Origin of the sequence: Enterobacter cloacae complex sp. ECL414 (assembly GCF_021869685.1) — a bacterium.
In the GTDB taxonomy this organism is placed as follows: Bacteria; Pseudomonadota; Gammaproteobacteria; order Enterobacterales; family Enterobacteriaceae; genus Enterobacter; species Enterobacter kobei.
This window is the reverse complement of record NZ_CP091481.1, coordinates 2,576,007-2,806,692: the sequence shown is the minus strand read 5'-3', so window position 1 is coordinate 2,806,692 and position 230,686 is coordinate 2,576,007. Positions and strand designations below refer to the sequence as shown.

Below are 230,686 nucleotides of genomic sequence, written 5' to 3'. Positions count from 1 at the left end.
AATATCCCATTTTGCGCAGAACCAGACAATTTACCGCTTCGCCCGTCCGGTCCGGCCGGGAGAAATTTGTTGTGCAAATGAAATTAAAAGAATTATGCCTTTAAATAATCATATGTATTGCACGTTAAAATATACATAAACCTAATGAAATAAGAGTGTGAAGCGGGTGGTCTTTCTTCTCTTCATTACCGCAAGTTTTCTCTGCGGCGATCACACAAGTTAAAAAACATAATTGCGTTGTGAAAAAACATAATAGCACCGTTGAGGGTATTTGGTGGAAATGGCTGTGCTCGATATTTGGGTATTCACTTTTATAATCAGGATGGATTCTATGCAATTAAAGAAAACGGTAATTCTGATAAGCGCATTCTATTCCGGCGCACTTTTGGCGGCACAACCCTCAATGAACGTGGAAGAAAAGCTGGCGCAACTGGAAGCGCAAATTCAGGAGCTTAAACAGCAGCAGGCCGCCGCGACGCAGGCTGCGCCAGCCGTTGTGGTGCAGTCGGAAGAGCCGGTGAGCAAAACCGCTCCGCCAAAACTGACGCTCTCAGGGTTTGGTGATATTAAATTTTACGGTGATGTGGAATTTAATATGGATGCCGCCAGTAAAACGGGTAGCCTCACGTCTGTTAAGCAAAGTGCTAATAGTGACTGGGCGCCGGGCGATAAAGAACGCTGGGATATTAACGGGCGTATTTTATTAGGCTTTGATGGTTATCGTAAAATGGATAACGGCAATTTCGCCGGGTTCTCCGTCCAGCCGCTCGGCGACCTCGCCGGGAAAATGTACCTGGATGATGCGGTATTCTTCTTTGGCACTGAGAATGACTGGGAAATAAAAGTCGGACGCTTTGAGGCCTATGACATGTTCCCGCTCAATCAGGATACGTTTGTGGAATACTCCGGGAATACCGCAGACGATCTCTACAGCGACGGCTACGGCTATATCTATATGCTGAAGGAGGGGCGTGGGCGAACCGACAGCGGGGGCAACTTCCTGATGAACAAGACGCTGGATAACTGGTATTTTGAGCTGAATACCCTGTTTAAAGACGGCAGCGATTTGTATGTCGACCAGCGTTATCACGGTGCAGAACTTGAGAACGACAAAAATGTGGCCTACGTGCGCCCGGTCATCTCGTGGCAGAATGGGCCGTTTTCCAGCGCGGTTGCCATGGAGACCAACCTGGTCAACAACGCTTATGGCTATCGCAACGATGCCGGGCGCTGGGTAGACCAGTCAGAGAGAACGGGCTACGGGTTCACGATGACCTGGGACGGGCTCAAAACCGATCCGGAAAACGGAGTGGTCATGAATCTCAACACGGCTTATCTGGACGCGACGGGCGAAACCGACTTTACCTCAGCTATTAATGCCCTCTGGCGTAATTTTGAGTTGGGTTACATCTATGCCCATAACGAAATCGACGAGTTTAATACCTCAACGTTTGACGCAGAGTGTGAAAACGACTGCTGGATAACCGACCCGGGCGAGTATGACATCCATACCATCCATACCTCGTACCTGATCCCGAACGTCATGAAGATGAAAAACTTCAACATCTATCTGGGCGCGTATGCGTCATGGGTCAATGCATCCCCGAAAGAGGGTGACAATAAAAATGACGATCGCTACGGTGGTCGCGTGCGCTTTAAATACTATTTCTGATGTCCTGTCAGTCGGTCAGACCTCTTCCGGGGTCTGGCTGACTTCCCGAAGCGTGCCCGGCGCATGGCCGATGATGCGCTTAAATGCCCGGCTAAACGCCGCCTGAGACCCGTAACCGAGCCGCAGCGCGACGGTTTCAATCGGTTGATTTTCATGGCGAATATACTGAATAGCCAGTCGCATTCTGAGCTCGCTGAGATATTTTGCCGGCGTCGTCCCCGTCGCCGCCAGAAACCGTTCAGCGAACACGGAGCGGGAGGTGCCCGCTTCTTTCGCCAGATCCGCCACGCTCCAGTTCAGGCCCGGCTGCTGGTGCATGGCGTAGATGGCCCGGCTCAGACGCGGATCGCGTAAGACCTGCACCCAGCCCGTCGCTTTACCACAGCCTGCTTCAACCCAGCCCCGAACAATCAATGCCGCCACCACGTCAGCCAGACGGGCGAGGATCCCGGCAAACCCGACCTGACGCGTCATGGACTCGCGCTCCATCGCGGCCAGTAGCGGATGAATTTCCGGCCAGGTGGACATCAACCGGCTGACCATCATCACTTCCGGCATCGCTTTGATCAGCGGCTGCATGCCGCCCAGCTCAAAATCCATACACCCGCTAAAGATGATGGTGTTTTCGCTCTCCGGGCAGGGCTCACAGGTAATGGCACAGACCGAACTACAGATGGGCTCGCTGGGGAAAGCGTTGACTGGAGTGATGGTTGCCTTTTCGTCAGAGAGCAGGGCATGGGCATTACCGCCAGGAATAAACAGCGCATCGCCGCTGCTCAGTTCGAAGGTTGCACCGCTGTCCATTCGCAGCAGGGCGTTGCCGTGGCTCACAAAATGGAACTGCGCCTTGCCCGGTGCCTGGTGGAACGCGACGCCAAACGGTGCACTGGCTTCAATCCGGCGGTATTTCACCCCCGACAGACGCATGCCGCGTAAAAGTTCGCTGATCAAATCGGGTGACTGTGCGGTCATGGCGTAACTCCGGACGAATAATCAATAAGTGGAGATTATATGTCATAGATCGTCCAGGGTGAACCCTCTATGCTTTTGCGACAGTTGTCACACTTTTATAACGGGAGATCAACAGATGAATGCATGTGTCGAGGCGAGAGAGGCCGTCGCGCCTGCCAAACCCGCCTGGCGAGCCGTCTATTCACTGGGGCTGGGGGTTTTTGGTTTGATAACGGCGGAGTTCCTGCCCGCCAGTTTGCTGACGCCGATGGCCGCGAGCCTGGGCGTCAGTGAGGGGATGGCCGGGCAGGCCGTGACCGCCACTGCGCTGGTGGCGTTAGTCACCGGACTGCTGATCACCCCGGCGACCCGGAAAATCGATCGTCGCTGGGTATTGATGTTTTTCTCCGTGCTGCAAATTATCTCCAGCCTGCTGGTAGCCTTTGCGCCCACTCTGCACGTTCTGCTGATGGGGCGTCTGCTGTTAGGGGTTGCCATCGGTGGGTTCTGGGCGATGTCGACGGCCACAACAATGCGTCTGGTTCCGGCGGACAAAGTGCCGAAAGCGCTGGCGGTGATCTTCTCCAGCGTGTCGATCGCCACCGTGGTCGCGGCCCCGCTGGGGAGCTATCTGGGAAGCCTGATAGGCTGGCGCAACGTCTTTATTCTCTGCATTCTGCCGAGCATGCTGGCGCTGCTGTGGCAGATCTGGGTGCTGCCGTCCATGAAGCCAGAGAGTAGCGGTAGCCTTGGCACATTGTTCCGCGTGCTGCGCCGTCCTGGCATGATTGGCGGCATGCTGGCGACCATTCTGATCTTTAGCGGCCATTTCGCCTTCTTTACCTACCTGCGCCCGTTCCTTGAAACCGTCGGACAGGCAAATGTTGAAACCATTTCGCTGATCCTGCTGGGCTTCGGGCTTGCCAACTTTGTCGGCACCTCCATTGCCGGGCATCTGCTGGCCCGTAATCTGCGCCTGACGCTGGCCCTCGTGCCGTTCGGCATGGGCATACTCGCGCTGATGATGGTGGCGTTTGGTCATCTGGCGATGCTGGACGGATTACTGGTGGCGCTGTGGGGCTTTGCGTTCGGTCTGGTGCCGGTGGGCTGGTCAACCTGGCTTGCCACCACCGTTCCGGATGAAGCGGAAAGTGCCGGAGGGCTGCTGGTGGCGTCCATTCAGCTGGCGATTAGCGCTGGCGCGGCCGGGGGCGGGGTGGTGTTTGACCTCAACGGGGCCAGCGGCGTGTTTGCCGGAAGTGGTTTCCTGCTGGTGACGGCGATGGTCATTGTATTTATGGGCGTGAAGGTCAAAGCGGCGTGATTTTATGCCGGGTGGGTGCTTATCCCACCCGGCTTGAGGCTTACAGCCCTTTTTTATCCATCAGCACCGCCAGGTCCACCAGGCGGTTGGAGAATCCCCACTCGTTGTCATACCACGCCAGGATCTTCACCATGTTCCCGCCAATCACCAGCGTGGAAAGCCCGTCGATAATGGAGGAGCGCGGATCGCCCTGATAATCGCTGGAAACCAGCGGTTCATCGCTATACCCCAGAATGCCTTTCAGTGGCCCACTGGCTGCCGCACTGCGGAATGCGTCATTCACCTCTTCGGCAGTCACGTTACGGCTCAGGGTGACCGTCAAATCGACGATCGATACCACCGGAACCGGCACGCGCAGGGAATACCCGGTCAGCTTACCGTCCAGAGAGGGGATGACTTTGCCGAGCGCTTTTGCCGCGCCGCTGGAGTAGGGCACAATCGACAGCGCCGCCGCGCGTGCACCGCGCAGATCTTTTTCAGGCTGATCGTGCAGCGCCTGGCTGTTGGTATAGGCATGCGTTGTATTCATCAGGCCATGCTCAATCCCGAACTGCTGATGCAGTACCTGCGCGGCCGGAGCCAGACCGTTCGTGGTACAACTCCCGTTACTCACGACAACGTGCTGAGCCGGGTCATAGCGATCGTGGTTCACGCCCATGACGACGGTCAGATCGTCGTTCTTGCCGGGCGCGGAGATGATGACGCGCTTTGCACCACCGTGCGTGACGTGCACCGCAGCTTTTTCCCGCTCGGTAAAGAAGCCGGTGGCTTCAATTACCACATCCACGCCAGCTTCACGCCACGGAATATTTGCCGGATCGCGTTCGCTAAACACCACGATCCGCTGGCCATCAACCTGCAATGCGCCGTCAGCAGCTTCAACCGGTGCGGGCAATTTACCCAGAAGGGAATCGTGTTTCAGCAGGTGGGCGAGGGTTTTGCTGTCCGTCAGATCGTTAATGGCCACAATCTGAAGATCCGGGTTACCCAGCGCTGCGCGCAGGAAATTACGTCCGATACGGCCGAAACCGTTAATACCGACCTTAACCATGGTGCACTCCTTATCTCTGTTGTCTGGAGTCACTGTAGGCGTCAGGCCGATTGGCGTAAACGACAAAAAAGGATCAGATTACGCCATCCTGCGACAGTGGAAGCGCTGGCGGTACTCGCCCGGGGTAAGGTGGAGCTGTTTCTCAAACACGCGGCGCAGGTTAATGCTGGTACCAAACCCGCTTTGCTCAGCAATGCGCTCAAGGGAATCACGGGTTTGCTCAAGCAGCTGTCTGGCGGCGGCCAGGCGCGCTTCGGTTACGTAGCGGGCAGGTGGAACGCCTGCGTCCCGGGTAAAGACCCGGGTGAAATTGCGCGGGCTCATCGCCACTTTCTCGGCCAGATTTTCTACGCACAGGTCGGCAGTGAGGTTCTGTAGTATCCAGGCCTGCAGGTCGCTTATTGGCCCAGATGCGCCGGACGGCTGCAGGCTATAGCGGCTAAACTGCAGCTGACCGCCGGGGCGGCGCAGGTACATCACCATATCCTGCGCCACGTCGCGGGCGAGGGTGAAACCATAGTCATCCTCCACCAGCGCCAGAGTGAGATCAAACCCCGAGCTCACGCCGCCGGAGGTCCAGACGGGACCATCCTGAATATACAGTGGACCGCCTTCGACGCGGATAGCCGGATACTGGGTTTGCATGGTCTCCAGCAACCGCCAGTGGGTGGTTGCGCGACGACCATCCAGCAGGCCGCTCTGGGCCAGCAGCATCGCGCCGCCGCAAATGGAGGCTATCCGCCGGGCATGCGGCGCAGCAAGGTGCAGCCAGTCCACTACCGCCGTGCTCTCCTGCTCGTTCATCCCGCGTCCGGTGATGATAATGGTGTCCAGCGGTTCACGCGGATCCAGTTCAGGCAGACGATAATCCGCCAGCAGATTCAGGCCGGACTGACCGTGGATCACCTGGTGCGGCTGCGTGGTGGCGATAATAATGCGGTAGCGGGGGTGCGCAAGCCCTTCCGGGTGCAGCCGGTTAGCCTGCATCAGAATGTCGGCGATACCGGCGGCTTCAAACAGCATGCCGCCGTCAGGGACGATAATTAAGATCTTCTTCATGTCCTGAAAAGTACCTTTATCACAGAATAAGTCAAGCCGCGCGTGGGCCTCTGTTTCTGGCAAAGCAAAGCGATTTAAGTTCTTTGTCATTTCAGACGTTATCCCCGATCGTCAGGGTAGTGTCTCTGGCGAAACGGCGTCTGAAGGAATGGGTAAACGAAGATCTCTCTATTTGCATCCGCAACAGCGCGATCGCATCCACCATCTTGCATCAGGATTTCTGTGGCGAAGCGAATTGCCCACATGGCTGCTGATCCTGACGATTTACGCTGGCTGGTTTACCACGCTGACGTTCTGGCAAACGCTCGGCCTGCTGCCCGCCACGCTGCTGCTTATCTGGTTTACCGCCTGGTACATGTCCCTGCAGCATGAGTTGATCCACGGGCATCCCACGCGTTTTGCTTGGCTTAACCAGCTGTTTGGCACGCTCCCGCTGGCGGTCTGGTATCCCTATGGCCTGTACCGGGATTCCCATCTGGCGCATCATCGTCACGACAGTCTGACCATCCCGGTGGATGACCCGGAGTCGTACTATTTTACAGAGGCGAGCTGGGCGCGCTTTTCTCCCTGGCAGAAGCGCATGATCCAGGCCCGCAATACCTTCTGCGGGCGGATAGTGCTGGCACCGCTGCTTGATATTTTGCAGACGCTGGGGATCGCCGTGGCGGCCTTTCGTCAGCGTCAACGGCGGGCGATGGCGATGTGGCTGGTTCACGCTGTGCTTCTGGCGGCGCTTTTCACCTGGATGGCGCATAACGGCTTTTCACCCGTCTGGTTTGTGCTGGCGGTAAGCTATCCGGCGCTGGCGCTGACCAAGGTCCGTTCCTTTTACGAACATCGCGCGGCGGACGATCCGCTGGCGCGTTCCGTCATTAACGAGGCTGGGCTATTCTGGCGGGTACTGTTTTTAAATCTCAACTACCATTCCATTCACCACGATTTACCGGGCGTTCCCTGGTATGGGTTACAGACGATCTACCACCAAAACCGCGAGGCGTACCGGCAGCGTAACCACGGTTTTGTGGTCAGGGGCTATGGCGAATGGCTACGCCAGTTCTTGACCCGGCCAGTGGCGGTCACCGTTCACCCCGGAACACAAGAGGAAAGATATGAGTAACCTGCTGGCGTTTCCCATGTATGCCGTTGATCGCGCCGACACTCGCGCGCTCTGGCTGGCGGTACAACAACGTCTGGCCGACCGGGGCGTGTACGTTGAGCGTGTCCCCCGCTGGCCCGAATCGGACCTGCTGAACCACTGGCAGCAGCCGGCGCTGATTCTCAGCCAGACCTGCGGCTACCCGCTGGTCACGCAGCTCCCGGAGGTGCAGGTGGTGGGCTGTTTTCACTACACGGCAGCGGGATGCGAAGGGAGCCACTACCGCAGCTTTCTGGTGACGCGCTCGGAGGATCGGCCTCTTACGCTGGCGGATTTTCGCGGACGCCGGGTGGTCTGTAATTCTCCTGACTCGCAGTCCGGCTATCACGCGCTGCGAAAAAAAGTGGCACCGTGGGTGACCCGCGACCCTTTCTTTTCGCAAACGTCATTCAGCGGCAGCCACCGTCAGTCGCTGATTGACGTCAAACGCGGCAAGGGTGATATCGCCGCTATCGACTGTGTCACCTGGGCACTCCTGCAGCGTCATGAGCCGGAAGCGTTGGCGGGTCTGACGGTGATTGACCAAACTCCGCTAACGCCGGGCCTGCCCTTAATCACGTCGCCTCATACACCTCCTGACGCGCTTAACGCCATCCGCGATGCGCTTCACGCGCTGGTAACCGTCCCGGAGCACCGGGCGGTCTGTGATGCGGTGCTGATCGGCGGGTTTAGCGTGGTCACGCGCCAGGCTTATGCGTTATTGTCCGCGTGATAAATCTCCTGCGCGTCGGTAAAACAGCGCAGCGCCAGGGAGGAGAGGGGTTTTTGCCTGCGCATTATCAGGCCGATGGGCGCCTCAATGTTCGCGTCGGCGATGGGGACTATCCTGAAATGGTTGTTTAGCGCCTCAAGCCCGTTGTTCAGCGGCATCACGGCGCAGCAAACGCCGCTCTGAACCGCCTGAATGATCTGGAACGTAGAGTCGCTCTCGAAAACGGATCTGGGTTCGATTCCGGCGGCGGCAAAGCTGGCCTCCATATGCGCCCGGTAATGCATCCCTTTTGTCAGGAACCCCAGCGGAAAATCCGTCAGGTCCTGCCAGGTCAGCGGCGTCGGGTCCAGCTGGAAATGACGAATATCATGCAGCAGGCCCATCTTCGTCTCAGGCAACTGAATAATGTCAAACAGGCTGGTATCGATGCTGTTGAGATAGCAAATACCCAGCTCCAGCTGGTTGCGGCTGACGCCATCGGCAATGTGTGCAGAGGACATGGAATAGAGGCTGTAGGTCAGCTCCGGGTATTTTTGCGTCAGCTGGCGGATAAAGATCATCGGATCGACGCTCGCCAGCGGAACCATCCCCAGGCGTAATTCACCCACCACCTGGCCTTTGCACAGCGCGGCTTCCGCCTGTAGTCCGTCGTGAGCGGCAAGCAGAGCACGCGCCCACGCCAGGATCCGTTCGCCCTCTGGCGTAAAACCCTCAAAGCGCTGTCCGCGCGCAATCAGCACCAGACCGAGCTCCTCTTCCAGGTTGCGGATGCGCATGGAGAGGGTCGGCTGGGTGATGTTGCACTGCGAGGCCGCTTTACCAAAATGACGGGTCTCGTCGAGCGCAATTAAGTATTTTAACTGTTTAATATCCATGGATGACTCTTCGCGAACAGCCTTACAGCATTCGGATCTCTTTCGAGCGCAGGATGATGCGAACCGGAACGGATTTGTAAGACGGTGTACCGCTGTCCTTATCCAGATAATCGAGCGGCACCAGCACGTTGGCCTCCGGGTAATAAGCCCCGACTGAACCCCGCGCGATGTGGTATGCCACTACGGTAATGTCTTCCAGACGCTGAACGCTGCCGGGCAGGGCGGTTTCGATATCCACGCGGTCGCCGTGTTCCAGCCCTGACAGGGCCATATCCTCTTCGTTCATAAACAGCACGTCGCGGCGGCCAAACACGCCACGGTAGCGGTCGTCCAGAGCATAAATGGTGGTGTTGTACTGATCGTGGCTGCGCAGCGTAATCAGACGCAGAACATGCTCGCCTTCACCGCTGGCGTTCTCGTGTACGCCGTCGAATACGGAGAACATCGCTTTTCCCGTCGCCGTTGGCCAGACGCGTTTCGTTGGGGGAAGCGGCATACGGAAGCCGCCCGGAATACGGATCCGCGCATTGTAGTCCTCAAAGCCCGGGATGGTCTGCTCGATCAGATCGCGGATACGGTCGTAATCTTCAACCAGCGTCATCCAGTCCACGCGAGTCTCCTGCAGGGTGGCTTTCGCCATGCCGGCGACGATGGCGGGTTCTGAACGGAGTAACGGTGAGGCGGGTTTCAGCTTGCCGGAGGAGGCGTGCACCATCGACATGGAGTCTTCGACGGTGATGGACTGACGACCGGTGGCCTGAACATCCAGCTCGGTACGGCCAAGGCACGGGAAAATAAACGTCTCTTTACCCACCAGAAGATGGGTACGGTTTAGCTTAGTGCCAACGTGAACACTCAAATCAAGGTTACCCATTGCCGGGAAGCCGTTCTCGTGATCGGGCATCGCGACGGCAAAGTTACCGCCGAGGCAGATAAGCGCTTTCGCCCGACCGTCGATCATGGCCTGGGTCGCCTGCACCGCATCATGCCCATGGTGAGAAGGGGGCTCAAAGCCAAACACCTCTTTCAGACGGTTCAGGAAGGCCGGGGTGGGCTTCTCGCTAATCCCGACGGTACGGTTCCCCTGAACGTTAGAGTGGCCGCGAAGAGGGCATATTCCCGCACCGGGCTTGCCGATATTTCCGCGCAGAAGCAGCACATCAGCGATCAGCCGGACGTTTGCCGTGCCTTTATTGTGCTGGGTAATCCCCATCCCGTAGGTAATGATGGTGGCGTTGGATTTCGCATAGGCCTCGGCCACCTTTTTGAGCGCAGCCTGGCTGAGCCCGGACTCGCGCTCAATGTCATCCCAGCGCGTCTGCGCGATATCGGCGGCAAAGTCATCAAAGCCCTGGGTGTGTTCTGCGATAAACGTGTGGTCGAGCACGTTACCGCGTTCGGCCTCCATTTCCAGCAGGTGTTTGGCCATACCTTTCAGCGCGGCGGCATCGCCTCCGGCCTTCACCTGGAAGTAGGTCGAGGCGATGTCCGTTGAGCTATAGGTTGCCATTTCAATGACGCTCTGCGGGTCAGCAAAACGTTCCAGGGCGCGCTCGCGTAACGGGTTAAAGACGATAATCGGCACGTTGCGTCGCGCCAGCTCATGAAGCGTACCCATCATCCGCGGATGGTTCGTGCCGGGGTTATGGCCGATGGAGATCACCAGCTCGGTGTTATCGAAGTCGTCCAGTGAGACGGTGCCTTTCCCGATCCCGATGGAGCGGGGTAGACCGACGCTGGTGGCCTCGTGACACATATTCGAGCAGTCGGGGAAGTTATTGGTGCCGTATTCGCGTGCAAACAGCTGGAAAAGATACGCCGCTTCATTAGAGGCTCGCCCGGAGGTATAGAACTCGACCTGGTCCGGTTCAAGCTCGCGCAACACCTCGCCGATACGTTGAAACGCCTCGTCCCACTCAACCGGCTTGAACGTGTCGCTTGCCCGGTCATAGCGCAGAGGATGCGTCAGACGACCATACCCTTCAAGCTCAAAGTCAGATTTAGCCAGCAGAGAAGAGACGGTGTTTTCCGCCAGGAACGCGGGGGTAACGCGTTTGCTGGTGGCTTCCCAGGTTACCGCTTTGGCGCCGTTCTCACAAAACTGGAAGGTCGATTTGTGTTCTTTATCGGGCCACGCGCAGCCCGGGCAGTCAAAACCATCAGGCTGGTTGGTGCGCAGCAGCGTGGCGGGGGCATCAAAGGTATCCATCTGGGTTCGTACCGCAATGGCTGTCGCTTTTAGCGCACCCCAGCCGCCGGCAGGGCCATCATAGTGTCTGATACCGGGAACTGAGCGTCTTTTCTTGTTCATACCTACTCCTGACTTGTTCGGTCATACCGCGCCTGCGCCCGTCAATCCACTGCAAAGGGCAATAAGTTAAAGCAATGAGGGTTGGGTGGGGAAGTGCACGCGACGCAACATAATTGCTTATCTTAAATGCTATTTATTACAGCGGCTTACTTGACAGGCGGCTTAAATATTTAATGAAATTATAACGTTTTTTTATCATTTTAATAATAAATTATATCTATCATCCAGTAGGTGGGGTAGATAGCGGTGGGCGAGGAAGGATGTAGCACCGATAAAATTTCGAATGAAGGCTCAGGTCGATCAGAAACAGAAATGCCACGGCTGGCAGGGGGTATAGCACCTTCAGGATTAAAATAGGGACCTGAATGTTTATTCTGGCTTAATGATTAATGACTGTTTTGAAGTCTTATGCGGTAATTATCACAGCGTGAAATATAAAGTTATTTTGAGTAGTAAAATTAACGCCCGCGTCATAAGTGAAATAGGCGTCCTGCGAGCGGGCAGTACGGTTAATATTAAAGATACCCTGTTAGTGCAACAAATAATTCATCGGCGATATATTGTTTTGACATCACCAATAGGAGAATTCTACTAATTATGGTAGTGGCGATAATAGCTTTATTGCGTTAATGAAAGTCGTTCTCTTTTGTGTTTTTTATTTTTACAACAATAACTTACGTCTGTGTGTGGAGTGAAAATAAGTGAAAGTAGGCCATATCGGGTTTTTTTATCAGATAAATCCTATAATGTTTCGACTGCTTCATTAACCGCCACTTACGTAGCGGTAAATATTGAATTGATGCGAAGCTCATGTAAACTTGTTTACCGTTTGTCAAAATATGTCAGGAAGACGCTGGGCCTTATTCTGAAAGGTTCGTGCGGTAGCTATGCCCTCAAAATAGTAACACCCCGAAATTATCCTGACTATTTTAACAATAGCACCTAAGTCAAATTTCATCCCCTTATCTCCATTATCGAAATATCGCTACGGAAAAGCATATGAAAATGCGCGTACTGTTTTCACTTCTGTTTGTCATGGCGGTGGCGGGCTGTAAAGCGCCACAGAAACCTGCAATCAACGACGACACGATCGTGACCAGTCAGGTCAACGGTGTCACCTTAACGCACCGTCACGCCGTGTTGCCGCCGACGGAATTCACTCCGCTCAACGAGCCTTATCGTGCCATGTATCCGGCTTCCCTGATGAGCCGTCCTGACTTTGGCGGAAAGGTTATCCGTACGCTGGAAACCGGAAAAACCTACGTGGTGCTGGGTCAGGTTGAACACTACTGGATGGCGCTTGCCGATGAGGGTAATGACCAGCTGATTGGTTACGTCCCGATGCGTGCAGTTATCAAAGCCGACCAGTATGAAGCGACCGTCCGTAAACAGGCCATTCGTCCTAAGGCGCGTAAAAAAGCGACCTGCGTTGATGTCGATGGCAACAGCAAAGCCTGCAAAGACAGCGCTAACGGTACCTGGATCCTGAACTAAACGGCTTTCGTGGGCGTATTTTTATGAATAATAAAAATTTTCATAAGCTGTGGTTGGTCTTTTACGCGGCGGTTTTCGCCCTTGTGAGTGGTTGTACGTCGTCTTCACACAGCGACCCCTCCCGCTACAATCTGCAGTTTCAGGCTCATCCACAAATCAATGATTCTGCGCCGCTTAAAGTCCGTGTGCTGTTGTTGAAATCCGATGCGGATTTCATGTCCAGCGACTTCTATTCCCTGCAGAACAACGCGTCAGCAACCCTTGGCGCGAATCTGCTGAACAGCGATGTGTTCTTCCTGATGCCGGGACAGCTGTCGAAAACCCTCAGCGGTCAGAGCGATCCCGAGGCTCGCTACATCGGCGTGATGGCGGAATATCAGAAGCTGGATGGTAAAAAATGGCGCGTGTCTCTCCCTCTGCCTGTGCCAGGCGAAAATCATATCTACCAGTTCTGGAAATGGTCCGCGGATGAACTCCAGGCCAACGTTTTTCTCGACGTAAATGGCATTCGGGTCATCAGCCAGTAACGCGCTTCACAACAGGAAACACATCATCATGACGAAAGCAGAAAAGGTCGTCTGGACCGAAGGCATGTTCCTGCGTCCACACCATTTTCAGCGGACTGAAAGTTATCTGCTCAACCACGTTCGTGAATGGGGTGCGTTGCAGCGTTCCTATCTTTGGGGCTTTCTTGATGTTGAACTCGACGAAGCGATGCTTCGTCAGGGATGCATTGCCCTGAGCTACTGCAGTGGGCTTCTGCCAGACGGGACCTTCTTCCAGGTGCGCAACGGACGCAATGGTCCTGTGCCGCTTAAAATCCCTGACAATCTCACCAACGAAAAGGTGGTGCTCGCGCTGCCGGTACGTCGTGGCGAGCGGGAAGAGGTGATCTTCAGCGAAGAGCCGGCCTCGCTGGCGCGCTTCATCGCGTTCGAGCAAGAGGTCGAAGACGACAACGCCATGTCGGTGGGGGATGCCACCGTACAGTTTGGCCGCCTGCGCCTGACGCTGATGCTGGAAAAGGATCTCACGGCAGAATGGACCGCCATCGGCGTGGCGTTTGTCACTGAAAAACGCCACGACAACCACGTCCGGCTCGATAACAGCTACATCCCGCCGATGCTGAACGCCAATAACAGTCCGCAGATCTACAGCATGATTAACGATCTGCACGGCTTACTGGTGCAGCGCAGCCAGCAGATCGGCGGCCGTCTGCGCCAGCCTGGCCGTTTTAACACCTCGGAACTGATTGAATTTACGTTACTGTCGCTGGTGAACCGTCATCTTGGCGAGGTTTCGCATTTAAAAACGCTGCCGCTGCTGCACCCGGAAACCCTCTGGCGCAGCTGGCTGCCGTTTGCGTCCGAGCTTGCCACTTGGACCCCGCAACGGACCACGGAGAGCGTGCTGCCGGTCTACGATCACGACGATCTGGCGAACTGCTTCAGTAAGCTGATGCTGATGCTGCGTCAGGGGCTGTCGCTGGTGATGGAAGACCACGCTATTCAGCTGCCGCTTAACGAGCGCTCGCATGGTCTTAACATTGCCACCGTTCCTGAAACCAGCATGGTACGCGAGTTTGGCTTCGTGCTGGCCGTCAAAGCGAATGTGCCCGGCGAACACCTGCAAACCCATTTCCCTGCGCAGATGAAAATCGCGCCGGTTTCGAAAATCCGCGATCTGGTCCAGCTTCAGCTGCCGGGCATTATGCTGCGCGCCATGCCGGTCGCGCCGCCGCAGATCCCGTGGCATGCAGGCTACAGCTATTTCGAGCTGGAGAAGGGCAGCGAGCTGTGGCACGAGATGGATAAGTCCGGCGCCTTCGCCCTGCACCTGGCAGGGGAGTTCCCGGGGCTGGATATGGAGTTTTGGGCCATCCGTAGCCCGACAGAATAATAAAGCGAGCGCTTAATATGCAGGAACGACAGGATACCGGCAGTGATGCCGCGTTTACCGGAGCCAGTAGCAACAATCAGCTGGTGGCGGCCGCTAATCCGCTGCTCAATGCGATTCCGCAGATCCGTCATTCGGTTTCACATGACGATCAGGTGGCGTTACGCCAGCGCCTGATCGATGAGATTCGCCGTTTTGAAGTCCGCTGTCAGCAGGCGGGGCTACCCTACGAAGTGATCGTCGGGGCGCGTTACTGCCTTTGCACGGCGCTGGATGAGGCCGCTGCGCTTACCCCCTGGGGCAGCAGCGGCGTCTGGTCAAGCAATGGCCTGCTGGTGACGTTCCATAACGAAACCTGGGGCGGCGAGAAGTTTTTCCAGCTGCTGGCGCGTCTGTCGCAGAACCCGCGCGAACATATCCTCCTGCTGGAGATGATCAACTACTGCCTGCTGCTCGGTTTCGAAGGGCGTTACCGTGTGCTGGACAATGGTCGCACCCAGCTTGAGACCATCAAGCAGCGGCTGTGGCAGATGATTCGCGGCGTGCGGGGCAGCTATCCGCCACCGCTGTCTCCCCACCCGGAAGATCGCCCGGTGCTGCGTAAGCTGTGGCGGCCGATGGTTCCCCTGTGGGCCTGCGTGGCGCTGGCCGGGTTTATCGCCTGCCTGTTTTATATCGTCCTTAACTGGCGTCTTGGCGATAACACCAGTCCGGTCCTGGCGAAGATTTATCAGTCCCAGTTGCCGGAAACCACCATTCAGCAACCGGCCCGTCAGTTGCCCGCAGTGCTAAACCTGCGCGGCTTCCTGAAGCCTGAAATCGAGGCAGGTCTGGTCGCGGTAAAAGATGAAGCGGATCGCAGCGTCGTTATCCTGAAAGGAGACGGGCTGTTTGCCTCCGCCTCGACGGTGGTGCGTGACCGTTATGAACCGGTTATTAACCGCATAGCGCAGGCGATGAACAACGTCAGCGGCAAAATTCTGGTGGTGGGATACAGCGACAACGTTCCAATCCGCAGCGCGCGCTTCGCTTCCAACTATGAGCTTTCTCTGGAACGCGCCCGCTCGGTACAGAAAATGCTGCAAGGAAGCCTCTCTCAGCCAGACCGCGTGAAAGCGGAAGGGCGGGGTGAGATTAACCCGGTAGCACCGAACACGACGCCGGAAAACCGCGCCCGTAACCGCCGTGTGGAAATTACTCTGCTGGTGTCGCCTGAAAACACTCAGGCTGAGCTGAACGGATTGCCGCAAGGAAACTAAGGATGCTGACTACACTTCTTTCCATTCTGACCAACCGCATTCTGTGGAGCTTCCTGGGCGTAACCGCGCTTGCGGCGGTGATCTGGATGATTGGTCCGCTGTTGTCCATTGTGGATACCCGGCCCCTGGAATCTGAACAGAACCGCATTATCAGTATTGCTGTGGTCTATCTGCTCTGGGCGCAGGGACACATTCTGCCGCGTCTCTATAACGCCTGGCTGAACCGCAAGCTGATGGATAAGCTCAACGAGAACACCACCAGCCCGGAAGTGGCGGATCCGCAGAAACGCCTGAACAGCGAGGAGCAAATCCTTGCCAGCCGTTTCGATGAAGCTGCGCAGATGCTCAAAAAAGCGCACTTCAGCAAAGCAGGACAGGGCGCCCAGTGGACGCAACGCTTCAGCACGCAATACCTGTATCAACTGCCGTGGTACGTCATTATTGGCGCACCGGGCTCCGGTAAAACCACGGCGCTGGTTAACTCCGGACTGCAATTCCCGCTGGCTGACCGTTTCGGTAAGACCGCGCTGCGCGGTATCGGCGGTACGCGCAACTGCGACTGGTGGTTCACCAACGAGGCTGTGCTGCTCGACACGGCGGGCCGCTATACCACACAAGAAAGCGAGCAGGTGCAGGACGCCGGTGAATGGCTGCAGTTCATGGGGTTACTGCGTAAGTACCGTCGTCGTCAGCCGATCAACGGCGTCATTGTCACCATCAGCATCTCTGATCTGCTCACCCAGTCTGCGGAGGCGTCACGCCAGCAGGCGGTGAATCTGCGCCAGCGTCTTTCTGAGCTGCACGAGCAGCTGGGTATCCGCTTCCCGGTTTACGTGATGGTCACCAAAGCTGACCTGCTCAAAGGTTTCCGTGCGTGGTTTGCCGACTACGACAAAGCGCAGCGGGACCAGATTTGGGGCTTTACGCTGCCGTGGGAGCAGACTAAACACGCCGATTACGACCTGATGGGCAACTTCCAGCAAGAGTTCTCGCTCTTGCAGCAGCGCCTCGATGCCGGGCTGCCGGAAACCATGCTGAAAGAGCATGACGCGAAAACCCGTGCCGAAGCGTATCTCTTCCCGCAGGAGTTCGCCGCATTGCGTCCCCTGCTGGCGGATTACCTGAGCACGGTCTTCGCCCGCTCCAACTTTGAAACCGAGTTCTCTCCGCGTGGGATCTACTTTGCCAGCGGCACCCAGGAAGGGATGCCGTTTGACCGCGTCATGGGCGAACTGAACCGTGCGCTCTCTCTGCCGGAAGGGGGAGAGAGTGATAACTGGGATTCGGTAAGTAAAGACGCGCCGATCCCTGGGGCGAAAGGCCAAAGCTTCTTTATTAAAAACCTGCTGCAAAACGTCATTTTCCAGGAAGCCGGCATTGCCGGAGAAAACCGCTGGTGGGAACTGCGTAACCGGGCGGTGATCTGGTCCGGCTATGCGGCGCTGCTGGCCCTGCTGGTGATACTCGGCGGACTGTGGCTGACCAGCTATGCCAAAAATAAGGCCTATCTGGAAGAGGTGGATGCGAAGGTGCCGCTGCTGGATCAGCAGAGCAAAGCCTTGCAGAACCAGCCGCAGCGCGATCTGTTCGATCTGCTGCCGCTGATGAATGGTCTGGTTGATCTGCCAAAAAGCGATGCGTTTGATGTAAACGATCCGCCGGTTTCGCGTCGCATGGGGCTCTACCGCGGAGATGACGTCAGCGATGCCTCTCAGTCTCTGTACCAGAAAGCGCTGGATCAGCTGCTGTTGCCAGCGGTCGCCATGCACATCACCACCTGGCTTCGCAACGATAATGGCAGCGACGTGGAGTACAGCTATGAAGCGCTGAAAGCCTATCAGATGCTTTACCAGCCGAAGCACTACGACGGCAAATTCCTGCATTCATGGGTGATGCTCAATCTGCAGCGCAACCTGCCGCAGAACGTGACGAAAGCGCAGCTGCAGCAGCTTGAATGGCACCTGACGCAGCTGCTGGAGCCGAAAATTCAGGCTTCGCCGTACGCGCAGGACGCGTCCCTGGTGGCGCGTGAACGCGCGCTGATCAATCAGCAGCCGTTATCCACTCGCGTGTATGGTCGTCTTAAGCGTCTGCTGGAGCATGATGAAAACCTTAAGCCGGTCTCCCTTTCCGACCTGGGCGGACCGCAGAGCGAGCTGGTGTTTTCACGCAAAAGCGGCAAGTCGGTAAGCGACGGCGTGCCGGGTCTTTATACGCCAGACGGTTACTGGAAAAGCTTTAACAGCCAGATCGACAGCGTGACCACCGCACTGCATGAAGACGACGCCTGGGTGTTGGGCGCCGCGACGGCGCAGGAGGATAAACAGCAGATCGACAACGCCGTGCGTCAGCTCTACATGCGCGACTTTATCGCTACCTGGGATCGCTTTCTCGCCGACATTCAGCTTAACAACAGCGCCGATCTTTCCCAGCGCATCAACACAGCGCGTCTGCTCTCAGGCGCAAACTCACCCCTGCGCCGTCTGGTGCAGAACCTGAGCCAGGTGCTGACGCTGTCGCGCGATACGCCAGCCCCGGAAAACGCCGGTAAAGCGCAGGCGCAGAGCAACCGTGCCACCCGCACGCTGGAAGCGCTGTTCAGCAATAATGACACTGCCCCGACGCAGGCCGCAGCCGTTACCCAGGCCCCGGAACAGCTGGTGACGGACCACTACGCCCCGATGATTGAGCTGGCCCAGCCGCTGGAGAAGGGGGGCAAGACCATCGTCTTTGATGATTTTCTTAAGCAGGTGGATGAGCTTTATCGTTACCTGACCGCCGTACAGGATGCCGCCAACAGCGGCATGCCAGCGCCGGGCGGCGAGGCGATCAGCCGTCTGCAGGCCAGCGCCGGTCGTCTGCCGGGTGGGCTGCAGACCATGTTCAGCAATATGGCGGTAGGTGCCAGCAGCGATACCCAGCGCCGCGATCTGGAGAACGTACGTAAGCGGATTAACGTCGAAGTGGGCGGGTTCTGCCGCCAGGCCATTGCCGGGCGTTATCCGCTGGTGCGTAGCGCCAGCACGGAAGTTACCCCAGACGACCTCGCCCGCATGTTTGCGCCAGGTACCGGGCTGATGGACACCTTCTTTCGCGACAACCTGACCAATAAAGTCGATACCACCCAGCCAAACTGGCGCTTTATGCCGGGCATCGACGGTAAAACGCTGCCGGGAAGTGAAGGGCTGCTGAGGCCGTTCCAGCAGGCCCAGTCGATTCGCGACGCTTTTTTTGCGAATGGTGCCACCACGCCGTCTTTCAAGGTCACGGTACGCACCGTGCGAATGGATAACACCATCCTGAACCTGACGCTGGACGTTGACGGCCAGCTGCTGCGCTACAGCCACGGTCCGCAAGCCGTTCAAATCATGAACTGGCCGGGGCCGGGCGGCACCAACCAGGTCCGCATGCAGTTGGGGCTAGCTAACGGCAGCACGGCGACGCTGGTGACCAACGGTGCCTGGGCACTCAACCGCTTTTTCGACAAAGCGAGCACCAGCCCGGGCGCCGGTAGCCTGAGCCGTCAGGCCACCTTCAACGTCGACGGACATCAGGTCACGCTGGAGTTTGCGCCAAACAGCATTCGCAATCCGTTCCAGCTACCCCGTTTCTCATGCCCATAACCGCAAGGACAGCCGTATGACGAATACCCCTGCGATGAACCGTTACAGCTGGTATGGCAAATTACCCAGCGCCGGAGATTTCCTGCAGCGCCGCTTTCCTGACACCTTACAGCGCCAGTGGTCGCACTGGTTCCAGGTTGGCCTGCTTGCCTGGCAGCAGGAAGAGCAGCGTAGCGGAGAACGCCCGTTCACCAAAGCGCCGGTGTGGAATTTTGTTGTCCCCCCAATGCTGGGCAGCCAGATGATCCAGATGGGCTGCCTGCTGCCCGGTCGGGACAGCGTTGGCCGACAATACCCGGTGTGCATCCAGCTGAGCTTCGCCCCGTCAGAGTGGTCGACCAGCCTGCTCAGCCAGGCGGAAAGCTGGTATCAGCAGATAGGTCGTCTGGGACTGCACGCGGTGCGCAACAGTTTTTCCGCCTCGCAGCTGGATGAGATGCTGATGTCCATTCCGGCTCCGCAGCCCGTCGAGCCGCAAAAGCGTTCCGACATCCTTGACGTGATTGGCTATGACGAGGACGGTCAGAGCACGCTGGGCTGGCCGCAGGCGGCAGAGTGTTTTGACCCGCTGCGTCAGACCAGCTACTGGTGGACCAACCGCTGCGACGGTTACCCGCTGTACACCCATGTCCACAGCGGCAACTTTACCGGGCAGCTTTTCACCCTGCTGTTCGACCCGGCAGGGGGCGCCCGCCCGGGACGTCACGGTCTTTATCCGCCCATGTTTGAATAAGCAGGGATCTCATGAATATCGAAGAATTTCTCGCGCCCATAAGCCCGGATAAACCCTGTGGCGACAATCTGGAATACGACGCTGACTTCCAGGTGATGAACCAGGCAAGCCAGGGGAAAGCGGAACAGCAGTTTGGCGACACCATTATCCCGGCAGAGCCTGCTGACTGGAACACGGTAGAAAAATACGCCACCAGCCTGCTGGCGCGCACGAAAGATTTGCGCGTGATGCTGGCGCTAACCCATGCGTGGACACGCCGCCGCGGGCTGGCAGGCTACGCAGACGGGCTGCTGCTGGTGCAGGAGGCGCTCGCGCGCTACTGGGAGCCGCTCTATCCGCTTCTGGAGGAGTATGGCGAAACCGACCCGTTCTATCGGATTAATGCCCTGGCGGGGCTGAGCGATAAATCTGAACTCACCATTGCGGTACGCAACGCCTCGCTGCTGCGTTCAAACGGCGATGAAATTTCGCTGCGGGACGCCCAGGCACTGCTGGACGGCAGTAAAACTGAATGCCCGGACTATCCGGGGGGCCGTCCAAGATTGATTGACGAACTGGCCCGCGGTGACCAGCCAGGGACTGCCGCGGTAATCGTGATTAACGAGCGGTTGCTGGCCATCCGCGCGCTGCTCACCGGGTATCTCGGTGAAAGCGGTGTACCCGAGATGGAGCAACTGCTGAAGACCACAGGACTGGTCGCCAGTGCCTGTCAGGTGACCGACATCAGCAAGCTGTTGCCGGGCCGTGAGGCGCAGGCTGAACCGCAAGCCGATCATCAACCTGCGGCAACGCAACCCGCTCAGCCGGTTACCGACTGGCGCAGCGTGCAGGTCACCAGCCGTGCCGATGCGCAGCTGATGCTGGAAAAAGCAAAACAGTATTTTGCGCAGTACGAACCGAGCCACCCCGCACCGCTGATGATTGAACGGGTGCAGCGGCTGTCAGAACTTAACTTTATGGACATTATTCGCGACCTGGCGCCAGACGGCGTTAACCAACTGGAAAATATCTTTGGACGCCGCGAATAACGCGTCCAGGCATTATGACGACAGGCATGGAGCCTGCCGTTTCACCTTCACCGCGCATCTTTGATGGAGAACATCATGGCAATGAGTAACAGTGGGCAGAAATTCATCGCACGTAACCGTGCCCCCCGCGTGCAGATCGAGTACGACGTAGAGATCTACGGTGCAGAACGTAAGATTCAGCTGCCGTTTGTGATGGGCGTCATGGCCGATCTGGTCGGTAAACCGGTGGAAAACCTGCCGGCGGTCGACGATCGCAAATTCCTTGAAATCGACATCGACAACTTTGACGAACGCATGAAGGCGCTGAAGCCGCGCGTGGCGTTCCAGGTAGATAATACCCTTACCGGCGAAGGTAAGCTCAACGTCGATCTGACCTTCGACAGCATGGACGACTTCCTGCCGGACGCGGTGGCCCGCAAGGTGGAGCCGCTGAACAAGCTGCTGGAAGCACGTACTCAGCTCTCCAACCTGCTGACCTACATGGACGGCAAAAACGGCGCGGAAGAGCTGATCGCAAAAATTCTGCAGGATCCGACGCTGCTCAAATCTCTGAGCCAGTTGCCGAAAAATGACGACAGTGCGAAAGGTAGCGAGGAATAATCGATGAGCAACCAGACTCAACAACATGAGCAGCAGGCGGGTCAGGCCTTCAGCCAGGATGAATTCAGCGCGCTGCTGAACAAAGAGTTCCGCCCGAAAACCGATCAGGCGCGTTCTGCCGTGGAAAGCGCGGTCAAGACCCTGGCACAGCAGGCGCTGGAGAATACCGTTACCTTCTCTAACGATACCTATCGCACCATTCAGAACCTGATTGCCGGTATCGACGAACAGCTCTCTCAGCAGGTGAACCAGATCATTCACCACGAAGAGTTTCAGAAGCTGGAGAGCGCCTGGCGCGGTCTGAGCTACCTGGTGAACAACACCGAAACTGACGAGATGCTGAAGATCCGCTTTATGAGCATCTCCAAGCAGGAGCTGGGCCGTACCCTGAAGCGCTTCAAGGGCGTGGGCTGGGACCAGAGCCCGATCTTCAAGAAAATCTACGAGCAGGAGTATGGTCAGTTTGGCGGCGAGCCGTTTGGCTGCATCGTGGGCGACTACTACTTCGACCACAGCCCGCAGGACGTTGAGCTGCTGGGCGAAATGGCGCGCATCGGCTCTGCGGCACACTGTCCGTTCATCACCGGTACTGCACCGGGCGTGATGCAGATGGAGTCCTGGCAGGAGCTGGCTAACCCGCGCGACCTGACCAAAATCTTCCAGAATACCGAATACGCGGCCTGGCGTTCACTGCGTGAATCTGAAGATGCCCGCTACCTGGGGCTGGTGATGCCGCGCTTCCTGTCGCGCCTGCCGTATGGCATCCGCACTAACCCGGTCGACAGCTTTGATTTTGAAGAGCAGACCGACGGCGCAAACCACAACAGCTATTCGTGGGCGAACGCCGCCTATGCGATGGCGGCCAACATCAACCGCTCCTTCAAAGAGTACGGCTGGTGCACCTCGATTCGCGGCGTGGAGTCCGGTGGTGCAGTCGAAAACCTGCCGTGCCACACTTTCCCAAGCGATGACGGCGGCGTGGACATGAAATGCCCGACCGAGATCGCCATCAGCGACCGCCGCGAAGCCGAGCTGGCGAAAAACGGCTTCATGCCGCTGGTTCACCGGAAAAACTCCGACTTTGCCGCCTTCATTGGCGCGCAATCTCTGCAAAAACCGGCCGAGTACCACGATCCGGATGCCACCGCGAATGCGCGTCTGGCCTCTCGTCTGCCGTACCTGTTCGCCTGCTGCCGCTTTGCCCACTATCTGAAGTGCATCGTGCGCGACAAAATCGGCTCCTTCCGCGAGCGCGAAGAGATGGAACGCTGGCTGAACGACTGGGTAATGAACTACGTGGACGGTGACCCGGCGAACTCCTCTCAGGAAACCAAGTCCCGTAAACCGCTGGCGGCTGCAGAAGTGCAGGTGCAGGAGATTGAAGACAACCCGGGTTACTACGCCGCGAAGTTCTTCCTGCGTCCACACTACCAGCTGGAAGGGCTGACCGTTTCCCTGCGTCTGGTTTCTAAACTGCCGTCGCTGAAGACGAAAGACGCGTAAGTGAATTTCACCCGGCGGCGCTACGCTTGCACGGGCCTACCATAAAACGTGCAATCTAGAGATGTCGTTGCCCGATGTAGGCCGGGTAAGCGCAGCGCCACCCGGCAAGAAAGACTTCACATTCATTCCGTTATTTCGGGGGAATGTAAGACTGTCAAATGACACGGGTCATTTGATATGAGGCAGAGGTAAAATATGGACGGTTTTATTCAGCCCCATGCTTTCCTGTTTGCCATATAAGTGCTTTTTCAAAAGCAATATTGTTCATCCACGAAGAGTAGATATTATGGCTATTGATATGTTTCTGAAGGTCGAGGGTGTTACGGGCGAATCTAAAGATTCTAACCACACCGGCTGGACTGATATTACCTCCTTCTCCTGGGGCGCTTCCCAGCCGGGTAATATGAGCGTTGGCGGTGGCGGCGGTGCCGGTAAAGTAAACTTTAACGATCTGCACGTTAATGCTCTGATCGACAAATCCACCACTGCAATCCTGAAACACTGCGCCAGCGGTAAACACCTGACCAAAGTTGAACTGTCCGTCTGTAAAGCCGGTGGTCAGCAGGTGGAATATACCCGCATCACGCTGGAAGATGTGCTGGTGACTTCTGTTCAGTACACCGGTGCAGACAACGGCGATACCGTTGGTGTGACCTACGCGTTCCAGGCTGCGAAAGTGAAACAGCAGTACTGGGAGCAGACCACTGCCGGTGGTAAAGGTGCTGAAAGCAGCGCTGGCTGGAACATCAAAGAGAACAAAGAAGCGTAATAATAGTGGGCCCGAAAGGGCTCACTTAAGACTGATGATAACGTGCATTTTGTTCGTGCCGCCCGGCGGCGCTTCGCTTGCACGGGCCTACAATGGATTGTGCAATGTATTGATATCGTTGTGGAATGGTTCATTTTATCCTGAGCGTTTTATCAAGGAGAAACAACATGTCTCATATGCGTCCTGCTTTCGGTGCCGCCTGGAACCGATTCAGAGAAGTGAACGTAAACGTAGAACAGGTTGGTAAGTTATTAGGTGGAAAGGTTCAGCATAATATTGACGCCGGAATTTTTAAAAACGCCTGCCCGATTCGTATGAGCTACGTTTTAAATTATTGCGGCATTCCGATTCCATCTAATAGCAAATATGCAACAGTGACCGGAAATGACAAAAAGCGCTATATGTTTCGGGTAAAAGACATGATTGCATTTTTACCTACAGTACTGGGCAATGCAGATATGTCAGTATCATCCCCAACGCCTGCCCAATTTGCAGGAAAGCAAGGCATTATCATCTTTACCGGACACGGCTGGAGTGACGCCACCGGGCATGTAACCCTCTGGAATGGAAATATTTGCTCTGATGATTGCCATTTCCTTGGCTCTCCTGGTAATGGTTCGTTTATCCCTACCAATGCAACATTCTGGAGCCTGAAATGAAACGTTTATTGCTGCTTATATTGGCTTTAAATGCCTCCGTTGTATATGCCCAAAAACTGCCTGATGTCAGTGCTTTTTCTCAGCAACAAATCTTTGAAAACTGGGTGCAAAATCGTTGCATCAGTAAGATTGCGGACAGCAAAAGCCTGAAAGATGATGCTGAAGCCAGTGCCGCCGCATGGCTTGAAGCAAGCGATCTTGCTGCTGAAAATTTTGAAAAAGCTGACAAGGTGATTGATACCCTACTGAAAGAGAAAGTAGGTGGTACTGAGCAGGGTCATTATCAGGTATTGAAGTGCAGCTTAATCGCCAATAGCGACGCAATTCGTTCGCTCAAAAGCCAAAAATAGTGTTTCCCCATTCAATTATGCGTTCTAGATAAGATACAGGGAGTTTTTCATGGCAAACCAATCAAACATTGCTCCAGGTTACTGTGTGGTGCAGCAACCTGGTACTCTGGATTTCCAGGCCAGACAACTGTTTGGTAGTACAAGAAATGAAAAATCCGAGTATTTTATGCAATTGAATAAAGATACAGCTTGGGTTAAACCTGGCCAGATATTAATTGTGGCGGATCCGAATAATCATAACCAATCGCAACAGGTTAATGGGTTAACTATCGCCAAAAAGAAAGTTAATAATGCGCTTGCTACTATTGATGGTTCCGCTGCAGAGTTTTTGAAAAATAACTTTGATAATATTGCTGCCATAACTGCCTGGGGCGATACATTAATAGGGAATCTAAGTGGTGCGGGAGAGTCTTATTTTAAACAAATTGAAAACATTTTGATTAAGATTGAAAAGACATACCAAAATCAGTATCGAACACAAGGCGCTCTTATTGGACAGCAGTTTTATTCGGAACGTAATGCTCTTCTTGCGCAACTTAAACCACTGTTAAATAAAATAACGAAAAATCAGCTTAAATTTAGAGATTATGCGGATCTGAAAAGAGCATTAGGGTTATCCACAAAATCAATTGTTCATGAATGGAGTACCGTTGGCATTGGAGCGATTCCCGGCTACTCAACATATATCGACAGGGCGTCGAGAATCACGTCTTACATGAAAGCGGGTGGATGGGTTGCGCTAGGCTTTTCTTTTGCGAATACCTCTAACGAAGTTTACCATGCTTGCACTGTTGGAAGAGAACATGAATGTGGCAAGGTTGCAGTGAGTGAATATAGCAAATTTGGAGGCGGTGTCGCTGGCGCTGCGTTAGGCTCCTCCCTTGCGGCACCCATTTGTATTGCATTAGGTGTACCAACTGCGGGCACAGGAACTCTTGTTTGTGGTTTAATCGTTGGTGCCGCTGGGGCAGCAGGTGGAACTAAAGTAGGTGGGTTTGTGGGAGAACAAGTGAATAATCTAATATTTAGCGGAGAGTAATGTGGTTACCAATAATATTTACCCTGCTTTTATTATCTGTATTTTTGTTGTTTTTCTTATCATTGTGGTAACTTTCTATATTGACTATCGAAAACATTCCGACCAGGTTGAACAAATATATAATCTGTTAATTAAGAGTAAATTGCTTAAGATCGAGGATTATCAGGCCTGGCAAAATCTTGGGTTTTGGGGATTTGGTTTTCGTGCCATGATTTTATCAAAGCTTTTGCGGGGTAAACGTATAAAAATTACAGGGTCGCGCTGGCTTGAACCACAATCATGCAAAGATATTCTGTCAAAGTTCGACGTGTCATGGATTAATGCATATAACAGAAAGGTTAAAATTGCCACGATTTTGTTTTTACTGCTTTTAATTCTTGCAAGTGTTAAAGATATTTAATTCTATTCTGAAAATTCAAATGATAATTTTGACTTACCCCCAAACGCCGCCGTTCTCACCCCCGAGAGCGGCAGCGTTTGAGCGCTAATCATACCAGCAGGAATACGCCATGCGATTCACGATTATTTCTACGAAACCCGGTCATCAGCCGCCGCAGAGCAGCTGTGATTTTTATGCCCCGGGCGGCACCATTGGGCGCGGTACGGATAACAATCTGGTGTTGCCGGACAATGACCGCACCATCTCGCGCCTGCAGGCCATTGTTCACGTTGACGCCAATGGTGAATGTCGCGTCACTAACCGTGGCAGCGTCACCCGCGTGGTATTAAATGATATTCCGCTGGAGCGGGGGCGTCAGGTTGAACTGCAGGATGGCGACATTCTCGGTATTGATGACTACCGTATCGAAGTGGCCGAACTTATCCACGACACGCAGCCGGTGAGCCGCATGGCCGCCAGCATGCAGCAGCAGGCGCATCCGACAGCCGCGCCAGCGCCAGCATCGCAACCGAAGCCTGCTAACCCTGCGCCACGCGGTAAAGCGGAACCAACTGCCGTGCCGTCGGAAATCTGGGATAGCCTGATGCAGGAGTTTTCCATCTCCGACAGCATCTCCAGCAACCGTGCAAAACCGCAGTCAGCGGCTTCGCAGGATCCGTTCTCTCAGCCTGCGGCGCCGGAGCGTAATGCTGAAGATCCGCTGGCGATGTTCAACGACAGCGATCCCACGCTTGAGCGTAAGAATGTCGACCCGGACACGCTATTCGGCGAAGAAACGCTGTTCAAAAAAGAGAGCATTTTCGACGACGTGACGCCTTCCACGCTGGTGCCACCTGTTGAGACTCAACCCGCCCCTAAAGAAGAGGCGGTAGATGAACTCGATCCGCTGGCGCTATTTGGTGGCAAGGCCAGCGCGCCGGCTGCACGCAATGATGACCCGCTCGGGCTGATGGGCGGGGCGCCGTTAACCCATCCGGATGACATCACTGACGAAAAGCCAGCGCCTGAGCCTGAGCATGAGGAAGACGTCCTTGCCGGTTCCCCGCTTTTTGCCCCTGAGCCGCAGGAAACGCCGCGTGCAGAAGAGGAGCCGGTGAGACCAGATTACGCAGGTTTCACGATGCCTACGCCGCAGGCCGTTGCGCGCAGCAGCGCTCAGACCCCTAAGGGCCGACTGCGTATCGATCCGGTAAATAACGCTGCCTCCCCATCTGCTACCGCGAACACTGGAGAGAAGGGCGATGTGTTGCAGGGGGAACTGCTGCAGGCACTGCTGGAAGGGATGGGGCTGAGCGAAATGCAGCCTGTCCCGCAGTTTGATCGGGAAAATATGCGTCAGCTGGGGCAGATCCTTGGCATGTTCTCTCAGGGCACCGTGGCGCTGCTCTCCTCACGCTCTATTCTTAAACGCGGCGTAAAAGCCGATATGACCATGGTGCTGGACGATGCCAACAACCCGTTCAAGCTGTTGCCGACCGGGAAAACGGTTCTGATCCAGATGTTTGGCACCCCGATGCCGGGCTTTATGCCGCCAACGAAATCCGTGCGCGATGCGCTGATCGATCTGCAGGCGCACCAGCTGGGCATGATCTCCGGCATCCGCGCCATTATTGCTGCGATGCTGCAATCCTTTAATCCGGAACAGCTGGAAGAGCAGGCGAAGCAAAACGGCATGACCTCGCGTCTGGCGCTGCCGGGCAGCCGTAAAGCCGCCCTGTGGGACTATTTTGTTCGCAGCTATGGCGAGACGGCGGGCGAGATTGAGGATGACTTCCACACCCTGTTCGGCGAAGCCTTCCTTCATGCGTATGACATGGAGGTGAATCAGTACAAAGACTCACAGAGCGGATCGGAAGACAAATGAATATCGCAACGGCTTCTCTCTCCCGCCAGGGGACGCGCGCCAGCAACCAGGATCAGACGGGAGAAACCATAGGGGAACGTTCAGCCTGCTTTGTCGTCTGTGACGGCATCGCTGGCCTGCCGGGCGGTGAGGTGGCCGCTGAACTGGCCCGCAACAGTATTATTTCCCGCTTCGATGGCGACAAACACCTTAACGCGCAGCATATCCGTGATTATGTGCAGACCGCGAATCGCACCATTCTCAGCGAACAGCAGGCCGTTCAGGATTATCGCCGGATGGGCACGACGCTGGTCAGCCTGTTTATTGACCGTGATTATGGCCTGGCCTACTGGGCGCATGCCGGAGACAGCCGTCTGTATCTGTTTCGCCGGGGATGGCTGTGGCATGTCACCACCGACCACAGCCTGGTGCAGCAGATGAAAGATGCCGGGCACCAGACCGACAACCTGAACAGTAATCTGCTCTATCTGGCGCTGGGGATTGAAAACGGTGGGCCGGAAGCGAGCTACAGCGATGTCGTGCAGGTCGAAGACGGCGATGCATTCCTGCTCTGCACCGACGGGTTCTGGCACGGCGTCAGCGAAGAGCAAATGAAGCAATCGCTGCATATGGTCAATACGCCTCAGGAATGGCTGACCTTAATGAACCAAATCATTCAAAAGAATGGCGAGCAGGAGGGGAATGCGCAGGATAACTACACCGCCCTGGCGGTATGGATGGGCAACCCTCAGGACACCACTTTGCTGCATACCCTCTCTGATGCAGCACAATTTCTTCCCTGCGGAACTGATTAGACACACAAGGAACGATATGAAACTTTGGCTATCGGGTTTGGCACTTCTGGCGGTGACCTCCACCGCGCAGGCTGAGAATTTCCGCATCGTGCAGTCTCCTGCGCAGAAGCTGGATATCTGGATCGACAACATCAAAGACAACACCCCGCAAAGCTGGTGTAAGCCGGAGGTGGCACTGCGCATCGTGGCGAACGGCAAGAAGGATGTCTCTGTGCTGGAAAACTTCGTGCCACGTCTTGGGTCACTGCTGGAACACCAGTGCAGCAAAGTGAACACGCTCAGCTGGACGCTCAACGATCCGGCGGGAACGACGCTGGCGCAAGGAACCGCCGCCAAAGCGCAGGAGTGGGCGCTGGTGGTGAAACAGCAGCAGGCGACGCCAGCCGTGACGACGACCACTGCCAGCGGGGCGTTAATGCCGCCGGATCAAAACGTTGCAACCCATACGGTTGCTGCTGACCGCACGCCGTGGCAGGAATTTACCCTCCAGGACGGCTGTCACCTGCGCACCTTCTGGGAAGGCGGCGCGTCCGCACCGGCGCTCTTTATTCCGGATTCTGATACCACCCGCTGCGGCAATGGCAGCTGGCTCAGCGGTCACACCGTGATCTCCCAGTCCCGCAACGGCGGGCAAAAAGAGATGGCTGTGACGTACATTCATGGCTTCCCGGTCATGGGGCTGAATCAAAACGCTGACCCGGAAAACGCGCTGATCACCTCCGTCAACAAAGAGCGCATGGTGTTCAGCACCCCAAACAGCGACCAGAGCTGGATGATCCTGCCTTACGATAACGCGCTCAACGGCTGGAAAAGTAACGGCACGGTGGCAGTAGAGATTTCCCGTGAAACCGCCAGCGATGATGCAAAGCTGCAGGCGCGTATTGCGGCGGTGAAGAAAACCTGGAGCGCCTGGGTCGCACCCGGCACCTCACTGAATATCGTTCTGATTGACACCCTGCGCCCTCAGCTGCGCGATCCGGCCGTGGGCGCATGGCGCGCGGCGAATTAAGGAATGGTTATGAATACGCTCTATCAACAGCTGGCGGGTGAAACGCTCAATGACGCGCTGGCGCGTCTGGAAGCCGGGATCAAAGCCCGTCCGGCAGATGCCGACCTTCGCGCCGCGTTCGTGCAGTTTTTAACCCTCAGCGGCAACTGGACCCGGGCGCTGACCCAGCTGAAAAGCTGGCTGGCGCTGAAGCCTCATGCGAAGCCGACCGTCACACTGCTGGAGCAGGCCATTCAGGGTGAGCTGCAGCGTGCGCAGGTGATGGCGGGCCAGGCCCGTCCGGCCATGCCTGAAACTCAGTGGCCGTGGCTGACCACGCTTGCCGCCGCGCTTAACGAAGAGGGCGAGCGCGCCCAGGCGTTGCGTCTGGAAGCCCTTGAACAGGCGCAGGCAACGGCGGGACACATCATCCTTGAAAACGAGGAGACGCAGGCGTTTGACTGGCTGATGGACGGTGATGCCCGTCTTGGTCCGGTGTGCGAAACCCTTGTTAACGGACGCTATTTCTGGCTGCCGTTTAACGCTATTGCGGAGATCCGTTTCCAGGCGCCCGCCAGCGTGACCGATCTGGTCTGGCGTCATGCGCTGGTCCGTCTTACCGACGGTACCGAGCAGGTGTGCCAGATCCCGGCGCGCTATCCTTTTGCGGCTGATGCCCCGGATGCGGTCAAACTGGGGCGCACTACGGAGTGGCATCCGCTTGATGAGAGCGGCACGCTGTATGAAGGGCTGGGTCAAAAAGCCTGGCTGAGCGAGCAAAGCGAAAGCCCGCTGCTGTCGTTAAGCCTCGTGACGTTTGCGACGGACGGAGCCGATGAGTAATCCCGCTGGCGAAGGCGATCTGCTGCGCAGCGGCTGGCAGGCCCGCAGCAAGCAGGATAAGGTGGGGGCGCGCGACAAAATGCAGCCCTCGCTGCTGGATCGCCTTACGGATAACGACCCGGAAAAAAAGCGTGAGCCAGCCAACAGTAATCTGATCACCCACGCTGCGCTGCGTCGCAATGTCCTGCGGGATTTGCAGTGGCTGTTTAATACCATCAACCATGATGCCTCCGGCGATCTGAGCGCCTTGCCGCAGGTGAGCCGCTCGGTGATCAACTTCGGCGTCGCGCCGCTCGCAGGTAAGCGAATGTCAGATATCGAATGGCACGATATTCAGCGCAAGCTCACCGAGGCCATCATCAATTTTGAACCGCGCATTTTGCCGCAGGGATTGCAGGTGCGCTGCGTGTCGGATACCTCCTCGCTGGATCTGCACAACGTGCTCTCGATTGAGATAAAAGGGCGTTTATGGTGTGTGCCGTACCCGCTGGAGTTTCTGTTTCGCACCGATGTCGATCTGGAAAACGGCCATTTTGAACTGAAAGATGCGGGGTAATCATGGAAAGTAAACTGCTCGAATACTACAACCGTGAGCTGGCCTACCTGCGTGAAATGGGGGCCGAGTTTGCCGAACGCTACCCAAAGGTCGCCGGACGACTGGGCATGCGCGGCATCGAAGTGGCGGACCCGTACACGGAACGCCTGATGGAAGGTTTCGCTTTTCTGACCTCCCGCGTGCAGATGAAAATGGATGCCGAGTTTCCGCGTTTCTCCCAGCGTCTGCTGGAGATGATCGCGCCGAATTACCTCGCGCCAACCCCATCAATGGCGATTGCGCAAATCGAGCCCGACAGCAGCCGGGGCGACCTGAGCAATGGCTTTATTGTGCCGCGCGGCACCATGATGGACAGCCTGGCGCTGAAAAAGACCGGCGTAACCTGCAGCTATACTACGGCGCACGAGGTTAATCTGCTGCCGCTGAAAATTGACAACGTGGAGCTGGGCGGCGTGCCTGCTGACCTGCCGCTGGCACAGCTGGGGTTAAGCCAGCGGGGGATCAACAGCGCGTTGCGGATCCGCATTGCCTGCGACGGCCCGCAAAACCTCGGCCATCTGAATTTCGACCAGCTGACGTTTTTCCTCAGCGGCCCGGACATTGAAGCGCTGAAGCTGCTGGAGCTGGTGATGGAACATCACGCCGGGATCGTCTGCCAGACGGTCAGCCCGCAACCTCAGCGACAGCTGCTGGCGTCGGATGCCCTGTGTCAGGAGGGCTTTGCCGCGGATCAGGCACTGCTCCCGGACGATCTGCGCAACTTTGACGGTTATCGTCTGCTGCAGGAGTATTTCGCGTTTCCAGCCCGTTTCCGCTTTATCAGCCTGAGCGGCCTGAGCACGCTGATCCAGCGCTGTGAAGGCGAAAAAGCCTTCGATATCTTCATCCTGCTGGATAAATCTGATGAACAGCTGGAGCGCGTGGTGGATGCCAGCCATCTGGCGCTGCACTGCACGCCGGTCATCAACCTGTTCCCGAAGGTGGCGGCACGTCAAAAGCTGAATGAAGGCCAGCACGAATACCATCTGGTGGTCGATAACATCCGTCCGCTGGATTATGAAATTTACGCGGTGAATAAAATCTTCGGCAGCGCGGACGGCCAGCGTGACGACCAGACGTTTCGTCCTTTCTGGAGCACCTGGAGCGGGGACGCGGGCAACTACGGGGCCTATTTTTCCCTGCGCCGGGAACAGCGCGTGCTCTCTGAGCATGCCCAGCGCTACGGCACCCGTACCGGCTATATCGGTTCAGAGGTGTTTGTTTCGCTGGTGGATGAACAGCACGCCCCGTGGCAGGAAAACCTGCGCTACATCTCTGCCGAGGTGCTCTGCACCAGCCGCGACCTGCCGCTGATGCTACAGCAGGAGCTTGGGCAGTTCATCATGGCCGACTCCATGCCGGTGAAATCGTTGACCCTGCGTAAAGGCCCGACGCCACCGCGTCCGGCGCTGGCAGAAGGGTTCAGCACCTGGCGGCTCATCAGCCAGTTGCAGATGAACTACCTCAGCCTGATGGACAGCGAGAATGAAGAGGGGGCTGCCGCGCTTCGTCAGCTGTTAGGGCTGTATGCCAACCTGGCCGAAACGGCCGTGGCGCGTCAGGTGGAGGGGGTTCGCCACTGCGTGCTGGAGCCGGTTCACCGCCGCGTGCCTGAACCCGGTCCGGTCGTTTTCGCCCGCGGAATCGGCATTACCCTGACCGTAGACGAGCGGGCGTTTTCCGGTGCCAGCCCGTGGCTTTTCGGCAGCGTGCTGGAACGCCTGTTTGCCCGACTGGTATCCATCAACAGTTTTACTGAGTTCACCCTGAAGAGTCAGCAGCGCGGCGAGATCGGCTACTGGGCACCGAGAATGGGTAAAAGGGCGCTGGTATGAGTGACGCTGCCACTGCACCGCTGCGCGTGCATCGCCTGACGAAGCTGCCGGAGACGTTCTGGCACGGGGTCCGTCAAACGCCCTGGCGCTACGATCTGTTTCAGCTGTTAAGGCGTATTGATGCCCAGGGCGGCGAGCGCTACCCGCTGGGACGCGCGCCGCTGCCGAAATTTGAGCCGCTGCGCATCGGCCAGCAGCCGTCGATGAGCTTTGCGCCGTCGACGCTGGCCGAGGTTAGCCTGCGGGAAGAGAGCGGGCTACATGAGGTGTCTATCCTCAGCTTCGGGCTGTTTGGTCCGAACGGCCCGCTGCCGGTTCACATGACCGAATATGCCCGCGAGCGTATTCATCATCATCAGGACACCAGCCTGAGCGCGTTTGTCGATCTGTTTCATCATCGTCTGACGCTGCTGTTTTACCGCGCCTGGGCGGATGCGCAGCCTGCCGTCTCCCTTGATCGCGCTGACAACAAACGCTTTGAGGGCTACCTGGCCTCGCTGATTGGCATGGGACAGCCGGGCCAGATGAATAAAGGCAGCCTGAGCGCCCATGCCCGCTTTACCCACGCCGGGCATCTGACCCGCCACAGTCGGGATCCGGAGGGGCTGGAGAAGATCCTGCGCAACTATTTTAACGCCCCGGTCAGGCTGGTAAGCAACGTGCCGCAGTGGATGCCGCTCTCCACGCGTGAGCAGGCACAGCTGGGGGAAGGTCGCCGTATGCCGCGCATGGGGGAATCCGCCTTTCTTGGCGTCGCTGTCCGCGACGTACAGCATAAGTTTCGTATTGAAATCGGCCCGCTGAGCGCTGAAGAGTACAACCGGTTTTTACCTGGCGAAGCGTGGGTCACCGAACTGCGCGACTGGGTGCGCCAGTACATTGGGGTGGAGTTTGAATGGGAAACGCGGGTGATCCTGCATGAAGACGCGGTGCAGGGTACCTCCCTCGGCAGCAATGGGCAATTAGGCTACAACACCTGGCTGGGCCTTCAGCCGCAGCCTGTCCCGCGTGGCGATCTGGTCTATCGCGCAGAGCGGTAATCCTTCCGTATACCGAATCATTGTTAATGGAAACTAACATGTCAGAAATTAGCCGTGCCGTGCTCTTCGGCAAACTGGATACGCTGTTATTTACCTCGCTGGAAAGCGCGACTGCCTTCTGCAAGCTGCGCGGTAACCCCTATGTTGAGCTGGTGCACTGGCTGCATCAACTGATGCAACAGCAGGATGGCGATTTGCAGCAGGTCATCCGCCACTTTGCCCTCGACGAGCAGCAACTGACGCGCGATATCGTGGCCGCGCTGGATGCGCTGCCGCGCGGCGCGAGTTCCGTTTCCGATCTCTCCGAACATATCGACAGCGCCGTAGAGCGCGCCTGGGTCTATGGCTCGCTGAAGTTTGGCGTCAGCCGCATACGTGGCGGCCATTTGCTGATCGGCCTGCTCAAAACCTGGAACCTGGCAAACGTGCTGAAAAGCATTTCGGCGCAGTTCACCCGTCTTAACGTCGAGGTGCTGATCGAGCAGTTCGATACGGTTTGCGCCAACAGCAAAGAGACGCAGCAGGCTGCGGCCACCGTCGAGGCGCCAGCGGGTGCGGTACCGGCAGCGCAGGGTACGCTGGCTCAGTACGGCCAGGATCTCACCGCCCGCGCCCGCGAAGGGAAGATTGACCCGGTAGTCGGGCGTGATGAAGAGATCCGCCAGATGGTCGATATCCTGATGCGTCGCCGCCAGAACAACCCGCTGCTGACCGGTGAGGCCGGGGTCGGGAAAACGGCGGTGGTGGAAGGGCTGGCGCTGCGTATCGCCGATGGCGACGTGCCGGAGCCGCTGCAAAATATTCAGCTGTGGCTGCTGGATATCGGCATGCTGCAGGCTGGCGCAGGCATGAAGGGCGAGTTTGAAGCCCGTCTGCAGGCGTTGATCAACGAGGTTCAGTCCAGCGCCACGCCGATTATTCTGTTTATCGATGAGATCCACACCCTGATTGGCGCAGGCGGCCAGCAGGGGACCGGCGATGCGGCGAACCTGCTGAAGCCCGCTCTGGCGCGCGGACAGTTGCGTACCATCGGCGCCACCACCTGGGCGGAATACAAAAAATACATCGAGAAAGATCCGGCGTTGACCCGTCGTTTCCAGACGGTGCAGGTTCACGAGCCGGACGAAACGAAAGCCATTCTGATGCTGCGCAGTACCGTATCGCCGCTGGAGACCCACCACCAGGTGCTGCTGCTCGACGAAGCGGTCAGCGCGGCGGTGAAGCTGTCGCATCGCTATATCCCGGCGCGTCAGCTGCCGGATAAAGCCGTTGCGCTGCTCGACACCGCCTGTGCCCGCGTGGCGGTCAGCCAGAGCGCGCCACCGGCGCAACTGGAAGATTGCCTGCGCCATCTTGCCGCGCTGGACGTGGAGATTGAGATAGCCGAACGCGAAGCGCGCGTTGGTGCAGGCGTTTATGAGCGCGTAACGGCGTTAATCACAGAACGTGATGCGTATGAAAGCAAACGTGAAGCCCTGACCCAGCGCTGGGAAGAGGAGCGCAGTCTGGTGCAGGAAATTATCCGCCTGCGCGCCGCGCTGTTTGCCTCGGGCGAGGAGGAGTCCGCCGGGCTGCACAGCCAGCTGGCGGAACAGCAGCAGGCGCTGAAAACGTTGCAGGGCGATGAGCCGCTGCTGTTTGCGGCGGTAGATGAAAACGTGGTTGCCGCAGTGGTTTCCGATTGGACCGGGATCCCGCTGGGGCGGATGGTGAAAAACGAGATCGACGCGGTGCTGAATCTCGCCGACACGCTGAACCAGCGCGTTATCGGCCAGCGTCACGGTCTGGATCTCATTGCCCGTCGCGTGAAAACCTCGCGGGCAAAACTCGACGATCCCAACAAACCGGTGGGCGTCTTTATGCTTTGCGGCCCGTCCGGCGTCGGTAAAACGGAAACCGCGCTGGCGCTGGCGGAATCGCTGTACGGCGGCGAGCAGAACGTTATCACCATCAACATGAGTGAGTTCCAGGAAGCGCACACCGTTTCCACCTTAAAAGGTGCGCCGCCGGGCTACGTCGGGTATGGTGAAGGCGGTGTGTTAACCGAGGCCGTGCGCCGCCGTCCGTATAGCGTAGTGCTGCTGGATGAAATTGAAAAAGCGCACCCGGACGTCCACGAAATCTTCTTCCAGGTCTTTGACAAAGGCTGGATGGAGGACGGTGAGGGACGCCACATCGATTTCCGCAACACCATTATTATTCTGACGTCCAACGTTGGCACTGACCTGATCAGCGCTATGTGTGCCGATCCGGAACTGATGCCGGAACCGGACGCCTTAAGCGGCGCGCTGCGCCAGCCGCTGCTGGAGGTGTTTCCGCCTGCGCTGCTGGGCCGCCTGCTGGTGGTGCCGTATTACCCGCTCAGCGACGCGATGCTGGGGCAGATTGTTCGCCTGCAGCTCAAGCGCATTCAGCGTCGTCTGGAAGAGAATCACAATATCATTTCTGAGTTTGACGACAGCGTGGTGGAACAGATTGTTCAGCGCTGTACCGAGGTGGAGTCTGGTGGCCGCATGGTAGATGCTATTTTGACCAACACCCTGCTGCCTCAGATGAGCCAGATCTTACTTACCGCCAGCCGCAGCGACGAGCAGTACCGACGTCTGCATGTCACCTGCGAGCAGGGCGAGTTTCACTGTCAGTTTGCCGCGTAATAATCATCAAGAGAACTGTAAAAGATGACGGATAATGATAACAATCGGACTGTCCCAAACGCGCTCCCGGTCGGGTACCGCTTCAACGAGTTTGAAATCAAAGAGGTGATCGGCGGCGGCGGTTTTGGCATCGTTTATCGCGCGTGGGATCACCAGCTCGAACGCACTATCGCTATCAAAGAATTTATGCCTTCCTCGCTCGCCGTGCGCGGCGACGACATGACCCTGGTGCTGCGCAGCGAGCGCTTTGGCAAAGCGTTTTCCGCAGGCTTGAACAGCTTCATTCAGGAAGCCCGTCTGCTGGCGCGCTTTAACCACCCGAACCTGCTGCATGTCCTGCGTTTCTGGGTGCAAAACGACACGGCATACATGGGTACGCTGTTTTACAGCGGCACCACGCTTTCGCGCCTGCGCGAAGAAAAACCGGAGCTGATCAACGAGGCCTGGATCCGCCGCACGCTGCCGATGCTGTTTGGCGCCATCAAGACCATCCACGACGAAGGCTATCTGCACCGTGATATCTCGCTGGATAACATCCAGATCCAGGATAACGGCCTGCCGGTACTGCTTGATTTCGGCTCCGCGCGCCGCACCATCGGTAACCTTTCTGACGAAACGGAAACCATGCTGCGACCGGGTTTTGCACCGATCGAGCAGTACACCGACGACAACGAAAGCGAGCAGGGACCGTGGACGGATATTTACGCCCTTGGCGCCGTGCTGCGTACCCTGATCGTGGGTTCTCCGCCGCCGGTGAGCGTGGTGCGTTCTATTCAGGATACCTGCAAGCCGCTGGTGGAAATTATGCCGCAGGGCTATTCCATCCCGCTGCTGCAGGCCATCGACCGCGCGCTGGCGCTGCACATGGAAGACCGTCCGCAGTCTATCGACGAATTCGCCGCGCTGATCGAGATGCCGGTTGCGGGCATAAACGATGTGCTGACGGCGAAAAAACCGGGCACCATGCTGGTACCGGTGGAAGAGGAAAAGCCGGCTTCAGCACTCGACTGGCGTCGTTACAAAATCCCGGGCATGGTTGCCGCAGGCGTGCTGGTGGGTGTGGTCGCCGGAGCGATGCTGTTCAGCGGTGGCAAGGATGCGCCAGAGCAGGCTGCGCAGGCACCCGCAGAGACGCGTCCGACGGAAACCGCCGCGAACGCGCCAGACGTGAAGCCGGAAACGGCGAAGGTGAGCGAGCAGGCGACGGCGCAACAAACGCCACCGCCTGTCGAGAGCCCTGTTGCGCTGGTCTATATCCGCATCCAGGACGGCGAAACGCTGAAAGTGAACGGCGAGCCAAAAGCGCTGCGTCCGGCGACCAACGGCTATGCATCGCTCAAGCTGCCCGCCGGTGAGGCGAAGATTGAACTGCAGGGCAACGGGAGAACGCGCAGCCAGACGCTGGATATTGCCAAGCCGGGCACCTGGCTGGTGAATCCGTAAGTCAGTCAGTCAGGAACAAGGAACAGGACGGAGCGAATGTATAACATTAAGTTTGTCTATCTTTTCAGCGAGAATGTCTCGCCGGCGCTTTTTGCGAAAATTATCCGCCCGTCCGTCGCCGGGCAGTGGATTATGTCGGTGCCCGACAATTCGCTGCGCTCGCTGTTCACGCGCTACGATTTGCTGCGAACCATCACCGGTGCGAATCCCTATCAGTCCGGGCGCGATACGCGCAAGCTGATCGCGCAGGATCTTGATATGGGCAGAATCGTTGCAATTGACGAAAGTTTTCGCAGCTGGTCATCGGTAACGGAAATTTTTTACATCAATGCCAAAGGGCGGCTTCAGGCCGCCTCGCTCACCGGGCTGGGCTGGTACCCGGTAAGCACTATCGTCGATCGTTACGAAACGATGGTGCGCACATATGGTTCCCGCCCTGCGCCAACGGAGCTGCCAACTCAGGTGGTGAAATCCAAAGCGGCGCAGGTGCCTGACCAGCCAACGCCTGGCAAAGACGGTAAAACCTATGCGGCGCAGCTGCAGAATATGACCAAAGCCGAACGCTGGCAGGCTCGTAAGGACCTGATTGCGAAGGGCAGCAACAGTCTCTACCCGGATGCGCAGATCGCGGCTAAGCGGTTAGCGGCGAATAACATTGCCGTGGAGAAAGCGAAGCTTGCGGAAAATGTTTATAAGACCGTAAACCCGCTGGAAACGACGCCGGGCGTGCCGGAGGGGTGGACGGATATTAGTAATGATGCCGCCGCGCTGAAGAAGCTTGGGCTAAACCGCAAAGTACTATTCGACAATACCGCCTCGCCTGATTTTCTGGCCCGCGTATATCAACCCGATCCCGAGGTGTTTGGTCGCGATATGAATCCAACGCTCGTGTTCAGAGGATCGCGGCAGCCCGAGTTCTTCCCCATGAAAAACATGGCTGACTGGAAAAATAACGGTGCCCAGGGGCTGGGCATGGCGTCAGATTATTACAAAAGAGCGGTGGGGCTCGGCGAACAGCTCTCTAAATCCGGTCAACAAGTGGACATTGCGGGTCACTCTCTGGGGGGCGGATTAGCCTCTGCTACCGCGATGGCCAGCGGTATGCCGGGATGGACCTTCAACGCGGCCGGTCTGCATCCGGGTACCGTGGAGAAATACGGCGGCAGCCTGCTGGGCAGTACGGAAAATATTCAGGCCTACCGTGTTGAAGGTGAACTGCTGACAAAAATTCAGGAAGTTAACCTTTGGGAAGATTTCAAAACGGTAAAAGGACACATACCGGCACTGATAGCCAAAGAAGAACTTTCTGCCGTCATGCCGAACGCAGCTGGAATTGCACACGACCTCCCGGGTGGAACGGGAGGTGCTCTGGATCGCCATGGTATCGATCAGGCGATTAAGTGTATTGAGCAACAGAAGGATGAAGACATCGCAATCATCGGGAGTCGCGCGTGAAATCATTGATTACAGGCTGGATAGCGCTTTGTTTAATGTTTATGGTTCAGGGGTGCAAGCAAAATATGGATTTAAAACCAGACAACTACTTCAGCGGACAGCAGCTCACCTTAGCGCGTGCCATTGAAGCCGGTGAAGTGAATGAGGTGACTCAGTTAGCTTCGCAAACGGATCTTAATACACCCGGTAAAGAGGACATGACGCTGCTGTTTTGGGCGGTGATGAACTCAATTAACGATAAGAAAACACCCGAGCAGTTAAAAATTATTACAGCGCTGGTCAAAGCGGGGGCAGATCCGCTGCAGCCAAGGCCTAAGGGAGAGAGCAGTCCGGCCGAATATGTGCTGAAAGCGGACAGTGGAGTCTGGATAAAGGCGATGCTGGAGGGCGGATTATCGCCGGATGCCAGGGATAAAACGTTTGGAGAGCCCATTCTCTTCGAAACCCTCGAAGCAAAAAACACCGATACCCTGCAGGCGATGCTTGATGATGGCGCGGATATCAATATTACCAATTCACTGGGTAATACGTTGCTGATCGCTGCGCTCGATTTCCACTCTTACGATCATGTCATGCTTCTGCTGGAGCGTGGTGCCAACGCAGAGATCAAGGCGGATAATGGCTGGACAATGGCTAATCAGTTGCAGCGGTATCTGAACCGGGCGAAAGAGGGCAGCGACGAATATCAAAAACTCACTGAAATTAAAGACGCGCTTATTCAGCATGGCGGTAAATGGCCTCCTGCGCCGGTGAATAAGTGATGACGTTAAACAGTGCGTTTCCTGAGCAATAATGAGTCTTAAAAAGCGGCAGATAAAAGTAAGCTTCATACTTTAAATTTAGGCGCTATGGCTGCAAAAGAGTTTGAAACGACTGATGAAGAGCTTGCCCGGCATCTGTCAAATGTAAACTACATCGCTTCGCAGATGGCTGATGGGTTAAAGGTGATCCTTCCACATGAACAAGATAATGAATATCTGAAAAGGTAAAAGCGGTATCGAAATTAAGCTGACGGTGATTTGCGCATCTCCTAAAACATCTGGTCATAAATCTCCTCTTTGTTAACACTTTTTATTTAGCATAAACCATTACGGAATACAGATTATGCTCAACCGAATTACAGTCCAGCTCCCGGTCGAGGGGCTGCTCTTCTGGAAACTTTCCGGCCGCGAGGCGATGTCCGAGTCGTTCGCCCTGACGCTGACCCTGCTCGGCACGGATGCGCGCATTGACCGCAGCAAATTGCTCGGCCAGCCGGTCACGGTGACCATCCCGACGCAGAACCTGCTCTCCTCCCGCTACATCAACGGCAAAGTCACGCGCGTGGCAGTCAGCGCCGTTGAGCTGACGGGCACCCGCTATGCGGTGTACCAGCTGACGGTGGAGCCGGACCTGTGGCCGATGAAGCGCGACCGTAACCTGCGTATTTTCCAGGGCCAGACGGTGCCGCAGATTGTGAAAACCCTGCTGGCTGAACATCAGGTCAACGTGGAGGATAAACTTACCGGCAGCTACCGGGTGTGGGACTACTGCGTGCAGTATCAGGAGTCGAGCCTGGACTTCATCAGCCGCCTGATGGAGCTGGAAGGGATTGCCTATCACTTCAGCCACGAGGCCGACAAGCACACCCTGGTACTCACCGACGCCGCCACCCAGCATCAGCCGTTCAGCGGCTATGAGGTCATTCCTTACCACCAGACGCCGTCCGGCGGCAGTACGGATGAAGAGGGCATCAGCCAGTGGGCGCTGGAGGACAGCGTGACGCCGGGGATTTACAGCCTCGACGACTATGACTTCCGCAAGCCGAACGCGTGGCTGTTCCAGGCCCAGCAGAACCCGGCGTCGCCGAAGCCGGGCAGCATTGACGTCTACGACTGGCCGGGACGCTTTGTGGAGACCGGGCATGCGGAGTTTTACGCCCGCATTCGCCAGGAGCGCTGGCAGGTTGAGCACCAGCAGATTCAGGCCACCGCCACGGCGGCGGGGATTGCGCCGGGCCACACCTTCACCCTGACCAACGCGCCGTTCTTCAGCGATAACGGCGAGTATCTGGTGACGGCGGCGGGCTACCACTTCGAAGAGAACCGCTACGCCAGCGGCGAAGGTGAAACTGTTCACAGGACCGATTTCACGGTCATCCCGGCGTCGGTCTCTTATCGCCCGGCGCAGAGCACGGCGTGGCCGCGCACCTACGGCCCGCAGACGGCGAAGGTGGTGGGCCCGAACGGCGAGAGTATCTGGACCGACAAATACGGTCGCGTGAAGGTGAAGTTCCACTGGGACCGTCTGGCGAAGGGGGATGACACCAGCTCCTGCTGGGTGCGCGTGTCGAGCGCGTGGGCGGGCCAGGGCTACGGCGGGGTGCAAATCCCGCGCGTCGGCGACGAGGTGGTGGTGGACTTTATCAATGGTGACCCGGACCGTCCGATTATTACCGGGCGCGTGTACAACGACGCGAGCATGCCGCCGTGGGCGCTGCCGGCGGCGGCGACGCAGATGGGCTTTATGAGCCGGACGAAAGACGGCTCCGTGGACAATGCCAACGCCCTGCGCTTTGAGGATAAAGCAGGTGCAGAGCAGGTGTGGATCCAGGCCGAGCGCAACATGGACACCAGCGTTAAAAATGATGAAACGCACAGCGTCGGTGGTGAGCGCAGCCATTACGTGAAGAAAAATGAACTGCATCGCGTGGAAGCGAATCAGACCCAGGCGGTGAAAGGTGGGACTGAGATCCTGACCGGCAAAGGCAAGCTGGATGCGGCGGTGGAGCAGTACGTCATTGCTTCCGGGACGAAGCTGCGGCTGGTCTCAGGGGAAAGCGCCATTGAGCTGAATGCTAACGGCAAGATTAACCTGATCGGTAAAGAGTTTAACTTCTTCGTGGAAGGGGATGGTTATATCACCACGGGCGGTAAGCTGCACCTGAATACCTCGGGAACCAAGCCGGGCACCACGGCACCGGGATCGGGGCATAAAGGGGATATTGATGCGGCTGTGCAGGCGAAGTTTACGCCAAAAGATGAGTAAGGCCGGTGCGGTGCTTATCGCATTGCGCCGTTGTCATTTAAGATCACCAGACAAAATGAATATATCAATTTCTACAATGCTGACGATTTCAAACTGGATGATGGAGCGAGCATTACCGAAATTGGTTTACGTTTAAGCAAAGATAACGGCGACATGGCGCCTTTACTGAATTTTTCACCGTCAGGTCAATGCATAACGCTTGATACCGTTAAAATGCACTTTCCGCAACTGGTGCTCACTGACTATCCGCAAGGCCGCTCTGAGAATGAAGTGACCAGTTATACCGCACCAAAAGACAGTAATGGACAAAAGGTGAGCTTCAGTTTCACCGTGAAAAAACCTGACTGTCTGGATTCTGTCGTCATAAGCGCCGAATAAGAAACACAGTTCCCATGTCCTGACGGGGTTTCCAGTGGTGAGAAGCGCAATAAATATTCATTGAATGACAATTAACGTGAAAAAAAACACTCCGGTATTTCTTTTTTCTGCCCTGATGTTTACCTGTCTGAGCAGCAATGTGGTTTTGGCTCAGGTGATGCCTTCCGTTCTGACAAAACGGGATTTTTCTGTGCAGATTAAAGACCAGCCTGTCGCATTGGGCGACAGATGGACTCCTGATATTGCCCGTAAAATTGACGTGCCGTTGGAAGGCCATTTTGTCGGTGAAGTTCCTTTTGACGGAACAAACTATAAATTCTACCAGCATCAAAAGGCTGGGTTAGAAATATTCAGTTCCAATCTCTGGTGGGATAAAGCAGAAAGAAGCGTTGACGATTATATCGTGTCCCAGATTACGCTGACTGCCTCAGATATTTTAACGCCGCGTGGCGTTCATGTGGGTTCAACAATCAGAGAGCTGAACAATGCGTACGGCGATGGTCAGTTCGAAAATGATTCCGGGGAGAAGTGGATTTCCTATGAATTGGGTAAGAAATTGCTCTCTTTTAAGGTTATAGACAGTCAGGTTGTGAAAATAACCATGAATTACGAAAATGGTACTTCAGAGTGATTTATGACCAAAAAATATTTGGCAGTCGCATTGTTCACCGCTTTATTGACAGGCGTCGTTGAAACGTCATCGGCGCTTGAATTATCGCAATACAATAAGCTTGATACGGTGAGCCGCATCGTTAACGACAGCGAAGTGACAGACAGTCTCAGGAAGACGCTAGGAAAGCATTACCAGACCTTTATTGATAACTTTGATGTCTTTGGTGAACCGCATACCACCACAGGTGGCGGATTGTTTGTTGAAGGCTGGCTAAAGGATCTCTACCTGGAGAATGCGTCAGCGCTGGTCATCAATCCTGACGGCAAAATCTTTGCGGCCTGGGTGGTTCCGGAGTCGGACGTTATTCATTACCAGTCTTCAGATAATAGTCCGGTTATTCATGCCGATATTCAGCAATGGGCTGCCAGATTCAATACGCTGCAGTTTGCATCGAACAGCCAATCAGGACTCGCCTTTGACGGGGTATGGGCAGGCGAGTTCGGGAGCGACTCGACGTTAACCCTGCAGTTAGCTCGGTCAGGCAACCGTATCACCGGCTCTTATTGCTATATCTCCCGGAAAAGAAACCGCATTGATTGCCCCGAGGATGATGAGCGTAATCTTAGCGGTACGATTGCTGGCAATCGTGCCACTGTTGAGTTCAATTCATCGTTTGGCGGTGTAGGTGGGCGGGCTGCTCTGGAAGTAAAGGGGAATGAAATGGAATGGCGTTTAGTAACGTCTCCTCAACATGGCAATGATTATGCTCCACTGCGTTATACATTACATAAAGCCGATTCGGATCATCACGCTGAATCCAGAAAACTGGAAACCGAAAAATTCGCTATTTCTTTGATAAACAAGTGCGGCCATTTCGAGAGCGAATGTGCCCAGATGGTTTATCTCGGCGTGCGCAAAAGCGATAACAGCACGATCTCCTTAAGGGGAAAAACGTTGCGCGACTCCGCAGGTAAAATAATCGGCTCAACGTACAAGAATGGCGAAATCGTTTATACCGTGACGTATGCACCCGCGAAACTGGTTGTCAGCAAAGGCAGCCAGGTTTTAGTCGAACAGTCAGGTCAATGGCGTAAATAATAAAACAGCCAGCCCAAAGGGCCAGCATGGATTGGCCTTCTTGTTTCTCACAATATTAACCATCCCGAGTTCACTTATGAAATACACCCTCCAGGAAGGTTCGTTTTCCCTTTTTCCTGCTGCCTGGCAGGATAACAGTATGAATATTATTCGCGATGACGAAAGCGGATTATCCGTGGTGGTCAGCCGCGGCGTCATTCCGGACGGCAGTGACTACGAACAAGAGTTTCACCGCCAGTGGGATGTGCTGCGTCCTCAGATGGGCGAAATTGCTCAGAGCGAATTCCGGAATGTAAAAGCCGGCCCTGACGGAAAAATTAACGGGCTGGAAGTTGAGACCACCTTCGACCGTAACGGGCAACGCCTGTGGCAAAAACAGCTGGCCGTACAGACGCCGGGCAAACCGGTATTGATGATTTTTACCCTCTCGGCACTCAGAGCATTCACCGAAGAGGACGAGGTGCGCTGGAGCGCGCTTAAGCAAAGTCTGACGCTAAACGACAACCGGAATGTGTAAGGCATGAGCGATAACAACGCGGCCCGTAAGGGCGACGAGATTATTCACTCCAGCATTTTTGCTGACATCACCAGCATTGTGGCGGAAGGTGCCGCCTATGCGGTGATCGGTGCGGCGGTTGGGCTGGCGGCAACGGCTGCCGCGCCACTCCTCGGTGCGGGGGCTGCTGCCGCTGGCGTGGCGGCGATAGGATCCAGCTGTCTGTTGAGCGGCATTGTCGGCGGTGTGCTGGCGAACGTGGCAGGGATCACTGACGATATCAGCAATGCCGCGGAAGGGTTGGGTAATGCGCTTTTCCCTCCGTCGCCTGCGGGCAAAATTACCACTGGTTCGAATAACGTTCTGACGAATGCGATCCCCGCCGCGCGCGCGGCCGGAACGCTGACGCCTGCGGATACCCCTTCCCCTGAACCGCAGTCTCCGGGCAGTTTTGCCGATTACGCAGGGATGCTGCTTTCCGCCGCCGGACAATTTGGCAGCGAAATGTGGCAGCCGAGCGTGGCCTCTGCCGCGGCGTGGACCTCGCCACTGGAAGAAGACAAGGTGGCGTGCGAAAAACACTCCGGGCCGCAGTATCTGGCGGAAGGCTCCAAAAGCGTCTTTATCAACGGACAGCCTGCGGTGCGCGCGAAAGATCGCACCACCTGCGAAGGCACCATTTCCGACGATGTCTCCCCGAACGTGATCATTGGCGGCGACACGCTTACGGTTCGCGATATCAAAAGCGGTAAAACACCGGGACTGGCGCTGGGGATGATTGCGCTCTCCCTGCTGCGCGGACGTCCGGGCAAGATTCTGAAAAACATGCCCTGCGCGCTGGCGGCGGCCGGCGGCGGGATGCTGGCCGATATGGCCGTGAATGCCGTGTTTGGCTCCTCGCATCCGGTTCACGCCGCCACCGGCGTAAAGGTACTGAATGACGACGATGAACTCGATTTCTCGCTGCCGGGGCGCTTCCCGCTTCGCTGGCAGCGCAGCTATAACAGCCTGACCACCCGCGAAGGGCTGTTCGGGCTGGGCTGGGCAACCCCCTTTGACAGCTATCTGACGCTGGAAGAAAACAACGCCACCTGGTTCGACGAAACCGGGCGTGAGCTGAGCTTCGAGCTGCCGCCTGTCGACCGCGCGTTTTACAGCATCAGCGAAGGCATCATTATCCGCCGTAATGAAAATGGCGACGTGGCGATAGCTGATGACGACGGTGCGGTGTGGCGTCTGTACAAACCAACCCGGGCAAACCCTGCTGTTCTGTGTCTGGCATCTCTCAGCGACGAATACGGCAACGCGCTGCTGACTACGTGGGATGAGCACGGCAGGCTGGTTGGTCTTCACGACGAGCCACGGGCAATAGATGTTACTTTGCGCTATGAAGATGAACGTTTCCCGCAGCGCGTGACGTCGGCGAGCCATTTCGACGGCAACCGTTCCTGGCCGCTGATGCAGTGGCGCTACGATGCGGGCGGCCAACTGGCGAGCGCGACAGATGCCTCCGGCGTGGTAACGCGTGAATATCGCTATAATGACCGCGGCCTGATGGTCTGGCACCGCCTGCCTGGTGGGCTGGAGAGTGAATACCGCTGGCAAAAATTCGACCACTGGCGCGTGGTGGAAAACCGCACCAGCACCGGCGACGGGTGCCGCTTTAGCTATGATTTAGCCGCCGGGCTGACGACCGTCGAGCACTACGACGGCCAGACGCGTAAGCACTACTGGAACGCGCAAAATCTGATTGTCCGTTACGTTGACGAGCGCGGTGAAAACTGGCGCTACGAGTGGGATGACAACGAACTTCTGACCCGTCGCGTCGATCCCCTCGGCAATGCCGTTACCTTTGTCTACGACGAAATGGGCAACCGGGTGCAGGAGATCGACGCCGATGGCAATACCCGTACCACCACCTGGCTGGAGCACCGCGCGCTTCCGGCGGCCATTATCGAAGCCGACGGCAGCGCGACCCGTTTCTGGTACGACGAACATCACGGCCTGAAGCGCGTGGTCGACCCGATGGGGCAGACCACGCTGCTGCACCGGGATGAGTTTGGTCAGGTGGTTGAGGAGGTCGATGCCACCGGAAACAGCCGCTACCAGGAGTATAACGACGCCGGGCAGATGGTACGTGCGACGGACTGTTCCGGGCGCATTACCCGCTACCGTTATCATCCGCTCGGCTGGCTGGTGGCCGAGACTGGCGCCGACGGCGAAGAGACGCGCTATCGCTACGACGCGGCAGGACGTCCGGTACAGCTCGATCGTCCGGAAGGCTGGACGGAGTCACTTGCATGGAACGAGCGCGGCCTGCCGGTGAAGCATGCGGGCGCTGACGGGAAAGAAAGCGAGTTCAGATACGATGACGCAGGGCGCTTAACCGCCACCCGCAATACTCAGGGGGAAGAGGTGCGCCGCCGCTGGGACAGCCGCGGGCGCCTGATTGTCCTGGAAAACGAAAACGGCGAAGCGTACCGGTTCCGCTGGGGCGCGGACTCGCTGCTTCTGGAAGAGACAGGGCTTGATGGCGTGGCCTCGCAGTATCGCTACGACGCCTGCGGGCGCACGATAGCGCGCACCTTTGCCGCCGGTCACCCGGAGGCAATCACCCACGCCTTCACCTGGAGCGCAAGCGGCCAGCTGGTCGCCCGCACCACGCCGGAAGGACAGACCCGCTATCATTACACACCGTCCGGACTATTAAGCCGGATCGGGCTGCATCCTGCGCTTTCAGCCGACGCATGGACCACCGAGGCCGAGCAGGAGCTTGCCTTTGACTATGACGCGCTCGGTCGCATGACGCGCGAGGCGGGCGAACACGGCGAGCTGGCGTGGGAGTATGACGCGCTGGGCAACCGCACCTCCGTCACGCTGCCCGATGGCCGCGAGCTGAAACAGTTCTACTACGGCAGCGGGCATCTGCTCGGTATTGCCCTCGATAAGCTGTCGGTCTCTGATTTCACCCGCGACGAACTCCACCGGGAGACCAGCCGCACTCAGGGGCTGCTGACCACCCGCAGCGAGTACGACCGTCTCGGTCGACTGCATCGCCGGGATGTCTTCACTGGCAATGCCCAACGCCCGTCGCCGCGCCGCTGGTCTCGCCGCTGGGATTACGATTACCGCAATAACCTGGTGCGGGAAGAGCGGGACGATAATCCGTTCAGCTGGTACCGCTGGCAGTATGACAGCGCCGGGCGCCTGCTGGTTCAGGACGGCTCGCTGCCCGGACAGGAGCAGTGGCGCTGGGATGCCGCTGGCAACCCGCTGGAAGGCTCTGCTGAGAAGGTCACGCATAACCGCCTGACGCAGCTGAACGGCATTCGCTGGCGTTATGACATTCACGGCCGCACCGTGGAGAAGGATAACGGCCAGACCCGGTGGCACTACCGCTACGACGGCGAGCACCGCCTGACGGAGGTCATCAGCCAGCCGCGGGATCGCAACAAACCGCAGACGCAGGTCAACTTCCGCTACGATCCGCTCGGACGACGGATCAGCAAAACGCGTCGCCAGATGCTGGGCGGGCAGCCAACCGGCAAGCCGGTCACTACCCGTTTTGTCTGGGAGGGGTTCCGCCTGCTGCAGGAAGTGCACGGGGATGTGCCGCTGACCTACGTCTACAGCGATCAGGACAGCTACGATCCGCTGGCGCGTATCGACGGCGTGGATGCCCCGGAAATCTTCTGGTTCCACTGTCAGCCCAACGGCACGCCGGAGCGGATGACGGATATCGAAGGGCAGGTGCGCTGGGACGCGGTGAACAGCGCCTGGGGCAAGCTGCTGCGGGAAAGCGAAACGCAGGTATCAGGATATTCTCAGAACCTGCGCATGCAGGGGCAATACCTGGATCGTGAGACAGGGCTGCACTACAATCTGTTCCGGTATTACGACCCGGACTGCGGAAGGTTTACGCAGCAGGACCCAATAGGGTTAAATGGCGGGTTAAATCTTTACAGCTATGCTCCTAATCCTATAGTTTGGACAGATCCTTTAGGTCTTACACCTTGTAAGGGGTTACCATCCACTCGAAGGGCTGGAGGTACGGGCAAACATTATGATCCAGTAAATGGTCAAGGGTTGTATGTGCTACACGATGGAAAGAACATTATCTATGTAGGACGTGGGGATGCTCCAGCACGTTTGAATAGCCATGCGAATACACCGGGTAAATCACATTTGGAACAGTTGACCATATTTGATAATAATTTGACCAAAGCGGAAGCTAAGTTTTTGGAACAAAGGATTATGGATCTTAATGGTGGAGCTAAGTCAACAAATTCTTTCACAAATCTCCTCAATAAAATTAGATCCTATAGCCCTAATAACCCAAACGCTAGCAAATATGATATTGCAGGTCATAGTAGGGATTGGGGTGGGGAAGTATTGAAAGATGCGTTATCAATTCTGAAAGGGAATGGCTTATGAAAGTAAAATATAAAGAGGGTGACATCTTTGTCATTCCGATGAGTAATGGGAAGTATGCGCTTTGCCAGGTTGTTTTTGCTCCAAAGCAAAAGTTTAAGCAAGCAATAGGTTTCTGCATTTTATCAATACAGGAAACAGAGGAGTTTGAAGAGAACAGTTCACTAACACCTCTATCTTTTGAAAAATTTGGCAAAGAGATGAAGGTTATTTTCACTGGTAACCAAAATATTAGCAAAGGCATTTGGAAAATTATAGGGCATGCTAATCTCACAGAAGAAAAAAAACAATTAAAAATATTTAATTATGCTGGTGGCTTATATGATGGGGAAGAGGAAATCAGGCGTTTGTCTGTTGCTGAATATCCTAATTACACAACTATGGGGGTTTCAGGCTTTGAGCTTGTCGACAATGTTCTGATAAATATTTGATCATCAGGGGAAGAGTGCTTCCCCTGCTAGTTTACATACAACAGCAGCTCATTAACACCTTTAATAAATTCACAAGTTTTTATGATCGTCTTGCCAAATAGTATTACAACAATGCATGCTGGAGAAGAATAGCCACAAGTTTGTCGCAGCAGAGCTGGATATCAATACTCATACCTTCGCCCGGAGCGGGAGATGACAGTCGGTCGTCTGCACTACGGTGGGAGGGCTGACCCGCTACCACTACATCCCGTCAGGGCTGCACTACAATCTGTTCCGGTATTATGACCCGGACTGCGGAAAGTTTACGCAGCAGGACCCGATAGGGCTGGCGGGGGGATAAACCTTTACCAGTATGCGCCGAATGCGCTGGGGTGGGTGGATCCGTGGGGGTTGAGCCGTGAGTGTAGCGGTAAAACAAAACCTGATTTCTATGTCGGTCCAGCGGGACCAAGCGCTACAATGCCTTCAACTGCTTATCGTTATGTTCGATACTTGAATGACGATGGCAGTTTAGATAAATGGGCTCCTGGTCTTCTCGAAACAAAAAAAGCGCCCGTAACGTATTTTGGATTCGAAAAATTTGAAACGGGTAAAGCGGCTCGTGATGCGTTTCAGATAAAAGGTCCCGATAAAGTTGATCCGACGTTACCAGCGGATGTCTCTTGGAGTGATGCAAGGATTAGAGGAACGTTTGATACATTGCAACTTTACGAAAATGGTACTCCACAAGTGAGGCATCCAAGAATGTTTGGAGATGAAATTGGTGCACCATTACAACAATTTACGCATGCTTATCCGCAATACGGAAAGGGGGGCGTAGAACAAATGCATGCAGAAAAACGGACAATTATTTTCGATAAAATTGATATTCTTCCGGAGGAATAATGAATTACGATTCATATAATGAAGTGCTCGATTACCTCAAGGTTTTTTTCAACGAAAGAGTGGATTCATTAATTTATTTAGAAAAACTAATGACTCTGATTGAAGGTTCTCGCTCTGAAAAAACCGTGACTATAAGAGCCATTTATGAAACGTACATGCAGTATGTAAAAGAAAATAGGGATAACATTAAAGTTATCTCTGGAGAAAAAGAAATGTGGATTGATTTATTACACCATTGGCAATAAGGATTTATTGTCATGTAGATTAGATTGAAATGGTTATAACGGTGTGGCGTAATGCAATAATTGATGCAGGTGTATTTTAGTTGCGTAGTGGAAAATGCAGTGTGAGCCTTGCATATAACACGTGTAATCTGTACGCGGAAATGCTTCTTTATATGGATGCCATCATGTTGTAGTTGATTTAGTTACAATCTCGTGTTAGGCATTCAAAAGTAGAACAGGGCAACATGATTGAATTAAAATTTAAACCGATTACAGGTGAACTAAATTTTGATGGTTTGCCTTTGGAAATTGATACTAAAGAAGGCTTTTGTAAATGTGATTTATACTACGAATTAGTTAAGTACAAAGCTATAAAGAAAACCATGCCTAATCACTACCTTGTTGACTCAGTAGCGTTTTTCGACAAAGAATTTCAAGTTACTATACGCACAGTGTGCTATGGTTTTCCTTTTATGCTTCATCTTGTTGATAAAAACAGTCAATACTATAACGCATTAAATGATTGGAACGCTCGAACTAATATTCGCATGCTAAATGAATCAGTGAAAAGTTTGTCTGATTGGCTGAAAGAATCACTAAACCTGGACACGCCTGATACCACGGAAACAGACATCATTAGGTGGAACTTTGAGTGGGGGCGGGTTTCAGTCTCATATGAGACAAAGTCATTTAATCATGGGATATATATAGTTTGGAATATAACGTAGTCACTTCCAGGCAAGGTTGTTTAGATATGTTAGAAATGGAACTTGATGTTCATACTGGATTTGTAGCAATTAACAACTACCCAATCGAATTAAAAGATGTTGATACTTTTAAAAATTCCGCATTTTACAAGTTCTTCTCGCCATTGACTAAAATAGGTTCTTTTTATTTCGCTATCGATAATGTTAAATGGAAAGGTCAAATTTTCATTTTGGAACTAAGGCCTTCAGCATTTTCTTTTACCCCATCATTATTCCTTACTAGTAAGGATGGAAGTTTTTATAAAACGCTAAATGATTGGGGTAAAAGGGCAAGTCAGAGTAATTTATCGGATGAGCAGCAGCGTTTGACATCATGGGTTGAGAGTGAAATAACCTCAAAGCCTAAGCTTAAAATTACCAATCCCCCATATGGATTTCAATGGGCGCATGAATGGGGAAGTATTGTTGTACAGTCTAATGAAAAAAGCTTCGATTGTGGTTTTTATATCAAATGGAATGTTTGACATAAATAATGTTATTAATTAATAAAATCCCGCATTTTCTTCTTGCCTTACTTTTTCTATTAATAACTTAAAGGCTCAATAAAAATGAAATTAACTAATCGACTGAAGAAGAAGATATTAGTGCTGGATGGTATTGATAATGACTTTATAGATTACGGCGCAAAAATAGCATGCCCTGAATGCGAGGGCGTAATAGTCTACTCTGTCGTAAACTCATATGAGTTTGACACGCTCTCTGAAGAGGTAAAATGCTTTTTGGTTAAGAAAATGAGAGGTGTAAAGCTTGTTAGTGAAAATAAGAAATATAGCTATGATGAAAGCCAATTAGATGTTTCGAAAAACTCATGTTCAAAGTGTTTAAAAGAGTTTTCCACTGTATTAACGTATAAAGAAGTGCAGCCAGCCCGATACCGGGTATATCTTGTGGGGCTTTTTGACGGTGATTTGAAACAGTTCAAACTTTAAAAGTAGAGATTTACTAATGATTGAAAATCTCATTTGTATTAAAGAAAATGACCTGCTTCAATGGATATGTGGCGAAAGTAACATACTGATTAGTATGCCATTTATAGACTATGCAATGGTCGACTCGACACGCCAGTTAGTCTTTGCGTTAAGCGACTCAAAGCCCCTACCAACCGTTTTGACCATCTTCAATGCGCAGGGTGAAAAAGTATTTTGGTCAGCACCTCCTGAAGGCGCAGCTTTCTATTACTTAACTTTCAACCTGTCAAAGCAAGTGGTTGTGGTCTGTAGCTATGCGGAAAAGCAAAACGGCTGGCATGATTGGTTTTATTCCTGGGATATGAAGCGTAACGCGCTGTCTATATCGGGCCCTGCGTATTAACATCAAAAGCACCAAAAAATGATAACAATAACCGGTGGCAAAAGAGGGCTGCATAAGCAGTTCCAACAAGCGGTTTAAAACAGAGCTAAGAGGCAAAGGATGAGCACGGTTTACATTGTCATTTTAACCTATATCAAACCACTCGAAGAGATTGACGCAGCGATACATGCTCATGTTGAGTGGCTAAAAAAGGGGTATTCAGAGGGGATTTTCCTGGCATCCGGTAGACGGATCCCAAGAAACGGTGGGGTCATTCTCGCTAAGTGTGAAAGTCTTGCCTCTCTTGAAGAGCGCTTGCGCGAGGATCCTTTTCAGGCGTTAAAGCTAGCGACTGTTGAAATCATTCCCTTTGAACCCAGCATGAAAACAGAACTATTAGATAATGTGTTTTAACCCCACAATAAAAAAAACCACGCCAGGGCGTGGATTTTTTTCATTCAAAACAAATTAAACGTTAAACAGGAAGTTCATCACATCGCCATCTTTAACGATGTAATCTTTCCCTTCCGCACGCATCTTGCCTGCTTCTTTCGCGCCTTGCTCACCCTTGTAGGTGATGAAGTCTTCAAACGCGATAGTCTGCGCACGAATAAAGCCTTTCTCGAAGTCGGTGTGGATCTTACCGGCCGCCTGAGGCGCAGTTGCACCCACAGGAATCGTCCACGCGCGCACTTCTTTCACGCCAGCGGTGAAGTAGGTCTGCAGGTTCAGCAGCTCATAGCCTGCGCGAATTACGCGGTTCAGACCCGGCTCTTCCAGACCCAGCTCGGCCATGAACTCTTCACGGTCAGCGTCGTCCAGCTCGGCGATATCAGATTCAACGGCAGCGCATACAGCCACAACGACAGAACCTTCCGCCGCGGCGATTTCACGCACTTTGTCCAGATACGGGTTGTTCTCGAAACCGTCTTCATTAACGTTGGCGATGTACATGGTTGGCTTCAGGGTCAGGAAGCTCAGGTATTTGATCGCCGCCTTGTCTTCTTCCGTCAGGTTTTTCAGCGCGCGCAGCATGCCCGCGTTTTCCAGCTGTGGCAGACATTTTTCCAGCGCAGCCAGTTCCGCTTTCGCGTCTTTATCGCCGCCTTTGGCTTTCTTCTGCACGCGGTGAATCGCGCGTTCGCAGGTGTCGAGGTCAGAGAGCGCCAGCTCGGTGTTGATGACCTCGATGTCGTCAGCCGGATCCACTTTGTTGTTGACGTGGATGATGTTGTCGTTCTCAAAGCAGCGCACAACGTGGCCGATCGCTTCGGTTTCACGAATGTTGGTCAGGAACTGGTTACCCAGACCTTCACCTTTGGAGGCGCCTTTTACCAGGCCCGCGATGTCAACGAACTCCATGGTGGTCGGCAGAATGCGCTGTGGCTTCACGATCTCCGCGAGCTGGTCCAGACGCGGGTCGGGCATTGGCACAACCCCGGTGTTCGGTTCGATGGTACAGAACGGGAAGTTCGCCGCTTCGATACCCGCTTTGGTAAGCGCGTTAAACAGGGTGGATTTGCCCACGTTTGGCAGACCGACGATACCGCATTTGAATCCCATTTCTAAATCACCTTAATATCTTGATAATCAATCCGTTAACGATAACCGATTGATGAAAAGTAAATAACTCTGCCTATTATACACGTAACCCGCATCACGCGCGGTAAAAAAGCCGTATCGGGCGGATTATTGCGCTTTGAAAGCGTGCAGGCGGTTTGTCGCTTTGGTTAAGCCATCCTTCAGCCAAATTTCAGTGCAGCGCACCGCTTCGTCTACCGCCTCGTCAATCAGCTTCTGCTCAGAAACCGGGGGCTTACCTAACACAAAACCAACAACTTTGTTTTTATCGCCCGGATGGCCGATTCCTACGCGCAAACGGTGGAAATTCGGGTTATTGCCCAGCTTGCTGATAATATCTTTCAGACCGTTATGGCCCCCGTGCCCGCCGCCCAGTTTGAATTTTGCCACGCCGGGTGGGAGGTCCAGCTCATCGTGAGCCACCAGAATTTCATCCGGATTGATGCGATAAAACGTTGCCATTGCCGCCACGGCTTTACCGCTCAGGTTCATAAAGGTGGTGGGTACCAGCAGGCGCACATCTGCGCCAGCAAGGTTGATACGTGAGGTATAGCCGAAGAATTTAGGTTCTTCGCGCAGGGGAGCACGCAACCGCTCGGCCAGAAGATCAACATACCATGCCCCGGCATTGTGGCGAGTGGCCGCATATTCTGCGCCCGGGTTGGCGAGGCCGACAATCAGTTTAATCGTCACGATTCAATTCCTAATGGGTTCCAGATCTGGCGCGTAGTTTACTGTCTGGCGCGCCGCTTGACAAAATTCTGCAATCGTCACGGCGAAAGTCGAGTAATTTCTCATCTGAACAATTAGAATTTCAAGCTGTTCAACGCCTTATTTGTAAACTTTTGTTTGGGAGTTATCCGTAAATGTGATCATTCACGCAACTCATAAAAGAGGCGTTGTCTATACTTTACACAAAAGGATTAGGGGCTTTTCCCCTGACAACCCAAAGTTCCGGAGGTGACACATGAAACGCAAAAACGCTTCGTTACTCGGTAACGTGCTGATGGGGTTGGGGCTGTTTGTGATGGTTGTCGGCGTGGGTTATTCAATTTTAAACCAATTGCCGCAGCTTGATCTCCCGCAATACTTCGCGCATGGCGCGGTACTGAGCATTTTCCTCGGTGCAGTATTGTGGCTTGCCGGGGCGCGCGTGAGCGGACATGAGGAAGTCTGCGATAAATACTGGTGGGTGCGCCATTATGATAAACGTTGTCGCAGGGATCAGCACAAGCACAGCTAGTACCTGATAAAGAACACCGAACGACTCCCGAGGGAGTCGTTTTTTTTTGCATGTAGTATTGACCCTCACGTAACGTAAGGCTCCAGAGTGTGTGCACTGGCAAAGTAAAAAGGAGCAATTATGTTGATTCAAGTGGGTGACCTTGCGAAACGGGCCGGGATCACCGTGCGGACATTGCATCACTATGAGCAAACAGGGTTGTTGCTGCCTTCTGCCAGAAGTGCGGCAGGTTACCGGCTTTACAACCTGGCAGATGTCCAGCGTCTGCACATGATCCAGACGCTGGCAAAAGCGGGGCTGGAACTTGCTGAAATCAGGGATTTTCTGGAACAGGCGTCGCTGTCGTTAACCGAGTTACTCGATGCGCAAATCACACTGTTGGATAAACAGCTTTGCAGCATACATACGCTGCGCGACCGGCTGGTGGAACTGCGCACCGGGCTTCGCGACGATGCGACGCCGGATCTGGAATCCTGGCTACAGACGCTGGAGTTAATGAATATGTACGATCGCTGGTTTAGCAAAGAAGAGTTACAGCAGCTGCCGTTTGCGGTGCAGAAGGAGGCACTGGCGGCTATCTGGTCAGGGCTGGTTACAGAGGCCAACATACTTCTGGAGCAACATATCCCCGTTACGGATGCGCGAGCCATGGAGCTGGCGACGCGCTGGATGGAACGCCTGGAGCAGGACACTGCGGGCAAGCCGGAGTTTCTTACCCGGCTGAACGAAATGCACAGCGTTGAGCCGCAAATGCAGGCGCAGACTGGCATCACGCCGGAGATGACGGAGTACATTACCCGGGCGTTTGCTGAATCTAAGCTCAACATATGGGAGAAGTATCTCACCGCCGAAGAGATGGCCTTTACCAGGGCACACTACTTTGACCGCATGATGGAGTGGCCGCCGCTGGTGGCGAAACTGCATCAGGCGCAGCGGAAAAGTATCGATCCTGCCTGTGAGGAGGCGCAAAAGCTGGCTGAAAACTGGCTGGCGTTATTCCAGTCGTATGCGGGAACAAACCCGGAAACCCAGCAAAAGTTTCGCGCGGCCATGCAGCAGGAGCCGCAGCTGATGAAAGGAACATGGATGTCGCCTGCTGTGCTTGCATGGCTCCAGCAGGCCATCGGGATAATGATGCAGAGACGTTTCTCCGCATCAGGTGAATCACAGATCCGCTAACGCCGCTTCCCGGTTAGGGTAGAAAGAGAGTCGGCCAGGGATCGGCTGTACGCCCGCGCGCGCCATGGTGCGCAGCGGCTGGAATTCCAGGTTACTCACCCGCAGCTCGCAGCCTTCCGGCAGACGTTGTACGAAGCGCTGGAAGGCGTCCATGCCCCCGGCATCCAGCACCGGTACGGCATCCCATTTCAATACCACAATCCGTTTGCCCGCGATACGAGTTTCCAGTTCGCTGAACAGGCCTTCCGCCGCGGCGAAGAACAGCGGGCCAATTACGCGCAGCACCAGCACATCATCAGGCACCTCTACGTTGACCGGCGAAAGGCGCGTCATCTGTGCAATGCGGCGCATAAACAGCAGGGAAGCCAGCACGATCCCGACGCTGATGGCGATAACCATATCGAACAGCACCGTCAGCGACATACAGATCAACATTACGATGATGTCGTCTTTTGGTGCACGACGCAGCAGGTTGACCACCTTATGCGCCTCACTCATGTTCCAGGCCACCATCAGCAGCAGCGCGGCCATAGCGGAAAGCGGCAGCCAGGAGAGCAGCGGGGCAAGGATCAGCAGAGCGAGGATCACCAGCACGGAGTGGATAACCGCCGAAACGGGGGAGGTTGCTCCCGCGCGCACGTTCGCCGCTGAACGGGCGATGGCTGCCGTTGCGGTAATACCGCCAAAGAACGGGGCGATGAGATTGCCTAACCCCTGACCGACCAGTTCGCTGTTGGCTTTATGTTTGGTGCCGGTCATGCCGTCGAGCACGACGGCGCAGAGCAGCGATTCAATGGCCCCCAGCATTGCCATAGAGAATGCGGCGGGAAGCAAGGCGCGCAGGGAATCCCAGCTTAAGGTAAAGCTGGAGCCAGGCATGTCCCACGGCAGTACCAGTTGCGGTAACAGTTGCGGAATGCCGCTACCCTGAGAACCGTCCGCCAGCACATAGTGGAACTGCGAGCCGATTGTCGCGACATGACCACCGAACATATTGACGATAGCCATTACTGCGCAACCCAGCAGCAGCGCGGGAAGGTGACCCGGCAGACGAATCCCTAAACGAGGCCAGACGATCAGCGTACCCAGCGTCACAATCCCGATGGCGGCGTCGCCCAGGTTGGCCGTAGGCAGTGCCATAAACAGCGCGCCTACTTTTTGCAGATAATGTTCCGGTACATGAGGCATCTGCAGACCGAGAAAATCTTTGATCTGCATGGTTCCGATGGTGATCCCGATCCCTGAGGTGAACCCGAGCGTGACGGAAAGGGGAATGTACTCAATCAGGCGGCCAAAGCGGGCCAGGCCAAAGAGAATCAAAAACAGGCCTGACATCAGGGTGGCAACCAGCAGGCCTGCAAGACCAAACTGTTGCGAAACCGGGTAGAGGATCACCACAAAAGCGGCGGTCGGGCCAGAGACGCTGAAGCGTGAACCACCGGTCAGGGCGATGACAATCCCGGCAACGGCCGAGGTGTAGAGGCCGTACTGTGGTGCAACGCCGCTACCAATCGCCAGCGCCATCGCCAGCGGTATGGCGATAATGCCGACGGTGATCCCGGCAATCAGGTCACGGACAAAACGTGACGAGGTGTACTTCTCTTTCCAGCAAGCGTCGATGAGGGCGCGAAAGGGCAGAACATGTGAGGAGGCTACGTTTTTCACAATTATCTATCATCCGAGTGCGCATCATCTGTCATATGAATGGCAGGTGAAGGAGGCATTAATCATACAAATAAAACTTAAAGACAAAAAAACCCGCCGCAGCGGGTTTTTCGGCCGTGTTCGATTAGTGTTCGAACATTGCAGAGATGGATTCTTCGTTGCTGATACGACGAATCGCTTCGGCCAGCATCCCGGACAGGGTCAAGGTACGCACGTTTGGCAGTGCCTTGATCTCGTCGCTAAGTGGGATGGTATCGCATACCACAACTTCGTCAATGACGGAGTTACGCAGGTTGTTTACCGCATTACCGGAGAAGATTGGGTGAGTTGCGTAAGCAAATACGCGTTTCGCACCACGTTCTTTCAGCGCTTCAGCGGCTTTACACAGCGTGCCACCGGTATCGATCATATCGTCAACCAGCACGCAGTCGCGGCCAGCAACGTCACCGATGATGTGCATCACCTGAGAAACGTTAGCGCGTGGACGACGTTTGTCGATGATCGCCATGTCGGTATCGTTCAGCAGCTTAGCGATAGCACGGGCACGTACCACGCCGCCGATGTCCGGAGAAACCACGATCGGGTTGTCCAGGTTCAGCTGCAGCATGTCTTCCAGCAGGATTGGGCTGCCGAATACGTTATCAACCGGGACGTCGAAGAAGCCCTGGATCTGCTCTGCGTGCAGGTCAACGGTCAGTACGCGGTCAACGCCGACGCTGGAGAGGAAATCAGCAACGACTTTAGCGGTAATTGGCACACGCGCGGAACGGACGCGACGGTCCTGACGGGCATAGCCGAAGTAAGGGATTACAGCAGTGATACGGCCTGCGGAAGCGCGACGCAGGGCGTCGACCATAACAACCAGTTCCATCAGGTTGTCATTCGTTGGAGCACAGGTGGACTGGATGATGAAAATATCACCACCGCGTACATTTTCGTTAATTTGTACGCTGACTTCGCCGTCGCTAAAGCGACCTACAGCGGCGTCGCCGAGGGAAGTGTACAGGCGGTTGGCAATACGTTGTGCTAGTTCCGGGGTGGCGTTACCAGCAAAAAGCTTCATATCAGGCACGAGAAGAACCTCAGGCATGCGTCCAGTGGTGGATAGCGTTCGCCGCAAACTGTGCGGGCCAGGCGAAGGCTATCCAGGCGGTGTATTAAAGAGCGCGATGCAACGTCTGGAACAGGGTGACGTTGTCACCGAAACTCAGTCTGCGCCAGAATGGCCTGCTGTAGGGGGGAGATGTTCATCCCACGCGCTACAAAACCATGCAGCCAATCCGGCGCTTGCTCAAGCACCTGACGAGCGGCGGATTCGGTGTCAAATTCAGCAAAGACACAGGCCCCTGTACCAGTCAGGCGCGACGGCGCGTATTCTAACAGCCAGGAAAGCACCGCATCAACCTCGCGAAAACGTTTTCTTGCGATATCCTCGCAATCGTTGCTGAATTCACAATTTAATAACGTTTCTATTGACCGAATCGGGGTATTTCTTTTCAGGTCAGGATCTTTAAAGATGACCGGGGTCGGAATGCTCACGCCGGGGTGAGCAACCAGATACCATTTTTCCGGCGGGTTGACCGGGGAGAGGATTTCCCCCACGCCCTCGGCAAAGGCCGCATGACCGCGAACAAACACCGGAACATCCGCGCCCAGTGTCAAGCCCAGGGCGGCCAGTTCGTCCTGCGACAGCCCGCTGCCCCAGAGGTGATTCAGGGCAACCAGCACCGTGGCGGCGTTAGATGAGCCGCCGCCCAGACCGCCGCCCATCGGCAGGCGCTTCTCTATACTGATGTCCGCACCGCTTCCCGCGGGCAGCCGCCCCGACTCCGCTGCCGCTTTCATCAGCAGGCGCGCGGCACGCACGATCAGGTTGTCTTCTTGCGCCACGCCTTCGACCGGTGTCAGGAGGCAAATCTGCCCGTCCTGACGCGGCTCAATGGCGATCGTGTCGCCATAGTCAATAAACTGAAACAGCGTTTGCAGAGTATGGTAGCCGTCAGCACGCTGACCGGTGATATATAAAAACAGGTTCAGTTTTGCCGGAGAAGGCCAGTGGGTCATCATTTAACGATCCAGTTATCCATTTTGAGCTTGATGCGCTGGCTGCCCTGTGTCAGCTCCATATTTGATGGCAGCGATGGTTTACTCTTGCTGTCATAGTCGTTGTATACCACTTTCCAGGTTTTGCCATTCTGGGTGTAGTTGGCCTGGCTCAGACGGTATTGATCGTCCAGGGTGTAGTCGGTGGCGTCACCCGGCAGGCCGAGGATCCACTGGCGCAGGCTGTTCAGCGGGATCGGCATCCCGGTCAGCTTGCCAATCATCTCTTCGGCATCGGTCGCGGTGTAGTGCTGGCCTTTATTGTCGGTGATCTGCGCTTCGCCCGGTTTGGCGATAAGCTCCAGTTCGGTGCTGCCGAGCGGGTTCAGCAGCAGCAGGCGATAGTTGTCCTGCCCGGTTTGCTGCCAGAAGAAACGCGCATACACTTTTTGTTCATCAGAGAGATAGGCGAAGGCGCCGCGGGTCTGATACTGGCTCAAATTGCGGACGTCCTGCTGGTGCTGACGCCACTGCGGTGAATCAGGGCTTTTGCCCGGGCCTTTTGGTTGGGTGACAGTACATGCGGTCAGAACCAGTGCCGCCAGAGGCAGCAGGCGAATCAGTCGGGTCATAATGAGGACAAATCCTTGAGATACGTTGCAGTTATAACTGTTAATGCTAGCGTCCCGCAGTCCCACCGTCTACGTTCAAATTATCTCAAAGCAATGCGTAAGCTATTACTCCGAAAGGAGGCGGTCTCTTTTATTGATCTCGCGCATCCTGTATGATGCGTCCTGCTAACCTTATTAACGCTGGTACTACTCCCGCTCAACATGACCCTATTAGCACTCGGTATTAACCACAAAACGGCCCCGGTTTCGCTGCGAGAACGCGTTACGTTTTCGCCGGATACGCTTGACCTGGCGCTGGACAGCCTGCTTGCCCAACCCATGGTGCAAGGGGGCGTGGTGCTCTCGACGTGCAACCGTACCGAGCTGTATTTAAGCGTGGAAGAACAGGATAACCTGCATGAAGCGCTGATCCGCTGGTTATGTGACTACCACAATCTCAACGAAGACGAGCTGCGTAACAGCCTGTACTGGCATCAGGACAATGATGCGGTCAGCCATCTGATGCGCGTCGCCAGCGGTCTGGATTCACTGGTTCTGGGCGAGCCGCAGATTCTCGGTCAGGTGAAAAAAGCCTTTGCGGATTCGCAAAAAGGGCATTTGAAGGCCAGTGAACTGGAGCGTATGTTCCAGAAGTCGTTCTCCGTGGCGAAGCGTGTGCGAACCGAAACCGACATTGGTGCCAGTGCGGTTTCTGTTGCTTTCGCAGCCTGCACCCTTGCACGTCAAATCTTTGAGTCCCTTTCCACCGTCACCGTGATGCTGGTGGGCGCGGGCGAAACCATCGAACTTGTGGCGCGCCATCTGCGCGAGCATAAAGTGAAAAAGATGATTATCGCGAACCGCACCCGCGAACGTGCGCAGGTTCTGGCGGATGAGGTGGGCGCAGAAGTGGTTGCGCTGAGCGACATCGATGAACGTCTGAAAGAGGCGGACATTATTATCAGTTCTACCGCCAGCCCCCTGCCAATCATCGGTAAAGGGATGGTGGAACGCGCGCTGAAGTCGCGTCGAAATCAGCCGATGCTGCTGGTGGATATCGCCGTCCCGCGTGATGTTGAACCGGAAGTCGGTAAACTGGCGAACGCCTATCTTTACAGCGTTGACGACCTGCAAAGCATCATTTCGCACAACCTCGCTCAGCGTAAAGCGGCGGCGGTACAGGCGGAAACCATTGTTGAGCAGGAAACCAGCGAGTTTATGGCCTGGCTGCGCGCGCAAAGCGTCAGCGAGACCATCCGCGAGTATCGCGGGCAGGCGGAGCAGGTGCGTGATGACCTGACTGCCAAAGCGTTAGCGGCCCTTGAACAGGGCGGCGACGCACAAGCTATTATGCAGGATCTGGCGTGGAAACTGACCAACCGCCTGATCCATGCACCAACCAAATCTCTTCAACAGGCTGCCCGTGACGGGGATGATGAACGCCTGACTATTCTGCGCAACAGCCTCGGGCTGGAATAGCGCCCTATACCCATTTTCTAAGACAAGGTGCACTTACGCCTATGAAGCCTTCTATCGTCGCTAAACTGGAAGCTCTGCACGAGCGCCATGAAGAAGTCCAGGCGCTGCTCGGGGATGCCGGAACCATTGCGGACCAGGAACGTTTTCGCGCACTCTCGCGTGAGTACGCGCAGTTAAGTGATGTTTCTAAATGCTTTACCGACTGGCGACAGGTTCAGGAAGACATCGAAACCGCGCAGATGATGCTCGACGATCCTGAAATGCGCGAGATGGCGCAGGAAGAGTTACAGGATGCGAAAGCGCGTTCTGAAGAGATGGAGCAACAGCTTCAGGTGCTGCTGCTGCCAAAAGATCCGGACGACGAGCGTAACGCGTTTGTGGAAGTCCGCGCCGGTACCGGCGGTGATGAAGCGGCGCTGTTTGCCGGGGATCTGTTCCGCATGTACAGCCGCTACGCTGAATCGCGTCGCTGGCGCGTGGAAATCATGAGCGCTAACGACGGCGAGCATGGTGGCTATAAAGAGGTTATCGCCAAGATCAGCGGCGACGGCGTGTATGGTCGTCTGAAGTTTGAATCTGGCGGTCATCGCGTGCAGCGCGTGCCTGCTACGGAATCTCAGGGGCGTATTCATACCTCTGCCTGTACAGTGGCGGTGATGCCAGAGCTGCCGGAAGCGGAATTGCCGGACATCAACCCGGCGGACCTGCGCATCGACACCTTCCGCTCCTCTGGTGCGGGCGGCCAGCACGTTAACACCACCGATTCCGCTATCCGTATTACTCACCTGCCAACCGGTATTGTGGTGGAGTGTCAGGACGAGCGTTCGCAGCATAAAAACAAAGCCAAAGCCTTGTCCGTGCTGGGTGCGCGTATCCACGCGGCCGAAATGGCGAAACGCCAGCAGGCGGAAGCATCGACGCGTCGTAACCTGCTCGGCAGCGGCGATCGCAGCGACCGTAACCGTACCTACAACTTTCCGCAGGGCCGCGTGACCGACCACCGCATTAACCTGACGCTTTACCGTCTGGACGAGGTGATGGAAGGGAAGCTGGATATGCTGATTGAGCCTATCGTGCAGGAATACCAGGCCGACCAGCTGGCGGCGCTGTCCGAGCAGGAATAATGGATTTTCAGCGCTGGTTACGTGAGGCCGCCGGCGAGCTTTCCGCAAGCGAAAGCCCAAAACGCGACGCCGAAATTTTGCTGGAGCATGTAACGGGTAAAGCCCGTACGTATCTGCTGGCATTCGGTGAGACGCCCTTGACCGCTGAGCAGCAAGCGCAGCTCGCTACGCTGCTTGCCCGCCGTAAAAACGGTGAGCCGGTGGCGCATCTTGTCGGTGAACGTGAGTTCTGGTCGCTCCCGCTTTATGTCTCAGCGGCAACGCTGATTCCACGCCCGGATACCGAATGTCTGGTGGAGCAGGCGCTGGCGCGTTTGCCGGCTGCGGCCAGCCGCATTCTCGATCTCGGAACAGGAACGGGTGCTATCGCGCTGGCGCTTGCCAGCGAGCGTCCGGATTGTGATGTGACGGCAGTGGATGTGATGCCTGACGCGGTGACCCTGGCGCAGCGTAACGTGGCGCGTCTTGGGCTGACTAACGTGACCGTGCTGCAAAGCAGCTGGTTTAGCGCGCTGGAGACTCGCTCGTTCGAGATGATCGTCAGTAACCCGCCGTATATTGACGAGCACGACCCGCACCTTGCGCAGGGCGATGTTCGTTTCGAGCCATTGACGGCGCTGGTTGCGGCTAACGCAGGGTTAGCCGATCTTGATCACATAGTGACAACGTCACGGCAACATTTACTTCCCGGCGGCTGGCTGCTGGTGGAACATGGCTGGACGCAGGGGGAAGCCGTACGTGCGCTGTTTACGCAAGCGGGTTATACCGCAGTGGAAACCTGCCGTGACTACGGCGGTAATGAACGGTTGACGCTAGGCCAGTGGGCGTGAAACAAGGCTATCTGCCATTTACTGATAAAGGCGTAAGGCTGACTGAAAGGCGGTTTGGCGTTATCATCTACATTGTTTTGAGTTTTATCGCGCCCGGGGGTAGCTGTACGTTCGGGCGTTACTGGGGTAAGTCATGAAGTCCTTAGCCGATTTCGAATTTAATAAAGTGCCGCTTTGCGATGGCATGATCCTGATTTCGGAGATGATACGCGACGATTTTACGTCGCAGTACGTTTACGATGAACTGGAGAATCTGGTCAGCCTGGCGCGTGAAGAGATCAATCAGGCGCGCCCGCAGGACTGGCAATTAGAGAAGCTGCTTGAGCTTTTCTACGGCGAATGGGGTTTCTGCGACACGCGTGGCGTGTATCGCCTGTCTGACGCATTATGGCTGGACCAGGTCTTAAAAAACCGTCAGGGCAGCGCCGTTGCGCTGGGCTCTATTTTGCTGTGGGTCGCGCACCGTCTTGATATTCCACTGGTGCCGGTCATTTTCCCGACGCAGATGATCCTGCGGGCGGAGTGGCTGGACGGCGAGATGTGGCTCATTAATCCGTTTAACGGCGATACACTGGATGAGCATACGCTGGACGTCTGGCTGAAAGGCAACATCAGCCCGGTCGCCGAGCTCTTTAACGAAGATCTCGACGAGGCCGATAACGCCGAAGTGATCCGCAAGCTGCTGGATACGCTGAAATCAGCGCTGATGGAAGAGCGTCAGATGGAGCTGGCCTTGCGTGCCAGCGAAGTGCTGCTGCAGTTTAATCCGGAAGATCCCTACGAAATTCGCGACCGCGGGCTTATCTATGCCCAGCTCGACTGCGAACACGTTGCGCTGAACGATCTGAGCTATTTCGTTGAGCAGTGCCCGGAAGATCCGATTAGCGAAATGATTCGCGCGCAGATCAACGCGATCTCGCACAAACAAATTACACTGCATTAATCTTAATTCCGATTCACACCTGAATAAGGCGATCCTATGAAACAAAAAGTGGTTAGCATTGGTGATATCAAGGTAGCAAACGACCTGCCGTTCGTGCTGTTTGGCGGTATGAACGTGCTGGAATCCCGCGATCTCGCCATGCGTATCTGCGAGCACTACGTGACCGTGACCCAGAAGCTGGGCATCCCGTACGTGTTTAAGGCCTCTTTTGACAAAGCCAACCGCTCCTCCATTCACTCTTACCGCGGCCCGGGCCTGGAAGAGGGCATGAAGATTTTCCAGGAGCTGAAACAGACGTTTGGCGTGAAAGTGATCACCGACGTGCATGAGTCCTGGCAGGCACAGCCTGTAGCGGACGTTGTAGACGTGATCCAGCTTCCGGCATTCCTGGCCCGTCAGACGGACCTGGTGGAAGCGATGGCGAAAACCGGCGCGGTCATCAACGTGAAAAAACCACAGTTCGTGAGCCCTGGCCAGATGGGGAACATTGTCGACAAGTTTATCGAAGGCGGCAATGACAAGGTTATCCTGTGCGACCGTGGTGCAAACTTCGGTTATGACAACCTGGTCGTGGATATGCTGGGCTTCAGCGTGATGAAGAACGTCTCTAACCAGTCTCCGGTGATCTTCGACGTGACTCACGCCCTGCAGTGCCGTGACCCGTTTGGTGCCGCGTCTGGCGGTCGTCGTGCGCAGGTAACCGAGCTGGCGCGCGCCGGTATGGCAACGGGTCTGGCGGGTCTGTTCATTGAAGCGCACCCGGATCCGGCTAACGCGAAATGCGATGGTCCGTCCGCACTGCCGCTGGATAAGCTGGAGCCGTTCCTGAAGCAGATCAAAGCGATTGACGATCTGGTGAAGAACTTCGACGAGCTGGATACCAGCAACTAATAAAAAAACCCGCTTCGGCGGGTTTTTTTATAGGACATATTGCCGGGTGGCGCTGCGCTTACCCGGCCTACAAAACCTGTAGGCACTGCAAGCGAAGCGCCGCTGGGCAAAGAGGCTAGGCAAATATCGTCATCAGGTACGCCACAAACAGCGCCATATGTGCCGCGCCGTTCAGCACGTTGGTGCGTCCGGTGGAGAAGGAGATCTGGCACAGCAGCAGCGAGGCCACCATCACAATCATCTCCGGCGCGCCCAGCGCAAACTGCAGTTCGTTCCCCGTCATAAAGGCAATCAGCGTCACCACCGGTACGGTGAGTGATATGGTCGCCAGCACGGAGCCGAAGAACAGGTTCATTGCACGCTGCACCTGATTGTTCAACACCGCTTTCAGCGCCCCCAGCCCTTCAGGGGACAGGATCAGCAGCGCCACCAGGAAACCGGTAAAGGCCACCGGGGCGTTCAGCTCGGTCAACAGCGTCTCCAGCGGGTTGGCATTCATTTTGGTGACCGCAATGACCGCAATCAGATGCACGATCAGCCAAACCGTGTGCCACACACTGCTGTGTGCTGACGGCTTACCGTGGTGCGGGTCATCGTCGTCGCCGTCATCTTCATGTTCGTATACAAACAGGCTCTGGTGCGTTTTGGTCTGAATCAGCAGGAACACGCCGTACATGGCTGCGGAAATCAGCGCGACCAGCAGCGCCTGACCGGTGGAGAAGTTTGCGCCTGGCAGCGCCATCGGGAAGACCAGCACGATAATTGCCAGCGGGAAGAGGGCAATCAGGTACTGTTTAATGCCAAACAGGTTCATGTACTGGGTCGCAAATTTACGTCCGCCCAGCAACAGCGAGAAGCCCACCAGGCCGCCTGTCACAATCATAATGATGGAGTAGAGGGTATCGCGCATCAGCGTCGGGGCAGCATCGCCGGTCGCCATAAGCGCGGAAATCAGGCTGACTTCGAGAATAACAACGGAAAGACTCAGAATTAACGAACCGTACGGCTCGCCCAGACGGTGGGCTAATACGTCCGCATGGCGAACGACGCTAAATGCGCTGGTTAAAATACCGACCAGGGCAAGAATATTGATACCAACCACCACTGGCAGTGACTGACTGCTTCCCCAGAAGAGCAGCACAGCCAGTGCCAGAACCGGGAAAATGAGTGACGTCTCCTTGTGGCGGGTCTTTACCGCCTCGTGTGTTGCTGTCATGTGCTTCTCCATCAATGCAGGTGCTTGTAATTATAGATAGATTTTAAGGAGATTAAATTAACAGAAATCTGTTAAATACCTTCTAATTTTTACTTAATTTTACCGTTTGTGATGTTTTTATTCTTTGAAGTCTATAATGCCATATCTCTCATAAATAAATATTAAATAACAACGAATTATAATTTTAATTTACTCATTAATTATTGTTGGGTGGCACCATGGCATATCGTCGTCCACACTTATCTCTTTACCGAAAATAGAGGTTAGTGATGCCCTACAAAACGAAACGCGAATTACCTGATAACGTGAAAAATGTCCTGCCTGAACACGCGCAGGATATCTACAAGGAAGCGTTTAACAGCGCCTGGGATCAGTACAAAGATAAAGACGATCGCCGGGATGATGCCAGCCGGGAAGAGACGGCGCATAAGGTCGCCTGGGCCGCAGTTAAACATGACTACGAGAAAGGAGACGATGATAAATGGCATAAAAAGAAATAGCCGTGAAATAATTCGCTGCCTTCATTTTGACTTTTCAGGCGGTTGAACTTCCGTTGTATTGCAACTGGTCCGCTAATTGCTTATCGTTATTTCACTGCTGGCAAAATGACCAGAAAAAAATGCCGGGAAGGCGCATTACAGATGTCGCAAGGAAGCATGCAGTGGCGGAGGTGTAAAGTGTTAACGCGTGATTTCTTAATGAAGGCAGATTGTAAGACGGCATTTGGTGCTATTGAGGAATCGCTTCTCTGGTCAGCTGAACAACGTGCGGCGTCGCTTGCTGCCACGCTTGCCTGCCGCCCGGATGATGGCCCGGTATGGATTTTTGGCTACGGTTCGCTGATGTGGAACCCGGCTCTGGAATTTGTCGAATCGGCAACGGGAACGCTGCCTGGCTGGCACCGCGCATTTTGTCTGCGCCTGACGGCCGGACGCGGCAGTGCGTGTCAGCCTGGTCGCATGCTTGCACTGAAAGAGGGCGGACGCACCACGGGCGTGGCGTATCGCCTCCCGGATGCCACGCTCGAAGAGGAGCTGACGCTGCTCTGGAAGCGCGAGATGATCACCGGCTGCTATATGCCGAGCTGGTGCAAGCTGGAGCTTGACGATGGACGTACCGTCAATGCGCTGGTGTTTATTATGGATCCACGCCATCCGCTGTATGAAGCGGATACCCGCACGCAGGTCATCGCCCCGTTGATTGCCGCCGCCAGCGGGCCGCTGGGCACCAACGCGCAGTATCTCTTCTCCCTCGATCAGGAGCTGACCCGCCTCGGCATGAAGGACGATTGTCTGAATGAGCTGGTGGTAAAGGTGAGGGCGCTGCTGGAAGGGAACCCTGTCAACAGCACGCTGCGACCGGGTTTTGCCTGATAATACGCCCGGCTGGCCGGGCGTTTACTCTTATGCTGCCACGTAGCTGACGGAATGCTCCAGCGACTGACTGTGGCTGTCGATCAGCACATCCCATGTGCCGGTATACGGCACGGTAAGCCACGCTTTATCATCCTGCACGGTCAGAATATCCGCCTGGGATTGCTTTTGCGCTTTTGAACTCATGAGATGTATGCGGCAGCGTTCTGAGCAACGCACCACTACCGTATCCCCGCCGAACAGTTTCAAACTTGTTTTTACCAGTGCCATTTTTTACCCCGTAGTCTTAAACAACGCTCTCCCTGCAGCCATATCCGAGCGTGATGTTGTTCACAATTCACTCGTTGCATAACACCAAAGGGGGAGAGTCGGGATGCTGATTTTGATCAAAAAATGGCATAACGATTAAACAAAAATGACAAAATTCCTCAAAAGTTAGGCTGGCGCGCGTTTTACCCGCGAAACGCGCGCCGGAGGAACATTAAATGCGGAAATGGCCGGCCGTTTCAGCAAGGTCGCCCGCCTGGCTCTGCAGGGCTCCCGCGGCGGCGGCGGACTGCACCACCAGCTCGGCGTTCTGCTGCACCATTCTGTCGAGATGCGTCACAGCGTGATTAATCTCATGGATGCCTTTCATCTGTTCGCTGGTGGCGATGGAGATTTCGCGCATGATGCCGGAGACGCTGCCGATGCTGGAGCGGATCTCATCCATGCTTTCACCGGCCAGATGCACATAGCGCGAACCAGTCGCCACGCTATCGGTGGTGGAATCAATCAGGGATTTGATCTCTTTCGCCGCCTGGGCGCTACGACTGGCGAGGTTACGCACTTCCCCGGCTACCACGGCAAATCCGCGGCCCTGCTCACCGGCACGCGCCGCCTCGACGGAGGCGTTCAGCGCCAGAATGTTGGTCTGGAAGGCGATACCGTCGATGACGCTGGTGATATCACCAATTTTTGCGGACGCCACTTCGATGGACTGCATCGTGCTGATGGCCTGAGAAACCACTTCACCACCGCGCGCGGCAGCCGCAGACGCTTTGCTTGCCTGATCGTTCGCTTCCGCTGCCGATTCATTCGATTGCGTGACGGAGGCGGTGATCTGCTCCACCGCGCTGGCGGTCTCGCGAAGGCTGGACGCCGCCTGCTCGGTACGCCCGGAAAGATCCTGGTTGCCAGCCGCAATTTCCTGCGCGGCATTTTTCACCGACGCGCTGGCGTCACGGAGTTGTACCATCACGACGGAAAGCTTATCGCTGAAGGCATTAAAGGCCTGCGCAATTTGCGCCACTTCATCATTGCCGCTGTCCGGCAAACGCTGGGACAGATCGTTGGTCCCGTTGGCAATGTTATGCATCGCATCACGAATGTCAGACAAGCGTTTCAGCAGACGGGCAATCAGGACGTGAACAATGGCGCCGCTCAGGAGTGCCAGGATCACCAGCGAAATCGCCGACGCTTTCAGCAGGGAACGCATGCCGGAGGTGGCATCGCTGTTGTCGAGCGCGACGACCAGCAGCCAGTTTGTGCCCGGCACGGCTGAGGCAATGAAGGTCTTGTCTACATCATTCAGGGTTCCGTCGACCGGATTACCGCGTTTCAGCGCCGCAAAGTCGATCCCTTTGATCGTCTCGGCAAACGGCTTCAGGGTCAAAGCCGGATCGTTGGCGGCAATCACGGTACCGTCACTGTTCAGGAGCAGCCCGCTGCTGGCGGGTGTTGGGTGGATGCCGCGCACGTTTGCCACGACGCTATCCATGGCGACATCGCCCGCCACCACCGCTTTCAGGACGCCATTTTCTTTCACCGGTACAGCAAACGTCACCACCAGCTTTCCGGTACCGGCATCAACATAGGGTGCTGTCACTACCGGGCCGTCCGTGCTCACCACCTGCTGATACCAGGGACGAATGGTCGGATCATAATCCGCCGGGACACCCGCAGGTTCAGAAAACTTCGCCGTCTTGCTCGCATAACCCACATAGACGTTAGTGAATCCCCCCGCCTGCGCCAGTTGTTTAAACACCGGAACCGGGTCGTCAGCCAGCGCGACGCTTTGTGCGGAGGTAATCACCGTCATTTTGCTTTTGGCCCAGTCGGCAATCGCCATGTTGTGGCTGGCGCTGGTACTGGTCAATATATCGCGCTGTGACTGCTGGTTATCCTGGCGCGTGACCTGGAAGTTAATAACGGTATTGAGAAGAAGGGCGACGACAAGGCAACCTGTCGTCGTGGCGATAATACGTGCGCGAATCGATCTGAACATAAGTGAAATACCTGCTGTGTTGTTTCCATGCCTATCGGCAACCCCGCAGGTAAACTTGATGCTGAAACCGCGTCCATAAGAAAATAATATTTTTACGGGATTATTATTAAAAAGTTAATACTTTATCTGCGGTCAGCGTCCATTCGGCCAGCTCAACCAGCGTCCCGATTTCTACGCCCTCTATCAGCGGCAGAGTGGTAATCCCGCGTCCGTCGGTACAGGTCTTGCACAGTTTCACCGGCACATTTTGCGCGGTCAGGATCTCCAGCATCTGCTGAATGTTATAGCCTTCTGCCGGCTTTTGGCCCTTCAGCCCGGCGGTGACGGCATCCGACATTAAAAAAATCTGTAATGCCAGCTCGCTCTCTTTTTCACGTAGCGCAATGGCCAGACGCAGGCTGTTAAAAAGAGATTCGCTGCCGTAGGCCGCCCCGTTGGCGACGATCACAATCTTCTGCATGTTGACTCCTGTTCTTATAAAGGCACGAATATTGCTTAGTTCTCCGGAGTTTCGCTGTCCGGGAGAGTAAGCATGACATTAATGGCTGGCATTTCGCCAGGTGCAACCGAATGGCTTCAGCGCGCGAGGCTGATGCGCCGGGAGCAGCTCAGCAAGCTGGCAGAGCTGAACGTGCTGGTGCACGGCATTAGCCAACTGGTCCATATGCTACAGTGCGAGCGCGGGGCATCCAACGTCTGGCTCTGTTCACAGGGTAAGCTCTACGCGCCTGAATGCAAAGCCAGCCGGGCACTGGTAGACGAAAATCTTGCTGCGCTGAATACGATACTTGGCAAGCAGTCCCTCCTCCCGGGGAGCGCCGTCTGCGAACGTATCGGTAATGCACTGCATACGCTGGACACACTTCCCGCGCTGCGTGACGGGGTGAGTCAACAAACCCTGACGGCCCCGCAGGCCATGGAACATTACTCTCGCATGCTTCGCCATCTGCTCAGTATCGTGCCGCAACTCAATGACAGCATTGACGATCCGCAAATCGCGGGCCGGTTTGTCGCCCTTTACAGCCTGATGCAGGGGAAAGAGCTGGCGGGACAAGAGCGGGCCCTGGGGGCGATAGGCTTCACGCAGGGTTTTTTTGATGACGTTACCCGCCAGAGACTGGTAGATCGCATTGACGGGCAGCAAGCCTGCTTTGAGATCTTCCTCTCCCACAGTCAGGCTGACGTTCAGGCCACTTTCTCCCTCAACTGCCAGCCCGACCGTGAGACGGAGCAACTCCGGCGCGTGGCCTGTACCCGCCAGCCTGCCGCGGATAATGGCCATACCGCGCTGGCGTGGTTTGCGCTGCAGACGGCGCGGCTGGAGCATCTGCGCGCGCTGGAGGAGACAATCATCGCCGATCTGATGGTCGCGGTGGATGAGCGGATTCAGCGTGACGAGGTCTATCTGCATCCTGCAGATGAACTGGAGGACCCGCTGGCGCATTACCCGGATAAACCCCTGCTGCCTCTGGTTCGCCAGCAGGCGCGCGAGATTGAGCAGCTCTCCCGTCAGCTTGCGTCGCTGCGCGATACGCTTGAGGAGCGAAAAACCATTGATAAAGCAAAAAGCGTGCTGATGACCCACCAGAATATGAGTGAGGAGCAGGCCTGGACAACGCTGCGCAAAATGGCGATGGACAAGAATCAGCGCATGGTGGATATCGCCCGGGCGCTACTTACGGTGAAAAGCGTGTGGCAGATAACCCCAAAGGAGTAGCTGCACAATCAGTGGGCATGTTGTGCCTGATTGGGGTGCGTAATGGCGAGCAAAACCCGGCTTTCGGCCCTGAAACAGGGTGTTCAAACCTGGCATTGACTTTGCATTATTGAATTAACCATTTTTGACGGTGCGCCAACGGCGGTGCATCAGTCTTCGGGATAAAGGCGTCCAGCGGTGCTTCGGCACTGTGGGCGCTTTTTTTTGGCTTTTTTTCAGGAGTGGTCATGGCGGATTTGTCGAGACGGCGGTTTTTGCAGGCCAGCATGCTGGCGAGTGGCGCAGTGTTATTACCGGGTGTCATGCAGGCTGCCTGGGCGGCAGGCTCGGATAAACCGGAGCAGGAGACGGTACGTATCGGGTTTATCCCGCTGACCGACTGTGCGCCGGTGGTTATCGCAGCCCTGAAAGGCTTTGATAAAAAATACGGTATCACCATCGTCCCCACCAAAGAGGCGAGCTGGGCAGCGGTACGCGACAAGCTGGTGGCGGGGGAGCTGGACGCCGCGCACATTCTTTACGGTCTGCTGTACGGGCTTGAACTGGGTATTGCAGGCAAGCCGCAGCAGATGGCAAACCTGATGACGCTTAACCAGAACGGTCAGGCCATTACGCTCTCCAGCGATCTGGCGGAGAAGGGGGTTCGCGATCTTGACGGGCTGAAAACGCTGGTCGGGCAGCAGGCGCCTGGCACTTACACTTTCGCGCACACCTTCCCGACCGGAACGCACGCCATGTGGCTTTACTACTGGCTGGCGAGCGCAGGCATTAACCCCTTCGATGACGTGCGCACAGTGGTGGTGCCGCCGCCGCAGATGGTGATGAACATGCGCATTGGCAACATGGTGGGCTTTTGCGTCGGTGAGCCGTGGAACGCGAGGGCGATTAACGACCGCATTGGCTTCACCGCTGCCACGTCGCAGTCCATCTGGGCGGATCATCCTGAAAAAATTCTCGGCACGCGTCGCGACTGGGTGGAGAAAAATCCGCACACCGCCCGGGCGCTGGTGAGTGCCGTGATGGAAGCCGCGCGCTGGATTGAGGCGTCCCCGGAAAACAAACGTGAAACCGCGCAGATCCTCTCGCGCCGGGCGTGGCTCAACTGCAAAGAACAGTATCTCACCGGGCGAATGCTCGGGGAATACGACAACGGCCTGGGGCAGCGCTGGCAGGACGCACACCCGATCCGTTTCTTCAACGAGGGTGCCGTCAGTTATCCGTATCTCTCTGACGGCATGTGGTTCTTAACCCAGTTCCGCCGCTGGGGCTTGCTTAAAACCGCGCCGGATTACGTGGGTATTGCGCAGCGCATTAACCAGACCGCGGTCTGGCAGGATGCTGCCACCGCCGTCGGCGGACTCTCCACTCCCTCATCACCGTATCGCAGCAGCACGCTGATGGACGGTACCGTCTGGAGCGGAACCGATCCGGAAGGGTACGCCAACCGTTTTGCCATTCACCGTAAAGGGGCCTGATTATGCCGCATCTGCAAAACACAAAACCACAAGAGAAGCCTGAGAGCGGGGAGGTGATTGTCCTGCCACCGTTACAGGTTCGTCGTCGTACGCCTGCGTTGGCGCGTCGAATGAATGATGTTTTACAGCGCGTCATTCCGGCGTTTCTGGGGCTGGGGCTGCTGGTGGTGCTCTGGCAACTGGCGGCGATAAACAGCAAAGGCTTCCCGACGCCGCTCAGCACGCTCGACTCGGCCATAACCCTGTTCGCCGATCCGTTTTATCGCGACGGGCCAAACGATATGGGCATAGGCTGGAATGTGCTTGCGTCACTGCAGCGCGTCGCCATCGGCTTTGGTCTGGCAGCGCTGGCGGGGATTCCGCTGGGCTTTCTGATTGGCCGCTTCACCTTTTTCTCGCGCATGTTCAACCCGCTAATTGCCCTCCTGCGGCCGGTTAGCCCGCTGGCCTGGCTGCCCATCGGCCTGCTGCTGTTCCAGAAAGCGGAGCCAGCATCAAGCTGGACCATATTTATCTGCTCCATCTGGCCGATGGTCATCAACACCGCGGAAGGGGTGCGCCGTATTCCACAGGACTACCTCAACGTCGCCCGGGTACTGCAACTCTCTGAGTGGACCATCATGCGCCGCATTCTCTTTCCTGCCGTGCTGCCTGCGGTGCTGACCGGGGTACGCCTCTCCATCGGTATTGCCTGGCTGGTGATTGTCGCCGCCGAGATGCTCACCGGAGGCTTAGGCATCGGCTTCTGGATCTGGAACGAGTGGAACAACCTCAACGTCGAAAACATTCTCATCGCCATCGTCATTATTGGCGTGGTCGGGTTGCTGCTGGAGCAGGGGCTGATGCTGATTGCCCGTCGCTTTAGCTGGCAGGAAAAATAAGGAGCGAAGATGAAACCATTAATTCAGGTCCAGGGCGTGAGCCAGCGCTTTTCTACTGCCAGCGGCGAGTTTCTGGCGCTGCAAAACGTTTCGTTTGATATTCACGAGGGCGAAACCGTCAGTTTGATCGGCCACTCCGGCTGCGGCAAATCGACGCTGCTGAACCTTATTGCCGGCATTACGCTGCCGACGGAAGGTGGGCTTATCTGCGACAACCGCGAAATTGCCGGGCCGGGCCCCGAGCGCGCGGTGGTGTTTCAGAACCATTCCCTGCTGCCATGGCTCACCTGCTTTGACAACGTCGCCCTGGCGGTGGATCAGGTGTTCCGTCACACCATGAGCAAGTCTGAGCGTAAAGCGTGGATCGAGCACAACCTCGACCGCGTGCAGATGGGGCATGCCTTGCATAAGCGCCCGGGGGAGATCTCCGGCGGCATGAAGCAGCGCGTGGGCATCGCCCGCGCGCTGGCGATGAAGCCAAAAGTGCTGCTGATGGATGAACCGTTCGGCGCGCTGGATGCGCTGACGCGAGCCCATCTGCAGGACTCGGTGATGCAGATCCAGCAGGCATTGAACACCACTATCGTGCTGATTACCCACGACGTGGATGAGGCAGTGCTGCTTTCCGATCGCGTGCTGATGATGACCAACGGCCCGGCGGCGACCGTCGGAGAGATCCTGCGCGTTGATCTGCCGCGTCCGCGCAACCGGGTTCAGCTGGCGGACGACAGCCGCTACCACCACATGCGTCAGCAGATCCTCCATTTCCTCTACGAAAAACAGCCGAAAGCGGCGTAACGAGGGGGCTTTGATGCGACTGGTCATTATCGGGAATGGAATGGCGGCCACCCGGCTGATTGACGGGCTAACCGGGCGGGCCTCGGGTCGTTTTGCTATCACCGTCGTCGGTGATGAGCCTGAGCATGCCTATAACCGCATTCAGCTTTCGCCGGTGCTGGGGGGCGAGAAAGCGGCAGCGGATATCTGTCTTCAGGATGAGGACTGGTACCGGGTACGTGGCGTTACGGTGCTGCGGGGCGAAAGGGCGCTTGCCGTGGACGTGGTCTCACGGGAAGTGCGAACCGCCACCCGCACGCTGGGCTGGGATGCCCTGGTATTTGCCACCGGTTCAACGCCTTTTGTTCCGCCGATCCCCGGCGGTGATGCGCCGCAGGTGTTCACGTTCCGCACCCTGGAGGATACCTGCGCCATTCAGGCAGTTTCCGGTCCGGCGGTGGTGCTGGGGGGCGGCGTGCTTGGGGTTGAGACTGCGGCAGCACTGGCACGCTCAGGTGACAACGTCACGCTCGTTCATCGCGGTCCGTGGCTGATGGAACAACAGCTGGATCAACAGGCTGGCGCGCTGCTGGAGGAGGCGCTGGCGGAACGGGGCGTACGCTGTGAGCTTGCCTCCGGCATCTCGGCGATTAACGACAACACCGTGACGTTGCTCAATGGACGCAGTATTGCTGCGGCGCGCGTGGTGCTGGCGACCGGCGTGCAGCCCAACATTGGCCTGGCAAAGGCCAGCGGCCTTCATTGCGCGCGCGGGATTGTGGTGAATCACCAGATGCAGACCTCCGCGCCGGACATCTATGCCATTGGCGAGTGCTGCGAAATTGATGGCCAGACGTTTGGCCTGGTCGCCCCCTGTCTGGCGCAGGCCGATATCCTCGCCGCACGGCTGGCGGGCGACACCACTGCGCCGTTTACCCTCACCGACAACGGTGTGCGCCTCAAGGTGACCGGCGTGGAGCTGTTCAGCCTGGGTCGCGCGGCGGAGCAGGAGGGCGACGTGGTCTGGCGTTCATGGGATCCGCTGACGCGTCACTATCGTCGCTTACTGATCCATCAGGGGACGCTGGCTGGCGTGCTGCTGATGGGAGATTGCCGCAACGCGGCGACATTTACCGATTTACTGGCAACGGCTGCGCCCGCACACGCGGACTGGCTGTTCGATCGATTCACTACGCAACCGCAGGTTGCAGGACAGAACGCTATGACAAAACCTACTCTGGTGGTGGTTGGGCACGGTATGGTCGGCCATCATTTTCTCGAAGATTGCGTTAACCGCAACTTACATCAGCAGTATCAGATCGTGGTCTTTGGTGAAGAGCGCTATGCCGCCTATGACCGGGTGCATCTGTCCGAGTATTTTGGCGGCCGCAGTGCGGATTCGCTCTCGCTGGTGGCAGGGGATTTTTTTGCTGATAACGGCATTGAGCTGCGCCTGTCGCAGCAGATTGTCGCCATTGACCGCGACGCGCGCGTGGTGCGTACCGCCAGTGGGCATGAAACGCACTGGGATAAACTGGTGCTGGCGACCGGCTCATACCCGTTTGTCCCGCCGGTACCGGGTAACGATCTGCCGGGCTGTTTTGTCTACCGCACGCTCGACGATCTCGACAACATTGCGGCCCATGCGGCGGGTGCGCGTCGCGGGGTCGTCATCGGCGGCGGGCTGCTGGGGCTGGAGGCAGCAAACGCCCTGAAACAACTCGGGCTCGACACTCACGTGGTGGAGTTTGCGCCCAATCTGATGGCGGTTCAGCTCGATAACGACGGCGCGTCGATGCTGCGCAAGAAAATCGAGGCGCTGGGCGTGGGCGTTCACACCGCTAAAGCCACCACGGAAATTGCGTCGACGGATGACGGGCTGGTGCTGCGCTTTGCCGATGGCGAAGCGCTGGAAACGGACCTGGTGGTCTTTTCTGCCGGTATCCGTCCGCAGGACGCGCTGGCGCGCAGCAGCGGGCTGGCTATCGGCGAGCGCGGCGGGATCTGCATTGACGATGGCTGCCAGACTTCCGACCGTGACGTGTTTGCCATTGGCGAATGCGCGTTGTGGGAAGGGAAAATCTTTGGACTGGTTGCCCCGGGCTACCAGATGGCACGCGTAGCCGCCGCCGCGCTGGCAGGGGAGGATAAAACCTTCACCGGCGCGGATATGAGCACCAAACTCAAGCTGCTGGGCGTGGATGTGGCGTCGTTTGGCGACGCTCACGGGCGCACGCCGGGGGCGCTGAGCTACCAGTGGACGCACGGGCCGCAGCAAATCTACAAGAAAATCGTGGTCAGCCACGACAGCAAAACGCTGCTCGGCGGCGTGCTGGTGGGTGATGCCAGCGAATACGCCACGCTGGTGCAGATGATGCTCAATGGAATCAGCCTGCCGAAAGCGCCGGAAACCCTGATATTACCCGCATCCTCAGGCAGCGCGCCAAAAGCGCTGGGCGTGGCGGCGCTGCCGGAAAGTGCGCAGATCTGTTCGTGTCATAACGTCAGCAAGGGCGATATTTGCCAGGCCGTGAGCGCGGGCGCAACGGATATCGGTGCCATCAAACAGTGCACTAAAGCGGCGACCGGTTGCGGGGGCTGTAGTGCGCTGGTGAAGCAGGTGATGGAGTTTCAGCTTGCTGAACAGGGCGTGGAGGTGAAAAAGGATATCTGTGAACACTTCCCCTGGTCACGCCAGGAAATTTACCACCTGGTGCGCGTCAACCATATCCGCACCTTTGACCAGCTCATCAGCCGCTACGGTCAGGGACACGGGTGCGAAATCTGTAAGCCGCTGGTCGGGTCCGTGCTGGCTTCCTGCTGGAACGAGTATCTGCTTAAACCGACGCATCTGCCGCTGCAGGACACCAACGACCGTTACTTTGCCAATATTCAGAAGGACGGAACCTATTCCATCGTGCCGCGTATGCCCGCCGGGGAAGTGACCGCCGACGGGCTGATCGCCATCGGCCAGATTGCAAAGCGCTATAGCCTTTACAGCAAAATCACTGGCGGGCAGCGTATTGACCTCTTTGGCGCCACTCTGGAACAGCTACCGGAGATCTGGCAGGCGCTGGTGGAAGCCGGATTTGAGACCGGCCACGCTTACGGGAAATCTCTGCGCACGGTGAAATCCTGCGTTGGGTCGACCTGGTGCCGCTATGGCGTGCAGGACTCCACCGGCCTCGCGGTCAAACTGGAGCACCGTTACAAAGGCCTGCGCGCGCCGCACAAAATCAAAATGGCGGTTTCCGGCTGTACCCGCGAGTGTGCCGAGGCGCAGAGCAAAGACGTGGGCGTCATTGCCACCGATAAAGGCTGGAACCTCTACCTGTGCGGCAACGGCGGCATGAAGCCGCGCCATGCGGATCTTTTCGCCAGCGATCTGGACGATGAAACGTTGATCCGTACCGTTGACCGGTTCCTGATGTTCTACATCCGCACGGCGGATCGCCTGCAGCGCACCAGCACCTGGATGGACAACCTGGAAGGCGGCCTCGACTATCTGCGCGAGGTGATCCTCGAGGACAGTCTGGGTATTGCCGACGAACTGGAGCAGGAGATGGCCCGGGTAGTGGAAACCTACCAGTGCGAATGGCAGACCACGCTCAACGATCCCAACCGTCTGGCGCTGTTCCGCACCGCAGTGAACGACACTGCCGCAGAGCAAGGCAAACGCTGGCAGGAAATCTGCGGTATCGAGGATATCCCCGAACAGGCGGGCATTGGCGCGCGTCTCGGTCACAACGCGATTGCGCTGTTCCGCTTTGGCAAAACCGTTTATGCCCTCGACGACCTGGAGCCAGGAAGCCGTGCGAACGTGCTTTCTCGCGGCATTCTTGGCGATGCGGCGGGGGAGCCAGTGGTGATCTCTCCGCTTTATAAACAGCGCATTCGTCTGCGCGATGGCTGTCAGGTTGAAAATGGTGAGCCTGCGGTACGCGCCTGGCCGGTGAAAATCGAAAACGGCAAAGTGTGGGTCGGTAACGATGCCCTGGTCATGCGTGCGGAGGCTTCATGACAGAAACCCGGACAACATGCCCCTACTGCGGGGTGGGCTGCGGCGTGGTCGCCCGCGTGGAAGGCGGCGTGGTCAGCGTTCGGGGAGATGAAACCCATCCGGCGAATTTTGGTCGCCTGTGCGTGAAAGGGGCCGCCCTGGGGGAGACAACCGATTTACAGGGGCGGCTTTTGCGCCCGGTCCTCGACGGTCATGAGGTGGACTGGACGCAGGCACTGGAAGCGGCAGGTGAACGGCTCCAGCACATTATCGACACATGGGGGCCGCAGGCGGTGGCATTCTACGCGTCCGGCCAGCTGTTAACCGAGGATTACTACGCCGCTAACAAGCTGATGAAGGGGTTCATCGGGGCGGCGAACATTGATACCAACTCCCGGCTCTGCATGTCGTCAGCGGTGGTGGGTTATAAACGTGCCTTCGGTGAGGACGTGGTGCCGTGCAGTTACGAGGACGTGGAGAACAGCGATCTGGTGGTACTGGTGGGCTCGAATGCCGCCTGGACGCACCCTGTTCTGTACCAGCGGCTGGTGCAGGCAAAGCAAACCAATCCTCAGATGAAGGTGGTGGTGATTGACCCGCGTGAAACGGTTACCTGTGATATCGCTGACCTGCATCTGGCGCTAAAACCCGGCAGCGATGCGGGGCTGTTTGTGGGGTTGCTCAATGTGATCCAGGGAACCGACGCGTGGCCGATGGCCCGCGTGGCGGCGTTTTGCGACCTTCCTGTGCAGGATATTGGTGTGTTTTATGACTGGTTTGTCACCGCGCCACGCGCGCTCACGCTCTACACCATGGGGATCAACCAGTCATCGAGCGGTAGCGACAAGTGTAACGCCATCATCAACGTCCATCTTGCCAGCGGAAAATTCAACCGCCCGGGCTGCGGTCCGTTTTCGCTGACCGGACAGCCAAACGCCATGGGCGGACGGGAAGTGGGCGGGCTGGCAAATCAGCTGGCGGCGCACATGAGCTTTGAGCCGGACGACCTTTCGCGGGTGGCGCGTTTCTGGGGAACGGAAAGGCTGGCGCAGACGCCAGGCCTGATGGCGGTTGAACTGTTCGATGCCATTGCCCGTGGCGAAGTGAAGGCGGTGTGGATCATGGGCACCAACCCAGCGGTCTCGCTGCCGGACAGTCACGCCGTATGTCAGGCGCTGGCAGGCTGCCCGCTGGTGATTGTTTCTGAGGTCATGAACGATACCGACACCAGCCGGTTCGCCCATATCCGTTTTCCGGCGCTGGCCTGGGGGGAGAAGGACGGCACTGTGACCAATTCCGAGCGGCGTATTTCGCGCCAGCGCGCCTTTCTGCCTGCCCCGGGAGAGGCAAAACCGGACTGGTGGATCGTCGCGCAGATTGCAAAACGGCTGGGGCACGGCGACGCCTTTGCCTGGCAACATCCGCACGAGATTTTTTGCGAGCACGCGGCGCTGACGGCCTTTGAAAATGACGGCACGCGGGCATTGAACCTGCATGACCTGGCTGAACTTACCCGCGAAGCGTGGGAGCGGCTGGAGCCGTATCAGTGGTCAACGGGGGATTTCCCGCGCCGAAACCTGGTGCCGGTCGATCCGGTCCAGCACGGTGCGGCGGTCAGCACGCTGTACCCGGTGCTCCTCAATACCGGACGCATCCGCGATCAATGGCACTCCATGACCCGGACGGGGTATGTGTCCCGGCTGATGCAGCATATCGCGGAGCCGTTTGTTGAGGTCTGCGCCAGCGATGCCATGCGGTTCTCGTTGTGTGATGGCCAGCTGGCGCGGATCAGTTCGCCGCGCGGCGTGATGGTCGCCAGAGTGCGAGTCAACCGCGGCATCCGGCAAGGCGAGGCGTTTGCCCCGATGCACTGGAACGCGGTGTTTGCCCGTCAGGGAAAGGTGAATGCGCTGGTGGAAGGGCGCTGCGATCCGGCGTCGGGCCAGCCGGAGAGCAAACAAACCGCCGTTCGGATCATGCCCTGGCTGCCCGTCTGGCAAGGAGTGCTCTATACCCACGAACAGCCGGAGTTACCATCCTGGGTTCACTGGTGGCGTAAAGCCTCACATCTGGCGGTATCAGGAGATAAACCGTTGCTGTCGTGGGTCATGAACTACGCCAGCAGCCGGGGCTGGCAGTTACAGGTTGCTCAAACCGGCGAACGCAGTAGCGTGCTGGCCTGGCATGAAGGTCAGCTGATGCTCGGCTTCTGGGAAGGCACCACGTTACCGGAGCTGGTACACCCGATCATTGACGCTGCTTTTCGCTCGCCCCCCACGACGCCTGCAGAGCGTCATGCGCTGCTGAACGGGCAGGGTGTGGAGGAGACGGTGGATCCGGGACGCATTATCTGTAGCTGCTTCAGCGTCGGAGAAAATGCGATTCGGGAGGCGATAGCCGGAGGGTGTGAAAGCGTCGCCGCGCTGGGGGCAACGTTACGGTGCGGCACGAACTGTGGCTCCTGCGTTTCGGAGTTGAAAGGACTGTTTGGATGATGGTGTAAGCGCGTCGGGTGGCGTAGCCGCCACCCGACAATCAGTTTCAGGATAATCCTGAAATTTCCGCCAGAACTGCATTTCCAGGCTTATCGCGTTAACATAATAAGAGTTTATCCATAAACACAGGTTCTTTTTTACGACGTTGATGGTTGTATCGTCCCGCATTCGTTTTCTGCTCTTACTCCCCCTTCTTACGGCCGGAGCCGTTCACGGTGCGCCGCGTTCCTTTATCCAGCAGGCACAAAATCCTTTTGATAATAACGGGGATAATCTGCCCGACCTGGGTATGGCTGCTCCCTCAGGGGAAGGGGAAAAGCACCTGGCCGAAATGGCGAAAGCCTTTGGTGAAGCCAGTATGACCGACAACGGCCTGACAACGGGCGAGCAGGCGCGTCAGTTTGCCTTTGGTCAGGTGCGCGACGCGGTGAGCGGCGAAGTGAACCAGCAGATTGAGTCCTGGCTGTCGCCCTGGGGGAACGCCAGCGTCAATTTACTGGTGGATAACGAGGGCAAATTTAACGGCAGCAGCGGGAGCTGGTTTATCCCCTGGAACGATAACAACCGTTACCTGAGCTGGAGCCAGCTTGGCCTGACGCAGCAGACGGATGGCCTGGTCAGTAACGCCGGAATCGGCCAGCGCTGGGTCGCCGGAAAATGGCTGCTGGGCTATAACACCTTCTACGATAATCTGCTGGACGAAAACCTGCAGCGTGCCGGACTGGGCGCCGAGGTGTGGGGGGAGAATCTGCGCCTGTCAGCGAACTATTACCAGCCGTTTGCCGGATGGCGCGATAGATCTGATGTTCAGGAACAGCGAATGGCGCGGGGATATGATGTCACCGCCAAAGCCTGGCTGCCGTGGTTTCATCACCTGAACACCAGCGTCAGCGTCGAGCAGTATTTTGGCGACAACGTTGATCTCTTCAACAGCGGAACCGGCTATCACAACCCGGTGGCGGTCAATCTTGGGCTTAACTATACCCCGGTTCCGCTGGTCACGCTGACCGCCGCGCATAAGCAGGGTGAAAGCGGCGAAAGCCAGAATAACCTCGGCCTGAAGCTTAACTACCGCTTTGGCGTGCCGCTGGTAAAGCAACTCTCCGCCAGTGAAGTTGCGGCCACGCGTTCTCTGCGTGGCAGCCGCTATGATTCCCCCGAGCGCAACAGCCTTCCGATTATGGAGTTCCGCCAGCGTAAAACGCTGTCCGTCTGGCTGGCAACGCCGCCGTGGGATCTGAAAGGGGGGGAAACCGTCATGCTGAAGCTACAGATTCGTAGCACGCACGGCATCCGTCAGATCCACTGGCAGGGCGATACCCAGGCACTGAGCCTGACGTCGCCCGGGAAGGGTAACAGCAGCGACGGCTGGAGCGTGATTATGCCTGCCTGGAATGAGGCAGAAGGCGCGACAAACCGCTGGCATCTTTCGGCGGTAGTGGAAGATGAGAAGGGCCAGCGCGTCTCGTCCAATGAGATCACGCTTGCGGTGGTGCAGCCGCTGATCGCTATACCTGACGACGACCCGCGCTGGAAGCTGCTGCCGGATGAGTAATCCTTAAAAAATGCGTTCCTGATGTACCCACACGGCGGCCTCAACGCGGGATTTTAACTTCATTTTCTTCAGCATATGCTTCACATGCACTTTGACCGTGCTTTCGGTGATATCCAGACGGCGGGCGATCATTTTATTCGGCAGCCCCTGGGCGATTAGTTTGAGAATATCGCGTTCGCGCGGTGTTAACTGGCTGACGTCACGGTCAGACGTGGCGCGGTTGGCCCGCAGGCTGGCGGCCAGCACCGGCGTCAGGGCTTCACTCAGCACCATCTCGCCGGCCGCAGCCTGCTGCAGTGCTTTAAGCAGATCTTCCGGCTCCATATCTTTCAGCAGATAACCATCCGCGCCGCGCTTCAGCGCCGTGACTACATCTTCTTCATGGTTCGAGACGCTAAAGACGACGATGCGTCCGGAAAGCGATTTTTCCCGCAGCTTGTCGAGGGTCTCCAGGCCGTTCATGCCGGGCATGTTCAGATCGAGCAGGATCAGATCGGGATCGAGGGACTCGGCGAGCTCAATGCCCTGTTCCCCGTTGCTGGCTTCGCCAACCACGGTAATATCGGGTGCCATGCTGACCAGCTGTTTTACGCCAGTACGCAGCATCGGATGGTCGTCGATCAACAGGATGGATGCCGGTTCCTGATTAGTCATGGGTTTCTCCTTGAGAAGTTGTAAGCGGTTTTTCGGGAATAAAGGTGACCACGACTTCCGTGCCACCCGTCTCTCTCCGGCGAACCTGACAATCACCGCGCAGGCTTTGGGCGCGGTCTCGCATAATGATTAAACCATAGTGGTTCGTGCGCTCGGCATTTTCCGGCACGCCACGGCCGTTGTCGTGAACCGTGAGTCTGACCTGGTTAGCGTGCTGGCTGACGGTGACCGTGACCGCCGTCGCTTCCGCGTGTTTAAGCACGTTGCTGAGCGCTTCACGGGCGATCTGCAGTAGATGAATAGCCTGATGTGACGGGACAAACCGCGGCGGCAGCTGGTAATCCAGCTTCACCGGGAACCCCAGCCGGGCGCTAAACTCATGACAGCTGGCTTCCAGCGCCGGACGCAGGCCCGGCTCGGTCAGCTGCAGGCGGAAGGTGGTCAGCAGCTCACGCAGCTGTACCCAGGAGGTATTCAGCTCGTTGCGTATCTGGCTGAGCAGCTGTTTATTACTGTCCGGCATCTGCGCATCCTGCATCTGCAGGCAGCTTACCTGCATTTTCATACAGGAGAGCGATTGGGCGATTGAGTCATGCAGCTCGCGGGCGATGGTGGCGCGTTCTTCCATAACGATCAGCTGCTGCTGTTTTTCCTGATGCCTGTCGAGCGCCAGCGTGGCCGTTAGCTGTTCAACCAGCGTATCAACCAGCTGTTGCTGATCGTGGCTCAGATGACGCCCGGCGGGCAGGGTCGCCAGCAGAATACCGTACTGGGTATGGCTGTCCGTTAGTCGCCATTTCAGCGTCGTGCCGCCAGTGGTCGACGGCGGCAGGCCGCGAGGGCATAAATGACAGCCTTTATCATCACAGGACATGTCGGACTGACAGGTAAACTCCTGATGATTATCTTCATCTTCCACGTCGTAAACTCGCAGTTCCAGGTCATGCAGCAGGGTCAGATTTTGCAGGCCATTCAGCACCGGGGAGAGGCGTTCACAGAGCGGCACCTGCATGTGCAGCCGGCGGTTGGCCTGCCACAGGAAAGAGAGGATTTCGTTTTTCTGCTCCAGCCCGGCCGTTTTTTCCTGTACGCGCTGCTCAAGCACCGCGTAGCTTTCGGACAGCTCTGCCGACATGGTGTTGAGCGCCTGGCCGAGCATCGCCATTTCGTTGCGTCCGCTGATGTGCGTGCGCTGGGTAAAATCCCGGGCGGTAACCGCCCGGGCCATGGCCAGCAGCTGTTTCCACGGATTCAGCAGCCGCGCGCGAAGCCAGATAATGGTGAAGATCAGCAGCAGGCCCATAAACAGCGCCATGGCACGGTGTACCATCACCACCCGGTCGATGCGTAATTCAGTGGTTTGGTCAAAAGAGGAGACCAGGGCATCAATGCGTGAGACAAAACCCGCCACGTCCTGCGCGACCGTCTCCGGGCTTTGCGCCTGTTTCAGTCCGGGTTCCAGTTGGGTGTGCCAGTAGCCCTGAAGGGCTTTAAGCTGGGATTGCTGACCGGCGCGGATGGCTGCATTTTCCAGTTCAGGGCTGAAAGCCGTGCGCTCCATTTCATCAATGAGAGGCTGGTCGTCCTGCGTCAGAGGCACCGACGCCAGCAGACGGTAACTCTGCATGCGTAGCGAGCCTGCCTCATTGATGGCATGCGCATTACCCTGTACCCCTTGTACCAGCCACCCAGAAATCGCCATGCCGGTCACGCCGAGTGCGGTGGACAGCAAAACGATCAGGGCTAACTGATTGACGAGTGTCAGCGGTGATAAACATCTTTTTAACATAGAGTTGCCGGGCTCCTGACGTGGCCTGCTTGCAGGAATGGCGCTATTCTGGTGCATACCCTGGAGTATACCCATACCTATAAATGATTACTCCTAAATTGCCAGTGGAGTATGCATCTGAGGGTAGGGGGAGCAGGGACGCGTCAGCGCCGTGAAAAACAACGCCTTTTTGATCTGATTTGACTACTCACTAAGGATAAGACCTTTTTTCGTGCCGCAAATCCTCGAACTTTTCCTTTGATTTATATCAACTTACCGCCGCCCTAAAACCCTAATGTTTGCAGCATCATTCGAGAATCAGAGGTGTCTATGAGTCACTCATCCGCTCCCGAAAGGGAAAATGGTGCCGTTATTACAGACTGGCGTCCAGAGGATCCGGCGTTCTGGCAACAGCGCGGCCATCGTGTAGCAAGCCGGAATCTGTGGATTTCCGTTCCGTGTCTGTTATTAGCGTTTTGCGTATGGATGTTGTTTAGTGCAGTGGCGGTAAATCTGCCAAAAGTTGGGTTTACGTTCACAACCGATCAGCTGTTTATGCTGACCGCGTTGCCGTCACTGTCTGGCGCGCTGCTGCGCGTTCCTTACGCCTTTATGGTGCCGGTCTTTGGTGGCCGTCGCTGGACGGCATTCAGTACCGGGATCATGATCGTGCCTTGCGTGTGGCTCGGCTTCGCGGTGCAGGATACGTCCACGCCGTTTAGCGTGTTCGTGATCATCTCCCTGCTGTGCGGTTTTGCGGGTGCGAACTTCGCCTCCAGTATGGCGAACATCAGCTTCTTCTTCCCGAAAGCGAAACAGGGTGGCGCGCTGGGCATTAACGGTGGTCTGGGCAACATGGGCGTGAGCGTGATGCAGCTGATCGCGCCGCTGGCGATCTCGGTCTCCATTTTTGCTGCCTTTGGTGGCGGTGGCGTTGAACAGGCGGATGGTTCTTCCCTCTACCTGCAGAACGCCGCCTGGATTTGGGTGCCGTTCCTGGTGGTCTTCACCCTGGCAGCGTGGTTCTTTATGAACGATCTGTCTGCGTCGAAGGCGTCACTGAGTGAACAGCTGCCGGTGCTGAAACGTGGACACCTTTGGGTGATGGCACTGCTGTATCTGGCCACCTTCGGGTCGTTTATCGGTTTCTCTGCCGGTTTCGCCATGCTGTCGAAAACCCAGTTCCCGGACGTGCAGATCCTGCAATTCGCCTTCTTTGGTCCATTTATTGGCGCGCTGGCTCGCTCACTGGGCGGCATGGTTTCTGATCGTCTGGGCGGTACCCGCGTGACGCTGGTGAACTTTGTCGTGATGGCGGTCTTCTGTGCGCTGCTGTTCCTGACGCTGCCAGCGGACGGACAGGGCGGTAACTTCATCGCCTTCTTCGGCGTGTTTATGGTGCTGTTCCTGACGGCCGGTTTGGGGAGTGCGTCCACCTTCCAGATGATCTCCGTGATCTTCCGTAAGCTGACGATGGATCGCGTGAAAGCGCAGGGTGGAAGCGAAGAGCAGGCGATGCGTGAAGCGGCGACGGATACCGCTGCTGCGCTGGGCTTTATCTCTGCCATCGGTGCCATTGGCGGCTTCTTTATCCCGAAAGCGTTCGGTATTTCGCTTGACCTGACCGGTTCCCCGGCGGGTGCGATGAAAGTGTTCCTTGTGTTCTATATCGCCTGCGTTGTGATTACGTGGCTGGTATATGGCCGTAATACCAAGAAAAATAAGTAAGTGTGATTATCCGTTTGCGCGGCCTTGGGGCCGCGTTTTTTTGTTCTGGAAGTAGTTACAACATACTGATGGGTTTGCACAGAAGCGCGCCGGTAACACTGTGATCGCCGTCGCCTTGCAGGGAGGTCTACCCCTTAATACCTGAGATGTTAAATTTTGCCGTGGTTATTGTACGATGAAATGAAAATATCATTAAAAATCATATTATTATGAATTTTTAAAATCTACCGCTTTGGTGGTATTTGGCCTAACCCCACCCCTGAAAGTCCCTCGTCGTCTTGATCGTTATCAATTCTCCTCCTCTTTCAGAGCGTTACCTTCGCTGCAAATCAGCAATGTCGATTTAGAGAGCCACAGGCTCCACACAGGAGATACCCGATGAGCAAATTTTTGGACCGGTTTCGCTACTTCAAACAGAAGGGTGAAACTTTTGCCGATGGGCACGGCCAGGTTCTGGATACCAACCGGGACTGGGAAGACGGTTACCGTCAACGCTGGCAGCATGACAAAGTTGTCCGTTCTACCCACGGCGTAAACTGCACTGGCTCATGTAGCTGGAAGATTTTCGTTAAAAACGGTCTGGTGACATGGGAAATGCAGCAGACCGACTATCCGCGCACCCGCCCGGATATGCCGAACCACGAACCGCGCGGCTGCCCGCGTGGCGCCAGCTACTCCTGGTATCTCTATAGCGCTAACCGTCTGAAATACCCGCTGATGCGTAAGCGTCTGATGAAAATGTGGCGTGAAGCGAAAGTGCAGCACAGCGATCCGGTTGATGCCTGGGCGTCCATCATCGAAGATGCGGATAAAGCGAAAAGCTTTAAGCAGGCTCGCGGCCGCGGTGGCTTTGTTCGTTCCTCCTGGAAAGAGGTGAACGAGCTGATTGCCGCCTCTAACGTCTACACTGTCAAAACCTACGGCCCTGACCGCGTGGCAGGCTTCTCGCCGATCCCGGCGATGTCGATGGTCTCTTACGCCTCCGGCGCGCGCTATCTGTCACTGATCGGCGGCACCTGTCTGAGCTTCTACGACTGGTACTGCGACCTGCCGCCTGCGTCTCCGCAGACATGGGGCGAGCAAACCGACGTGCCGGAATCTGCTGACTGGTACAACTCAAGCTACCTCATCGCCTGGGGCTCTAACGTTCCGCAGACCCGTACCCCGGACGCGCACTTCTTTACCGAAGTCCGCTACAAAGGGACCAAAACCGTTGCGATCACCCCGGACTACGCGGAAATTGCCAAACTGTGTGATCTGTGGCTGGCACCGAAACAGGGTACCGACGCCGCGATGGCGATGGCGATGGGCCACGTTATGCTGCGCGAATTCCACCTCGATAAACCAAGCCAGTATTTCTCAGACTATGTACGTCGCTACACCGACATGCCGATGCTGGTGATGCTGGAAGAGCGTGACGGTTACTACGCCGCTGGCCGTACGCTGCGCGCCGCCGATCTGGTGGACGCGCTGGGCCAGGAAAATAACCCTGAATGGAAAACCGTTGCGTATAACAGCAACGGCGAGCTGGTGGCACCTAACGGCTCTATCGGCTTCCGCTGGGGTGAGAAGGGCAAGTGGAACCTCGAACAGCGTAACGGTACCACCGGTGAAGAGACGGAACTGCGTCTCAGCATGCTGGGCAGCCAGGACGAGATCGCCGAGGTCGGCTTCCCGTACTTTGGAGGCGAAGGATCAGAGCACTTCAACAAGGTTGAACTGAAAAATGTTCTGATGCATAAACTGCCGGTTAAACGCCTGCAGCTGGCTGATGGCTCAACGGCGCTCGTCACTACCGTTTACGATTTGACCATGGCGAACTACGGTCTGGAACGGGGTCTGAATGATGAAAACTGCGCAACCAGCTATGACGACGTAAAAGCCTACACCCCGGCATGGGCGGAGCAGATCACCGGCGTTCCTCGCGCACAGATTACCCGTATCGCCCGTGAATTTGCAGAAAACGCGGATAAGACGCACGGTCGCTCAATGATCATCGTCGGCGCGGGTCTGAACCACTGGTATCACCTCGATATGAACTATCGTGGCCTGATCAACATGCTGATCTTCTGCGGCTGTGTCGGTCAGAGCGGCGGCGGTTGGGCCCACTACGTAGGCCAGGAAAAACTGCGTCCGCAGACCGGCTGGCAGCCGCTGGCGTTTGCTCTTGACTGGCAGCGTCCTGCACGTCACATGAACAGTACCTCGTACTTCTATAACCACTCCAGCCAGTGGCGCTACGAGACGGTTACCGCGCAGGAATTGCTGTCGCCAATGGCGGATAAATCCCGCTACAGCGGCCACCTGATTGACTTCAACGTCCGCGCTGAGCGCATGGGCTGGCTGCCGTCTGCGCCGCAGCTGGGGACTAACCCGCTGCGCATCGCGAAAGAGGCGAAAAAAGCAGGAATGTCACCGGTGGATTACACCGTTAAGTCCCTGAAAGACGGCTCAATCCGTTTCGCGGCTGAACAGCCAGAGAACGGCAAAAACCATCCGCGTAACCTGTTCATCTGGCGCTCCAACCTGCTGGGCTCGTCCGGTAAAGGTCACGAGTACATGCTGAAATACCTGCTCGGTACCGAGAACGGTATCCAGGGGAAAGATCTCGGCAAGCAGGGTGGCGTGAAGCCGGAAGAGGTGGAATGGAAAGACAACGGTCTGGACGGCAAGCTGGATCTGGTGGTGACCCTCGACTTCCGTCTGTCCAGTACCTGCCTGTATTCCGATATCGTGCTGCCAACCGCGACCTGGTACGAAAAAGACGACATGAATACCTCGGATATGCATCCGTTTATTCATCCGCTGTCTGCCGCGGTTGACCCGGCGTGGGAGTCGAAAAGCGACTGGGATATCTACAAAGATATCGCGAAGAAATTCTCTGAAGTGTGCGTCGGGCATCTGGGCAAAGAGACCGACGTGGTGACGCTGCCAATCCAGCACGACTCCGCGGCAGAGCTGGCGCAGCCGCTGGACGTCAAAGACTGGAAAAAAGGCGAATGTGACCTGATCCCGGGCGTGACCGCGCCGCACATCATTCCGGTGGAGCGTGATTACCCGGCGACGTACGAGCGATTTACCTCTATCGGTCCGCTGATGGAGAAAATCGGTAACGGCGGGAAAGGGATTGCCTGGAATACCCAGAGCGAAATGGATCTGCTGCGTAAGCTCAATTACACCAAAGCGGACGGCCCGGCGAAAGGCCAGCCAATGCTGAACACGGCGATTGATGCCGCAGAGATGATCCTGACCCTGGCGCCGGAAACAAACGGCCATGTGGCGGTGAAGGCGTGGGCAGCGCTGAGCGAGTTTACCGGTCGTGACCACACGCATCTGGCAACGAATAAAGAGGAAGAGAAAATCCGCTTCCGCGATATTCAGGCCCAGCCGCGCAAGATTATCTCCAGCCCGACCTGGTCAGGACTTGAAGATGAGCATGTCTCCTATAACGCCGGTTACACCAACGTTCACGAGTTGATCCCATGGCGCACGCTGTCCGGTCGTCAGTCCCTGTATCAGGATCACCAGTGGATGCGTGACTTCGGTGAAAGCCTGCTGGTGTACCGTCCGCCAATCGACACCCGCTCCGTAACCGCTGTTATGGGCGCGAAATCCAACGGTAACCCTGAAAAGGCGCTGAACTTCCTGACGCCGCACCAGAAGTGGGGGATCCACTCGACCTATAGCGACAACCTGCTGATGCTGACGCTTTCGCGCGGCGGTCCGATTGTCTGGATGAGCGAGACGGATGCCAAAGATCTGGGTATTGAAGATAACGACTGGATCGAGGTGTTTAACAGCAACGGTGCCCTGACGGCGCGTGCGGTGGTGAGCCAGCGCGTACCGGCCGGGATGACCATGATGTACCACGCGCAGGAACGTATCGTTAACCTGCCGGGGTCAGAAATCACCGAACAGCGCGGCGGGATCCACAACTCCGTGACCCGTATTACGCCGAAGCCGACCCATATGATCGGGGGCTATGCGCAGCTGGCCTACGGCTTTAACTACTACGGCACAGTAGGATCGAACCGCGATGAGTTCGTGGTGGTACGTAAGATGAAGAACATTAACTGGTTAGACGGCGAAGGTAATGACCAGGTACAGGAGAGCGTAAAATGAAAATTCGTTCACAAGTCGGCATGGTGCTGAATCTGGATAAATGCATCGGCTGTCACACCTGCTCGGTCACCTGTAAAAACGTCTGGACCAGCCGTGAAGGTATGGAGTACGCCTGGTTCAACAACGTGGAAAGCAAGCCGGGTACCGGCTTCCCGACCGACTGGGAAAACCAGGAGAAGTGGAAGGGCGGTTGGATCCGTAAAATCAACGGCAAGCTGCAGCCGCGCATGGGTAACCGCGCGATGCTTCTGGGGAAAATCTTCGCTAACCCGCATCTGCCGGGCATTGAGGATTACTACGAGCCGTTTGACTATGACTACCAGAACCTGCACAACGCGCCGGAAAGTAAACACCAGCCGATCGCGCGTCCTCGCTCGCTGATCACCGGCAAGCGCATGGACAAAATTACCAGCGGTCCAAACTGGGAGGAGATTCTGGGCGGCGAGTTCGAAAAACGCGCCAAAGACCAGAACTTCGAGAACATGCAGAAGGCGATGTACGGCCAGTTCGAAAACACCTTCATGATGTATCTGCCGCGCCTTTGCGAGCACTGCCTGAACCCGGCGTGCGTGGCGACCTGCCCAAGCGGCGCCATCTACAAGCGTGAAGAGGACGGCATCGTCCTGATCGACCAGGACAAATGCCGCGGCTGGCGTATGTGCATCACCGGCTGCCCGTACAAAAAAATCTACTTCAACTGGAAGAGCGGGAAATCAGAGAAGTGCATCTTCTGCTACCCGCGTATCGAAGCAGGTATGCCAACCGTCTGCTCCGAAAGCTGCGTAGGCCGTATCCGCTACCTCGGCGTGCTGCTGTATGACGCAGACGCGATTGAAAATGCCGCGAGTACCGAGAACGAGAAAGATCTGTATCAGCGTCAGCTTGACGTGTTCCTTGACCCGAACGATCCGAAAGTCATTGAGCAGGCGCTGAAGGACGGTATTCCACAGAGCGTTATCGACGCGGCGCAGCAGTCGCCGGTGTATAAAATGGCGATGGACTGGAAGCTGGCTCTGCCGCTTCATCCGGAATACCGCACGCTGCCGATGGTCTGGTACGTGCCGCCGCTGTCGCCAATCCAGTCTGCTGCCGATGCAGGCGAGCTGGGCAGCAACGGCATTCTGCCGGACGTCGAGAGCCTGCGTATCCCGGTTCAGTATCTGGCAAACCTGCTGACCGCAGGGGATACCCAGCCGGTACTGCTGGCGCTGAAACGTATGCTGGCGATGCGTCACTTTAAGCGTGCGGAAACCGTTGATGGCGTTAACGATACCCGCGCGCTGGACGAGGTCGGTCTGACTGAAGCGCAGGCCCAGGAGATGTACCGCTACCTGGCAATTGCCAACTATGAAGACCGTTTCGTGGTGCCGAGCAGCCACCGTGAACTGGCTCGCGAGGCCTTCCCGGAGAAAAATGGCTGTGGCTTTAGTTTTGGCGACGGTTGCCATGGGTCAGACAGCAAATTCAACCTGTTTAACAGCCGCCGCATCGACGCCATGGATGTGACCAGCAAAACGGAGCCGCACCAATGATTGAACTCGTCATTGTTTCGCGTCTGCTCGAGTATCCGGATGCTGCGCTTGCGCAGCATCAGCAGGAGCTTTTTGATGCACTCGCTTCATCTGAAAACCTGGATAAAGAGGATGCCCAGACGCTGGGCGTTTTCCTCCGCGACCTGTTAGCGCGCGATCTGCTCGACGCGCAGGCGGACTACAGCCAGCTGTTTGACCGTGGCCGTGCAACGTCGTTACTGCTGTTCGAACACGTTCATGGTGAATCCCGCGACCGGGGTCAGGCGATGGTGGACCTGATGGCACAGTACGAGCAGCACGGCCTGATGCTCGACAGCCGCGAGCTGCCGGACCATCTGCCGCTGTACCTGGAGTATCTGGCTCAACTGCCGAAAGACGAGGCGCTGGGCGGTCTGCAGGACATCGCGCCGATCCTGGCGTTGCTCAGCGCGCGTCTTCAGCAGCGTGAGAGCCGCTATGCGGTGCTGTTCGACCTGCTGATGAAGCTGGCAAACGCCGCTGTCGACAGTGAAAAAGTGGCGGAGAAAATCGCGGATGAAGCCCGCGATGATACCCCGCAAGCGCTGGATGCGGTCTGGGAGGAAGAGCAGGTGAAATTCTTTGCTGAGCAGAGCTGCGGCGAGTCTGAAATCTCCGCTCACCAGCGTCGTTTTGCCGGGGCGGTCGCTCCGCAATATTTGGATATCTCTAACGGAGGACGGCACTAATGCACTTCCTGAATATGTTCTTCTTTGACATTTACCCGTATATCGCGGGCACCGTGTTCCTGGTGGGAAGCTGGCTGCGTTATGACTACGGCCAGTACACCTGGCGTGCTGCCTCCAGCCAGATGCTGGATCGTAAGGGGATGCACGTCGCGTCTAACCTGTTTCATATCGGGATCCTCGGGATTTTTGCCGGGCACTTCCTCGGGATGCTGACCCCGCACTGGATGTACGAAGCGTGGCTGCCGATTGAGGTGAAACAGAAGATGGCGATGATCGCGGGCGGTGCCTGCGGCGTGATGACCCTCGTCGGGGGCCTGCTGTTGTTGAAACGTCGTCTGTTCAGCCCGCGTGTGCGGGCAACGACCACCGCGGCGGACATCCTGATCCTTTCCCTGCTGGTGGTGCAATGCGCGCTGGGTCTGCTGACCATTCCGTTCTCGGCGCAGCATATGGACGGCAGTGAAATGATGAAGCTGGTCGGCTGGGCGCAGTCCGTGGTGACTTTCCACGGTGGCGCGTCCGAACACCTGGACGGCGTGGCGTTTATCTTCCGCGTTCACCTGGTGCTGGGGATGACGCTGTTTGTGCTGTTCCCGTTCTCCCGTCTGGTACACATCTGGAGCGCGCCGGTGGAGTACCTGACGCGCAAGTATCAGATTGTGCGTGCCCGTCGCTAATTCACCGTTTTAATACCAACCCCGCACTCGCGGGGTTTTTTTTCGCCCCAGCCCAGGTTGTTGCCCGCCGCGGCAAACAGGATTAACGCGCCACCCGCCAGCTGCGTCAGGTTCAATGCGTGTCCGAACACCAGATTATCTACAATAATTGCCACCACCGGATAGATAAACGACAGGGAGCCGGTCACCGGCGTTGGCAGTTTCTGGATCGCGCTATACAGCAGTTGATACATAATACCGGTATGGACGATGCCCAGCGTCAGCAAGATCGGCCAGGGAAAATCGCCGGAGAGCGACGGCTGGCTGGCAAAAGGCAGCAGCATCACCACGCCGGTCAGCACCTGGATAAAAGCGATATGCTGTGGGGCGATTGTTTTGAGTTTGCGCGCAATGATTGCCGTCAGCGCATAGAAGAAGGCCGCGGCCATGGCCAGACCAACCCCTGCGAGCCATTTACTGTTATGGGCTCCGGTCAGCTCGCTGGAGAGCAATATCACCACTCCGCCAAAGGCGAGGAACAGCCAGCCCCATTTTACCAGGCTGACGCGCTCACCTAAAAACATCCCCATCAATACCAGCATAAACGGCTGGGTGTTATATACCACGGTAGACAGGCCAATAGAGATACGTTCGTAAGCGGCGAAAAGCAGTAGCCAGTTCACAACTAATGCCACACCCCCGAGAATCGCCAGCATCAGCGTGGTGCGGCTGAGGGGACTAAAGGGCTTTTGACTGACCCGGATAAAAATAAAAAGTGTTATGGCCCCAATAAGACAGCGCCAGAAGACCACTTCCGTGACGGGCAGACCGGAGAGTAAAACAAACGCACCGATAGAGCCGGAAATTAACATCGCCAGGCTCATTTGCCAGACGCCTTTATGGAAATCACGCATTATCCACCTCCTGATTTAATGACCTTATTGTCGAAAATCGCTGTCGGGTTTTACAGGGGTGATATAAGGTGAAAGAGAGTGATGACTTTTTAAAATGAGGCAAAATCGATGGAAAACCTTCTCGATGAGATCGACAGACACATATTAACCTGCCTGGTTGAAGATGCGCGCATGTCGCTGAAGGTGCTCAGTGGCCGTATCGGTTTGACCTCACCCAGCACGGCGGAACGGCTGAAAAGGCTGGAAGAACGCGGTGTGATTCAAGGATATCGTGCGCGGGTGAATCTGGCGGCGTTGGGATATACGCTGCAGGCGCTGGTGCGCGTGCGGCCGCTGCCTGGGTTGCTGCATAAAGTCGATAAGTACATTCAGGCGATGCCGGAGTGTATTGAGAGCGACAAAGTGACCGGGGAAGATTGCTTCGTGATCAGGCTGGTGGTGCGCTCGATAGAGCAACTGGATGTGTTGCTGGACGGGCTGGCGGAACATGCGCAGTGTAATACGTCGATTGTGAAGAGTTCGCCGGTGAAGCGACGATTGCCACCGATGTAGCTGCCTGTCGCCGGGTGGCGGCTGCGCCTTACCCGGCCTACAACGGCGGATTCGGTTTTTTATGTTGGGGAATGATGGTGGTGGGGGAAGGATTCGAACCTTCGAAGTCGATGACGGCAGATTTACAGTCTGCTCCCTTTGGCCGCTCGGGAACCCCACCAGGGGTAATTCACATTTTGAGGTAATGCTGAGAGATGGTGGTGGGGGAAGGATTCGAACCTTCGAAGTCGATGACGGCAGATTTACAGTCTGCTCCCTTTGGCCGCTCGGGAACCCCACCACGGGGTAATGCTATTTACTGGCCCGCTTCCTGCTGGAAGCGGGGCGCATCATATCAAATGACACGCCCCTGTAAAGCGTTACCACAATAAAAATAAACTGGTTGCCTGATTTTTACGCGCAAAGCTGGAAAGCTAACCAGTTCATTTCATTGTCGATTAAAGAATAATCGTTCTGTTACCGTAGACAAAGACACGCTGTGCCAGCACCTGATACAGCGCACGGCTTAACACATTTTTCTCAACGTCGCGGCCTGCGCGCATCATGTCTTCAGCCGTGTAGGTGTGATCCACGTGAATGACGTCCTGCATGATGATTGGGCCTTCGTCCAGATTGTCATTCACGTAGTGCGCGGTCGCGCCGATGATCTTCACGCCGCGCTCGTACGCCTGATGGTAAGGGCGGGCACCAATGAAGGCTGGCAGGAATGAGTGGTGAATATTGATGATCTTGTTCGGGAAACGCGCCACGAAAGAGGGCGTCAGCACGCGCATATATTTCGCCAGCACCACGTAGTCCGGATTATGCGCTTCAATGGCTTCAGCCATCAGGTTGTCATGCTCTTCACGGGTATGGCCTTCATGGCTCACCAGTTCAAACGGAATATCAAACCGTTCAACCAGCGTACGCAGGGTCTCGTGGTTGCCGATAACCGCGGCGATTTCAACATCCAGACCGCCGTAATTGGCTTTCATTAACAGATCGCCCAGGCAGTGAGCTTCTTTCGTCACCAGAATCACAACGCGGCGACGGCCCGCTGGATTCAGCTCACGCACTGAACCTTCCGGCAGCGCGCTGTCCAGATCGGCAAGCAGGGTGGTGTCGTTGAAAATACCTTCCAGTTCGGTTCGCATGAAGAAACGACCGGTACGGTGGTCAACGAACTCGTTGTTCTGCACGATATTCAGTTCATGTTTGTAGCAAATGTTGGTAATTCGTGCGATCAGCCCTTTTTGATCGGGACAGATAGTGCGCAGAACTTTACGTTGTAATGATTGCATCGCCGGGAAATCCTGTTTGTATTTGCGAAGTCTGGGTTGTCAGGCGTTACTGCCCGCAACACTTTTTAAATTTTTTACCTGAACCACAAGGGCAGGGATCGTTACGACCAAACTGTGGGCGCGTACCGTCAATATAATACCATTGCCCGCTTTCCTTTAAGAACCGGGAACGCTCGATAATGGCGCCAGGTTTATTGTTCTCGGTAAAGCGGGCGACAAAGCTGACAAAGCCTTCGTCGTCGTGACTGCCGGGTGACGATTCAAAGACGGTAAGTCCTAGCCATTGGGTATGAGTAAACCCGGCTTCGATCTCTTGTCTGAAGTCGGCGGCGTGGCAGGATGGGTGCCAGGTTTTTATCAGGTAGTCTGCGTCTTTGATCACAAAAGCAGTATACCGTGAACGCATGAGGTGTGACGGGTCCGGTGCAACCTGATTGCCAGAAAGATATCGCTGGCAACATAGGCTATACTCCAGAGCGCTACCACAGGGGCAGAGTTGAGACACGATTCTCTTCCTGGAATAAAAAATAAGGGCGTTAAACGCCTCGGGTAGCACTATGTTAACTGAGCTGTTGCGTTGACGCTATGTCAGGAATCCAGGGGAAGTAAAACAGGGCTAATGAGAAAGGTTAAAATTGGACTGGCGCTGGGCTCAGGTGCAGCCCGGGGATGGTCCCACATCGGCGTGATTAATGCCTTAAACAAGATGGGCATTGACGTCGATATCGTTGCGGGATGTTCCATAGGATCGCTTGTCGGCTCCGCGTATGCGTGCGGCAAACTCCCGGAACTCGAAACCTGGGTACGTTCCTTCAGCTACTGGGACGTGCTTCGCCTGATGGATCTCTCCTGGCAGCGCGGTGGACTGTTGCGCGGCGAACGCGTCTTTAACCAGTTCCGCCAGGTTATGCCTCTTCAGGACTTCACGGATTGTCAGATGCCTTTCGGTGCCGTCGCGACGAATCTCAGCACCGGACGCGAACTCTGGCTGACCGAAGGAGATATTCACCTTGCGGTGCGTGCCTCATGCAGCATTCCCGGGCTTATGGCACCTGTCCCCCGTAACGGTTATTGGCTTGTCGATGGTGGCGTCGTTAATCCTGTTCCCATCTCTCTGACGCGTGCCATGGGGGCCGATATCGTGATTGCCGTGGATTTGCAGCACGATGCTCACCTGATGCAGCAAGACCTTATGCCGGTCAATCTCCAGAGCGAAGATGCCGAAGGCGAGAAGCTTGCCTGGCACGCGCGTTTGCGTGGAAGGATTGGGCGTCTGGCCGCACGACGCTCGGTCGCCGCACCGACGGCGATGGAAATCATGACCACCTCTATTCAGGTTCTTGAGAATCGCCTTAAACGTAACCGTATGGCTGGCGATCCTCCGGATATTCTTATTCAGCCATACTGTCCACAAATCTCTACCCTTGATTTCCATCGGGCTGAGGCCGCCATCGCAGCGGGCTCATTAGCCGTCGAAAAGAAAATAGACGAGTTGCTGCCTTTTGTGCGAACAGCACGTTAAGCACCTTTTTTTGACTACTTCAGCAAAATCTGACAGGCGATAGTACCGATAGCATGCCACTATTTAGTAACTATCAGCCAGGGGAGGAACCATGACGCAGCCATTGGCCGGAAAACACATTTTGATTGTTGAAGACGAGCCCGTTTTCCGATCGCTACTGGATTCATGGTTATCCTCACTGGGCGCAAACACGTTACTGGCTGAAGATGGCATCGACGCGCTGGAAAAAATGACCAGCATTGCGCCCGATCTGATGATTTGCGATATCGCGATGCCGCGCATGAACGGACTGAAACTGGTTGAACATCTGCGTAACGAGGGTGACCAGATGCCCATTCTGGTGATCTCTGCGACAGAAAATATGGCGGATATCGCCAAAGCATTGCGCCTTGGCGTCCAGGATATCCTGCTTAAACCCGTTAAAGATCTGAACCGGTTACGTGAAACGGTATTAGCGTGCCTCTATCCGAATATGTTTAATTCCCGCGTTGAGGAAGAGGAACGTCTTTTCCAGGACTGGGACGCGCTGGTAAGTGATCCGCCTGCAGCAGCCAAACTGTTGCAAGAACTTCAGCCACCCGTTCAGCAGACTATTTCACACTGCCGCGTAAATTATCGCCAGCTGGTGGCGGCTGACCAGCCTGGGCTGGTGCTGGATATTGCGCCACTGTCTGACTCTGATCTCGCGTTTTATTCTCTGGACGTAACCCGTGCAGGGGATAATGGCGTATTAGCCGCGTTGTTACTTCGTGCGCTATTTAACGGTTTATTGCAGGAACAGTTATCGCATCAGGGACAACGGCTTCCTGAGTTAGGCAGTTTACTCAAACAAGTAAACCAGCTTTTTCGTCAGGCCAATTTACCGGGACAGTTCCCGCTGCTGGTGGGTTATTACCATAGCGGTTTAAAAAATCTTATCCTCGTTTCAGCAGGTCTGAATGCGTCACTGAATACGGGCGAACACCATATTCAGGTGAGTAACGGTGTACCGCTTGGAACACTGGGTACGGCGTATCTTAATCAAATTAGCCACCGTTGTTCCTCATGGCAGTGCCAAATTTGGGGGGCTGGGGGAAGGCTACGCTTAATGTTGTCCACGGAATAAGCAACTGGAGCGTAATTTTAAGATTGCTTTACCTCTGTTTTCTCGGGAGTGCTACTATCGCAGCCCAGAATCATGCGTATTTGTCCTAATTGATCGGCAACGCGTTCTTTTCAGACCCGGACTGCAGGGCGAGGCTGATATACTCAACGCGTTATTTATTGCATAAAAGTTCAAAACTTGAACAAATCAGGAGAATTTGAATGGCTGCCCTAAATTCGAAAGTCAGAAAGGCCGTCATCCCGGTAGCGGGATTGGGGACCAGGATGTTACCAGCAACTAAGGCGATTCCTAAAGAGATGTTGCCTCTGGTTGATAAGCCATTAATTCAGTATGTCGTCAATGAGTGTATTGCAGCCGGCATCACTGAAATTGTGCTGGTTACGCATTCATCAAAAAACTCTATCGAAAACCACTTCGATACAAGTTTTGAACTCGAAGCCATGCTGGAAAAACGTGTTAAGCGTCAGCTGTTAGAAGAAGTTCAGTCTATTTGCCCTCCGCACGTCACCATTATGCAGGTGCGTCAGGGGCTGGCTAAAGGCCTGGGTCACGCGGTGATGTGTGCACACCCGGTTGTCGGTGATGAGCCGGTAGCGGTTATTCTGCCTGACGTTATTCTGGATGAATACGAATCCGATCTTTCCCAGGACAACCTGGCAGAGATGATCAAGCGTTTCGATGAAACGGGTAGCAGCCAGATCATGGTTGAGCCTGTTGATGACGTGACGGCTTACGGCGTGGTTGACTGCAAAGGCGTTAACCTTGAACCCGGCGAAAGCGTACCCATGGTTGGCGTTGTAGAGAAGCCTAAAGCCGACGTAGCGCCTTCTAATCTGGCGGTTGTGGGTCGCTATGTCCTGAGTGCTGAAATCTGGCCTCTGCTGGCGAAAACGCCTCCAGGCGCAGGGGATGAAATCCAGCTGACCGATGCTATCGATATGCTGATCGAGAAAGAGACCGTTGAGGCTTACCATATGAAAGGTAAGAGCCATGACTGCGGTAATAAGCTCGGTTATATGCAGGCTTTCGTTGAATATGGCATTCGCCACAATTCACTGGGTGAAGAATTTAAAGCCTGGCTCAATGAGAGTATGGGTATTAAGAATTAACCCCCCGGTGTAAATGTCTGAAACCGGTGTGGCGTTGCCCACCGGTTTTTTTATGCCCATAAAACGCCCCGGGGTGCCTGATTGTAAGCATAGCTATATCGATGAATAACGCTTTATGACGTTGTGTAAGAGGATGTTTGTAATAAATTGCGGCCAAAAAAAATCCCGCCAGAAGCGGGATTTTTCTGAATTCGGCGTGATTAATCCTTGATCAGGAAGTCATCCAGCTGTTTACCTTGCTCATCCATAGCTTTCTTGATTACAGCAGGAGTGCGGCCCTGGCCAGTCCAGGTTTTAGTTTCGCCGTTCTCATCAACGTAGCTATATTTAGCAGGACGCGCAGCGCGTTTTGCTTTGGTACCGGTTTTAGCTGCAGCCATGCTGTTCAGCAATTCATTTGGATCGATACCATCAGCAATCAGCATTTCACGATATTGCTGCAGTTTACGAGTACGCTCTTCGATTTCAGCAGCAGCAGCGCTTTCTTCTTCGCGACGTTCATTAACTACAACTTCTAATTTTTCCAGCATTTCTTCGAGCGTTTCAAGGGTACATTCTCTTGCCTGCGCACGAAGAGTACGGATGTTGTTCAGAATTTTAAGTGCTTCGCTCATTGTAGTAATCTCAAACTTATAATGGGGGGTGGTTTGTTGTCCTAATAATAGAGCCATAAATTCAGTTGTGCAATAGCCAGGAATGTAAGGAATTCAAAAAATACTAAATAAAGCCGCTATTATTAATTACGCTAACTTAAATTTCCTCTTCGACTGTGTGTCGCTTGTTATCACGTTAACCTGCTTAACCCCGCCGATTGCATCTTTTTTTTGTGACATTTACCGCAGGAATTATAGTTTCGGCGGATAAATATCAGCCTTTTGTATTAGTTCCAGGCTGGGGTGTTAAGGCAGGAATAGTTAATAAATAGTGAATTTTAATGAACGCTGATGCCACTATAAAAAGAAGTGTTATGTTTGGCTCACCCTATAACATATTCACAAATGAGCTTATCTTTACTCTCTGTTTTAACGGATTATTTTCGTCAGAAGTAGCTGTTTTACACCTTTCAGCAAGGCATCTTCTGTGCGGCCTGTCGCGGAAGACCAGACAAAATATGGTACAATGAATCATCGGTAATATTACACATTGATTAGGGTTTTACGGCCAATGGCACAGCTTTATTTCTACTATTCGGCAATGAATGCCGGCAAATCTACCGCACTGCTGCAATCCTCATACAATTACCAGGAACGAGGGATGCGTACCGTTGTTTATACCGCTGAAATCGACGACCGCTTCGGTGCCGGAAAGGTGAGTTCAAGAATAGGCCTGTCTTCGCCAGCCAGATTGTTTAACCCGCAATCTGACCTACTGAATGACATCCGCGCTGCGCATGCGTCAGAGCCTATTCATTGCGTTCTGGTTGATGAGAGCCAGTTCCTGACGCGTGAACAGGTTCATGCGCTCTCCGAAGTGGTGGATGAGCTGGATATTCCCGTTCTGTGCTACGGACTGCGTACGGACTTTCGCGGGGAGCTGTTTGCCGGGAGCCAGTATCTGCTCGCCTGGTCAGATAAGCTCGTGGAACTGAAAACTATCTGCTTCTGCGGACGTAAAGCCAGCATGGTGCTTCGACTCGATCAGGCCGGAAAACCTTATGCAGATGGGGAGCAGGTGGTGATAGGCGGCAATGAACGTTATGTCTCGGTCTGTCGTAAGCATTATAAAGAAGCGCTGTCAGTCGGCTCTCTGACGGCGATTCAGCACGACAACAGAAAATAACCTCTTTGGTATTCAGACATAAAAAAACCCGCCTTCCAGGCGGGTTTTTTCATCAGGCTGTCAGTTAAGCGCTTTTCTTCGCTTTCTTGTCAGCTTTAATGACAGGTACTTCTGTTTTCACAGCAGCAACGTCACCTTCTTTGAACTCACGACCGTAGTAGGTATCCAGCAGAATCTGTTTCAGCTCGGAGATCAGTGGGTAGCGCGGGTTAGCACCAGTACACTGGTCATCGAATGCATCTTCAGACAGCTTGTCTACGTGAGCGAGGAAGTCAGCTTCCTGAACGCCTGCTTCACGGATAGATTTAGGAATACCCAGTTCAGCTTTCAGGCTTTCCAGCCATGCCAGCAGTTTCTCAATCTTCGCAGCAGTGCGGTCGCCCGGTGCGCTCAGACCAAGGTGGTCAGCGATTTCAGCATAACGACGGCGCGCTTGCGGACGGTCGTACTGGCTGAAAGCCGTCTGCTTGGTAGGGTTGTCGTTGGCGTTATAACGGATAACGTTGCTGATCAACAGGGCGTTCGCCAGACCGTGAGGAATGTGGAACTGTGAACCCAGTTTGTGCGCCATAGAGTGGCAAACACCCAGGAAGGCGTTCGCAAACGCGATACCGGCGATAGTGGCTGCACTGTGGACACGTTCGCGCGCTACAGGGTTCTTAGAACCTTCGTTGTAAGACGCTGGCAGGTTTTCTTTCAGCAGTTTCAGTGCCTGCAGAGCCTGACCGTCAGAGAACTCAGATGCCAGAACAGAAACGTAAGCTTCCAGAGCGTGAGTCACAGCATCCAGACCACCGAAGGCACACAGTGATTTCGGCATTTCCATAACCAGGTTGGCATCAACGATAGCCATATCTGGGGTCAGTGCGTAGTCAGCCAGTGGGTATTTCTGACCGGTTGCATCGTCAGTTACTACTGCAAATGGCGTGACTTCTGAACCCGTACCGGAAGTGGTGGTGACGGCGATCATTTTCGCTTTCACGCCCATTTTCGGGAACTTGTAGATACGTTTACGGATGTCCATAAAGCGCAGCGCCAGTTCTTCGAAGTGGGTTTCTGGATGTTCGTACATAACCCACATAATTTTCGCGGCGTCCATTGGGGAACCACCACCCAGAGCGATAATCACATCTGGTTTGAAGGAGTTCGCCAGTTCAGCACCTTTACGCACCACGCTCAGTGTTGGGTCAGCTTCAACTTCAAAGAACACTTCAGTTTCAACGCCAGACGCTTTCAGAACAGAGGTGATCTGGTCAGCGTAGCCGTTGTTGAACAGGAAACGGTCAGTCACGATGAGCGCACGTTTGTGGCCATCAGTAATCACTTCATCCAGCGCGATTGGCAGAGAGCCACGGCGGAAGTAGATAGATTTCGGAAGTTTGTGCCACAACATGTTTTCAGCTCGCTTAGCAACGGTTTTCTTGTTGATCAGGTGTTTTGGACCAACGTTTTCAGAGATGGAGTTACCACCCCAGGAACCACAACCCAGAGTCAGGGAAGGTGCGAGTTTGAAGTTGTACAGGTCACCGATACCACCCTGAGAAGCAGGGGTGTTAATCAGGATACGGGCAGTTTTCATCATCTGACCGAAGTGAGCAACACGTTCAGGCTGGTTATCCTGGTCGGTGTACAGGCAAGAGGTGTGACCGATACCGCCCATGGCAACCAGTTTCTCGGCTTTCTCTACCGCGTCTTCAAAATCTTTCGCACGGTACATGGCAAGCGTAGGAGACAGTTTTTCGTGAGCAAACGGCTCGCTTTCGTCGACAACTTTTACTTCACCGATCAGGATCTTGGTGGTTGCCGGAACAGTAAAGCCTGCGAGTTCAGCAATTTTATAGGCGGGTTGACCTACGATAGCGGCGTTCAGTGCGCCATTTTTCAGAATGATGTCCTGAACCGCTTTCAGCTCTTTACCCTGCAGCATGTAGCCGCCGTGGCTGGCGAAACGCTCGCGTACAGCGTCGTATACGGAATCAACCACAACAACAGACTGTTCAGATGCACAGATAACGCCGTTATCGAAGGTTTTAGACATCAGTACAGAAGCAACGGCACGTTTGATATCAGCAGTTTCGTCTATAACAACAGGGGTGTTACCCGCGCCAACACCGATGGCAGGTTTACCGGAGCTGTATGCAGCTTTAACCATGCCAGGACCACCGGTCGCCAGGATCAGGTTAATGTCAGGATGGTGCATCAGTGCGTTGGACAGCTCAACGGAAGGTTGGTCGATCCAGCCAATCAGATCTTTTGGTGCGCCTGCGGCAATCGCAGCCTGCAGAACGATATCTGCTGCCTTGTTGGTCGCATCTTTTGCACGTGGATGTGGAGAGAAGATAATTGCGTTACGCGTCTTCAGGCTGATCAGAGATTTGAAGATAGCCGTTGAAGTTGGGTTAGTCGTTGGAACAATACCGCAGATAATACCGATAGGTTCAGCGATGGTGATCGTGCCGAAGGTGTCGTCTTCAGACAGCACGCCACAGGTTTTCTCATCTTTATAGGCGTTGTAGATATACTCTGAAGCAAAGTGGTTTTTGATCACTTTATCTTCAACGATACCCATGCCAGATTCGGCAACGGCCATTTTAGCGAGAGGGATTCGAGCATCTGCAGCAGCCAGAGCGGCAGCGCGGAAGATTTTATCAACCTGTTCTTGGGTGAAATTGGCATATTCACGCTGGGCTTTTTTAACGCGCTCGACGAGGGCGTTCAGTTCAGCGATATTAGTAACAGCCATAATGCTCTCCTGATAATGTTTAAACTCTTTTAGTAAACCAGCGCTCGATACGTCAGACAGTATAGACAGTGCCAATACGACTTGCGTTACATAAAGTAAAACAAAGGGTTACTTTATGCTCCAGCGCACTAATTTACTAAAAGAGCCTTACCTTAGCATCATCCCTTTTTGACAGGTGACCTTCCTGGGGGCGTAATCAAGATTACTCACTTCTGAGTACGGGAAACATGATCTGCGTCAATTTCTCCCCAAGCTGATACCTTTCAGCAGGGTTATTTCATGGATATTTTTCCACTGTTAATTAATTAAGTAACTATTTGAAGTGGCGGCATCAATGATTCAACATATGTTTAACATTCTGAAATGCTAACGTTTTGGCACAGATTTCTGGTGAAGTATGCTAATAAAAAGCGTATCTTCAGCGCGATTTTTCATGACAACATTGTCAGTCCCGGGCATGTGCAAAGGCGGAGCAAAACGTGATCCAAACGCTCTTTGATTTTCCAACGTATTTCAAATTTTTTATCGGTTTGTTTGCCCTGGTTAACCCGGTGGGTATCATTCCTGTCTTTATTAGTATGACGAGTTACCAGACGGCGGCGGCCCGGAACAAAACCAATCTCACCGCTAACCTGTCTGTGGCGATCATCTTGCTCACCTCGCTTTTCCTGGGGGATGCCATTCTCCAGGTCTTCGGTATCTCCATCGACTCCTTCCGCATTGCGGGTGGGATCCTGGTGGTGACCATCGCCATGTCGATGATCAGCGGTAAGCTGGGCGAGGACAAACAGAACAAGCAGGAGAAGTCAGAAACCGCGATACGCGAAAGTATCGGCGTGGTTCCGCTGGCGCTACCCTTGATGGCAGGGCCCGGTGCCATCAGTTCAACCATTGTCTGGGGTACGCGTTACCATAGCCTCATGCACCTGATTGGCTTTTCTGTCGCCATTGCTGTTTTTGCGCTCTGCTGCTGGGGGGTATTTCGTATGGCGCCCTGGCTGGTTCGCTTGCTGGGACAGACGGGGATTAACGTCATCACCCGTATTATGGGGTTGTTGTTGATGGCGTTAGGGATCGAATTCATTGTCACCGGTATTAAAAGCATTTTCCCCGGCTTGCTACACTAATATTTCGAATGAAAGAACGGAGCTACGGCTCCGTTTTTTTTACGTGAATATCAGCAAATCATATAACTAAAGTTGAAATGCTTACATATCATAATAAATTCTACTAATAATGTTCATCTCTTTTATTTCAAAGGGTTATGAATTTCGCACAATCCCGCCTGCACAGAAAATCTTCGAACGCTCTGTTATTTTACTCACACGATACTCTGGGGCTTGCTGAGAGATAACCGAAATGTTATTAGTAATTTCAACTTTCCCTTAGAGGAATGTGCTAAATAATGATCAGTTGTTAAATTTTTGTACAAAATCACTCAAAAGTAGCGCAGTGACGCGCGAGTAGAGGAAGTTTTCTCTACCTTATTGAATACCCGGTGTTTTTACCGGCTTTCGATGTCTGGCAGGGCTGCCCCCAACGATACGACGTACTTCGTAAAAGAGAATTGCTTAACAAATTTGCAAAATGTATTGGCGCGCGTTTACGCCATTTGATACTTTCCGGCCTATTATTTTGCAGCATAAAACAATCAGATGAGAATTATTTTCATATAGCTCTCTTCTCAGATATCCAGCTCAGGTCTCAAACAGGGGAGGCCTGTGAAGAATCGACGCAAGACGGCCATACGAGCAGTCAGTAATAAAAAAAGTCGGTGATAGCAAGTAGTAAAAGAAGAACCTGACAGCAGCAAAAAAAACTCCTGCGCTGTACAGGCCCCAACAGGGGAATAGACAGCTGGCGAAAGCCAGTAATTATAATGAGTGGAGTACCAACACAATGTCCATCATCACAAAAAAAAATCTGGTAGCGGCGGGGATTTTAACTGCGCTAATCGCGGGCAATGCTGCAATGGCTGCGGACGTTCCTGCAGGAGTACAACTGGCGGAAAAACAGACGCTGGTGCGTAACAACGGTGCGGAAGTTCAGTCTCTTGACCCGCACAAAATTGAAGGTGTTCCTGAGTCAAACGTTAACCGTGACCTGTTCGAAGGTCTGCTGGTGACTGACGTTGACGGCCACCCGGCACCGGGTGTGGCAGAAAAGTGGGAAAATAAAGATTTTAAAGTCTGGACCTTCCATCTGCGTAAAGATGCCAAATGGTCCGACGGTACGCCGGTTACCGCCGAAGATTTCGTGTATAGCTGGCAGCGCCTGGCGAATCCAAATACCGCCTCTCCGTATGCGAGCTATCTGCAATATGGCCACATCGCCAATATCGATGACATCATCGCCGGTAAAAAGCCGGTCACCGACCTGGGCGTGAAAGCGATCGATGCCAATACATTTGAAGTGACGTTGAGCGAACCTGTTCCGTACTTCTATAAGTTGCTGGTTCACCCATCCGTTTCCCCGGTACCAAAATCCGCTGTGGAAAAATTTGGTGAAAAATGGACGCAACCTGCCAATATCGTGACCAACGGTGCCTATAAGCTGAAAGACTGGGTGGTCAACGAACGTATGGTCCTGGAGCGTAACCCGCAATACTGGGATAACGCGAAGACCGTGATTAATCAGGTCACCTACCTGCCAATCTCTTCTGAAGTAACGGATGTTAACCGCTACCGTAGCGGTGAAATCGATATGACCTATAACAACATGCCGATTGAACTGTTCCAGAAGCTGAAAAAAGAGATCCCGAAAGAAGTTCACGTCGACCCATACCTGTGCACCTATTACTACGAAATCAACAACCAGAAAGCACCGTTCACCGACGTACGCGTTCGTACTGCGCTGAAGCTGGCACTGGATCGCGATATTATCGTGAATAAAGTGAAAAACCAGGGCGATCTCCCGGCGTACAGCTACACCCCTCCTTATACCGATGGAATGAAACTGGTTGAGCCTGAATGGTTCAAGTGGTCACAGGAAAAACGTAACGAAGAAGCGAAAAAGCTGCTGGCTGAAGCGGGCTACACTGCCGATAAGCCATTAACGTTTAACCTGCTTTACAACACGTCAGATCTGCATAAAAAACTGGCTATCGCCGTCGCGTCTATCTGGAAGAAAAACCTGGGCGTCAACGTTAAGCTGGAAAACCAGGAGTGGAAAACCTTCCTCGATACGCGTCATCAGGGGACCTTCGACGTGGCGCGTGCAGGCTGGTGTGCGGACTATAACGAACCGACCTCCTTCCTGAACACGATGCTCAGCGACAGTTCAAACAACACTGCGCACTATAAGAGCCCGGCGTTCGACAAGATCATCGCTGATACGCTGAAAGTGTCTGACGATGCGCAACGCGCAGAATTGTACGCGAAATCTGAAGAGCAGCTCGATAAAGACTCTGCAATCGTACCGGTTTACTACTACGTTAACGCCCGTCTGGTGAAACCGTGGGTAGGGGGTTATACCGGTAAAGACCCGTTGGATAATATTTCCGTTAAGAATCTTTATATTATCAAGCATTAATGGCAATACGTGGGGTGAGCCTGGCTTGCCCCACTGTGTCTACTTTGTAACATTCATCAGGCACACGCCAGAAGGTACGGGCAATGTTGAAATTTATCCTGCGTCGCTGTCTAGAAGCGATACCAACGTTATTTATTCTAATTACGATTTCCTTCTTTATGATGCGTCTCGCACCGGGAAGTCCATTTACCGGTGAACGTACGCTGCCGCCGGAAGTTATGGCGAATATCGAGGCGAAGTATCACTTAAACGATCCCATCACTACCCAATACTTCAATTATTTGAAGCAGCTGGCGCACGGTGATTTTGGACCGTCATTTAAATATAAAGACTATTCCGTAAACGACCTGGTGGCCTCCAGCTTTCCGGTTTCGGCAAAACTGGGTGCTGCGGCATTCATTCTGGCCGTCGTTCTCGGGGTCACCGCAGGCGTTATCGCCGCGCTCAGACAAAATACCAAATGGGATTATGCCGTAATGGGGGTGGCAATGACCGGGGTAGTGATACCCAGCTTCGTTGTCGCGCCATTACTGGTGATGATATTTGCCATTACGCTGAAGTGGCTGCCTGGCGGCGGCTGGAACGGCGGGGCGCTGAAGTTCATGATTTTGCCAATGGTGGCATTATCTCTGGCCTATATCGCCAGTATCGCGCGTATTACCCGTGGTTCTATGATCGAAGTGCTGCATTCGAACTTCATCCGCACCGCGCGCGCGAAAGGGCTGCCGATGCGCCGGATTATCTTCCGCCACGCGCTCAAACCGGCGCTGCTGCCGGTGCTCTCCTATATGGGGCCTGCATTCGTTGGGATCATCACGGGCTCGATGGTTATCGAAACTATCTACGGTCTGCCGGGCATTGGTCAGCTGTTCGTTAACGGCGCGCTCAACCGCGACTATTCGCTGGTACTGAGCCTGACGATCCTCGTTGGTGCGCTCACCATTCTCTTTAACGCGATCGTTGATGTGCTGTATGCCGTCATCGACCCGAAAATCCGTTACTAACTGGAGCACGCCATGATGTTGAGTAAGAAAAACAGCGAGGCGCTGGAAAACTTCAGTGAAAAACTGGAAGTGGAAGGTCGTAGTCTCTGGCAGGATGCACGCCGTCGCTTTATGCACAACCGTGCCGCCGTCGCCAGTCTGGTGGTTCTGGTGATCATCGCGCTGTTTGTGACCCTGGCACCGATGCTGTCGCAATTTACCTATTTCGATACGGACTGGGGCATGATGTCCAGCGCGCCGGATATGGAATCCGGTCACTATTTCGGGACCGACTCATCCGGCCGTGATCTGCTGGTGCGCGTCGCGATTGGTGGGCGTATCTCGTTGATGGTCGGTATCGCCGCCGCGCTGGTGGCGGTAATTCTGGGGACGCTCTACGGCTCACTTTCCGGCTACCTTGGCGGCAAAGTGGACTCAGTGATGATGCGTTTGCTGGAAATCCTGAACTCCTTCCCGTTTATGTTCTTCGTCATTCTGCTGGTGACCTTCTTCGGCCAGAACATTCTGTTGATTTTCGTGGCCATCGGGATGGTTTCCTGGCTGGATATGGCGCGTATCGTACGCGGCCAGACGCTGAGCCTGAAACGTAAAGAGTTTATCGAAGCCGCGCAGGTTGGTGGCGTATCTACCCGAAATATCGTGGTTCGCCATATTGTTCCTAACGTGCTGGGGGTGGTTGTGGTCTATGCCTCACTGCTGGTGCCAAGCATGATCCTGTTTGAATCCTTCCTCAGCTTCCTGGGGCTGGGTACGCAGGAACCACTGAGCAGCTGGGGCGCGCTGTTGAGCGATGGTGCAAACTCGATGGAAGTGTCACCGTGGCTGTTGCTCTACCCGGCGGGTTTCCTGGTGGTCACACTGTTTTGTTTCAACTTTATCGGCGATGGCCTGCGTGATGCCCTCGACCCGAAAGACCGTTAAGGAGCGCCGTCATGACAATTATTGAAACGGCCACTGCGCCACAGGCGCAACAGCAGAGCAATCTTCTGCTGGACGTAACAGACCTCCGTGTGACCTTTAAAACCCCTGACGGGGATGTTACCGCCGTCAACGATCTCAACTTCAACCTGAGCGCGGGTGAAACGCTGGGGATTGTCGGTGAATCCGGCTCCGGAAAATCCCAGACCGCCTTTGCGTTGATGGGCCTGCTGGCATCTAACGGTGTGATTGGTGGTTCCGCAAAATTCAATGGTCGCGAAATCCTCAACCTGCCGGAGCACGAGCTGAACAAGCTGCGTGCCGAGCAGATCTCGATGATTTTCCAGGACCCAATGACCTCGCTGAACCCTTATATGCGCGTCGGTGAGCAGCTGATGGAAGTCCTGATGCTGCATAAAGGTCTGGGGAAAGCGGAAGCGTTTGAGGAATCCGTCAAAATGCTGGATGCGGTAAAAATGCCGGAAGCGCGTAAGCGCATGCGCATGTTTCCGCATGAATTCTCCGGCGGTATGCGTCAGCGCGTGATGATTGCTATGGCGTTGCTGTGCCGGCCAAAACTGCTGATTGCCGATGAACCGACTACCGCACTGGACGTTACCGTTCAGGCGCAAATCATGACCCTGCTGAACGAGCTTAAGCGTGAGTTCAACACGGCGATTATCATGATTACCCACGATCTGGGTGTTGTTGCCGGTATCTGTGACAAAGTACTGGTGATGTATGCCGGTCGTACGATGGAATACGGCAAAGCGCGTGACGTGTTCTATCAGCCTGCCCATCCATACTCCATTGGCCTGCTGAACGCGGTGCCGCGGCTTGATGCGGAAGGGGAATCCCTGCTCACCATTCCGGGCAACCCGCCAAACCTGCTGCGTCTGCCAAAAGGCTGTCCGTTCCAGCCGCGCTGTCCGCATGCGATGGAAATCTGCAACAGCGCACCGCCGCTGGAAGCATTTGCACCAGGCCGTCTGCGCGCCTGCTTTAAGCCGCAGGAGGAGCTGGTATGAACGCATTAGATGAAAAACGCAATGTGCTGCTCGAAATCGCTGACCTTAAAGTGCATTTCGACATTAAGGACGGTAAACAGTGGTTCTGGCAGCCGCCGAAAACCCTAAAAGCGGTCGATGGCGTCACCCTGCGTCTGTACGAGGGGGAGACCCTGGGGGTCGTGGGCGAGTCCGGCTGTGGGAAATCCACTTTCGCACGTGCCATTATCGGCCTGGTCAAAGCTACCGACGGAAAAGTAGCGTGGCTGGGTAAAGACCTGCTGGGGATGAAGCCCGACGAGTGGCGCGATGTGCGAAGCGACATCCAGATGATTTTCCAGGATCCGCTGGCATCACTTAACCCGCGTATGACCATCGGAGAGATTATTGCCGAGCCGCTGCGCACCTATCATCCTAAGATGCCGCGTCAGGAAGTCCGTGACCGCGTAAAGGCGATGATGCTGAAAGTGGGGCTGTTGCCTAACCTTATTAACCGTTATCCGCACGAATTCTCCGGCGGTCAGTGTCAGCGTATTGGTATTGCGCGTGCGCTGATCCTTGAGCCGAAGCTGATTATCTGTGATGAACCGGTTTCCGCGCTGGACGTTTCCATTCAGGCGCAGGTGGTTAACCTGCTGCAGAAGCTGCAGCGCGAGATGGGGCTGTCGCTGATCTTCATTGCGCACGATCTGGCCGTCGTAAAACACATTTCTGACCGTGTACTGGTGATGTATCTGGGTCATGCCGTGGAGCTGGGCACGTATGATGAGGTGTACCACAATCCGCTGCACCCTTACACCAAAGCACTGATGTCTGCAGTACCCATCCCCGATCCCGATCTGGAGAAAAATAAAACGATCCAGCTTCTGGAAGGAGAATTGCCTTCACCAATTAACCCTCCGTCAGGTTGCGTTTTCCGTACGCGCTGCCCGATGGCCGGGCCGGAATGTGCGAAAACACGACCGGTTCTGGAAGGCAGTTTCCGACATGCGGTTTCCTGCCTGAAAGTAGACCCGTTATAATCGCAAGGGCTGACATGATGTCAGCCCTTATTTATTGCGAGGTTACCGTGTCGCGTTTATTCACTTCAGCCCGTCGACGGCTCTATCATCTTTTATTCGATCCAGAAACGGTATCGGGACGCCGTTTTGAGGGACTCTGCGCGCTGTTTGCGTTACTTAGCGTCATTGTCATCTTTATTGAATCCGGTGTCGGGACACAATATCACCTGACTTTTGATGAATGGCATGCCTTTGTCTGGCTTGAACTGGCGATCACCCTGGTCTTTACCGCTGAGTATATTCTGCGGGTCGTTTGCTGGCCCAATCCGGCAAAGTACGTATTCAGCTTCTGGGGTTTTATCGATTTAGCGACGATCCTGCCGCTCTATGTCATGTGGCTATGGCCAGAAATCAGTCTCAACTATGTTTTCGCCTGGCGCGCCATGCGCGTGATTCGCGTATTGCGAATTCTTAAATTGCTGCGTTTTATGCCGTCGCTGCGCGTATTCTGGAGTGCCATCGTTAGCGCACGACATCAGCTTATTCTGTTTTACTCGTTTATTGCCATTGTGATGATTGTTTTCGGCGCGCTGATGTATTTGATAGAAGGGCCCAAATACGGCTTCACAACGCTCAACGCCTCCGTCTACTGGGCCATCGTGACCGTGACGACCGTGGGGTACGGTGATATCACACCCCATACGCCGCTGGGGCGCATAGTGGCATCTGTGCTCATTCTGATTGGGTATTCGGTGATTGCTATCCCGACGGGGTTAATTACCACGCACATGAGCAGTGCATTTCAAAGCCACAAAGCGCAGCGTAAATGTCCGCGCTGTCATCAGGGCGAACATGAGCAGAGCGCGCGGTTTTGCAACCGCTGTGGGAGCGAGTTACCGTAGTAAATAAAAAAGGCTGCCATCGCAGCCTTTTTTATTATTCGCGCCAGAGAATATGGCACAGCTTGTGGTCTTTCTCCCGGCAGAGCAGGACGCGAGCGAAAATGTCGTTAATTTCCCCACCATCTTCGTCAGCCAGCCCAATCACCACTTCGGCAAAGAAGTCAGGATTCAGGTCGAAATCCACATGTTCAGCCCAGTCTTCTGCAGGGTCGAACAATTCGGCACCGCCGCGCTCTTCGAACTGCAGATTAAAGAGGATCACGTCCGCGGGATCGAGGTTATCAACCGCCAGTTCGAGAAAAATGTCATAAGCCTGCTCGAGCGTTTCGTCTTCGGTCAGGCGATTGTTCAGATCCATTTCCATGATGACTACCTGTTTAACATCGATGGGCACGTTTTACAGCAACGGACTAAAGAAGTAAAACAGTCGTTCAGCTATTCTCTGCCACAGCGGGCGTTTTACCCAGAGTCTGGCATCCAGCAGCCGCGAGCGGGAGATATAATCATCCTGCACCGCCGCCAGGTCACCGCCAAATCCGGCGTCATCAATCACCAGGGTGATTTCAAAGTTCAGCCACAGGCTGCGCATATCGAGGTTTACCGTGCCCACCAGGCTTAATTCACCGTCGACAAGCACGCTCTTGGTGTGCAGCAGCCCGCCTTCAAACTGGTAGATTTTCACCCCGGCGGCCAGCAGTTCGCTAAAGAAAGCGCGGCTGGCCCAGCCCACCAGAAGCGAGTCATTTTTGCGGGGCAAAATGATACTCACATCGACACCGCGCTGCGCTGCGGTACAGATCGCGTGCAGCAGGTCATCGCTGGGGACGAAGTAGGGCGTCGTCATGATCAAATATTCACGCGCGGAGTAGGTAGCCGTCAGCAGCGCCTGATGAATTAGGTCTTCCGGGAAGCCCGGCCCGGAGGCAATGGTATGAATAGTATGACCGCTGGCCTCTTCAAACGGCATGATGTTGCCATCTGGCGGCGGCGGCAGAATACGCTTGCCGGTCTCTATCTCCCAGTCGCAGGAGTACACGATTCCCATCGAGGTGGCAATCGGCCCCTCCATTCGTGCCATCAGATCCACCCATTGCCCGACGCCAGAGTCCTGTTTAAAGAAGCGCGGGTCAACCATGTTCATACTGCCGGTGTAGGCAATATAATTATCAATCATGATCATTTTACGGTGCTGGCGAAGATCCATCCGGCGCAGGAAGACGCGCAGGAGATTTACTTTTAGCGCCTCAACCACTTCGATACCGGCATTACGCATCATGCCAGCCCAGGGGCTGCGGAAAAACGCCACGCTGCCTGCGGAGTCCAGCATCAGACGGCAGTGGATCCCCCGACGCGCAGCCGCCATCAGAGATTCAGCGACCTGGTCGGCCATGCCGCCGGGCTGCCAGATATAAAACACCATCTCAATGTTATGGCGAGCAAGCTGGATATCGCGGATCAACGCCTGCATCACATCATCGGAGGAGGTCAGAAGCTGGAGCTGGTTACCCTTAACGCCGCCAATCCCCTGACGCCGTTCGCAGAGTTTAAACAGCGAGGAGGCGACGCTGCTGTTCTCCTCGGCAAAGATATGTTTGCAGGCTTTAAGATCGTTAAGCCACTTCGCGGTGGAAGGCCACATGGCACGCGCCCGCTCGGCCCGGCGTTTACCCAGATGAAGCTCACCGAAAGAGAGATAGGCAATAATTCCCACCAGCGGGAGGATGTAAATGATCAGAAGCCAGGCCATGGCAGAGGGTACGGCTCTGCGCTTCATCAGGATGCGTAATGTCACACCCGCGATTAACAGCCAGTATCCCAAAATGACCAGCCAACTCACCACGGTGTAGAAGGTTGTCATGGTTAAAAAAATCCTTTTGAAAGCGTATTGTTATGAGTGTACGCATCAGGATTCATCTGGCAAATAAAAACGCCAGGTAAAAGCGCTGGTTTGCTGCCGGGTTGGGTTTATAATGGCGGATCTGTTTGAGAAAGAGTTGTAGACATGAAGCGCAGTAGAACAGAAGTAGGGCGCTGGCGCATGTTGCGACAGGTGAGTCGTCGTAAGGCTCGTTGGCTGGAAGCACAATCCCGCCGCAATATGCGTATCCACGCCATCAGAAAATGTGGATTGAACAGGCACCGCAACGCGTTGCTGTTCGCCGTCCAGGATATCTGAAAACCCTGAGGGCACCGCAAGGTGCCCGCTGATTTTATAGTGTCTTATTTAGAGAATATCGTTATTGCTGCGATATTCCGGTGATGTTTAGCAAAAGGAGGGAGAGGTGTTTGCGGAGTTTGGCGTACTGAATTTCTGGACGTATGTTGTTGGCGCATTTTTTATTGTGCTGGTGCCGGGCCCGAATACCCTGTTTGTGCTGAAGACCGGGATCGGTCACGGCGTTAAAAAAGGCTATCTTGCCGCCACAGGTGTGTTTATCGGCGATGCGGTTCTGATGTTTCTCGCCTGGGCCGGTGTCGCGGCTTTAATCCAGACCACGCCTGTACTGTTTAATATCGTACGCTATCTGGGTGCTTTCTATTTACTCTGGCTGGGCGGCAAAATGCTCTGGTCGGTGATTAACCGTCAGAATCATGCTCATGAGAGCGGAACTGAACCTGCCAGTATGATCATGAAACGTGCCCTGGTACTGAGCCTGACGAATCCAAAAGCTATTCTGTTCTACGTTTCGTTCTTTGTGCAGTTTATTGACGTGAATGCACAAAATACCGGGACCTCTTTCCTGATCCTCGCCACCACGCTTGAGTTGATTAGCTTTATGTACATGAGCTTCCTGATCTTCTCCGGTGCGTTTGTCACGCGTTATCTGAAAACCAAAAAGAAACTGGCAAAGCTGGGGAACGGGCTGATAGGGCTGCTGTTTGTCGGATTTGCGGCGCGGTTAGCGTCCCTGCATTGATGTGAAGAAAGGCTCCTGAGGGAGCCTTTATTACATCAGAACACTTTCTTATACGGTCGCACCGTCACCTTCGCATACACGCCCGCCGCAACGTAAGGGTCTGCGTCAGCCCAGGCCTGTGCCGCTTCCAGAGATTCAAACTCTGCAATAACCGTGGAGCCCGAAAAACCGGCTGCACCCGGATCGTTGCTGTCGACAGCAGGCATTGGGCCAGCGGTCAGCAAACGGCCTTCATCCTGTAGCAGCTGTAAGCGTGCCAGGTGAGCAGGGCGGACAGACTGGCGTTTCTCAAGTGAATCAGCGACATCTTCAGAGTAAATCACGTAAAGCACGGTGAAGCTCCTTAAGCGTTTTAAAGTGTCAGTTACGTTATGTGAAAGGGCAACTGACTGCAATGTAAAGATAAAAACAATGTTAATACCCTGATCTGAATGCCCCTTTTTTGGCCACATTGACGCTTAAATTGCGCCAGAACAAAGTGTCTTATTGAATATGATTGCTATTTGCATTTAAAATCAGGGTTCGATTTTTTAACGTTGATGACTATGACTTCGATGACCCTTGATTTACCTCGCCGCTTTCCCTGGCCGACGCTGCTCTCCGTCGTGATTCACGGTGCTGTCGTGGCGGGTTTGCTCTATACCTCGGTTCATCAGGTTATTGAAATGCCCGCACCCGCGCAGCCGATTTCGGTGACCATGGTATCGCCAGCGGATCTCGAGCCGCCGCAGGTCGCGCCGCCACCGCCACAGCCGGTTGCTGAACCGGAGCCAGAACCCGAGCCTGTTCCGGCGCCACCGAAGGAAGCACCGGTGGTGATCCATAAACCTGAACCGAAGCCCAAACCTAAGCCGAAGCCAAAGCCGGTGAAGAAGGTCGAGGAGCGTCCGAAACGCGAAGAACGTCCGGTTGAGCCACGTGCGACCCAGACGGTTGAGAATGCCGCACCTTCACGTCCGGTAATGAACAACTCCGCACCGGCACCAAAACCAACGGTTGCCGCGCCAGCGGGCCCGCGAGCACTGAGCCGAAACCAGCCTCAGTATCCGGCGCGAGCGCAGGCTTTACGTATTGAAGGCCGCGTGCGGGTGAAATTTGACGTTACCGCAGATGGCCGCGTTGATAACGTGCAAATCTTGTCCGCTCAGCCTTCTAATATGTTTGAACGCGAAGTGAAATCGGCGATGCGCAGATGGCGCTACGAAGCCGGTAAACCGGGTAGCGGACTGATCGTGAACATTGTCTTCCGCCTGAACGGCGGGGCGCAGATGGAATAAAAAAAGCCTCCGGATGGAGGCTTTTTTGTCAGATAATCAGGCCTGCGGAAGCTGACGAGGTTTACCCTCGCTATCCACTGCCACATAAATAAACAGTGCTTCAGTAGCTTTATAGCGCTGTCCAATCGGTTCTGAAGAGACCTTCTTCACCCAGACTTCAATGTTGATAGAGATGGAGGTATTGCCGCGCTTGACGCAGCGCGCGTAACAGCACACCACGTCACCTACCGCTACCGGGCGCAGGAAGGTCATTCCATCGACCCTCACGGTTACCACGCGTCCGTGAGCTATCTCTTTTGCCAGAATTGCGCCGCCCATATCCATTTGCGACATCAGCCAGCCGCCAAAAATATCGCCATTGGCATTGGTGTCAGCGGGCATTGCCAGTGTGCGTAAAACCAGTTCGCCCTGAGGGGCGTTAGTTGTTGTCATTGTTTTAACTCGTAACGGAAGACTTCAGGCGGGATGCTACTATGATTTCACAGCGGAGAGAATAGACCAGAACGCCTGTCGAACACGTTCTGGTCAACCAGCAGTTAGTGCTTATCGTCCTGCGGCATATGTCGATAGATGTAAACGCCGCTGAGCAGGGTGAAAATCAGCGTCAGGGCGGTCAGGCCGAAGACCTTAAAGTTGACCCAAATGTTTTGCGGCAACCAGAAGGCAATGTAGATATTGGCAAGACCGCAAAGAATAAAGAACACCGCCCAGGCGATATTCAGTCGGGACCAGACCTGCTGCGGCAGCGTCAGCTCTTTACCCAGCATGCGCTGAATAAGCGGTTTTTTCATAATCCACTGGCTGATTAACAATGCGCCTGCAAACAGCGCGTATATCACCGTGACCTTCCACTTGATGAATTCATCATTGTGGAAGAACAGGGTCAGCCCGCCGAAAACAGCGACCAGCACGAACGTGACCAGCGCCATTTTTTCAACTTTACGATAACGTACCCAGCTGTAGATCAGCACAACCGCGGTCGCGATAATCAGCGCAGTGGTCGCAGCATAGATGTCATACAGCTTATAAAACGCGAAAAAGACCACGAGCGGTAAAAAATCAAGAAACTGCTTCATTCTGTGATTCCATCTCTCTGTTGAGCCGGGAAGCGGGTCATGCTCCCGGCATCAGGATTACTGACGAATTAACATATACAGGCGGAACAGATAGACCAGCAGTACCGCTGAAATCAGGTTGCTCAGCGTATTCGCGACTACCGCGCCAACATTAGGCGTTAAAACCGCAAAATTTGGCGCAAACAGGAGCAGAAGCGTTTTCGCAAGCAGCCAGCCGATCACGGCAGGGGCCACCAGACGCATATTCGCCCATGCGAGCCTGATGCTGCTGCGCATTGCGGTAAAAATCCCCATTTTGTCCTGCACGATCATGATCGGGGCAAAAGAGAGCACGATAGCCAGCAACACGCCCGGCACCACGACCAGCATAATCCCCATCTGCACCAGCAGGGTGGTTAAGAAGATCAGGATAAACAGCTTCGGTAAAACGGGGGCACTGGCACCAATCGCGCGTAAGGCACTGACCCGATGGCCCGCTGACACCAGCTGAATCATCAGGAGAACGCCGCCCGCCAGAATCGCATTACCAATGAGACCAGAGAACGTCGATGCGGCTGAAGCCCGCAGCAGGATTTGCTGCTGCTCTGGCGTCATGTTTTGCACCAGTTCAAACAACCCGACGCTTCCTGCCAGATTGTCACCCTGGCTCAGGCTGGCAATCTGTTCATCACTCGGTGAGAAGGCATGGCCCAGCACCACAGTGATAAAGGCGCAAAGCAACGCGATCAGTAAAAAAGTTATGAACTGATTGCGGAAAAAGTTTCCCGTGTCACGGTAGACAGACTTCGCCGTGATAGACATGCACTCTCCTTGAGTATTGCAGGTGTTAATTAGCCGGCAATTGTACACCGGATGCACCTGCTGTGGCAGCATCAAGGCTTGTATGGAAAAGCATATCTTTGTAAAGCGGCGGTAATCCGACCCGTGCGCGGGCGCGATTACAGGCGTCGTTGACCTGCCCGTCTTCCCCCGACATAGCAAATTCCCGGCAGGGGCTGGGGCGATCCTCATAGATGGAACACCGGGTTGAGACCCCGGGTTCACCCTGTAGCGCGACGCAGCGGGCTTGTTTTTGGTTCGTGCCGCGCATACAGCGCAGAAAAGGGGTTAACGGCTCAGTGAGATGAACCGGAACGGTACCGCCGCCATCGCTGGCCTCGGCCCAGTAGAAAGAGACTCGAAAATACGCACAACAGGCTCCGCACGTCATGCACGGGTTAACTTCACTCATGGCACACCTGCAAAAAAGAACGCATCAAATCAATTTGTGAGAGCGATAAATTAGCCAGCCGCCTGAGGAAGAGCAAGAGGGGGAAAAGAGAAAATTTTGTAACTGTGAAATGCCAAAAATTGACATGGAAACAACTTGCTGCCTTTCAAAGCGCCACAAAAAATTAACCCAGATCAATGAATGTTAACTTACTGGTTTTAATGTGATCTGTGGCAGATCACTTATTACTCATTTGTGAGTATATTCTCACCCGCGATTAAAACCACAACGATGGAGCGGATATGAAAAAATTAGCGGTGGCAGCCCTTGTATTAAGCAGTCTCTCTGGCGGCGCGTACGCGCACGAAGCAGGTGAATTCTTTATTCGTGCCGGTTCGGCCACGGTTCGCCCAACTGAGGGCTCTGATAACGTGCTGGGTATGGGCGGTTTTAACGTCAGTAATAACACCCAGTTAGGCTTAACGTTCACTTATATGGCGACGGATAACATTGGTGTCGAGCTTCTGGCGGCAACGCCGTTCCGTCATCGCGTCGGTCTGGGGGCAACCGGTGATATCGCCACCGTTCACCATTTACCGCCAACGCTGATGGCGCAATGGTACTTTGGCGATGCCAGCAGCAAGGTGCGTCCGTATATTGGCGCCGGTGTAAACTACACCACCTTCTTCGATGAGAAATTTAACGATACCGGTAAAGAGGCCGGTCTGACTGACCTCAGCCTGAAAGATTCATGGGGTATGGCGGGACAGGTGGGTCTGGATTACCTGATTAACCGTGACTGGCTGATCAACGCCTCAGTCTGGTACATGGACATTGATACAGACGTACGCTTTAAAGCGGGCGGTGAGCAGCAAAGTATCAATACTCGCCTCGATCCGTGGGTGTTTATGTTCTCTGCAGGTTATCGCTTCTAATCCCCCTCAAACTGGCCACCACGTGGCCAGTTTGCTTTTGCAGCCTTCAAAACGACGGATAAACCGGCCGCTCGTCAAGTTTTACGCAGTGCCTGAGTTTCGTTTCCCCATCATATAAATAGCTAAATGCGTCGCTGGACACCGAATGGAAAAGAATATCGCCGTTAGCAAAGGGGATCATTTCGGTGTCACCCGCGCGCTTGTGCCCTGCGCCGGTTTCAAACTGGCCACGCCACCGCTCCTGCGTATGGTCGTAAACGTGCAGAATAACCTCGACAAGTCCTCTTTCCGGACAGTTAAGGCGCAGGAAGGTGGAAGAGTAATTCAGGGACAGCACGTGAAAGGGAATCAATAAGGCGAAAACCACTAAAGCTCGTAAATACATCAAACTGCGAAAACCTCCTTCAAAATGGATATGAGATTTTACTTAAGTCAGATGCGGCGGCTTTGCCCTCGATCAAGAGGTCTTATAATTCAATGCGATAAAGGCCTCTGACGAGGCCTGAACGTTCATTTTTGAATCAAATAGCGGATTGTTGGCCCGTCCTGCTGAATATCCAGCACCGTGTAGCCATGGTTTTTAGCATCCAGCGGAATGTTGTTAATGGATTGCGGGCAGTCGCTCACCACCTCCAGAATTTCCCCTTTTTTGAGCTGCGGTAGCGCTTCAAGGGTAGCCACTGCCGGATAAGGGCAAGGTTCGCCGATCATATCCAGTCGATAATCAGGCACGATCTCTTTCATGCGGCGTTCTCCTGCGTTTCAGGTTTAGCGGTGGTGCGACGGAAGAAACGTTTCTCCTGCGCGACAACCAGTAAAAAAGCGACCAGCAGCAAGGCATAGGTTACCAGCAGGCCGCCGAGCGGACCGAAGGTGCTCAACAGATTGACCTTATCCCAGTTTGTTGCGAGTACAGGTGAGACATCATCCCAGTAGTACGCCAGAATGGTTGAACCAATGACATTACCAAGGCCGACCCACCAGTAATGCACCTGGCCTTCGACGGCGCGATACATCCAGCCGGTTTCACACCCGCCTGCCAGCACAATTCCGAAGCCAAACAGCAGGCCACCAATCACCGCGTTAGGACCGGCCCACATGATTTTCGGTTCAACACCGAGTTGTACATAGCTGAAAATGCCGATGGCGCTCACCGCCATACCGGCAATGATCGCTTTTGCCATCATGGTTCGTCCGGTGATCCACATATCGCGAAACGCAGAGGTAAAGCAGATCTGCGCGCGTTCGATCAGCAGACCGAACCCTACGCCGAACAACATCGCCAGGCCGAGTTTCGGTTGATTCAGCGCTGTGCAGATTGCCCACGCGATCATGGCAAAAAAGACCAGCATACCGAGGCGAAAACGGCGTTTCGCCTGGTCCGGCTTCTGGGTCAGCGGCGACGCCGCGCTAACTTTGGTCATTTTTACCGGAATACGGAACAGCGGCAGCAGGGTGAATTTTGCACCGAAGTAAGAGCCAATCGCGGTGGCGACGGCAAAGAACCAGGCATGCAGTGAAAATTGCGGAATACCCGTGAAGAACGCGGCAAGGTTACAGCCCATCGCCAGGCGAGCACCAAACCCGGCAATAATCCCGCCGCCGACCGCCTGCATAATGCGGATGCGGCTTTTGGGCATGCGCAACTTGACGTTATTTGCCCACAGCGCCGCCGCGAAACAGCCGCCGAACATTCCGATGATCATCATTCCGTCGATGCGGGTAAGCGGAGTACCGTCCAGGTGAATGAGTTTAAAGTAGCCCCACTCTTCGGCATGCACGCCAGCGAGTTGCAGAAGTTGACCACCCCAGCGGGTAAACTCGCCGGTCACGGCCCAGAAGGTACCGGTAATGCCGAAATAATAAGTAGAGAGAATGCCTGCCGCGATAACGGCCGGAACAGGTGACCAGAACTTAACTAAATAAGTCTGTTTGAAGTATTGCCATGACATGAGTAAGCCTCTGAACTCAGAAGGTGTATTTGGATTTAACGGGCCGGAATATATAACTTTTTGGCTTACTCTAAAACCTCTCCAAACCTACTCTCCGGGATAGCGTCATTTTTTATGACCTCCGTCATTAAATCTTCCGGTTATTTCCCGGCAATCACACCCCCGGCTGCAAAATATTCATTCCTTTCGCGGAGCCTTACTCAGAATGCGAGAGCGGCAGACATCCAGAATTTCGTCAGCCAGCGCGGAATTATCCGGGCAGGCACGGGACAACACCAGAGCCCCGACAAGATGTGCAAAGGTGTTTATCAGGTCAGCACGTGAGACATTTTCGTCGCTTAACATTGCCAGCTGACGTTCAACCCCGGCTGCAAATGTCTCTTTGATTGACTCAGACTGGCGTGCGGTGTCCGTGCCCAGGGCAGACATCACGCAACCTCCGGCCATATCATCGCGATGCTGCCGGGAGAGGTAATATTCAATGAATTTGTCTCGATCTACACCCGCCAGGTTTTCCGCGGCATGCACAAACCCGCAATTCATGGCCTCTGACATCAGGTCGGCCTTCGAACCAAAGTGCTTATAAAACCCGCCGTGGGTTAAACCCGCAGCAGACATCAGCTCCGCCACGCCCACGCCGTCATAGCCGCGTTCACGAAAAAGTTCGGATGCCGTTTCAACTATGCGCATCCGGTTCTCCCGGACCTGCTCTTTTGACACTTTCATGCTGCCCACCCCCTATAAAACAAGGCTCAATTATACATTGATGATGACCATAATCAAACCAGTTGACTTTATAGATTATGATCATCATCATTAAATCCGTATCTCCGACAGCGCTTCGCAGAGAAAGGCACGCTCTGTCAGTCTGGCTGAGATCAGCAAAGAGAGCCGGATATCTCCCGGATTTACCTGCATCGAACGGTGCAGATTGTGTTTAACATTTGATAAAGAAGATCACACATGACGAAAACTTCAGTTCTCATTACAGGCGCATCGACGGGTATTGGTGCTGTTTATGCGGAAAGGTTTGCAAGCCGTGGACATGACCTGATTCTGGTTGCCCGGGATAAAACAAAATTAGACGCACTTGCCGAACGTCTGAGACAGGAGAAGGGCGTTTCTGTAGATGTCCTGCCTGCCGATCTCACTCAGGCAGCGGAGTTAGCGACGGTGGAAACGCGTCTTCGTGAAGACGAAAAAATAGGGGTGCTGATCAATAACGCCGGCATCGCACAGTCGGGCCATTTTATCGGCCAGACGTCCGAGGCAATTGAGCGTCTTATCGCCCTGAATGTCACCGCGCTGACGAGACTTGCCAGTGCCGCGGCACCAAGGTTTGTCAACGCCGGAGAAGGTGCGATCGTCAATATCAGTTCAGTCGTTGGGCTTGCCCCGGAATTTGGCATGTCGATTTACGGTGCAACCAAAGCCTTTGTGCTTTTCTTGTCGCAGGGATTGCATCTTGAGCTGTCCTCCGCAGGCGTTTACGTCCAGGCGGTACTTCCGGCCGGCACTTACACCGAAATCTGGGAACGTGCCGGCATTGATATCAGTAAGGCGCCCGAGATGATGGAAGTGGATCAGTTAGTTGACGCAGCCCTGGCGGGCTTTGACCGTCGCGAACTCGTCACCATCCCTCCTTTACAACACGCTGCCCACTGGGATGACATGGAGAGGACGCGTCAGGCTCTGCTGGCGGACATCAACCAGGCTAACGTGGCAGAGCGCTACAAAGTCTAGTCACGGGGGATTCGGCATAGGACTGAGTATCGTTTTTTCACTCAGCAACAGCGTTGTTAAGAAACATGCCACAGGCAAACCCGGCAGAGTAAAAGACAAATGAATAAGAAGACGATGAAAGCGTTTACGTTTAAACGCTATGGTAAATCCCCGGGACTGGGGATCGATGACGTCGATTTTCCGTCCCCCGGTGATGATGAAATTCTGGTCAAAGTGTATGCAGTAGGTCTGAACCCAATCGATAACATGATCCCGACCGGCATGTTCAAACGCGTTCTGCATTTCAGTCTCCCCGCGACCTTGGGCAGTGATGTGTCCGGCGTTGTCGTTGCCACAGGACGTCGCGTGACGCGATTCAAGGCAGGCGACGAGATTTTCGCCAGTATTTTTGACAGGGGAACGGGGGCGCTGGCCGAATTTGTCCGGGTGCCAGAAAGCCTTGCGGCGTTAAAACCCGCCAGTCTGGATTTCGTACAGGCCGCGTCACTTCCTATGGTCAGTCTCACCTCCTGGCAAGCGCTGACAGAACGCGCGATGCTGCGAGCGGGGCAGAAAGTATTTATCCCTGCCGGATCCGGTGGAATCGGCAGTTTTGCTATCCAGCTGGCGAAACACTTTGGTGCAACGGTTGGGACGACCACCAGCGCAGCCAACATTGACTGGGTGAGCCGCCTTGGTGCAGATGACGTCGTTGACTATAGAAAGCAGGAATTCGAAAAAGTGCTGAGCGGCTACGATATTGTCCTCGGTACTGTCAGAGGTGACGCGATTGAGAAATCCACGCAAATCCTTAAGCCGGGAGGGAAAATTATTTCCCTGATCGGGCCGTTAGATGCTGCTTTCGCGCGGGAACGACACCTTAATGTTTTCCTGCGTTTCGTATTAGGGCTGATGAGCCGCAAAATCATGCGGCTGTCAAAAAAGCGAGGTTTGACCTATTCGTTTCTCTTTGTTCGCCCTGATGGCAGCCAGCTCAGCCAAATCGGTGAACTCATGGACGCTGAACTCATCAAGCCCGTAATCGACAAGGTTTACCCCTTTGCCCAAACGAGCGACGCCTTCACCTATCTGGCTCGCGGGCATGCAAAGGGGAAAGTCGTCGTTAAAGTTCATGGGTGATAGCTACGAAGGCTTGAGCGCCGTTGCAGCGGCGGACCACAGATAATGGTGATGCGCTGAGTGGAACCCTGCGCATTGCCGCCCCCTATGCTGCCGGACCTTGTCACTGAAGGCGTGGATATTTCGCTACGTTTTGGTGAGTCGGGGGAAGGATGAACCCAATATACGTTGTACTCTGCGCGGGATTAAAACCTGCGCATTACGGATATGGCCACCCCTCAGGCGAGGGGGGGCTTTCGGGGCAGGAGAGTGATGTTTACTTCGCCGCTTCCTCGATAAGTGTGGCGACATCCTGTGGATGTGAAACCATCACGACATGGGATGCGCCTTTAATCACAACGGTGTGTTTTGATCCCGCGCGTTCAGCCATGAATCGCAAACCCTGGGCGGGGATATTCTTGTCGCCGTCACCGTAAATGAAGTAAGAGGGCAGTTTTTTCCAGGCTGGCACACCCGATTTTTCAGTTAAAGCCGCTTCGGTAATCGGTCTTTGCCCTGCGGCCATCAGCGCCGCCTCTTCAGCTGAAACGTCATGCGCGAATTGCTGGTGGAACTTCGCCCGATCGATGGAGAGATCGACGCTACCATCAGCCAGCTTCACCGGTGTGGCAAGCGCCTGGCCAAGCGTGCCGCCAGGGAATTTCCCTGCCAGGTCGGCCGCGGCTTCACCCGCGTCCGGAGCAAATGCGGCGACATAAACCAGCGATTTGACATTATTTGTATCACGGGCCGCGTTCGTAATAACCTGGCCACCATAGGAATGCCCGACAAGGACGACCGGCCCCTTAATGTTGTTCACCACAGAAGAGACGTAAGCCGCATCACCCGAAACACTGCGCAGCGGATTCGCGGCAGCAACGACATTGTATCCATCCTTTTGCAGGATCCGGGTAACGCCATTCCAGCTAGAAGAGTCGGCAAAGGCACCATGAACCAGGACAACGGTCGGCTTAGCGGTTTCGGCGATTGCGCTGGCAGACAGCAGAACGGCGGCAACGGCAAGGGAGGCAGCAAATTTGGACATGATCATTCCTCTTTTCAATACAGTTTAAAGGGTATGCGTAGGGGGGATTGTGGCCTGTCTGAAACAGGCCACCTGGTTAGCCGCGAATAAAGGCCAGTACGTCAGCGTTAAAGCGATCGGCCTCTGTCTCCGCCAGTCCATGTGAACCGCCGGCATATATCGTCAGCGTCGCATTCGCAACGATCTCAGCGGCGCGGTGTGCGGATGCCTTAATGGGGACAATCTGGTCATCGTCGCCATGAATAATCAGCGTAGGGCGATCAATCTGCTGCAGGTCGCGTGTGTAATCGACTTCAGAGAACTCATGGATGCAGTCATATTGCCCTTTAATGCCGCCCTGCAGGCCAATTCTGCGGAAGTTTTCCCGTAACCCGTCATTGGTGGGGACATGGTCACGGTTAAAGCCATAGAACGGAATTGTCAGGTCAAAGTAAAACTGTGAGCGGTTTTTGGCCGTGCCTTCGCGGATAGCATCAAACACCTCAATCGAAGTACCGTCTGGATTGGCATCCGTCCGGAGCATAAGAGGAGGGACTGCGCCGACCAGAACGACTTTAGCCACGCGTGAGGTACCATGACGGCCGATATAATGTGCAACTTCGCCGCCCCCTGTGGAGTGACCCACTAAAATCAGATCCTTCAGATCCAGCGACTCAATCAGCTCAGCGAGATCGTCCGCATACTGATCCATATTGTTGCCGTGGAAAGTCTGGTCTGAACGCCCATGGCTGCGACGGTCATGCGCGATGACCCGGAAACCATTCTGGCTGAAAAACAGCATTTGCTGATCCCAGGCATCAGACGATAACGGCCATCCGTGAGCGAAGAGGATAGGCTGACCTGAACCCCAGTCTTTGTAAAAAATGCCTGTTCCGTCTTTGGTGATGAAAGTTGTCATTTTGTACTCCTGTTATGTGTTGCGTTATTTGTTTGTGTGCGATTTGTTTGTGTGCGATTTGTTTGTGTGCAAATGAATATGGCAGCCCTTTTTGCCTTTGTCAATCGCTTGCAATTAAATCGTATGCAAATTATTTTAAGGGAACTGGAGGACATATGACTAAACACACTAATTCCGAGGATTCCCTGCCAGATGTGCACGGTATGCTCTGTTTCTCTCTTTACTCTGCGGGACATGCTTTTACTCAGCTCTATCGTCCCATGCTTGATAAGCTTGGCCTGACCTATCCCCAGTATCTGGTGATGGTTACCTTGTGGAATCAGGATGGGCGAACAGTGAAGGAACTGAGTGGAATTCTTTTTCTTGAGTCCAGCACGTTGACCCCTTTACTGAAGCGGCTGGAGACTGCGGGGTTGATCACCCGGACACGTAATCCGAAGGATGAGCGCGAAGTGCTTATCCACCTGACGGAGAAGGGGGAGGCGCTGAAAAGCGAGACCAGCACTATCACGCGCTGTATTGTGGATACCCTGGGGATGGACGCCGACATCATTGCTGACATCAAAGCATCAGTCGATAAGATCCGTGACAAGATCCACCGTGCGCAGAAACCGGACGCCAATGACCTGGCCTGATGGGGTCATTCGGGCAGAGACATACTGTCCATTCGTACGCTCTATGAAACACTGAATTTACTGGAGGGCTGTTTTTCGCATTGAGGAATCTCATTATGATGAGGGCTAATGATTCCCAGGGGATACCACATGCGCATTGACAATCTACAGTATTTTTTTGACCCACTTTGCGGCTGGTGTTATGCCAGCTCGCCCGCCCTGAATTATCTGGCACAACATTACATCGAAAAGCTCACGTTAATGCCCAGCGGTCTTTTTTGTGATGAGGGTGCCCGGCACATCACCGCCCAATGGGCAGAATATGCGTGGACAAACGATCGGCGTATCGCTTCGCTGACCGGTCAGCCATTCAGTGAGAGCTATCACCAGCTCCTGAGCTCAGGTGCGCGCTTTGATTCGACGTTTATGAACCGGGCACTTACGGCTTTTCATGAAATCAGCCCGGCGGCAGAGGCAGGGCTGCTTCGTGCACTGCAACATGCCCGCTATGTACTGGGGCGTGATACCGCGCAAAGTGATGTGGTGGAAGAGATCGGTATCGCCTGGGCTCGGGAAAATAACGTTGACCTCAACCCTAATGACTTTGCCGGCCGGCTTGATGCCGATAACGCGCTTCGCTGCCTGACGGACGACAGGATCGCTGACGTAAAGCGTCTTATGAATCAAAAAGGTTTCAGCGGGGTTCCGCTGCTGTTGGTTACGGTTGACAGCACTGAGCACATTATCAGCGGCCACGATCTCTATGGTGGAGCAAAAAGCATCGGCGAGGCGCTGGCAAAGCTTGCGTAGCCAAAACGAGGCTTCCGGTTTTACACACCGGAGCTTCGTTTATCACCTGTTCGAATGCCCGAATCATTTCTGGCGGGAGAGGGAACGGAAAGAGCAGTAGTACCCTGCAGATGCGATAAGGCAGAGCATATACCCGAATGATTCGCTGCCTTCCTCCACGACATTCTTGACCACCCTGACGTAGCTTTGATCGAGTATCGCGTACCATAATTCGTGCATTCCAAACAGCCGGGAGAAAACCAGGACTGCTAGCAGACCACTGAGCATCATGCCGTACCACGGGGTACGGGTATAGTGGGTCAGTTGCGTAAGAGTAAGTCGGAAATGGATAACGGGATAAAGCAAAGCGCAAATGGCGGAAAGTAGTGCAAACCACACCCAACTTCCATGAGCCAGAAGATCAAAAAATGCATCCAGTTCGCGAATCAGCATGGAGAGGAAAAAGCCGCCGATCAGGATGTTGCAATAGCGCATGAATTCCCATTTCTTCGCCAGGAGGAAGTGAATAAATACGATGCTCACTAAAACCGATTCCTGCACAATTTCGGTCAGCGATATCTCCGGTATATCCAGATTAAATAAAGAGATATCCGCCCACAGACAAAGTACGGGCAATGAGCAGGCTGCTGACGCGAAAAGAAAGAAGAAAAAGCTTTTGAGCACAGACATTAACACCACCACTTTCATTCAAAACCACTATGATAAGTGGCTTCGAACGAAAATCTATTTCACTTTGTGCGCTATAGGCATGAATTTTAAGCATATTGAGCTATTTAGTGAGGGTGCGTTACCTTTCCACATCAGACTTCAGCCTTGCACCAGAAATCCAGGTGGGAACTCGCCAGGGGGATGTTATCACAAGTGTTACTGACAACCTGAGCACCAGGGAGGCTTGCGAGATAGGGGATTATATAAAGAAAGCATTATTTATTACGTTTTTATTAATACTTTTTGGGTAAAACACCTATACTAATAAGCTTGCCCTGCTCAATATTTATGTAACCACCTGACTTTAATGAGGAAAGGATTTTCATTACACCACTGCGTGACAGCGGTGTTTTGTTACGAATATATCTTTCAGCGGTTATGGATCCACGTACAGACTCATCTTCACTCATTAGTTCGTGCAGTTGAGAACAGATTATTTCATACGTTGTAGGGGCCGAGAGTTGCATGCCCACTGTATATAACTTTGCAGCAATAATAAGCATATGATTTGCCAGTGGGCGCCATAGATCTTCCTTTTCAATCAGACCGAGCGCTTCTTGTGCAGAAAGCATACCGATTTTGCATGTTGTCAGTGTTCTGATAAACATACCTTCATACATATTGGTAATGCTGCCTAACCCTAAAACTAACGGGGCCTTACCAATGGCAATGACAATGCTATCTTCCCGACATAATTCAACTTTTCCCTCTGCAATGATATAGCAAAAATTTGCGTTATTACTCGAAATGTATAATGTTCGCCGCGCAGGGTAACTTTTAACAGGTGTATGGGGTAAAAGTTTTTCAACCAACTCACCTGCGTAAAGGGAGGGTATTGAAAGTGGCGTAGAAGCATTGTCGCGAGTGCTCATTTCTTGATCCTGAATATAAAATGCTGAGTCGTAGATTACAAAGTCGAAGGGGAACAACGCAACACTATTTTTTTAAGGATAGCACAACAGATCGAAGTCTAGTATTTTTGCGGTAAATTATTTATTTTAATAAGAATTCCTCGGTTTAAGGTGATACAACCTGCTTCCTTCAGTTTCGAGAGAATACGCATGGTTCCGCTACGGGAAAGATAGCTTCGATTAAGAATATAAGTTGCAGCTGTCGTATTTAGCCGCAACCTTTCTGGCTCCTGCATTAATTCAACCAGATGAAACCTTATGATTTCGTACGCAGATAGCTGCGAAATCATGGTGCAATGCTGATAAACCCTGCCTGCCGTGTAGAGGATGAAGTAGCACAAATCTTCCCACAAGTTTTCTCTTTCTATCAGGAGAATGAAACGTTCTGAGGGGATACGGCTCAATTTAACATCGCTGGTTGCCCTTCCGTAAAGATGTTCCTGGCGGGCTTTCATGTTACTTACGCCCATAATGAACGGCGCTTGTTCGGAATTAAGGACCATCCCATCTCCACGGCGATAAAGAGTGGTATGACCTTCATGAAGTAGATAGCAAACACGCTTGTTATTATAGCTGTAACGTAAAACCTCGCCTTTTGATACTGAAAAATCTTCTGCGTAGGGGGCCACGATATCGATTATACGTTGGATACGAGTAACTGGCTTCAACTCGGTCGTTGATGTAACCGGCGCGGGGGGCTCAATTGTAAACTTAGCCTTCATGGTAAACTCCATACATATAAATAAAGAAATACGTGTAAGAGATAATTATCAGGCTAATGATCTAAGAATTACACTGGTATGTAATCCATAAGTAGACTGGTTTTTTAACATACATTTCATATTTAAACGCATGGACTTTATTGTAGCGATGATTTTTAAGTTGAATTGAAATTAAAACTAATGCAAATGGTTGTTAATCATGGTTTTTCCTTTAATCAAAATAAATGTTTAAATGTTGTTAATGTTTGAGTCTATAGTTGGTCTCGATAAAATTTGAAAAGGGTTTAAGAATTATCTAAATTTAGCCCCAGCAAGGCGGCCCCATTTTCTCACAGTGTTATGAACTATGTGGTTATCATTTTTCTGCACCAAGTTAGTATTGGCGATTAAATGATTTCAGCTGCCTGCACTTCAATTTGAAGTAAGGAAAAACTGTCGGGGTGCTCACGAGAATAATGATTTATTTCTCGTAGTGGCTTGCAGGTAAATAATTTTATTCTCAAGGAATTAGTAAATGAAAAAGTCTATTATCGCAGTTGCTTTTGCCACTGTTGCAACACTCTCTGCTGCAAATGCTTTTGCTGCCGCCGGCACTGTTAACTTCACTGGTGAAATTCTGGATGCAGCTTGTGATGTTTCTGTTGCTTCTCAGAACCAGACTGTTGCTCTGGGTTCTTACAACAAGTCTGAATTCACCGCTGCTGGTGATGTGACTGCTGCGAAGAAATTCACCATCGTACTGCAAAACTGCCCTGTAGCTGTTACTTCTGCACATGTGCGTTTTGATGGTACACCAGAAACGACCGACTCAACACTGCTGGCAATCGACAGTTCTGTCGCAGGTGCTGCAACAAACGTTGCAATCAATCTGATGACTGCAGATAAAGCTCAGCTGCCACTGCATGGTGATACCGCTTACCGTTACCCACTGGTAAGCACTGCCGACAACAACCTGGATTTCTACGCTCAGTATAAATCAACAGCAGCATCAGTAACCGCTGGTCCGGCAAACTCTGTAGCTAACTTCTCTGTAATCTACAACTAATTTCCTGCCGGGAATTAACTAAGGGTCCGGGGCAACCCGGTCCCTGTTTTTAGAGGTATAAAATGAATTTCCTTAGTAAATCTTTAATTGCCCTGACTATAATGAGTGCTGGTTTCCCTGCAGCAAATGCAGGCGTTGTTATTGGAGGCACGCGTGTAATTTATGATGGCACTAAAAAAGAAGCAACCCTCAGCGTAAATAATCCTGACAATACGCCTTATCTTATTCAGTCCTGGATTGAGACATTGAACGGTGGCGCTGAGAAAGCTCCTTTTGTTATTACACCTCCGCTATATCGTCTCGATCACGGCCAACAAAACGTTGAACGCATTATCATGGCCGGTGCATTGCCTCAGGATAAAGAGAGCCTGTACTGGCTAAACATTAAATCTATTCCATCCGCGCCGCGTAAAGACAATACGCTACAAATTGCCATTAAAACTCGTATTAAGTTAATTTATCGACCCGCTGCATTAAAAGGTACTGCCCCCGAAGAAGTAGCGGATAAATTAACCTGGTCCGTTGCGGGTAATCAACTTCAGGTCACCAATCCAACAAATTATGTGATGAACTTTAACGAAGTTACCGTCAACGGTAAGAAACTTGATGATGTGACTTTTGTTATGCCTGGTTCAAGCGCTCGCTTTAATTTACCTCAGGGTGTTCACGGCGGTGCTATGACCTTTACCATTATTAATGATTATGGCGGCCCGGGTAAAAAACATAACGCAAACATTTAAAAATAACGGCCGCAAAATTAATGGATTCACAGGTAACCGGTGATGATAAGTAGTAATGTTTGTTTAAAACCTGCCAGGCTGGCAATCTTGATCGCGGTCGCTTTAAATGGTTTCATTCCGTTTGCCAGCGCCCGCGACTATTTTAACCCTGAATTGCTGGAGCTTGATAACCCCACGGGCGGTAAAATCGATCTTACCGCTTATGAATCTGGTGCGCAGGCACCGGGGACCTATCACGTTGATATCGTGCTCGATGAACAGCTCGTTGATACCCGTGATATAGAATTTATAGCCGTAAAAGATAAAGATGGGGATGCTACGTTACAGCCCTGTATCAGCGCGGAGTTATTGAAAAGTTGGGGTGTGAAGACGGAACTCTTCCCCGATCTTTCACCAGATTCAAAATGCGCCAATTTGGCAGCCATCCCACAGGCTTCCACTGATTTTCAATTCAGTACTCAGAGACTACTTGTCAGTATTCCGCAGGCGGCTTTGATACCGCAGGCGAGAGGCTATGTTTCTCCCGATAAATGGGACGAAGGGATAACGGCCATGTTGCTTAACTACAGTCTGAGCGGTGCCAGTAATCGGGGACGTGGCAGTAACAGTTCCAATGACAATACTCAATATGCCAACCTACGTCCGGGTATTAATATTGGACCATGGCGCCTGCGCAACTATACAACCTGGAACCGTGACAGCAACGGTCAGGATAAATGGGATACCGTTTATACCTATGCTCAACGCGATATTATTTCGTTAAAAGCGCAGCTCACTGCGGGTGATAGCTCCGCGCCTGCTGATGTTTTTGACAGCATCCCGTTCCGGGGGGCTCAACTTGCCTCAGATGACGATATGTTGCCCGATTCCTTAAAAGGATATGCACCGGTGGTACGTGGCATAGCCCGTACTAATGCGCAGGTGGTCATTCGACAGAATGGTTATGTTATTTATCAGAGTTATGTCGCACCCGGTGCCTTCGAGATTACGGATATGTACTCAACTGGCGGAGCGGGTGATCTTTATGTCACCGTTAAAGAAGCTGATGGTAGCGAGCAGCATTTCACCGTACCTTTTGCGTCACTGCCAGTGCTCCAGCGTGAAGGCCGTTTGAAATATGCTATTACCGGTGGTCAGTACCGTTCCTATGACAACAGCGTAGAAAAGACACCCTTTTCACAGATGACAGCCATCTATGGTTTGCCAAAAGGCTTCACCCTGTATGGCGGTCTCCAGGAATCGAGCAAGTATCAGTCTCTCGCAACTGGACTTGGCAAAAATATGGGCGACCTGGGCGCGGTGTCTGTAGACGTGACCCAGGCCTGGTCAAAACCGCAGGATGAAGCAAAAACCAGCGGTCAGTCCTGGCGAGGGCGCTTCAGTAAGAACTTCGCTGAGACCGGGACTAACTTTGCTATTGCCGGCTATCGCTATTCGACCAGCGGTTATTATGGGATGCAGGAAGTGCTGGATTCGTATAGCAACAATTACGCACTGATTGACCGCCGCCGTAACCGTATGGAGTTGACGATGAACCAGACACTCGGTGCTGACTTCGGCTCACTGACGCTGGGGGCGGTGCGTGAGGATTACTGGACGTCAGGCAAAACGATGCAATCCATCAGTGCAGGCTATAACAACTCCTGGAATGGTGTTAACTACGGTATCACTTACACCTACAGCAAAAATGGCGCAGCGGATGGCTACAGTGAACAGACTCGCTACGATAAAGATCAGCAGATTGCACTAAACATCAGTATTCCGTTAGAGAAGTTCCTCCCGGGGACATGGGCAAACTACGGCATGAACGCCAGTAAGATGAGTGGCACAACGCACACCGTGGGTCTCAACGGTGTGGCGCTGGAGAACAACGCGCTTAACTGGAGCGTTCAGCAAGGTTATGGCACGGATAATGTCGGCTATAGCGGCACAATGAATGCCGATTATAAAGGGACATATGGTGAAGTCACCGCGGGTTACGGTTATGACCGTAATAGCGATCGCCTGAACTACGGCTTACAGGGCGGTATTCTGGCTCATGCTGATGGGGTGACGCTCTCCCAGCCGCTGGGAGAAACTAACGTACTGATTAAAGCACCGGGCGCCAAAGGCGTAGGCGTTCAGAACCAAAGCGGGGCGAAAACGGACTGGCGAGGTTATACCGTTGTCAGTAACGTCACTCCTTTCCGCAAAAATGACGTGACGCTATCTCCTGATTCTATGCCGGATGACGTCGAACTGGACCTGACAACCAAAACCGTTATTCCAACCCGAGGCGCAATTGTTCGGGCCGACTATGTGGCGAGTGTGGGAATGCGCGCATTATTAACTCTGAAACAGACAAACGGGGAACCCGTACCTTTCGGTGCCATCGTGAGCTCTGCAGGAAACAGTGAACAGGGTGCAATAGTCGGGGATCAGGGACAGGTTTATTTAACGGGTTTACAAGGTAGCGCAGACCTGAGCGTGAAATGGGGCGATGAAACATCACAGCAATGCCGGGCGAGAGTCAATATTCCTGAGACTGCACCAAAAAATGGGATTGCGTCCCTTAATGCGATCTGTAGATAAATTTAACGCACAATAAAATTTTATACTGGATTAATTATCAGTATGAATTTACATCTCAGTAATGGTAGGAATATGAAATTATCATTCAGAATATTATTTATATTTCTGACGCTCGCGTCGGGTTATAGCTATGCGGGTTGTAGCAATTTAATTTCTTCTGCAACCCTTAACTTTGGCAATGTGATTGTTCAGCGGGATGCGCCTTCTAACTCGGCGATCAGTGGGCTAATTTATGGAGTGCAACAGGATGTTGCGACATGTGTTGACCCTAGCGGAACAGGTGTAGCGAATGGAATTGTTTCTGTTTTAAGTACTGCAGGGTCCTATAATGGTAATGCAGTTTTTAATACTTCACTAAACGGTATTGGTATTTCCATGGGGGTCTACGGTGGATTTTACGCCGGTCAGTATGATCAGCCTATGCTTGCGGGCACCACTTACAGAAGCGCAGGGTGGTCATCGGGACCTCCAACCCGTACCTGGACCTATCAGCCCTATATACAATTTGTAAAAACGGCCGCATTAGCGACCTCAGGTTATATTAATCAACAAATAGCTTACTATCGCCCTGAATATGGCTCTACTAATTTTATGGCGGGTGTCAATTCTGGAGTTATACCCCTATATATATCAGGCACTGTAACGGTAGTGGCATGTTCTATAAGCACGCCAAATTTAACGTTTCCTATTGGAGATGTACCTGTTTCTTCTTTTGGAAGCACAGTCGGAACTACCCCAGCGGTTGCTCAGAACACACAGAATCTGGGATTAAATTGTGATGTAGGTGCAAATATTAACGTCAGCCTTTCAGGTACCCAGAATCCCGATATAAGCGATAGCAGCGTTTTGGCTCTAACCGGACAGGGGGGGGCAGGGGTGGCAAAAGGTGTGGGTGTGCAAATTGTCTATAACGGTGCGCCACTGATGCTGAATAACCGAATTGTTCTCAAGACATCCTCGGGTGGACAGGAAACGTTCCCGCTGACGGCGCGTTATTACCAGACAAGAACAACAGTATCAACAGGTACGGCTAATGCATCAGCAACCCTGAATTTAACGTATCAATAAGAAAGAAGAGAGACTCATGAATAAACATTATTTAAAAACCCTGGCGATTGGTTGTTTCTCTTTAAGCATGCTGGCGCATGCCGCTGATCCCGTCACACTGAATATTACGGGAAATATTATTGCCTCCCCTTGCCAAATCAGCAGCGATAGCGTCACAAAGGCGATAGATTTAGGGCAAAATATCCAGGCGTCATCGCTACAGGCTGCGGGCGCGTCCAGTACATGGGTACCCTTTACGATTAACCTTACCTCCTGCCCGGCAGGGACCACCAAAGCAATAATGACCATGCACGGAGCGGCGGATCCTGCACGGCCGGCAGATCTGTATCTTAGTACTGGCACAGCAACCAACGTTTCAGTCCAACTGCAAATGCAAAGTGGGGAACCAATGGGTGACGGCAAGTCCTATGCGGGGAATATTTCCAGCAATGCATATTCTTATAATATGCAGGCACGCGCTTATTCCGTGAGCGGCGGGGCTACACCTGGCACTATTAGTTCAGTCGTGACGGCAACGTTTGTCTATCAATAGTTATCAGTTCTTCCTGTCTGGTAGCCAAGTTTAGTCGCACCATATCAACACTTCATAACCGCATGAGAAGCTTGTAAAGGGGCGCGTCACGATCTTTTAGCGCTTCTTATGCGATATGGGGTTTAAATACAATGGGTGATCTATTTTTTATTCCTATTATTACGGGACGATTTTCCTAAAATTAATGATTGTGCTTGTTTTAATCACAAGTGTGATCTGGTGTTTTATTCCTGAATAAGACGTGGCATGCTGATGTAAGGTTTTTTATGATTAGTGCTCTTCGCTTTCAGCCAATTTTTTCCGTTAGGCAGCTAAACATTTTAGGCTATGAGGTCTTAAGCCAGCTCAAAAGCTCAGTGGACAACGAGATTTATTTCAGTGCGCTGGATATTCCAGCGCACATTACTCTTTTGGACAAACAACTTACCATTTTGAATCAACTTGATGATAATGAAAAATATTATATAAACCTGCCTGTTTCAATGCTGTGCAACGTAACGGCAATTCATTTTATATTAAGTTATTTAAATAAAAATATCATCATTGAACTTCAGGATCCTGCTAATCTTGATAAGCTTAATGGTTTCGAACGCATGGCGTTGATGAGCAATCTTCATCTTATTCATTCGAATGGATTTGAAGTATGGATTGACGATCTCACACCAGCACTATTACGGGTGCTATCATCTTTTATTTTTGCATTTGATGGGGTTAAAGTGGATAAGAATTTTTTCTGGCAGCAGTTAGAAAATCCGAGCTTATTGCGTTCCTTTGTTTACTGTTCTAGTCTGTTAACTAACAATATCCTTATTGAAGGAATAGAAACTATCGAGCACTACAATATAGCCATTGAGTGTGGCGCAACGCATTTACAGGGTTATTTGTGGCCAGAGCATCACTATACCTTACCATTGGTAGTGGGATGATTTTATGATGAATGTTGTGATTAACGATAAGGACTTATTCTTTCGGTTTGGGCTGCTTAAACTTCTTCAGCAAATTTTCTCCCTTGCAGAAACGGATTACATTGTTAGTGATAAACTGGATGCAACGACAGTTCATGACGTTGACGTTATTGTTATGAATTTTTCGGTAGGCGAAACGGTTATTTGTCATCAGGTTCTCAAAAAAAGGAAGAAAAAAAGTTTATTGATAGGCATCTATCCGGAGAAAAAAAATCCTCGGTTCGCAAGACTACCGTTGTGTGTCAAGAACAGTGTTTTTATTGCTCGTGACGATTCTATCAAAGCGATCACAGACAAAATTCATTTTGCTGCTAAGAGTCTTACCGTGTCGCGAGAAGGGGAGTATGCCTTTAGCTGTTTAGACTGCGCGTGTAGAGTGTTGTCGCCACAACAAATGAAAATTGCTGTTGGGTTTTTCCATGGACAAGATACGAAACAGATTGCGAAGGTGTTAAGTATCAATGCCAAAACAGTCAGTGCCCACAAGCGACAGATCATGCAAAAGTATGATCTTGACTGTGATTTTGAGCTGCTGACTCTCCTGAATCGAATGGGGCATCAACAGAATATGCGATATTTATTTAGTGAGCGATTAATCTTCATTGTGTAGCATTGTCAGGGATGACATGCACGTAATCCGTCCTGCTCGAGTATGCATTAAGTTAACAGCAGTACGGGTAGGTCAAGGGCATCCTGGCTGGACAAGGGGCAGTATGCTCTGGCTAAACAGGGCGTGAATACGCTGCTCCAGCGCCTTAATTTTCATAGCCATTCAGCCGTCCGGGTGTTTAAGCGGTTATAATAAAAAATAAAAACTTTGCTTAAAAAAATTTTCTGTGCCTAAATAGCGTCATCGGTTTGGAATACAGACCTTATAAAAGCAGTTTAGTAAAGCAGTCCTCAGTTCAGGTGTTATCAATAGATACTCTTCTTCGTGAGCCTCCTCCTAAGTGCCAAATAAGTTACTCTCTAAATACAGGCCATCATCGCCGCGCTTAGTGGCTCAAAAAATAAGGAATTATCTATGTCTAATAAAATGACTGGTTTAGTAAAATGGTTTAACGCTGATAAAGGTTTTGGCTTTATCACGCCTGACGACGGCAGCAAAGATGTATTCGTACATTTCTCTGCTATTCAGAGCGACAGCTTCAAATCGCTTGATGAAGGCCAGAAAGTGTCCTTCACCATTGAAAATGGCGCTAAAGGCCCGGCAGCGGGTAATGTTTCTCCGCTGTAAGTCGCGCTTGTTATCAATGACCCTTACGATATCGATGAAGACGCGAGTCTGAGCAGTTAAGCTTCACTGATAACAAAAAAACCCGCCGAGTGCGGGTTTTTTTATGGCTCCAGGAAAATTGTTATTCTGTTTTGCCGACCTGTTTTCAGAGACAATTATCCTTCACCCGGAGGCGGGATGCGGTCCCGAAGGCTGTATTCCTGTGATAAACGCCAGAAATCATGACCAGCCGGATGCTGATATAAGCGGAGCGAGAATTGACTGGCGACAGCGGTGATGTATTCAAATATCGCTGACTGGGTATTTTCATACTCCATCCACAGTACGGATGAGGTAAAACAATAAATTTCCAGGGGAATACCCGACGGCGTAGGCTTTAGCGTTCGCACGACAATATACATTTCTTTGATAATATCAGGCCGATCGGCGAGCCATGCCATCAGGTAGTGCCGAAAAAGCGTTAAATTTGTCAGGCCATTATCCATAAACCAACTGTCCGGAACGCCCATGGGATCACGCCCGTCGATGAGCTTTGCCAGCGGTTCATTCGTGCCGCGCAGGGCCAGCATCGGGGCCAGCGTTTCCTGAGTGAGGAATTTAACTGAGTGCTGATCGATAGTGGTGCTGCGCATAATCCGGCGCGCCCCTGACGAAAACATGGCCTGCCAGTTGGTATACGTTTCGGTCAGGAAGTTTTTGGTCGGGATACGCGAGATTGTGTTATCCCAGTTACGGATGGTAATGGTGTGCAGCGCTATGTCGGTCACTTCGCCACTCAGGTTCTTATCGGGCATTTCAATCCAGTCCCCCAACTGCAGGACATCATTTGACGAAAGCTGGATATTGGCCACGAGCGAAAGCAGGGTGTGCTGAAAGACTAACATCAGTACGGCTGCTACGGCCCCGAGGCTGGAAATAATGATCGCGGGGGATTTATTCGACATGACGGCAAGGATCATGATCGCAGCGATGATGTGGATAAATATTTTCCCTATCTGAATATAGCCTTTGATAGAGTGATTTTTACGCTTCGTCTTGCGTAAATAAGAGCTGTTGACAATATCCAGCATCTCATTGAAGAAAACCGACAGAAAAATAAAGAATAAAATCCCACAGATGGTATTTATTGCCGTCACCAGCGATGCCGGCATATTGGGCATAAACTGCAGGACGTAATAAACGATAATAACCGGAATGAAATTCGACAGCTTCTCGGCAATACGACGATCTTTTTCCAGCGGGACATCCTGTTTATGGCTGGAAAAGAAGACCTTACGAACGATTTTTATGAGCAGGAATTTGCACATCAGGTGCGCAAAGAAACCAGAGATGACCAGCAGAATAAGATTAAATCCAATGGCCAGAGCCGGATTGCTTTCTATGAATGTTAATAAATAATCCAAGTACATCACCGCTTATCGCCTGAATCGTATGCCATTTTGTATTAACCTCATTCAGGAGATAAATACAAATATTTAACCAAATCATATAATGGCATATCCGGTACAGGCAAGTCCACGACCTGAATCCTAAGCCGCACCGAGCTATTTTGTTGCGGTCAGAAACTTTATTTTCAAATTCGTTCCAGTCGATAAAAGCAGGCGAATGTGCGTGGCAGTGCCCAGAATGGCGGCGCTAAAGAAACACCGTCTGGCGGCGAAGCCAGACGGTGGAGAGGTTACGCTTTGCGCGTTGCCGCTTTCATTGCGCTGACAAAGGTTTTCAGCTCAGCCAGCATTTGCTCTGGCTTGTCCACGTTCTTCTCAATGATTTTAACGATAGCGGAGCCTGAGATTGCACCGGCTGCGTTAGCGTCAATCGCCGCGGTGACCTGGTCGGGAGATGAAATCCCAAAGCCCTGCAGTGGAGGCGCAGCATGGTACTCAGCCAGCTTTTCGACCAGATGATGCAGAGGCAGCGCCGCTTTGTTCTCCGCGCCGGTTACACCCGCACGGGAGAGCAGGTAGGTATACCCGCGACCATAGGAGGCAATCTGGCGCAGCAGTTCATCATCGGCGTTTGGCGGGCAGATGAAGATAGGTGCCACGTTATGGCGCATCGCCGCCTGACGGAACGGCGCAGACTCTTCTACCGGTACGTCTGCCACCAGAACGGAGTCGACACCCACGCGCGCGCACTCGGCGTAAAACTCATCAATACCACGGTTAAACACCAGGTTGGCGTACATCAGCAGGCCAATCGGGATCGTCGGATGCTTCTGGCGGATCGCCGCCAGCATCTCGAAGCACTGAGTGGGCGTCACGCCTGCGGCAAACGCGCGCAGGGTGGCGTTCTGGATGGTCGGGCCATCCGCCAGCGGGTCAGAGAACGGAATACCCAACTCCAGCGCGTCGGCACCCGCTTCAATCAGGGCGTCGATAATCTTCAGCGACTGCTCCGGACCAGGGTCGCCCAGCGTAACGAAGGGAACGAACGCGCCTTCCTGGCGGGATTTCAGTTCGGCAAATGCATTATCGTAGCGTTCCATCAGATTTCCCCTCGTGCTTTCAGAATATCGTGAACGGTGAAGATGTCTTTGTCACCGCGACCGGACAGGTTAACGACCAGCAGTTGCTCTTTTTCCGGGTTCTCTTTCATCATTTTCAGCGCGTGCGCCAGGGCGTGGGAAGACTCCAGCGCCGGGATAATCCCTTCGCTGCGGCACAGCGTTTTGAAGGCTTCCAGCGCTTCGTCATCGGTAATAGAAACATAATCCGCGCGACCCGTGCTGTTCAGATACGCATGCTGGGGTCCAACTGACGGAAAATCCAGGCCCGCAGAGATAGAGTAGGACTCTTCAATCTGGCCTTCCTCGGTTTGCATCATTGGCGATTTCATACCGAAGTAGATCCCCACGCGGCCATGCTTCAACGGTGCGCCATGTTCACCCGATTCAATACCGTGACCGGCAGGCTCGACGCCAATCAAACCCACGCGGGTGTCGTCGATGAAATCAGCAAACATGCCGATGGCGTTAGACCCGCCGCCGACGCAGGCGATCACCGCATCCGGCAGACGACCTTCTTTTTCAAGGATCTGCGCTTTGGTCTCTTCACCGATCATGCGCTGGAATTCGCGCACGATGGTCGGGAACGGGTGCGGACCCGCCGCGGTACCGAGCATGTAGTGCGCGGTTTCGTAGCTGCCAGACCAGTCGCGCAGCGCTTCGTTACAGGCATCTTTCAGCGTCGCGGAGCCGCTGTGCACTGGGATCACTTCCGCCCCCATCAGGCGCATACGGAACACGTTCGGAGACTGACGCTCAACGTCTTTCGCACCCATGTAAATGCGACATTTCAGGCCCAGCAGGGCGCTGGCGAGCGCAGAGGCTACGCCGTGCTGGCCTGCACCGGTTTCAGCAATAATTTCGGTTTTCCCCATACGCTTCGCGAGCAGCGCCTGGCCGAGAACCTGGTTAGTTTTATGTGCGCCACCGTGCAGCAGATCCTCACGCTTGAGATACAACGTCGTGTTTGTGCCTTCGGTCAGGTTGCGACATTTCGTCAGCGCTGTCGGACGGCCCGCATAGTTTTTCAGCAGGTCGGTAAATTCCGCCTGAAATGCCGGATCTTTCTGCGCACTGACGAACGCCTCTTCCAGCTGGCGCAGGGCGGGCATCAGGATTTGCGGGACGTACATCCCGCCGAACTCACCAAAATACGGGTTAAGTAATGTCGTCATCTTCTCTTCCTTAATATGCACGCAGAGTGTTAAAAACCGAGGCCAGTTTGCTGGCATCTTTAATACCCGGTTGTGACTCTACGCCTGAATTGAAATCGAGGCCTGCGCAGCCCGCTTTGGCAGCTTCCACGCAGTTATCCGGGCTTAATCCACCCGCCAGCAGGACGTTGTCCAGCTTTTCGCCATTTAGCAGTGACCAGTCAAAACGCTGACCCGTACCGCCCTGGCCGTTGTCGAGCACATATTTATCAACATGATTCAGGTTACGTGCGGGCAGGGTGGTACCCACGCTTTGCGCTTTCCAGATCTGCACCTGAGGGGCGAGGTCTGCACGCAGCTTATCGATGTAGGCTTGATCCTCATCGCCATGCACTTGCACCGCACTCAGGGATAACGTTTCGGCTTTTGCCACGACGTCTGCGATATCCGCATTACGGAACACGCCCACATAGCTAAGTGGCGCTGCTGCGATCACATTGCGCGCCTGTTCCTCACTGACGGCACGAGGCGAGGCGTCAACAAAGATCAGGCCGCCGTAAATGGCCCCCGCGTCATACGCCGCCAGGGCATCCTGTTCGCGAGTTAAGCCACACACTTTGTTTTCACCGAGCAGGACGCGACGCACCGCGGCGTTAAGGTCGTCATGTTCCATCATGGCGGAACCAATCAGGAAACCGTTGGCGAAGTGGCTCAGCTCGCGCACCTGAGCGTAGCTGTTAATGCCGGATTCGCTGATTACCGTGACGCCAGAACCCAGACGCGGCGCAAGCTGGCGCGTACGGTTCAGGTCAATCGACAGGTCGCGAAGATCGCGGTTGTTAATGCCGACCACTTTAGCTTCCAGCGCGATGGCGCGCTCCAGTTCTTCTTCATTACTTACTTCGGTCAGCACGCCCATGTTCAGACTGTGCGCTACGGCAGACAGCTGGCGATACTGCTCGTCGTCAAGTACCGAGAGCATCAGCAGGCAGGCGTCAGCCTGGTAAAAACGCGCAAGCCAGATCTGATACGGGTCGATAATAAAGTCTTTGCACAGGATCGGCTGCGGCGCGATGCCGCTGACGATGGGCAGAAAATCGAAGCTGCCCTGGAAATATTTCTCATCCGTCAGCACGGAGATGGCTGACGCATGATGCTTATAAATACCGGCGATACGCGCCGGGTCGAAATCGTCGCGAATAACGCCTTTTGACGGAGAGGCCTTTTTGCACTCCAGAATAAAGGCGGTGCGTGCGCCCTGCAGGGCGTCATAGAAACGACGGCTGCTGGGAACAACATCATTCTGGAAACTGGCAAGCGGCTGCTCTGCTTTGCGGGCTTCCACCCAGATGGCCTTATCGGCAACGATTTTCGCTAAAACGGTCTGCATTCTTTACCCTCTTGCCGCAAGTGCGGTAACGCGATCGTAAGCTGCACCGGAGCGCAGTACATCCAGAACTTTTTGGGCGTTAGCCTTCAGGTCTTCCTCACCGTGCAAACGCATCAGCATGGCGACGTTGGCTGCCACGGCGGCCTCATGCGCGGCCTCACCTTTACCTTGTAGTAAGCGCGTCAGAATGTCACGGTTTTCTTCTGGCGTGCCGCCCGCCAGCGCGTCCTGATGATAGGGTGTTAAGCCGAAATCAGACGCCTCGAGCTGATAGCTAAGCACTTCGCCGTTGTTCAGCTCGGCTACAAGCGTCGGTGCATGGAGAGAAACTTCATCCATACCGCCGCTGTGTACCACGGCGGCACGCTGGTAACCCAGGACGCGCAGCGTCTCGGCAATCGGCAGGACCAGCTCAGGGCTGTATACGCCAATCAATGCCAGCGGCGGATGGGCCGGGTTAATCAGCGGACCGAGCACGTTAAAGAGCGTGCGGGTTTTAAGCTGCTGGCGCACCGGCATCGCATGGCGGAACCCGGTGTGGTACTTCGGCGCGAACAGGAAGCAGACGCCCAGGTCATCCAGCGCTTCGCGGGAACGTTCGGCATTCATGTCGAGGTTAATACCGAACGCGGCCAGCAGATCGGAGGAGCCAGACCGACTGGAAACGCTGCGATTACCGTGTTTCGCCACCTTCATCCCGCATGCCGCCGCCACAAAGGCGCTGGCAGTCGAAATATTGATACTGTTGCTGCCGTCGCCGCCGGTGCCGACGATATCGGCAAACGGATAGTCCGGGCGCGGGAACGGGGCGGCATTTTCCAGCAGGGCCGTGGCGGCACCGGCGATCTCCTGCGGGCTTTCGCCGCGCACTTTCATGCTCACCAGCGCCGCGGCCAGCTGTTCAGGCTTCAGCTCGCCACGCACTACAGCGGAGAAGAGCTGGTGGCTCTCCTGCTGGCTAAGGGTCTGCGCCTGGTACAGTTTCTCCAGAATCGGTTGCAGGGTATTGGTCTGCTCCAGCTTCTGTAGCGCCCAGTCGAGGGTCTGCTCCAGCAGACGAGCACCGTGTGATGTCAGGATCGATTCCGGGTGGAACTGCATGCCGCAGACGCGATCCGCGTCGTGACGTACCGCCATCACCATCCCTTCAAACGAGGCATTAATCGTCAGCCCGGCGGGAATATTACTCCCGACCAGCGAGTGATAGCGCGCAACCGGAAGTGGATTCGGTAACCCGGCAAACATCGCCTGGCCGTCATGTTCAATGCTGGAGGCTTTACCGTGCAGGATCTCGCCCGCCTGGCCGACATAGCCGCCGTAGGCTTCAACGATCGCCTGGTGACCGAGGCAGATGCCGATAATCGGTAGCTTGCCGCGCATGCGGGTCAGCAGCTCCGGCATACAGCCTGCTTCGCTTGGCGCGCCCGGACCCGGGGAGAGCATCAGCACCGGGTTTTGCATGGTCGCCAGACGGTCAATCAGGGTCTGCGCCGGTACGTGGTTGCGGTAAATAACGACGTTATGGCCATTCGCACGCAGCTGATCTGCCAGGTTATAGGTAAAGGAGTCGATATTATCGAGCAGCAGAATGTCAGCCATCAGAAAATCTCCTGTGCATGATGTGCGGTAGCAATGGCGCGCAATACCGCGCGAGCCTTACTGCGGGTTTCGTCAGCTTCAGACTGCGGAACAGAGTCGAGAACAATCCCGGCGCCGGCCTGGACGGTGGCAATTCCGTCTTCAACGTAGGCAGAGCGGATCACGATGCAGGTATCGAGATCGCCGTGGGCGGTGAAGTAACCCACCGCGCCGCCGTAGCTGCCGCGACGACGACCTTCGGCAGCGGCAATCAACTGCATCGCACGCACTTTCGGCGCGCCGCTCAGGGTGCCCATGTTCATGCAGGCCCGGTAGGCGTGCAGCACATCGAGGTCGCTGCGCAGTTCACCCACCACGCGGGAGACCAGATGCATGACGAAGGAATAACGGTCGACTTTGGTCAGATCAGCCACGTAACGGCTACCCGGCGTGCAAATACGCGCAAGGTCGTTACGCGCCAGGTCAACCAGCATCAGATGCTCGGAGAGCTCTTTGTGGTCAGTACGCATTTCCAGTTCTATGCGGCTGTCGAGATCGCGATCCAGTGAACCGTCGGCACGACGGCCGCGGGGGCGGGTGCCCGCAATTGGGTAGATCTCAATCTGGCGGCTGGTAGCGTCGTATTTCAGGGAGCTTTCCGGTGACGCACCAAACAGAGTGAAATCATTGTCCTGCATAAAGAACATGTAAGGGCTCGGGTTACTCTTTTTCAGCACATCGTACGCTGCCAGCGGCGACGGGCAGGGGAGAGAGAAACGACGGGAAGGCACTACCTGGAAAATTTCCCCGGCGCGAATCGCTTTTTGCATCTGGCGAACCACGGCCCCGTACTGATCGTCGGTCTGGTTAACCTCACACGTCATCTGCTCGACGCGCTGTACCGGCAGCGCAGGGGGCGCCTCCGTCATTTGCTGCTGGAGTTGAGCGATGCGATTTTCGAGGCGCTCTTTCTCAGCCGCGGACGGCGTGAACAGGCTGGCCTGGATGCGGGTGTATTTTTTCTGATGGTCGATCACCAGCAGGGTCTCGGCCAGATAGAAGCAGTAATCCGGGCAGCGGTTACCCTGCTCGGTTTCCGGCAAATCTTCAAACCCGGCGACCAGGTCATATGCAAACAGCCCGCCGAAGAACATCGCTTCACGCTCATCTTCCGGCACGGTGACCAGATTTTGCAGCAGGCGGAAAGCGTCGAAAACGGACAGCGAGCAGAGGCGGGCATCTTCGTCCAGCAGCTGGCTTACCGGAGGAAAATGCAGAATTCGCTGGTCCGGGTGACGTTTATTCTCGATGCCCGCAGGCAGGGCAGCATCGAGCAGCGGCAGCAGCGATGCGCCATTGTCAGAAAGTGCCTTGATGGTGACAGTGTCACCTAACGCGGTAATGCGCAGCGCGCTGTCGACCAGCAACAGGCTTTTAAGATCGTCTTTGCTGTCGATATCTGCAGACTCCAGCAGCAGCGTTGCCGGACGTGCGCCGCACACCTGATGAAACAGCGCGGTCGGGTTGTGGCGATAGGCCGCCTCGCAGGTCAGCAGGTCGAGATGGGGTTTGGCTGTTTGCATGTTGTTGTTCTCATTTATTCTGTTCAAAAAAAAGCCCGCTGGGTAGCGGGCTGGGTATCTGTTTGCATTTCGCAGACGCGTGACACTGCCCGAAAATCAGGAAGTGCGCCACCAACCGTGCAGAGTGAAATGTGCTGTCATTTTCAGATACCTTTCTCGTGTGAACTTGCGTACTAGTTAACTAGTTCGATGGCGAGTTGTCAACCCTTGATTTCAGAATTTCGCGTTAAGTCGGTATCATGGCGGTTTCGGATGTCTCCAACCTGTTATGGGAAGTGCTTTGAGCGATACCACCTACGCCATTATTTATGATTTACACAGCCATACGCAGGCTTCTGATGGTCTGCTGACACCCGAAGCCCTGGTTCATCGCGCGGTTGAGATGCGCGTCGGCACGCTGGCGATAACCGATCACGATACCACTGATGCCATTCCGGCAGCGCGCGCTGAGATTGCCCGCAGCGGGCTGGCGCTGAATCTGGTCGCCGGGGTTGAGATCTCAACCGTCTGGGAAAACCATGAAATTCATATCGTTGGTCTGAACATCGATATAGAACATCCGGCACTTGTAACGTTTTTGCAAGAACAAAAAACGCGCCGCAACCAGCGAGCGGAGATGATCGGCGAGCGTCTGGAAAAGGCGCATATTCCGGGCGCGCTGGAAGGGGCACAAGCGCTCGCGAACGGTGGGGCAGTCACGCGCGGTCATTTCGCCCGTTTTCTGGTTGAAGCGGGCAAGGCAACGACCATGGCGGATGTTTTTAAAAAGTATCTGGCGCGCGGGAAAACCGGATACGTTCCGCCACAGTGGTGTACAATAAAACAAGCTATTGATGTGATTCATCATTCTGGCGGTAAGGCCGTGCTGGCCCATCCGGGGCGGTATAATCTTTCTGCTAAATGGCTGAAAAGACTGCTGGCACACTTTGCTGAATGCGGTGGCGAGGCGATTGAAGTCGCCCAGTGTCAGCAGGCACCCAATGAGCGTGCGCAGCTTGCGACTTATGCTCGCCAGTTCGGCCTGTCAGGGTCGCAGGGCTCTGATTTCCATCAGCCCTGCGCGTGGATTGAACTGGGGCGCAAGCTTTGGTTACCGGCAGGCGTTGAGCCGGTCTGGCAGCTCTGGGAACAGCCGCAGCAAATTGAAGAGAGGGAAGTATGAGTCAGTTTTTCTATATTCATCCGGATAACCCGCAGCCACGTCTGATCAATCAGGCCGTGGAGATCGTCCGCAAAGGCGGCGTGATTGTTTACCCGACCGATTCTGGCTACGCGCTGGGCTGCAAAATTGAAGACAAAGGGGCGATGGAGCGTATCTGCCGTATTCGCCAGCTTCCGGACGGCCATAACTTTACGCTGATGTGTCGCGATCTCTCTGAGCTGTCGACCTATGCGTATGTTGATAACGTGGCGTTTCGCCTGATTAAAAACAACACGCCGGGTAACTACACCTTCATCCTGAAAGGGACGAAAGAGGTTCCGCGCCGCCTGTTGCAGGAAAAACGGAAAACCATCGGGATGCGCGTGCCCTCCAACCCGATTGCGCAGGCACTGCTGGAAACCCTCGGCGAACCGATGCTCTCGACTTCGCTGATGCTGCCGGGAAGTGAGTTTACCGAGTCCGACCCGGAAGAGATCAAAGATCGTCTGGAGAAGGTGGTTGAGCTGATTATTCACGGCGGCTATCTTGGTCAGCAACCGACCACCGTGGTCGACTTAACCGAAGATGCGCCAGAAGTGATTCGTGAAGGCGTGGGCGATGTTAAGCCTTTCTTGTAGAGGTGTAAGCAGATATACTACGCGGCCATCAAAGCAGGGCCAGGCCCTCTTTTGACCTGATTCGACGCCTGTGAAGGCGACACCTGAGGAAGCTCAATGAGCGAGAAGTTACAGAAAGTGCTGGCGCGCGCCGGCCACGGTTCGCGCCGTGAAATCGAAGCCATTATTGAAGCGGGCCGCGTGAGTGTGGACGGTAAAATCGCCACGCTGGGTGACCGCGTAGAAATCGTACCGGGGCTTAAGATCCGCATCGACGGTCATCTTATCTCCGTGAAAGAGTCTGCTGAACAGATTTGCCGCGTGCTGGCTTACTATAAGCCGGAAGGCGAGCTGTGTACCCGCAACGACCCGGAAGGTCGCCCGACGGTGTTTGACCGTCTGCCTAAACTGCGAGGTGCGCGCTGGATTGCCGTGGGTCGTCTGGACGTTAACACCTGCGGCCTGCTGCTATTTACCACCGACGGTGAGCTGGCAAACCGTCTGATGCACCCAAGCCGTGAAGTGGAACGTGAATATGCCGTGCGTGTCTTCGGCCAGGTTGATGAAAATAAACTGCGCGACCTGTCGCGTGGCGTTCAGCTGGAAGACGGTCCTGCAGCATTCAAAACCATCAAATTTACCGGTGGTGAAGGGATTAACCAGTGGTACAACGTCACCCTGACAGAGGGGCGTAACCGCGAGGTGCGTCGTCTGTGGGAAGCGGTAGGGGTTCAGGTTAGCCGCCTGATTCGCGTTCGTTACGGTGACATTCTGCTGCCAAAAGGTCTGCCGCGTGGCGGCTATACCGAACTGGATCTGACCCAGACCAACTACCTGCGCGAGCTGGTGGGGCTAACGCCGGAAACCACCTCAAAAGTGGCGGTGGAGAAAGATCGTCGTCGTATGAAGGCGAACCAGATCCGTCGTGCGGTGAAACGCCATAGCCAGGTGAACAGCAGCAACCGTCGCTCTGGCAGCCGGAATAACAACGGTTAATCTTAAAGCCCGGTGAATGCACCGGGCTTTTTTCTTTAGTAATCAATCCCAGGCTGCGCTTTGATACCTGCATCAAATGCATGCTTGACCGGACGCAGCTCGCTGACGGTATCTGCCAGTTCCAGTATATCCCGATGACACCCACGACCCGTGACGATTACCGTCTGATGTGCAGGGCGGTTTTTCAGTGCATCCAGCACGGCATTCAGCGGCAGGTAGTCGTAGGCGACCATATAGGTGATCTCGTCCAGTAGCACCATATTGAGCGTCGGATCGGCCAGCATTCTTTTGGCGTGCTCCCAGACAGCAAGGCAGGCTGCGGTGTCGGTTTCCCGGTTCTGCGTGTCCCACGTAAAACCGGTTGCCATCACCTGAAACTCAACGCCGTGAGGTTCCAGCAAATTGCGCTCCCCATTGGGCCATTCGCCTTTGATAAACTGGATTACGCCCACTTTTTGCCCGTGCCCGACGGCGCGGGTGGCGGTGCCGAACGCGGCGGTGGTTTTGCCTTTGCCGTTGCCGGTAAATACGATGACGATCCCTCGCTCGTCCTGGGCTGACGCAATGCGCGCATCAACCTGTTCTTTCAGACGCTGCTGGCGCTGCTGGTGACGTTCTTCACTCATTGCGAAATCCCCGGTTTACGGCCCGGTTGGGCATCAAAAGTCATTCCGGTTTTGCGACGGCTGTCGTCGCCCATTAGCCAGAGATAGAGTGGCATAATATCGGCCGGGGTTTTCAGCTTCTGCGGATCTTCTGTCGGGAACGCGCTGGCGCGCATTTTGGTGCGTGTTCCGCCCGGATTAATGCAGTTTACGCGCAGATGGCGGCTCTGATATTCCTCCGCCAGCACCTGCATCATACCTTCGGTCGCAAATTTAGATACAGCATATGCCCCCCAGTTTGCGCGCCCCTCACGGCCTACGCTGGAAGAGGTAAAGACCAGAGAGCCTGACTCAGATTTGAGTAATAAAGGAAGCAAGGCCTGGGTGAGGAAAAAGGTGCCGTTGACGTTAACCTGCATGACCTGCTGCCAGATATCAGGATCCTGCTCATCCATTGGACGAACTTCGCCTAACAACCCGGCGTTATGCAGCACACCGTCCAGACGTGGATAATGGGTGCTGATACGTTGGGCTAATTCCTGACATACCGCTGGCGTACAGGTCAGTAAATCAAGAGTATACCAGGGGGCCGGTATGCCACCTGCCGCTTCAATTTCCTGAGCGACACCTTTGAGTTTTTCTTCGTTGCGACCGATCAGAATAACGCTCGCGCCATATTCAGCATAGGTCAGGGCCGCTTCGCGACCAATACCCGCGCTGGCACCGGTGACAAGAATGATCCGGTTCTGCAGCAGGTTTTTTTGCGGTTGATAGTGCACGGTGACTCCTCAGGCGCACGGTGACTCAATGGCGCCTTCATAATGACTTTTCGGCTTTATGCCCGAATTAGCGTGAGAATTCAATCAGTCTACAGGACGTATTACTGTAAAATTAACAATTTGCAAATATTTAAACCGCCGGGCGGGGATTCCTGAAGATGGCTCGCACAGGTAATGTCACGGGCGAGACGCAAAGGCAGGGCTGTTGTACACTGCCGTGAAAGATTCGTGGTTAAATCAAGGTGGAACGCGTGGAATTACTTTCTCAATATGGGTTGTTTTTGGCTAAAATCGCGACGGTGGTGATTGCCATTGCGGTCGTTGCCGTTCTGATTGTCAATCTCACGCAGCGCAAACGTCAGCGTGGGGAGTTACGCATTACCCGTCTGAGCGAGCAGTACAAAGAGATGCAGGAAGACATGTCCCTCTCACTGCTTGATAGCCATCAACAGAAGGCATGGCTGAAGGCCCAGAAGAAAAAGCACAAGCAGGAAGCCAAAGCCGCAAAGGCGAAAGCTAAGCTTGCAACGCCACAGTCTGACGCGAAGCCTCGCGTCTATGTACTCGATTTTAAAGGCAGTATGGATGCGCATGAAGTCGCTTCGCTACGGGAAGAGGTGACTGCCGTTCTGGCCGTGGCCACTCCGCAGGATCAAGTGGTGGTGCGTCTTGAAAGCCCAGGCGGGGTTGTGCACGGCTACGGACTGGCCGCTTCTCAGCTACAGCGTCTGCGAGAAAAGCAGATCCCGCTTACCGTGGCGGTAGATAAAGTCGCGGCAAGTGGTGGCTATATGATGGCCTGCGTGGCGGACAAAATTGTTGCGGCACCGTTCTCCATCATTGGCTCTATCGGCGTGGTCGCACAGATCCCAAACTTTAACCGTTTTCTGAAGAATAAAGAGATTGATATCGAACTGCACACGGCGGGTCAGTACAAACGTACCCTGACGCTGCTGGGGGAAAATACGGAAGAAGGGCGCCAAAAATTCCGTGAGGATCTCAACGAAACGCACCACCTGTTTAAAGATTTCGTACACCGTATGCGCCCAACGCTGGATATTGAGCAGGTCGCGACAGGCGAACACTGGTACGGTATTCAGGCGCAGGAAAAAGGGCTGGTTGATGAAGTGGGGACCAGCGACGATCTGCTGCTCAACCTGATGGACGGAAGGGAGCTGATAGGCGTGCGGTTCACCCAGCGTAAGCGCCTGATGGACCGCTTTACCAACAGTGCAGCGGAAAGCGCAGATCGCCTGCTGCTTCGCTGGCTACAGCGCGGACAAAAACCGCTGCTGTAAGCAAAAACGCGAGGCATATGCTTCGCGTTTTGCATTAATCGACCAGGTGATATTTTTCAGAAAGCGTATGCGCCAGGTATTTAAACATATTAAACACAGCGGTGCTTTTTGGGGTGGGTAATCCCTGTTCGTCAAGGAAGTATTCGCCGCTGAAAACCAGCACGCCATTACGCTGCTCTACACCGGTGGCTTCAATGCCCGCCAGGGTATCTTCATGGTCACGGATAAGCTTATTTGCTTCGATAAGCAGAGAGGCTCGGTCAATAGGTTGGGTCGTATTCTGCATAATCCACTCCTTAAACAGTGACAATAGTCTACGCCGGGGCCGCTTTGGGGGCAAATTTTCCCTGTTTTGTGAGGGGATAAGATACAGGGGGCAGGTTGGCGGGATTTGCTTTTGCATGCTAATAAAGTTGCGTAACGAATTTTATCAGGTAGAGTGTGCGCTTTCGTCATTCTGGCAACAGAATTGCTTGACATTCGACCGGGAACTCGTCACGAATTATACGAGGTGTGAGAAAAATACCCGATAACTCAATCACCTGGGCGTCTTTCCTCAGACACCCGGTAGGACAAAGGGGTTGATATCTCCTGACGTAGCCGCAATATCATTGGCTCGTCGTCAGCGGAAGGGAAATCAACGTGCGGCGTATTCCTGGAAGAATTAAATTAGGTAAAGGTGAATATGGGTAAAGCTCTCGTCATCGTTGAGTCCCCGGCAAAAGCCAAAACGATCAATAAGTATCTGGGTAATGACTACGTGGTTAAGTCCAGCGTGGGTCATATCCGCGATTTGCCGACCAGTGGCTCAGCCAGCAAAAAGAGCGCAGACTCTACCTCCACCAAAGGGGCTAAAAAGCCTAAAAAGGATGAACGTAGCGCGCTTGTCAACCGCATGGGTGTTAACCCATGGCACAACTGGGATGCACAATACGAAGTGCTGCCCGGAAAAGAGAAAGTCGTTAACGAGCTGAAGCAGCTGGCTGAAAAAGCAGACCACATTTATCTCGCAACCGACCTTGACCGCGAAGGGGAAGCCATTGCATGGCACCTGCGGGAAGTGATCGGGGGCGATGACAAACGCTACAGTCGCGTAGTGTTTAACGAAATTACAAAAAATGCGATTCGTCAGGCGTTTGAGAAGCCTGGCGAGCTGAACATCGACCGTGTCAACGCCCAGCAGGCGCGTCGCTTTATGGACCGCGTTGTAGGCTATATGGTCTCTCCACTGCTGTGGAAAAAGATTGCCCGTGGCCTGTCCGCAGGACGTGTGCAATCCGTCGCCGTGCGTCTTGTCGTTGAGCGTGAACGCGAAATTAAAGCCTTCGTGCCGGAAGAATTCTGGGAAATTGACGCCAATGTGACCACGCCGGGCGGTGACGCTCTGCCACTGCAGGTGAGCCATCAGAAAGATAAGCCTTTCCGTCCTGAAAACCGTGACCAGACCATGGCTGCCGTCGCGTTGCTGGAAAAAGCACGCTATCAGGTGCTGGAACGTGAAGATAAACCGACCAGCAGTAAACCTGGCGCGCCGTTTATCACGTCTACCCTGCAACAGGCGGCGAGTACGCGCCTTGGCTATGGCGTGAAGAAAACCATGATGATGGCCCAGCGCTTGTATGAAGCGGGTTACATCACCTACATGCGTACTGACTCAACGAATCTGAGCCAGGATGCGGTAAACATGGTACGCGGTTATATCAGTGATAATTTCGGTAAAAAATACCTGCCGGAAAGCGCCAATCAATTCGCCAGCAAAGAGAACTCTCAGGAAGCGCACGAAGCGATTCGTCCTTCTGATGTCTCTGTGTTAGCCGAGTCGCTGAAAGATATGGAAGCCGATGCCCAGAAGCTGTATCAGCTGATCTGGCGTCAGTTTGTCGCCTGTCAGATGACGCCTGCGAAGTATGACTCCACGACGCTGACCGTCGGTGCGGGCGACTTCCGTCTCAAAGCGCGCGGTCGTATCCTGCGTTTCGACGGCTGGACAAAAGTCATGCCTGCGCTGCGTAAAGGTGATGAAGACCGTACGCTGCCAGCGGTGAACAAGGGAGATGAGCTCTCTCTGGTTGATCTCGTTCCTGCTCAGCACTTCACCAAGCCGCCTGCGCGCTTTAGTGAAGCGTCGCTGGTGAAAGAGCTGGAAAAACGCGGTATTGGTCGTCCATCGACCTACGCGTCAATCATCTCGACGATCCAGGATCGCGGCTACGTTCGAGTTGAAAACCGTCGTTTCTATGCGGAAAAAATGGGTGAGATCGTCACCGACCGTCTGGAAGCTAATTTCCGCGAGTTGATGAACTACGATTTTACCGCGCAAATGGAAGACAGCCTCGACGAGGTTGCCAGCCATAAGGCGGAGTGGAAGAAGGTTCTCGACAGCTTCTTCAGCGATTTTACCAACCAGCTTGAAAAAGCGGAGAAAGATCCTGAAGAGGGCGGCATGCTGCCTAACCAGATGGTTCTGACTAGCATCGACTGCCCAACCTGCGGCCGCAAGATGGGTATTCGTACGGCAACCACGGGCGTCTTCCTTGGCTGTTCCGGCTATGCGCTGTCGCCAAAAGAGCGCTGCAAAACCACCATCAACCTGGTGCCGGAGAACGAAGTTCTCAACGTGCTGGAAGGTGAGGATGCGGAAACCAACGCTCTGCGTGCTAAACGCCGCTGCAAAAAATGCGGCACGGCGATGGACAGCTACCTGATCGATCCTAAACGTAAGCTGCACGTCTGCGGTAATAACCCAACGTGTGACGGGTATGAGATTGAGGAAGGTGAATTCCGCATTAAAGGCTATGACGGCCCGATTGTGGAGTGCGAGAAGTGTGGCTCTGAAATGCACCTGAAAATGGGGCGTTTCGGGAAGTACATGGCGTGCACCAACGACGAGTGTAAAAACACGCGCAAAATTCTGCGTAACGGTGAAGTGGCTCCGCCGAAGGAAGATCCGGTTCCGTTGCCAGAGCTGCCGTGTGAAAAATCCGACGCGTACTTCGTGCTGCGTGATGGTGCTGCGGGTGTCTTCCTGGCGGCCAATACCTTCCCGAAATCGCGTGAAACACGTGCGCCGCTGGTAGAAGAACTGCACCGCTTCCGTGACCGTCTGCCAGAAAAACTGCGTTACCTGGCCGATGCGCCACAGCAGGATCCTGAAGGCAATAAGACGGTGGTTCGCTTTAGCCGTAAAACGAAGCAGCAGTACGTGGCGGCAGAGAAAGAGGGCAAAGCGACCGGCTGGTCCGCCTTCTTTGTCGATGGCAAATGGGTTGAAGGCAAGAAATAAGCTTGCCTGACCGTCACTTACCAGTGAAAGGGCCGGACTTCCGGCCCTTTTTTATTACCTTATTATTATTTTTTGTTCCGTACTATACAGTCAGGCTATAAATGATATAGTGGTTATAGTTAACCCATTTCTTATTATCAAATCGTCTTAAGCGATTGACCGCGTGCGCTAAATCGGATGGTCTGGCATGAAATTACAGCAGCTTCGTTATATCGTTGAGGTGGTGAATCACAACCTTAATGTCTCTTCTACTGCCGAGGGGCTATATACCTCGCAACCGGGCATCAGCAAGCAGGTTCGCATGCTGGAGGATGAATTAGGTATTCAGATTTTCGCCCGTAGCGGTAAGCACCTTACGCAGGTGACGCCAGCGGGGCAGGAAATTATTCGCATTGCGCGTGAAGTCCTCTCCAAAGTCGATGCGATTAAATCTGTTGCGGGAGAACATACCTGGCCAGATAAAGGCTCGCTGTATATTGCCACCACGCACACCCAGGCGCGCTATGCATTACCTGGCGTTATTAAGGGCTTTATCGAGCGTTATCCGCGCGTCTCTTTGCATATGCATCAGGGGTCACCGACGCAAATCGCTGAAGCGGTGTCGAAGGGGAATGCCGATTTTGCCATCGCGACGGAAGCGCTCCACCTGTATGACGATCTGGTAATGCTTCCGTGCTATCACTGGAACCGATCGATCGTAGTGACTCCCGATCACCCGCTGGCGGGGAAAGGGTCGGTTACGATTGAAGAGCTGGCGCAATATCCGTTAGTCACCTATACGTTTGGCTTTACCGGACGTTCCGAGCTTGATACCGCCTTTAACCGTGCCGGGTTAACTCCACGCATTGTCTTTACCGCTACCGATGCCGACGTCATCAAGACTTACGTACGGCTTGGTCTGGGCGTGGGCGTTATTGCCAGCATGGCGGTCGACCCGGTGTCAGACCCTGATCTGGTACGTCTTGATGCACACGATATTTTTAGCCACAGCACCACAAAAATTGGCTTCCGTCGCAGTACCTTCCTGCGTAGCTATATGTATGATTTTATTCAGCGCTTTGCCCCGCATTTAACGCGTGACGTGGTGGATACCGCCGTTGCATTACGCTCAAATGAAGATATTGAAGAGATGTTTAAAGACATCAAACTCCCCGCAAAATAATCACACCCGGTATCTTTCCCTAAGGAAGGTGCGAATAAGCAGGTCATTTCTTCCCAAGCTGACTCGCTGATTAAAATTTCGCGGATCTGGGCCGATTTTTTTCCCGCAAACACATCGAATCAGCCTATTTAGGCTATTTTTTCCACCATTTCTGGCGTTATTTCAGGTTTTTACTGAGATCTCTCCCACTGACGTATCATTTGGTCCACCCGAAACAGGTTGGCCAGGGTGAATAACATCGCCAGTTGGTTATCGTTTTTCAGCAGCCCCTTGTATCTGGCTTTCACGAAGCCGAACTGCCGCTTGATGATGCGAAACGGGTGCTCCACCTTGGCACGGATGCTGGCTTTCATGTATTCGATGTTGATGGCCGTTTTGTTCTTGCGCGGATGCTGCTTCAAGGTTTTTACCTTGCCGGGACGCTCGGCGATCAGCCAGTCCACATCCACCTCGGCCAGCTCCTCGCGCTGTGGCGCTCCTTGGTAGCCGGCATCGGCTGAGACAAATTGCTCCTCTCCATGAAGCAGATTACCCAGCTGATTGAGGTCATGCTCGTTGGCCGCGGTGGTGACTAGGCTGTGGGTCAGGCCACTCTTGGCATCGACACCAATGTGGGCCTTCATGCCAAAGTGCCACTGATTGCCTTTCTTGGTCTGATGCATCTCCGGATCGCGTTGCTGCTCTTTGTTCTTGGTAGAGCTGGGTGCCTCAATGATGGTGGCATCCACCAAAGTGCCTTGGGTCATCATGACGCCTGCTTCGGCCAGCCAGCGATTGATGGTCTTGAACAATTGACGGGCCAGTTGATGCTGCTCGAGCAGGTGGCGGAAATTCATGATGGTGGTGCGATCCGGCAGGGCGCTATCCAGGGATAATCGGGCAAACAGGCGCATGGAGGCGATTTCGTACAGGGCATCTTCCATGGCACCGTCGCTCAGGTTGTACCAATGCTGCATGCAGTGAATACGCAGCATGGTCTCCAGCGGATAGGGCCGTCGGCCATTGCCCGCCTTGGGATAAAACGGCTCGATGACAGCGGTCATATTCTGCCATGGCAGAATCTGCTCCATGCGGGAGAGGAAAATCTCTTTTCGGGTCTGACGGCGCTTAGTGCTGAATTCACTATCGGCGAAGGTGAGTTGATGGCTCATGATGTCCCTCTGGGATGCGCTCCGGATGAATATGATGATCTCATATCAGGAACTTGTTCGCACCTTCCCTAACGGAAAGATACCGAAATACCGCCTTAAAGCTAAATTAGAATTATCATCATCTGCGCTCTCCCTGCCATATATTGTCATTATCCTTTTATTTTGTATGGTTTTAATGTCGTGAATTGGCGACAAAAATAGAAACTAATTAACGGCTACGCAAATTTTTCTTTTCAAATATTTATTTGTGGTCAAAAGAATGAATATTTCATACCTCCAGATGCGTAAATTCACTGGCTTTTCGGCTAAAGTTTCTTTAGGATTTATCTCAACAGATGATTAATTGTACCAATTGTTTGGTCCTAAATGATAAGCGATATCGATTGTATGAGGTTAGCAATGCCTTCAGGAAGTGAAGAACCGCAAAGGGATCCTGCGCTCAAGCGTAAAGCCTGGCTGGCGGTCTTTCTCGTCTCCGCCCTGTTCTGGCTGATGGTTGCTCTCCTGGCCTGGAAATATTGGGGTTGAATATGGCAGTGACGGTACGTACAGAAACGGTAAAACAGATGTGTCAGCGTCATGACACTGTCCACAAAGGACGTAAGACTCCTGCGACAGTTGTGCCTGCATCCTGGAAACTGACGCCGCAGCAGCAAGCCTTTATTGATGTGTTCGCGGAAGACGAACCCAAAAAACAATAATTTAGTTTTTTGCGTAATGATGCATTGGGTCTGAATAACGACTATGCACCTTTGTACTCTTTAATAAATACACATCAGCAATATCGCACTGAGGACCTGCCTCGGAATGTTTAATAAATAATGCCTGGTGTCCCTATGATGAATAACATGACGTCTCACAAATACTGGTCATGGATTGGCGTGTTTACCCTGTCGATCCTGTTCTGGAGTCAGCTCATCTGGCTGGCCATCCGCTAAATGATAAAACCTCGCTGCGGCGGGGTTTTTTGTTTTGACGTCCTCTGGACCATTCCTAAATTTATCAATTCGGGTTGTTATCAAAACGTTACGACATCTTTGTGTTATCTTTAATTACGGCCCTGATGATTGTCAGGACATCTCTGTAATTAAGGAGGAGCTTATGTCGTTAACCCTACGCGAAGCCAGTAAGGACACATTACAGGCAGAAAATAAAACCTGGCATTACTATAGCCTGCCGCTGGCTGCCAGAACGCTTGGGGACATTTCGCGTTTACCCAAGTCCTTGAAAGTTCTGATGGAAAACCTCTTGCGCTGGCAGGACGGTGATTCCGTCACGCTCGATGATATCCAGGCGCTGGCGGGGTGGCTGAAGCATGCCCATGCCGACAGAGAAATTGCCTACCGCCCGGCAAGGGTCCTGATGCAGGACTTTACCGGTGTACCTGCCGTGGTGGATCTCGCCGCGATGCGCGAGGCGGTTAAACGCCTCGGCGGCGATACGGCCAAAGTGAACCCGCTTTCCCCCGTTGACCTCGTGATTGACCACTCCGTGACCGTTGACCATTTCGGTGATGACGATGCCTTTGGCGAGAACGTCCGTCTGGAGATGGAGCGTAACCACGAACGTTATGTTTTCCTGAAGTGGGGCCAGCAGGCATTCAGCCGCTTTAGCGTGGTTCCACCGGGCACGGGTATTTGCCACCAGGTTAACCTTGAGTATCTTGGTAAAGCCGTCTGGAGCGAATTACAGGACAAAGAGTGGGTGGCTTATCCGGATACGCTGGTGGGTACAGATTCCCACACCACCATGATTAACGGCCTCGGCGTGCTGGGCTGGGGTGTCGGCGGAATCGAAGCGGAAGCTGCCATGCTCGGTCAGCCGGTCTCCATGCTGATTCCGGATGTCGTGGGCTTTAAGCTGACAGGAAAACTGTCAGAAGGCATTACCGCGACCGATTTGGTACTTACCGTTACGCAAATGCTGCGCAAGCATGGGGTGGTGGGCAAATTTGTTGAGTTCTACGGGGACGGGCTGGATTCGCTGCCCCTTGCTGACCGCGCGACCATTGCCAACATGGCACCAGAATATGGCGCAACCTGTGGCTTTTTCCCAATTGATGACGTCACGCTGGAGTACATGCGTCTGAGCGGACGCAGCGAAGAGCAGGTGGCGCTGGTAGAGGCCTATACCAAAGCGCAGGGTATGTGGCGCAATCCGGGCGATGAACCGGTATTTACCAGTACGCTTGAGCTTGATATGGGCAGCGTTGAGGCAAGCCTCGCCGGGCCAAAACGTCCGCAGGATCGCGTCGCGTTGACAGACGTGCCGAAAGCCTTTGCGGCCAGCAATGAGCTGGAAGTCAACGTGGCGAAGAAAGACCATCGTCCCATCGACTATGTGTTGAACGGCCATCAATATCAACTTCCGGACGGGGCGGTTGTGATTGCCGCCATCACCTCCTGTACCAACACCTCAAACCCCAGTGTTTTAATGGCGGCCGGTCTGCTGGCGAAAAAAGCGGTTGAACTGGGTCTGAAACCTCAACCGTGGGTCAAAGCCTCGCTGGCGCCGGGCTCCAAAGTGGTTTCGGATTACCTGGCGCAGGCTAAGCTGACGCCTTATCTTGATGAGCTGGGCTTTAACCTCGTGGGGTATGGCTGTACGACCTGCATTGGTAACTCCGGTCCGCTGCCTGAGCCCATTGAAACGGCGATCAAGCAGGGCGATTTGACGGTAGGCGCCGTACTTTCCGGCAACCGTAACTTTGAAGGGCGTATTCATCCACTGGTCAAAACCAACTGGCTTGCTTCGCCGCCCCTGGTGGTGGCCTATGCGCTGGCCGGGAATATGAACATTAACCTGGTGACCGATCCGATTGGTCACGATCGCAAGAACGATCCCGTCTACCTGAAAGATATCTGGCCGTCCTCGCGTGAAATTGCGATGGCCGTTGAAAAGGTCTCTACAGAAATGTTCCGCAAAGAGTATGCGGAGGTCTTCGAAGGCACGCCGGAATGGAAAGCCATCAATGTCGTGGGGTCGGACACCTATGACTGGCAGGATGACTCGACCTATATTCGTCTGTCTCCGTTCTTTGATGAGATGCTCGCCGAGCCTGCGCCGCTTAAAGATATTCATGGGGCGCGCATCCTGGCCATGCTGGGGGATTCTGTCACCACTGACCATATCTCTCCGGCGGGGAGTATCAAAGCCGATAGCCCGGCGGGCCGTTATTTGCAAAGCCGGGGAGTGGAGCGCCGCGATTTTAACTCCTACGGTTCGCGCCGCGGTAACCATGAAGTCATGATGCGGGGCACGTTTGCCAACATTCGCATTCGTAATGAAATGGTTCCGGGGGTGGAAGGGGGGATGACGCGCCATCTACCGGGGACGGACGTCGTGTCGATTTACGATGCAGCCGTGAAATATCAACAGGAAGGTACACCGCTGGCGGTGATTGCCGGGAAAGAGTACGGTTCCGGTTCCAGCCGTGACTGGGCGGCGAAAGGACCGCGCCTGCTGGGCGTTCGTGTGGTGATCGCCGAGTCGTTTGAACGTATTCACCGCTCGAACCTCATCGGCATGGGGATCCTGCCGCTTGAGTTCCCGCAGGGCGTAACCCGTAAAACGCTGGGGCTGACCGGACAAGAGCAGATTGATATTAGTGGTCTGCAAAACCTGCGGCCGGGTAAAACGGTGCCGGTGAAGCTGACGCGAGCTGACGGGAAGACGGAGGTACTGGACTGCCGGTGCCGTATTGATACGGCAACCGAATTGACCTACTACCAGAACGACGGCATTTTACACTATGTGATTCGTAACATGCTCGATTGATAAAAAAGCCCGGCGCTTATGCCGGGCTTTTTACTTTCACTCTTTCAGCAGATGGCCCATCTTGGCGGCTTTAGTATCAAGATAGTGGGCATTTTTCGGGTTGCGGCCAACAATCAGCGGCACACGTTCGACAATGTTGATTCCCGCTTCGGTGAGGATTTCCACTTTTTTCGGGTTGTTCGTCAGCAGACGAACCTCGTCGACGCCCAGCAGCTTGAACATGTCCGCACACAGAGTGAAGTCACGTTCATCGGCGGCAAAACCGAGCTGATGGTTGGCTTCTACCGTATCGTAGCCCTGGTCCTGCAGCGCGTATGCGCGGATTTTATTCAGCAGGCCAATATTACGACCTTCCTGACGGTGATAGAGCAACACACCGCGGCCTTCTTCGGCAATATGAGAAAGGGCAGCTTCCAGCTGGAAACCGCAATCACAGCGCAGGCTGAACAACGCATCGCCGGTCAGACACTCCGAATGGACGCGGGACAGCACCGGCGTCTGCCCTGAAATATCGCCGTAGACCAGCGCAACATGATCCTGTCCGGTTGCCAGTTCTTCAAACCCCACCATCAGGAAATCGCCCCATGGGGTTGGCAGTTTGGCTTCTGCCACACGTTTAAGCTGCATGTGATTCTCCAGAGTAGGCTGACACGTTTCGTGTCTTGCGCCTGTTTTACTTTCTGTATCTGTTCATTTTGCCACAAGCTCAGCACGTTCGCCTAATGGGCACCATGCTATATGAACGTTAAACGCACGATCCGACATCTCCACCCATCGGATGAATTTCAGTTATGATTGTGAGGCTTAGCGTAAAAGGAGAAGACATGCTTTCAATCGCCAGACGTACGGCAGCAGGCGCGGCCATTTTACTGATTATGCCTTTGACCGTATGGGTCTCCGGCTGGATGTGGCAGCCCGGGCAGAATGCCACGTGGCTGAAAACGTTGTACTGGGTAACGGAGACGGTCACGCAACCGTGGGGAATTATCACCCATATCATTCTCTGTGGCTGGTTCCTGTGGTGCCTGCGTTTTCGTCTGCGCGCGGCGCTGATGCTCTTTGCTATCCTGGGTGGCGCGATCGTTATTGGTCAGGGCGTTAAGTCCTGGGTGAAAGACCATGTTCAGGAGCCACGACCGTTTGTCGTCTGGCTGGAAAAAACACACCATATTCCGGTAGATGAGTTCTACAATTTAAAGCGTAAAGATCGCGGTGCGCTGGTGAAAGAACAGCTTACGGAACAGCAGGATATTCCGATGTTCTTGCGTAAACACTGGCAAAAAGAGACGGGCTTCGCGTTTCCTTCCGGCCACACGATGTTTGCGGCCAGCTGGGCGCTGTTGGCTGTTGGGCTGCTTTGGCCACGACGTCGAACGGTTACCATCGGGATATTACTGATCTGGGCAACGGGAGTGATGGGCAGCCGCTTGCTGCTGGGGATGCACTGGCCACGGGACCTGGTGGTCGCTACGCTGATCTCATGGCTGCTGGTGACGCTGGCAACCTGGCTTGCGGAACGACTCTGTGGCCCGCTTACGCCACCGCCTGAAGAGAAAGAAGAAATCGCCGAAAGGGAGCAAAGCGACGCCTGACGGTTGATATTGCGCATTTCGCCCATAAATCCATGACGTGTGCGTCACTTTTTCCGTTTCGCGCCCGTCGCTAAAATGGTAGTTTATAAGGCTGATTGCGGTAAGTTGAACACACTTTATTCGCTTGAACCACATAACGGGAAGTAATGTGAAATATTTACTCATTTTCTTACTGGTATTGGCGATTTTTGTCATTTCAGTCACATTGGGTGCACAAAACGATCAACAGGTGACGTTTAACTATCTGCTGGCGCAGGGCGAGTATCGCGTATCAAGTCTGCTTGCGGTCTTGTTTGCCGCAGGCTTTGCCATTGGCTGGCTGGTTTGCGGTCTGTTCTGGCTGAAAGTCCGTGTTTCTCTTGCACGCGCTGAACGTAAAATTAAACGACTTGAGCATAACATTGCGCCTGCGTCCGACATTCCGGAAAGCTCTGGTGTGCCGGTCGTGAAGGAATAATCGACGATGCTGGAGTTGTTGTTTCTGCTTTTGCCTGTAGCCGCTGCCTATGGCTGGTATATGGGCCGCAGAAGTGCGCAACAAACAAAGCAGGATGAGGCTAACCGTCTCTCTCGCGACTACGTTGCGGGGGTGAACTTCCTCCTGAGTAATCAGCAGGATAAAGCGGTAGACTTGTTCCTCGATATGCTGAAAGAGGATACGGGGACCGTCGAAGCCCATCTCACGCTCGGTAACCTGTTCCGCTCGCGTGGCGAGGTTGACCGTGCCATCCGTATCCACCAGACCCTCATGGAAAGCGCCTCGCTGACCTACGATCAACGTCTCCTCGCGGTCCAGCAACTGGGGCGCGATTACATGGCTGCCGGGCTGTACGACCGCGCTGAAGATATGTTCTCGCAGCTGATTGATGAAACGGATTTCCGTATCGGTGCGTTGCAGCAATTACTGCAAATTTATCAGGCCACCAGCGAATGGCAAAAAGCCATTGATACTGCCGAGCGGCTGGTGAAGCTGGGTAAAGATAAGCAGCGTGTTGAGATAGCCCATTTCTACTGTGAACTTGCCCTTCAGCAGATGGGCAACGACGACATGGACAAAGCCATGGCGTTGCTGAAGAAAGGTGCAGCAGCAGATCGCAATAGCGCGCGTATCTCTATCATGATGGGACGCGTTTTTATGGCGAGTGGCGATTACGCCAAAGCCGTTGAAAGCCTGCTTCGGGTGATTGACCAGGACAAAGAGCTGGTCAGTGAAACGCTGGAGATGCTGCAAACCTGCTATCAACAGCTGGGCAAGCAGGAAGAGTGGGTAGCATTCCTGCGCCGTTGCGTGGAAGAGAATACCGGCGCAACCGCAGAGCTGATGCTCTCAGACGTGGTTGAGCAGTACGAAGGGACCGACACCGCGCAGGTGTATATTACCCGTCAGCTACAGCGTCATCCGACGATGCGGGTATTCCATAAGCTGATGGATTACCACCTGAACGACGCAGAAGAAGGGCGAGCCAAAGAGAGCCTGATGGTGCTGCGCGACATGGTCGGCGAGCAGGTGCGGAGTAAACCGCGCTACCGTTGCCAGAAGTGTGGTTTTACCGCGTATACGCTTTACTGGCATTGTCCTTCCTGCCGGGCCTGGTCCACCATCAAGCCAATCCGTGGTCTTGACGGACAGTAATTTTTTAAAACACCTCATTTTAGTTACAACATACTGTTGATTTTTACCCCTTCCTTAACACCGTGCGGTGTGCCAGCCTGGCAGGGGCGCAAATGGATTCTGTCAATTTGCGGCGGCGGCAGGTAGAATGCTGGCCGTTTATCTGTTCCGCGCCGCTGCGCGCCCATAGACGAAAAGGGCTGGTCATGACGTCTGTTACTTCCTCCACTTCCCGCGTTATTACGGATTCTCCTGTTGTTGTCGCGCTTGATTACAATAAGCGTGACGCTGCACTGGCCTTTGTCGACGGTATCGATCCTCGCGATTGCCGCCTGAAAGTTGGTAAAGAGATGTTCACGCTGTTTGGACCGCAAATCGTCCGCGATCTGCAGCAGCGTGGTTTCGATGTCTTCCTCGATCTCAAGTTCCATGACATCCCGAATACCACGGCGCACGCCGTTGCCGCCGCCGCAGAGCTGGGTGTATGGATGGTCAACGTCCATGCGTCGGGCGGAGCGAGAATGATGACTGCCGCACGTGAAGCCCTCCTGCCGTTCGGGAAAGATGCGCCATTGCTGATTGCGGTGACCGTATTGACCAGTATGGACGAAAGTGATTTACGCGATCTTGGCGTGACATTGTCACCTGCCGAACATGCCGAGCGTCTTGCGCGTCTGACGCAGAACTGCGGGCTGGATGGCGTCGTCTGCTCCGCACAGGAAGCGGTCCGCTTCAAATCAGAACTGGGCAAAGATTTTAAACTGGTCACGCCAGGTATTCGTCCGGCAGGCAGCGACGTAGGCGATCAGCGCCGTATTATGACGCCTGAGCAGGCGCTGGCTGCTGGTGTGGATTATATGGTTATCGGGCGGCCAGTAACGCAGTCAGCTAACCCGGCAGAGACGCTTAAGGCAATCAACGCATCACTGAAAAAGGGGGCGTAATGACCGATTCCAACAGTCGTCTGGTCTACTCAACGGAGAGTGGGCGCATAGATGAGCCGAAAACCAAAGTGGAACGTCCGAAGGGCGACGGTATTGTGCGTATCCAGCGTCAAACCAGTGGACGAAAAGGGAAAGGGGTTTGCCTTATCTCAGGAATTGACCAGGATGATGCTGAACTAACAAAACTGGCGGCTGAGTTGAAAAAGAAATGTGGCTGCGGTGGTGCCGTGAAAGACGGCATTATTGAAATTCAGGGTGATAAACGCGATTTAATTAAATCGCTGCTTGAAGCAAAGGGCATGAAAGTCAAACTGGCAGGCGGTTAAAATAAATGAGCCACGGCAAATGCCGTGGCTCGTGATATATACGTGCGTAAGTCAGACCTGAAATGCGACGCTAAATCGCGATGTCGGGAAGGCTTATAGAATAATTATTTGCCAACCTGGTGACCGATAATACCACCGACAGCAGCGCCACCCAATGTACCCAGCGTGCTACCATCTGTTAAGACTGCACCACCTAGTGCACCTGCACCGGCACCAATGGCGGTGTTACGGTCACGTTTAGACCAGTTAGAGCATGCGCTCAGGGACATTGCTACAGTGATTGCCAGAACAGCGGCGGCTAATTTTTTGCTGGTTAAGGTCATAATACTTTCTCCTGAATTATCGATTCACGGAAAGAGGTACACGTTAAGTATAGACAAAACGAATACCTAATTCTTTTTTCCGTGAAAGCTGGTCGCGCAGGCGTTACGTAATCACGCAAGTGATAGTCACTTCCTGTTATATCGCTAACATTAATTTTACGACTTTAATGCGGGTTAAACAGGTAAAAACTCTTAAAGGGGGGTTAGGAATCGTCTCAGACGAAGGGATATGCAGGCGCCCGAATGACGGGCGCGGAATGAACTCAGGCGGACGTTTTAATAATATCGACAATCAGACCATCTTCTTCCAGCTTATTACGATGCTCGTCACTTAACCGTTCGTCGGTAATGACGCGACTGAAGCGTGAGACGGGACCCATTGTGTAAGGATGGACGGCGCCAAATTTGGAACTGTCAGTGAGCACAATGGCTTCACACTCTTTTTCCAGTACGGCATTCACCACGTCAGTGCGCATCATATCCCGGCCGGTGAAACCTGTTTCCGGCTGCCAGCCATCAATTCCGATAAAGGCCTTACTGAAATGCACCTGCTGAACATATTGCCGGGTCAGCGGGCCCACCATGCTTTCACTTTTCTTTTGGTAAATGCCACCCAGCAAAATGACTTCACAGCGCGTCTCTTTGAGTAAATGGGCGATATAGCTGCTGACAGTGATGATAGTCACGTCTTTTTGTTCCGCGAGCGTCCGTGCCAGAAGGGCGTTGCTGCTGCCGTTTTCAATAAAGACCGTCTCGCCAGGGTTTACCAGTGATGCGGCAAACTCTGCCAGTTCACGTTTAAGCGCGTAGTTATTCATCATGCGCGTCTCAACGTCGTCGCTGTCCAGCGGCACGGCATAACCATGCGCACGGCGCAGGTAACTCTGTTTTTCCAGCAGATTAAGATCCTGACGAATGGTGACTTCGGAGACGCCGGTGGTTTTAGCGAGATCGACCACGCTTACACGCCCCTGATCGATGACCATCTGCAAAATGAGTTGTTGTCGGGAATTCATAGCATCCATTTAATAAAGCGAAACGAGGTCGGAAACGGTGGGATTACACTTCCCACGGCGCTTTTGGCTGTTTGTTTTCGGGGGCGTTGTCAGCGCCATTCTGAGCAAGAAGTTCAGACTTCAGGATCTCGAGATTGCGGATCGCAGAGTGATAATCACCCGCTACCAGAATATCCAGCACGGTATCAATACGTTGTGCTACAGCTTGTGGATCAATAGTAGACATAATCTCTCCCCGGGAGCGAAAAGTGAATAATTTCAATGATGCAGAAAATGGGGTCAAAAGAGAAGGGAAAAAATGCAATAACGAAATTACATAAATGAAAGTGATAAATTTATTCCCCCTCATATAGCAGGCTTAATCGGTGGATTAGTCTAAAACTGCGCGCAAGGCGCTTTTTTATATGAGGAATTGGACTATGACAGTTATCAATCAGCCTACCTGTACACTGTTTACCGATACTGAACGTTTCACGCAGCTCTCAGGGTATTACGAGGCGGAACGACGCACCGTCTGGATGATGCTGCGGGCTCAGCCGCGTCCTTGCTTCAACCATGCCTTAATTGAGGAGATCATGAACCTTTCCTGGCTGGTCCGTCAGTCGGGTTTTGCGGTCGATTTTTGGGTTACCGGCTCGCTTGTTCCTGAAATGTACAACGTGGGAGGGGACTTGCAGTTCTTCGTCGAGTGCATTCAGAACGGGCGGCGTGAAGCGTTACGGGCGTATGCCCGCTCCTGTGTTGATTGCGTCCATGCGGCGTCAAGAGGGTTTGATACGGGGGCCATCACGCTGGCAATGGTCGAAGGCAGCGCATTAGGCGGCGGATTTGAGGCAGCGCTGGCGCACCATTTTGTCCTGGCTCAGCGTGATGCCCGGTTAGGTTTCCCGGAAATTGCCTTTAATCTGTTCCCGGGGATGGGGGGGTATTCTCTGGTCGCACGACGTTCAGGCATGAAGCTGGCGGAGGAGCTCATCTACAAAGGGGAATCCCATACGGCAGAATGGTACGAGCAGCACGGGCTGGTGGATGTGCTGTATGAACCCGGGCAAAGCTACGTCTCGGTCAGGACCTTCATCGACACATTGCGGCCAAAACTGAACGGCGTAAGAGCCATGCTGCGTGCTCGTACGCGCGTTCTGCAGTTGCCACGCAGTGAGCTGATGGATATTACCGAAGACTGGGTCGATGCCGCATTCTGCCTTGAGCCGAAAGATATAGCCTACATGGAGCGTCTGGTGATGCTGCAAAACCGCCATCATGCGGCGGGCTTACGCAAGGCCAGCTAGCGCTGTTGTCGCGCCTGATAGCGTTTTAGCCATCGCTCGAATGCGGCAGCGGGCATCGGCTTAGCAAAAAGGAAACCCTGCCGTTCGTTGACGCCATTCTTAGTCAGAAAGGCGTCTTCTTTTGCATTCTCCACACCCTCGGCGATCACCTGAAGATTCAGGGCCTGTGCCACTGCGACAATGGCGCGTACCAGAGACTGAGAGATGGACTGCTTATGAATATCTCTGACAAAAGATTGATCGAGTTTAATGGCGTCAATAGGAAAACGCGCCAGCTGGGAAAGGGAAGAGTAGCCCGTACCAAAGTCATCCAGATGTATTTGTGCCCCGAGTCGGCTGAATTGCTGGATCACCGAAAGCGCCAGCTCTTCGTTTTCGATGAGACAGCTCTCTGTTAACTCGACGTCGATAGGGCAGTACTCAAAATGCAGATCCTTAAGCGCCTGCTTTAAATCGCTGAAAATCGTCTGGTCGGCAAGCTGACGTGCAGAGACGTTCACGGCCACGCGCAGGTTAATCCCCTTGTCACGCCATTTCGCCACCTGACGAACCACGTCGAGCATCACCCAGCGCCCCAGCGGCACAATCAAACCGGACTCTTCGGCATAAGAGATAAATTCCAGCGGTGGGATCAAGCCGCGCTCCGGCGACTGCCAGCGGACCAGCGCCTCAAGACTTCTAACCTCACCGCGCCAGGTCATTTTAGGCTGGTAGTGAATCAGAAGCTGATCGTTATCCAGCGCTTTACGCAGATTGGTGTCCAGCCAAAGATACTCAAATACGCGCTGGTTCATTTCAGGAGAGAAGACGCAGAACTTACCCCTGCCATTTTCCTTGGCGGTGTACATGGCCGTATCGGCATTGCGAATCACACTTTCCCGATCGTTCCCGTGCTGCGGCGCGAGGGCGATCCCCAAAGAACAGCCGGTATATATCTCAATCAGCCCGATTCTGAACGGCTGGCGCAGGCGGGTCAGAATGCGCGACGCCATCGCTTCCAGCGAGCCCTGAGACGTATTCGTGGCCATCACGATAAACTCATCGCCGCCGAGCCGGGCCAGAACCTGCCCCTCGTCAAGGCAACTCAGAATGGCGAGTGCAACCGCCTGTAAGAGCTGATCGCCAAACATATGCCCGTAGGCATCGTTGACCTTTTTGAAGTTATCCAGGTCAAGATACACCACGCCAACCTGCGTTTCGCCCCGATGGTTGATGGCGTCTGAGATCTGTTCGTGGATGGCATTGCGGTTGGGTAAACCGGTGATGGTATCGGTATTGGCCAGCACGCGCAGGCGCTCCTGCGCCCGACGTTCCTCGGTAATGTCGGTGCCGGAGCAAATAAGAAATATTTCGTTTTTACCGCTGCCGCTGTGAACGAATTTGTTTCTGAACAGAAACAAGCGTTGTCCTTTCCGCGTCTTGATCCAGCGTTCGACTTCGTAGGAGCTGCCGTTACGGAAGAAACCGGTAATATTTCGCTTCGAGGCTGCCGCCTCGCTGCGACTCATAAACAATTTGAACACGTTCTGACCGATCACTTCCTGCTCTTTCAGACCGGTATACTCTTCGCTCAGGCGATTAAAACGCTGAATATTGCCGTGCTGATCGAGAATCACAATGACGGAATTCGCTTCCGAAACCACCTGTTCCGCGAAGGAGAGTCCTTGAGCGAGATCGCGTGCTACGGAGGGGGTATCGTTCCAGGCCGATGCCGTGCCGGCCCACTCGTTTCGGGTGATTTTGCGGCCGACAAGATGCACGGGAACCTCTTCGCCATACAGGGAGAGGTTCATTGAAATGCTGGAGGTAATTACCGTTAACTGGCGGATCAACGTGGCTTGTTCATCGTCCAGCGTCACCACCTGAGTCGCATCGGCATTTTCGCTGGCGGCAAGGTGCAGAGCGTTGCTGTCTGCCGACAATCGCCACCACGGACTGTGAGTACCCATGTAACGAAACAGCAAATTCTGCTCAAGATCGTCGATCATGATTTCTCCCGCTGCTACTCATTAGCGCACAAATTATTCATTTGCAGTCGACTTTTCCGTTGTGAAACAGCGGTAAAACCGAAGTGAACGTATTGTTTTTTCCCTACTTTCTTATAATAAAACGAGTCTGCCAAAAAAGAATACTGAGCATCCAGCTATTCAGGTGACCGAATATGACGGCACTCTTTTACTGTAGATAATTATGGCCATTTTGGGCGGGGGGAATCGGAAAATAGTCAGAAAAAATGATGAATTTGTGGTGCGGGTTAAAAAGAAAAATTGTCGGCCTTTCCGAACGGAAATGGCCGACAATTTAGCGGGTTATCAGACAGCTGGTCGCGCGATAATACTGCGGGTTTCCATGCGGACTTCAGCGATAGTTACGTCAATCACCTCAGTGACTTTGTAAACTGTTTCACCTTTAATCTGCACGGTGCCACTTTCCTGGCTACAGACCAGTTCGTCACGAACGGCATGCAGGAATGGGGCAGGGATAAAGGCGACAGCACCGTTATCCACCAGACGGACACGCATCCCGCCACGGCTGATATCAATAATCTCCGCAGCGAAGCGGGTGTCGGTTCCGGCCTTATCCTGCAGGAAACGCGCGTACAGCCAGTCTCCAACGTCACGTTCCGCCATGCGGTTCAGACGGCGACGCTCTGCCATCTGCACGGTCGTGTCGTCCTGAGGGCGTGCAATCGTTTCGCCTTTGATAATCGCTTTCAGCAGACGGTGGTTAACCATGTCGCCATATTTACGAATTGGGGATGTCCAGGTGGCGTAAGCTTCCAGACCGAGGCCGAAGTGCGGGCCTGGTTCGGTGCTGATTTCAGCGAAGGACTGGAAGCGGCGAATACGGCTATCAAGGAAACCGGATGGCTGTGCGTCCAGCTCGCGGCGAAGCTTGCAGAATCCTGGCAGCGTCAGGACTTCTTCCGGATCAACATGCACATCGTGATTCTTCAGCAGGGCCGCCAGCGCTTCGGTATTGGCCGGATCGAATCCGGTGTGAACGTTGTAAATACCAAAGCCCAGCTTGTCGCGCAGCACGCGTGCGGCGCAAATGTTGGCGGAAATCATCGCTTCTTCGACGATGCGGTTAGCAATGCGTCGCGGCTCGGCCACGATATCCAGCACTTCGCCTTTCTCACCGAGAACAAAACGGTAGTCGGGACGATCTTTGAACACCAGGGCGTGGGTTGTACGCCATTCGCCACGCTTCAGGCAAATACGGTGCAGCAGACGAATCTGCGCCGCAATGGCATCGGATTCAGGTTTCCAGCTGCCGGTGTTTTCCAGCCAGTCAGAGACATTGTCATAGGCCAGCTTGGCTTTGGATTCGATGGTGGCGGCAAAGAATTCGATATCGTCTTCAATCGTCCCATCCGCGGCGATGGTCATGCGGCAGGCGAGAGCCGGGCGCACTTCATTTGGGCGCAGCGAGCAGAGATCGTCTGACAGTTCGCGCGGCAGCATCGGGATGTTAAAGCCTGGCAGGTAGTTGGTAAACGCACGGATTTTGGCCGTTTCGTCCAGTTTACTGCCTTGTGCAATCCAGGCGGTAGGATCGGCAATGGCGACGATCAGATGCAGTTTGCCATCGGCGCTCTCTTCAGCGTAGAGCGCATCGTCCATATCTTCTGTGCTGGCGCTGTCGATGGTGACAAATTCCAGCGCAGTGAGATCGCGGCGCGTCAAACCTTCGTCCTGCATTTCAGTCGCTACGCCGTTCGGCGCTTCTTTTTCAAGATTATGGCGTGCCAGCGTGACCCACCACGGGACGAAATGGTCATCGCCAAAGGTGATGAACTGCGTCAGTTCTGCATAGAAACCACGGTCGCCTTTCAGAGGATGACGGCGCATTTCTGCTACGGCCCAGTCACCTTCTTTAAAATCATGCTCAACGCCGCGGGCGGCCCGGCAGGGAATGGCATCTTTCAACAGGGGATGATCCGGCACGATAGAAAGACGATCGTCTTTTCGCTGTACCTTACCGACAAAGCGGGTCAGGAACGGTTCAATCAGTTCTTCCGGCTCAGCGGATTCACGTTCCTTCTCTGTATGAATGACGGCCATGACGCGATCGCCATGCATCACTTTCTTCATCTGCGGTGGCGGAATGAAGTAGCTTTTCTGCGCGTCAACTTCAAGGAAGCCAAAGCCCTTTTCCGTGGCTTTCACGACCCCTTCTGCACGCGGCGTCTGGGAATGCAGTTGCTGTTTAAGCTGCGCTAGCAGCGGGTTGTCCTGAAACATAATGTTCTATTTTCGTAGCCATTGAGCGGCTGACAGTTTTACGCGATTCTCACTTCTACAGCAAGCGGTCTTTGGGGATTGCGTGTGGTTATTCCGCTTTGCCAGCCGCGACTTTTAGTCGATTAAGCCAGCCCTCAAACGCGCTTTGAGACAGGCGGTTGATCGCCTGGGCAACAGTCAGTCCTTCTTCCATGAGTGGGGTAAACTGCGCGGCACTGAAGCGGTCCGGCGAGCGTGTCAGCATGTCGACTGCTGCCAAAAGCGACGGCGGGGAAAGCGCACTCTCTTCCCGGCTGTTTATCAGGATCTCTCCCGTCAGGTCGAGCAAGGTCGGTTCATGGCACAGGACGGGTGTCAGCGCCTCAAGCGCAGGTTCTGCCTGCCAGCGGGAGAGGGACTCAAGCTGTTGCGCACTCGCATAGCGAAGCTCGACCACGGGAAGAAGCGCTATCCACCTACCGGCGCACGCTGGCAGGGTGTGCGGCTGAATATGATGGCCCGGCAACCAGCGAACGGGATGGCCAAGCAGAGCCTGAAAGACCGCAACCACGCGCGCCTGAAAACCGATAAAGCCGATGATCTGGTTAATCACCACAATGTCATAGGTAGAGAGACCCACCTCATCAAGCTGGTTTCGCGCCTTGTCATCAATGACATCCGGTGAGCTGGCGAGCTGACGGGCATACTGCGTGATTTGCGCCAGCCGCCGGTTACTTTCGCGGGAGGAGTCAGGACCCGGCAGCGGAGCAAGAAGGGCGGCATAATGGTTGCATAGCCGCTGAACGCCACAGGCCTGCGCAACCGTCAACGCGGTACTTAACCGGTCATAGGCGCTGAGCGTTCGCAGACGATTGACGGGAAGTGAGAGGGGAAACAGCTGATGGCATAAGGCTCTGGCAGGGGCAAGCCAGCCGGTACAGGCGGCGACAATCTCATCGGGCAGGGCTAAATCGAGCAAAAAACGATCGTCGACGTTAGCGGCTTCGGGCACCAGGGGCAGCGCATCCGACTGCGCGTGGTTTGACTGGGTTTCGTGATACCAGTGGCCTTTGCCGGAAAAACGGCGTTGTTCCATGGGCGTTCCTTGATCTCAAAATGGCGATCAATATCCTGGCGTAACGCAGATAAAGGGAAAAATATTGTTAGGTGATAACAAATATCAGAACGGAATAACGAGGGGATGGTGCGGGGGAAAACTCTCTTCCCCTGCGGGAAGAGAGTCTGAGCTTATTTAATTTCCAGCTCGTTCATTGCAGCGATGTTGAAGCCGCCGTCAACGTGAACCACTTCGCCGGAGATACCTGCGGACAGGTCAGAGCACAGGAATGCAGCAGAGTTACCCACATCCTCAATGGTAACAGTACGACGAATCGGGGTAACCGCTTCGCAGTGTGCCAGCATTTTACGGAAATCTTTGATGCCGGATGCCGCAAGGGTGCGGATAGGACCCGCGGAGATGGCGTTAACACGCACACCTTCAGGACCCATTGCGTTCGCCATATAGCGTACGTTGGCTTCCAGAGACGCTTTAGCCAGACCCATCACGTTGTAGTTAGGGATAGCACGTTCCGCGCCCAGGTAGGACAGGGTCAGCAGCGCTGCGCCTGGGTTCAGCATCGCGCGGCAAGATTTAGCCATCGCAACGAAACTGTAAGAGCTGATGTCGTGAGCGATTTTAAAGCCATCACGGGTAACCGCGTTCACATAGTCACCGTCCAGCTGGTCGCCAGGCGCGAAGCCGATGGAGTGAACGAAACCGTCGAATTTCGGCCATGCTTTTGCCAGCTCAGCAAACATGCCATCGATGCTTTCATCTTGTGCAACGTCACATTCCAGAACGATGCTGGAACCCAGCTGCGCGGCAAACTCTTCAACACGGCCTTTCAGCTTGTCGTTCTGGTAGGTGAACGCCAGCTCAGCGCCTTCACGATGCATTGCCTGTGCGATGCCGTATGCGATGGACAGTTTGCTGGCAACGCCAGTCACCAGAATGCGCTTACCGGAAAGAAAACCCATAGCTTTAATCCTTATATTCATTGCTTATTTTGCCTTGTAATTCATAGCGTTACAGGCAGTATTTCAAAATCATTCGAAATTAGCTCGAAATTATAGCCCACTCACAGCCCCTTGTGTCACGATATTTCTCGCCGATCGCCAAAGACGAATGCCCCAGAAGGTGAGGCGTGGGTTCAAAATTTCAGCATTCGTCCAGTATATCACCCGGCAGCAGCTTCGCCTCATCCAACCAGCGTGGATGCGCGATCCCTCACGATAGTGACCCTTTCCTGGCGCTTTCTATGAAACGCGCGATGACAATAAAGAAAACCGGGACGAAGAAGATCGCGAGAAGCGTACCGCTAATCATGCCGCCAAAGACACCGGTGCCGATGGCGTGTTGTGTGCTGTCACTTGCGCCACTGGCCAGCATTAAGGGAACCACTCCCAACGTAAAGGCTAACGATGTCATCAGAATAGGGCGCAGGCGCTGGCTTGCGGCCTGTATCGTTGCCGCCACCAGAGGGTTCCCTTCACGATGCAACTGTCTGGCAAACTCCACAATCAATATGGCGTTCTTGGCAGACAGGCCTATCAGGGTGATAAGGCCGACCTTGAAGAAAACATCATTCGTCATGCCGGCAACAGACACGGCCATGACTGCACCGATCAGTCCCAATGGCACCACCAGCATGACGGCAAAAGGTATTGACCAGCTCTCATACAGGGCAGCGAGCACCATAAACACCACCAGAATCGACAGGACGATCAGACCCGGGAGCTGCGACTGGGATTTTATTTCCTGCAATGAGCTCCCGGCCCATTCTCCCGCCAAGCCCTGAGGTAAATCCCTGGACAAATTCTCCATAACTTTCATTGCGGTACCGCTGGATTCACCTGTGGCCGCACTGCCGGTAATGCGGATAGCAGAATACCCCTGATAACGCGTTAGTTGCTGCGGTGCAACGTTCCAGGAGAGCGTCGCAAACGTTGACACTGGCACCCTCTGCCCCTGGCGGTTTTTAACGGATAATTTCAGGATCTGCTCAGGTTGCATTCGGTAAGGCGCATCGGCCTGGATAATCACCTGCTGAACACGCCCATTGTTCGTGTAGTCATTAACGTAGTTTGAACCCATGGTGACGGAGAGCGTCTGGTTGATTTCATCAAATGAGACGCCCAGAGCTTCCGCTTTTTCCCGGTCAATCTGAAGCGCCAGGCTAGTGCCTTCCGGCAGGCCGTCGATATACACGCCACTCAGTTCAGGGCGTTGATTCGCTTTCAGCACCAGCGCATCGGCCGCCTGCTTTAACGCCTCGTAGCCCAGTCCCGCTCTGTCCTGCACGTACCAGGTGAAGCCCGACGAGGTGCCCATATCCGAAATGGCAGGCGGGAGCAGGCTCATCATTACGGCATCAGAGACGTTTGCCATACTGGCCTGCATATGGTCGGCTTCATCCTCGGCTGTAGAGCCGTGCCTTTCTTTCCAGTCCTTCAGCGTGGTGAACGCCATGGCCGAATTCGGTCCTGATCCTGAAAACCCAAAACCCAGGATCATAATGTTGCTTTCAATATCCGGTCGGGTCGCAATTTCCTGTTCAAATGTTTTTACTACTTTCAGGGTGCGCTGCATTGTGGCATCAGAGGGAAGCTGAATAGAGGACATAAAATAGCCCTGATCTTCGTCCGGCAGAAAGGATGAGGGCAGCGAAGACAATCCAAAAAATAGCGCAGCACAAAGCGCAACATACAGAAGCAGCATTCGGCCGGTTCGTTTCAGAACCGCGCCCAGGCCGGATTCGTACCATGTCGTCAGGGTATGAAAACGGGCGTTAAAGCCTGCCGCGAACCTGCCGCCACCGTGTTTTTGCGCGCTGTGGGGCTTAAGCAACGTCGCACAAAGCGCGGGAGTCAGCGTGAGGGCAAGAAATGCCGACAACAGTATGGATACCGCCATGGAAATACAAAATTGTCGATAAATAATGCCTACGGACCCTTCAGCAAAACCCATGGGTATAAAGACAGCGGTAAGTACCAGCGTGATCCCGATAATTGCCGGGGTGATTTCGGCCATGGCCTCCCGGGTAGCGTCGCGCGGAGAAAGGTTTTTTTCTTCCATCAGCCGTTCAACGTTCTCCACGACCACAATGGCGTCATCCACGATAATCCCTATCGCCAGCACCATGCCGAACATGGTCAGAATATTGATCGAGTATCCACTCAATAGCATCACTGTGAAGGTGCCCAGCAGCGCGACGGGGGCCACAATCGAGGGGATAAGCGTACAGCGTATCTTATGTAAAAACAGCAGCATAACGAGAAAGACAAGGACCATCGCTTCCACAAAGGTTTGCACCACCTTCATGATGGACAGCTTTACAAACGGTGCGGTATCGAAGGGAACCGTAAACGCCATTCCTTCCGGCAACACCTGAGAAAGTTCGTCGATACGTGCACGTACGCCTGACGCCGTGCTCATCGCATTGGCGCCTGGTGACAACTGGATTGCCGCAGCCGTTGCCGGCACCCCATTTTCACGGATACCGAAAGCGTAACTTTGCAGGCCAGACTCAATCCGCGCAACGTCGGACAGTTTCAGCCTTGCGCCAGACGCATCTGCTTTAAGGGTAATGTTTCTGAAAGCCTCTACAGAAGTGAGTTGCCCTTTCACTGTGATGGGATAGGTTACGCCTTGTCCTGCAGTTGCCGGTTCATCTCCCGTTTTCCCCGGCGAAACAAGCGCATTTTGCTGACCTACAGCGGTAAGAACATCGCTCACCGAAAGCCCGTAACTGTGCAGCTGCATGGGATCCAGCCAGATGCGCAGCGCTTTTTCGCCACCAAACAGCTGGACTTTTCCGACTCCCGGCACACGGCGTAGTTCGTCGCTGACGTTGCGGGCAAAATAATCGCTTAAATCCGCCTCTTCAAATTTGCCGGTTGTGGACTTCAACCCCACCATCATTAAAAATCCGGAATTGGCCGCCTCGACGTTGATGCCATTTTGCCTGACCGCCTGCGGCAAACGTGGCTCTACAATCTTGATCTGGTTCTGAAGATCCATCTGTGCCAGCTTAATGTCTGTGCCGGGCTTAAAGGTCACGGTAATAGATGCAGAACCGGTTGTGTCGCTGGATGATTCGAAATAGAGCAAATTATCCACGCCCGATATTTCACGCTCGATGAGCGACACCACGGACGTATTCATGATATCGGGGCTGGCCCCCGGATAAGTGACAGAAATAATGATCCCCGGCGGTGCCACCGCCGGATACTGCGCAACCGGCAACCGGGGTATAGACAGGACACCCGTCAGGACAATAAAAAGCGCCACTACCCAGGCGAATACGGGGCGTTCAATAAAAAAATGAGGCATTAAATTAACGTCCAGATACGTGAATTTCGTCATCGGCTGATACGCGTTTACCGATATCCCTGAGCTGAGAAAATTTCTCAAGAAGCTGCGGGGCGTCATCGAGACTTGTCGCGAACATCCACATGTATGTCATCACGGAATAAATATGTCCGGCGGTGATGCCAGCCGATTGCGTCATCCAGATAATGGTCAGCGTAAAAAGCAGGGCAACGAGTATACCCACCCATAAATAGCCCCACGCCTCCCGGTCCGATAACGCAATGCGTAAACGTGCAAGCGTGACGTAATGTCGGTGAAGGGTGGCGGTGCCTGCCTTATGAACATAATCAACTTCTTTCTCAAGACGATTATTCAGGCGCATGAATAACCATTCATTTTTACGGGCATATTCCGAGACAAATCCCATCAGAATGATGACGATTGCACAGCACATGATGCCGGCCCAGAATTCGATAAATAACAGCATGATTGCCGCACCAAAGAGAGAACTCAGCGAGGTAATAAGCAGGGGCAAGTGCATTTCAAAGAAATCCACATACTCGCGCGAGAGTGTGACCCTGGCGGCGATAGCCGAATGGTTAAGCTGGTATTTCCGCTGTGAAAGCACAACGGAGACCGCAAGCCCGGCATAAATACGGGCAAACGTTCGCGTATCAACACTCCGTCTTGTCGCACCTATGATCCACATACAGAGCACCATCAGTCCGTACAGTGCGGCGTTAAGTGTCTTACCCGCAAGAATGGCATTAATCGCGATGCCTGCCAGAACGGGATACAGTAAAAACATTACGTTTTCAGCCACGACAAGGAAAAAAGTCACAACCAGTTTTTTCCGGTGACGTACCGCGAGTTTTTTAAGTGAGTACATAACGCCAGCTGTATCTGGAGAACGACGATTGTTATTAAGGTTATTCATTCTGGGTAACAGGTTTCAGACTCTTTAAGTGAGTGTATTTTGAGCAATAAGGGTTGGCAGGAAGTCTACAACTCGCCTGTTTAGCGGAAATGGCAGTTTTATGGAGAGAGTGTGGAGCGCAACCGTGCGGTTGTTCAAATCATTCTCATAATGAGGTACAACGGCGAACCGCAGAAAAAAAGAATTAAATAACACTCGTAGTAAAACACCAAATCGTCGAAATCTGGCGTAGCGTTCAGCAGCACAGTGAACGTAATTATGAGATATATAAAAATCACCATTAACCAGAAGGCGATGACAAGTAATTCAGTGAATGCACCTGCTTTGTTTTGTATTATCAGAGAGACAACCGACAAAGCGATGCAACCATAAATAATGGGAGAGGAGGGCAGCGTCGCGGCAACTTTTTCATCCATTTTATGCATCAACACCAGCCAGGTATAAAGTAATCCCCACGACAGCAGCAGGAACAGCGTATATATACCGATTTTCTTAGTAGAGAAATATTTCGAAAATTCCATGTTCATTATCTCAGCCAGATTCATAAAGCCTTAAAGCGACAGGGTTAATTCTCACCGTTCTATGAAAGAAGGGTTCTGCCCGAATAGCTATTCTGGCCAGGCATTGTCGAGTCTTTATTGACTGAATGTGTAGGCTGTGTGGAGGCATGGCCGGACATTTAAATTAGTGCTGGAAATTTTCATGGCTACGGCACTTTTTCCCGGAGGCTGTGTCTTATTGTGCTAAAGATATCTGATAGCGTGCTCAAAGGGATTTCACCCGCGGAGATAAAATGAACAAAAATACTCTAATCCTTGTTGTTGAAGATGAAGACGACATTGCTGAAATACTGATGAGTTACTTAGAGCGTTCAGGGATGAAAACGCTGAGGGCCAGACAGGGCGAGCAGGCGATAGCGCTTAATCGCCTTCATAAACCGGATCTCATCTTGCTGGACATTCATCTGCCCGTATGCGACGGCTGGAGCGTCCTCACGACGCTTCGTCAGGAAAGTTCCGTGCCCGTCATTATGGTTTCTGCCCTCGATCAGGACGTAGATAAACTCATGGGGCTGAGGCTTGGCGCAGATGATTACGTTATCAAGCCTTTTAACCCTTCTGAAGTTGTCGCGCGGGTTGAAGCGGTGCTGCGCAGAACCAAACCCGCTATTCAGCAGGCGGGGGCCGCGCCTATCAGGACGCCTTTTATTACGGTCTATCCGGATGATTTCTACGTTGAGGTTACCGTGGGACCTGAAGTGATCTCCCCGGTGTTAACGACGACGGAATTTAAGCTTCTTACGTATCTGGTCAGATATCCGCGAAAGGTCTGCTCCCGCGAAGAGTTACTCAACGCATGTCTTCCTGAAGGTGATACCCTCGACAGAACAGTAGATAGCCATATGAGCAAGCTGCGTAAAAAACTTGAGCTCGCGGGGCTTTACGGCGTCCCTGAGAGCATCAGGGGCATGGGTTACCGGCTTGGGGAGAAAAAATGAACAGAGAGTCTGTCCTGAGTCGTCAGATCTTAACGTACATGATGTTGCTGACGTTTACGATCATTGCCATTTCAATACTGGGCTCCTGGTTTTTTTACTCCTTTATTCTGGATCACCTCCCCGGCGGCGCTGCGGCGGGGGAAGACGAGCAGATGACCCTGTGGGACTGGGTGTGGATCGGGACAGCAACAACAATCAGTCTGATATTCGCGGTTTTTTTAACGATCAAACTTTCCTCGCGGATACTCACCCCGCTAAACGCGGTCGCGTCCAGCCTGAAAAAAATTTCGCAGGGCCAACTGGATGCCCGGGCTTATTGTGCCAGTTCCAGGCTGGGAGAGATCAATCACCTGGTCATGGATTTCAATGAAATGGCGGAAAAACTGCAGACGCTGGATATGCAGCGTAAATCCTGGAATGCCGCCATTGCCCATGAACTCAGAACCCCGGTCACGATTTTACGCGGGCGGCTTCAGGGTCTGGTAGACGGCGTTTTTGAACCGGATCCGTTGCTTTTTAATAATCTTCTCAGGCAGACCGAGGGGTTAACCCGCCTGATTGAAGATCTACGGGTTGTCAGCTCTGACGGTGGGGCGGGTTATACGTTGTCTAAATCCAGAACGGATCTCAAAGGGACAATACAGGACGCGCTTGATACGTTCATGCCCGAATTTAAACGTAATCAGTTTACGATAAAGACAGCGTTGAGGGAGCAGCATTGTGTGTTCGATCCGTTGCGTATCAACCAGTGTCTGGCCGTTCTGTTTGACAACGCATTACACTATTCAACCTCGCGGACGCTCATTGTCAAAAATGGCGTGTCTGATAAAGGCAATTATATTCTTATTCAGGATGGCGGACCGGGCATCCCTGAGGCCTTCCACGATTTTTTATTTCAGCCTTTTCAGCGGGATAATGGCGCCAGGGCATTGAATCCCGAAGGGTGTGGTTTAGGCTTATCGGTGGTAAAAGCCATCATGCTGGCCCATGGTGGCGATGTCACTTATACCTTATCAAAGCAAAACCACTCAATATTTAAACTCACCTGGCCCGACCCGTGAGTTTCAGCGGCAGATTAAATGTGCTTGCTGGCGATAAATGCCATATTTGTCCTAGCTTAGCATCCCATTCCTGTGGGGTAATCGTCAGTTTACCGCGTCTCGGGCTTAGGGTTATTTCACTGAAATAGATTTCATCTTTTTTTAGCATAAGATCAACGCGGCAGTAATCAATTCCCTGCGCCAGCTCCTGGGAGGCCAACAATGCTTCTCGGAATAAAAGCGGTTCGCCAGGATCTGCTGAAGTATTCGGATATTCCATCTGGAAAGGTTGTAAGTTCCAGTGCCTGTCATAAACGTTGATAAACCCTTTCCCGTTATCATCCGTAAAATCCGCTTCAACATAGTGGGCAACGCCATGAAAGCAATGGATCCTCAACATTTCGGGCGTTGTATTCCTGTCAGCATCGTCGAAGAGATCGACAAATGGCTCGCAAAGTATACTCGGCGTAATGTTTTTGTACTGCCATTCGCGCGTGGTGTAGTACAGATTTTTCTTTAACGCGAGGCTCAGTTTTTTACAGGCTTCCCTGTCATTAAAGTGCGCTTTGTCGGTACATATTATTGTGCTACCACTGTCATGGTTGCACTTAAGGACGAATTTGTCAGGAAGTACTGAAAAATCAATTTGCGACGCCCTGGTATAAACACCAAGTAATGGCACCGTTTTCACGCGCGTAGTTCTGGAAGAAACGTATTCCCGAACGGCGAGTTTATCGGCAAGCATTGTATAGACGTTATTATGGTCATAGACCAGACGATGGCATATTTTTTCACTCAACGTCGAGGGTGATTTAATGTCAGGGGTTTTCCCGGTTGTTCTCTTGAGCCTCACAGTATGGAAGTGCAGGTCCGTCATTAAAAATGAACGACATTTTCTGATGAGATACTCTGTGTATTTTAGAACATAAGTGGCGGTGATCATTTTTTCTCCTCCGTAATGTCCTGATATTCTGGAGAAGAACTGTTGATGGATATTGCGTAAAATATGGAGCAAGGATGGAGACGAAAATTAAAAGGATTAAATAACGTACGCAGGTTATTTAATCCTTAATTTAGCGGGGGGGGGGGTACCGTTGTGCTTAGCGGTCCTTTCTCCACGCATCGGCGGTCAGCGCTTCACCGAAATGACCGGCAATCAGTCGTTTCGTCAGCTCATGAAGCGGAGAGGCCATGACATCCGCTGTGCTGCCACGTTCGACAACTTCCCCCTGGTGCATCACCATCACCTGGTCGCTGATGTGCTTCATCATTCCGAGATGTTGGGTAACGTAGATATAGGAGATACCCTGTTTTTCCTGCAACTCCAGCATCAGGTTAATCAGTTGCGAACGCATCGACATATCCAGCGAGGCAAGCGCTTCGTCGGCAATGATTACCTTCGGGCGCAAAATCAACGCGCGCGCCAGACCCAGGCGCTGTTTCTGGCCGGGGGCCAGCATATGGGGATAGTAGCTTTCGTGATCCGGTAACAGTCCCACCATGCGCAGGGTTTCAAAGACGCGCTTTCGTCGCGCCTCGGGCTCCAGCTCGGTGTTCAAACGCAGAGGAAAATCCAGAATCTGCGAAATACGCTGGCGGGGATTGAGCGAGGTTGACGGATCCTGGAAGATCATGCGGATACGCTGGCTGCGGAAAGAGTAATCTCCAAACGCCAGAGGATGATCGTCAATCAACACTTCTCCAGCGGTAGGCTCTACCATGCCGGCAAGCATCTTCGCCAGCGTCGATTTCCCGGAACCGTTTTCGCCAATAATCGCCAGCGTCTGTTTTTCACGCAGGGTAAAACTTAGCGGCTTTACCGCCTCGACAGTCTGACGATGAAACAGCCCCGTACGATAGCGAAAGGTCTTACTCAGGTTGCGGACTTCCAGTAAGGTTTCGACCATTTCACTCTCTCTCCATGTTCAGCGGGAAATGACAGGCGTAAAGATGATTTTTAGCGCCGGTCAGGCGTGGTGTCTCAATACATTTACGCTGAGCATACGGGCAACGAGGCCCAAGACGGCAGCCTATCGGTAAGGATTCCAGCAGCGGAATCGCCCCTGGCAAGGTATTCAGGCGGCTCTTGTGCGGCATGGCGCTGCCAAAATCAGGAATAGCCCGGATAAGCGCCTGCGTATACGGATGATGCGGAGCGTTGATCAGGTCTTCGCTGGGGGCGGTTTCGACCGTTTGCCCGCAGTACATCACATCAATTTTGTCCGCCCATTTGCTTAACATCTGCAGGTCATGGCTGATCAGCAAAATGGTGGTGTTGTTATTCTGGTTCAGACGTGACAGCAGGCGGAAAATTTGCGCCTGCGTGGTCGGCTCCATCGCGTTGGTGGGTTCATCTGCAATCAGCAAGCGCGGCTGATTAGCCAGCGCGATAGCAATCATCACCTTCTGACATTCACCGTCGGTAAGCTCATACGGGAAGCTGCGCATCGCGTCTTTATGATCTTTGATACCGACGCGGTGCAACAGTTCGATGGCGCGACGTTTACGCCAGCCGAAACGCTGCCACCAGCGGCCTTTATAGGTCCAGCCGGGGATGTTCTGCATGAGCTGTTTACCCACGCGCTCGGACGGATCGAGACAGGATTGCGGCTCCTGGAAGATCATCGAGACGTTGTGACCAACCAGCTTACGCCGCTCGCGCGGGGAGAGGCGCAGCAGGTCAATGTCGTCGAAGCGCATACGATCGGCGGTTACGCGCCAGTTGTCTTTCGCCACGCCGCAGATAGCTTTGGCGATCAGGCTTTTTCCTGAGCCAGATTCCCCCACCAGCCCGCGAATTTCACCCTCAGCAAGCGTGATACTGATGCGATCGACGGCCTTAACCCAGCCTTCACCGGTTTTGAATTCGATGGTGAGGTTGCGGATATCAAGAAGTGGCATTATTGCACCCCCGCGTTAATTGCACGGCGAATACCGTCGCCCAGCAGGTTGATCAGCAACACGCTCACCATAATCGCCGCCCCCGGCAGCATCACTGTCCACGGTGCCACGTAGATTAACTCCAGCGCGTCACCGAGCATTGCGCCCCATTCAGGTGACGGCAACTGGGCGCCAAGGTCGAGGAAGCCGAGCGCAGCAATATCGAGAATCGCCATCGACAGCGCACGGGTGATCTCGGTGACCAGCCCGGCGGCGATATTCGGCAGAACGGCAAACCACAGGATGTTGAAGGTGGTCGCGCCGTCCAGACGGGCGGCGACGACATACTCTTTTTCCAGCTCGTCATGCACCATGCTGTAAACCGAACGCACGATGCGGGGCAGGATTGCCAGCCAGACGGCAAACATCGCATGCGACAGATGCGGTCCGGCAAAAGCAACCACAATGATCGCCAGCAGCAGAGACGGAATCGACAGCAGGGTGTCCAGAATGTGGTTCAGTACCGCCGAACGCAGGCCATGCGTGGATCCCGCAAAAATACCGAGCGCCAGTCCACAGACTGTTGCCGCAAGCGTGACCACAAATGCGCCACCCACCGTCGGGGCAGCGCCGCTTAACAGGCGGCTCAATACGTCACGTCCGAGGTCGTCAGTGCCGAGGAAGAAAGAGACTTCGCCGTAGCGTGACCAGGAAGGCGGCAGAAGCTGATAGCCGAGGAACTGCTGGTCAATGCCATACGGGGCAAACCACGAGCCAAAGAGGCAGAGTAATACCAGCCCGGCGCAGCCATAAAGGCCGATCATCGCCGTGGTGTCACCATAGAACTTACGCCACACGGTACGCAGCGCACCGGGTGTGCGCTTTTCACTGTATACGTTATCGTAAGGCATACCATTCCTTATGCTTCAACGGGTTAGCCATCGCACCCAAAATATCGGACAACACGTTAACAATAATCACCAGCGAACCAATCACCATCACACCCGCTGAAATAGCGGCGTAGTCCTGCTGGCGAATCGCGTTGATCATCCACCGTCCCAGCCCTGGCCAGCTAAAGACCATCTCGGTGATCATCGCCAGAGTGAGCATGGTGGAGAACTGCAGCCCCAGACGCGGAATCACCGGCGGTAGCGCGTTATGGAGAACGTTGCGGCGCAGAATGGTCAGGCGTGACAAACCCCGCGTGGCGGCGGCTTTGACATAGTTCTGGTCAAACACCTCGATGGTGCTCAGGCGCATCAGGCGAATCACTTCCGTGGTCGGGGCGACGGCCAGCGTCAGTACCGGCAACACCATATGGCGCACGGCGCTGACGATCATCTCATGACGCCACACTGAATCGGACAGCCAGGCGTCAATAATGGCAAAACCCGTCACCGATTTCACCGTATAGAGCAGGTCGAAGCGGCCCGAGACCGGTAGCCAGCCCATCGTCAGCGAGAAGAAGAGCGTTAACAGCAGCGCCAGCCAGAATACCGGGATGGAGAAGCCTAACAGGGCGAGGGCGCTGATGAACTTATCCTGCCATTTGTTGCGATAGATCCCGGCCAGCATACCCACGGGGATCCCCACCATCAGGGCAAAACCGAAGGCCAGAATGCACAGCTCCATCGTGGCCGGAAAAACCTCTTTCAACTGGTCGGAGATAAGCTGCCCGTTGATGCTGGACACCCCGAAATCCCAGTGCAGCAGACCGTTAAACCAGAACAGCCAGGCATCCCACAACGATGAGCCCTGAAGCGGGGCGTGCGGCGTAAAATAGCTCAGGCTGAAACCGACAAAGGTCAGCAGAAAGAGCGTCACCAGCAGCAGCAGGAGTCGGCGCAAGGTAAAAATAATCATGGTTTTTTCACCTCTTGTTCTTTTTCGCGCGAGACGCCCGCGAACGAGGCATTGCCGAACGGACTCAGCACCAGACCTTTAATATCATAGCGATAGGCCTGGAGACGCAGGGAAGAGGCCAGCGGCAGCACGGGCAACTCCTCGGCGAGGATTTTCTGCGCTTCATCATAAGCATCGATGCGTGAGGCCAACTGTTGGGAAGAGAGCGCTTTTTGCAGCACGGCGTCAAACTCCCGGTTACACCAGTGAGCGTAGTTGGTCTGCGAGTTGATCGCCGCACAACTCAGCAGCGGCCGGAAGAAACTGTCCGGGTCGTTACTGTCGGTGGCCCAACCGGTCAGGGTAAGATCGTGATTCATGTCCATCAGGCGCGCCTCCTGGAAACGGCCCTCAACCGGCACGATGATCACCTTGACGCCCACCTGTGCCATATCTGCCTGCAACAGTTCGGCCGTTTTCAGCGGGCTCGGGTTCCACGCCTGGGAACTGGTCGGCACCCAAAGCTGGAGGGTGAGGTTTTCCGCGCCCAGCGCTTTCAATTGTTCGCGTGCTTTTGCCGGATTGTATTCCGTAATTTTAGCTTCACCGTCGTAGGCCCACGAGGCGCGCGGTAAAATAGAGGCCGCGGTTTCCGCCGTGCCGTAGTAGATCGACTGCATCAGACGCTGGTTGTTAATCGCCAGCGCCAGGGCATGACGGACGGCAGGGTTATTCAACGGCGGCTTATCCGTGTTAAAGGCCAGATAAGCGATGTTCATTCCCGGGCGTAGCGTCAGACGCAGACGCGGATCGTCACGCAAAATAGTGAGCTGGCTGGCGGCAGGCCAGGCGAGCACGTCACATTCCCCGGTGAGCAGTTTTGAGAGACGTCCCGTTCCGCCGGAGCCGAGGTCAACCACCACCTGCGGCATCAGCGGCGTGCCGCGCCAGAAATGTTCATGACGCTGCAGGCGTATATATTGCCCCGCGCGGTATTCAGCCAGCTGGAACGGACCGGTGCCCACCGGCTGGCGATCGAGCAACTCCTGGCGATCTTTTTTCGCAAGCTGCGACGCATATTCAGCAGACATGACGGACGCATAGTGGGTCGCCAGATGCCAGAGGAAGGAGGCATCCGGGCGCGTTAGCGTAAATTCAACCGTTCGGTTATCCAGCTTACGCACGCTCTTAACCGTGTCGGCAAACTGCAGACTGTCGAAGTAAGGGAAATGATCTCCATTGACGTTATGCCACGGATGATTGCGATTAAAGATCCGCTGGAAGGTAAAGACCACATCGTCCGCATTCAGCTTGCGCGTGGGGGTAAACCACGGCGTGCGCTGAAACGCGACATCATTGCGCAGGTGGAAGCGGTAGGTTGCACCGTTGTCCAGCACTTCCCAGCTTTCCGCAAGCTCAGGGACCAGACGGTAGGTGTACGGGTCGACATCAAGTAGACGGTCATACAATTGCGCGGCAAGCGTATCGACAATCAGGCCGCTGCCCGCTTTTTGCGGGTTGAAGGTATCCACCTGGCCGCTCACGCAATAGACGAAGCCACTGTCACGGATGTCAGGCTGCGAAGTCTGCCCCGGCGCGGCAAAAGCCATGCTGCTGAACAGACCGAGTGCAAAAAAGGACGATAAAACCAGACGCATAATTTTTAAGGTTTTTAGGTTCGATCTGCAAAGTGTATCGCACTTACGCCTGCTTCGTAAAAATGTCTGCGGGTAAGTGCCGATATTGTCAGCGCATTTGATGCTTTTTGAGCAATGCCCGTAACTGATGGTAGGTCAGACCCAGGAGTTCAGCCGCCCGTTTCTGGTTATATTTCGCCGTCTTCAGGCTTTGCTCCAGCAATTGTTGTTCCTGGTCGTGCTGGAACTGACGTAAATCAAGAGGGAGGGCGGGGGCGTGGTCAGACGATGAGGGGGCGGTGACCGGCGGCGCATGACGCTGAAAAGGATCGATAATGATGTTATCCAGTTCCGCCTCGCTGCTGCCGTGGCGGTAGACAGAGCGCTCCACGACGTTTTTCAGTTCGCGAATATTTCCCGGCCAGTGATAGGCCAGTAGCGTCTCCTTTGCATAATCGCTGAAGCCGGGGAACAGAGGCAGGCCGAGCTCGCGGCACATCTGAATCGCAAACTGGTCTGCGAGCAGCATAATGTCACTTCTTCGCTCGCGCAGGGGGGGAAGCTGAACAACGTCAAAGGCCAGGCGGTCGAGCAGATCGGCTCTGAATTTCTCCTCCGCGACCCTCTCCGGCAGATTGGCGTTGGTGGCGCACACCAGACGCACGTTAACCTGCAGCGGCTGGCTACCGCCGACGCGCTCCAGTTCGCCATACTCAATGACGCGCAGCAGTTTTTCCTGCACCAGCATGGGCGCGGTGGCGAGTTCATCAAGAAACAGCGTACCGCCGTCGGCGCGCTCAAACCGTCCCGGATGGCGCTTCTGGGCGCCGGTAAAGGCGCCTGCTTCGTGGCCGAAAAGCTCTGTATCGAGCAGGTTTTCATTTAGCGCCGCGCAGTTTAACGAGATAAAGGGGCCGTCCCAGCGTCCGGATAAATAGTGCAGGCGGTTGGCAATCAGTTCCTTACCCGTGCCGCGCTCGCCGATAATCAGCACCGGCTTGTTGAGCGGTGCAAGACGAGACACTTGTTCCAGCACCTCCAGAAAGCTGTTTGCTTCCCCGAGTAAATTGTCTTTGTATCCAGCCATGATGAAATTAACCACTCCTTAGCGATATTCACCAGGTCAGCATAGTTCTTCATTGCGTATAAATCAAACACATCAAGCAAAATCAATAGGATAAAAAACTGGCACGGGAATTGTATTATCTCAACAGCAGGGCATTGCCCGACCACAGAAATAAGAGGATTTTTATTATGGGTATTTTTTCTCGTTTTGCCGACATCGTGAACGCCAACATCAACTCACTGCTGGAAAAGGCGGAAGACCCGCAGAAGCTGGTGCGTCTGATGATTCAGGAGATGGAAGACACGCTGGTTGAAGTGCGTTCTACCTCTGCTCGCGCGCTTGCTGAGAAAAAACAGTTAACGCGCCGGATTGAGCAGGCTACCGCCCAGCTCAATGAATGGCAGGAAAAAGCGGAACTCGCCCTGCGTAAAGATAAAGAAGATCTGGCTCGTGCGGCGCTGATTGAAAAACAGAAGCTGACGGACATGGTCGCGACGCTTGAGCATGAAGTGACGCTGGTGGATGACACCCTCACCCGCATGAAAAAAGAGATTGGTGAGCTCGAAAACAAACTGAGCGAAACCCGCGCACGTCAGCAGGCGCTGTCGCTGCGTCATCAGGCGGCAAGCTCTTCCCGCGACGTACGCCGTCAGCTGGACAGCGGCAAGCTGGATGAGGCCATGGCGCGATTTGAGTCTTTTGAGCGTCGCATCGATCAGATGGAAGCGGAAGCAGAAAGCCACAGCATCGGGAAGCAAAAGTCACTGGATCAACAGTTTGCCGACCTGAAAGCGGACGATGAAATCAGCGAGCAGCTGGCGGCATTGAAAGCCAAAATGAAGCAAGATAACCAATAATACTGTTGCGGCACCTGAGCGTGCCGCTATGCATCCTAAGACAAGGAGTACACATGAGCGCGCTTTTTCTGGCCATTCCCCTGACGATTTTCGTGCTGTTTGTTTTGCCGATTTGGCTATGGCTGCACTACAGCAACCGTTCTTCACAAGGCGATCTTTCCCAGAGTGAACAGCAACGTCTTGCGCAGCTTACCGAACAGGCGAATAAGATGCGTGACCGCATTCAGGCGCTGGAAGCGATCCTGGATGCAGAACATCCAAACTGGAGGGATCGTTAATGACCGGACTGAATCTGAACAAAAAGTTGTGGCGAATCCCACAGCAGGGGATGGTGCGTGGCGTTTGTGCCGGGCTGGCACACTATCTTGACGTTCCGGTAAAACTGGTTCGTGTGGTGACGGTACTGTCTATTTTCTTCGGTCTGGCGTTTATCACGTTCGTGGCATACATCGTACTGTCGTTTGTCCTTGATCCCATGCCCGACGGAGAACTGGTCGCAGAAAGTGCACCAACCAGTAACGATCTTCTGAATGCGGTTGACGAGCAACTGGCCGCAGGGGAGAAGCGGTTGCGTGAAATGGAACGTTATGTCACGTCGGATACCTTTACGCTGAGAAGTCGTTTTCGTCAGCTTTAAGAGAGAATTTATATGAAGCAAAACTGGCAACAGGCCGGTCAGAAGGTAAAACCCGGCCTGAAAATCGCAGGTAAGCTGGTTCTGATGACGGCATTACGTTACGGCCCGGCAGGTGTGGCGGGTTGGGCGATCAAATCTGTTGCCCGTAAGCCGGTCAGAATGTTGCTGGCCGTAGCGCTCGAACCAATGCTGCAAAAAGTGGCAAAACGGCTATCGCGCCGTTACTTATCCCGCTAATTCACACGCGCGTCAGCCCCTACTTTCCCAGAGAAGGGCTGGCGCCGTCTCAAACATTTCCCTCCCTTTAATGTGCTTTCTTTGCGGCAGCTCACAATACTGAGCAGACCCGCTTTGGAATTGCGTTTTTCAGCCTCCCGCTTCGTTGACAGATATTTTTCATGGGAGTAGATTGCCCTTCGTGGGACCGCTACCATGGAAAATAAAGTGAACGCAAAAATTAAAAAACTTATCAATCATATCTACGGTGAATCATTTTCTGACGCACATTTAGACGTGTTATTATCAAAGCTTGAGCAAGCCGCTATTGATATTACAGAAAAGCGCAAATCAGGCTGGGGTGAAAAAGATGTTGTCCTGATTACTTACGCCGATCAGTTCTCCGCGAAAGGGGAGAAAGCGTTGCCGGTGCTTACCCGCTTTTATAATGAATGGCTTGCCCGCACGTTTTCCCATGTCCATCTTTTACCTTTTTATCCGTGGTCCTCTGATGACGGATTTTCCGTTATTGATTACCACAGCGTCGCGCCTGAAACCGGAAGCTGGCAGGATATTGCTGAATTAAAACAGTCTGCCAGCTTAATGTTTGACTTCGTGTGCAACCATATGTCAGCAAAAAGTGAATGGTTTGCTAATTATCTTGCGCAGAAGCCGGGCTTTGACGATTTCTTTATTTCTGTCGATCCTGAAACTGATTTATCTGCCGTGACGCGTCCTCGTGCATTACCGCTGCTGACGCCATTTAAGCTGCATGATGGAAGCGTGCGTCATCTTTGGACCACGTTCAGTGATGACCAGATCGATCTCAACTTCGCCTCGCCTCAGGTACTGATTGCGATGGTTGACGTACTGCTCCATTACCTGGCGGAAGGGGCGCGTTACATTCGCCTCGACGCCGTTGGGTTTATGTGGAAGATTCCAGGAACCAGCTGCATCCATCTTGAGCAGACACACTGCCTTATCCAGCTTTTCCGTGCGATTACCGATTCTGTGGCACCCGGCACGGTGATCATTACCGAGACAAACGTCCCGCATAAAGACAATATCTCGTACTTCGGTGATGGTGAAAATGAAGCTCAGATGGTCTATCAGTTCTCCTTGCCACCGCTGGTGCTGCATGCTGTTCATCGTCAGGATGTAAAAGCACTTTGCCAGTGGGCGGGTTCGCTGGCGCTGCCTTCAACAAAAACGACCTGGTTCAACTTCCTGGCGTCTCATGACGGTATCGGCCTGAACCCGTTACGCGGCATTCTTCCGGAGTCAGAAATACTGTCACTGGTTGAAAAACTTCAGCAGGAAGGGGCGCTGGTTAACTGGAAAAATAATCCTGACGGAACGCGCAGTCCTTACGAAATCAATGTGACCTATCTGGACGCATTAAGCTCGCAAGACAGCCCGGATGATGAACGTATTGCGCGGTTTATTCTGGCGCATGCTGTACTGCTGAGTTTCCCGGGTGTACCTGCCGTATATATTCAAAGCATTCTTGGCTCGCGTAACGATTATGAAGGCGTTGAACGCCTCGGCTATAACCGCGCGATAAACCGCAAGAAATACACCGCCGGTCAGGTTGACCTTGAGCTCAATAATAAACAAAGCATTCGCCATAAAATCTATTCCCGTTTAAGCGAGTTTATTGCTATTCGTCGTGGAGAACGCGCATTTCATCCTGATGCTCAGGCAATGTTTGAATCACTTGATGAACAGATTCTTAAAATTGTTCGCGTGGCTGATAATGGTGAAAGAATTACCGCGCTATTTAATTTTAGTCATAACGTTCATACCGTTTACGAGAAAGTACTTTCCGGTGTGGAATTGCTATCAGGACAGGCTATTGACGGTACGGAACTGACCCTCAATCCATGGCAGGTTATGTGGATTAAAGAAAACTAAAAAAGGACCCTTAAATGAAAATGCCCAAAATTGTGCTGTTATCAGCACTGGTTTCGTGCGCCCTGTTATCAGGCTGTAAGGATGATAAAACGTCTGCTGTGACCATTGATTTTATGCACTCTTCAGTAGAGCAGGAGCGTCAGGCGGTTATTACGAAACTGATCGAGAAATTTGAAAAAGAGAACCCTGGCATCACGGTGAAACAGGTGCCTGTGGAAGAAGACGCCTACAACACCAAGGTGATTACGCTCGCGAGAACCGGGGCGCTGCCTGAGGTGATTGAAGTCAGCCATGATTACGCAAAAGTCATGGATAAGGAACAGCTGCTGGATCGCAAAGCGATAGGCGAAGCCATTAAAGCGGTAGGCGAAAACACCTTCTATGACGGGATCCTGCGCGTAGTCCGTACCGAAGACGGTACCGCCTGGACGGGCGTGCCAATGAGTGCCTGGCTGTCCGGCGTCTGGTATCACAAAGATGTGCTGGCTTCTGCGAGTATTGAGGAGCCCCACAACTGGGAACAACTGCTGAAGGCCAGTGAGAAACTTAACGACCCGGCCAAAAAACATTACGGCATTGCGCTGCCTACCGCGGAAAGCGTCATGACCGAGCAGGCATTCTCCCAGTTTGCACTTTCCGGCGGCGCGAACGTTTTTGATGCCTACGGGAACGTCGAAATCGATACCCCTGAGATGGCGAAAGCGCTCTCTTTTTATAAAGCGCTGGCCGCGACCACCATGCCGGGCTCGAACGACGTCATGGAGATCAAAGATGCCTTCATGAACGGTTCCGCACCGATGGCGGTTTATTCCACCTACATCCTGCCTGCGGTATTCCAGGATGGAAACCCTGCCAATCTTGGCTTCGTGGTCCCTACCGAAAAGACCTCTGCAGTCTACGGCATGATCACATCGCTGACGATCACCACGGGGCAATCTGAAGATGAAACGCAGGCGGCTGAAAAGTTTGTGACGTGGATGGAGCAGGCTCAAAACGCAACCGACTGGGTCATGATGTCGCCTGGTGCGGCGTTGCCGGTGAACAAGCTGGTGGTAGGTACGGATACCTGGAAAAACAACGAGGTCATTAAAGCGTTTGGGCAACTGCCTTATGAGCTGATTGCTCAGTTCCCAAATGTGCAGGTGTTTGGCGCAGTGGGCGACAAAAACTTCACCCGCATGGGCGATGTCACCGGATCCGGCATTATCAGTTCCATGGTGCATAACGTCACGGTGGGTAAGCAAGATCTCAACGCCACGCTCAGCAATAGCCAGAAGCGACTGGCTGACCTGATTTCACAACGATAGGAGCGCTTTGCGGAAGGAAATTATGAAGACGTTGTTTTCTGGTCGATCAGATATGCCTTTCGCCATGCTGCTGTTGGCCCCCAGCCTGATTTTGCTGGGGGGCCTGGTGGCCTGGCCAATGATTTCCAATATTGAAATCAGTTTCTTACGACTGCCGCTTAACCCGCGCATTAGCGCTGTGTTTGTTGGGCTGGACAATTACATTCGCATCCTCAGTGATGCGGCATTCTGGCACTCGCTGTGGATGACGTTCTGGTACACGGCGCTGGTGGTGATGGGCAGCACCGGGCTGGGGCTGGCCGTGGCGATCTTCTTTAATCGCGAATTTCGGATGCGCAAAACGGCACGTTCACTGGTGATTTTATCCTACGTGACGCCGTCTATTTCCCTGGTGTTTGCCTGGAAATATATGTTCAACAACGGCTACGGCATTGTGAACTACCTGGGCGTTGATCTGCTGCACCTTTATGACCAGGCACCGCTGTGGTTCGACAACCCCGGCAGTAGCTTTGTGTTGGTCGTGCTGTTCGCCATCTGGCGCTACTTCCCGTACGCCTTCATTTCATTCCTGGCGATTTTGCAGACCATCGACAAATCGTTGTACGAAGCCGCAGAGATGGACGGGGCTAACGCCTGGCAGCGTTTTCGTATCGTGACGTTGCCCGCCATCATGCCAGTGCTGGCTACGGTGGTGACGCTGCGAACCATCTGGATGTTCTACATGTTTGCGGATGTCTACCTGCTGACCACGAAGGTCGATATTTTAGGCGTCTATCTCTATAAAACTGCATTCGCATTCAATGACTTGGGTAAAGCAGCAGCGATTTCTGTAGTGCTGTTTGTGATCATCTTCGCTGTGATTCTGCTGACCAGAAAAAGGGTAAACCTCAATGGCAACAAATAAACGCGTACTTAGCCGTATTGGTTTTTATCTGGGGCTGGCGGTATTTCTGATCATCACGCTGTTCCCGTTCTTCGTGATGCTGATGACGTCGTTTAAGAGCGCGAAAGAGGCTATATCGCTGCACCCGACCATTTTGCCGCAGGCGTGGACGCTTCAGCATTATGTCGACATCTTTAACCCGCTGATCTTCCCGTTTGTGGATTACTTCCGCAACAGCATGGTGGTATCGCTGACCTCGTCGGTGATTGCGGTGTTCCTTGGCACGCTGGGGGCTTACGCCTTGTCCAAACTGCGTTTTAAAGGACGCACGACGATCAATGCGAGCTTCTACACCGTTTATATGTTCTCCGGGATTTTGCTGGTGGTGCCGCTGTTCAAGATCATCACAGCGCTCGGCATTTATGACACGGAGCTGGCGCTGATCATCACCATGGTGACCCAGACATTACCTACGGCAGTATTCATGCTGCGCAGCTATTTCGACACCATCCCGGACGAAATAGAAGAGGCCGCGATGATGGATGGTCTGAACCGCCTGCAAATCATCTTCCGCATTACCGTACCGCTGGCGATTTCCGGACTCGTGTCGGTGTTTGTTTACTGCTTCATGGTGGCATGGAACGACTACCTGTTTGCCTCCATTTTCCTGTCCAGCGCCAGCAACTTTACGCTGCCGGTCGGGCTGAACACGCTCTTCAGCACACCAGATTATATCTGGGGTCGCATGATGGCGGCATCGCTGGTGACGGCGCTTCCGGTGGTCATCATGTACGCACTTTCTGAACGTTTTATTAAAAGTGGTTTGACCGCCGGTGGCGTTAAGGGCTGAGGCGGCCAATTTTTTATCAGGAGCAAGATATGAAAAAGTTAGTTGCGACAGCGCCTCGCGTGGCGGCGCTCGTGGAATATGAAGATCGTGTTGTGGAAGCACATGAAGTGAAAATTCGTGCCCGTTTTGGTGCACCAAAACACGGTACCGAAGTTGTGGATTTCCGTGCGGCAAGCCCGTTTATTGATGAAGAGTTCAACGCGGAGTGGCAGATGTTTACGCCGCGTGAAGAGGGCGCTGCGCGCGGTATCGAATTCGGTAAATTCCAGCTGGGGAACATGATCGTCGGCGACATTATTGAATGCGGTGCTGACGTAACGGAATACCAGCCAGGCGACAGCGTCTGTTGCTATGGTCCGCTGCAGGAGACGGTCATTGTCAATGCGGTTAACAACTACAAGCTGCGCAAAATGCCGCAGGGCGCATCCTGGAAAAACGCTGTTTGCTACGATCCGGCGCAGTTCGCCATGAGCGGCGTGCGTGATGCCAATGTCCGTGTAGGCGACTTTGTGGTGGTGGTCGGTCTGGGCGCCATCGGACAGATTGCCATACAGCTGGCAAAAAAAGCCGGTGCGTCAGTGGTCATCGGTGTCGATCCTATCGAGCACCGCTGTGAGATCGCTCGCCGTCATGGCGCAGATCACTGTCTGAACCCAATCGGTACCGATGTGGGTCTGGAAATTAAAAAGCTGACCGGCAAGCAGGGCGCGGACGTGATCATCGAGACCAGCGGTTTTGCGGATGCGCTGCAGTCTGCGCTGCGTGGACTTGCCTACGGCGGCACCATCTCATACGTTGCGTTCGCTAAGCCATTTGCTGCGGGTTTCAACCTCGGCCGCGAAGCACACTTCAATAACGCGAAGATTGTTTTCTCCCGCGCCTGCAGCGAACCCAACCCGGACTACCCGCGCTGGAGCCGCAAGCGTATCGAAGAGACCTGCTGGGAATTGCTGATGAACGGTTATCTCAACTGTGACGATCTGATTGACCCGGTCGTGACCTTCACCTCCAGCCCGGAAAGCTACATGAAGTATGTCGATCAGCATCCGGAACTCAGTATCAAAATGGGCGTCACTTTTTAAGCTAAGGACAGCAAATCATGAAAATCGCAACGCAAAACCAGGCCTTTTTCCCAGCCAACATCATGGAAAAATTCGAATACATCAAAGCGATGGGGTTTGATGGCTACGAAATTGACGGCAAACTGCTGGTCGAAAACCTCGAGGAAGTGAAAGCGGCTATTAAAGCCACGGGTCTGCCGGTGACGACGGCATGTGGCGGATACGATGGCTGGATCGGTGATTTTATCGAAGAACGTCGTCTCAACGGGCTACAGCAGATTGAACGCATTCTGCAAGCCCTGGCGGAAGTGGGTGGAAAGGGCATTATCGTGCCTGCGGCCTGGGGAATGTTTACCTTCCGTTTGCCGCCAATGACCTCCCCACGCAGCCTGGACGGCGACCGCAAAGCGGTAAGAGCGTCGCTGCGCTGGCTGGATGAGGTTGCTGCACGCACCGGTACGACCGTCTACCTGGAACCGCTGAACCGCTACCAGGATCATATGATCAATACCCTGGCAGACGCGCGTCGTTATATCGAAGAGAACGATCTCAAGCACGTGCAGATCATCGGTGATTTCTATCATATGAACATTGAAGAAGACTCGCTGACGGATGCGCTGCATCAGAACCGCGATCTGCTGGGGCATGTGCATATTGCTGATAACCACCGCTATCAGCCGGGCAGCGGCAGCCTCGATTTCGCCAGCCTGTTCGATCAGCTGCGTGCCGATAACTACCAGGGTTATGTGGTGTATGAGTGCCGCGTTCGCGCCGACAATCCGGCTCAGGCTTATCAGGACTCACTCACTTATTTGCGTGAATGCTAAGGATGACGAGCGTGATGAGTGCTACTACACCTTCGCCTCTGCGCGTCGCCATTATTGGCGCCGGGCAGGTCGCGGACAAAGTGCATGCCTCGTATTACGCCACGCGCAGTGATGTTCACATGGTGGCTGTCATGGACAGCCGCCTTGAGCAGGCACAGGCGTTCGCGGAACGTTATGCTATTCCATCGGCATGGCAGGACGCTCACGAGATGTTGCAAACGGTGAAGCCGGACGTGGTGAGCGTCTGTTCGCCTAACCGGTTCCATTTTGAACATGTGATGGCGGCCCTCGAAGCGGGGTGTCATGTGATGTGTGAAAAACCCCCGGCGATGACGCCGCAACAGGCCGACCAGATGCGCATCGCGGCGCGTAAAGCAGGCAAAGTGCTGGCCTATGATTTTCACCACCGCTTTGCCCTGGATACCCAGCAACTGCGAGAGGCGGTAATGAATGGCACGCTCGGTGAAGTTTACTTCACATCGGCGCAGGCGGTGCGGCGGTGCGGTGTGCCGGGGTGGGGCGTGTTTACCAACAAATCATTACAGGGTGGCGGACCGCTGATTGATATCGGCATTCATATGCTTGATGCCGCCATGTATGTCCTGGGTTTCCCTGCGGTAAAGCGTGTGACCGCGCACAGCTTTCAGAGGCTGGGAAACCGCAAAAGCACCGGCCAGTTTGGCGAGTGGGATCCTACGCAATACACCGTTGAGGATGCCCTGTTTGGCACGATTGAATTCTGTAACGGCGGCATTCTGCGTCTGGACACCTCCTTTGCGCTTAACATCCGCGAGCAGTCCATCATGAATGTCGCTTTCTGCGGCGAAAAAGCGGGAGCAACGCTGTTCCCGGCGCACATCTATAACGACGAAGCCGGGGCGTTAGTCACCCTCGCGCAGCGTGAAGAGGCTGATGACCAGCGACATTTACGCAGTATGGATGCCTTCGTACGCCATGTGCAGGGAGAGCCCGTCATGATCGCGGATGCAGAACAGGGCCTGGTTATTCAGCAGCTTGTCGCCGCGCTTTATGAATCAGCAGAAACAGGGGAATGCGTGACATTATGCTGAACGTGTCTGTCTTAACCGATCCGGGCTTTTGTCCTCACAGCCTGAATAAATACGCCTCTGTTATGGCCTGCGGCAATGGCTACATGGGCATTCGTGCTGCGCATGAAGAAGATTACACCCTGCAAACCAGAGGCATGTACCTTGCGGGTCTGTATCATCGTGCGGGACGCAACGAAACCACCGAGCTCGTCAATCTGCCCGATATCACGGGCATTGATGTTGAGCTGGATGGCGTCAATTTCACCCTCCTTGCAGGGGAGATTCTGGCGTGGCAGCGCGAGCTGGCCTTTGCCAACGGCGAGCTGCATCGTCGCGTTGTCTGGCGTTCGCCCGACGGAAACCGTTACCGGCTGGAAAGCCGTCGTTTTGTGTCGCTGGACCAGTTGCCTCTGGTGGCCATGCAGCTTTCGATCACACCGCTTGATGCTGCTTCGCAGGCCGTGCTGAAAACCGGTATTGATGCAACGCAAACGAACAGCGGCAGACAGCATCTGGATGAAATCTCGGTCAGAGTCTTTGACCAGCACTACATGCAGGGCGTGTATGAAACGCAGGACCGGGCGTCAGATGTCGTCGTTTCGGCGTTTTGTCAGCTCTCAACGAAGAGCGACAGCTGTTTTACCGCCAAAAATCGTCGTCTCAACGTGCACCATTCCCTGACGATTGCGCAGGGTGACACTGTCACGCTTGAAAAAATTGTCTGGGTAACCCACCGCAGTGACAAAGCGCTTTCGCAGGAGTCTTTCGCTCGCAACGCGCTGGCCGATCTCAAAGTCTGCGCAGCAAGAGGCTACGACGCCTTGCTGGAAAGTTCAGCGTATGCCTGGAAAGCCGTCTGGCGTGACGCTCGTGTGGAAGTGACGTCTGCGGAACCTCAGGATCAGATGGCGCTGGATTATGCGGTCTGGCACCTGACCACGATGACGCCTGCCCAAGACGAGCGAAGCAGTATCGCCGCGAAAGGGCTGACGGGAGAGGGGTATAAAGGTCATGTATTCTGGGATACCGAAATATTCCTGCTGCCTTTCCATCTCTTTACTCGCCCGCAGATTGCCCGCAGCCTGCTGCGTTATCGCTGGCTTAATCTCGCTGGCGCCCGGGAGAAAGCCCGTCGTAACGGCTGGCCCGGCGCGTTGTTCCCATGGGAAAGCGCGGCGAGTGGGGAGGAAGAAACGCCAGAGTTCGCGGCGATCAACATCCGTACCGGGATACGCCAGAAGGTGGCCTCCGCGCTTGCTGAGCATCACATCGTGGCAGATATCGCCTGGGCCGTCGTCGCTTACTGGCAGGCGACACATGATGATGCCTTTATGCGTAATGAGGGTCTGACGCTGCTGATGGAAACCGCCTCGTTCTGGATGGGACGCGCAACGGAAATCAATGGTCGTCTCGAAATCCATGACGTAATAGGGCCGGATGAATACACCGAGCATGTGAATAACAATGCCTACACCAACTATCTGGCCTGGCACAACGTTGCCTGTGCCCGTCAGTTTATGGCGATGTTTGGGCGTGAAGATGCGCGTTTTACGGAGAATGCCACGCAGTTCCTGGAGCGCTTATGGCTGCCAGAGGCCGATGCAGAGGGTGTTATCCCGCAGGATGACTCCTTCATGTCAAAACCTGCCATTGATCTGACCCGCTATAAAGCCAAAGCGGGTAAGCAGACGATTCTGCTCGATTATTCCCGTGCGGAAGTGAACGAGATGCAGATCCTGAAACAGGCCGATGTGGTGATGCTTAACTACCTGCTGCCGGAACGGTTTACGCCGCAGCAGTGTGCCGCCAATCTGGCGTTTTATGAGCCACGCACGATCCATGATTCGTCATTGAGCAAAGCCATTCACGGGATTGTTCTCGCGCGCTGCGGTGACACGCAGGGGGCCTATGCCTTCTGGCGTGATGGCATCGGCATTGATTTGGGTGACGATCCGCACAGCAGTGATGAAGGGATACATGCTGCCGCCACCGGTGCGATCTGGTCTGGCGCGGTTCAGGGGTTTGCTGGCCTACAAATTATCGAAGGGGAACTGCAGCTTGCGCCGAAACTGCCTGCTCACTGGCAGAAACTGGCATTCCCACTGCGGTGGCGCAACGCAACCCTGCATTTCACCTATGAAAACGAGGTGTTAACCATTGAAACGACGGCACCTGCCACGCTAACGCTGTGGGGCAAAACGCTACATGTGTCGGCGCGAAAAGTTATCACCCGTAAGGACTTTCTTGCATCTGAAAATGGGACCGCTACCACGGAGGGGCACCATGGCGCTTAAGGCTGTTGTATTCGATCTGGACGGTGTGATCACCGATACCGCACACCTCCACTTTCTGGCCTGGCGAGCCGTGGCGGAGGAAATTGGCATCACCTTCGACGAAGTCTTTAACGAACAGCTGAAGGGAATAAGCCGTATGGATTCTCTTCTGCGCATTCTGAAGCATGGCGGAAAAGAGGGGATGTTTAGCGATGAGCAGTGCCTTGCGCTTGCGACGAAAAAAAACGCGCGTTATGTCCAGTCGCTGGCATCGCTGACGCAGGATTCGCTGCTTCCGGGGATTCGAGACGTGCTGGCGGAGATCCGTGCAGCGAAAGTCAAAATTGGGCTCGCGTCCGTATCGCTCAATGCCCCGGGGATTTTGCACGCGCTGGGCATAGATCAGGCATTCGATTTTTGCGCGGATGCTTCCCGCATTCACCGCTCAAAGCCAGACCCGGAGATCTTTCTCGCCGCCTGTGCCGGTCTGGATGTACGTCCTGAAGAGGCTATCGGCATTGAAGATGCCGCTGCGGGCGTTCAGGCAATCAACGCCGCAGGGATGTTGTCGGTAGGGATTGGGCCTGGCCTTAACCATGCAGGATTACAACTTCATTCAACGCAGGAACTGACCTGGACATGCCTGACTGAATTCTGGGCAACCCGGCGTATTGATAAGGAATAAATTATGGCTCAACTGTCTCTAAAACATATCCAGAAAATCTACGATAACCAGGTCCATGTGGTTAAAGATTTCAACCTCGAAATAGAAGACAAAGAATTCATTGTGTTCGTTGGTCCATCGGGATGTGGTAAATCCACGACCCTGCGCATGATTGCCGGGCTGGAGGAGATCAGCGCCGGTGAGCTGATCATTGACGGGGTCTGCATGAATGATGTCCCCGCTAAATCTCGCGATATCGCGATGGTCTTCCAGAACTACGCGCTTTACCCGCATATGACGGTCTACGACAACATGGCGTTTGGCCTGAAAATGCAAAAAATAGCGCCTGCGGTGATTGAGGAGCGTGTTAACTGGGCGGCGCAGATTTTGGGGTTACGTGATTATCTCAAGCGTAAGCCAGGCGCACTGTCCGGTGGTCAGCGCCAGCGCGTGGCGTTAGGCCGGGCGATCGTGCGTGAAGCCGGTGTCTTCCTGATGGATGAACCGCTGTCCAACCTTGATGCCAAGCTTCGCGTACAGATGCGTGCTGAAATCAGCAAGCTGCACCAGAAGCTTAATACCACCATGATTTATGTTACGCACGACCAGACGGAAGCCATGACGATGGCCACCCGCATCGTGATCTTAAAAGACGGCATCATTCAGCAGGTCGGGGCGCCGAAGCAAGTGTACAACGAGCCGGCCAATATGTTTGTCGCAGGGTTCATTGGCTCACCGGCGATGAACTTCATTCGGGGCGCTATCGACGATCGTTATTTCGTCACGGAAACGTTGCGTCTGGAGATCCCTGAAGACAAGCTGGCCGAACTGAATGCGCAAGGTTACCAGCGTAAAGCGGTCGTCTTCGGTATCCGTCCGGAAGACATTCTTACCCTGCAGAGCAGCGGAGAAGACATCACGGCGAAAGTCAGCGTGGCTGAACTGACCGGCGCTGAATTTATGCTTTATGCCACCGTAGGGGGGCATGAACTGGTTGTCCGTGCAGGTGCAGCGAATGACTACGTCGCCGGAGATAATATTGGCATCCAGTTCGATATGAATAAGTGCCATTTCTTCGACGCTGATACGGAAGCGGCTATTAGATAAGAAAGGTGTTTGCCGGAAATGCAAATTTCCGGTTTTTTTGTTGGTTAATTAGAAAGGGAATATCTCATGAGTACTCTACTAAAAAGTGCTGCGCTCGTTCTGTGCGCAGGGGTTAGCTGTGCGCAAGCGGCAGAAACTGCGAAACAGTGGGAATTTAATATCGGGGCCATGTATGAAATTGAAAACGTCGAAGGTCAGGGCGACGATAAAGATGGATTATATGAACCTTCCGTGTGGTTTAATGCGACCTGGGATGCCTGGACAATTTCTCTGGCGATGTATCAGGAAGGGCCCGTTGATTACAGCAGCATGACGCGCGGAACCTATTTTGACCGTCCGGAATTTGAATTACGCTATCGCTTTATTGGAACCGATGATTTTACTTTTGGTCTGACCGGCGGCTTCCGTAATTATGGTTATCACTTTAAAGATGAGCACGGTGCCAAAGACGGCAGCGCAAATATGCAGCGCTACAAAGTACAGCCAGACTGGGATATTAAATTAACCGATGACTGGCGCTTTAGTGGCTGGCTTGCTATGTATCAGTTTGCTAACGATCTGGAAAAAACCGGTTATGCTGACAGCCGTGTTGAGACCGAAACGGGCTTTACCTGGACAATCAATGAAACCGTCTCCGCCAAAGTAAATTACTATTTAGAGCGCGGTTTCAATATGGACAGCTCACGTAATAACGGCGAGTTTTCCACGCAGGAAATTCGTGCCTATCTGCCTGTTTCGTTGGGCCAGACAACCTTAACGCCTTACACCCGCCTGGGTCTTGACCGCTGGTCAAACTGGGACTGGCAGGACGATCCGTCGCGTGAAGGGCATGATTTCAACCGCCTGGGTATGCTGTATGCCTATGACTTCAACAACGGTTTATCCATGACGCTGGAATATGCGTATGAATGGGAAAACCACGATGAGGGCGAGAGCGACCGCTTCCACTATGCGGGCGTAGGTGTGAATTACGCGTTCTGATACATCACTTACCAGGGGCGATCCGCCCCTGGTTTTAGCGCAGAGAAGCCGCTAATACAAAGTGGGTGTCGACAAGCACTTTTTGCGGGGCAGGTTGACCACTAATGCGCCTGAAGAGCAGATCGCAACTCTTTTCACCCAGCTTGCGAGTAGGGATATCAAACCCACCTGGCGCTGGCGTGAGAATGAGAGAGAGCATCGGGTCGCTGTATCCGGCTATCACGACCTGCTCAGGGATCATCAGATTTAACTCATCCGCAGCACGATAGAGGCTTAGCAACTTCATGCTGTCAGTGGCGAATACCGCATCAGGAGGAACTGGCGAGGATAATAATGTAATCGCCGCAGCGAGTGCACTCTCGCGGGTATAACCACCATCCATGATCCAGTCGGAATGAATAGCAATATTATGTTTTGCCAGACTGGCTTTATAGCCCGCCAGACGATCAATTGAAACGTGGTAATCAAGCGGTGCATGCAGACAGGCAATTTTCCGTCGCCCATTTTTAATGAAGTTATCCGTCAGCGTGGCGCTGTCATTAAAATTATCCGTATCGACGGAATAGATATTCTGATAATCACCTTCCACTTTGCCAATGACGACGACGGGTACGCCATACGCATCCAGCGTGCTGAAAAAAGATTCATTTGCCGGTGAACTCAGCATGATGACGCCTTTGATCATCTTCTGCTTTATTTTGCTCACACATTTTAGCAGATCGTCTTCGCTGCTTTTGGATGTTTGCAAAATAACGTCAAAACCTTCTTCTTCCGCTTTTGTTGTAATCGCATGAAGAACATCAGAGAAAAAAGGGTTACCGGCTGTGGTTTTGGTCGAGCGGGTCGAAATAACCATAATGGCATCAAAGCCAGAAGAGGTCAGTGCGCGGGCCAGTTTGTTGGGCTGATAATTTAATTCGTCTATCGCCTTCAGCACTTTGTCACGTGCTTCGGGGGATATATTCGTTTGTTTATTCAGAACGCGGGATACGGTTGATTTCGATACGCCCGCAACCCGTGCGATATCATAGATGGTGGGTGACATACACCTTACTCACTCCGGACTGACAGCAATGCCGCTCATCTTACTGGAGAGAAAACGGCAATAGCAATAAATAAGAATTGATAATCAACGATCTGCCCCCATTTATTGTATTCTGAAGCCATGCATTCCAGGCTTCCGGGCAATGAAGGATGGCGATGAAGCGACTTAAGAACGAACTCAATTCACTGGTGAACCGCGGCGTTGACCGACATCTGCGCCTGGCCGTCACCGGGCTAAGCCGCAGCGGCAAGACGGCATTCATAACGGCGATGGTAAACCAGCTCCTGAACCTGCACGCCGGAGCGCGCCTGCCGTTGCTCAGCGCCGTAAGAGAAGAGCGTCTGCTGGGCGTTAAGCGCGTCCCTCAGCGCGATTTTGGTATTCCTCGTTTTACCTATGACGAAGGGTTGGCACAGCTCTACGGGGATCCGCCCACGTGGCCGACGCCGACGCGAGGTGTGAGTGAAATTCGCCTTGCGCTGCGTTTCCGCTCAAATGAATCCCTGATGCGCCACTTCAAGGATACCTCCACCCTGTATCTGGAAATCGTCGATTACCCGGGCGAATGGCTGCTCGATTTGCCGATGCTGGCACAGGACTACCTCAGCTGGTCCCGTCAGATGACAGGGTTGCTGCAGGGACAACGCGCTGCGTGGTCAACGAAATGGCGAGCGCTGTGTGAAGGCCTGGATCCGCTGGCACCAGCGGATGAAAACCGTCTGGCGGCGATTGCCGAGGCCTGGACGGACTATCTTCATCAGTGCAAACTGGAAGGGCTGCACTTCATCCAGCCGGGGCGTTTTGTCTTGCCGGGGGACTTAGCCGGAGCGCCCGCGCTGCAGTTCTTCCCCTGGCCAGATGTGGACGGCGCCGGTGAATCGAAGCTGGCTCAGGCCGGTAAACACACGAACGCCGGGATGCTGCGCGAGCGGTACAATTACTACTGCGAAAAAGTGGTCAAAGGATTTTATAAAAACTACTTCTTGCGTTTCGACCGCCAGATTGTGCTGGTAGATTGCCTGCAGCCGCTTAACAGCGGGCCGCAGGCATTTAACGATATGCGCCTCGCGCTGACCCAGCTGATGCAGAGTTTTCACTACGGGCAGCGGACGCTGTTCCGTCGTCTTTTCTCGCCGGTGATCGATAAGCTGCTGTTCGCGGCCACGAAAGCCGATCACGTGACGGTCGATCAGCATGCCAACATGGTTTCTCTGCTGCAGCAGCTGGTGCAGGATGCGTGGCAAAATGCCGCGTTTGAAGGGATTAGCATGGATTGTCTTGGGCTGGCCTCCGTGCAGGCGACGCAGAGCGGGCTCATTGATCTCAACGGCGAGAAAATACCGGCATTGCGCGGGAATCGCCTCAGCGACGGTGAGCCGCTTACGGTCTACCCGGGCGAAGTGCCTGCCAGGCTGCCGGGCCAGGCCTTCTGGCAGAGCCAGGGTTTCCAGTTTGAAGCCTTCCGCCCTCAGGCCATGAGCGTCGATCGGCCGTTACCACACATCCGTCTGGATGCGGCGCTGGAGTTTTTGATTGGAGATAAATTGCGATGACGGAACCGTTAAAACCACGCATAGATTTTACCGGAACGCTTGAGCAGGCGGATCGCGAAGCGTTTAAAACGGCGCAGACGTTCAGCGGTACGCAGGCAGAGAACTTTGCCCCGGCACTGCCGGACGATCCCGCGGTTGAGGAGGGGCCAGCGGAGGCGGTCGTGGAGGCCGCTTTGCGTCCAAAACGCAGTGTGTGGCGCAGAATGGTCACCGCCGGTCTGGCACTGTTCGGCGTCAGCGTGGTCGGGCAGGGCGTCCAGTGGGCGATGAACGCCTGGCAAACGCAGGACTGGGTCGCACTGGGCGGATGTGCCGCAGGTGCGCTGATTGTTGGCGCGGGCGTGGGGTCTGTTGCGACGGAGTGGCGACGTCTCTGGCGTCTGCGACAGCGCGCGCATGAGCGTGATGAAGCCCGGGATCTCCTCCACAGCCACGGAACCGGCAAAGGCCGCGCGTTTTGTGAGAAACTGGCCAGCCAGGCCGGTATCGATCAGTCGCATCCGGCGCTTCAGCGCTGGTATGCCGCCATCCATGAAACGCAGAATGACCGGGAAGTGGTAACGCTCTATTCCCATATGGTTCAGCCGGTACTGGATGCCCAGGCGCGACGCGAGATTAGCCGTTCTGCGGCAGAGTCCACGCTGATGATTGCCGTCAGCCCGCTGGCGCTGGTGGATATGGCGTTTATCGCCTGGCGTAACCTGCGTTTGATTAACCGTATCGCTCATCTCTACGGTATCGAGCTGGGTTACTACAGTCGACTCAGACTGTTCAAGCTGGTGTTACTCAATATCGCCTTTGCTGGTGCGAGTGAACTGGTGCGTGAAGTGGGCATGGACTGGATGTCGCAGGATCTGGCTGCGCGTCTTTCGGCTCGCGCTGCGCAGGGTATTGGCGCGGGCTTACTGACGGCGCGTCTGGGTATCAAGGCGATGGAAGTGTGCCGACCGCTGCCGTGGATCGATGGCGATAAGCCACGGCTGGGGGATTTTCGGCGCGAACTGATTGGCCAGCTTAAAGAGACGCTCAATAAAAAACCTGCTCCGTGAGGTTTTGTTCACTTATCGTGCTGGCTGTCAATATTTGTTGACAGCCATCTTCCGGTTCACCGTGTTCTGACATATCATTTTAACGTTACTGGCTTAAAACGGTGAATTTCCCATGCGTCTTGAAGTCTTCTGTGAAGACCGTCTCGGTCTGACCCGCGAGTTACTCGATCTTCTTGTTTTACGTAGCATTGATTTACGTGGCATTGAGATCGATCCTGTCGGGCGAATTTACCTCAATTTTGCCGAAATTGAATTCAATACCTTTAGCAGTCTGATGGCGGAAATCCGCCGTATCGCTGGCGTTACGGATGTGCGCACTATCCCCTGGATGCCCTCCGAGCGAGAGCACCTGGCACTGAGCGCGCTGCTGGAAGCCATGCCTGAACCGTTCCTCTCTCTGGATCTGAAAAGTAAAGTCGAGCGCGTTAACCACGCAAGCTGTCAGCTATTTGCACAGAGCCAGGAGAAGCTCAGCAATCAACATGCCGCACAGCTGGTCCCGGGTTTTAACTTCCAGCGCTGGCTGGACAGCAACCCGCAGAATACCCACAGCGAGCATGTAGTGATAAACGGGCAGAATTTCCTGATGGAGATCACACCGGTTTATCTGAAAGGGGAAAGCGACACTCGCGTACTGACCGGTGCCGTAATTATGCTGCGCTCGACGTTACGTATGGGCCGCCAGCTGCAAAACCTCTCCAGCCAGGATGTCGGCGCATTCAGCCAGATTATTGCCGTCAGCCCGAAAATGCGTCATGTGGTTGACCAGGCGCGCAAGCTCGCCAGCCTGACCGCGCCGCTGCTGATTACTGGTGATACCGGTACCGGGAAAGATCTGCTGGCTCACGCTGTGCATCTGGCAAGCCCGCGTGCGGCTAAACCGTATCTGGCACTTAATTGCGCCTCTATCCCGGAAGATGCTGTTGAAAGCGAACTGTTTGGACACGCGCCGGAAGGCAAGAAAGGGTTCTTCGAGCAGGCTAACGGCGGCTCCGTGCTGCTGGATGAGATCGGTGAAATGTCGCCGCGCATGCAGGCCAAGCTGCTGCGTTTCCTGAATGACGGAACCTTCCGCCGCGTTGGTGAAGATCATGAGGTGCATGTGGACGTGCGTGTCATCTGTGCCACCCAGAAAAACCTGGTGGAACTGGTGCAAAAGGGGATATTCCGCGAGGATCTCTATTACCGCCTTAACGTCCTTACGCTGAACATTCCACCGCTGCGCGATTGTCCGCAGGACATCATGCCGTTAACGGAACTGTTTGTCGCCCGCTTTGCCGACGAGCAGGGCGTCCCGCGTCCGAAGCTTTCTGCCGATCTCGGCACGGTGTTAATGCGCTACGGTTGGCCTGGCAACATCCGTCAGCTTAAAAATGCCGTTTATCGTGCACTCACCCAGCTTGAAGGGTATGAACTGCGTCCGCAGGATATTCTGCTGCCTGATTACGACGCCGGAACGGTATCGGTAGGTGAAGAGGCGATGGAAGGGTCGCTGGATGATATTACCAGTCGCTTTGAACGCTCCGTCCTGACGCAGCTTTATCGCAGCTATCCAAGTACTCGCAAACTGGCAAAACGGCTTGGCGTATCGCATACCGCGATTGCGAATAAGCTGCGTGAGTATGGTTTGAATCATAAGAAAGGTGACGAATAGCAAAAAGCCTCTGTAAAGAGGCTTTTTTAATGTTTATTCCTTCGCCAGCGGTGTGGTCACGATTTCTGTTTTTGTCTCTCCCTGAATGGCCGCAATCCTGTTTTCAACCTCTTTCACCTGTTGTGGGCTATGAAGCAGGGTATAGGTGAGATCAAACTGCGCGCTAGCCCCTGGCTGTAATTGCTTAACCCGTTTCTGCTCACGTTCTATGGTCACGGGGTAGGCGTAGCTCGTACCCGGCTCAATCCCCGTAACGTACCCCTGTTTTGGCGTATCGGTATTTTTCCATAAGGTCAGCACGGGTAGCTGGCGTGTATCAAACTGAATTGACGCGCCTTTATCGCCGGCTTTGTTGACCACCGCCGCGAGGGTTTCGTGGTTGTTGTCCGCAAGCGGTTTGATGTTAAAGACCATCTCATCAAAGCCTTTTGTCGGCCCGGCATAGGTTTGCCAGTTGTCTACGCCCGCTTTAGCGTAATCGTTGAAGGGGCTCACGCTTATCGCCGGAGCAAGGAAGCGTGCACCTTCTTCGAGGACCGGTGTCCCGAAGTTACTGTGATAGATGATTTGATAGTCATGAGGGTAATCGGCATGGTTTGTCAGGACATCATGCAGGCTGAACTGGTTAGTTCCTGGAACGTAACGCAGTTCGGTCATGGTTTGCAGATCCGCTTTTTTAAACGTGCTCTCTTTGATTAACCCGCGAATACGAATTTCATACGGGGCGGTATCCGCAACGTCAACTTCGACCTGAGAAGCCGGGGTATTACCGGCCTTGCCGTGAAGCGTATAAATCTGGCCGTCAGCCGTGACCGGGTGTCCCGTCCACTCATAACCACAGCGGACCATCATCTCATTGAATCCTTCCAGCCAGCCGAGGCCGTTTCTGCTTTCCAGATTTATATACGCCGGGTTAACGACCTCTTTAACGGGAGAATTCCACCCCAGTCGGGTACCAAAACCTTCAACATGCAGAAGATTCATTCCGCGCGTCGGGCTGAGGGTAATTGTCAGACCGTTTTTACTGCTGATAATGATAACTTTACTGCCTTCCTGCTTTCCGCCGTGCAACACTTTCTGCTCAATGCTGAACGTTTGGTCGTTAATTTTCAGCTCATCGCTGGAAATCTTCCAGTTTCCTTTTTCTACGCTGCTTTCAGCGCTGGTCAGCACCCACGTTTTTGCTGCGGCGTGACCCGAAACCAGTACCGCAAGGAGCGTTAAAGCCAGTTTTATTTTCATTTTGATCCCTTTTGCTGAAACGATTATTTGATTTCGTAAGCAAATCTAATGTTTTTCCGTAAAGGTAAATGTGATGGGCTTCACTGAGGGCGAAGATGATAAATATTAACCAGTATTATGTGGGAAAGATCGCATTATTGTTGAGTTTCTGATATTGAATTGCATAAATACTGTGAAGTTATCATATTTATGCTTTAACGATTCAGCGCGTGGGTAATAAAAAACCCCGCCATCGCGAGGTTTTGAAAACGAAGTATAAATTGCTAAGTCACTGTTATGCTTTAAGCTTATCCAGTGCGGCGGTGTAATCCGGCTCGGTCGTAATTTCGTTAACCAGTTCGCTGAAAAGGACAGTGTCGTTTTCATCAATAACCAGTACAGCGCGTGCTGCCAGACCTTTCAGTGGACCTTCCGCGATGCTAACACCGTATTTTTCGAGGAAATCCGGGCTACGCAGGGTGGAGAGGGTGATAACGTTGCTCAGGCCTTCAGCGCCGCAGAAGCGGGATTGGGCGAACGGCAGGTCAGCGGAAATGCACAGCACAACGGTGTTGTCCATTTCGGTGGCCAGCTGGTTGAATTTACGCACGGAGGCAGCGCAAACGCCGGTATCAATGCTTGGGAAAATGTTCAGCACTTTGCGTTTACCCGCAAACTGAGCCAGTGTGACGTCAGACAGATCTTTAGCCACCAGAGTAAAAGCCTGCGCTTTGCTGCCAGCCTGCGGAATGGAACCTGCAACAGCAACCGGGTTGCCCTGGAAATGAACGAGTTGTGACATAGATATCTTCCTGTTTACATATAGTTAACGTCGGGGCTAGTGTATGCCATCAGCAGATAACACGGCAAACCAATTTTTTCGCCTTTCCGGGCCGCAAGGAGTCAGTGATGAGAAGCGTTAAGGTCTATGAAGAAGCCTGGCCATTGCATACCCCGTTTGTGATCTCTCGCGGCAGCCGAAGCGAAGCCAGCGTGGTGGTCGTTGAAATCGAAGAGGACGGTTTTAAAGGCGTTGGTGAATGCACGCCTTATCCGCGCTATGGGGAAAGTCTCGCGTCGGTCATGGCGCATATCATGACGCTGGTTCCGGACCTGCAAACCGGACTTTCTCGCGAGGCGCTCCAGCACCGTTTACCCGCCGGGGCCGCGCGCAACGCCATTGATTGTGCGCTCTGGAACCTGGAAGCGGCGAAACAGCAAACATCACTGACGTCATTGCTGGGCGTGGTGCTGCCGGAATCGGTGGTTACCGCGCAAACGGTGGTAATCGGTGAGCCGGAACAGATGGCCGCCAGCGCAAAAGCGCTCTATGACGCCGGGGCAACGCTATTGAAAGTGAAACTCGACGATCGCCTGATCAGCGAGCGAATGGTCGCTATTCGCTCAGCGGTTCCCGCCGCCACGCTCATTGTTGACGCCAACGAATCCTGGCACCCGGAAGGGCTGGCCGCACGATGTCAGCTGCTGGCCGACCTGGGGGTCGCCATGCTGGAGCAGCCTCTGCCAGCAGAAGATGATGCGGCGCTGAATAATTTTATCCATCCATTGCCCGTCTGCGCGGATGAAAGCTGCCATACCCGGGAACGTTTGAGCGACCTTCAGGGGCGCTATGAGATGGTCAATATTAAGCTCGACAAGACCGGCGGCCTGACAGAGGCGCTGGCCCTGGCGGAAGAGGCCCGGGCGCAGGGATTTGCGCTGATGCTGGGCTGCATGCTCTGCACGTCCCGGGCGATCGGCGCGGCGCTACCGCTGGTTAATCAGGTCCGTTTCGCCGATCTGGATGGCCCGACGTGGCTGGCGGTTGATGTGTCACCCGCGCTTGATTTTACCAGCGGCGTGCTTCATCTCTGAGGCTGCCAGCGTAAAAGCTCCATCATGGCTTTTAAGTACTTTTCGCTGGCTTCGTCGGACGAGATCGCCGGGAATTCAGCGGTAATGCAGGGCAGGCTCAAATCGGCGCACCAGCTACCGAATGATCCTGGCGTTTCATAGCCGACGCTGGTGACGAGTGGCAGGGAAAATGCTTTCGCCAGCCAGGCGCCCAGCTCGGAGTGACGCGGATCTTCAATACACGCCAGCGGATCGTGGAAAGAGACAATCCATGCAGGGTGGATCTTATGGATGAGCTGGCACAGCGCCTGGGTTTCAGGCTCCGAGCCCGGTTTATCTCCCGTCAGCAGAACCACATCACGCTCCTCGGCGGAGCTGTTCCAGCGATAAACGGTTTCTCCGGCTCGCCAGTTTGCTGCCGGGAAATTACGATTTAAGTCCACGCCTCTCGCATTGGCGCGTAGACCGAGCTGACAGCCGTCCGGGTTAACCGCCAGAATCACGTGATGACGCCGTAATGAGGGCGTTAGTGTCCGCAGCGCGCATGAAAGCGTCACGATGGAGGAGTTTTCGTCACCGTGCGTGCCGGCAAGAATCAAGCCGCTGTCGCGGTCGGCATCGGGGGCGGGGAACCAGATCAACGATGCGCCTAAAAATGAGCGGCCATATTGCTCAGCGCCCGGCGGAAAGGCGCCGCGTTCCGCTCTCGGTCGGGTGGTTGTCATACGAAATCCTGATAAAAAGATCACTACTCGCAGTGTTGTGCAAAACACGCGGTTAATCAAATAGTTTCCGAAATGGTTGAGAATTGCCTTAAATCACTATTCGGGAGTAAGTTATTTGCATTTCTTTTTGTCGAAACAAATAATTACGCATCTGCTTGTTACCTGAATTCATTAAAGGGGATCTTATGAAGCATCCTGTTTCGCGTCTTTTTGCCGCACTGTGCCTGTGCGGACTCTCTTCACTCTCTTTCGCTGCGGATGTGCCACAGGGTACGGCACTGGCGCAAAAACAGGAGCTGGTCAGACACATTAAAGACGAACCGGCTTCACTCGATCCGGCAAAAGCGGTGGGGCTGCCAGAGATTCAGGTGATTCGCGATCTCTTCGAAGGTCTGGTGAATCAGAATGAGAAAGGGGAGTTGACGCCGGGAGTGGCAACGCGCTGGCAGAGCAACGATAACCGCATCTGGACATTTACCCTACGCGATAACGCGAAGTGGTCCGACGGTTCGCCTGTCACCGCCCAGGATTTTGTCTACAGCTGGCAGCGTCTGGTTGATCCGAAAACGACCTCTCCATTTGCCTGGTTTGCTGCCCTGGCGGGTATCAACAACGCGCAGGCCATTATTGATGGTAAAGCTGCACCCGATACGCTTGGCGTAACGGCGGTCGATGCCAGAACATTACGCGTCCAGTTGGACAAACCGCTGCCGTGGTTCAGTAATCTGACGGCTAACTTTGCCTTCTACCCCGTGCAAAAAGCCAACGTAGAAAGGGGTAAAGAGTGGACCCGTCCGGGATCTCTGGTCGGCAATGGTGCCTATGTCCTGAATGACCGCGTGGTGAATGAAAAACTGGTTGTCGTCCCCAATACCCACTACTGGGACAATGCAAAAACTGTCCTGCAAAAGGTCACCTTCGTACCGATTAACCAGGAATCATCGGCCACCAAACGTTATCTGGCGGGTGATATTGATATTACCGAATCGTTCCCAAAAAACATGTATCAGAAGCTCCTGAAGGATATTCCGGGACAGGTTTACACACCGCCTCAGCTGGGCACGTATTACTATGCGTTCAATACGCAAAAGGGCCCAACGGCCGACTCCCGCGTTCGCCTGGCGCTGAGCATGACCATCGATCGCCGCATTATGGCGGAAAAAGTGTTAGGCACGGGAGAGAAGCCCGCATGGCACTTCACGCCTGACGTGACGGCCGGGTTCACCCCGGAGGCCTCGCCATTTGAGCAGATGTCGCAGCAGGAGCTGAACGCCCAGGCGAAAACCTTGCTGCAGGCCGCGGGGTATGGCCCTCAGCGTCCGCTGAAGCTGACCCTGCTGTACAATACTTCAGAAAATCATCAGAAGATTGCCATCGCGGTGGCGTCCATGTGGAAGAAAAATCTCGGTGTGGATGTCAAACTGCAAAACCAGGAGTGGAAAACGTATATTGATAGCCGTAATACCGGTAACTTTGACGTGATCCGCGCCTCCTGGGTGGGCGATTACAACGAGCCATCGACCTTCCTTTCGCTGCTGACCTCAACCCACAGCGGTAACATCTCGCGTTTCAACGACCCGGCCTACGATAAAATTATCCACCAGGCGACGCTGGAAACCACGGCGAAAGCGCGCAATACGGACTACAACATGGCGGAAAAAATCCTCACGGAGAAAGCGCCTATCGCGCCGATTTATCAGTACACCAATGGCCGCCTGATTAAGCCGTGGGTGAAAGGCTATCCTATTAATAACCCGGAAGACGTGGCGTATAGCCGGACGATGTATATTGAGAAGCACTGACGGGAGAGAATAACCTTGTCGCACTGAAAACTGGCGCACTCTGGCGCCAGTTTTTACTTATGCCCGCGCGTGCCGCTGATGGGCCGCACCACTGTTACTCCAGCAAAGCGCTAAACTTCGCCAGCCACTGTGGATGAGCGGGCCAGGCGGGGGCGGTGACCAGATTACCGTCTACATGTGCCTGGTCGATGCCGATACTGGCGTAGTGTCCACCGCTAAGACGCACTTCAGGCGCACACGCCGGGTAGGCGCTGCAGGTTCGGCCTTTTAGTATGCCGGCAGCAGCAAGCAGTTGCGGACCATGGCACACGGCGGCGATTGGCTTACGTGCCGCGTCAAATGCCTGCACCAGCTTGAGCACATCGTCATTTAACCGCAAATATTCTGGCGCTCTGCCGCCCGGGATAAGCAGTGCGTCATAATCCTGCTCCCGTGCGGCGGAAAAGTCAGCATTGAGGACAAAACGGTGGCCGGGCTTTTCGCTGTAGGTCTGGGCACCGTCGAAGTCATGGATTGCCGTCATGATGTAGTCCCCCTTCGGTTTGTCGGGGCAAACGGCATCCACCTGATGACCAATCATCTGTAATGCCTGAAACGGGACCATGGTTTCATAATCTTCGGCGTAATCGCCCACCAACATCAGGATTTTCTTGCTCATCTTTCCTCACCTTTATTTATAGAGATGATTAAGATATAGCCTGGTATGGCTCAATTGCCGGAAATAAAAAAGCCCGTCAGAGCACAGGCTAAATAAGCAAATGAATTATTGCACTACAGCGCATCGAAGGTCGGGTACAAGGTATTTTCCAGATATTCAACGAAATACCAGATCTCACCGCTAAAAATAAACCACAAGCCAAATATAATAAGGATGAAAATGATTAAGGTGAGTATTATTTCAGTCTTTCCCATTGTAGCGACTACCCACCTGTCAGTGATTTACATAAGTGGGGCATTGTAACGACGCTTTCCCGTATACTCCAGTCTCATGCCGCAAGGACTTTATTACGTCCATCGTTTTTGGCGCGATAGAGCGCGTCGTCTACGCGTTTAAACAGCTCATCAATACTCTCTTCCGGTTCATGCCTTGCCACACCAATGCTGACGGTAAAACGGGGTAATCCGGGTATGGTGATACGGGTTACCGCCGCGCGGACGGATTCGGCAATCTTCAGGGCAGTGTCGAGAGAGGTGCGCGGCAGGAGGATGACAAACTCTTCCCCTCCCCAGCGAAATACGAGGTCATCTTGCCTGCTGCAGGCTTCCAGCGTGCGGGAAAGGGCGATAAGCACCTCATCACCTTTCAGATGGCCGAAGAGGTCGTTGATGTTTTTAAAATGATCGGTATCCACCAGCAGCAGGCTAAATTGCTGTTGCGCGGAAAGGTGGCTCAGGTTGGTTTGATCGATAATATTGTAGAACTGGCGTCGGTTAAGTAAGCCTGTCATTGAGTCACGTAACGCAGCATTTTCCAGCTCCAGCTCGAGCCTTTTTTGTTCGGTGATATCATGGATGATGCACAACATCAGTTTGTCACCGTAAATCTCAATGGGCCCCGCGTAGGTCTGGACATGGCGGGTGGTGCCATCGGCAAGACGGTGAACAAAATTAAACGGCTTATGTCCGCCGGGCAGTGCGGCAATCTCCGTCATAATGGGCATGACACCTCTCCCCAGGGTATTTATCTCCCAGGTGTGTTTATTGCACATTTCATCATGCGAATAGCCATAAAAGCTGAGCGCGGCCAGGTTTGCATCGACAATTTGCCCGTCGCGAGCTGGGTCGATTAACAGCATTGGCGCACTGTTGGTCAGGAAAAAACGGGCGTAAAAACCCTGTTTTTTACGCTGATAGGTTGTGGAACGGCTGGCTTTCAGGCCTGATGGGGCCTGAGAAGAAATCCCTTCAAAAACGATAACATCGCCATAAGGCGTGAAGTGGGAGAGAGAGAGGCGGCAGCTTAACGGTGTATCTTGCCCGGCACGGCTAATCGTCCAGATCTCGACAATATCGTGATCGTTTTTCAGTTCAGGAACATACATCGACAACACGCTTTGCGCACTTGCGGAACAGGTGCCTTTACGCAAGCCATCCAGTGTTTTATTACCCATCAGCTGTGTTGCGGCCACATTGGCAAAAATGATCTGTTCTGAAACAGGAGATATGAGCCACACGGGCGTTTTAATTGCATTCAGCGCATCAAAACCATTTTGCGACATAGGCATTTCCTGTTCATCGGCATCTTATGCCTGACAATCACGTCAGATTAACTCGCGTCCACTCCTCTGAAACATACGCTATTCAATCCTGTCAGGCATGATTTTTTTGTGAAATAAATGCGGGATCCGTATGAATTTTACTCATGGGTATAATTTGTTTATCTGAGTTTTTCTGTAGCAGCAGCCACGGAACCTGTTCCGCAGGCAATGGGCGGGAGAAAAGGAACCCCTGCAGATAGTCACAGCCAAGGCTGGTCAGTATCGCCTGCTGTTCGTCCGTTTCAATGCCCTCAGCAACGACATTCATCTCCATGGTCCGGGCGATATTAATAATGGTTTCCACCAGCTTACGGCTTTTCTCGTTTTCCAGCATAGAAGTGACAAAACTCTTATCAATTTTTAGCTCTTTTGCCGGGAGAACGCTTAACATCAGCAGGTTAGAATAGCCAGTACCAAAATCATCAATAGAGACGGTGACACCCGCATGGTTAAAGGCGTTCAGGAGCTCGATACTGCGGTCGAGATTTTTAAGCGCGGTACTCTCTGTTACCTCCAGAATCAGCCGGGAGGGAGACAGATTATATTTTTCCAGCATCGACGAGACGATGTGAAAGATATCCGGCTGTTCGAACTGAACGGGGGATAAATTGAGCGACAATGTCCACTGACTGAAACCCTGTTCCGTCCAGAAATGAAGCTGCCGACACGCGGCCTCAATCGCCCAGTTGCCAACCGGAATAATCAAACCCGTTTGTTCCAGCGTGGGTAAAAACAGTCCCGGCAGCAAAACGCCTTGCTCCGGATGACGCCAGCGGAGAAGTGCTTCAAAACCGTGGATCGTCTTATCTTCCGCGTGCCAGGTTGGCTGATACCAGAGCTCAAACTGATCGCGTTCCAGGGCCTGAGAAAGCGCCTGAAGAAAACCCGGTTGCGCCGGCACTGTTGTTGACATCTCCGGACGGTAAATTGCCCAGCCGTTACGTCCATCCTCTTTAATATGTTGTAAGGCTGCATCAGCCTTAAACTTCAGTTCATGTAGCGTTTCGCCATCTTTCGGATAGAGGCTGACCCCCGCGCTGATGGTGGTGTTTAGCGTGTGACCGCAGAGTGAAAGCGGGCGGCGCATATCCGCGAGGAGGGTGGTGAGCAGGGTATTAAGCTTTTCATCATCACATTCGGGAACCAGCAGGATAAAAGCATCCCCGCCCAGTCTGGCCAGCGTCATCTCACGGGTAAGCCGGGACGTAATGCGCTGGGCAATAGTGATTAGTAACTCATCACCCACGCTGTGGCCCCAGGTATCATTCACGCGTTTGAAGTGATCGACATTCAGGAAGATCACGGCAAACTGTCTCTTGCTCAGCAAGGCGCTGCGAAGACAGTCCTGCATTCGGATATCCATCTGATGATGGTTTGCGAGCCCGGTGAGGGCATCGAAGCGAGCCTGAAGCTCAAGCTGGCGATTGAGTTGTCGCAAATTGTCCGTCAGCCGGGTGGTGCGCCAGTGCGAATCGATTAGCGAAATAATTAACATCACGCCAAGAAGTGAGAGTGTGGTGACGGAAACCCATATGGATAATCCCAGCTCGCCGATCCCGCCGGGAAGCGTGCGTGCCATCTCATGGAAATGCGCGGCACTCATGCCCGTATAATGCATTGCGCAGATGGCGGCACCCATGACTAAGGCCGCGAGAATGCGATTTACAAAGACCCCTTTGTGCTTATCCCGGAGACGAAAAGCCAGCCACAACGCCACACCGGAGGCGACAACCGCAATTACCACGGACAAACCGACAATCCGCTGATCCCAGAGGATGCTTCCCTCCAGCATCAATGCGGCCATACCGATATAGTGCATCGAGACCACGCCAGCGCTGAGAATGATCGTGGCGACTGTCAGTCTAAACAGGGAGAGGTGTTTGCCCGTAACGGCAATATTAATGGCCGTTGTGGAGGCTATAACCGCCGCACCAAGTGAGGCCAGGGTTATCCAGAGGTCGTAGCTCATCATCATGGGCATTTGCATCGACAGCATGCCGATGAAATGCATTGACCAGATCCCGATGCCCAGCGTTACGCCTCCGGCAATCCGCCAGAACAAAGCCGCTTTTCGGCTGGAAAGGGGAATTTTCCCGGCGCTGTCCAGAGCTACAAAGGAGGCGATAAACGCCACCAGATAAGAGACAGCAATCAACACAGGGTCCCACGATATATTGAGCATTATGCAATCCCACGCCTGAGAGGGTTACCGATTTCGCCTGCCGGCACATTTTTATCGGGCAACGAAAATGCGCATTCAAACCATATTAGTTATTTATCGTGAAAAATGACCAGTCATATAACAACTCTATACTCACCGGGAATATAAAATATATTCTCGTTTTTAACTTATTAAGCATTGCTAAACATAGACCACTATCACTAGCAAAGCGCCTTAAATACGTGGACGAACGAATCGTCTCGTCGCAGGTGATGGTATCGCTTAACGTGGTTGTGAACCAGTATCACAGCATTCGGCGCAGCACATTTTTACTAATACGCTTTTTTTACCTGACTTAAGCTAAATATCGGGTGCGTAACGGCGAAGCGAGAAACCAGCGCGTTAGGTGAGGACAAACGTAAAAGTGAATGCTATAAGTCTTAATGCCGACCAAAATATAAGTTGTGGGTAAAATCATGCTAAGAAATATTAGTGTCAGGACCTTCATTGCCTGGTTCCTGTTATGCCTTTTTTTGGTAAATGCAGGTATCGTTGCTCTATTTTCCAGCAATTTCTCTCTCTTCATTTCGATTAATCTGGTTAATTTCGTTGCACTGTTTTTGCTCTGGAGTTATATGACGAAGTTTCTTGTGACGCCGATCAATACTGTGAAAAAAAGTATTGAAGAAGTGACCGCAGGTAATCTTGGTGTCTCAATTCCTGAGTTTGGCAATAACTGCGCGGGACGATTAATCCCCGGAATTAATAGTCTTTCCAGCAACATTGCGACGCTGGTGCGTGAGATCAGGGCGTCATCTCAAAACGCCATGACCTTGTCGGATCAACTCTCTGCCCGTAGCGCTCAGCTCTCGGTGAAAACAGAGCAGCAGTCTGCCTCTCTGGTGCAAACCGCTGCCAGTATGGAGCAGATGGCGGCAAGTACCCGAAACAATGCCGATAACACCCGTCTGGCGAGCGAGCAGGCAAACGTCGCGACATTGCAGGCGCGTAAGGGAGGAGCGCTGATGGAGCAGGTTGCCAGCAATATGCAATCCATAACCGAGTGCGCGCAGCAGATGACGGAAATTATCTCCCTAATCGACGGGATTGCATTCCAGACAAATATCCTGGCGCTTAACGCGGCGGTTGAGGCGGCGCGGGCGGGCGATCACGGCAAAGGGTTCTCCGTCGTCGCGGAAGAGGTGAGAAACCTGGCGCACCGCAGTGCGGAGGCCGCGAAAAACATCAAGACGCTGATTGACGTCACCAGCAGTAATGTTACCCAGGGTGCCAGCGTCGTGTCGGAAGCGGAAAAGAATATGCATGAAATCGTGACCGGTTCCGGCAATGTCAGCCGGTTGATGGATGAGATTTCTACCTCGACCGCTGAGCAGGAGAAAGGCATTTACCAGATCACCCTGGCGCTGTCTGAACTGGAGCGGGTCACGCAAAGTAACGTCGCGATGGCGGAGGAACTCAATGGTTCCTCTGATGTCCTGCGTAATCAGGTGATTGAACTGCAAACGCGGACACGCAATTTCAGGCTTGAGCAGGGACACTCGCCGTCATCGTTGACCGGCCCTGCACCTTTCCTCCAGCGGCCCGAGCACTCGCTCTGACAGCACTTCAAAGCCTGGCATGCCAGGCTTTTCTTCTCCTGAAACACAGTATGTACAATTCCTGAACGATTTCAGCGCCATGCGAGACATAGTTGTTGCTTAACCTCCGACGGAAGCTAGACTGACATCGAAAGAGCTAAACAGGGGGGAGGCGCAGTGGAGAGCATTAAAGGATCAGAACTTAACGTTCCTGACGCAGTTTTTGCGTGGGTGCTGGACGGTCGCGGCGGTGCCCGGCCGCTGGAAGATAATGATGTCATTGATAAAGAGCATCCCTGCTGGCTACATCTCAACTATACCCATCCGGAAAGTGCTGACTGGCTGGCCACGACTCCGTTGTTGCCCAACAACGTGCGCGACGCCCTGGCAGGAGAAAGCCTGCGCCCACGTGTGAGCAGAATGGGGGACGGGACGCTTATCACCCTGCGCTGCATAAATGGCAGTACGGATGAACGTCCCGATCAGCTGGTGGCGATGCGCGTCTATATGGACGACGGGCTGATTGTGTCCACCCGCCAGCGGAAGGTCCTGGCGCTGGACGACATTGTGAACGATCTCAAAGAGGGGACCGGACCGGTTGACTGCGGTAGCTGGCTGGTGGACGTCTGTGACGCCCTGACCGATCATGCGAGCGAGTTTATTGAAGAGCTGCACGATAAAATCATCGACCTGGAAGATAACCTGCTCGATCAACAGATCCCGCCGCGCGGTTTTCTGGCGTTATTGCGTAAGCAATTGATCGTGATGCGTCGCTATATGACACCGCAGCGGGATGTGTATGCCCGTCTGGCCAGCGAAAGACTCAACTGGATGAATGACGATCAGCGCCGCAGAATGCAGGACATAGCTGACAGACTCGGCAGGGGACTCGATGAGATCGACTCCTGTATCGCGCGAACGGCGGTGATGGCGGATGAAATTGCTCAGGTGATGCAGGAGTCGCTGGCGAGAAGAACCTATACGATGTCCCTGATGGCGATGGTCTTCTTACCCAGTACCTTCCTGACAGGGCTGTTTGGCGTCAATCTGGGGGGGATCCCCGGCGGTGCTTACCATTACGGCTTCACCGCATTTTGCGTCATGTTAGTTGTTTTGATTGGTGGTGTTGCATGGTGGTTGCATCGTAGTAAATGGCTGTAAATTTACGTTTTTTTGCCCTTTTGCAGAGATTAAAACGCTCTTTTAATTGAGCGAAGTCAATAAACATCAGCCCGGCAAGGTGCAATATTACTCCCGCAGGTGAATGCAACGTCAAGCGATGGGCGTTGCGCTCCATATTGTCTTACTTCCTTTTTTTGAATTACTGCATAGCACAATTGATTCGTACGACGCCGACTTTAATAGTCGGCTTTTTTTTGCCTCCTGTTTCTCAGCGTCTACCCTAAAAGGGACGACAACCAAGCCTGGAGGGAAAGATGAGCATTTTACTCGCTCTGCTCGTGCAACAATCGCGTCAGTCCGACCCTGTTCCCACCGATCCCGTGCCGATGCCCGATCCCATACCGCGTCCGCAGCCGATGCCCGATCCGCCGCCGGATGAAGAACCGATTAAATTGTCGCATCGAACCCTGAGATCTGCGAGGATACGCGCCATCTGACCGTAAAGATCACCACGAGAGACTACAGTGACCGCTTTTTCTACCCTGAATGTTCTGCCTGCCGCCCAACTCGACAACCTCAACGAGTTGGGATATCTCACGATGACGCCTGTTCAGGCGGCCGCGCTGCCCGCTATCCTTGAGGGCCGCGACGTACGCGTGCAGGCGAAAACCGGCAGTGGGAAAACGGCCGCTTTCGGTCTTGGTCTGCTGCAGCATATTGACGCGTCGCTGTTCCAGACTCAGTCGCTGATATTGTGCCCGACCCGCGAGCTGGCAGACCAGGTCGCGGGTGAACTGCGTCGCCTGGCGCGCTTTATGCCCAATACCAAGATCCTGACGCTCTGTGGTGGACAGCCGTTCGGCGCACAGCGTGATTCGCTCCAGCATGCGCCACACATTATTGTCGCGACGCCTGGCCGCCTACTTGATCACCTGCAAAAAGGCACCGTTTCGCTGGATGCATTAAGCACGCTGGTGATGGATGAGGCGGACAGAATGCTGGATATGGGCTTCAGTGATGCCATTGATGAAGTGATCCGTTTCGCGCCGGACGATCGCCAGACGTTGCTATTCTCTGCGACCTGGCCTGAAGCCATCGCCGCAATCAGCGGTCGCGTGCAGAAAAATCCGCTCACTATCGAGATAGACAGCGTCGACGCGCTCCCGGCCATCGAACAGCAGTTCTTTGAAACCTCACAGCAGGGAAAAATCCCGCTCCTGCAGAAATTGCTGAGTCAGCATCAGCCTGCGTCGTGCGTGGTGTTTTGTAATACTAAAAAAGACTGTCAGGCGGTGTGTGATGCGCTGAATGCGGCGGGGCAGAGCGCCTTATCTTTGCATGGCGATCTGGAACAGCGCGATCGCGATCAGACCCTGGTGCGTTTCGCCAACGGTAGCGCCCGTGTTCTGGTGGCGACCGACGTGGCGGCGCGCGGTCTGGATATCAAATCCCTTGAGCTGGTAGTGAACTTTGAGCTGGCATGGGATCCCGAAGTCCACGTCCACCGTATTGGCCGTACCGCACGTGCAGGAAACAGCGGTCTTGCCATCAGCTTCTGTGCGCCGGAAGAGGCGCAGCGCGCCAATATTCTCGCTGAAATGCTGCAGATAACGCTGAACTGGGTGAATGCACCGGGCAGCGTTAAACTCGTGCCGCTGGAGGCCGAAATGGCGACGCTGTGTATTGATGGTGGCAAAAAAGCCAAGATGCGTCCGGGTGATGTGTTAGGGGCATTAACCGGCGATATCGGTCTGGAAGGGGCGGATATCGGTAAGATTGCGGTTCATCCGGCGCATGTTTATGTGGCCGTGCGTCAGGCAGTTGCCCATAAGGCATGGAAGCAGCTGCAAAATGGCAAAATTAAAGGTAAAACCTGCCGCGTTCGTCTACTGAAATAAGGCATAAAGCGTCTCAGAAGTTCTTTCTGAGACGCTAACCGATTACTTCACTTCCAGCACGTTCAGACGCAGTTCGTCCAGTTGGTTATCATCGTCTTCCGGCTGCCAGCCCGCAGGCTGCATGGGGATCTCTTCACGGTCAAATGCCAGGTCACCGCCATTCACCACTTCTGAATCATGGTTGATGCCTTTGAAGTCGAAGAGCTCAACGTCAGCGAGGTGTGAAGGGACCACGTTTTGCATCGCGCTGAACATGGTTTCGATGCGACCCGGGTAACGTTTGTCCCAGTCGCGCAGCATGTCGCCAATCACCTGACGCTGCAGGTTTGGCTGAGAGCCGCACAGGTTACATGGAATGATCGGGAACCCTTTCGCCTGTGAAAAACGCTCAATGTCTTTTTCGCGGCAGTAGGCAAGAGGGCGGATCACAATGTGCTTGCCGTCATCGCTCATCAGCTTAGGCGGCATGCCTTTCATCTTGCCACCGTAGAACATATTCAGGAACAGCGTCTGCAGGATATCATCGCGGTGATGGCCCAGCGCAATTTTGGTCGCACCCAGTTCCGTCGCGGTACGATAGAGAATGCCACGGCGCAGACGGGAGCAAAGCGAGCAGGTCGTTTTCCCTTCCGGGATCTTCTCTTTCACAATGCCGTAGGTATTTTCTTCGACGATCTTGTACTCAACGCCCAGGTTTTCCAGGTATTCCGGCAGAATGTGTTCCGGAAAGCCCGGCTGTTTCTGGTCAAGGTTGACCGCTACCAGCGAAAAATTAACCGGCGCGCTTTGCTGAAGATTGCGCAGGATCTCCAGCATGGTGTAGCTGTCTTTACCGCCTGACAGGCAAACCATGATGCGGTCGCCTTCTTCAATCATGTTGAAGTCTGCAATGGCTTCGCCCACGTTACGGCGCAGACGCTTTTGCAGTTTGTTCAGGTTGTATTGCTCTTTCTTGTTAATTTCTTGATTAGCTTGCATTTATTCTTAACTCAAACCTCAAATGGGCACCAGCGGGATAGCATGATTTCAAACACCCTCTGCGCATTTGTGTGCCCATCCGACGGGTAATAAAAGACGGGTTCGCGCCTGCAGTGAAAACCAGCCTGCGAAAGTGTGCCGTGTATGGTACGGATTGCTGCGACGAATGCCAGCATGTTTTACGGAATAATCACCTTAACCTGACACTATCTTAAGATAGCGTATAATGGCTTTCCAGATCCGCCCGCCAATCCAGTGACTGTTCCTATGACGCTCAATCGTTTTTGTTTTTTGCTCCTGCTTGTCGCTGCGATCGGCAGCTTTTTCTCCTCGTCTTCCTTTGCCGTGTGGTTCCTGCTGATCAATGTGCTGACGGTGGTCATTTATGGCGCCGATAAAACGGCAGCACGGAAAGGGATGCGCAGGGTGCCGGAAACCACGTTACTCCTGTACGGTGTTGTGGGAGGGTGGCCTGGCGCGATTTTGGGTCAACAACTCTTTCGCCATAAAACGCAAAAGCAGCCGTTCAAAACCTGGTTTTGGATCAGTGTTGTGGTGAGTCTTTCAGCCATGATGGCGCTGTATTATTTCTCTCCTTTTACCCCTTATTGAGCGTTGTCAGGACCGCACACATTCCCGTTGACCTCAAGTTAACTTGAGCTTTTAAGATGTCTTCGACATGTTGATACAGGAGTAACAACTTAAAATGAAAGACATCGATGTAGGCTTCACGCATGTTGCGTTTATGGTCAGGGACCTGGAAAAAAGCATCACGTTCTATCGCCGATACGCCGGGATGGACGTTATTCATTCGCGTGAACCCGGTCTTCCTGATGCCCGAAAAGTAGCATGGTTGACTGACCACACCCGTCCTTTTGCGCTGGTTCTGGTGCAGGCAGACAACGTGACCGATACGCCGCTGGGGAATTTTGGCCACCTTGGGATTGCCTGCGCTACGCGTGAAGAAATTGACAGAAAAACGGCGATGGCCACTGAGGAAGGGGTATTACGTAAAGCACCGGAGGATCTGGGTGATCCCGTCGGGTATTATGTATTCTTTGCCGATCCTGACGGAAATACCTTAGAGCTCTCATATGGTCAGCGTGTCGGGCTGACAGCGACGGGTGAGAACGCATCTGAATAACGTGAAACGGGCCTACTGCCAAAAGTAGTAGGCCAATTCCTGGTGGGTTGCTGTTTTTTGCACAATCTGAATAATACGTGCAACAACACGGACGACAGCATCCCATGAATAGAAAATCTATTGCACTGGCAGCACTGGTGTTTTTCTCTGCGCCTGGCTGGTCAGCGTTTCAGGAGCGGGAATATAATACCTGGTATATAAAAAATGCCGTTCTCTATGACATGACGCAGACCTCGGACGGTTTTCCTGTCATGGTGAGCATATTCCAGCCTGAGCGTAAATCCGCAAATCTGGTGGTGTCGTACATCACTGAAGGCCGTTGCGATGATAATAACCAGCAGCTTAATGTGAATGGCAAAGTGCTGGCCGCAAAATATCGCTGTGTTCAGGTAGGACAGAACAGAATAGACCATTTCTCCGTGGTGGATGCGAACAGCGTCAATAGCCTGGTGACCTATCTAAAATCCGATTTCACGCTACTCCTGCAAAATGATATCAAGATTTGGGCGGCAAATATCAAAACGCCCAAATACGGTCTGACGCCGCGTTTTTAAAATCCTGCTACGCTTGTTTGTTGTATCAGGAGCATGAAGATGAAGAACAAAGACGAACAAACAGGATTAGTGGGGCTGGCGATCGGCGCCGCTGTTATTGGACTGGTTTCCGCACAGAGACCGATCGATCGCGACAGCATAGTGGATGAACTGGTCAGGCTGGGCAGGCAGAAAGGCGATGGTGTCGAAGATGAGGTTTTCGTTAAAGCCGCTCAGCTGGTGAGAAAAGGGGTATAACGATGGCTGAAGTACGTCATGCGCAGTGCCATTGTGGCGCGGTAGCCTTTACGGTCGAACTCTCTGATGGCTTTAACACCGCGCGGCGCTGCAGCTGCTCTTTTTGTCGTATGCGGGGCGCAGTCGCGGTTTCTGCTCCGTTATCGGGAATTACCGTAACTAAAGGCGAGGACAAGCTGACGGAGTACCGTTTTCACACCGGGACGGCGCGGCATTTCTTTTGCTCAGTCTGCGGAATATATACGTTCCATCAGCGTCGCTCTAACCCTAATGAATACGGCGTGAATGTGTCCTGTATTGAAAATGTCTCGCCGTTTGATTTCCCCGAAGTGACGGTAATGGACGGCGTCAACCATCCGAAGGACGGCGAAAGTGGGGTGTTTGGCTATCTCTCGTTTCGCAAAAGAGAGACCCATAAAAGCTAATTACTGCATGGGCAGGATTAACCGCCTTCCAGTCGGGTCAACAACGCACCGAGATGTCCGACAATATCGCGGAAATCAAAAATCAACGCCATCCACAAACAGGCTAAAAGAGTCAGTACGGTTAAGGATAGACGAGCAAACAACGCAGTTGTCCTTAATGAAGAAAGGGCTATCTGCGCAGTCTAACCTGCTTTCTCTCAACTTAGCCTCAACCAAAACCTTTCTGAAGCTACCATTTGTGATGGCATTCAAAAAAAAGCCCGCATTTCGCGGGCTCTGATCATCAGAACTGGTAAACCAGACCTAACGCGACGACATCATCGGTGCTGATGCCGTTGTCTTTGTAGAAGTTATCATCTTCATCCAGCAGGTTGATTTTGTAATCAACGTAGGTGGACATGTTCTTGTTGAAATAGTAGGTAGCGCCTACATCCGCATATTTAACCAGGTCCTGATCGCCCTGACCGTTGGCCAGGTCTTTACCTTTAGACTGCAAATAAGAAATGGCCGGACGCAGACCGAAATCGAACTGGTACTGCGCGGTCACTTCAAAGTTCTGGGTTTTGTTCGCCACGGCGTCGGTATTATCACCATA

The 230,686-nt window shown here is 53.9% G+C and carries 218 protein-coding genes, 2 tRNA genes, 4 pseudogenes and 1 other annotated feature (1 of these 225 running past the window's edge); of the genes and pseudogenes, 142 read left to right on the top strand and 82 right to left on the bottom strand.

Features of this window, described 5'->3' with window-relative positions; all coding sequences use genetic code 11:
* Positions 1–331 precede the first annotated feature (331 nt).
* Positions 332–1,672, top strand: a complete 1,341-nt coding sequence (locus tag L3068_RS13535) for a carbohydrate porin (protein ID WP_117580403.1) — start codon at positions 332–334, stop codon at positions 1,670–1,672.
* Between the two features lie 15 nt (positions 1,673–1,687).
* Here the strand turns inward: L3068_RS13535 and L3068_RS13530 are convergent, their stop codons facing one another.
* The gene (locus L3068_RS13530; protein WP_047344665.1) at positions 1,688–2,644 is read right to left on the bottom strand and encodes an AraC family transcriptional regulator; all 957 of its coding nucleotides are present in this window, start codon (positions 2,642–2,644) and stop codon (positions 1,688–1,690) included.
* 115 nt (positions 2,645–2,759) lie between these two features.
* Between L3068_RS13530 and L3068_RS13525 the strand changes: the two genes are divergently transcribed.
* Positions 2,760–3,947, top strand: coding sequence for an MFS transporter (locus tag L3068_RS13525; protein WP_014884246.1), 1,188 nt, complete (start codon positions 2,760–2,762; stop codon positions 3,945–3,947).
* A 40-nt stretch (positions 3,948–3,987) separates the two neighbouring features.
* Here L3068_RS13525 and gap read toward each other — a convergent pair whose 3' ends face one another.
* Both gap and L3068_RS13515 read right to left on the bottom strand, forming a co-directional pair.
* The gene (gene gap, locus L3068_RS13520) at positions 3,988–4,998 is read right to left on the bottom strand and encodes a type I glyceraldehyde-3-phosphate dehydrogenase (RefSeq protein WP_047344664.1); all 1,011 of its coding nucleotides are present in this window, start codon (positions 4,996–4,998) and stop codon (positions 3,988–3,990) included.
* Between the two features lie 78 nt (positions 4,999–5,076).
* Entirely contained in the window at positions 5,077–6,057 is a 981-nt protein-coding gene (locus tag L3068_RS13515; protein WP_023338419.1) for a GlxA family transcriptional regulator, read from the bottom strand.
* A gap of 148 nt (positions 6,058–6,205) precedes the next feature.
* Between L3068_RS13515 and L3068_RS13510 the strand changes: the two genes are divergently transcribed.
* Positions 6,206–7,174 (top strand): fatty acid desaturase, encoded by a 969-nt coding sequence (locus L3068_RS13510; RefSeq protein WP_047344663.1) that lies wholly within the window; start codon positions 6,206–6,208, stop codon positions 7,172–7,174.
* A complete protein-coding gene (locus L3068_RS13505; protein WP_047344662.1) occupies positions 7,167–7,925 on the top strand; it encodes a phosphate/phosphite/phosphonate ABC transporter substrate-binding protein in 759 nt (252 codons plus the stop codon). The genes L3068_RS13510 and L3068_RS13505 overlap by 8 nt, the downstream gene beginning before the upstream one ends.
* Here the strand turns inward: L3068_RS13505 and L3068_RS13500 are convergent.
* A complete protein-coding gene (locus L3068_RS13500; protein WP_014884242.1) occupies positions 7,904–8,800 on the bottom strand; it encodes a LysR family transcriptional regulator in 897 nt (298 codons plus the stop codon). The two genes, L3068_RS13505 and L3068_RS13500, sit on opposite strands and share 22 nt — an antisense overlap.
* Before the next feature lie 22 nt (positions 8,801–8,822).
* Entirely contained in the window at positions 8,823–11,111 is a 2,289-nt protein-coding gene (locus L3068_RS13495) for an FdhF/YdeP family oxidoreductase (protein ID WP_045134171.1), read from the bottom strand.
* 999 nt (positions 11,112–12,110) lie between these two features.
* Between L3068_RS13495 and L3068_RS13490 the strand changes: the two genes are divergently transcribed.
* The 41 genes and pseudogenes from L3068_RS13490 (at position 12,111) to L3068_RS13290 (ending at position 54,029) form a co-directional block, all read left to right on the top strand.
* Positions 12,111–12,605, top strand: coding sequence for a hypothetical protein (locus L3068_RS13490; RefSeq protein ID WP_014884240.1), 495 nt, complete (start codon positions 12,111–12,113; stop codon positions 12,603–12,605).
* A gap of 23 nt (positions 12,606–12,628) precedes the next feature.
* Positions 12,629–13,132 carry a type VI secretion system lipoprotein TssJ gene (gene tssJ, locus L3068_RS13485; RefSeq protein ID WP_014884239.1) on the top strand — a complete coding sequence of 168 codons (504 nt, stop codon included), beginning with the start codon at positions 12,629–12,631 and terminating at the stop codon, positions 13,130–13,132.
* A gap of 28 nt (positions 13,133–13,160) precedes the next feature.
* Positions 13,161–14,504: a type VI secretion system baseplate subunit TssK gene (tssK, locus tag L3068_RS13480; protein ID WP_014884238.1), complete on the top strand. Its 1,344-nt coding sequence runs from the start codon at positions 13,161–13,163 to the stop codon at positions 14,502–14,504.
* A gap of 17 nt (positions 14,505–14,521) precedes the next feature.
* Positions 14,522–15,760 (top strand): DotU family type VI secretion system protein, encoded by a 1,239-nt coding sequence (locus L3068_RS13475; protein ID WP_045134169.1) that lies wholly within the window; start codon positions 14,522–14,524, stop codon positions 15,758–15,760.
* 2 nt (positions 15,761–15,762) lie between these two features.
* Complete coding sequence (tssM, locus tag L3068_RS13470) at positions 15,763–19,383, top strand: type VI secretion system membrane subunit TssM (RefSeq protein ID WP_047344661.1); 3,621 nt, start codon at positions 15,763–15,765, stop codon at positions 19,381–19,383.
* Positions 19,384–19,399: 16 nt separating this feature from the next.
* Positions 19,400–20,116, top strand: a complete 717-nt coding sequence (gene tagF, locus L3068_RS13465) for a type VI secretion system-associated protein TagF (protein ID WP_014884235.1) — start codon at positions 19,400–19,402, stop codon at positions 20,114–20,116.
* An 11-nt stretch (positions 20,117–20,127) separates the two neighbouring features.
* Positions 20,128–21,144: a type VI secretion system protein TssA gene (tssA, locus tag L3068_RS13460; RefSeq protein WP_014884234.1), complete on the top strand. Its 1,017-nt coding sequence runs from the start codon at positions 20,128–20,130 to the stop codon at positions 21,142–21,144.
* A 75-nt stretch (positions 21,145–21,219) separates the two neighbouring features.
* On the top strand, positions 21,220–21,744 hold the full coding sequence (gene tssB, locus L3068_RS13455; protein ID WP_014884233.1) for a type VI secretion system contractile sheath small subunit: 525 nt from the start codon (positions 21,220–21,222) through the stop codon (positions 21,742–21,744).
* A gap of 3 nt (positions 21,745–21,747) precedes the next feature.
* Positions 21,748–23,247 (top strand): type VI secretion system contractile sheath large subunit, encoded by a 1,500-nt coding sequence (gene tssC, locus L3068_RS13450; RefSeq protein WP_014884232.1) that lies wholly within the window; start codon positions 21,748–21,750, stop codon positions 23,245–23,247.
* A gap of 286 nt (positions 23,248–23,533) precedes the next feature.
* A complete protein-coding gene (locus L3068_RS13445; protein WP_014884229.1) occupies positions 23,534–24,016 on the top strand; it encodes an Hcp family type VI secretion system effector in 483 nt (160 codons plus the stop codon).
* A gap of 167 nt (positions 24,017–24,183) precedes the next feature.
* On the top strand, positions 24,184–24,675 hold the full coding sequence (locus tag L3068_RS13440; RefSeq protein ID WP_023330611.1) for a type VI secretion system amidase effector protein Tae4: 492 nt from the start codon (positions 24,184–24,186) through the stop codon (positions 24,673–24,675).
* Positions 24,672–25,025 (top strand): T6SS amidase immunity protein Tai4 family protein, encoded by a 354-nt coding sequence (locus L3068_RS13435; protein ID WP_023330610.1) that lies wholly within the window; start codon positions 24,672–24,674, stop codon positions 25,023–25,025. The genes L3068_RS13440 and L3068_RS13435 overlap by 4 nt, the downstream gene beginning before the upstream one ends.
* A gap of 49 nt (positions 25,026–25,074) precedes the next feature.
* Complete coding sequence (locus L3068_RS13430; RefSeq protein WP_023330609.1) at positions 25,075–26,064, top strand: hypothetical protein; 990 nt, start codon at positions 25,075–25,077, stop codon at positions 26,062–26,064.
* Position 26,065: 1 nt separating this feature from the next.
* On the top strand, positions 26,066–26,464 hold the full coding sequence (locus L3068_RS13425) for a hypothetical protein (protein ID WP_023330608.1): 399 nt from the start codon (positions 26,066–26,068) through the stop codon (positions 26,462–26,464).
* A 109-nt stretch (positions 26,465–26,573) separates the two neighbouring features.
* Positions 26,574–28,328 (top strand): type VI secretion system-associated FHA domain protein TagH, encoded by a 1,755-nt coding sequence (gene tagH, locus L3068_RS13420; RefSeq protein ID WP_057057963.1) that lies wholly within the window; start codon positions 26,574–26,576, stop codon positions 28,326–28,328.
* Entirely contained in the window at positions 28,325–29,122 is a 798-nt protein-coding gene (locus L3068_RS13415) for a PP2C family protein-serine/threonine phosphatase (RefSeq protein WP_014884226.1), read from the top strand. The genes tagH and L3068_RS13415 overlap by 4 nt, the downstream gene beginning before the upstream one ends.
* A 16-nt stretch (positions 29,123–29,138) precedes the next feature.
* Complete coding sequence (locus L3068_RS13410) at positions 29,139–30,131, top strand: hypothetical protein (RefSeq protein WP_014884225.1); 993 nt, start codon at positions 29,139–29,141, stop codon at positions 30,129–30,131.
* A gap of 9 nt (positions 30,132–30,140) precedes the next feature.
* Entirely contained in the window at positions 30,141–30,953 is an 813-nt protein-coding gene (locus tag L3068_RS13405; protein ID WP_236904721.1) for a type VI secretion system accessory protein TagJ, read from the top strand.
* On the top strand, positions 30,946–31,509 hold the full coding sequence (gene tssE / locus L3068_RS13400) for a type VI secretion system baseplate subunit TssE (protein ID WP_014884223.1): 564 nt from the start codon (positions 30,946–30,948) through the stop codon (positions 31,507–31,509). Before L3068_RS13405 ends, tssE begins: the two co-directional genes overlap by 8 nt.
* Before the next feature lie 2 nt (positions 31,510–31,511).
* Positions 31,512–33,383 (top strand): type VI secretion system baseplate subunit TssF, encoded by a 1,872-nt coding sequence (gene tssF, locus L3068_RS13395; RefSeq protein WP_032636246.1) that lies wholly within the window; start codon positions 31,512–31,514, stop codon positions 33,381–33,383.
* Entirely contained in the window at positions 33,380–34,423 is a 1,044-nt protein-coding gene (tssG, locus tag L3068_RS13390; RefSeq protein WP_023330605.1) for a type VI secretion system baseplate subunit TssG, read from the top strand. The genes tssF and tssG overlap by 4 nt, the downstream gene beginning before the upstream one ends.
* Before the next feature lie 38 nt (positions 34,424–34,461).
* Positions 34,462–37,077, top strand: a complete 2,616-nt coding sequence (tssH, locus tag L3068_RS13385; RefSeq protein WP_023338414.1) for a type VI secretion system ATPase TssH — start codon at positions 34,462–34,464, stop codon at positions 37,075–37,077.
* A gap of 24 nt (positions 37,078–37,101) precedes the next feature.
* On the top strand, positions 37,102–38,520 hold the full coding sequence (locus tag L3068_RS13380; protein WP_048996364.1) for a serine/threonine protein kinase: 1,419 nt from the start codon (positions 37,102–37,104) through the stop codon (positions 38,518–38,520).
* 36 nt (positions 38,521–38,556) lie between these two features.
* Positions 38,557–39,975: a Tle-like phospholipase domain-containing protein gene (locus L3068_RS13375; protein ID WP_045134160.1), complete on the top strand. Its 1,419-nt coding sequence runs from the start codon at positions 38,557–38,559 to the stop codon at positions 39,973–39,975.
* A gap of 35 nt (positions 39,976–40,010) precedes the next feature.
* Complete coding sequence (locus tag L3068_RS13370; protein WP_198924575.1) at positions 40,011–40,736, top strand: ankyrin repeat domain-containing protein; 726 nt, start codon at positions 40,011–40,013, stop codon at positions 40,734–40,736.
* 42 nt (positions 40,737–40,778) lie between these two features.
* Positions 40,779–40,964, top strand: a pseudogene (locus tag L3068_RS13365) (immunity protein Tsi6 family protein); the annotation flags it as partial.
* 115 nt (positions 40,965–41,079) lie between these two features.
* On the top strand, positions 41,080–43,002 hold the full coding sequence (locus L3068_RS13360) for a type VI secretion system Vgr family protein (protein ID WP_045134156.1): 1,923 nt from the start codon (positions 41,080–41,082) through the stop codon (positions 43,000–43,002).
* Positions 43,003–43,032: 30 nt separating this feature from the next.
* Positions 43,033–43,380 carry a hypothetical protein gene (locus L3068_RS13355; RefSeq protein ID WP_080352184.1) on the top strand — a complete coding sequence of 116 codons (348 nt, stop codon included), beginning with the start codon at positions 43,033–43,035 and terminating at the stop codon, positions 43,378–43,380.
* A gap of 76 nt (positions 43,381–43,456) precedes the next feature.
* The gene (locus L3068_RS13350; RefSeq protein ID WP_227025634.1) at positions 43,457–44,011 is read left to right on the top strand and encodes a hypothetical protein; all 555 of its coding nucleotides are present in this window, start codon (positions 43,457–43,459) and stop codon (positions 44,009–44,011) included.
* 3 nt (positions 44,012–44,014) lie between these two features.
* The gene (locus L3068_RS13345; RefSeq protein ID WP_117580402.1) at positions 44,015–45,091 is read left to right on the top strand and encodes an Ivy family c-type lysozyme inhibitor; all 1,077 of its coding nucleotides are present in this window, start codon (positions 44,015–44,017) and stop codon (positions 45,089–45,091) included.
* A gap of 76 nt (positions 45,092–45,167) precedes the next feature.
* Positions 45,168–45,608, top strand: coding sequence for a DcrB-related protein (locus L3068_RS13340; protein ID WP_023330599.1), 441 nt, complete (start codon positions 45,168–45,170; stop codon positions 45,606–45,608).
* A gap of 3 nt (positions 45,609–45,611) precedes the next feature.
* The gene (locus L3068_RS13335) at positions 45,612–50,021 is read left to right on the top strand and encodes an RHS repeat-associated core domain-containing protein (protein ID WP_232947907.1); all 4,410 of its coding nucleotides are present in this window, start codon (positions 45,612–45,614) and stop codon (positions 50,019–50,021) included.
* Entirely contained in the window at positions 50,018–50,449 is a 432-nt protein-coding gene (locus L3068_RS13330; RefSeq protein WP_047344645.1) for an immunity 26/phosphotriesterase HocA family protein, read from the top strand. Before L3068_RS13335 ends, L3068_RS13330 begins: the two co-directional genes overlap by 4 nt.
* Positions 50,450–50,699: 250 nt before the next feature.
* Positions 50,700–50,848: pseudogene (locus tag L3068_RS25445) on the top strand (RHS repeat-associated core domain-containing protein); the annotation flags it as partial.
* A gap of 60 nt (positions 50,849–50,908) precedes the next feature.
* Entirely contained in the window at positions 50,909–51,334 is a 426-nt protein-coding gene (locus L3068_RS13320; RefSeq protein WP_047344644.1) for a hypothetical protein, read from the top strand.
* Complete coding sequence (locus tag L3068_RS13315) at positions 51,334–51,579, top strand: hypothetical protein (RefSeq protein ID WP_023337401.1); 246 nt, start codon at positions 51,334–51,336, stop codon at positions 51,577–51,579. Before L3068_RS13320 ends, L3068_RS13315 begins: the two co-directional genes overlap by 1 nt.
* Before the next feature lie 224 nt (positions 51,580–51,803).
* Entirely contained in the window at positions 51,804–52,286 is a 483-nt protein-coding gene (locus tag L3068_RS13310; RefSeq protein ID WP_014884209.1) for a hypothetical protein, read from the top strand.
* A 26-nt stretch (positions 52,287–52,312) separates the two neighbouring features.
* Positions 52,313–52,789: a hypothetical protein gene (locus L3068_RS13305; protein ID WP_047344643.1), complete on the top strand. Its 477-nt coding sequence runs from the start codon at positions 52,313–52,315 to the stop codon at positions 52,787–52,789.
* 84 nt (positions 52,790–52,873) lie between these two features.
* The gene (locus L3068_RS13300; protein WP_014884207.1) at positions 52,874–53,254 is read left to right on the top strand and encodes a hypothetical protein; all 381 of its coding nucleotides are present in this window, start codon (positions 52,874–52,876) and stop codon (positions 53,252–53,254) included.
* Between the two features lie 16 nt (positions 53,255–53,270).
* A complete protein-coding gene (locus tag L3068_RS13295) occupies positions 53,271–53,636 on the top strand; it encodes a hypothetical protein (protein ID WP_117580400.1) in 366 nt (121 codons plus the stop codon).
* A gap of 99 nt (positions 53,637–53,735) precedes the next feature.
* A complete protein-coding gene (locus L3068_RS13290) occupies positions 53,736–54,029 on the top strand; it encodes a YciI family protein (protein WP_117580398.1) in 294 nt (97 codons plus the stop codon).
* 54 nt (positions 54,030–54,083) lie between these two features.
* On the opposite strand, the gene ychF is transcribed toward L3068_RS13290, so the two are convergent.
* Both ychF and pth read right to left on the bottom strand, forming a co-directional pair.
* Positions 54,084–55,178 (bottom strand): redox-regulated ATPase YchF, encoded by a 1,095-nt coding sequence (gene ychF / locus L3068_RS13285; protein ID WP_023312134.1) that lies wholly within the window; start codon positions 55,176–55,178, stop codon positions 54,084–54,086.
* Positions 55,179–55,304: 126 nt separating this feature from the next.
* On the bottom strand, positions 55,305–55,889 hold the full coding sequence (pth, locus tag L3068_RS13280; RefSeq protein ID WP_014884200.1) for an aminoacyl-tRNA hydrolase: 585 nt from the start codon (positions 55,887–55,889) through the stop codon (positions 55,305–55,307).
* Positions 55,890–56,163: 274 nt separating this feature from the next.
* Here pth and ychH point away from each other — a divergent pair, with 274 nt between their 5' ends.
* Positions 56,164–56,439: a stress-induced protein YchH gene (ychH, locus tag L3068_RS13275; RefSeq protein WP_008499505.1), complete on the top strand. Its 276-nt coding sequence runs from the start codon at positions 56,164–56,166 to the stop codon at positions 56,437–56,439.
* Between the two features lie 120 nt (positions 56,440–56,559).
* On the top strand, positions 56,560–57,618 hold the full coding sequence (locus L3068_RS13270) for a MerR family transcriptional regulator (protein ID WP_117580396.1): 1,059 nt from the start codon (positions 56,560–56,562) through the stop codon (positions 57,616–57,618).
* On the opposite strand, the gene dauA is transcribed toward L3068_RS13270, so the two are convergent.
* From dauA to lolB, 4 genes are all read right to left on the bottom strand, one after another.
* On the bottom strand, positions 57,604–59,283 hold the full coding sequence (gene dauA / locus L3068_RS13265; protein ID WP_117580394.1) for a C4-dicarboxylic acid transporter DauA: 1,680 nt from the start codon (positions 59,281–59,283) through the stop codon (positions 57,604–57,606). The genes L3068_RS13270 and dauA overlap by 15 nt on opposite strands.
* A 124-nt stretch (positions 59,284–59,407) precedes the next feature.
* Positions 59,408–60,355 (bottom strand): ribose-phosphate diphosphokinase, encoded by a 948-nt coding sequence (gene prs / locus L3068_RS13260; protein WP_003856663.1) that lies wholly within the window; start codon positions 60,353–60,355, stop codon positions 59,408–59,410.
* 125 nt (positions 60,356–60,480) lie between these two features.
* Positions 60,481–61,350 carry a 4-(cytidine 5'-diphospho)-2-C-methyl-D-erythritol kinase gene (gene ispE, locus L3068_RS13255; RefSeq protein WP_117580392.1) on the bottom strand — a complete coding sequence of 290 codons (870 nt, stop codon included), beginning with the start codon at positions 61,348–61,350 and terminating at the stop codon, positions 60,481–60,483.
* Entirely contained in the window at positions 61,347–61,958 is a 612-nt protein-coding gene (gene lolB, locus L3068_RS13250) for a lipoprotein insertase outer membrane protein LolB (RefSeq protein ID WP_023330589.1), read from the bottom strand. Before lolB ends, ispE begins: the two co-directional genes overlap by 4 nt.
* Before the next feature lie 201 nt (positions 61,959–62,159).
* Here lolB and hemA point away from each other — a divergent pair, with 201 nt between their 5' ends.
* The 6 genes and pseudogenes from hemA to kdsA all read left to right on the top strand — a co-directional run bounded on the left by hemA (position 62,160) and on the right by kdsA (position 67,204).
* Positions 62,160–63,416 carry a glutamyl-tRNA reductase gene (gene hemA / locus L3068_RS13245; protein ID WP_008499512.1) on the top strand — a complete coding sequence of 419 codons (1,257 nt, stop codon included), beginning with the start codon at positions 62,160–62,162 and terminating at the stop codon, positions 63,414–63,416.
* Between the two features lie 41 nt (positions 63,417–63,457).
* Positions 63,458–64,540 (top strand): peptide chain release factor 1, encoded by a 1,083-nt coding sequence (prfA, locus tag L3068_RS13240; protein ID WP_014884195.1) that lies wholly within the window; start codon positions 63,458–63,460, stop codon positions 64,538–64,540.
* Entirely contained in the window at positions 64,540–65,370 is an 831-nt protein-coding gene (gene prmC / locus L3068_RS13235; protein ID WP_014884194.1) for a peptide chain release factor N(5)-glutamine methyltransferase, read from the top strand. The genes prfA and prmC overlap by 1 nt, the downstream gene beginning before the upstream one ends.
* Positions 65,371–65,378: 8 nt before the next feature.
* Positions 65,379–65,468 (top strand): annotated as a pseudogene (locus L3068_RS13230) (siroheme synthase); the annotation flags it as partial.
* A 35-nt stretch (positions 65,469–65,503) separates the two neighbouring features.
* Entirely contained in the window at positions 65,504–66,313 is an 810-nt protein-coding gene (gene sirB1, locus L3068_RS13225; protein WP_008499515.1) for an invasion regulator SirB1, read from the top strand.
* Between the two features lie 36 nt (positions 66,314–66,349).
* The gene (gene kdsA, locus L3068_RS13220; protein ID WP_014884193.1) at positions 66,350–67,204 is read left to right on the top strand and encodes a 3-deoxy-8-phosphooctulonate synthase; all 855 of its coding nucleotides are present in this window, start codon (positions 66,350–66,352) and stop codon (positions 67,202–67,204) included.
* A 115-nt stretch (positions 67,205–67,319) separates the two neighbouring features.
* On the opposite strand, the gene chaA is transcribed toward kdsA, so the two are convergent.
* Positions 67,320–68,420, bottom strand: a complete 1,101-nt coding sequence (chaA, locus tag L3068_RS13215) for a sodium-potassium/proton antiporter ChaA (protein WP_014884192.1) — start codon at positions 68,418–68,420, stop codon at positions 67,320–67,322.
* A gap of 269 nt (positions 68,421–68,689) precedes the next feature.
* On the opposite strand from chaA, the gene chaB reads away from it, so the two are divergent.
* Together chaB and L3068_RS13205 are read left to right on the top strand one after the other, a co-directional pair.
* Complete coding sequence (gene chaB, locus L3068_RS13210; protein ID WP_014884191.1) at positions 68,690–68,920, top strand: putative cation transport regulator ChaB; 231 nt, start codon at positions 68,690–68,692, stop codon at positions 68,918–68,920.
* A gap of 177 nt (positions 68,921–69,097) precedes the next feature.
* Positions 69,098–69,793, top strand: a complete 696-nt coding sequence (locus L3068_RS13205; protein ID WP_023330588.1) for a gamma-glutamylcyclotransferase — start codon at positions 69,098–69,100, stop codon at positions 69,791–69,793.
* 30 nt (positions 69,794–69,823) lie between these two features.
* Here L3068_RS13205 and L3068_RS13200 read toward each other — a convergent pair whose 3' ends face one another.
* The 3 genes from L3068_RS13200 to L3068_RS13190 form a co-directional block, all read right to left on the bottom strand.
* Positions 69,824–70,063 (bottom strand): DUF1883 domain-containing protein, encoded by a 240-nt coding sequence (locus L3068_RS13200; RefSeq protein WP_010432930.1) that lies wholly within the window; start codon positions 70,061–70,063, stop codon positions 69,824–69,826.
* A gap of 211 nt (positions 70,064–70,274) precedes the next feature.
* Positions 70,275–72,059: a methyl-accepting chemotaxis protein gene (locus L3068_RS13195; protein WP_014884188.1), complete on the bottom strand. Its 1,785-nt coding sequence runs from the start codon at positions 72,057–72,059 to the stop codon at positions 70,275–70,277.
* A gap of 106 nt (positions 72,060–72,165) precedes the next feature.
* Positions 72,166–72,519, bottom strand: a complete 354-nt coding sequence (locus L3068_RS13190) for a DsrE/DsrF/TusD sulfur relay family protein (protein ID WP_117580390.1) — start codon at positions 72,517–72,519, stop codon at positions 72,166–72,168.
* Positions 72,520–72,591: 72 nt separating this feature from the next.
* Here L3068_RS13190 and nasR point away from each other — a divergent pair, with 72 nt between their 5' ends.
* Positions 72,592–73,776, top strand: a complete 1,185-nt coding sequence (gene nasR / locus L3068_RS13185) for a nitrate regulatory protein NasR (RefSeq protein ID WP_014884186.1) — start codon at positions 72,592–72,594, stop codon at positions 73,774–73,776.
* A gap of 106 nt (positions 73,777–73,882) precedes the next feature.
* Here nasR and L3068_RS25275 read toward each other — a convergent pair whose 3' ends face one another.
* The gene (locus tag L3068_RS25275) at positions 73,883–74,005 is read right to left on the bottom strand and encodes a hypothetical protein (protein WP_255343926.1); all 123 of its coding nucleotides are present in this window, start codon (positions 74,003–74,005) and stop codon (positions 73,883–73,885) included.
* Between L3068_RS25275 and L3068_RS13180 the strand changes: the two genes are divergently transcribed.
* The 6 genes from L3068_RS13180 (at position 74,004) to L3068_RS13155 (ending at position 84,959) form a co-directional block, all read left to right on the top strand.
* Complete coding sequence (locus L3068_RS13180; protein ID WP_059373518.1) at positions 74,004–75,251, top strand: CmpA/NrtA family ABC transporter substrate-binding protein; 1,248 nt, start codon at positions 74,004–74,006, stop codon at positions 75,249–75,251. The two genes, L3068_RS25275 and L3068_RS13180, sit on opposite strands and share 2 nt — an antisense overlap.
* A gap of 2 nt (positions 75,252–75,253) precedes the next feature.
* Entirely contained in the window at positions 75,254–76,132 is an 879-nt protein-coding gene (gene ntrB, locus L3068_RS13175) for a nitrate ABC transporter permease (protein WP_014884183.1), read from the top strand.
* A 9-nt stretch (positions 76,133–76,141) separates the two neighbouring features.
* A complete protein-coding gene (locus L3068_RS13170; protein WP_014884182.1) occupies positions 76,142–76,930 on the top strand; it encodes an ABC transporter ATP-binding protein in 789 nt (262 codons plus the stop codon).
* Positions 76,931–76,943: 13 nt separating this feature from the next.
* Positions 76,944–80,930: a nitrite reductase large subunit NirB gene (nirB, locus tag L3068_RS13165; protein WP_117580386.1), complete on the top strand. Its 3,987-nt coding sequence runs from the start codon at positions 76,944–76,946 to the stop codon at positions 80,928–80,930.
* A complete protein-coding gene (locus tag L3068_RS13160; protein WP_117580384.1) occupies positions 80,927–83,404 on the top strand; it encodes a nitrate reductase in 2,478 nt (825 codons plus the stop codon). The genes nirB and L3068_RS13160 overlap by 4 nt, the downstream gene beginning before the upstream one ends.
* A gap of 148 nt (positions 83,405–83,552) precedes the next feature.
* Positions 83,553–84,959, top strand: a complete 1,407-nt coding sequence (locus L3068_RS13155; RefSeq protein WP_014884179.1) for a YchO/YchP family invasin — start codon at positions 83,553–83,555, stop codon at positions 84,957–84,959.
* A 3-nt stretch (positions 84,960–84,962) separates the two neighbouring features.
* Here the strand turns inward: L3068_RS13155 and narL are convergent, their stop codons facing one another.
* Both narL and narX read right to left on the bottom strand, forming a co-directional pair.
* Entirely contained in the window at positions 84,963–85,613 is a 651-nt protein-coding gene (gene narL / locus L3068_RS13150; protein ID WP_008499531.1) for a two-component system response regulator NarL, read from the bottom strand.
* Entirely contained in the window at positions 85,606–87,402 is a 1,797-nt protein-coding gene (gene narX, locus L3068_RS13145) for a nitrate/nitrite two-component system sensor histidine kinase NarX (RefSeq protein ID WP_117580382.1), read from the bottom strand. Before narX ends, narL begins: the two co-directional genes overlap by 8 nt.
* A 309-nt stretch (positions 87,403–87,711) precedes the next feature.
* On the opposite strand from narX, the gene L3068_RS13140 reads away from it, so the two are divergent.
* The 5 genes from L3068_RS13140 to narI all read left to right on the top strand — a co-directional run bounded on the left by L3068_RS13140 (position 87,712) and on the right by narI (position 96,147).
* Entirely contained in the window at positions 87,712–89,109 is a 1,398-nt protein-coding gene (locus L3068_RS13140; RefSeq protein WP_014884177.1) for a NarK family nitrate/nitrite MFS transporter, read from the top strand.
* 378 nt (positions 89,110–89,487) lie between these two features.
* The gene (locus L3068_RS13135) at positions 89,488–93,231 is read left to right on the top strand and encodes a nitrate reductase subunit alpha (protein WP_117580380.1); all 3,744 of its coding nucleotides are present in this window, start codon (positions 89,488–89,490) and stop codon (positions 93,229–93,231) included.
* Complete coding sequence (narH, locus tag L3068_RS13130; protein WP_063943228.1) at positions 93,228–94,763, top strand: nitrate reductase subunit beta; 1,536 nt, start codon at positions 93,228–93,230, stop codon at positions 94,761–94,763. The genes L3068_RS13135 and narH overlap by 4 nt, the downstream gene beginning before the upstream one ends.
* Positions 94,760–95,470, top strand: coding sequence for a nitrate reductase molybdenum cofactor assembly chaperone (gene narJ, locus L3068_RS13125; RefSeq protein WP_014884175.1), 711 nt, complete (start codon positions 94,760–94,762; stop codon positions 95,468–95,470). Before narH ends, narJ begins: the two co-directional genes overlap by 4 nt.
* Entirely contained in the window at positions 95,470–96,147 is a 678-nt protein-coding gene (gene narI, locus L3068_RS13120; protein ID WP_023330579.1) for a respiratory nitrate reductase subunit gamma, read from the top strand. Before narJ ends, narI begins: the two co-directional genes overlap by 1 nt.
* Here the strand turns inward: narI and L3068_RS13115 are convergent.
* Entirely contained in the window at positions 96,144–97,040 is an 897-nt protein-coding gene (locus L3068_RS13115) for a DMT family transporter (RefSeq protein ID WP_063433948.1), read from the bottom strand. The genes narI and L3068_RS13115 overlap by 4 nt on opposite strands.
* 108 nt (positions 97,041–97,148) lie before the next feature.
* Between L3068_RS13115 and L3068_RS13110 the strand changes: the two genes are divergently transcribed.
* On the top strand, positions 97,149–97,592 hold the full coding sequence (locus tag L3068_RS13110; protein WP_032636269.1) for an Lrp/AsnC family transcriptional regulator: 444 nt from the start codon (positions 97,149–97,151) through the stop codon (positions 97,590–97,592).
* A gap of 75 nt (positions 97,593–97,667) precedes the next feature.
* Here the strand turns inward: L3068_RS13110 and L3068_RS13105 are convergent.
* The 4 genes from L3068_RS13105 to L3068_RS13090 form a co-directional block, all read right to left on the bottom strand.
* Positions 97,668–97,752 (bottom strand) — tRNA-Tyr (locus tag L3068_RS13105).
* Positions 97,753–97,787: 35 nt separating this feature from the next.
* Positions 97,788–97,872, bottom strand: a tRNA-Tyr gene (locus L3068_RS13100).
* A gap of 157 nt (positions 97,873–98,029) precedes the next feature.
* Positions 98,030–98,872: a formyltetrahydrofolate deformylase gene (purU, locus tag L3068_RS13095; RefSeq protein WP_014884171.1), complete on the bottom strand. Its 843-nt coding sequence runs from the start codon at positions 98,870–98,872 to the stop codon at positions 98,030–98,032.
* A 46-nt stretch (positions 98,873–98,918) separates the two neighbouring features.
* Positions 98,919–99,377 (bottom strand): YchJ family protein, encoded by a 459-nt coding sequence (locus tag L3068_RS13090; RefSeq protein ID WP_023330576.1) that lies wholly within the window; start codon positions 99,375–99,377, stop codon positions 98,919–98,921.
* Between the two features lie 114 nt (positions 99,378–99,491).
* On the opposite strand from L3068_RS13090, the gene rssA reads away from it, so the two are divergent.
* The 3 genes from rssA (at position 99,492) to galU (ending at position 102,608) form a co-directional block, all read left to right on the top strand.
* On the top strand, positions 99,492–100,394 hold the full coding sequence (rssA, locus tag L3068_RS13085; RefSeq protein ID WP_117580378.1) for a patatin-like phospholipase RssA: 903 nt from the start codon (positions 99,492–99,494) through the stop codon (positions 100,392–100,394).
* 91 nt (positions 100,395–100,485) lie between these two features.
* Entirely contained in the window at positions 100,486–101,499 is a 1,014-nt protein-coding gene (gene rssB / locus L3068_RS13080; RefSeq protein WP_014884168.1) for a two-component system response regulator RssB, read from the top strand.
* A 200-nt stretch (positions 101,500–101,699) separates the two neighbouring features.
* The gene (gene galU / locus L3068_RS13075; protein WP_117580376.1) at positions 101,700–102,608 is read left to right on the top strand and encodes a UTP--glucose-1-phosphate uridylyltransferase GalU; all 909 of its coding nucleotides are present in this window, start codon (positions 101,700–101,702) and stop codon (positions 102,606–102,608) included.
* Between the two features lie 200 nt (positions 102,609–102,808).
* On the opposite strand, the gene hns is transcribed toward galU, so the two are convergent.
* Entirely contained in the window at positions 102,809–103,222 is a 414-nt protein-coding gene (gene hns / locus L3068_RS13070; protein WP_008502781.1) for a histone-like nucleoid-structuring protein H-NS, read from the bottom strand.
* A gap of 550 nt (positions 103,223–103,772) precedes the next feature.
* Here hns and tdk point away from each other — a divergent pair.
* Entirely contained in the window at positions 103,773–104,387 is a 615-nt protein-coding gene (gene tdk, locus L3068_RS13065) for a thymidine kinase (protein ID WP_045135478.1), read from the top strand.
* A gap of 64 nt (positions 104,388–104,451) precedes the next feature.
* On the opposite strand, the gene adhE is transcribed toward tdk, so the two are convergent.
* The gene (gene adhE, locus L3068_RS13060; RefSeq protein ID WP_117580374.1) at positions 104,452–107,130 is read right to left on the bottom strand and encodes a bifunctional acetaldehyde-CoA/alcohol dehydrogenase; all 2,679 of its coding nucleotides are present in this window, start codon (positions 107,128–107,130) and stop codon (positions 104,452–104,454) included.
* Positions 107,131–107,609: 479 nt separating this feature from the next.
* Here adhE and L3068_RS13055 point away from each other — a divergent pair, with 479 nt between their 5' ends.
* From L3068_RS13055 to L3068_RS13025, 7 genes are all read left to right on the top strand, one after another.
* Positions 107,610–108,257, top strand: a complete 648-nt coding sequence (locus tag L3068_RS13055; protein ID WP_014884164.1) for a YchE family NAAT transporter — start codon at positions 107,610–107,612, stop codon at positions 108,255–108,257.
* A gap of 772 nt (positions 108,258–109,029) precedes the next feature.
* The gene (oppA, locus tag L3068_RS13050; protein ID WP_023330572.1) at positions 109,030–110,661 is read left to right on the top strand and encodes an oligopeptide ABC transporter substrate-binding protein OppA; all 1,632 of its coding nucleotides are present in this window, start codon (positions 109,030–109,032) and stop codon (positions 110,659–110,661) included.
* A gap of 83 nt (positions 110,662–110,744) precedes the next feature.
* Complete coding sequence (gene oppB, locus L3068_RS13045; protein ID WP_014884162.1) at positions 110,745–111,665, top strand: oligopeptide ABC transporter permease OppB; 921 nt, start codon at positions 110,745–110,747, stop codon at positions 111,663–111,665.
* A 12-nt stretch (positions 111,666–111,677) separates the two neighbouring features.
* A complete protein-coding gene (gene oppC, locus L3068_RS13040) occupies positions 111,678–112,586 on the top strand; it encodes an oligopeptide ABC transporter permease OppC (protein WP_014884161.1) in 909 nt (302 codons plus the stop codon).
* 11 nt (positions 112,587–112,597) lie between these two features.
* Positions 112,598–113,611: an ABC transporter ATP-binding protein gene (locus L3068_RS13035; RefSeq protein WP_117580372.1), complete on the top strand. Its 1,014-nt coding sequence runs from the start codon at positions 112,598–112,600 to the stop codon at positions 113,609–113,611.
* The gene (gene oppF / locus L3068_RS13030) at positions 113,608–114,612 is read left to right on the top strand and encodes a murein tripeptide/oligopeptide ABC transporter ATP-binding protein OppF (RefSeq protein WP_014884159.1); all 1,005 of its coding nucleotides are present in this window, start codon (positions 113,608–113,610) and stop codon (positions 114,610–114,612) included. Before L3068_RS13035 ends, oppF begins: the two co-directional genes overlap by 4 nt.
* Positions 114,613–114,626: 14 nt before the next feature.
* Positions 114,627–115,493, top strand: coding sequence for an ion transporter (locus tag L3068_RS13025; protein ID WP_050862652.1), 867 nt, complete (start codon positions 114,627–114,629; stop codon positions 115,491–115,493).
* A 34-nt stretch (positions 115,494–115,527) separates the two neighbouring features.
* Here the strand turns inward: L3068_RS13025 and L3068_RS13020 are convergent, their stop codons facing one another.
* Together L3068_RS13020 and cls are read right to left on the bottom strand one after the other, a co-directional pair.
* Positions 115,528–115,857, bottom strand: a complete 330-nt coding sequence (locus tag L3068_RS13020) for an HI1450 family dsDNA-mimic protein (RefSeq protein WP_003856748.1) — start codon at positions 115,855–115,857, stop codon at positions 115,528–115,530.
* Positions 115,858–115,890: 33 nt separating this feature from the next.
* Positions 115,891–117,351 carry a cardiolipin synthase gene (cls, locus tag L3068_RS13015; RefSeq protein WP_008502791.1) on the bottom strand — a complete coding sequence of 487 codons (1,461 nt, stop codon included), beginning with the start codon at positions 117,349–117,351 and terminating at the stop codon, positions 115,891–115,893.
* A gap of 144 nt (positions 117,352–117,495) precedes the next feature.
* Between cls and L3068_RS13010 the strand changes: the two genes are divergently transcribed.
* On the top strand, positions 117,496–117,669 hold the full coding sequence (locus L3068_RS13010) for a YciY family protein (RefSeq protein ID WP_017384232.1): 174 nt from the start codon (positions 117,496–117,498) through the stop codon (positions 117,667–117,669).
* A 106-nt stretch (positions 117,670–117,775) separates the two neighbouring features.
* Positions 117,776–118,411: a leucine efflux protein LeuE gene (leuE, locus tag L3068_RS13005; protein ID WP_014884157.1), complete on the top strand. Its 636-nt coding sequence runs from the start codon at positions 117,776–117,778 to the stop codon at positions 118,409–118,411.
* Positions 118,412–118,446: 35 nt separating this feature from the next.
* Here the strand turns inward: leuE and L3068_RS13000 are convergent, their stop codons facing one another.
* The gene (locus L3068_RS13000; protein ID WP_023330569.1) at positions 118,447–118,743 is read right to left on the bottom strand and encodes a YciI family protein; all 297 of its coding nucleotides are present in this window, start codon (positions 118,741–118,743) and stop codon (positions 118,447–118,449) included.
* 222 nt (positions 118,744–118,965) lie between these two features.
* Here L3068_RS13000 and tonB point away from each other — a divergent pair, with 222 nt between their 5' ends.
* The gene (gene tonB / locus L3068_RS12995) at positions 118,966–119,688 is read left to right on the top strand and encodes a TonB system transport protein TonB (protein ID WP_050862653.1); all 723 of its coding nucleotides are present in this window, start codon (positions 118,966–118,968) and stop codon (positions 119,686–119,688) included.
* A gap of 36 nt (positions 119,689–119,724) precedes the next feature.
* Here the strand turns inward: tonB and yciA are convergent, their stop codons facing one another.
* The 4 genes from yciA to L3068_RS12975 all read right to left on the bottom strand — a co-directional run bounded on the left by yciA (position 119,725) and on the right by L3068_RS12975 (position 121,995).
* Positions 119,725–120,120: an acyl-CoA thioester hydrolase YciA gene (gene yciA / locus L3068_RS12990; protein ID WP_008502796.1), complete on the bottom strand. Its 396-nt coding sequence runs from the start codon at positions 120,118–120,120 to the stop codon at positions 119,725–119,727.
* Positions 120,121–120,224: 104 nt separating this feature from the next.
* On the bottom strand, positions 120,225–120,764 hold the full coding sequence (locus L3068_RS12985) for a septation protein A (RefSeq protein ID WP_117580311.1): 540 nt from the start codon (positions 120,762–120,764) through the stop codon (positions 120,225–120,227).
* Positions 120,765–120,821: 57 nt separating this feature from the next.
* On the bottom strand, positions 120,822–121,565 hold the full coding sequence (locus tag L3068_RS12980; RefSeq protein ID WP_014884117.1) for a YciC family protein: 744 nt from the start codon (positions 121,563–121,565) through the stop codon (positions 120,822–120,824).
* Between the two features lie 25 nt (positions 121,566–121,590).
* The gene (locus L3068_RS12975) at positions 121,591–121,995 is read right to left on the bottom strand and encodes a YkgJ family cysteine cluster protein (RefSeq protein WP_014884116.1); all 405 of its coding nucleotides are present in this window, start codon (positions 121,993–121,995) and stop codon (positions 121,591–121,593) included.
* 281 nt (positions 121,996–122,276) lie between these two features.
* Here L3068_RS12975 and ompW point away from each other — a divergent pair, with 281 nt between their 5' ends.
* On the top strand, positions 122,277–122,909 hold the full coding sequence (gene ompW / locus L3068_RS12970; protein ID WP_014884115.1) for an outer membrane protein OmpW: 633 nt from the start codon (positions 122,277–122,279) through the stop codon (positions 122,907–122,909).
* Between the two features lie 46 nt (positions 122,910–122,955).
* Here ompW and L3068_RS12965 read toward each other — a convergent pair whose 3' ends face one another.
* The 4 genes from L3068_RS12965 to L3068_RS12950 form a co-directional block, all read right to left on the bottom strand.
* Complete coding sequence (locus L3068_RS12965) at positions 122,956–123,294, bottom strand: hypothetical protein (protein WP_117580307.1); 339 nt, start codon at positions 123,292–123,294, stop codon at positions 122,956–122,958.
* A gap of 125 nt (positions 123,295–123,419) precedes the next feature.
* On the bottom strand, positions 123,420–123,653 hold the full coding sequence (gene yedF / locus L3068_RS12960) for a sulfurtransferase-like selenium metabolism protein YedF (RefSeq protein WP_014884113.1): 234 nt from the start codon (positions 123,651–123,653) through the stop codon (positions 123,420–123,422).
* Complete coding sequence (gene yedE / locus L3068_RS12955; RefSeq protein WP_045135469.1) at positions 123,650–124,861, bottom strand: selenium metabolism membrane protein YedE/FdhT; 1,212 nt, start codon at positions 124,859–124,861, stop codon at positions 123,650–123,652. The genes yedF and yedE overlap by 4 nt, the downstream gene beginning before the upstream one ends.
* 177 nt (positions 124,862–125,038) lie before the next feature.
* Positions 125,039–125,587: a TetR/AcrR family transcriptional regulator gene (locus L3068_RS12950; protein WP_023330563.1), complete on the bottom strand. Its 549-nt coding sequence runs from the start codon at positions 125,585–125,587 to the stop codon at positions 125,039–125,041.
* A gap of 237 nt (positions 125,588–125,824) precedes the next feature.
* Between L3068_RS12950 and L3068_RS12945 the strand changes: the two genes are divergently transcribed.
* Complete coding sequence (locus L3068_RS12945; protein WP_023338393.1) at positions 125,825–126,604, top strand: SDR family NAD(P)-dependent oxidoreductase; 780 nt, start codon at positions 125,825–125,827, stop codon at positions 126,602–126,604.
* 99 nt (positions 126,605–126,703) lie between these two features.
* Entirely contained in the window at positions 126,704–127,723 is a 1,020-nt protein-coding gene (locus L3068_RS12940) for an NADP-dependent oxidoreductase (RefSeq protein WP_117580303.1), read from the top strand.
* A 256-nt stretch (positions 127,724–127,979) separates the two neighbouring features.
* Here L3068_RS12940 and L3068_RS12935 read toward each other — a convergent pair whose 3' ends face one another.
* Positions 127,980–128,747, bottom strand: a complete 768-nt coding sequence (locus tag L3068_RS12935) for an alpha/beta fold hydrolase (protein ID WP_023338391.1) — start codon at positions 128,745–128,747, stop codon at positions 127,980–127,982.
* 76 nt (positions 128,748–128,823) lie between these two features.
* The gene (locus L3068_RS12930; protein WP_014884108.1) at positions 128,824–129,645 is read right to left on the bottom strand and encodes an alpha/beta fold hydrolase; all 822 of its coding nucleotides are present in this window, start codon (positions 129,643–129,645) and stop codon (positions 128,824–128,826) included.
* A gap of 155 nt (positions 129,646–129,800) precedes the next feature.
* Between L3068_RS12930 and L3068_RS12925 the strand changes: the two genes are divergently transcribed.
* Both L3068_RS12925 and L3068_RS12920 read left to right on the top strand, forming a co-directional pair.
* The gene (locus L3068_RS12925) at positions 129,801–130,280 is read left to right on the top strand and encodes a MarR family winged helix-turn-helix transcriptional regulator (RefSeq protein ID WP_014884107.1); all 480 of its coding nucleotides are present in this window, start codon (positions 129,801–129,803) and stop codon (positions 130,278–130,280) included.
* A 129-nt stretch (positions 130,281–130,409) separates the two neighbouring features.
* Positions 130,410–131,069 (top strand): DsbA family protein, encoded by a 660-nt coding sequence (locus tag L3068_RS12920; RefSeq protein WP_117580301.1) that lies wholly within the window; start codon positions 130,410–130,412, stop codon positions 131,067–131,069.
* 63 nt (positions 131,070–131,132) lie between these two features.
* On the opposite strand, the gene L3068_RS12915 is transcribed toward L3068_RS12920, so the two are convergent.
* The 3 genes from L3068_RS12915 to L3068_RS12905 form a co-directional block, all read right to left on the bottom strand.
* Positions 131,133–131,738, bottom strand: coding sequence for a hypothetical protein (locus L3068_RS12915; RefSeq protein ID WP_032629007.1), 606 nt, complete (start codon positions 131,736–131,738; stop codon positions 131,133–131,135).
* A gap of 272 nt (positions 131,739–132,010) precedes the next feature.
* Positions 132,011–132,649 carry a helix-turn-helix domain-containing protein gene (locus L3068_RS12910; RefSeq protein ID WP_045269033.1) on the bottom strand — a complete coding sequence of 213 codons (639 nt, stop codon included), beginning with the start codon at positions 132,647–132,649 and terminating at the stop codon, positions 132,011–132,013.
* Between the two features lie 98 nt (positions 132,650–132,747).
* Positions 132,748–133,410, bottom strand: coding sequence for a helix-turn-helix domain-containing protein (locus tag L3068_RS12905; RefSeq protein ID WP_045270029.1), 663 nt, complete (start codon positions 133,408–133,410; stop codon positions 132,748–132,750).
* A gap of 514 nt (positions 133,411–133,924) precedes the next feature.
* Here L3068_RS12905 and L3068_RS12900 point away from each other — a divergent pair.
* The 8 genes from L3068_RS12900 to cspE all read left to right on the top strand — a co-directional run bounded on the left by L3068_RS12900 (position 133,925) and on the right by cspE (position 141,568).
* A complete protein-coding gene (locus L3068_RS12900; RefSeq protein WP_045135465.1) occupies positions 133,925–134,455 on the top strand; it encodes a fimbrial protein in 531 nt (176 codons plus the stop codon).
* A 62-nt stretch (positions 134,456–134,517) separates the two neighbouring features.
* On the top strand, positions 134,518–135,195 hold the full coding sequence (locus L3068_RS12895) for a fimbrial biogenesis chaperone (protein ID WP_063861438.1): 678 nt from the start codon (positions 134,518–134,520) through the stop codon (positions 135,193–135,195).
* A gap of 42 nt (positions 135,196–135,237) precedes the next feature.
* Positions 135,238–137,766 carry a fimbria/pilus outer membrane usher protein gene (locus tag L3068_RS12890; RefSeq protein WP_045270030.1) on the top strand — a complete coding sequence of 843 codons (2,529 nt, stop codon included), beginning with the start codon at positions 135,238–135,240 and terminating at the stop codon, positions 137,764–137,766.
* Between the two features lie 72 nt (positions 137,767–137,838).
* Positions 137,839–138,834: a fimbrial protein gene (locus L3068_RS12885; RefSeq protein WP_072051714.1), complete on the top strand. Its 996-nt coding sequence runs from the start codon at positions 137,839–137,841 to the stop codon at positions 138,832–138,834.
* Between the two features lie 16 nt (positions 138,835–138,850).
* Positions 138,851–139,366, top strand: a complete 516-nt coding sequence (locus L3068_RS12880) for a fimbrial protein (RefSeq protein ID WP_117580297.1) — start codon at positions 138,851–138,853, stop codon at positions 139,364–139,366.
* Between the two features lie 266 nt (positions 139,367–139,632).
* Complete coding sequence (locus L3068_RS12875) at positions 139,633–140,292, top strand: EAL domain-containing protein (RefSeq protein WP_236904720.1); 660 nt, start codon at positions 139,633–139,635, stop codon at positions 140,290–140,292.
* Positions 140,293–140,296: 4 nt separating this feature from the next.
* The gene (locus L3068_RS12870) at positions 140,297–140,941 is read left to right on the top strand and encodes a helix-turn-helix transcriptional regulator (RefSeq protein ID WP_117580293.1); all 645 of its coding nucleotides are present in this window, start codon (positions 140,297–140,299) and stop codon (positions 140,939–140,941) included.
* Positions 140,942–141,355: 414 nt separating this feature from the next.
* A complete protein-coding gene (cspE, locus tag L3068_RS12865) occupies positions 141,356–141,568 on the top strand; it encodes a transcription antiterminator/RNA stability regulator CspE (protein WP_014884103.1) in 213 nt (70 codons plus the stop codon).
* A 155-nt stretch (positions 141,569–141,723) separates the two neighbouring features.
* Here the strand turns inward: cspE and L3068_RS25440 are convergent, their stop codons facing one another.
* From L3068_RS25440 to trpL, 7 genes are all read right to left on the bottom strand, one after another.
* Positions 141,724–142,977, bottom strand: a complete 1,254-nt coding sequence (locus tag L3068_RS25440) for a mechanosensitive ion channel family protein (RefSeq protein WP_417299365.1) — start codon at positions 142,975–142,977, stop codon at positions 141,724–141,726.
* A gap of 269 nt (positions 142,978–143,246) precedes the next feature.
* Complete coding sequence (trpA, locus tag L3068_RS12850) at positions 143,247–144,056, bottom strand: tryptophan synthase subunit alpha (RefSeq protein ID WP_014884101.1); 810 nt, start codon at positions 144,054–144,056, stop codon at positions 143,247–143,249.
* Positions 144,056–145,249 carry a tryptophan synthase subunit beta gene (gene trpB, locus L3068_RS12845; RefSeq protein WP_014884100.1) on the bottom strand — a complete coding sequence of 398 codons (1,194 nt, stop codon included), beginning with the start codon at positions 145,247–145,249 and terminating at the stop codon, positions 144,056–144,058. The genes trpA and trpB overlap by 1 nt, the downstream gene beginning before the upstream one ends.
* Before the next feature lie 10 nt (positions 145,250–145,259).
* Positions 145,260–146,618 (bottom strand): bifunctional indole-3-glycerol-phosphate synthase TrpC/phosphoribosylanthranilate isomerase TrpF, encoded by a 1,359-nt coding sequence (gene trpCF / locus L3068_RS12840; RefSeq protein ID WP_117580289.1) that lies wholly within the window; start codon positions 146,616–146,618, stop codon positions 145,260–145,262.
* A gap of 3 nt (positions 146,619–146,621) precedes the next feature.
* A complete protein-coding gene (trpD, locus tag L3068_RS12835; RefSeq protein WP_014884098.1) occupies positions 146,622–148,217 on the bottom strand; it encodes a bifunctional anthranilate synthase glutamate amidotransferase component TrpG/anthranilate phosphoribosyltransferase TrpD in 1,596 nt (531 codons plus the stop codon).
* Entirely contained in the window at positions 148,217–149,779 is a 1,563-nt protein-coding gene (locus L3068_RS12830; RefSeq protein ID WP_023330555.1) for an anthranilate synthase component 1, read from the bottom strand. Before L3068_RS12830 ends, trpD begins: the two co-directional genes overlap by 1 nt.
* Positions 149,780–149,804: 25 nt before the next feature.
* Positions 149,805–149,899, bottom strand: a sequence feature (Trp leader region).
* On the bottom strand, positions 149,876–149,920 hold the full coding sequence (trpL, locus tag L3068_RS25335) for a trp operon leader peptide (RefSeq protein WP_106993556.1): 45 nt from the start codon (positions 149,918–149,920) through the stop codon (positions 149,876–149,878). It overlaps the preceding feature by 24 nt.
* A gap of 139 nt (positions 149,921–150,059) precedes the next feature.
* On the opposite strand from trpL, the gene rnm reads away from it, so the two are divergent.
* The 3 genes from rnm to rluB all read left to right on the top strand — a co-directional run bounded on the left by rnm (position 150,060) and on the right by rluB (position 152,533).
* A complete protein-coding gene (rnm, locus tag L3068_RS12825; protein ID WP_117580287.1) occupies positions 150,060–150,941 on the top strand; it encodes an RNase RNM in 882 nt (293 codons plus the stop codon).
* On the top strand, positions 150,938–151,558 hold the full coding sequence (locus tag L3068_RS12820; protein ID WP_003856793.1) for an L-threonylcarbamoyladenylate synthase: 621 nt from the start codon (positions 150,938–150,940) through the stop codon (positions 151,556–151,558). The genes rnm and L3068_RS12820 overlap by 4 nt, the downstream gene beginning before the upstream one ends.
* Positions 151,559–151,654: 96 nt before the next feature.
* Positions 151,655–152,533, top strand: coding sequence for a 23S rRNA pseudouridine(2605) synthase RluB (gene rluB / locus L3068_RS12815; protein WP_014884095.1), 879 nt, complete (start codon positions 151,655–151,657; stop codon positions 152,531–152,533).
* Positions 152,534–152,568: 35 nt separating this feature from the next.
* Here rluB and cobO read toward each other — a convergent pair whose 3' ends face one another.
* On the bottom strand, positions 152,569–153,159 hold the full coding sequence (gene cobO / locus L3068_RS12810) for a cob(I)yrinic acid a,c-diamide adenosyltransferase (RefSeq protein WP_023337380.1): 591 nt from the start codon (positions 153,157–153,159) through the stop codon (positions 152,569–152,571).
* The gene (locus tag L3068_RS12805; RefSeq protein ID WP_014884093.1) at positions 153,156–153,917 is read right to left on the bottom strand and encodes a YciK family oxidoreductase; all 762 of its coding nucleotides are present in this window, start codon (positions 153,915–153,917) and stop codon (positions 153,156–153,158) included. The genes cobO and L3068_RS12805 overlap by 4 nt, the downstream gene beginning before the upstream one ends.
* A gap of 251 nt (positions 153,918–154,168) precedes the next feature.
* Between L3068_RS12805 and sohB the strand changes: the two genes are divergently transcribed.
* The gene (gene sohB, locus L3068_RS12800; RefSeq protein ID WP_014884092.1) at positions 154,169–155,215 is read left to right on the top strand and encodes a protease SohB; all 1,047 of its coding nucleotides are present in this window, start codon (positions 154,169–154,171) and stop codon (positions 155,213–155,215) included.
* 34 nt (positions 155,216–155,249) lie between these two features.
* On the opposite strand, the gene L3068_RS12795 is transcribed toward sohB, so the two are convergent.
* On the bottom strand, positions 155,250–155,501 hold the full coding sequence (locus L3068_RS12795) for a YciN family protein (RefSeq protein ID WP_003856804.1): 252 nt from the start codon (positions 155,499–155,501) through the stop codon (positions 155,250–155,252).
* Between the two features lie 399 nt (positions 155,502–155,900).
* Here L3068_RS12795 and topA point away from each other — a divergent pair, with 399 nt between their 5' ends.
* Complete coding sequence (gene topA, locus L3068_RS12790; RefSeq protein ID WP_014884091.1) at positions 155,901–158,498, top strand: type I DNA topoisomerase; 2,598 nt, start codon at positions 155,901–155,903, stop codon at positions 158,496–158,498.
* Between the two features lie 187 nt (positions 158,499–158,685).
* The gene (gene cysB, locus L3068_RS12785) at positions 158,686–159,660 is read left to right on the top strand and encodes an HTH-type transcriptional regulator CysB (RefSeq protein WP_006175683.1); all 975 of its coding nucleotides are present in this window, start codon (positions 158,686–158,688) and stop codon (positions 159,658–159,660) included.
* Between the two features lie 170 nt (positions 159,661–159,830).
* On the opposite strand, the gene L3068_RS12780 is transcribed toward cysB, so the two are convergent.
* On the bottom strand, positions 159,831–160,811 hold the full coding sequence (locus L3068_RS12780; RefSeq protein ID WP_000019441.1) for an IS5-like element ISKpn26 family transposase: 981 nt from the start codon (positions 160,809–160,811) through the stop codon (positions 159,831–159,833).
* 387 nt (positions 160,812–161,198) lie between these two features.
* Between L3068_RS12780 and L3068_RS12775 the strand changes: the two genes are divergently transcribed.
* The 4 genes from L3068_RS12775 to acnA all read left to right on the top strand — a co-directional run bounded on the left by L3068_RS12775 (position 161,199) and on the right by acnA (position 164,588).
* Positions 161,199–161,339 carry a YmiA family putative membrane protein gene (locus L3068_RS12775; protein WP_213391151.1) on the top strand — a complete coding sequence of 47 codons (141 nt, stop codon included), beginning with the start codon at positions 161,199–161,201 and terminating at the stop codon, positions 161,337–161,339.
* Positions 161,340–161,341: 2 nt separating this feature from the next.
* Positions 161,342–161,512: a YciX family protein gene (locus L3068_RS25435; protein ID WP_045135519.1), complete on the top strand. Its 171-nt coding sequence runs from the start codon at positions 161,342–161,344 to the stop codon at positions 161,510–161,512.
* 138 nt (positions 161,513–161,650) lie between these two features.
* Positions 161,651–161,749: a small membrane protein YmiC gene (gene ymiC, locus L3068_RS12770; RefSeq protein WP_014884088.1), complete on the top strand. Its 99-nt coding sequence runs from the start codon at positions 161,651–161,653 to the stop codon at positions 161,747–161,749.
* A 163-nt stretch (positions 161,750–161,912) separates the two neighbouring features.
* Entirely contained in the window at positions 161,913–164,588 is a 2,676-nt protein-coding gene (gene acnA / locus L3068_RS12765; RefSeq protein WP_117580285.1) for an aconitate hydratase AcnA, read from the top strand.
* A gap of 36 nt (positions 164,589–164,624) precedes the next feature.
* On the opposite strand, the gene ribA is transcribed toward acnA, so the two are convergent.
* Positions 164,625–165,215, bottom strand: a complete 591-nt coding sequence (ribA, locus tag L3068_RS12760; RefSeq protein WP_008501210.1) for a GTP cyclohydrolase II — start codon at positions 165,213–165,215, stop codon at positions 164,625–164,627.
* Positions 165,216–165,412: 197 nt separating this feature from the next.
* Between ribA and pgpB the strand changes: the two genes are divergently transcribed.
* The 5 genes from pgpB to yciH all read left to right on the top strand — a co-directional run bounded on the left by pgpB (position 165,413) and on the right by yciH (position 169,062).
* Positions 165,413–166,180, top strand: coding sequence for a phosphatidylglycerophosphatase B (pgpB, locus tag L3068_RS12755; RefSeq protein ID WP_117580283.1), 768 nt, complete (start codon positions 165,413–165,415; stop codon positions 166,178–166,180).
* Positions 166,181–166,328: 148 nt separating this feature from the next.
* A complete protein-coding gene (locus L3068_RS12750) occupies positions 166,329–166,637 on the top strand; it encodes a LapA family protein (protein WP_014884085.1) in 309 nt (102 codons plus the stop codon).
* 6 nt (positions 166,638–166,643) lie between these two features.
* Complete coding sequence (gene lapB / locus L3068_RS12745; RefSeq protein ID WP_014884084.1) at positions 166,644–167,813, top strand: lipopolysaccharide assembly protein LapB; 1,170 nt, start codon at positions 166,644–166,646, stop codon at positions 167,811–167,813.
* Positions 167,814–167,998: 185 nt separating this feature from the next.
* Entirely contained in the window at positions 167,999–168,736 is a 738-nt protein-coding gene (pyrF, locus tag L3068_RS12740; RefSeq protein WP_014884083.1) for an orotidine-5'-phosphate decarboxylase, read from the top strand.
* On the top strand, positions 168,736–169,062 hold the full coding sequence (gene yciH, locus L3068_RS12735) for a stress response translation initiation inhibitor YciH (protein ID WP_014884082.1): 327 nt from the start codon (positions 168,736–168,738) through the stop codon (positions 169,060–169,062). Before pyrF ends, yciH begins: the two co-directional genes overlap by 1 nt.
* Before the next feature lie 104 nt (positions 169,063–169,166).
* Here the strand turns inward: yciH and osmB are convergent, their stop codons facing one another.
* From osmB to L3068_RS12720, 3 genes are all read right to left on the bottom strand, one after another.
* A complete protein-coding gene (osmB, locus tag L3068_RS12730) occupies positions 169,167–169,385 on the bottom strand; it encodes an osmotically-inducible lipoprotein OsmB (protein WP_008501216.1) in 219 nt (72 codons plus the stop codon).
* A 263-nt stretch (positions 169,386–169,648) separates the two neighbouring features.
* Positions 169,649–170,401, bottom strand: coding sequence for a DNA-binding transcriptional regulator YciT (yciT, locus tag L3068_RS12725; protein WP_014884081.1), 753 nt, complete (start codon positions 170,399–170,401; stop codon positions 169,649–169,651).
* A gap of 43 nt (positions 170,402–170,444) precedes the next feature.
* The gene (locus tag L3068_RS12720; protein ID WP_014884080.1) at positions 170,445–170,627 is read right to left on the bottom strand and encodes a YciZ family protein; all 183 of its coding nucleotides are present in this window, start codon (positions 170,625–170,627) and stop codon (positions 170,445–170,447) included.
* 193 nt (positions 170,628–170,820) lie between these two features.
* Here L3068_RS12720 and L3068_RS12715 point away from each other — a divergent pair, with 193 nt between their 5' ends.
* Positions 170,821–171,690 carry a crotonase/enoyl-CoA hydratase family protein gene (locus tag L3068_RS12715; protein ID WP_117580279.1) on the top strand — a complete coding sequence of 290 codons (870 nt, stop codon included), beginning with the start codon at positions 170,821–170,823 and terminating at the stop codon, positions 171,688–171,690.
* Here L3068_RS12715 and pdeR read toward each other — a convergent pair.
* From pdeR to crrC, 7 genes are all read right to left on the bottom strand, one after another.
* Positions 171,687–173,678, bottom strand: coding sequence for a cyclic di-GMP phosphodiesterase (pdeR, locus tag L3068_RS12710; protein ID WP_014884078.1), 1,992 nt, complete (start codon positions 173,676–173,678; stop codon positions 171,687–171,689). The two genes, L3068_RS12715 and pdeR, sit on opposite strands and share 4 nt — an antisense overlap.
* Positions 173,679–174,002: 324 nt before the next feature.
* Positions 174,003–175,937, bottom strand: coding sequence for an exoribonuclease II (locus L3068_RS12705; RefSeq protein ID WP_117580275.1), 1,935 nt, complete (start codon positions 175,935–175,937; stop codon positions 174,003–174,005).
* 88 nt (positions 175,938–176,025) lie between these two features.
* Positions 176,026–177,012: a CMD domain-containing protein gene (locus L3068_RS12700; RefSeq protein WP_117580273.1), complete on the bottom strand. Its 987-nt coding sequence runs from the start codon at positions 177,010–177,012 to the stop codon at positions 176,026–176,028.
* Between the two features lie 152 nt (positions 177,013–177,164).
* Positions 177,165–177,953 (bottom strand): enoyl-ACP reductase FabI, encoded by a 789-nt coding sequence (fabI, locus tag L3068_RS12695; protein WP_003856831.1) that lies wholly within the window; start codon positions 177,951–177,953, stop codon positions 177,165–177,167.
* Between the two features lie 250 nt (positions 177,954–178,203).
* Positions 178,204–181,308, bottom strand: a complete 3,105-nt coding sequence (locus L3068_RS12690; RefSeq protein WP_117580466.1) for a multidrug efflux RND transporter permease subunit — start codon at positions 181,306–181,308, stop codon at positions 178,204–178,206.
* A gap of 4 nt (positions 181,309–181,312) precedes the next feature.
* Positions 181,313–182,224 (bottom strand): ABC transporter six-transmembrane domain-containing protein, encoded by a 912-nt coding sequence (locus L3068_RS12685; RefSeq protein WP_032629001.1) that lies wholly within the window; start codon positions 182,222–182,224, stop codon positions 181,313–181,315.
* Between the two features lie 134 nt (positions 182,225–182,358).
* Positions 182,359–182,751 (bottom strand): colistin resistant protein CrrC, encoded by a 393-nt coding sequence (gene crrC, locus L3068_RS12680; RefSeq protein WP_100124566.1) that lies wholly within the window; start codon positions 182,749–182,751, stop codon positions 182,359–182,361.
* Between the two features lie 266 nt (positions 182,752–183,017).
* On the opposite strand from crrC, the gene L3068_RS12675 reads away from it, so the two are divergent.
* Both L3068_RS12675 and L3068_RS12670 read left to right on the top strand, forming a co-directional pair.
* A complete protein-coding gene (locus tag L3068_RS12675) occupies positions 183,018–183,722 on the top strand; it encodes a response regulator (RefSeq protein ID WP_023338377.1) in 705 nt (234 codons plus the stop codon).
* Positions 183,719–184,783, top strand: coding sequence for an ATP-binding protein (locus tag L3068_RS12670; RefSeq protein ID WP_117580271.1), 1,065 nt, complete (start codon positions 183,719–183,721; stop codon positions 184,781–184,783). The genes L3068_RS12675 and L3068_RS12670 overlap by 4 nt, the downstream gene beginning before the upstream one ends.
* Here the strand turns inward: L3068_RS12670 and L3068_RS12665 are convergent.
* The 7 genes from L3068_RS12665 to pspF form a co-directional block, all read right to left on the bottom strand.
* Complete coding sequence (locus tag L3068_RS12665) at positions 184,764–185,705, bottom strand: ATP-grasp fold amidoligase family protein (protein ID WP_047344617.1); 942 nt, start codon at positions 185,703–185,705, stop codon at positions 184,764–184,766. The two genes, L3068_RS12670 and L3068_RS12665, sit on opposite strands and share 20 nt — an antisense overlap.
* Positions 185,706–185,862: 157 nt before the next feature.
* A complete protein-coding gene (gene sapF / locus L3068_RS12660; RefSeq protein ID WP_014884069.1) occupies positions 185,863–186,669 on the bottom strand; it encodes a putrescine export ABC transporter ATP-binding protein SapF in 807 nt (268 codons plus the stop codon).
* A gap of 1 nt (position 186,670) precedes the next feature.
* The gene (gene sapD, locus L3068_RS12655; RefSeq protein WP_014884068.1) at positions 186,671–187,663 is read right to left on the bottom strand and encodes a putrescine export ABC transporter ATP-binding protein SapD; all 993 of its coding nucleotides are present in this window, start codon (positions 187,661–187,663) and stop codon (positions 186,671–186,673) included.
* On the bottom strand, positions 187,663–188,553 hold the full coding sequence (sapC, locus tag L3068_RS12650) for a putrescine export ABC transporter permease SapC (protein ID WP_014884067.1): 891 nt from the start codon (positions 188,551–188,553) through the stop codon (positions 187,663–187,665). Before sapC ends, sapD begins: the two co-directional genes overlap by 1 nt.
* The gene (sapB, locus tag L3068_RS12645) at positions 188,540–189,505 is read right to left on the bottom strand and encodes a putrescine export ABC transporter permease SapB (RefSeq protein WP_014884066.1); all 966 of its coding nucleotides are present in this window, start codon (positions 189,503–189,505) and stop codon (positions 188,540–188,542) included. Before sapB ends, sapC begins: the two co-directional genes overlap by 14 nt.
* Entirely contained in the window at positions 189,502–191,142 is a 1,641-nt protein-coding gene (gene sapA / locus L3068_RS12640; RefSeq protein ID WP_014884065.1) for an ABC transporter substrate-binding protein SapA, read from the bottom strand. The genes sapB and sapA overlap by 4 nt, the downstream gene beginning before the upstream one ends.
* Before the next feature lie 88 nt (positions 191,143–191,230).
* Positions 191,231–192,208: a phage shock protein operon transcriptional activator gene (pspF, locus tag L3068_RS12635; protein WP_023330538.1), complete on the bottom strand. Its 978-nt coding sequence runs from the start codon at positions 192,206–192,208 to the stop codon at positions 191,231–191,233.
* Positions 192,209–192,375: 167 nt separating this feature from the next.
* Here pspF and pspA point away from each other — a divergent pair, with 167 nt between their 5' ends.
* The 15 genes from pspA (at position 192,376) to L3068_RS12560 (ending at position 206,813) form a co-directional block, all read left to right on the top strand.
* Positions 192,376–193,044, top strand: a complete 669-nt coding sequence (gene pspA / locus L3068_RS12630; RefSeq protein WP_023337367.1) for a phage shock protein PspA — start codon at positions 192,376–192,378, stop codon at positions 193,042–193,044.
* 53 nt (positions 193,045–193,097) lie between these two features.
* Positions 193,098–193,322, top strand: coding sequence for an envelope stress response membrane protein PspB (gene pspB, locus L3068_RS12625; protein WP_014884062.1), 225 nt, complete (start codon positions 193,098–193,100; stop codon positions 193,320–193,322).
* Entirely contained in the window at positions 193,322–193,681 is a 360-nt protein-coding gene (gene pspC / locus L3068_RS12620) for an envelope stress response membrane protein PspC (protein ID WP_045135282.1), read from the top strand. The genes pspB and pspC overlap by 1 nt, the downstream gene beginning before the upstream one ends.
* Before the next feature lie 12 nt (positions 193,682–193,693).
* Entirely contained in the window at positions 193,694–193,918 is a 225-nt protein-coding gene (gene pspD, locus L3068_RS12615) for a phage shock protein PspD (protein ID WP_023338371.1), read from the top strand.
* 195 nt (positions 193,919–194,113) lie between these two features.
* Complete coding sequence (locus L3068_RS12610) at positions 194,114–195,811, top strand: sugar phosphorylase (protein ID WP_214602755.1); 1,698 nt, start codon at positions 194,114–194,116, stop codon at positions 195,809–195,811.
* Positions 195,812–195,825: 14 nt separating this feature from the next.
* Positions 195,826–197,118, top strand: a complete 1,293-nt coding sequence (locus L3068_RS12605; RefSeq protein WP_117580267.1) for an ABC transporter substrate-binding protein — start codon at positions 195,826–195,828, stop codon at positions 197,116–197,118.
* 22 nt (positions 197,119–197,140) lie between these two features.
* A complete protein-coding gene (locus L3068_RS12600; protein WP_014884057.1) occupies positions 197,141–198,022 on the top strand; it encodes a carbohydrate ABC transporter permease in 882 nt (293 codons plus the stop codon).
* A complete protein-coding gene (locus L3068_RS12595; RefSeq protein WP_014884056.1) occupies positions 198,009–198,851 on the top strand; it encodes a carbohydrate ABC transporter permease in 843 nt (280 codons plus the stop codon). Before L3068_RS12600 ends, L3068_RS12595 begins: the two co-directional genes overlap by 14 nt.
* A 29-nt stretch (positions 198,852–198,880) precedes the next feature.
* On the top strand, positions 198,881–199,933 hold the full coding sequence (ycjQ, locus tag L3068_RS12590; RefSeq protein ID WP_117580264.1) for a D-guloside 3-dehydrogenase: 1,053 nt from the start codon (positions 198,881–198,883) through the stop codon (positions 199,931–199,933).
* A 17-nt stretch (positions 199,934–199,950) separates the two neighbouring features.
* Complete coding sequence (ycjR, locus tag L3068_RS12585; RefSeq protein ID WP_117580263.1) at positions 199,951–200,739, top strand: 3-dehydro-D-guloside 4-epimerase; 789 nt, start codon at positions 199,951–199,953, stop codon at positions 200,737–200,739.
* Between the two features lie 11 nt (positions 200,740–200,750).
* Entirely contained in the window at positions 200,751–201,809 is a 1,059-nt protein-coding gene (ycjS, locus tag L3068_RS12580) for a D-glucoside 3-dehydrogenase (protein ID WP_086527826.1), read from the top strand.
* Positions 201,803–204,082: a glycoside hydrolase family 65 protein gene (locus tag L3068_RS12575; protein ID WP_117580464.1), complete on the top strand. Its 2,280-nt coding sequence runs from the start codon at positions 201,803–201,805 to the stop codon at positions 204,080–204,082. The genes ycjS and L3068_RS12575 overlap by 7 nt, the downstream gene beginning before the upstream one ends.
* The gene (pgmB, locus tag L3068_RS12570; RefSeq protein WP_087529407.1) at positions 204,072–204,746 is read left to right on the top strand and encodes a beta-phosphoglucomutase; all 675 of its coding nucleotides are present in this window, start codon (positions 204,072–204,074) and stop codon (positions 204,744–204,746) included. Before L3068_RS12575 ends, pgmB begins: the two co-directional genes overlap by 11 nt.
* Positions 204,747–204,749: 3 nt before the next feature.
* The gene (locus L3068_RS12565; RefSeq protein WP_014884050.1) at positions 204,750–205,832 is read left to right on the top strand and encodes an ABC transporter ATP-binding protein; all 1,083 of its coding nucleotides are present in this window, start codon (positions 204,750–204,752) and stop codon (positions 205,830–205,832) included.
* Between the two features lie 66 nt (positions 205,833–205,898).
* Positions 205,899–206,813 carry an OmpG family monomeric porin gene (locus L3068_RS12560; RefSeq protein ID WP_014884049.1) on the top strand — a complete coding sequence of 305 codons (915 nt, stop codon included), beginning with the start codon at positions 205,899–205,901 and terminating at the stop codon, positions 206,811–206,813.
* A 34-nt stretch (positions 206,814–206,847) separates the two neighbouring features.
* Here L3068_RS12560 and L3068_RS12555 read toward each other — a convergent pair whose 3' ends face one another.
* Positions 206,848–207,858, bottom strand: coding sequence for a LacI family DNA-binding transcriptional regulator (locus L3068_RS12555; protein WP_117580261.1), 1,011 nt, complete (start codon positions 207,856–207,858; stop codon positions 206,848–206,850).
* A gap of 155 nt (positions 207,859–208,013) precedes the next feature.
* Between L3068_RS12555 and L3068_RS12550 the strand changes: the two genes are divergently transcribed.
* The 3 genes from L3068_RS12550 (at position 208,014) to tyrR (ending at position 212,114) form a co-directional block, all read left to right on the top strand.
* Positions 208,014–209,411, top strand: a complete 1,398-nt coding sequence (locus L3068_RS12550) for a YcjX family GTP-binding protein (protein WP_023338361.1) — start codon at positions 208,014–208,016, stop codon at positions 209,409–209,411.
* Entirely contained in the window at positions 209,408–210,460 is a 1,053-nt protein-coding gene (locus L3068_RS12545; protein WP_038421131.1) for a YcjF family protein, read from the top strand. Before L3068_RS12550 ends, L3068_RS12545 begins: the two co-directional genes overlap by 4 nt.
* 112 nt (positions 210,461–210,572) lie before the next feature.
* A complete protein-coding gene (gene tyrR, locus L3068_RS12540) occupies positions 210,573–212,114 on the top strand; it encodes a transcriptional regulator TyrR (protein WP_014884045.1) in 1,542 nt (513 codons plus the stop codon).
* Between the two features lie 33 nt (positions 212,115–212,147).
* On the opposite strand, the gene L3068_RS12535 is transcribed toward tyrR, so the two are convergent.
* Entirely contained in the window at positions 212,148–213,356 is a 1,209-nt protein-coding gene (locus L3068_RS12535) for an aldose 1-epimerase family protein (RefSeq protein ID WP_117580259.1), read from the bottom strand.
* 274 nt (positions 213,357–213,630) lie between these two features.
* Entirely contained in the window at positions 213,631–214,137 is a 507-nt protein-coding gene (tpx, locus tag L3068_RS12530) for a thiol peroxidase (protein ID WP_014884043.1), read from the bottom strand.
* 107 nt (positions 214,138–214,244) lie between these two features.
* Between tpx and ycjG the strand changes: the two genes are divergently transcribed.
* Positions 214,245–215,210 (top strand): L-Ala-D/L-Glu epimerase, encoded by a 966-nt coding sequence (gene ycjG, locus L3068_RS12525; protein ID WP_117580257.1) that lies wholly within the window; start codon positions 214,245–214,247, stop codon positions 215,208–215,210.
* On the opposite strand, the gene mpaA is transcribed toward ycjG, so the two are convergent.
* Positions 215,201–215,914 (bottom strand): murein tripeptide amidase MpaA, encoded by a 714-nt coding sequence (gene mpaA / locus L3068_RS12520; protein ID WP_014884041.1) that lies wholly within the window; start codon positions 215,912–215,914, stop codon positions 215,201–215,203. The two genes, ycjG and mpaA, sit on opposite strands and share 10 nt — an antisense overlap.
* A gap of 185 nt (positions 215,915–216,099) precedes the next feature.
* Between mpaA and L3068_RS12515 the strand changes: the two genes are divergently transcribed.
* Positions 216,100–217,716: a peptide ABC transporter substrate-binding protein gene (locus L3068_RS12515; RefSeq protein ID WP_045268217.1), complete on the top strand. Its 1,617-nt coding sequence runs from the start codon at positions 216,100–216,102 to the stop codon at positions 217,714–217,716.
* Between the two features lie 94 nt (positions 217,717–217,810).
* Here the strand turns inward: L3068_RS12515 and L3068_RS12510 are convergent, their stop codons facing one another.
* The 4 genes from L3068_RS12510 to L3068_RS12495 form a co-directional block, all read right to left on the bottom strand.
* Positions 217,811–218,374, bottom strand: a complete 564-nt coding sequence (locus L3068_RS12510; RefSeq protein WP_023330522.1) for a DJ-1/PfpI family protein — start codon at positions 218,372–218,374, stop codon at positions 217,811–217,813.
* Between the two features lie 113 nt (positions 218,375–218,487).
* A complete protein-coding gene (locus L3068_RS12505) occupies positions 218,488–218,628 on the bottom strand; it encodes an Ecr family regulatory small membrane protein (RefSeq protein ID WP_014884038.1) in 141 nt (46 codons plus the stop codon).
* A gap of 74 nt (positions 218,629–218,702) precedes the next feature.
* Positions 218,703–219,935, bottom strand: coding sequence for a sensor domain-containing diguanylate cyclase (locus tag L3068_RS12500; RefSeq protein WP_058689910.1), 1,233 nt, complete (start codon positions 219,933–219,935; stop codon positions 218,703–218,705).
* 91 nt (positions 219,936–220,026) lie between these two features.
* The gene (locus tag L3068_RS12495; protein WP_045135269.1) at positions 220,027–222,156 is read right to left on the bottom strand and encodes a putative bifunctional diguanylate cyclase/phosphodiesterase; all 2,130 of its coding nucleotides are present in this window, start codon (positions 222,154–222,156) and stop codon (positions 220,027–220,029) included.
* 455 nt (positions 222,157–222,611) lie between these two features.
* On the opposite strand from L3068_RS12495, the gene L3068_RS12490 reads away from it, so the two are divergent.
* From L3068_RS12490 to dbpA, 4 genes are all read left to right on the top strand, one after another.
* Entirely contained in the window at positions 222,612–223,754 is a 1,143-nt protein-coding gene (locus tag L3068_RS12490; protein WP_117580255.1) for a methyl-accepting chemotaxis protein, read from the top strand.
* Between the two features lie 156 nt (positions 223,755–223,910).
* Positions 223,911–224,894 carry a zinc transporter ZntB gene (gene zntB / locus L3068_RS12485; protein WP_014884034.1) on the top strand — a complete coding sequence of 328 codons (984 nt, stop codon included), beginning with the start codon at positions 223,911–223,913 and terminating at the stop codon, positions 224,892–224,894.
* Between the two features lie 275 nt (positions 224,895–225,169).
* Positions 225,170–225,352 (top strand): proline-rich small protein YnaL, encoded by a 183-nt coding sequence (gene ynaL, locus L3068_RS12480; protein WP_000025608.1) that lies wholly within the window; start codon positions 225,170–225,172, stop codon positions 225,350–225,352.
* Between the two features lie 27 nt (positions 225,353–225,379).
* Entirely contained in the window at positions 225,380–226,753 is a 1,374-nt protein-coding gene (gene dbpA, locus L3068_RS12475; protein WP_014884033.1) for an ATP-dependent RNA helicase DbpA, read from the top strand.
* A 42-nt stretch (positions 226,754–226,795) separates the two neighbouring features.
* Here dbpA and ttcA read toward each other — a convergent pair whose 3' ends face one another.
* Positions 226,796–227,731, bottom strand: a complete 936-nt coding sequence (gene ttcA, locus L3068_RS12470) for a tRNA 2-thiocytidine(32) synthetase TtcA (protein WP_023337352.1) — start codon at positions 227,729–227,731, stop codon at positions 226,796–226,798.
* An 11-nt stretch (positions 227,732–227,742) separates the two neighbouring features.
* Positions 227,743–227,917, bottom strand: a pseudogene (locus L3068_RS25325) (hypothetical protein); the annotation flags it as partial.
* Between the two features lie 81 nt (positions 227,918–227,998).
* Between L3068_RS25325 and L3068_RS12465 the strand changes: the two are divergent.
* The 5 genes from L3068_RS12465 (at position 227,999) to L3068_RS12445 (ending at position 230,091) form a co-directional block, all read left to right on the top strand.
* Positions 227,999–228,343 (top strand): DUF1294 domain-containing protein, encoded by a 345-nt coding sequence (locus L3068_RS12465; RefSeq protein WP_014883978.1) that lies wholly within the window; start codon positions 227,999–228,001, stop codon positions 228,341–228,343.
* Positions 228,344–228,437: 94 nt separating this feature from the next.
* The gene (locus L3068_RS12460) at positions 228,438–228,875 is read left to right on the top strand and encodes a VOC family protein (RefSeq protein ID WP_045135219.1); all 438 of its coding nucleotides are present in this window, start codon (positions 228,438–228,440) and stop codon (positions 228,873–228,875) included.
* Between the two features lie 104 nt (positions 228,876–228,979).
* Complete coding sequence (locus L3068_RS12455; protein ID WP_014883976.1) at positions 228,980–229,429, top strand: hypothetical protein; 450 nt, start codon at positions 228,980–228,982, stop codon at positions 229,427–229,429.
* 39 nt (positions 229,430–229,468) lie between these two features.
* Positions 229,469–229,666, top strand: a complete 198-nt coding sequence (locus L3068_RS12450; protein ID WP_014883975.1) for a hypothetical protein — start codon at positions 229,469–229,471, stop codon at positions 229,664–229,666.
* Between the two features lie 2 nt (positions 229,667–229,668).
* On the top strand, positions 229,669–230,091 hold the full coding sequence (locus tag L3068_RS12445) for a GFA family protein (RefSeq protein WP_014883974.1): 423 nt from the start codon (positions 229,669–229,671) through the stop codon (positions 230,089–230,091).
* 17 nt (positions 230,092–230,108) lie between these two features.
* Here L3068_RS12445 and L3068_RS25270 read toward each other — a convergent pair whose 3' ends face one another.
* Entirely contained in the window at positions 230,109–230,234 is a 126-nt protein-coding gene (locus L3068_RS25270; protein ID WP_255199877.1) for a hypothetical protein, read from the bottom strand.
* A 140-nt stretch (positions 230,235–230,374) separates the two neighbouring features.
* Positions 230,375–230,686: the end of a porin OmpC gene (gene ompC, locus L3068_RS12440; protein WP_014883973.1), read on the bottom strand. Its footprint extends 798 nt past the window's final position; the window shows 312 of its 1,110 coding nt (coding positions 799–1,110); the start codon falls outside the window, past its right edge — the gene reads right to left on this strand; it ends in the stop codon at positions 230,375–230,377.

Bases quoted from the DNA above. Each gene is read 5' to 3' on its own strand.
- mpaA (WP_014884041.1), bottom strand. From the start codon at position 215,914: ATGACAACCACCCGACCGAGAGCGGAACGCGGCGCCTTTCCGCCGGGC.
- sirB1 (WP_008499515.1), top strand. From the start codon at position 65,504: ATGAAGTCCTTAGCCGATTTCGAATTTAATAAAGTGCCGCTTTGCGAT.
- L3068_RS12925 (WP_014884107.1), top strand. From the start codon at position 129,801: ATGACTAAACACACTAATTCCGAGGATTCCCTGCCAGATGTGCACGGT.
- ycjR (WP_117580263.1), top strand. From the start codon at position 199,951: ATGAAAATCGCAACGCAAAACCAGGCCTTTTTCCCAGCCAACATCATG.
- L3068_RS13140 (WP_014884177.1), top strand. From the start codon at position 87,712: ATGAGTCACTCATCCGCTCCCGAAAGGGAAAATGGTGCCGTTATTACA.
- L3068_RS13530 (WP_047344665.1), bottom strand. From the start codon at position 2,644: ATGACCGCACAGTCACCCGATTTGATCAGCGAACTTTTACGCGGCATG.
- L3068_RS13190 (WP_117580390.1), bottom strand. From the start codon at position 72,519: ATGCAGAAGATTGTGATCGTCGCCAACGGGGCGGCCTACGGCAGCGAA.
- L3068_RS12975 (WP_014884116.1), bottom strand. From the start codon at position 121,995: ATGAGTGAAGTTAACCCGTGCATGACGTGCGGAGCCTGTTGTGCGTAT.
- L3068_RS13300 (WP_014884207.1), top strand. From the start codon at position 52,874: ATGAAATTAACTAATCGACTGAAGAAGAAGATATTAGTGCTGGATGGT.
- tssF (WP_032636246.1), top strand. From the start codon at position 31,512: ATGGAAAGTAAACTGCTCGAATACTACAACCGTGAGCTGGCCTACCTG.
- tssE (WP_014884223.1), top strand. From the start codon at position 30,946: ATGAGTAATCCCGCTGGCGAAGGCGATCTGCTGCGCAGCGGCTGGCAG.
- tssA (WP_014884234.1), top strand. From the start codon at position 20,128: ATGAATATCGAAGAATTTCTCGCGCCCATAAGCCCGGATAAACCCTGT.
- L3068_RS12500 (WP_058689910.1), bottom strand. From the start codon at position 219,935: ATGTCGCAAAATGGTTTTGATGCGCTGAATGCAATTAAAACGCCCGTG.
- L3068_RS12665 (WP_047344617.1), bottom strand. From the start codon at position 185,705: ATGATCACCGCCACTTATGTTCTAAAATACACAGAGTATCTCATCAGA.
- L3068_RS13330 (WP_047344645.1), top strand. From the start codon at position 50,018: ATGAAAGTAAAATATAAAGAGGGTGACATCTTTGTCATTCCGATGAGT.
- nirB (WP_117580386.1), top strand. From the start codon at position 76,944: ATGCGACTGGTCATTATCGGGAATGGAATGGCGGCCACCCGGCTGATT.
- L3068_RS13535 (WP_117580403.1), top strand. From the start codon at position 332: ATGCAATTAAAGAAAACGGTAATTCTGATAAGCGCATTCTATTCCGGC.
- L3068_RS12545 (WP_038421131.1), top strand. From the start codon at position 209,408: ATGACGGAACCGTTAAAACCACGCATAGATTTTACCGGAACGCTTGAG.
- L3068_RS12550 (WP_023338361.1), top strand. From the start codon at position 208,014: ATGAAGCGACTTAAGAACGAACTCAATTCACTGGTGAACCGCGGCGTT.
- L3068_RS13525 (WP_014884246.1), top strand. From the start codon at position 2,760: ATGAATGCATGTGTCGAGGCGAGAGAGGCCGTCGCGCCTGCCAAACCC.
- ompW (WP_014884115.1), top strand. From the start codon at position 122,277: ATGAAAAAATTAGCGGTGGCAGCCCTTGTATTAAGCAGTCTCTCTGGC.
- L3068_RS12685 (WP_032629001.1), bottom strand. From the start codon at position 182,224: ATGAATAACCTTAATAACAATCGTCGTTCTCCAGATACAGCTGGCGTT.
- L3068_RS13435 (WP_023330610.1), top strand. From the start codon at position 24,672: ATGAAACGTTTATTGCTGCTTATATTGGCTTTAAATGCCTCCGTTGTA.
- L3068_RS12900 (WP_045135465.1), top strand. From the start codon at position 133,925: ATGAAAAAGTCTATTATCGCAGTTGCTTTTGCCACTGTTGCAACACTC.
- nasR (WP_014884186.1), top strand. From the start codon at position 72,592: ATGACATTAATGGCTGGCATTTCGCCAGGTGCAACCGAATGGCTTCAG.
- L3068_RS13315 (WP_023337401.1), top strand. From the start codon at position 51,334: ATGAATTACGATTCATATAATGAAGTGCTCGATTACCTCAAGGTTTTT.
- L3068_RS12715 (WP_117580279.1), top strand. From the start codon at position 170,821: ATGACAGTTATCAATCAGCCTACCTGTACACTGTTTACCGATACTGAA.
- L3068_RS12875 (WP_236904720.1), top strand. From the start codon at position 139,633: ATGATTAGTGCTCTTCGCTTTCAGCCAATTTTTTCCGTTAGGCAGCTA.
- L3068_RS12600 (WP_014884057.1), top strand. From the start codon at position 197,141: ATGAAGACGTTGTTTTCTGGTCGATCAGATATGCCTTTCGCCATGCTG.
- cspE (WP_014884103.1), top strand. From the start codon at position 141,356: ATGTCTAATAAAATGACTGGTTTAGTAAAATGGTTTAACGCTGATAAA.
- L3068_RS13310 (WP_014884209.1), top strand. From the start codon at position 51,804: ATGATTGAATTAAAATTTAAACCGATTACAGGTGAACTAAATTTTGAT.
- ntrB (WP_014884183.1), top strand. From the start codon at position 75,254: ATGCCGCATCTGCAAAACACAAAACCACAAGAGAAGCCTGAGAGCGGG.
- lapB (WP_014884084.1), top strand. From the start codon at position 166,644: ATGCTGGAGTTGTTGTTTCTGCTTTTGCCTGTAGCCGCTGCCTATGGC.
- pspF (WP_023330538.1), bottom strand. From the start codon at position 192,208: ATGGCTGGATACAAAGACAATTTACTCGGGGAAGCAAACAGCTTTCTG.
- tpx (WP_014884043.1), bottom strand. From the start codon at position 214,137: ATGTCACAACTCGTTCATTTCCAGGGCAACCCGGTTGCTGTTGCAGGT.
- L3068_RS13035 (WP_117580372.1), top strand. From the start codon at position 112,598: ATGACAATTATTGAAACGGCCACTGCGCCACAGGCGCAACAGCAGAGC.
- cls (WP_008502791.1), bottom strand. From the start codon at position 117,351: ATGACAACCTTCTACACCGTGGTGAGTTGGCTGGTCATTTTGGGATAC.
- L3068_RS12515 (WP_045268217.1), top strand. From the start codon at position 216,100: ATGAAGCATCCTGTTTCGCGTCTTTTTGCCGCACTGTGCCTGTGCGGA.
- pspD (WP_023338371.1), top strand. From the start codon at position 193,694: ATGAAGCAAAACTGGCAACAGGCCGGTCAGAAGGTAAAACCCGGCCTG.
- L3068_RS13430 (WP_023330609.1), top strand. From the start codon at position 25,075: ATGGCAAACCAATCAAACATTGCTCCAGGTTACTGTGTGGTGCAGCAA.
- rssB (WP_014884168.1), top strand. From the start codon at position 100,486: ATGACGCAGCCATTGGCCGGAAAACACATTTTGATTGTTGAAGACGAG.
- hemA (WP_008499512.1), top strand. From the start codon at position 62,160: ATGACCCTATTAGCACTCGGTATTAACCACAAAACGGCCCCGGTTTCG.
- L3068_RS12985 (WP_117580311.1), bottom strand. From the start codon at position 120,764: ATGAAGCAGTTTCTTGATTTTTTACCGCTCGTGGTCTTTTTCGCGTTT.
- ispE (WP_117580392.1), bottom strand. From the start codon at position 61,350: ATGATGACCCACTGGCCTTCTCCGGCAAAACTGAACCTGTTTTTATAT.
- L3068_RS12510 (WP_023330522.1), bottom strand. From the start codon at position 218,374: ATGAGCAAGAAAATCCTGATGTTGGTGGGCGATTACGCCGAAGATTAT.
- pgmB (WP_087529407.1), top strand. From the start codon at position 204,072: ATGGCGCTTAAGGCTGTTGTATTCGATCTGGACGGTGTGATCACCGAT.
- L3068_RS13370 (WP_198924575.1), top strand. From the start codon at position 40,011: ATGTTTATGGTTCAGGGGTGCAAGCAAAATATGGATTTAAAACCAGAC.
- L3068_RS13340 (WP_023330599.1), top strand. From the start codon at position 45,168: ATGAAATACACCCTCCAGGAAGGTTCGTTTTCCCTTTTTCCTGCTGCC.
- L3068_RS12555 (WP_117580261.1), bottom strand. From the start codon at position 207,858: ATGTCACCCACCATCTATGATATCGCACGGGTTGCGGGCGTATCGAAA.
- pspB (WP_014884062.1), top strand. From the start codon at position 193,098: ATGAGCGCGCTTTTTCTGGCCATTCCCCTGACGATTTTCGTGCTGTTT.
- L3068_RS12930 (WP_014884108.1), bottom strand. From the start codon at position 129,645: ATGACAACTTTCATCACCAAAGACGGAACAGGCATTTTTTACAAAGAC.
- L3068_RS25440 (WP_417299365.1), bottom strand. From the start codon at position 142,977: ATGTACTTGGATTATTTATTAACATTCATAGAAAGCAATCCGGCTCTG.
- L3068_RS12880 (WP_117580297.1), top strand. From the start codon at position 138,851: ATGAATAAACATTATTTAAAAACCCTGGCGATTGGTTGTTTCTCTTTA.
- yciT (WP_014884081.1), bottom strand. From the start codon at position 170,401: ATGAATTCCCGACAACAACTCATTTTGCAGATGGTCATCGATCAGGGG.
- L3068_RS12935 (WP_023338391.1), bottom strand. From the start codon at position 128,747: ATGTCCAAATTTGCTGCCTCCCTTGCCGTTGCCGCCGTTCTGCTGTCT.
- L3068_RS13415 (WP_014884226.1), top strand. From the start codon at position 28,325: ATGAATATCGCAACGGCTTCTCTCTCCCGCCAGGGGACGCGCGCCAGC.
- L3068_RS12675 (WP_023338377.1), top strand. From the start codon at position 183,018: ATGAACAAAAATACTCTAATCCTTGTTGTTGAAGATGAAGACGACATT.
- ynaL (WP_000025608.1), top strand. From the start codon at position 225,170: ATGAGCATTTTACTCGCTCTGCTCGTGCAACAATCGCGTCAGTCCGAC.
- sapB (WP_014884066.1), bottom strand. From the start codon at position 189,505: ATGATTATTTTTACCTTGCGCCGACTCCTGCTGCTGCTGGTGACGCTC.
- L3068_RS13195 (WP_014884188.1), bottom strand. From the start codon at position 72,059: ATGTTCAGATCGATTCGCGCACGTATTATCGCCACGACGACAGGTTGC.
- L3068_RS13025 (WP_050862652.1), top strand. From the start codon at position 114,627: ATGATGTCAGCCCTTATTTATTGCGAGGTTACCGTGTCGCGTTTATTC.
- L3068_RS13405 (WP_236904721.1), top strand. From the start codon at position 30,141: ATGAATACGCTCTATCAACAGCTGGCGGGTGAAACGCTCAATGACGCG.
- L3068_RS12940 (WP_117580303.1), top strand. From the start codon at position 126,704: ATGAATAAGAAGACGATGAAAGCGTTTACGTTTAAACGCTATGGTAAA.
- L3068_RS13135 (WP_117580380.1), top strand. From the start codon at position 89,488: ATGAGCAAATTTTTGGACCGGTTTCGCTACTTCAAACAGAAGGGTGAA.
- L3068_RS13170 (WP_014884182.1), top strand. From the start codon at position 76,142: ATGAAACCATTAATTCAGGTCCAGGGCGTGAGCCAGCGCTTTTCTACT.
- L3068_RS12820 (WP_003856793.1), top strand. From the start codon at position 150,938: ATGAGTCAGTTTTTCTATATTCATCCGGATAACCCGCAGCCACGTCTG.
- L3068_RS12780 (WP_000019441.1), bottom strand. From the start codon at position 160,811: ATGAGCCATCAACTCACCTTCGCCGATAGTGAATTCAGCACTAAGCGC.
- L3068_RS13320 (WP_047344644.1), top strand. From the start codon at position 50,909: ATGCCTTCAACTGCTTATCGTTATGTTCGATACTTGAATGACGATGGC.
- L3068_RS12830 (WP_023330555.1), bottom strand. From the start codon at position 149,779: ATGCAAACAGCCAAACCCCATCTCGACCTGCTGACCTGCGAGGCGGCC.
- L3068_RS12670 (WP_117580271.1), top strand. From the start codon at position 183,719: ATGAACAGAGAGTCTGTCCTGAGTCGTCAGATCTTAACGTACATGATG.
- tssB (WP_014884233.1), top strand. From the start codon at position 21,220: ATGGCAATGAGTAACAGTGGGCAGAAATTCATCGCACGTAACCGTGCC.
- gap (WP_047344664.1), bottom strand. From the start codon at position 4,998: ATGGTTAAGGTCGGTATTAACGGTTTCGGCCGTATCGGACGTAATTTC.
- L3068_RS13160 (WP_117580384.1), top strand. From the start codon at position 80,927: ATGACAGAAACCCGGACAACATGCCCCTACTGCGGGGTGGGCTGCGGC.
- tssH (WP_023338414.1), top strand. From the start codon at position 34,462: ATGTCAGAAATTAGCCGTGCCGTGCTCTTCGGCAAACTGGATACGCTG.
- cobO (WP_023337380.1), bottom strand. From the start codon at position 153,159: ATGAGTGAAGAACGTCACCAGCAGCGCCAGCAGCGTCTGAAAGAACAG.
- L3068_RS13295 (WP_117580400.1), top strand. From the start codon at position 53,271: ATGATTGAAAATCTCATTTGTATTAAAGAAAATGACCTGCTTCAATGG.
- narL (WP_008499531.1), bottom strand. From the start codon at position 85,613: ATGACTAATCAGGAACCGGCATCCATCCTGTTGATCGACGACCATCCG.
- L3068_RS13345 (WP_117580402.1), top strand. From the start codon at position 44,015: ATGACCAAAAAATATTTGGCAGTCGCATTGTTCACCGCTTTATTGACA.
- L3068_RS12605 (WP_117580267.1), top strand. From the start codon at position 195,826: ATGAAAATGCCCAAAATTGTGCTGTTATCAGCACTGGTTTCGTGCGCC.
- oppF (WP_014884159.1), top strand. From the start codon at position 113,608: ATGAACGCATTAGATGAAAAACGCAATGTGCTGCTCGAAATCGCTGAC.
- tssG (WP_023330605.1), top strand. From the start codon at position 33,380: ATGAGTGACGCTGCCACTGCACCGCTGCGCGTGCATCGCCTGACGAAG.
- yedE (WP_045135469.1), bottom strand. From the start codon at position 124,861: ATGTCATGGCAATACTTCAAACAGACTTATTTAGTTAAGTTCTGGTCA.
- narI (WP_023330579.1), top strand. From the start codon at position 95,470: ATGCACTTCCTGAATATGTTCTTCTTTGACATTTACCCGTATATCGCG.
- adhE (WP_117580374.1), bottom strand. From the start codon at position 107,130: ATGGCTGTTACTAATATCGCTGAACTGAACGCCCTCGTCGAGCGCGTT.
- L3068_RS13305 (WP_047344643.1), top strand. From the start codon at position 52,313: ATGTTAGAAATGGAACTTGATGTTCATACTGGATTTGTAGCAATTAAC.
- fabI (WP_003856831.1), bottom strand. From the start codon at position 177,953: ATGGGTTTTCTTTCCGGTAAGCGCATTCTGGTGACTGGCGTTGCCAGC.
- rssA (WP_117580378.1), top strand. From the start codon at position 99,492: ATGAGAAAGGTTAAAATTGGACTGGCGCTGGGCTCAGGTGCAGCCCGG.
- L3068_RS13155 (WP_014884179.1), top strand. From the start codon at position 83,553: ATGGTTGTATCGTCCCGCATTCGTTTTCTGCTCTTACTCCCCCTTCTT.
- trpD (WP_014884098.1), bottom strand. From the start codon at position 148,217: ATGGCTGACATTCTGCTGCTCGATAATATCGACTCCTTTACCTATAAC.
- L3068_RS13410 (WP_014884225.1), top strand. From the start codon at position 29,139: ATGAAACTTTGGCTATCGGGTTTGGCACTTCTGGCGGTGACCTCCACC.
- sapC (WP_014884067.1), bottom strand. From the start codon at position 188,553: ATGCCTTACGATAACGTATACAGTGAAAAGCGCACACCCGGTGCGCTG.
- L3068_RS13505 (WP_047344662.1), top strand. From the start codon at position 7,167: ATGAGTAACCTGCTGGCGTTTCCCATGTATGCCGTTGATCGCGCCGAC.
- L3068_RS12720 (WP_014884080.1), bottom strand. From the start codon at position 170,627: ATGTCTACTATTGATCCACAAGCTGTAGCACAACGTATTGATACCGTG.
- L3068_RS12795 (WP_003856804.1), bottom strand. From the start codon at position 155,501: ATGCAGAATACGACCCAACCTATTGACCGAGCCTCTCTGCTTATCGAA.
- ychF (WP_023312134.1), bottom strand. From the start codon at position 55,178: ATGGGATTCAAATGCGGTATCGTCGGTCTGCCAAACGTGGGCAAATCC.
- prmC (WP_014884194.1), top strand. From the start codon at position 64,540: ATGGATTTTCAGCGCTGGTTACGTGAGGCCGCCGGCGAGCTTTCCGCA.
- L3068_RS12870 (WP_117580293.1), top strand. From the start codon at position 140,297: ATGATGAATGTTGTGATTAACGATAAGGACTTATTCTTTCGGTTTGGG.
- L3068_RS12465 (WP_014883978.1), top strand. From the start codon at position 227,999: ATGACGCTCAATCGTTTTTGTTTTTTGCTCCTGCTTGTCGCTGCGATC.
- L3068_RS12965 (WP_117580307.1), bottom strand. From the start codon at position 123,294: ATGTATTTACGAGCTTTAGTGGTTTTCGCCTTATTGATTCCCTTTCAC.
- L3068_RS13495 (WP_045134171.1), bottom strand. From the start codon at position 11,111: ATGAACAAGAAAAGACGCTCAGTTCCCGGTATCAGACACTATGATGGC.
- ymiC (WP_014884088.1), top strand. From the start codon at position 161,651: ATGAATAACATGACGTCTCACAAATACTGGTCATGGATTGGCGTGTTT.
- cysB (WP_006175683.1), top strand. From the start codon at position 158,686: ATGAAATTACAGCAGCTTCGTTATATCGTTGAGGTGGTGAATCACAAC.
- L3068_RS13515 (WP_023338419.1), bottom strand. From the start codon at position 6,057: ATGAAGAAGATCTTAATTATCGTCCCTGACGGCGGCATGCTGTTTGAA.
- pyrF (WP_014884083.1), top strand. From the start codon at position 167,999: ATGACGTCTGTTACTTCCTCCACTTCCCGCGTTATTACGGATTCTCCT.
- L3068_RS12945 (WP_023338393.1), top strand. From the start codon at position 125,825: ATGACGAAAACTTCAGTTCTCATTACAGGCGCATCGACGGGTATTGGT.
- tyrR (WP_014884045.1), top strand. From the start codon at position 210,573: ATGCGTCTTGAAGTCTTCTGTGAAGACCGTCTCGGTCTGACCCGCGAG.
- tagF (WP_014884235.1), top strand. From the start codon at position 19,400: ATGACGAATACCCCTGCGATGAACCGTTACAGCTGGTATGGCAAATTA.
- oppB (WP_014884162.1), top strand. From the start codon at position 110,745: ATGTTGAAATTTATCCTGCGTCGCTGTCTAGAAGCGATACCAACGTTA.
- lolB (WP_023330589.1), bottom strand. From the start codon at position 61,958: ATGACCCGACTGATTCGCCTGCTGCCTCTGGCGGCACTGGTTCTGACC.
- chaB (WP_014884191.1), top strand. From the start codon at position 68,690: ATGCCCTACAAAACGAAACGCGAATTACCTGATAACGTGAAAAATGTC.
- tssK (WP_014884238.1), top strand. From the start codon at position 13,161: ATGACGAAAGCAGAAAAGGTCGTCTGGACCGAAGGCATGTTCCTGCGT.
- pdeR (WP_014884078.1), bottom strand. From the start codon at position 173,678: ATGATCGACGATCTTGAGCAGAATTTGCTGTTTCGTTACATGGGTACT.
- L3068_RS12445 (WP_014883974.1), top strand. From the start codon at position 229,669: ATGGCTGAAGTACGTCATGCGCAGTGCCATTGTGGCGCGGTAGCCTTT.
- tssC (WP_014884232.1), top strand. From the start codon at position 21,748: ATGAGCAACCAGACTCAACAACATGAGCAGCAGGCGGGTCAGGCCTTC.
- L3068_RS13440 (WP_023330611.1), top strand. From the start codon at position 24,184: ATGTCTCATATGCGTCCTGCTTTCGGTGCCGCCTGGAACCGATTCAGA.
- tssJ (WP_014884239.1), top strand. From the start codon at position 12,629: ATGAATAATAAAAATTTTCATAAGCTGTGGTTGGTCTTTTACGCGGCG.
- L3068_RS12980 (WP_014884117.1), bottom strand. From the start codon at position 121,565: ATGTCTATCACGGCGAAGTCTGTCTACCGTGACACGGGAAACTTTTTC.
- L3068_RS13010 (WP_017384232.1), top strand. From the start codon at position 117,496: ATGAAGCGCAGTAGAACAGAAGTAGGGCGCTGGCGCATGTTGCGACAG.
- purU (WP_014884171.1), bottom strand. From the start codon at position 98,872: ATGCAATCATTACAACGTAAAGTTCTGCGCACTATCTGTCCCGATCAA.
- L3068_RS13270 (WP_117580396.1), top strand. From the start codon at position 56,560: ATGTTGATTCAAGTGGGTGACCTTGCGAAACGGGCCGGGATCACCGTG.
- osmB (WP_008501216.1), bottom strand. From the start codon at position 169,385: ATGACCTTAACCAGCAAAAAATTAGCCGCCGCTGTTCTGGCAATCACT.
- L3068_RS13510 (WP_047344663.1), top strand. From the start codon at position 6,206: ATGGGTAAACGAAGATCTCTCTATTTGCATCCGCAACAGCGCGATCGC.
- sapD (WP_014884068.1), bottom strand. From the start codon at position 187,663: ATGCCACTTCTTGATATCCGCAACCTCACCATCGAATTCAAAACCGGT.
- pgpB (WP_117580283.1), top strand. From the start codon at position 165,413: ATGCTTTCAATCGCCAGACGTACGGCAGCAGGCGCGGCCATTTTACTG.
- L3068_RS12890 (WP_045270030.1), top strand. From the start codon at position 135,238: ATGATAAGTAGTAATGTTTGTTTAAAACCTGCCAGGCTGGCAATCTTG.
- L3068_RS13490 (WP_014884240.1), top strand. From the start codon at position 12,111: ATGAAAATGCGCGTACTGTTTTCACTTCTGTTTGTCATGGCGGTGGCG.
- ribA (WP_008501210.1), bottom strand. From the start codon at position 165,215: ATGCAGCTTAAACGTGTGGCAGAAGCCAAACTGCCAACCCCATGGGGC.
- L3068_RS13360 (WP_045134156.1), top strand. From the start codon at position 41,080: ATGCTCAACCGAATTACAGTCCAGCTCCCGGTCGAGGGGCTGCTCTTC.
- L3068_RS12705 (WP_117580275.1), bottom strand. From the start codon at position 175,937: ATGTTTCAGGACAACCCGCTGCTAGCGCAGCTTAAACAGCAACTGCAT.
- trpB (WP_014884100.1), bottom strand. From the start codon at position 145,249: ATGACGACATTACTTAACCCGTATTTTGGTGAGTTCGGCGGGATGTAC.
- sapF (WP_014884069.1), bottom strand. From the start codon at position 186,669: ATGGTCGAAACCTTACTGGAAGTCCGCAACCTGAGTAAGACCTTTCGC.
- narX (WP_117580382.1), bottom strand. From the start codon at position 87,402: ATGTTAAAAAGATGTTTATCACCGCTGACACTCGTCAATCAGTTAGCC.
- L3068_RS12700 (WP_117580273.1), bottom strand. From the start codon at position 177,012: ATGGAACAACGCCGTTTTTCCGGCAAAGGCCACTGGTATCACGAAACC.
- L3068_RS12920 (WP_117580301.1), top strand. From the start codon at position 130,410: ATGCGCATTGACAATCTACAGTATTTTTTTGACCCACTTTGCGGCTGG.
- kdsA (WP_014884193.1), top strand. From the start codon at position 66,350: ATGAAACAAAAAGTGGTTAGCATTGGTGATATCAAGGTAGCAAACGAC.
- L3068_RS12595 (WP_014884056.1), top strand. From the start codon at position 198,009: ATGGCAACAAATAAACGCGTACTTAGCCGTATTGGTTTTTATCTGGGG.
- L3068_RS13380 (WP_048996364.1), top strand. From the start codon at position 37,102: ATGACGGATAATGATAACAATCGGACTGTCCCAAACGCGCTCCCGGTC.
- L3068_RS12885 (WP_072051714.1), top strand. From the start codon at position 137,839: ATGAAATTATCATTCAGAATATTATTTATATTTCTGACGCTCGCGTCG.
- L3068_RS12610 (WP_214602755.1), top strand. From the start codon at position 194,114: ATGGAAAATAAAGTGAACGCAAAAATTAAAAAACTTATCAATCATATC.
- L3068_RS25435 (WP_045135519.1), top strand. From the start codon at position 161,342: ATGGCAGTGACGGTACGTACAGAAACGGTAAAACAGATGTGTCAGCGT.
- L3068_RS12565 (WP_014884050.1), top strand. From the start codon at position 204,750: ATGGCTCAACTGTCTCTAAAACATATCCAGAAAATCTACGATAACCAG.
- sapA (WP_014884065.1), bottom strand. From the start codon at position 191,142: ATGCGTCTGGTTTTATCGTCCTTTTTTGCACTCGGTCTGTTCAGCAGC.
- oppA (WP_023330572.1), top strand. From the start codon at position 109,030: ATGTCCATCATCACAAAAAAAAATCTGGTAGCGGCGGGGATTTTAACT.
- L3068_RS12505 (WP_014884038.1), bottom strand. From the start codon at position 218,628: ATGGGAAAGACTGAAATAATACTCACCTTAATCATTTTCATCCTTATT.
- L3068_RS13020 (WP_003856748.1), bottom strand. From the start codon at position 115,857: ATGGAAATGGATCTGAACAATCGCCTGACCGAAGACGAAACGCTCGAG.
- L3068_RS12905 (WP_045270029.1), bottom strand. From the start codon at position 133,410: ATGAAGGCTAAGTTTACAATTGAGCCCCCCGCGCCGGTTACATCAACG.
- L3068_RS12455 (WP_014883976.1), top strand. From the start codon at position 228,980: ATGAATAGAAAATCTATTGCACTGGCAGCACTGGTGTTTTTCTCTGCG.
- L3068_RS13180 (WP_059373518.1), top strand. From the start codon at position 74,004: ATGGCGGATTTGTCGAGACGGCGGTTTTTGCAGGCCAGCATGCTGGCG.
- L3068_RS12690 (WP_117580466.1), bottom strand. From the start codon at position 181,308: ATGCCTCATTTTTTTATTGAACGCCCCGTATTCGCCTGGGTAGTGGCG.
- L3068_RS12775 (WP_213391151.1), top strand. From the start codon at position 161,199: ATGAGGTTAGCAATGCCTTCAGGAAGTGAAGAACCGCAAAGGGATCCT.
- tonB (WP_050862653.1), top strand. From the start codon at position 118,966: ATGACCCTTGATTTACCTCGCCGCTTTCCCTGGCCGACGCTGCTCTCC.
- yedF (WP_014884113.1), bottom strand. From the start codon at position 123,653: ATGAAAGAGATCGTGCCTGATTATCGACTGGATATGATCGGCGAACCT.
- L3068_RS13115 (WP_063433948.1), bottom strand. From the start codon at position 97,040: ATGCGTGATTTCCATAAAGGCGTCTGGCAAATGAGCCTGGCGATGTTA.
- pspA (WP_023337367.1), top strand. From the start codon at position 192,376: ATGGGTATTTTTTCTCGTTTTGCCGACATCGTGAACGCCAACATCAAC.
- yciA (WP_008502796.1), bottom strand. From the start codon at position 120,120: ATGACAACAACTAACGCCCCTCAGGGCGAACTGGTTTTACGCACACTG.
- tssM (WP_047344661.1), top strand. From the start codon at position 15,763: ATGCTGACTACACTTCTTTCCATTCTGACCAACCGCATTCTGTGGAGC.
- chaA (WP_014884192.1), bottom strand. From the start codon at position 68,420: ATGACAGCAACACACGAGGCGGTAAAGACCCGCCACAAGGAGACGTCA.
- acnA (WP_117580285.1), top strand. From the start codon at position 161,913: ATGTCGTTAACCCTACGCGAAGCCAGTAAGGACACATTACAGGCAGAA.
- L3068_RS13335 (WP_232947907.1), top strand. From the start codon at position 45,612: ATGAGCGATAACAACGCGGCCCGTAAGGGCGACGAGATTATTCACTCC.
- L3068_RS12495 (WP_045135269.1), bottom strand. From the start codon at position 222,156: ATGCTCAATATATCGTGGGACCCTGTGTTGATTGCTGTCTCTTATCTG.
- narJ (WP_014884175.1), top strand. From the start codon at position 94,760: ATGATTGAACTCGTCATTGTTTCGCGTCTGCTCGAGTATCCGGATGCT.
- ychH (WP_008499505.1), top strand. From the start codon at position 56,164: ATGAAACGCAAAAACGCTTCGTTACTCGGTAACGTGCTGATGGGGTTG.
- L3068_RS13475 (WP_045134169.1), top strand. From the start codon at position 14,522: ATGCAGGAACGACAGGATACCGGCAGTGATGCCGCGTTTACCGGAGCC.
- galU (WP_117580376.1), top strand. From the start codon at position 101,700: ATGGCTGCCCTAAATTCGAAAGTCAGAAAGGCCGTCATCCCGGTAGCG.
- L3068_RS12895 (WP_063861438.1), top strand. From the start codon at position 134,518: ATGAATTTCCTTAGTAAATCTTTAATTGCCCTGACTATAATGAGTGCT.
- L3068_RS12575 (WP_117580464.1), top strand. From the start codon at position 201,803: ATGCTGAACGTGTCTGTCTTAACCGATCCGGGCTTTTGTCCTCACAGC.
- crrC (WP_100124566.1), bottom strand. From the start codon at position 182,751: ATGAACATGGAATTTTCGAAATATTTCTCTACTAAGAAAATCGGTATA.
- L3068_RS13110 (WP_032636269.1), top strand. From the start codon at position 97,149: ATGGAAAACCTTCTCGATGAGATCGACAGACACATATTAACCTGCCTG.
- L3068_RS12535 (WP_117580259.1), bottom strand. From the start codon at position 213,356: ATGAAAATAAAACTGGCTTTAACGCTCCTTGCGGTACTGGTTTCGGGT.
- ttcA (WP_023337352.1), bottom strand. From the start codon at position 227,731: ATGCAAGCTAATCAAGAAATTAACAAGAAAGAGCAATACAACCTGAAC.
- trpCF (WP_117580289.1), bottom strand. From the start codon at position 146,618: ATGCAGACCGTTTTAGCGAAAATCGTTGCCGATAAGGCCATCTGGGTG.
- L3068_RS13375 (WP_045134160.1), top strand. From the start codon at position 38,557: ATGTATAACATTAAGTTTGTCTATCTTTTCAGCGAGAATGTCTCGCCG.
- L3068_RS12460 (WP_045135219.1), top strand. From the start codon at position 228,438: ATGAAAGACATCGATGTAGGCTTCACGCATGTTGCGTTTATGGTCAGG.
- L3068_RS12450 (WP_014883975.1), top strand. From the start codon at position 229,469: ATGAAGAACAAAGACGAACAAACAGGATTAGTGGGGCTGGCGATCGGC.
- prfA (WP_014884195.1), top strand. From the start codon at position 63,458: ATGAAGCCTTCTATCGTCGCTAAACTGGAAGCTCTGCACGAGCGCCAT.
- L3068_RS12915 (WP_032629007.1), bottom strand. From the start codon at position 131,738: ATGTCTGTGCTCAAAAGCTTTTTCTTCTTTCTTTTCGCGTCAGCAGCC.
- trpA (WP_014884101.1), bottom strand. From the start codon at position 144,056: ATGGAACGCTACGATAATGCATTTGCCGAACTGAAATCCCGCCAGGAA.
- tagH (WP_057057963.1), top strand. From the start codon at position 26,574: ATGCGATTCACGATTATTTCTACGAAACCCGGTCATCAGCCGCCGCAG.
- ycjQ (WP_117580264.1), top strand. From the start codon at position 198,881: ATGAAAAAGTTAGTTGCGACAGCGCCTCGCGTGGCGGCGCTCGTGGAA.
- L3068_RS13200 (WP_010432930.1), bottom strand. From the start codon at position 70,063: ATGGCACTGGTAAAAACAAGTTTGAAACTGTTCGGCGGGGATACGGTA.
- pspC (WP_045135282.1), top strand. From the start codon at position 193,322: ATGACCGGACTGAATCTGAACAAAAAGTTGTGGCGAATCCCACAGCAG.
- L3068_RS13500 (WP_014884242.1), bottom strand. From the start codon at position 8,800: ATGGATATTAAACAGTTAAAATACTTAATTGCGCTCGACGAGACCCGT.
- L3068_RS12560 (WP_014884049.1), top strand. From the start codon at position 205,899: ATGAGTACTCTACTAAAAAGTGCTGCGCTCGTTCTGTGCGCAGGGGTT.
- L3068_RS12950 (WP_023330563.1), bottom strand. From the start codon at position 125,587: ATGAAAGTGTCAAAAGAGCAGGTCCGGGAGAACCGGATGCGCATAGTT.
- yciH (WP_014884082.1), top strand. From the start codon at position 168,736: ATGACCGATTCCAACAGTCGTCTGGTCTACTCAACGGAGAGTGGGCGC.
- ycjG (WP_117580257.1), top strand. From the start codon at position 214,245: ATGAGAAGCGTTAAGGTCTATGAAGAAGCCTGGCCATTGCATACCCCG.
- L3068_RS13445 (WP_014884229.1), top strand. From the start codon at position 23,534: ATGGCTATTGATATGTTTCTGAAGGTCGAGGGTGTTACGGGCGAATCT.
- tdk (WP_045135478.1), top strand. From the start codon at position 103,773: ATGGCACAGCTTTATTTCTACTATTCGGCAATGAATGCCGGCAAATCT.
- L3068_RS25275 (WP_255343926.1), bottom strand. From the start codon at position 74,005: ATGACCACTCCTGAAAAAAAGCCAAAAAAAAGCGCCCACAGTGCCGAA.
- rluB (WP_014884095.1), top strand. From the start codon at position 151,655: ATGAGCGAGAAGTTACAGAAAGTGCTGGCGCGCGCCGGCCACGGTTCG.
- L3068_RS13290 (WP_117580398.1), top strand. From the start codon at position 53,736: ATGAGCACGGTTTACATTGTCATTTTAACCTATATCAAACCACTCGAA.
- hns (WP_008502781.1), bottom strand. From the start codon at position 103,222: ATGAGCGAAGCACTTAAAATTCTGAACAACATCCGTACTCTTCGTGCG.
- narH (WP_063943228.1), top strand. From the start codon at position 93,228: ATGAAAATTCGTTCACAAGTCGGCATGGTGCTGAATCTGGATAAATGC.
- L3068_RS12490 (WP_117580255.1), top strand. From the start codon at position 222,612: ATGCTAAGAAATATTAGTGTCAGGACCTTCATTGCCTGGTTCCTGTTA.
- topA (WP_014884091.1), top strand. From the start codon at position 155,901: ATGGGTAAAGCTCTCGTCATCGTTGAGTCCCCGGCAAAAGCCAAAACG.
- L3068_RS12910 (WP_045269033.1), bottom strand. From the start codon at position 132,649: ATGAGCACTCGCGACAATGCTTCTACGCCACTTTCAATACCCTCCCTT.
- oppC (WP_014884161.1), top strand. From the start codon at position 111,678: ATGATGTTGAGTAAGAAAAACAGCGAGGCGCTGGAAAACTTCAGTGAA.